This is a genomic window from Marinobacter sp. DY40_1A1 (assembly GCF_016597815.1).
In the GTDB taxonomy this organism is placed as follows: Bacteria; Pseudomonadota; Gammaproteobacteria; order Pseudomonadales; family Oleiphilaceae; genus Marinobacter; species Marinobacter xiaoshiensis.
The window spans coordinates 57672-288357 of the sequence record NZ_VCHA01000004.1 but is presented as its reverse complement, the minus strand read 5'-3'; the positions used below and the strand labels follow the sequence as shown (position 1 = coordinate 288357).

Below are 230686 nucleotides of genomic sequence, written 5' to 3'. Positions count from 1 at the left end.
TTGGAGGCTTCCCAGTAAGCGTCGTCCAGTAGCTCAAGCAAAGACAGATATTCCCTGAGGGTGTCGGCAACGGATGTCGGGTTCATAAACAATCCTGGTAGGGGTGAAATTGGTAATGGGAACTATAGCAGTGGATTCGTCGGGATTCTCTGGGCGCGAAGCTGCCGTCTGATATATTGCGTAGAAGTGAAACTCTATTCATTTTGTTGCACTTTGTTAGACAGTTGTGCAAACTACAGCCTGAAAAAGGAATCGCGGCAACTCAATGGATGAGAAACGCAATGGATAAGCCAGTAAATCACCACAAAGAAATCCCCCCCTCGCCCCGGCAGGTTCAGCTCGACCACCACGATAGTGTGCGTACTCACGTGCATCAACAAGTCTGCACCGAAGTGGAACGTTTGGAGCGCCGAATCGAAATTTTGCGACTGGCCAAAGCGCCCCATGTAGCCGTCATGATTTCAGCATACGAACGCATGATCGACCGCAAAAAGGGCTTTTTGCAGAATTGGCAGCTGGATGGTCAGCGTTACTACTGACGAGTATCGATTGTGACTATGTCGTATTCCAGCACCTGTTCGCCCTCTGTTTGATTGCCGCAGTTGTTTGGGGAATTTGAGGGCTTATCTTTCGATATAAACACCTTCACGCGTGACGTGTTGTATTGAAACACAGCCCTAACGCAATCTGGTTCTGTACCATTCACTGAAACACCGGAAGCTTCTGTAAGAATAAGGGTGTCTCTTTGCAGGGCAACGAATTCTTGCAGGAGTTCCACTTTTCCGCGGGAGCGGCCTTCAAAGCTCGTTGCTGAATATTCCGGCATGTTAAAACCGGTCGCACTGAAGGTTTCTTTGGCGTAACGGCCACTCCAGGAGGCGCTAGCAATTTCCGGGGTAGCACTGGTAGTCTGGGCTGGTGGAGTGGCGACGAACAGCATCGCCCGGAAAACCTTTCCCATATTAGCGTTGTAAGTCCAATCCAGCATTCGGTAGATCCAGGCGCGATCTTCCGGAGGGGTGTTTTCATCACTGTTGTATTCTGAGAAACGCGTCAGGACTTGATTTGCAGGAGTGTTGTAGGTTGCGGCCCGATTATCTCTGATGCTCGAGACCATGAGTCGCCGGCCTTCATTAAAATTATCCACCTGTCCGGAGCGAATTACTTCATTCATCAGGTCGACCGGATTGCGGGTACTGATGTAATCGGTGCCACTTTGGGTCGGGACAGTATTTAAAAAAGCGTCAAGGTGCTCGCGCAATTCAGCTGCTAAACCGTTGTCGTTTCCTGCAACTAGAGGTTCTACTCCCCGGTAAACATCACGGAAAACGGTATATTTCAACACGGGCTCAAGGCCTTCTCTGTCTTGAAGTGTGAATGTTGGGAGCGAGTAGTCCACGTTAGACGCAGGATTAATCCCTGTAGGCCCGGTATCCGCCATCTTGCACCCACTGATACCAAGAAGTGCGATGGAGATAGCAGTGAAAAAGCAGGAGTGTCTCATTTCAGAAGGCCCTGAGGTGCGAAAGCAGCCATAAACGGCTAAAGTAAATACCCGCGGGGCGGTCTGCCCCGATCCGACTGCTGACAATAAACTATAAAACAGGCTCATGCCCGCGCGGAGATCACATTTTGCAGCAACGGTGTAAACCGGCCTCATTCAAAGCAGTACAGTGGCTGCTTTTCGTGATATGCCTTGTCACGTCTATGGTTCTGGTGCCTGGCGTGGCGAGCGCTAATGAGTCGTGCCGCAATGGTCAGCTTGTTCTGGACAGGGGCACGGAAAGCCTCCGCGATTTTGGCGGCTGCATCCAGTATCTGGAGGATGCCGGCCAGCTTTATCTTTTGCCTGACATCCTTGCCATGGCGCCCGAGCGGTTTACCCGGCACGAAAGCGGCGTGCTGAATTTTGGCTATACCGAATCGGCTTACTGGATTCGCTTTGATGTGCGTGCGGATCCCGGAGTGGCCAGTAAAGAATGGATTCTGGAGTTGGCTCTGCCGCTGGTAGATGAAGTTGCCTTGTATATGGTGCGCGACGGTGAGCTTATCGATCAGCGCAAGGCTGGCTATCATGATAATTGGGCAGAGCGTGATCTGGCAGTGCCCAACCCCACGTTCCGGTTGGATCTGGAGCCGGGTAGCGTTTCATCTGTGTACCTGCGCATTATCAATACCAACACCTTCCGTCTGCCCATCAGCCTCTGGAGCCCGGACAGCTACATTGAAAAGGTGTCGGTAGACGAAATTATCCGGGGTGCCCTGCTGGGCAGCTTGCTTGCCATTCTGGCTTACAACTTGTTTGTTGCGGTTTCCGTTCGTGAGCGCAGTAACATCTACTATGTGCTCTATCTGGTGTCTGCTGGCGTGTTTATCGCCACCGAGCAGGTACATGGAATCCAGCTTCTGGACAGCCGCCCTGCGTTGTTCAACAAGGAGTATCTGCATCTACAGATCATCATGACCTGGTTCTGGGGCCTGTTGATGGCCCGGGCACTCCTTGAAACCCGCACCCGGTCTTTGGATCTGGACCGGGTTTTGATCATGTGCCGTCACTCGGTGCTTCTTACCTTTGTTCTGTCGCTCTTTGTGCCTTACCACATTGCCATGGAATGGATTGTTATCGGCTCGATGATACTTTGCCTGATTTTGATCGTGGTGAGCTATTTGTCCTGGCGCTATTACAACCCAGCGGCCCGCTCCTATTTTTTCGCATGGACTCTTGCCCTCGTTGGTTTTGGTATATACGGAATGACGGTTATGGGCTACCTGCCGCTCAATACGTTCACAGGCTATGCACCCCAGATAGGGCTAACTGCGCAGATTATTCTGTTTTCTTTTGCCCTGGCAGATCGCATCAAACAGGTTCAGGGCCAGGCGCTGAGCTGGAGCCGCCGGGCGCTGTCTAACCTGCAGCGATACCAGTCACTGTTTGATAATGCCATTGAGGGCGTTTTTCAGATGTCGGCCGAACGCCAATTTGTAACAGCTAACCCGGCTATGGCGAGCTTGATGGGTTTTGGTAGCAGCCAGGAGTTACTGGAAGCTAACCCCGATGTGTTGGACGCATGCATAGCCGATGACCGGCTGCGGGAGCTAGTGGTTGAGCAATTGCAAGCGCGGGGCACGGTAAAAGGCGTTGAGGCCCGCTATCTGACCCGCTCAGGGGAAGAGCGCTGGGCCATTATCTCGCTCCACACGGCTTACGATGCCAACGGTGAACCTACCCATCTGGAAGGCACCTGTGTTGATTCCACAGAAAGCCACAGGCGTCAGCGTATTGAACGTGAGCGTGAACAGGAGCGGCTCGAAAAAGAACTGGCCCGCAACTCAGCCGAGGCCAAGAGCCAGTTCCTGGCCAATATGAGCCACGAGATTCGCACGCCGCTGGCGGCCATTATTGGTTACGGTGAAACCCTCATGGATCCGGACCTTGATGAGCAGGAAAAGCGCAGCAGCGCGGAGACCGTTGTACGTAGTGGGCGGCACTTGCTGGAGCTGGTGAACGATATTCTCGACCACTCCAAAATCGATGCCAATAAGCTGGACGTTGATGTGGTTTCGGTAAACCTGCCAGAGCTTCTGGAAGAAATTCGCGCATTTTTTGCACCGCGGGCTCGGGAAAAAGGTCTGGACTTCAACATAATTTGCGAATTTCCCCTGCCTGAACAAATCCAGACAGACCCAACACGCTTGCGGCAAATTATTATTAATTTGTGTGGAAATGCGCTGAAATTTACGGAAAAAGGATCGATCTCCCTGGCCGTACGGTGTGAGCGCCAGGCTGAGATTCTGGTTGCCCGCATAGTGGATACCGGGATTGGCATGAAGCCAGAACAGATAGGCCGGTTGTTCGATCCTTTTGCTCAGGGCAGCGCAGCGATATCCCGGCAGTATGGTGGAACCGGTCTTGGCCTGAGTATCTCGCGCAGGCTGGCGGAAATGCTTGGTGGCAGTATCCGTGTCAGCAGTACATACGGTGAAGGCAGTGAGTTCGAGTTGTCCATTCGCACCGGTTCTCTGGAGCATGCTCACTTTCTGCGGGATGCTTCTGAACTGAGCCAGCGCCGCCGAAGTATCCCGATGACCGTGGCACCGCGTCTTTCCGGGCGTATACTCTGTGCCGAAGATAATGATGTGAATCGACGTCTGGTGTCGTTGCTGGTGGGCCGAACCGGAGCTGAAATGGTGCACGTTGGCAACGGTGCAGAAGCGCTTGAAATGGCCATTCGGGAACCGTTTGACCTGATACTGATGGACATTCAGATGCCGGTGATGAACGGCCGGGACGCTACCGTGGCGCTGCGGGAGGCGGGAGTGAATACTCCGGTGATTGCGTTAACCGCAAATGTCATGACCGAAGACATCGCCGATTACCGGTTGGCGGGCTGCAATGAGCACCTGGCCAAACCCATCGACAAGCAGCGTTTTTATGAGGTTTTGGCGCGCTACCTTGAGGTTGAAGCGGGTAGCTCCGTGGTGCCCGCTCCGCAACATTGCGGCAGGGTGCTGGTAGCAGAAGATAATGCCGACAACCGGCAGTTGGTAGAGCGAATGCTTACCCGCCTGGGCCTTGAGGTTGTCTCTGTTGCGACAGGTGATGAAGCCGTGCGCAAGGCACTTTCAGATACAGTGCAGCTGGTGCTTATGGACAGGCACATGCCAGAAATGGATGGCGTTGAGGCAACCCAACTGCTCAGGCAGGCAGGTTTCCGGCGACCGATTATTGCATTCACGGCGGGCGATCAGCAGGAAACCGACGCGCTGCGTGAAGCAGGTTGCGACGGAGTGCTCGAGAAGCCGATAGACGAACATCGACTGCAAGCGTTGCTGGCTCGTTTTCTGGATTCCGGTCCCGCCGAGCTGGAAGAAGATGAGGCCATGCGCCGCTTGGTAGCCAGATTCCTGTCGGGGCTGGTCACACGCCAGCAGCGAATGAAGCAGGCAATGGCAGACCGTGACCGGGAAGTACTCCAGACTGAAACACACCAGATAAAAGGGTCTGCTGGCACCATGGGCTACCCGGAAATGACCCTTCAGGCAGGCATTGTAGAAGCACTTGTGAAGGAAACGGCCCCCCAGTGGAGTCAGATACAAAGCGAGTTTGCGATACTGAATGACATGATCGAGCGTGAACTAACCCAGAACGAAACAGGAACGGATCAATGAGTGAGCGCCAGTTACACCGTGAACAGCAGTCCATGAGCATGATGTACGGCACCTATGCCGACGTACTGTTCGTGCTTTTCCCGTTTCTTGTTATTGGCATGCAGCGCCTATGGGACGGGCGCCTCTACGAGATGCTGATGCATGCAGACCTGAGTATAGCGGCGGCCATTCTTGCCGGGTTGGCCATAGGCAAATTCGTATTGGGGTTGGTAATAAATCGGGATCTTGGCCGTTACAAGGAGCGTATTGTATTCTTTATCGCTCTGACGCTGTTTGTAGTGCTAGGGCCGGCCATCATCCTTATACTGAGCATTATTAGTGGCGCTGAAGTGCCGGGGTATGTGGCGTTTGTGCAGCCGATTCTGCTCATTCTTGCTATATCGCTCTATTCCACCGCCGTGGCAATCAGCAATATTCTGACCCGTGATGGTGATCAGGATGCCTACAGCCCGCGCGCTGAGGGGCATGTAGCAGATGCCGGTAACCCGGCCAGAGCAACACATGCGCCTCTGGACCTTCCCCGGCATACCGGCGCCGATTCGTGGTAATCATCGGGATACACGAAACCCGGACAACCTGCGCCCGACGAAAAAGGAGATAGTAATGGATAAGCTGACGGTACTGGTTGTGGAAGATGAGCCGGTAATGCGCGAACGGTTGGTGGATATGCTCTACAAGGCAGGCGCTACAGATGTAACGGATTGCGAAAACGTAGCAGCGGGCCGCAAGGCGTTTGACGATGGTAAGTTCAATATTATCCTTCTGGATCTTGGCTTACCGGATGGAGACGGACACGAACTGATGAAAGAGTTCAAAAAAGCACGGGATGGCCAGCATATTGTTCTGGTTACAGCAGATGACTCCATCGACAGTATTCAGCGGGCAATCAGTGCCGGCGCCAATGGTTATGTGGTGAAGCCTTACTCGCAGGAAAAGATACTCGATGTGATTAATAACTACGCGGTGGTGCATGGCCCTGATACGGCTGTTATGAATGGTTTGAACCGGCGCCATTGACCGGCTCAAACCATGTGCTGTCGCGTTATGCCACCTGACGCGCAATCCAGGAGTTGTGGCGGGTAGCCAGCGCGCGAACGTAGCGTGCTTCCGCACTGCCCAGGCTGGCAAGCACGCCGTTAAAGATCCACCCCCGCTCGTAAACGCCAAGTACCCTCTGCTCGTCATCCAGATTCACGCGCTGGTTCAGCTTTTTGCAGATAGCATCCAGCAGCGGTAGCTGTTCCGGGCGACGAATAGCCCCTGCCCGGTTATTGATAGGCTGGTTAGCGGCACGCGTTGTGTGTTGTCTTTTCATGGTGATCTCCTTGTCGTTGTTCGACAGCAAAAACAAAACCCCGGAGCCGAGGGCAACCGGGGTTTGCTGGAGATGCTGCCCCGGTCGCTTGAAAGGCTCCCGGGAACTGACCGAAAGCCGTTAGATAACTTCTACCATCGCACGCACACAGTGGCCTTTACGGCATTCTGCTGCGGCATTTATCAAGAGCTGTGGAATCATTTGGATCATAACGGGCGTTTCTGGTGTATTTGATCCGATAGTGTATCCGTTAAGCCGGTGTTTGCAATAGTCCGAGAGCTGCGGCAAACCCCTACAGACGCGGGTAAGGAACGCGCAGTTTTTGGTAGTGGAAAGTCCGTAGCCACTAACTCGTACAGATGTTCGGGGCAGTTTGGGGGATAATTTGCACACTAGCCAATCACCCATACTGATAGATACCCAGAGGTTGAAACCTAAGAAAATGTCCGACGAATCCGGATCTGCCCGTAACAAGTTCCGTTTCCATTTTGTCGTAGAAATTATTTTGATCGCCGCGCTGGCCATGTACATGGTGCTGGCAAAAGAACAGGTTGTTGGTGATGATTTGGCCTTCACCGTTATTGGTGCAGGGCTGATGGCGCTGGTTACATACTGGACGCTATCCACTTTGAGAGGTGGTCTGGAAGTGATCGCTCTCAAAATGAGTGCGCTCAAGCACTAACGTAGAAACCAGCTCCAGGTCTTGGCACCTTCGCCCGTTTTATACGGGCGTAAACCCTTCCTACCTTTGCACTGCTACAATACCGCCTCGTGATTACCCGGTCTTTACAGAACCCTTTACCCGCTTGCCAGGAGCCTGCATGACTGACACCGTGGTTGTTATCTATTCCGGAGGCATGGACTCCTTCACTTTGCTCCACCGCGCGCGCGCGCAAGGGCTGAAGGTTCACGCTTTATCGTTCAACTACGGCCAGCGCCATGTGCGTGAACTGGATGTTGCCCGTTCGGTGTGTGCCACCCTGGATATACCCCACAAGGTTATAGATATTCGTGCCATGAGCGAGGTTATGTCTGGCTCTGCGCTTACCTCCGGTGGTGACATACCCGAGGGCGATTATGACGAAGACAACATGAAGGCCACTGTGGTGCCAAACCGGAATATGATCCTGCTCTCGCTGGCTACAGGCTATGCGGTGACGGTGAACGCCGGTGCGGTTTGGTATGGCGCCCATGGTGGAGATCATGCAATCTATCCTGACTGCCGGCCCGAATTTGTAGAAAAGATGGACGCTGTATGCCGGGTTGCCAACTATGAGCCCGTTGGCATTGAGGCGCCCTTCATGCACATGACCAAGGGCGATATTCTGGCTGAAGGCCTTAAGCTTGGGCTCGACTACGCTCACACCTGGACCTGTTATAACGGCCGGGAAAAGGCTTGCGGGCTTTGTGGGTCTTGCGTAGAGCGACTTGAGGCGTTTGCAGAGAATGGTCTTTCAGACCCGCTGGCCTATGAGGCAGGTCGCTAATGTACAAAGTAAAAGAAGCTTTTTACACCTTGCAGGGTGAGGGCGCCCAAGCCGGTCGCGCTGCGGTGTTCTGTCGTTTCAGCAAGTGCAACCTGTGGACTGGTCGGGAAAAAGACCGGGCGGCGGCCGTATGTAATTTTTGCGATACAGACTTTGTAGGCACCGATGGCCAGAATGGTGGTGTTTTTGAGACAGCAGAAGCTCTGGCAGATCATATTCTCGGCTTGTGGCCGGATGCGCCGGGTGCGCCCTACGTAGTGTGTACCGGTGGCGAGCCATTGCTGCAGTTGGACGAACCGTTGATCGAGGCCTTTCACAAGGTGGGCTTTGAAGTGGGTGTGGAAACCAACGGTACCTTGCCTGCACCCGCCGGGATTGACTGGTTGTGTGTGAGCCCCAAGGCAGACGCGCCGGTGGTGATTGAAGCCTGTGATGAGTTGAAGCTGGTGTACCCTCAGCCTGAAGCCATGCCGGAACGGTTTGTTCACTTCAACGCCCGGCATTTATTCCTGTCGCCAATGGCCTCGCCATCGGCGCCCGACGGCAGTACAGACCCGATCAAGCAGAGCAATACCCGCAAAGCGACGGATTATTGCCTGGCCAACCCCCGCTGGCGTCTGACCTTACAAATGCACAAAATTATCGGCATTGACTGATTTATGCATGAGCTGGGGTGCCGGAGTGTAGAAACATCCTGCCTGGTTTTTCTTCTGCATCCCTGTACCGGCTGGGGCTGCTTCCCGTCCAGCGCTTGAATGCCCGGGTAAAATTTGCCGCATCGGCATAGCCCAGAACGTCTGCAATCTGGTTCAGATTCATGCTGGTGCCGGTGAGCAGTTCCCGGGCACGTTCCAGCCGAACCTGATCCACCAAATTCTGAAAACTGGCATTCTCTTCCTGCAGTCGGCGTTTTAATGTGCGCTCGGATACAAACAGGGTGGCCGCCACTCTCGCCAGCTTTGGTGGGAAGGGATAGCTGGTTTCAATCACCCGTCGCACCCGGCACCCGAAGCCTGCATCTTCTGTAAGCTGTTTCAAGGCATCTTCACACTGGGCGCGTGACGATGCTGCAAGCTGATCGTCACTGAAGCGGATGGGCGCTGACAGCATGCCTTGGGGAATGACCAGAGCATCTTCCTGGGAGCCATAGTTTACCGGTATCACGATCGCTTGTCGGAACCGACGGAAATACGAGGGTTCCGGGCCTTTTCGTAGAATCGCCGCCCCCCCGATAGTGGTGCCCGTAAGCTGTTCGCCCATGAAGGCGCAGCCAAACAGCATGGCGTCCACAATGAACCCTTGCAGGGGCCCCGGGTCGCCATCACAGCGAATGGTGTAGTGCATCGCATCGCCGTGCTCGCGACTGCTAACGCGCAGATGTGGCGCCCGAAGCGTGAGGTAGCGTGTCATCATATCCAGCGCGTCTTTCAACGTGCGGCTGCTCATCACAGCCACGCCCAGTGCACCGTGCAAAGGCAGTTTCAGTTCACGGGCCAGCATAATGCCAAGGCCGGGTTCGCCGCTTTCAATGATGGCGCGGGTCACAAATTCGTTGGCTTGCGCGTGGCTAACCCGAACGTCTGTTGACTGCAGCCGGACAGGGTCCAATCCAACCCTGAGCAGCAGGTCGCGCTCGTCCAGACCAATGGTTTTTAGCAGTTCAGCCAGTATATGCAGGTAGATGGCCGGCATACCCAGATCCTGTGTATTGGAAGCAGAGACACGCATGGTAATCCTTGTTATCCGCTGTTCTTGTTGTCAGTAAATCTGAATGCTGACACTGATTATGACCTTTGCAGCACCCGGCCCCCATGACTTCAATGACGGGTAAATGGGGGTGGCAGGCCAATTGGTGGGTATATCAGCGGAATCCCTCAGGAATATGAGGCAAGGGTCAGAGCCGGATATCGGTAATCACAGGATTATGATCTGAAGAACGCCAGGGTAAGGCAGTGGTGCCCGGCAAACTTGTCTTGTAACCGAGGGCCCGGGGCTCATCTGCGTTGATGGCCCAGGTAGTTGCGTTGAGCACCCGTGGCACCAGAGACGACGACGCAAGCGCGTAATCCAGAGAACCTTTCTGGCCCTTGTACCTGAAGGTGTAGTGATCACACTGCTGTGCTGAGCATGGGTGGAAGTGATGCACCATACTGGTGAAGCCGGCAAGTTTCAGGGTGGTCAGCGGTGTTTCCTTGTAATAGCTGTTGAGATCACCGGTGATCAACGTGCCGACATGGGCTGTGGTTGTTGGTAGTTGCTCAAGCCATTGCACAAGTGCCTGAGCAGCCTCTGAGCGACGGTGAGCGTAACAGCCCTGGCCATCGTTGTTGTCCTGGTTGTTTCCGGTAGCACCCCGGCAGGATTTTGATTTGAGGTGTGGCACGACTACCTGAATGGATAGGCTTTGGCCCTTGGGCCTGAACGCCTGCATTATTGGCGGCCGGCTGAACAGCCCCGTGGTGAGGCGTTCGGGCTGCCCTTCAGCTGTAATGCGATCATGCCGGTACAGCAAGCCCGTGCGTATCTGGTCGTTACCATCTGCGCCCGGGGTCGCGATAAAAGACCATTCCTGGCCGAGGGCTCGGGTCAATTGCGCTATTGCGCTGGTCTCGCTGTAACCGTCGTTTTCCAGTTCTGTAATCGCCAGTATGTCCGGGTCTGGTGCTTGTAGAGCCTCTACCAGCCGCTTGAGCTGGGTTTTGTGTGCCTTTGCGGTTGGCGCACCCCGTGTTGTGGGAAAACCATCGCCTGCACCATCACCATTGAAGTAATTTTCCAGATTCATGGTCATCACCCGGATATGTTGGGTGTCTGGCCGCAACGGGGCTATAGGGCGAGTGTTAACCGGGCTGAAAACCGGAGGGCGCTCGGGCTGTATTCTCCATGCACCAAACCGGTAGTCGAGAATGCCAGCTATTTCATGGACTCTATCGCCGCTGCGTACGGTGTTCGTGCCCGTTAGCCCGCCCGGGGGCCAGGGAATCGGCTTAGGTTGGCGCACGCCGCGGCCATCATCCAGTAGCAGCCTCTGCTGCAGGTTGCGCGCTGCAATCTTTGCGGCCTTGGGCCCAGGTTCCAGATATTCGGTAGGCACAACCTGATCGTTGCTGGCCAGCGTTAGTTCGCCGTAACGAGCGAGGTTCCAGGAATCAATAATGGTTAAGGGCTGGGTTACACGTACGCGCATGTTTTCCAGCGACTCCAGGTTAATCGACCCCGGCAGGGATAAAATCTGAGCGCCAGGAACCGTCGCGGGGCCGCAAGACTGTATCGCCTTTACCTCAACCAGTTCGGTCAGGCCGTGAAATTCTTTTACGGTACCGGTAACTCGCAGACGCTCACCGGGCGTGCCGGTTTTCTTGCGGGTGTAAACAAACAGGGCTTCCGAGGTTTCAGGGTTGCCATCGGTTTCAGTGTCAGCCTGTTGCAGGTAAAAGCCGCTAAAACCGCCTTTCATGCGGGCATCGAGTGTGAGCACGCCCTCGACAGTAACTTTTTGACCTGCAAGCGGGGAGCGGTCGCCTTTCCCCTGAATTTTGGAGATCGGCGTTGCTGGTCCTCCACAGGACATGGCAGCCAATGCCTGAAAGGACGGCAGCAGCAATAGAATTAAAACTAGGGCGCGAAGGTATCCGGCTCTTGGATTCACACTGCTCGCTTAACGGTTAACGGAGGCCCGCAACGGCTTTCAGAGCACGCTCACGTTTGCTGCCAAACCCTAGGTGGTCCGGATTGGTCAGCTCAAGCTGCTGAACGAGGGGGTCGGGGTGGTAGTTATCCAGAGTGATGCCCAGGCGCGATAACACATAGGGTGCAAGAGCCGCGCGGGTCTCAACTTCCAGGCAGCCATGTTCCATGCCGTAATCCAGCTCGATGATTTTTTGCTGTGCTTCGGTAAGGCGGTGATCCGGGGAGATGGACATGGTAACCGTGCGGTTCCAGTCTTCGTCCTGCTGTATCGAGTGCTTGGCTTTTTGCCGCAGGGCCACAGGTGCAGCATGGAAACGGCTGAGGGCAAAGTCCCGGAACTCCCGGTTGGAATCGCACCAGGCTCGCAGGTGCCAGTTATCACCTGTGCACACCAGAGTATGTGGCTCAAGAATACCTTCTACGGCTTCGGGGCGGCTCAGTGAGGAGTAGCTGGCCCGGAGTTGCCTGCCATGGCGTGTTGCTGTTACCACAGCGCGCATGGTTTCGGGTGCAATGACTCTGTTGGGGCTGTATACAACGGTACTGTCTGGCAAGCCGATATCCAGGGCTTCAAATGTGCTGCTGAGGCTTTGCTGGCGGGCCAGAAGATCCAGGTACTCGCTGACATGCCCGCGGGTTACTACAGGCTGGTAGCGGGGAGATGGCACATAGCCCTTGAGATGGCGATCATAAACAAGGTTGCCCGGAGCGAGTTCGCGCAGGTATGTATTGATATCCTTGGATGCCTGCTGCCTGCCGATGCCAAAGCTGTGGCAAATGTGGTTTGTCGTAAGGCGACCTTCCCACAGTGCGATGGTTTCGATGAGACGGTAGCGAAGCAGCAAATCCCATCGGATGGGCCAGTCCGTTTTTTTCATAACCAGGCGCTCACGGTTTCGTTGAATAATGATTATTGATGTTACCTCCTATGGACTTGCGGGTCTGTTACGGCACATTAATGTAAAATATTGTAAAACGTCGCCATGGCCGCTTGTTGGTATGCTTTGAGGCCTTCTTCGGCTTCGGGAAGTGCTTAGTAGTCAGGCCCGCAAAGGGCTGCTGTAATAGCTTGTTAGAAACCCCCGGAGTTTCCGCCATGACCCGAATGGTCGCCTCTCTTTCAGCTCTCCTTTTGAGCATCGTTTTGCTGGTCAGCGGAAATGCATTTCTGATGACGTTGCTGGGTATTCGCCTGAGCATTGAAGCGGTTTCGCCCGACATCATCGGCTGGGTGCTGGTGTGCTATTCCATCGGCTTTGTTCTGGGCACTCTCTACGTACACCATATTATCGGCCGTGTTGGGCACATACGCGCGTTTGCCGTATTTGCAGCGATTGCGGCGGTAACGTCACTAATGTACCCGATGGCGATATCGATGGTGTTCTGGGCGCTCCTGCGTGTGCTCTCTGGTTTTACCATTGCTGGTGTTCTGGTCGTTATTGAAAGCTGGTTCTCCAGCCGCGCGAGCAACAGCAATCGCGGGGCAATGTTCGCGGTATACCAGATTGTTTTTTACCTTTCTGCTGCAGGTGGTCAGCTCATAATCAACGTGGGCGACCCCGCCAACTTCATGCCGTTTTCCATTGCTGCAATCTTGCTGACACTGGCGTTGGTACCTCTGTCGCTAACGCGGATGGAAGCGCCGGTTATTGAACAGGTGCAGCGCATCTCCTTTTTCACGCTGGCCCGAGAGTCGTTCACCGGTGTTGCCGGCGCCCTGATCTGTGGCGTGCTAATTGGTGGGTTTTATGCCATGGGGCCGGTTTACGCCACCCTGATGGGGCTTGATGTCGCCAAAACTTCAACCTTTATGACCAGTGCTATTATTGCAGCCATGCTGTTGGCTTGGCCTTTGGGGCGGCTTTGTGACCGCTTTGATCGTCGCCGTGTAATGTTCTGGGTGGTGTCTTTTGCCGCACTTGCAGCGGTTGGTGTCAGCTTTACCGGTGCAGATAACCTTTGGCAGCTAACGCTTCTTGTTGGCGCGTTCACTGGCCTTTCGGCAACGATTTACCCGATCTCCGTGGCGATCACCAACGACCGTATGGAAAGCACACGTATTGTGGCGGCCAGTGCCACGCTGCTGCTTAGCTATGGTGTTGGCAGCGTGATTGGTCCTATTGTGATGGCTGAACTGATCAACCTGCTGGGTCCGAAAGGTTTGTTCCTGGGCAACGCCGGGTTCCTGCTGGTTCTTGCCATCGTTACATCCCTGCGCATTACCTACACAGAAGACGTGGCAGTAGAAGATCAGGAGCACTATGTGCCGGCTATGCCGGAAACATCCTCTGTGCTTACTGAACTCGATCCGCGAAATACAGAGTTCTGCGAGTCCCCCGAGGTTGAAGAAATGCATGAAGAGTCCCTGCGCCAAACGGGCTGACTCACAGGATCTGTATTTTTTGCCGATTCTGTTTTGCGTTTACATCTATTTTTAATACAATTGTTAGCTTACTATTGGTAGCTTTCCTGTAATGTAAGCCTTTTGGTCGGCGCTGCGCGATTCGCGGAGCGCGAATCCGGCCCCGGAACGGAGTATTAGTTATGAAAGATCAGTTCCCTTTTGCTGTCGCCCGGGTAACCCGTCGCTGGCGCAAGCTGTTAGACGAACGCCTGAAAGATCTGGGTGTTACCCAGGCTCGCTGGACCACAATGGTCTACCTGCAAGAAGGCGGTGAAGGCCTGACCCAGCGCGAACTGGCCGGATTGATGGCCATTGAGAACCCGACACTTGTGCGCCTGCTCGATAGCCTGGAACAACAGGGGCTGATTGAGCGCCGGGCATGCCCTAACGACCGCAGAGCCCGTCGACTGCACCTGACCGACCCAGGCCGTGAATTCATGGAAGTCCTCACCGACCGCGCCAACATGCTTCGGGACGAAATGCTCGAGGGCGTGGACGAGGGCGATATTGCAGTTGCCTTGAAGGTGTTCCACAGAATCATGGAAAACGGCGAAAAGCAGAAGTAATCACTTGAGTGATAATTCAGTTGCGGGGCTGACGGCCCGATATGGTAACAGCTGGCGCTGGCTAGCCGTCTGCACGGTCATGGTGGGCACCATCGCTACGGTGCTGAGTGCCACTGTGGTGAACGTGGCGCTCCACGAAATCATGGTGGAATTCAATATCCGCCAAGGCATGGTGCACTGGCTGGCAACCGGGTTTATTGCAGCCATGACCACCACCATGCTGGCCTCTTCATGGCTGCTTGATCACTTCGGCGTGCGCAAGACGCTGGCGGTTGCCATGGCTGCGTTTACGGTGATTTCCGTGATTGGCGGTTTTGCCAGTTCGCCGGAGCAACTCATCGCGGCCCGAATTGGCCAAGGCGCCATGGCTGGCCTTATGCAGCCCATGGGTATGTACCTGGTGTTCCGCATCTTTACCCGCAATAAACGCGGTCAGGCTATGGGTATCTATGGCATGGGTGTGGTGCTGGCCCCGGCACTCGGGCCGGTTCTTGGCGGCTTTCTGGTGGATCAGCTGGACTGGCGTTTTGTAATGTTTGCACCAGCACCGGTCACGTTCATTGGCGTATTTATGGCACTGAGATTTCTGCCGGTGCCAGCCACCCGGCCAGCTCCTTACCGCTTTGATCTGCCCGGGCTGGTGTTGCTGGGTGCCACTATCGGGTTTGCCCTTGATACTCTGAACCGCCTGCAAAACCTGGGTGGCCAGGAGGTTCGGGTTGCCCTCGAAGGGCTGGTGGCTCTGGTGTTTCTGCTCATGTTTGTACTGCGTGAAAGGCGCATAGAACACCCCCTGGTGAATGTTGGCCTGCTGCGCAAGCCCAGCTTCCTTTACGCCAATCTGGGCGCTATGGCACTGGGGTTGGCCCTGTTTGGTTCCACTTACCTGATACCGCTATACGTTCAAACGGCCTTGGGCTACACAGCTACTCAGGCAGGGCTGTTGATGCTGCCAGCGGGCATTGTTTTGGGAATGACCTTCCCACTGGCGGGAAAACTGGCTGACCGCGGCGGCGATGCCCGCAAACTGGTTATTTTCGGCATGGCGATGTTTGCTTCATCGGCTATCCTCTTTGCGTTATCCAATCTTACTCTGGCGTTTGGCTGGCTTGCGCTATGGACGGTGTTCGGCCGGATAGGAATAGGGTTTATGCTGCCATCCTTGTCTATAGGCGCACTGAACCCGCTCAAACCCGAAGAGCTGGGCGCAGGCTCCAGTACCATCAACTTTACCCGTCAGTTGGGTGGCGCTTTTGGCGTGAACATTGTGGCACTGACTATTGAGTTCGGTGAGCACAGCGGTGGCGTACCCACCATCAATGCGTTCCATACGGCCTGGTGGCTGGTTGCTGTGTTTGTGGCGGTTGCGGTGGTGCCTGTTTGGCGCATGCGTGCCTAGTGATTTGCCAAACTCCGCGTGATTGACTAACATTGGTCCAACTCTTCAGGGGAGTAGCCTCCGCATCGGTTATCCGGGGCGGACGGTAGTCAACATACTTGGGGCTCAATCCCCATGGCTACCGTGTTTCACTTGGATTCAGTGAAATTGGCAAGACCTGAGGCAGTTTCACCTCCAAGGGCGGAAGGTGGGCTGTCTCATGTCTGATCATCCGCCCCGGAAGATTCCATGGACGCATTTCTCACCTCCACAGTAGCGGTTGCCATTGCCGAGATTGGCGACAAAACCCAGCTACTCTCTCTTTTCCTTGTTGCTCGCTACTCCCAGCGTACCCCCATTATCATGGGCATACTCGTTGCAACAATCCTCAACCATGCGCTTTCGGCCTGGCTTGGAGCCTGGGTGGCTGCCTGGATCCCTGCTGCCTGGTTACCCTGGATTCTTGCCGTAAGCTTTGTGGTAATTGCCTTGTGGCTGTTAGTGCCAGACAAAGATGACAGTGAAAACTCGCGATTTCTTGGCATGGGTGCCTTCACCGCAACCACGGTGATGTTCTTTCTGGCAGAGATTGGCGACAAAACCCAGATTGCCACGGTTGTTCTGGCGGCCCGCTATACGGAGACGTCCTGGGTTGTTATCGGTACAACAGCGGGGATGTTGCTGGCCAATATACCGGTTATCATAGCGGGGCACTGGTTGATGGACAGATTGCCACTGGCAAGTGCCCGGGTTTGTGCAAGTATTTTGTTCGCAGTTATGGCGGTTGCAACACTGTCATCCGTGGTTTGGAACTACTGAGAGTGTCGGCTGTCACTGAACGCTAAGAGGCAGGGTTTTCTGGAATGGGATTTATGGGATTTAAAACGTATTCGGTACTGGCTCTGCTGGCGGCGATTCTGGCTGTTCAGCCTGCGTGGGCTGCAAAACCAAAAAGCACACCTGAGCAGCCTGCTGCTGCACAGGCAACGGATCGTAGCCCTCGTGTACCCACGTTCGAGATCAAGGGGGATCTGGCGGGCCGTCTCGACGTGTTTACCACCCAGTATGAGGATACCTTTGCCGAAGTGGGCAGCCAGCTTGCAATGGGCTATCTGGAATTGGTGAAAGCCAATCCGGGGGTTGACCCCTGGCTGCCGGGTGAAGGCACCACCATTACCCTGCCACGCCAGTACATAATTCCTGATGCCCGCCGCGAAGGCATTGTGATTAACCTTGCGGAATACCGGCTTTACTATTTCACCGAAAAGGGTGTGCAGGTGTATCCAGTGGGCGTCGGCACATCTGAGAACCCATCCCCCCTGGCCGACGCAAAGGTCACCATGCCTCTGGAATCTCCGGCATGGTATCCCCCTGAGAGCATTCGTGCCGAGCATGCAGCCTCTGGCGATTTCCTGCCCCGCATGATCCCGCCTGGCCCGGATAACCCGTTAGGAACTCACGCTCTTTTGCTGAGTGAGAAGGGCTATCTGATTCACGGCACCAACAAGCTGTTTGGCGTTGGCATGCCTGTTAGCCATGGTTGTTTCCGCATGTACAACGAAGATATCTCGCGTTTCGTATACCAGGTGAGCAAGGGAACATCGGTACAGATCGTAAATAAGCCGGTAAAACTGGGTCTTTCCGGAGGGGAAGTCTGGCTTGAAGTTCACCGCCCCCATGAAGACTACAGCCAGCAGGAGAGGGATCGCCTTTGGCGTGAAGTGACTCAGGAAGTTGAAGCCTTCCGCGTGAAATATCCGGGTGTTGAGGTGCAGCGCAAAGCGATAGAGCTGGCGGTGGATCAGGCAGACGGTATTCCGACTATGGTTGGTGAGCAGGTTTCAAGAGTGGCTTCGGATAAAACGCCCAAAGACAAACAGAGCCCTGAATCGGCCGAGCCGGAACAGAAGCTGTATTTCTGATTTCACCACTGTGCGGTTTTCCATCTAACAATAAAACGGGAGAGTTCATGAAGCGCACCATACTGATCACCGGAGCCAGTTCCGGGCTTGGTGAGGGCATGGCCCGCGAGTTTGCGGCCAGAGGTGATAACCTGGCCCTGTGCGCTCGTCGCACCGAGCGGCTGGAAGCCCTGAGGGAGGAGTTGGCGGGTAAATACCCGCAGATCACCATCAGTATTCGTGCTCTTGATGTAAATAATCACGAACAGAATTTTGAGGTGTTCCGGGCCTTTCAAGAGGAATTTGGCACCCTGGACCGGATTATCGTTAATGCCGGCATTGGCAAAGGCCAACCTCTGGGCACTGGTGCTTTCAACGCCAACCGCCAAACTGCAGAAACCAACTTTGTTGCCGCCCTGGCGCAAATGGAAGCGGCCATGGAGATTTTCCGTGAGCAAAACCGGGGGCACCTGGTTACTGTGTCGTCAGTAACTGCTGTGCGAGGCATGCCGGGTAATGTGAACACCTACGCGGCAACCAAGGTGGGCCTTGCGGCGCTTTCAGAGGGCTTGAGGGTTGAGCTGAAAAAGGCGAAATCCCCCATCAAGGTGACAACGCTGTATCCGGGCTACATCAGAACGGCAATCAATGAGAAGGTGAAGAATGCGCCGTTCATTGTGGATGCACAAACCGGTTGCAAGGCGATGGTGAAAGCCATTGAGTCCGGGAAGAGCGAGAGTTTTGTACCCGGCTGGCCCTGGACGCCTATCGGTTTCCTTATCCGCCGCCTGCCGGTTTCGGTATTGGCGAAGCTGTTCTGACGAATCAGACGCAATAAAAAAGGCCGGGATTCCCGGCCTTTTTCTATCGTGCTTTCAAGCAGAAGTATTACTTCTTGCTTGCACGCTCGAGCATACGCTTGGCGCGCTCGTTTGCTTCGTCAGCAGATTTCTGAGCTGCTTTAGCGGCGGCCAGTGCACGGTCAGCGGTCTGCTGGGCAGAACGCGCAGCGCTTGCTGCACTGTTAGCGGTGTTCAGTGCCTTGTCTGCGGACTGCTCAGCAGAGCTTGCAGTTGCATTTGCTTCGTCAAGAGCGCCCTGATCGGTAGTTGCACAGCCTGCAGTCAGAGCAGTAGCCAGTGCGATTCCGGCGATTGTCAGTTTACGCATTGTAAATCCCCTTATTGGTCGAGTTATTTCCTGATGTTCCAAAAGTCAGTGTAGACGACTTTTTCACAGCTGCGGCCCGATAGGCATTGACTACCGGAGTCGTGAAACAGTGTAAAACACTCTGAGAGTAAATGTTAACTCAGTATATGTATATTTTCTTAGGATGTGACAGCAACTTAATACTTGTGCCACGGGGATGTCATCAGGGAAGGATGCGAATTGGGGTGCCGTCGTTGACTAGTTGCCAGATTTCATCCATCTCCTGGTTGTTGACTGCAATGCAGCCATTGGTCCAGTCCAGTCCGGCATAGGCAAAGGCCATATCCTCGGCGCCATTTGGCAAGCCGTGGATCATAATGCTGCCACCAGGGCTCAACCCCCAGTTTTCGGCCATCTCGCGATCTGTTTTGCTAGGGTAGGAAATATGAATGGACTTGTAAAAGTCGCTGCCGGGGTTCCGCCAGTCAAGAGTGTACTCGCCCTCGGGGGTTCGCTGGTCGCCCTCGTAGAGCTTGTGCCCCTCGGGGTTATCCCCAAGGGATATGCGATAGCTGCGTACAACTTCTTCCCCGTTCATCAGGTAAAGACGGCGTTGCCCTTTTTTCACCAATACCTTGTTCACCACCAGGGAGTCGCTTGGTGAATCCTTGACTACCGGCATGTGGGTATCGGCTCTGGCCAGCAACTCTGTGCCATAGGCCGGAACACAAGCCGTAATGAAAAACGCCAGGAGGAATCGGGGTAATAAACGGGGAATAGCCATATCCTAAGCTTACCAATGATTAATCTTTACGCAGTTCAGTTTATAACATAACTGCTCATTGGAATGTTAAGGGGTTTTGTTAACTTTTATGGCTATCTCGTGCATAGGTCACACGTTTTGTGCCCTATCCATTTTTAAGCCCACCTTGGTGACCTGGTCGGCCTCTGTTGCCCTTGCCACCAGCGTGACGGGCCCGAGGACCACGGTATCGCCAATAACCGGGTGGCCCTTGGTGCGTTTGGTAAAGCACTCAGCCAGCGACAGCTCCGGGGCCAGCTCATCAAACTCAATGCCGTAAACCTGCTCTACATCACCAAGCAGCGCATCGCCGTTCAGCACAAAGTCCCCAAAAAAAGCTCTTTCCGCGAGATACTTCGGCGTGTGACGGCCGCTTAGTGCTTTGCCCAGCTCCTTCAGCACGCTCGGCGTCGCAAACATAGCCACCATGTCGCCACTGGACACTTCCAGATCAGCCTCGGGCTGCAGGCAAACCTGGTTGCGGAAGACTCCCGCAACGGCAGTGTTTTCCGGAAAGCGCAATTGGCCGAGCACCCTTGGGGATTCCCAGTTCTCGCCTCGCAAGGGGAATAGCATGAGCTCGTGGTCGCCGGCTGCCGGTACATCAAGCGGCAATCGCCGAAAAGGCTCGCCGTTTGCGGGGATTTCCAGGCGCAGCAGGCGCGCAAGGGGCGTAATTGTGGTGCCTTGAACCAGCAGGGAAACCAGAACGATAAAGAAGGCCGCATGGAACACCAGTTGTGCCTCCGGTAGGCCGGCTATGATCGGGAACAGCGCCAGTACAATCGGCACGGCACCTCGCAAACCCACCCAGCTGATAAAGCCCAGCTCCCGGCGGTTAAAGCCGAAGGGCCAGAGGGTCGCCAGAACAGTGATCGGCCGGATCACGAAAATCAGTGCCAGTGCCAGTACCAGGCCCGCCCCCGCCAGTGGCAACAGGTCGGAGGGGTTCACCAGAAGGCCCAGAATCAGGAACAGGCAAAGCTGAGCCAGCCATGCCAGGCCGTCATGCACCTGCAGAATCATCGGCATCATCCTGACCTTGCGGTTACCGATCACTACGCCACAAAGATAGATCGCCAAAAACCCACTGCCGCCCAACAGGTTAATTACGGAGAACAACAGAATGCCTGCGGCTACTACCAGCAGTGGATAGAGTGAGGGCATCAGGCGGATGCGATTAGTCAGTTCGGAAATCAGAAAGCCGCCAAGGACGCCGCCAATACCACCAATGCTGAACTGCTTGAACAGCAGAATAAGCGAATCCTGAATGGCGTGGTCGCCGTCACTGGCAATCAGGGTAACCATCATCAGCGTCAGGAAGATCGCCATAGGGTCGTTACTGCCGGATTCGATTTCCAGAGTGGCACTCACCCGCTCATTCAGGTGCAGCCCGCGCCCCTGAAGTAGCGAGAAAACCGCTGCCGCGTCGGTGGATGAAATAATGGCGCCCACCAGCAATGCGGTCATCCAGCTCAGATCGAAAACCAGCCAGGCGACCAGCGCCGCGCCCAGTGCGGTCATGGCAACCCCAACCGTGGCAAGCAGCATGGCGGGTTTCAGGCCTACGCGGAAGGTTTCTGCCCGGGTTCGCATTCCGCCGTCAAGCAGGATAACGCCCAGTGCGAGGCTGGCTACAAGGAAGGAGAGTTGAAAATCGTCAAACTCGATGCCGCCCGGGCCGTCTTTGCCCATCATCATGCCCACCGCCAGGAAAACAAGCAGCACCGGCATGCCTACCCGGCTGGAAAGCGGGCTCAAAAGGATGCTGATGACAAGCATCAGAGCACCGACCAGGGTGAGCATTGGGTCCATCAGAACTCCGTATGTGACTGCTTGCCGGGAAATGGCGGAAGCGCGAGTGGGCTAGCTCAAGTTTGCCCATCGCGGGCCCGATAGACAAGTAAGAGTGTTCCTCAATGTCATCTGGCAATCAGCGCATCAAACGTGGTGATTTCGCCAGGATTGTCTGGCTCATATCCTGACACCGTGTTGATGCGGTCTATCAGTGCCGGTGATTTCATCAATGCGGTCAGGTACTCCAGAGTGGCAGCGGGCAAGCGATCCTGACGGTAGATCAGCATGTAGTGCTCGCAGGCCAGCTCAATAAATCTCAGATTGAACTGCTCCGCCGCAGCCTGCACGCCAAAACCCACTTCTGCCATGCCGGAAGCGACAAAAGCGGCAATGGCAGTGTGAGTAAATTCCTGTTGAGGGGTGCGGTTAATCCGGCTTTCGGCGATGCCTTGCTGCTTCAATAAAAGGTTAAAGAGAACTCGGGTGCCGGAATGGCGATCGCGGCTTACAAAACTGAGCCCGGATTCGCTCAGGTCCTGCAGGGTGCGAATGTGTTCATGCTCACCTTTGCGCATCATCAGCCCTTCGCGCCGGGTAACAAAACGGATCAGGCGATGATTGATGTCGCTCAGGTGCCGTTGGTAGTGGCTGAGAATCTGTCGGGCGAGTGCCGGGCAGGTCGGTATGTGAAAGCTCGCAACGTCGCATTCACCGCTATTGAGCGCAGAAAGAGCGTCTTCCGGGTTCCGGTACTGCAGGTTGATGTTTACCTGCTGTGAAAACTCCGGCAGCAGTGCCACCGAGTACCCGTGGCTGGCATGCAGGCGCAGAGTGGGTTGCGCACCCGCGAGCAGATGCTGAACCTGATCGTTAAGTTCTGCCGTCATACTGTCGATTTGCGGCCCCAGTCGGGCTTTCACCCGGTGCTCTGCCCACAGCAGCGTTTCGCCCAAAGCTGAGAGTTGGCTACCGTGGCCCTTGCGCATAATCACCAGAGGCAGGCCCAGAATGTCGGCCGCCCGGTTCAGGAGGTTCCAGGCATGGCGGTATGAAATCCCTGCAGTTGCTGCCGCAACCGTTAGCTTGCCTGTGTCGCGAATGTTTTCAAGCAAACGAAACAAAACCGGCTCGAAGAACTCGTCGGCATCGGTGCGAAACACCCAGGCAGGGACAATGTCCAGTTTTTTGTTATGCATTCGAGTTCATATTCCTTAGGTGTGCTGGGAGTGCTAATTTGGCTGCAGAGAGCTTGTTTACTGTATCAGAATAAAAACAGGTAGGAACAATTATGCATATGTCAGAGAACGCTAACCACAGCGCGGCGGTGACGACCCTGCCCGAGGACTGGAGCCCTGACATCATCCGTCAGCAAGTCGCAGCTTTGCAGCATGAGCCCGGCGCACTTTTACCCATTCTGCATGCCATACAGAACCGCATTGGTTATGTGCCGGAGGGTGCCGTACCCATCATTGCCGAAATGTTGCAGCAGAGCCGCGCTGATATTCACGGGGTTATCAGCTTTTATCACCACTTTCGCACCCGCCCTGCCGGCAGCAACCTGCTGGAAGTATGCCGTGCGGAAGCGTGCCAGGCGCGGGGTGGCCGCGCATTTGAACGACACGTTCAGGAAAAACTGGGTGTGGACTACCACCAGACCACAGCGGACAACGAGTTCACCCTCGAGCCTGTGTATTGCCTGGGCAATTGTGCCTGTGGCCCTTCTATTCGCATAAACAACGAAACCATCGGGCGAATGACTCCACAGAAATTTGACCAGCTGGCGGACAAGCTCACAACGTCTGTCCTTCAGCTAAAGTAATAGCAGGAGCAAAACTCATGACAATAACAGTGTATGTGCCCTGCGACACCACAGCTCTTTCTCTGGGTGCTGACAGAGTGGCACAAGAGCTGCTGAATGCGGCGGCCACACTCAATCTGGATATCCACTTGGTGCGTAATGGCTCGCGCGGTTTGTTCTGGCTGGAGCCCTTGGTCGAAGTGCAAACGCCCTATGGCCGAATGGCCTATGGCCCTGTGGAACCTGGCCAGGTGGACGAACTGGTGGCCGCTGGCTTATTTGAGGGGCACCCGGACCACCCCTTGTATCTGGGGGATATCACGCAACATCCATACTTGCAGCAACAGCAGCGCCTTACCTTTGCCCGAATCGGCATTACCGACCCCGTCTGTATTGAAGACTACATTGCCCACGGTGGCTTTGCAGGGCTGAAAAAAGCCGCAGCGCTTACGCCCCAGGGCATTGTTGATGAGGTAAAAACCTCTGGCCTGCGCGGCCGGGGCGGGGCTGCCTTCCCCGCAGGCATCAAATGGCAAACCGTGCTGGACGAACCACATGGGCAGCAAAAGTACGTGGTGTGCAACGCCGATGAAGGCGATTCCGGCACCTTTGCTGATCGCCTGGTAATGGAGTGTGACCCCTACATGCTGATTGAAGGCATGGTGATTGCCGGCCTGGCGGTGGGCGCGGCTCTGGGCTTCATATACGTGCGTTCGGAATACCTGCTGTCCAAAAACATGCTGGAAGAAGCCATTCGCAGGGCAGAAGCCCAGGGCTATCTGGGTGATAACGTTTGTGGCAATGGCCGCAAATTCCGCCTTGAAGTACGCCTCGGTGCAGGTGCCTATATTTGTGGTGAAGAAACCTCATTGCTGGAAAGCCTGGAAGGCAAGCGCGGGCTGGTGCGTTCCAAGCCGCCGCTGCCCGCCATCAAGGGCCTGTTCGGGCAGCCAACAGTAGTAAACAACGTGCTCTCGCTGGCGGCGGTGCCCTACATTATGGCTCACGGCGGCAAAGCCTACGCAGATTACGGCATGGGGCGCTCACTGGGCACCCTGCCCATTCAGTTGGCGGGCAACATCAAACAGGGTGGTTTGATCGAATTGGCCTTTGGCGTGACCCTGCGCAAAATTCTGGAAGAGTTCGGTGGCGGCTCGTTTAGCGGTAGGCCTATGAAAGCTGTGCAGGTGGGCGGCCCGCTCATGGCCTACATGCCGGAAAGCCAATGGGACACTCCCATGGATTATGAGGCCTTCGCCGCACTCGGTGCCGGTATTGGCCACGGCGGCGTGGTGGTGTTTGATGACACCGTGGATATGGGCGAACAAGCCCGCTTTGCCATGGAGTTCTGCGCTGTTGAATCCTGCGGCAAATGCACACCCTGCCGGATAGGTTCGGTGCGCGGCGTGGAAGTGATTGATCGCATCCGTGCGGGTGAGAACCAGAGCAGCAATCTGGAATTGCTGGAAGACCTGTGTGAAACCATGGTGGACGGCTCCCTCTGCGCCATGGGCGGCATGACCCCCTTCCCGGTTCAAAGCGTTATGAACTATTTCCCCGAAGACCTGATGGCCAGTCCGCGCCCGGTGGAGGCTTGATATGATGCATTACTACGATCCCGGCACCCAAAGCTACGAGCCTGGCAAGGACGGCCTGAATCCGGATTTTGATTCTTTTTCCAGGGATCTGGGCACACCGCCCAGTCTCTCAGAAGAATTGGTATCCATATCGGTGGATGGTCGTGATATCACGGTTCCTGAAGGCACCTCGGTATTACGCGCAGCGGCATTGGCCGGCATCAACATCCCCAAACTGTGCGCTTCCGACAATCTGGAAGCCTTTGGCTCCTGCCGCCTGTGCGCGGTAGAGATTGAAGGCCGCCGCGGTTACCCGGCCTCCTGCACTACGCCTGTGGCGGAAGGCATGTCTGTAACCACCCAGACCGGAAAATTGGCAAAGTTGCGCCGCAACATCATGGAGTTGTATATCTCCGATCACCCGTTGGACTGCCTCACATGCCCGGCCAACGGCAATTGCGAACTGCAGGATGTGGCTGGCGTAGTGGGCCTGCGGGAAGTGCGTTACGGGTTTGACGGCAAGAACCATCTGGATGCCGAAACCGACAGCTCCAACCCCTATTTCAGCTTCGACCCCAGCAAGTGCATTGTCTGTTCCCGCTGCGTGCGAGCCTGCGACGAGGTGCAAGGCACCTTTGCGCTGACCATAGAAGGCCGCGGCTTCGATTCCAAAGTGGTGGCCAGCCAGAACGACCCGTTCATGGATTCCGAGTGTGTGTCTTGTGGAGCCTGTGTGCAGGCTTGCCCCACGTCCACACTGATGGAAAAAAGCGTGATCGACGCCGGCCAGCCCGAGCACAGCATAGTCACCACCTGCGCATACTGCGGTGTTGGCTGCTCGTTCAAGGCTGAGATGAAAGGCGATCAGGTTGTGCGCATGGTTCCTTACAAAGGCGGCGAAGCCAACCATGGCCATTCCTGTGTGAAAGGCCGGTTTGCCTTTGGCTATGCCACCCACGAGGATCGCATCAGGGAACCGATGATTCGCGATTCCATCAACGACCCCTGGAAAGTCGTGTCCTGGGACGAAGCCCTGGCATTCGCAGCGAAAAAACTCAAAGACACTCAGGCCCAATACGGCCGTGAAAGCATTGGCGGTATTACCTCTTCGCGCTGCACCAACGAAGAAACCTATCTGGTGCAAAAACTGGTGCGGGCAGCCTTTGGCAACAACAACACCGACACCTGTGCGCGGGTATGCCACTCCCCTACGGGTTATGGCCTCAAAACCACCTTGGGCGAATCCGCCGGCACCCAAACCTTTGATTCGGTAATGAAGGCCGACACCATCATGGTGATTGGCGCCAACCCAACTGATGCCCACCCGGTATTTGGCTCACTGATGCGCAAGCGTTTGCGCCAGGGTGCCAAGTTGATCGTAATCGATCCGCGCCGCATTGATTTGGTCCACACGCCCAATGCCGAGGAAGGCCTGCACCTGCCGCTGCGCCCCGGCACCAACGTGGCCATAGTGAATGCCCTGGCCCACGTGATTGTGACCGAAGGCCTGGAAGATCAGGAATTCATCAACAGCCGCTGCGACACAGAGGCCCACAACACCTGGCGTACCTTTATTGCGGAAGAACGTAACTCCCCCGAAGCCATGGAAGCGGTTACCGGCGTACCTGCAAGTAAAGTACGGGAAGCCGCACGCCTTTATGCCAAGGCGGGCAACGGCGCCATCTATTACGGCCTGGGCGTAACTGAACACAGCCAGGGCTCCACCATGGTGATGGGCATTGCCAACCTGGCGCTGGCCACGGGCAACATTGGCAAAGAGGGTGGTGGCGTGAACCCGTTGCGCGGGCAAAATAACGTGCAGGGTTCCTGCGATATGGGCTCCTTCCCCCATGAGTTGCCGGGCTACCAGCATGTGAACGATCAAGCCGTGCGTGAGCGCTTCGAAGCTGTATGGGGTGTGCCCATCGATAACGAACCGGGGCTGCGGATTCCGAATATGTTTGACGCAGCCATCGCTGGCAGCTTCAAGGCTCTTTACGTGCAGGGCGAGGATATTGCCCAGTCAGATCCCAACACCCAGCATGTAGAAGCGGCGCTGAAAGCATTGGACTGCCTGATTGTGCAAGACATCTTCCTGAACGAAACCGCCAAGTTCGCCCATGTGTTGCTGCCGGGTTCCACCTTCCTTGAAAAGAACGGCACCTTCACCAACGCGGAGCGCCGCATCAACCGCGTGCGCAAAGTGATGGAGCCCGTTGCGGGAATGGAAGATTGGGAAGTAACCATGGCGTTGTCTAACGCTCTGGGCTACCCCATGCACTATAACCATCCATCTGAAATCATGGATGAAATTGCATCGCTAACCCCCACGTTTACCGGCGTGAATTACGACAAGCTGGAGCAACTGGGCAGCATTCAGTGGCCCTGCAACGATGAGTACCCGGATGGCGCGCCTACCATGCACACGGTGGATTTCCCTATCGGCAAGGGCCGGTTTGCAGTAACCGAGTACCTGGCTACCGAAGAACGCGCAAGCCGCCGCTTCCCGCTGCTGCTGACCACAGGGCGAATCCTGTCCCAGTACAACGTCGGCGCCCAAACCCGCCGCACCAGTAACAGCGACTGGCATGAAGAAGACGTGCTGGAACTGCACCCAAGCGATGCAGAACTGCGCGGCGTAAAAGACGGTGACTGGCTGGGCATCAGCAGCCGCGTTGGCCATACAGTGCTGCGAGCAAAAGTGAGTACCCGAATGTTGCCAGGCGTGGTTTACACCACCTTCCATCACCCCAGCAGCGGTGCCAACGTGGTCACCACCGACAATTCCGATTGGGCCACCAACTGCCCGGAATACAAGGTAACTGCCGTTCAGGTAGAAAAAGTGTCCCAACCATCGGATTGGCAGCGTAACTTTGTAGACTTCGACAAGCGCCAGCAGTCCTTGCTGAAGCCGGCCATGGAAAGCGAGGGAGACAGCTATGCAAACGCTCTCAAATAACCAGGGGCAGGTCGCCATGGCTGATACACCCGCAATTATTTTGCCGCCTATGAGTGAGGCCAGGGTGAGTGTACGCGGTGGTATTGAAGGTGCCCGATCAAGAGACCTGATTGCCGAAGAGGTTCCGGTCGCCATGGTCTACAACGGCGTGTCCCATGCCGTGATGATGGCTTCTCCCTGCGATCTAGAAGATTTTGCGCTGGGTTTCAGCCTGAGCGAAGGCATTCTGCAGCGGCCGGATCAACTCTTCAGCATCGAGATAAAACCGGGCGAAGACGGTATAGAAGTAGACATGCACATTGCCGGCGACTGCTATGCCCGCCTGCGCGAGCAGCGTCGCAACATGGCCGGCCGAACCGGCTGCGGGCTCTGCGGTACGGAATCACTGGCCCATGTGGTGCGAACCCTGGAGCAAGTCGCGCCGCAGCCACTCCCAGGCGACAAGGCTGTGCAGGATGCGCTGAGCCATTTGAAGAAGCACCAGCCGTTACAACTGCAAACCGGGGCAACCCACGGCGCTGCCTGGTGCGATTCAGATGGCAGGATTCTGCTGGCTCGGGAAGATGTAGGCCGGCATAACGCACTGGATAAACTGATTGGTGCCCGGCTACGGGAGCATGGCGATCAAGCCTTCACAGAAGGCTTTGCCCTGATCTCCAGCCGGGCCAGCTTTGAAATGGTACAAAAAAGCGCCAGCGTGGGCATAGGCAGCCTGGTGGCAGTGTCTGCCCCTACTGCACTGGCCATTCGCGAGGCCGAAAAAAGCGGTATGAACCTTATCGGATTTGCCCGCCCGGGCCGCCACGTAATCTATACCTGTGGAGCGGCAACGGCTGAGGAGAAAACGTTGTGAGCGACCAGCAGCTGAACAACCTGATTAAAATGCTCGACCAGATAATTGCTAACAACCTGCATTACGGTGATGATGACAAGGTGACAGATGTAGCCGCCGATCACCTGCATAAGTTCTGGGCCCGGAGTATGAAACAGCTGATAATTGCTCACGCAGACCAAAGCCCGGAAGAGCTGTCTGGATTGGCGCGATCGACAGTTATAAAGTTGAAAACACACATCAACCGGTAGCACATGTCTGGAATTGGTAAGCAGGAACAAGGGTATGTTAAGTCAGCTTTGATCACTGGCTTGCTTTGTGTTGCGGCATTTACGGCCATTGTATACGGCGTGCTCAGGTATCAGGCGGGTGAACAGCTTGCAGATATCAAGATAGCTGAGCAAGCCAAGGTAAGATTGACCTCAGGGCTGCTTACACAAATTTTTGATTACGCCGCAAATGACCTGCGAGTGATATCGAAAATGCCGGCGACCGAAGCGTTCAATCGATCCCGCACTGAAGTTGAGAAAGACGGGCTAAAACAGGTTTTTCGAGTCCTACTTGAGCAAAAAGCTATCTACAGCCAAATCCGGTTTCTTGATGGCGAGGGCGCTGAGTTGGTGCGGCTGGACTATCTGTTCGGGCGCAGCCTGGTTACCCCTGAGGATCAACTGCAGTCTAAAAGCACCCGCTATTATTTTGCCAATACCATGTCGATGTCCGAAGGCGACGTGTACGTCTCTCCCCTGGACCTGAATGTTGAAAACGGCAAGGTCGATGCCCCGTACCTTCCTATGGTTCGGTTTGGCGTGCCGGTTTTCGATGACAGTGGTCAAAAACAAGGTGCTGTTATTCTCAACATGTTGTGGCAGTCGCTTCTGGACACGTTCAAGCAGAGCATGGGCGAAACCTACCCCGCGTATTTGCTCAATAGTGACGGCGGTGTGCTTTCCGCCCCGGATAAAAACAACGAGTGGGGATTCATGTTTGGCCTGCCTTCCGCGTTCAAGCGCGAGCACCCGCAAGCATGGCAACTGATGCTGCAAAGCGGCAGTGGCAATGTTGAAACACCTGACGGCCTGTTCGTGTTTGAAACCGTTAGGCCACTTGAGGGGTTAGGCTCGACGGCAGACAGTGAGGATTACTTCTGGAAGGCCGTGTCTTTTTTACCGCACAGTACACTGCCAACGACGGCAATCTTTGTAAACCCATGGGTTGTAGGCCTTTACCTGGCCGGCGTTGTGCTGTTGTTGGTGGCAGTGTTCTACTTTCAGTTTTCCCGGCACAAACGCCGCGAGCTAAGACGGGAAAATACACAGCAGGCCCGGCGCTTCTGGAAAATCTCCAGCGTGCTAGGCGATGGCTTGATCGTTATGGACAGCGAGGGTGTTGTTACCTATATCAATCCGGAGGCTGAGCGCATCTTGGGTTGGAGTTCTGAGGAAATCGTCGCCAGGCAAGGGCACGATGTATTCCACGTGCATGAGGGAGATGAATCCAGCTGTTCCATCCTCAACGTAATGAATACCCGCGAGCTATATCGCAGTAAAGACGAGGAGTTTCGTCGAAAAGATAATGCCACCATACCGGTCATACTGAATGCTGCTCCGCTAACCAGCGATACCGGCGAAGAGGGTGTGGTGATTTCGTTTCAGGATTTTTCCGAGATAAAAGAGTATCAGGAAAAAATCCACACACTTGCCTATCAGGACATTCTGACAGGCCTCCCCAACCGGCGGGCTCTGGACGACCGGCTGAGCCTGGCTATCGCACTTTCAAGACGCCATTCCCGTTATCTCGGGCTGATGTTCCTCGATCTTGACCACTTTAAAGAAGTGAACGACACCCTTGGCCATGATGCCGGCGATAGCCTGTTAAAAGAAATTGCAACAAGGCTACAACACTGCGTTCGAGAAACAGATACGGTAGCGCGCATGGGTGGGGATGAATTCATCATCCTGCTACCAGAGGTATCTGCCCCGGAGAATGCCATAACAGTCGCTGAAAAGATCATCAAGGCAGTTGCAGAGCCCGTTTACATGCCTGAAGGGGTGGCGCGGGTGGGTGTGAGTATTGGAATCGTGGTTGCTCGCGGCGCGGGCGTTACCAATGAGGGGCTCATGCAAAGTGCCGATGCCGCTATGTATGAGGCGAAGCGCGCGGGTAAGAACCGGTTCTTTATCAGCGAGCACCCCCTGCTAGATGATGAGAATGATAGCGGCAACCATGGAGACTATTGAACCGACGCTCATTTTTTAAGTTTATATATGCAAACTGCAAAGATTGTACACATCGACGATCCTGTACCACATTAGAGTAATAGTGTTGGCTACGCTGAGGCGATCGTTGTGAAAAAAAACCTGCCAGTCACAGATGTTGAGTACACCTTTCCAGAGTCGCAAAAGCTGATTTCATCCACAGACCTGAAAGGAAAAATACGCCACTGCAACCAGTCGTTTGTAGAGGTTAGCGGGTTCTCCCGGGAAGAGCTGATTGGCAAACCGCATAATATAGTGCGCCATCCCGACATGCCTCCAGAAGCCTATAAAAACCTGTGGTCCCACCTGCAGGCTGGCACACCCTGGATGGGAATGGTCAAAAACCGTCGCAAAGACGGCGACTACTACTGGGTTAGCGCTTACATAACACCCATCACCAAAGCTGGCGCGGTTGTGGGGTACGAATCGGTTCGCTCCTGCCCGTCCAGAGAAGATATTCAGCGTGCTGAAAAACAGTACGCCAGAATTCGCCAAGGCAGCGTCCATACACCTTTCTTCAAAAGATTTGCGCCACAAACCTTGTTTATGGCTGCCGTGGTGGTTGTGGCTGCGCTCACCTTTTTCTCCGGTCAGTCTCTGGCAGCCCAGGCTATTCTGTTGATTGGAGCGATCACCTACGCTCTCTGGCTGCACAGCTCACGGCGCCAGTTAATAAGCTCCGTAATGCAGCTTCTTGATAAAAGCTTTACCGACGACCTCGCCGCACGCAGCTTTACCGACGACGAATTGGAAACCGGGCGCATGAAGGTTGCCGTAATGGCGCAGAAAGCCCATCTGGATGCCGTGCTTTCTCGCCTGGAAGACTCCGCAGGAGAAGTGAAAACCGGCGCGGTTCAAGGGCTTGAAGTCACTTACGAATCCCACGAAGCCCTGAGAAAACAGCAGTCAGAAATCAGCAACGTGGCGGCCTCTGTGCATGAAGTATCCCAGACCATTACCGAGGTGTCTGCCAATGTTCAGAGCACGGCCCAGAAAGCAGAAGAATCCCGTGAGCTGGCGGATAGTGGGGCAAGTGTAATAGGAACAACCCGTGAAGGAATTGAAGGCCTGCAAGCGGCAGTGCACAGCATCAGCGAGTCGGTTGGTGAACTGGCTACAGAAACCCAGAGAATCGCCAGCGTTGCCAAGATTATTGAAGAGATTGCCGAACAGACCAACCTCCTGGCACTGAACGCAGCCATTGAAGCAGCCCGGGCCGGCGAGCACGGGCGCGGCTTTGCCGTGGTAGCTGATGAAGTGCGGGGCCTTGCCAGACGAACGCAAGATTCCACCCGGGAAATACACGGAATAATTGAAGCCCTGCTCTCCCGAACCTCCGCTTCTGTGCGCGCATCCGATGAGGGTAAAAAATCGGCCGATAGCGGGCTTGCCCACATGCTGGAAGCGGAAACCACATTGGGGCAGATCGCCAAATCGGTTAGCACCATTGCTGAAATGTCGATACAGATGGCCGCAGCCGTAGAGCAGCAAGCCCAAGTATTTGATGAGATAAATGAGCAGGTTGAGCACATATCCAGCCTGGGCTCCGATAGCCTGCAAAAAGGGGAGCTGGCAATAGAGCGGGTTCAGCGGCTGGAACATATAGCCGGAGAACTTCACGAGCTTGTTGTGCGATTCAAATAGACGGGCAGGCCATAAGTTGCCTTAACGGTTTGTATTTATAAAACAGTCGCTTATATTGTGCTCTGTCGATAATAAAAGAGCATTGCCCGGCATGAGCCAATCGGTTGCCTACTACAACGCGCACGCGCAGCAATTTATAGACGAAACGCTGCATGTGGATATGTCCGCGCTGTACGACGCTTTTTTGCCACATCTCCCTGAAAATGCCCATATTCTGGACGCAGGTTGCGGCTCAGGACGGGACTCCCGCGAGTTTCTGGCCCGTGGCTACCGCGTTACGGCGTTTGATGCCTCCGAAAAACTGGCTGCCCTGGCAACCAAAGCCATAAGCCACCCGGTTTCTGTTCGCACGTTCAGCCAGGTTACTGAACATCAGGCCTACGATGGCATCTGGGCCTGCGCCAGCTTGCTCCACCTCCCCCGGCAGCAGATACCCCAAGCACTTTCCCAACTATGGCAAGCCATTAAGCCCGGCGGTGTTCTGTACCTGAGCTTCAAACGTGGTGAACACCAGCGCGAACACAACGGCAGGCACTTTACCGATGCGACAGAGGCTCAGCTTGAAAGCTGGGCAAGTGCTCTACCGGGGCTTGAGAAGATAGCCACCTGGCAGACAGCAGATCGCAGACCGGGGCGGGATGAGTATTGGGTGAATGGGGTTTTTCATAAGCAGGCCGCAACGCCCGACAAGCTGATTACGGGCGGTAAGCACCAGCATTTCCTTCCGCACCTTTGTGCCAGCATCAATAAAGCCAGTGAGATTGATATGGCGGTGGCCTTCGTAAAATCCACCGGATTGAAATTGCTGCTCCCCGATTTACTGAATGCCCTTGGCCGAGACGAACTGCCCGCGCGAGTTCGGGTTCTAACCAGTGATTATATGGACATCACCGACCCGGAAGCATTGCGCAGTTTAATGCTACTGCAAGAGAGGGGCGCGCAAGTTCGGGTCTATGAAAGTGCAGGCTCAAGCTTTCATCTTAAAGCCTATATTTTCACCTATGTTGGTAATGAAACGGCGCGGCAGGGAACGGCGTTTATTGGCTCTAGCAATATCAGCCGCCAAGCGCTTCAGGATGGTTTGGAGTGGAACTACAGAGTGGACTATCCCAGCGATAACGGCTTTTTTGAAGCGCTGAGCCGTTTTGAGGAGCTATTTCGCCACCGCAACACCCTACCTTTGTCAGATGGTTGGATTGATGAGTACGAAGCTCGAAGAGTTCTCCCTCCTCGCCCTATGGAAGCTGGCAGCCACGAAGTTGAAGATCCACCAGAGCCAACGCCGGTACAAACTGCCGCGTTAGAGGCCCTGCGCGAAACACGATCTGAAGGATATAGCCGAGGTTTGGTGGTGTTGGCGACAGGCTTGGGTAAAACCTGGCTGTCTGCGTTTGATGCGGCTCAAATGGGCGCAAGGCGGGTTCTGTTTGTTGCGCACAGGGAAGAAATCCTACATCAGGCAGCCGAAACATTTATCCGCATTCGTCCCAAAAGCCGTGTGGGCTTTTATATGGGTAAACAGCGGGATATGGCTGTGGATATGCTCTGTGCCTCGATACAAACTCTGGGAAAAGAGGCCCACTTAGAGCGCTTTGCACCCCAGCACTTTGATTACATTGTGGTGGACGAATTTCACCATGCCGCGGCACCAACCTATCACCGCTTGCTGAGCTATTTTGCCCCCACGTTCATGTTGGGTTTGACCGCCACACCAGATCGGACTGACCGCTCGGATATTCTTTCTCTGTGCGACGACAATCTGGTTTATGCCCACAACTTGTTTGAAGGCATCCGCAGTAAGCTGTTGGCACCCTTTCATTACTACGGAATTTTCGATGACAGCGTTGATTACGCCGAAATCCCATGGCGTAACGGTAAGTTTGACCCCAATCAACTGGCTCACAAACTCGCCACTTTGGGCCGTGCCCGTCATGCTGAGCGTGTGTGGCAAAAGCACCGGCAACAACGCACTTTGGCGTTCTGTGTCTCGATCAATCATGCAGACTTCATGGCAGAGCAATTTCAAAAAAGAGGCATTGCTGCCGCTGCTGTTCATGGCCGGTCTGAGCTGTCCCGAGGGGAGGCTTTAGAGCAGCTAAGGTCTGGTGAGTTGGCAATACTGTTTTCGGTAGATCTGTTTAATGAAGGCGTGGATTTACCGACCATTGATACCGTGATGTTGCTGCGACCAACGGAATCGAAAATTCTATTCTTGCAGCAGCTTGGCCGGGGCCTCCGTAAAGCAGAAGGCAAAGACAAGCTGGTGGTTTTAGACTTTATTGGTAACCACCAAGGCTTTTTACATAAGCCTCAGGCGCTGATGGGCGCGGACATGAACCATCGACAGTTGGCGCAGTATGCTCGCAAGGCAGAAACTCAAAAACTGGATTTACCAGATGGCTGCTTCATCAATTACGACCTGCAACTGATCGATTTTTTGAAGTCTTTGGATGGGGAGGGCACCGAGAAAGACTATCGCTTGCTGCGGGATACTCTGGGTCGACGCCCCACTCTCACCGAGTTCTATCGTTTTGGTGCCAGTCTCACCCAATTGCGCAAACAGTTCGGCCACTGGTTTGCGCTAGTGGCGCACATGGAGGACTTGGACGAGACGGAATCTAAGCTTGTAGAGCAGCAAACGGCGTTTCTTACTGAGCTCGAAAAAACGGCCATGACCAAGTCGTTCAAAATGGTTCTCCTTGAGGCATTTCAAGAGCTGGATGGCTGGCGCAGTCCACCGGAATTGGCTGCATTAGCCAGCCAGTCTTTGAAAGTTTTACAGCGTAGGCGCTCTTTGTTGGGGGAACTGCCGGGAGAGATGCGGGAGAACCCTGAACCAAAGGCTTGGCAGGCTTATTGGCGAAGGAATCCAGTGAGGGCATGGATCGGTGAAAACACCAAGACAGCTGGATTCTTCAAGATTACTGAGGGGCACTTTACTAACGCTATTACGCTTGAGAGTGACCAGATAGATACCTTCACCGCATTGGTTCAGGAGTTGGTGGATTATCGGCTAGCCAGCTACGAGGCACGGAGCAACATAGAGCCCGTTGATCAGAATGTATCTGCTTTCCCGGGCAATGATGCCCCAGGTACCGAGCTGCCATTTTTCCCTACATTGAAAATCGCCTGCGGACACTTCCGAAGCAGTTCCGCTGAAGCCGAAGAGTACCGTCATCTTGGCGAAGGTTATGGACGACTGAACCCCAGCCGGCACTTTATCGCGCAAGCATCGGGTGACTCGATGAATGGCGGCAAAAATCCAATTCACAGCGGCGATTATTTGCTGCTGGAACAAATCAATCCAGACCAAGCGGGCAGCATCACTGGCAAGACGTTAGCCATTGAGCGCATGGATGAAGCCGGTGACACGCAATACCTGCTTCGTGTGGTCGAGAAAACCAGCCAAGGCCAATATGTTCTAAAAGCTAAGAATCCAAGCTATGACGATATTTTGGTAACGCCTGAGCTAAGTGAGCAGTTTCGGACATTTGCTCGGCTTGAAGCGGTGATTGATCCGCTAGAGTTGGCCGTGGGGCAAAGCTTTATGCGGGAAGATATTCCGGCGCTATTTGGAGCTGAGTTCAACCCGGGCAATTGGCAGAGCGGGCATGTGTTCTTGGCCGATGCTAACGCCCATGTACTGTTAGTGACTTTGAATAAACAAGGTAAAGAAGAGAACCATCGCTACGTGGATCATTGGATTGATGAAAAATTGTTCCATTGGCAAAGCCAAAGGAGCACAACACCTGAGAGTAAGCGTGGCAGGGAATTAATCAACCATGCAGAGTTAGGGCTGACGATCCATCTTTTCGTGCGTGGAAACAAGCTCCTAAACAAAAAGGCAGCTCCGTTTACCTACTACGGAACAATGGACTACCAAAGCCACGAAGGCAGCAGCCCTATGAGTGTTATTTTGAAGAGGGCGTAAAGGCCGCTCACTGCATAAATAGGTTATTCCTATGCCAGCGCATAAAGTCTTGTGATGGCGAAAACTTGCTTGGTAGCTCTATCGCGGTTCCGCTTCGTTCTAAAAACGTCTCTCGAATATGGTTGTTGCTCTGTTGTTTTTCCAATTCAGAGGAAACGATCAGGACGTAATCATCGGAGAATGTAATCAGGCCAATATCAAAGGCTCGATCATAAAAGGTGCTGAGGCACAGGCCGTTGCGGGGGTTCAGTCGATTATCCGCGTCTTCAGCCCAAGGTTTTATATGGCTGGCAACGAGAAAGCGCGGGTCGGCAATGCCCGTGACGCAGCATTGGTTGTCATAAGCTGAAAGCACTGCTTTGCGAAATAGGCTTTGGCTCTTTCGACGTTGGATGATTGCGGTCGCAGTTTCCCCGCGATAGTCATCTAACTCGATAATTTCTGAGTCATCGAAAGTGACTCTGTCCAGATTCTCCAGCGCCGTCGCTATTGCAGGCATGATTTTGGAAGGCTGTTCGCTAAATTCCTGCCATAGCTCTCGATCTGCCTGCGAGGCTCCTGCCAACCCTTTGCGCCCAGAACCGGTGATGACCGGGTCCAAGCTGGCAAGATTGCTCAGTTTCATGGCAACGGAGCTGGGCGAACGCTCTAGCTTTTGTGCGACTTCAATAATGCGCGGGTTGTGCTGATGAAACTTGCCAAAGGGCAGCTCGCAATAAAGCCCGAGGGCAACCAAACGATCAAATTCCGACCATTGTTTCCTTGTTGCCATTTCGATACCTCGCCAATGCGTTTTTAGTTAGCCCATCAATGCAACTTCATCCTCGGCTGCATAGCCCGGCTAATCTTATCCATAAACCAGATCACGCCCGTGCGCAGAAAGCCGTGCAAGGCCACCTGGTGCATGCGGTATAGCGATACATAAAACAGCCGCGCCACCTTGCCTTCAATGTACATGCTGCGGCCAGACAGGTTGCCCATCAGGTTGCCTACGGTGGTGTAGTGGCTGAAGTTGATCAGCGAACCGTAGTCGTTGTACACGAAGGGCACGGCGTCTTTGCCTTCCAGCCGGTTGCACAGGGTTTTGAACAGGGTGTCGGCCTGTTGGTGTGCCGCCTGAGCGCGCGGCGCTACGGGGCGGTCAGAATTCGGCTGCGGGCAGGCTGCGCAGTCGCCGAAGGCGAATATGTCTGCATCCTGGGTGGTTTGCAGGGTTTGGTGCACTATTAGCTGGTTGCTGCGGTTGGATTCCAGCCCGTCGAGGTCGGCCAAAAATGCAGGCGCTTTAATGCCAGCGGCCCAGATGGTCATTTCTGAGGGCAGTTCGGTGCCGTCTTTCAGTACCACAAGGCCAGGGCGAATTTCGCTTACGGGTTGGCCATTGAGTACTTTCACGTGTTGGCGGCCTAGCTCTTTGGTGGCGGCTGCCGATAGCCGCCCCGGCAACGCCGGTAGAATCCGGTCGGCGGCTTCAATTACGGTAATGGATACATCGGAGGCTTTCAGGTGGTTCATGCCGTAAACGGGCAGTTCCCGTGATGCCATTCGCAGTTCTGCAGCCAGCTCAACCCCTGTGGCGCCTGCGCCTATAATGCTTATGTTGAGCGCGTGAGCCCCGCCTTGCATGGCTTCGTGGTTTTTGCGCAAAAAGGCGTTGAGCATCAGGTTGTGGAAGCGCCGTGCCTGCTTCAGGCTGTCGAGGAACAGGCAGTTCTCCTGTGCACCGGGAGTGCCAAAATCGTTAGCGGTGCTGCCTACGGCAATCACCAGCGTGTCGTACTTCAGTCGGCGCTCAGGTACTACTTCAATGCCCTCCTCATCAAAAAAGGGGGCGATCACCAGTTCTTTGGCCTCACGGTTGAGGCCATTCATGCGGCCGAGCTGGAATTCGTAGTGGTGCCTGCGGGCGTGGGCCCGGTAGTTCACTTCGTTGGAGTTGGCATCCAGTGAGCCGGAGGCCACTTCGTGCAGCAGGGGCTTCCACACGTGGGTAAGGCCGGCATCAACAAGGGTAATGCGGGCTTTGCCTTTTTTGCCGAGTTTTCTGCCCAGGCTGGTAACAAGTTCGAGGCCGCCGGCACCACCGCCGACCACCACAATGTGATGAAGGTTATCCATAGCGTTCAGACCTTTAAGTAATGAAAGCCAAACGCTCTTGCGGAAAAACGCTTGGCTGTCGTCACTGGGGCTAGCTTACAGGTAGGATACGGGTGCTGCGGGGATAATACTAACGCGCGCCGGGCAGGCTGCACAATTGGTCGGAAGGCCCATTAATCATTTGAAATACAGCAAGAGACAGGAAGATATGAAAGTAGCAGTTTACTGTGGTTCCCGTTCAGGTAATGAGCCGCTCTATATTGAAAAGGCCAGAGAGCTGGGCGAGTTCTTCGGTAATAACGGGATAGATCTGGTGTTTGGTGGCGGGCATGTTGGCCTTATGGGCGTTGTTGCTGATGCGGTATTGGCAGCCGGAGGTAAGGTTTTTGGCGTGATTCCGCAGCATCTGGTTAACCGGGAGCTGGCGCATCCGGGCCTTACCGAACTTTTTGTTGTAGACAGCATGCATGAGCGCAAAGCGAAGATGGCAGAGCTGGCCGATGGCTTTGTGGCCCTGCCAGGGGGCATTGGCACATTGGAAGAGATCTTCGAGGTGTGGACATGGGGGCAGCTTGGTTTTCACAGAAAGCCCTGCGCTTTCTATAATGTGAATGGATTTTACGACGCGCAGCTTGAGATGGTTAAAACCATGGTGGCTTCCGGGTTCGTCAAGCAGCAATACCTCGACATGATTGTGTTGGCCGATACACCGGCGGCGCTGATAGAGGGCTTTAATGGCTACACGGCGCCGCAGGAAAAGTGGACCTGAGCCCGTGTGGCCCATCAAATGACGTTAAAGCCGGATTACCTTGCTCATTATCTGCTTCCAGCCAATAGGCAGGCGCTTTTCCAGGCTGGCAAGTGCAGGATCCTTCGGGTGTATGGCCTCAAAGGGTTGTTTGCTGGCATACACAATGGTGTTGTTGGTTTTGCTCTTGAAAGCCAGTAACACGGCAAAGTGCTTTTTCAGCTGGCGGAAGTAAGGCCCGTCCGGATCTGGTGGGCGATGGTAATTCAGTGCGAGCCAACCATTGTCGCTCAGCGCCCGGCTGCAGCCTTCTACAAACTGGCGCTGCGCCTGTGCGGGGCTCATGCGGTCTGCGCTGTACAAGTCGGCCAGAATCAAATCGGTGCTCTTTTCAGGGATGTTGCTCAGGGCATCGCGGGCGTCGGCAATGGTTACGTTCAGGCGCTCACTTTCGGGCAGGTCAAAGTACTCCCGGGCCACGTAAAGCACAGCCTCTCGCAGTTCAATTGCATGTATGTGGCACTCAGGAAACAGGTGATGAAAGGCGCTGGCCATTACACCGCCACCAAGCCCCAGTATGGTGACGTGTTGCGGGGTTTTGAAGGCTGCAGGCAGAAACATGGCGCGATTGTATTCGTGCACGGGAACGTGGGGGTAGCGCCTGTCGATCTTGCTTTGTTCAAACATTGAGTTGAAGGTCAGTACCCGATGTTTGCGGTAATCGATCACCAGAATGCTGCCGAGCTTATCCCGGCTGTGATGAATAATATCGCCTGTGTTGAACATACGATGCTCTTGGAGAAGGCCGGGCTAGGGGCTCAGGAGTTTAACGGTGGCTTGGGAATCTGTCGCGCGGGCAAGGCTCAGTGCCGTATTGCCTTCTTCATCCTGTAATTCGGGATTGGCGCCTTTTTCCAACAGGAGTTGTACCGTACCTGCATGGCCGTTGCCGGCAGCAAGCATCAGCAGGCTTTTGCCGTCGCTGGTGCGCATGTTTGCGGGTACACCTGCGTCCAACAAGGGGCGAAGCATGTGGGTGCCACCGTTGCGGGCCAGTTCAAAAATCCCCTGGGCAAAGGCAATGGCGTCTTCATCCAGTTGGCTTTCGGGTTGTTGAGGCTGGCCGGGCTTGTGTTCGCTCATCTGGGCTCCATCTAAATAATTGCTGAACAGTTGTTGTAGACATGAGTACGATACCGTTGATACAACCTTTTATCACAGAATGAGTTAGCTTCAGGCACAATCGTTGTAATAGAACGACGCTAATAACAGCAATAACTGACAGGAGAAAGCACCATGAAACTGAACGTTGAGGGGATTGAAGAGGGTAAGCCGATCCCGGATCTATTCGCGTTCGGCGTGTTCCACCCGGAAGATCGCATGAGTTTTGGTCCTAACCGGAACCCGGGAATGTCCTGGGAGGGTGAGCCAGAAGGCACCAAAAGCTTTGTGGTTATGATGTTCGACCCGGATGTACCCAGTGTGGCGGACGATGCAAACCAGGAAGGCAAAACCATTTCAAAGGATATTCCACGGGTGGATTTTTTCCACTGGCTACTGGTGGATATTCCGGCCCGCATTAGCCGCATTCCTGAAGGCGAAGACAGTGATGGTGTTACGCCAAAAGGCAAAGACAGCGCTGATGGCGTGTTTGGCCTGCGCGGGGTGAATAACTTTACCCAGTTTTTGGCAGGCAACCCTGACATGGCCGGCACTTACACCGGGTACGATGGCCCCTGCCCACCCTGGAACGATGAGCTGCTGCACCACTATCACTACGAAGTGCATGCGCTGGATGTGGAGTCGTTGGGGCTTTCTGGCGAGTTTGATGGCGAGGCGGTGCGCAAGGCCATGAAAGGTCACGTATTGGCCAGTGCCCGGGTAACCGGAACCTATACGCTGAACCCGGATTTACGTTAAAGCCGATCGGTAATGGGCAGCTTATAAGTCTGCCCAGTCGATGGCTCTGAAATCAAAGTCGTTTTCCAGCGTTGGTTTGATAATCCGGAAGTACGGCGACGCATCGAAATCCCTGGGGGTAAACAAGGATGTTTGCCGGATTCGGTAGTGCTCACGAATGCAGTCCCGGCAGTTGGGGTCGTCAGAAGGAATGGTGTCTATGGTCGGAAGTATGGGGTAGCGCAGGCGATGGAAACCCTCTGCAATAAACGTGGAGCATATCGTGCGTGTTGGATCGCCGCTGCCGAGGGATAGTAATTTGTGTCTGTGCCTTGAAGGAACCGGTGGCGTCTGGATGAGATAGCGCGCCAGATCAAACACGTTTTTCAGATCGTACCGGTTGCCCAGTCGGCTCAGGGCGTAGTCAGTAAGCATTCGAATATTTTCGTCATCCAGCCCTACAGGGCGACAGATTCGGGTATGGCTGTTGCGATAGAAGGATAGCGGCAGCGTGCGAATGCCAACCTCCAGGTCTGCCTCAATCAGCGTGTGGGGCTCGCCATTTTCTGATGTTCCCAGCCCGGCATCGGGCCCCAGGTAAAGAACCGCATGAGACCAGGTGGATTGGGTCAGGTACTTTATCGCCACACTGATGCGGGTGTCTCCCTCCACAAGCAATACATCTCCGGGCCTGAGCGCCTTTGCCATGGCCTCATAGGTTGAGGTGGCCACAGAGTGCTGCGCTACCTGCTTGGAAAGGTAGGCGGCGAGATGCTTCGCTAGCCAGTTCAGAAACATTCTTCACTCCGGTTGTGTATATTTGGCTTTCTGTCTTCAGGATAGCTTCTCAAATTCATTTCATGTGCGCTGCAACATTTGGGCGGTGATCGTGTCACAGCAACAAACGTATTGTTCTAAACATTTCTTACAGGCTTAGACATGAATCGAAGCAAGCTGATACTGATTCTGGCCATTGTGGCCGTGGTTGGCGTTTTTATTGGTCTGGACGGCCATAAACTGCTCACCCTGGCTAACCTGCAGTCCCATCAGGCAAGCCTGGCCCAATGGATTGAGGCAAATCTGCTGCTGGCGGTTGCAGGCTACATGGCTATTTATGTGGTGGTGACGGCGCTTTCCCTGCCTGGCGCGGTAATTATGACCCTCGCTGGCGGTGCGTTTTTTGGCAACATATACGGGCTGCTGGCGGTTTCCCTGGCGTCTACTGTGGGGGCTTCTCTCGCCTTTCTCGTTGCCAGATTCCTGATGCGCGATACCCTGCGTTCCCGCTACCGGGAAACCGTGGCGAAGATGGATCGCGGTGTGGAGAAAGACGGCGCTTTCTATCTCGCCACCTTGCGACTGGTACCGGTGTTCCCGTTTTTCCTGATCAATCTGGCCATGGGCCTGACGTCAATGAAGCTGCGCACCTATGCGCTGGTAAGTTGGGTGGCAATGCTGCCTGGCACATTCATCTATGTGAACGCCGGAACCCAGCTGGGTCAGGTTCAGTCTACGTCCGATATTGTGTCTGCCGATTTGTTGATCTCCCTCGCCTTGCTGGGCATTTTCCCGTTGATTGCCAAGTTCGTGGTGGGTTTTATTCGTCGTCGCCGTGTTTACGCTGGCTGGCAAAAACCGGAATCCTTTGATTACAACATGCTGGTGATTGGTGGAGGGTCTGCCGGTTTGGTGACGGCTTATATTGCCGCTGCCGTAAAAGCCAAGGTGGCGCTGATTGAAAAGCACAAGCTGGGAGGCGATTGCCTGAACACTGGCTGTGTTCCGTCCAAAGCACTGATTCGTAGTGCCAAAGCCGCCGATACCATGCGCCATGCCAACCGTTACGGGCTGGAATCTGTGCCTGTGAAGGGCTCCTTCAAAAACATCATGAGCCGGGTGAAGGAAGTGATTGCCAAGATAGAGCCCCACGATTCCCCCGAGCGCTATCAAAAACTGGGTGTGGACTGCATCTTTGGTGAGGCCAGTTTCGTATCTCCTTGGGAGCTTGAAATAAAACACAATGATGGCCGCACTGAACGCCTGACCGCGCGCAGCATCGTGGTTGCGACCGGCGGCAAACCGGCCATGCCTCCGATACCCGGGCTGGCGGAAATGAGCCCGCTGAATTCAGACAACCTGTGGGATCTGGAAGAGCAGCCAGAGCGGTTGCTGGTTCTGGGCGGAGGGCCTATTGGTTCGGAATTGGCCCACGCGTTTGCAAGGCTGGGTAGCCAGGTGATTCAGGTGGAGCGGGATGACCGCTTACTGGCTAAAGAAGACGTTGATGTGTCTGATGTGGTGAAAAAGCAGTTTGAAGCCGATGGCATTGATCTGCGCCTGAACCATGCGGCCACAAAATTCTGCATGGAAGACGGTGAGAAAATTGCCTACTGCGATCACAAGGGTGAGCAGGTGCGTATTCCGTTCGATCAGGTGTTGGTGGCTGTGGGCCGCGCTGCGAATACGTCAGGCTTGAATCTAAACCGGATTGGCATTGAACCCCTGCCTAACGGCACTGTGCCAGTAGACGACGACATGAGCATGCGATATCCCAACGTATTCGCCTGTGGCGATGTGGCTGGGCCATATCAGTTTACTCACGCGGCGGCGCATCAGGCCTGGTATGCGGCGGTAAACGGCTTGTTTGGCCAGTTCAAGCGCTTCAAGGTGGATTATCGGGTGATGCCCTGGGTCACTTTTACCTCGCCGGAAGTGGCTCGTGTGGGCCTGAGTGAGGCGGAAGCGAAGGAGCGGGGTGTGGCTTACGAGTTAACCCGCTACGGCCTGGACGATCTCGACCGGGCGATTACCGACAGCGAAGACTACGGCTTTATCAAAGTGCTTACGCCGCCGGGCAAGGACAAGATTCTTGGTGCGGTGGTAGTTGGCGCCCATGCCGCTGAAATTCTGGCGGAATTTACCCTGGCCATGAAGCATGGCCTGGGCCTGAACAAGATCTTGGGCACGATTCACCCGTACCCCACCTGGAACGAATCAGCCAAGTACGCTGCGGGTGAGTGGAAGCGTGCCAATGCGCCCGAGACGGTTCTCAGGTTGCTGGAAAAATTACACGGTTGGCGACGTGGCAAAAGTCCATGCAGCTTGCCCGACACTTCAAACGTGACGCCGTAATGTCACCGAATCAAGGAGCATCCATGCCCCTGACTGAAACACGACCTGCCAGGCAGCGCATACCCGCGGTAGAAGTGCGGGCACCCAGAGGCCGCGACAGCTGGACCCACACTCGCAATGGCGACCCTCGGGGTTACATTGATGCGGACAAGCTGAAAGAGTTGTGGATTCACACGGGCACCGCCTGCAACCTGGCTTGCCCGTTCTGCCTGGAGGGCAGTCATCCCGGTGATGGTCGTATTCCTGGCATGAAGCTGAGCGATGTGAAGCCGTTTATCCACGAAGCCATTGATATGGGCGTGGAGCAGTTTTCCTTCACGGGTGGCGAGCCGTTCGTGATACGCGATTTTGTGAATATTCTCAATTATGCCAGCCAGCACCGGCCCTGTTTTGTGCTGACCAATGCCACTGAGCCGTTACTCAAGCGCCGGCATCAGGTATTGCCTTTGCTGGATAACCCCTACCCGATTCATTTCCGAGTGAGCCTGGATTTTCCTGATCGTGCCCGTCACGACAAGGATCGCGGTGAGGGAAGTTTTGATCAGGCGCTGGAGGGGATTCACTGGCTGATTGAGCAGGGGTTCAAGGTTTCGATTGCCCGGCAGACGGATACCAATGAGGTGCCGGCAGATGTGGAGGCGGCGTTCCGTGGGATTTTCCGTGAGTGGCAGATTCCGGAGAATCTGGCGTTTACGGCGTTCCCGGATTTGGGTACGCCGGGTTCTGAGGATGGTAGTCCTGAGATTACTGAGGGGTGCATGGAGAAATATCCAACGCCTCAGAGTCGTGCTCATTTCATGTGTACTTATACGCGGATGTTGGTGAAGAAGGGCGATTCGGTGCGGGTTTATGCTTGCACGCTGGTGGATGATGACCCTGAGTATGATTTGGGTGGGTCGCTGGCGGAGAGCATGGGTGAGCGCATTATGTTGCGGCATCATCGGTGCTTTTCCTGTTACCGCTATGGGGCTAGTTGTTCGGCGCCTGGTTAGGTGTTTGGCCTGGTAGCTTGCTGGGTAGGGAGTTGGCGGTATGGGGGGTGACAGTTTATTTTCTTGGAAAAACAACTCGCTGCGCTCAGACATCTTTTTCCGGCGAAAATAAACTGTCACCCCCCATACCGCGGGAACACCTTGCGAGCCTCATGGTTTAAAAATGTAAGTGTTTCAGGCGCCTTTTTTGTCGGGGAACGAAAGAACTTGGTTCAGCCAAGGTGCTGGTGGGGTTGGGGTCAAAAAATGTGGAGCGCCAGGGATGGCGCGACCAAGCCCCCCATGGATGGGTTCACGGGCGGTTTTTTGACCCCAACCCCACCAGTGCCGACACCTCTGAACCAGAAAAACGAACAATGCCCCCGGATAAAGTTCTCTAGGCAGCCACCGGAATACAACGAGGAAGTAAACAACAGTGAATATCACAGAAGCCGCCCTGTTTTGGGGGTTCTTGCTGGTTTATGGCGTGGTTATGTATGTGCTTTCGCCGAAAAGCAGGAACTCGGAGTCTTTTTACAAGGGCGCTGATGATCAGGGTAATCCGGTTAGTCAGTGGTCGCTTACGGCCAGTATTTTTATTAGTTGGATTTTTGCCAAGTCGGTGACCAATGCGGCGAATCTGGGGGCGGATTACGGGGTGGTTGGCGGGCTGGCTTATGCCAGTTACTGGCTTTCGATTCCGGTGGCCGGGTATGTGATTTATCTGATTCGTACGCAGACCGGGGCGCGGAGTTTGCAGGATTTTCTTACGTCGCGGTTTGGGCGTTTTGCAGGGTTGGCGTTTGCGGCGGCTATTCTGATTCGGTTGTATAACGAGGTTTGGAGCAATACGGCGGTTGTGGGTGGTTACTTCGGGCTTCCCGGGGAGTTGGAGTATTACCTCGCGGCGATGGTGTTCACGGCGTTTACGCTGGCCTACAGCCTGAAGGGCGGGCTGCGGTCTTCGATTTTTACGGATGTGATTCAAACGTTCGTGTTTGTGTTTTTCCTGGGGGCGGTGCTGTTCATGATTATCCCGGCCAACGATTCTTCCGCTTTGCTGAGCGAGGGCGAGTTCCGGTTGAATGCGGGCTTCGATCTGTTGCTTGTGGCCCTGTTGCAGATGTTCAGCTATCCGTTTCACGATCCGGTGCTTACTGATCGAGCCTTTGTGAATAAAGAAAAAACCATGCTCAAGAGCTTTGTAGTGGCAGGCTTGCTGGGCTTTGTGGCAGTGTTTTTGTTCAGTCTGGTGGGTGTTCACGCTCGCCTGAACGGCATTGAGGCCATGGGCAATGCGCCGGTGGCGGTGGGGCAGTCATTGGGATTGGTGGCGTTGTTTTTCATGAGTGTGGTGATGATGACGTCTGCGGGCTCTACTCTGGATTCAACCTTTACCTCACTGGCCAAATCACTGGCGGTGGATCTGCCACGGCTGGTGCGTGGGGCGAAAGATCGCCTGCCAAGCATGCGCGTGGGGGCGGTGGTGATGGTGGTGTTTGCGGTGATCGGCAACCTGCCGATGTTTGCGGGCACCGATATTCTCAAGGCCACGACCGTTTCCGGCACTATGGTGATGGGGCTGGCGCCGGTGTTTTTGTTCTATGGGTTCACTCGCTGGTCGCCGTGGAGTTTTCATCTCAGTTTCTGGACGGGCCTCGGGCTTGGCATTCTTTTGGCGGCGGGGCTTATTCCGGCGAGCTGGGCGATTGGGGATGGCAAGTACGCCACGCTGTTGGGCGTTAACGCCTATGGGTTCCTGATCTGCACCGCGGGCTTCTTCCTGCCTTTAGCGGTGCGCCTGCTGGCCGGGAAAACCTTGGCGGCCGGAGAAGCGCGATGACGGAAGGCCGCAGTTGCCCGCTGGCGTATCGTTATCAGCCCGCTGTTTTGTGTGCCGACCCTGTGCCGGTGGCTGAAGACGTTATTTATGTAATTGGCGGGCTCTACGGCAATCCGTTTGCGCTGGATGAAATTGAGAACATGGCCCTTGCAGAAGAGCGGCAGGGGCGCAGCGTAAAGCTGGTGTTCAACGGCGATTTCAACTGGTTTAACGCCAGTGATGAGCTGTTCCGCGATATCAACAGCCGGGTACTGAGCCATATGGCCATTTTGGGCAACGTGGATTATGAACTGGCAACTCCGAATAGCGGTGCCGGGTGTGGCTGTGCCTACCCTGAATTTGTGGGCCAGGGTGTGGTTGAGCGTTCCAATCAGATTATGTCGAGGCTACAAAAACTTGCCGGATCGCACCCGGATATTCAGCAGCGGTTGGCTGCTCTTCCAAGATATCAATGCTTGATGTTTGGAGGACTAAAGGTTTTGGTCTTGCACGGCGATCCGGAGTCTTTGGCTGGTTGGGGGTTGGCCCATGAATCCTTTGCTGCCGGCAACGAGCGCAGTCTTGAAGCGTGGTTTCGGGAATCCGGCGCAGATGTGATGGCCTCTACCCATACGTGCCTACCTGTACTTTGGTCTGGCGAGGTTCGGGGGAGGTTTCGTGCGGTGGTCAATAACGGCTCATCCGGTATGGGCAACCTGAGCGGAGACGCAAGAGGGTTGATTGCGCGCATAAGTCGCACGGTGTCAGCAGTTGAGCCTGTGGCTGGCCTGCCTTCAGTTGCCGGGTTGCACGTGGATTTGATACCTGTAGATTATAACGTCAGTGCATGGGTGGAGCAGTTCGACCAACTCTGGCCATCGGGTTCGCCGGCAGCGATATCGTATCGGAGGCGTCTTATCGAGGGCGCTTCGCTCAACCCTGGTGAGATTGTTTTCCCTGCGGCGTCATAATCTTTTTGGTGTTGGAAAATGCAGTGAGTCAGACTATTCTCAGAGTGAGTATCAGGGTTTTCCGGGACGTAATTCCCCTGCCCGACTTGAAATATATTTTGTGGTCTATATAATTTAACGCTTAATTTTAAAAGCGAACCACTTAAGTTATGACTTCTGAAGGATCGAATACCACCGCCATCACCCTTCGTACCCCCACTAAGGATGATGGCTTCAGGCTCCACCAGTTAGTGGCAGAGTGCCCTCCACTGGACGCCAACTCCATTTACTGCAACCTCCTGCAGTGCAGCCATTTTGCCGAAACAGGCGTAGCTGCGGAGAAAGATGGCGATCTGGTCGGTTTTATTTCCGGATATATCCCTCCCCAAAAACCCGAAACCGTTTTTGTATGGCAGGTTGCCGTGCATGAAAAGGGTCGCGGACAAGGCTTGGCCAAGCGGATGCTGAAAGAGATCGTGGCCCGGGAAGCGTGCAAAAACGCGACCCACATGGAAACCACGATTACCGCCGATAACGAAGCTTCATGGGCGTTGTTCCGTTCCTTTGCGCGAGATATGGGCGCAGAGATTGAGCACCATGAGCACTTCGAGAAAGGCATTCATTTTGGCGGCAAGCACGATTCTGAATTTCTGCTGCGCATTGGGCCGTTTACCAAGAAGCCCTGAGTGCCCGCACGAACAACATCAGAACCATCAATCAATCATTCTGCATTAAAGTGCCGGAAGGCAAAGAGGTAACATTATGGAAATTTTCAAGTCCACTGAATCGCAAGTACGTGTATATAGCCGCGCATTCCCCGTGATTTTTAACCGCGCCAAAAACGCGCATCTTTACACGGAAGACGGCAAGCAGTACCTGGATTTTCTGGCCGGCGCTGGTTCACTGAACTACGGCCACAATAACGACACACTGAAAAAAGCACTGCTTGAGTACATTGAGGCGGATGGCGTTAGCCAGGGCCTGGATATGTTTACGACAGCCAAGCAAGGTTTCATGGAAGCTTACAAGAAGTACATTCTTGATCCCCGTGGCCTGGACTACAAAATTCAGTTCACTGGTCCTACCGGCACCAACAGTGTGGAGGCCGCTCTGAAGCTGGCCCGCAAGGTAAAGGGCCGTTCCGGAATCATTTCGTTCACCAATGGATTCCACGGCGTAACCATGGGCGCTGTTGCGGCTACCGGTAACAAGCACCACCGTGGTGGTGTGGGTGTGCCGCTGGGCAACGTAGATTTCATGTTCTACGACGGCTACCTGGGTGAAGACGTAGACACCCTGGAAATTATGGACAAGGTGCTGTCAGATGGCTCTTCCGGTGTTGAAGTGCCTGCAGCCGTCATTGTTGAAGCCGTTCAGGGCGAAGGTGGTTTGAATGCGGCCCGCGCCGAGTGGTTGAAAGGGCTGGAAGCGCTGTGTAAGAAACACGACATGCTGCTGATTCTGGATGATATCCAGGCGGGTAATGGCCGTACCGGTAACTTCTTCAGCTTTGAGTTTGCGGGTATCAAGCCGGATATCGTAACGGTTTCCAAGTCGCTGAGTGGCTATGGCCTGCCAATGGCGCTGGTGCTGTTCAAGCCGGAGCTGGACATCTGGTCTTCAGGTGAGCACAACGGAACCTTCCGCGGTAACAACATGGCATTTATTACCGCCCGTGCTGCCATTGAGACTTACTGGAAAGACGATATCTTTGCCAAAGAAGTACAGGAAAAGGTTCAGGTACTTGGCGATGCGCTCAAGGCCATTTGCGATAAATATCCGGGTGAGTTCAAAATGAAGGGCCGTGGCTTGATGCGGGGCATCGAGGCGACCAATGCTGATATTACCGGCCCGATTACCAAACGCGCCTTTGAGCACGGCCTGATTATCGAAACCAGCGGCCCGAATGATGAAGTCATCAAGTGCCTTATGCCGCTGACAACCAGCAAGGACGACCTGAAACTGGGTGCCGAGTTGCTGGCAAAGAGTGTGGATGAAATCATGCAGGAAGGAATCCGCGAAGCGTCGTAAGACGCTTGCGCACTCAGGACATTCATTCTGCAGGGTAGCCAGGGTAGGAATATGACAAGCCAATTACATACCGTCGAGAAAATCGGCGGTACTTCAATGAGTAACTACGAAGCTGTACGTGACAATATTATTGTCGCGGATCGTAGCAAGGAAGAGCTCTACCAGCGTATTTTTGTGGTGTCTGCATACGCCGGAGTAACCAACGAGCTGCTGGAGCACAAAAAGACCGGCGAGCCGGGTGTCTATGCTCTGTTTGCCGATGCTGAATCGGATTGGGCGTGGGGTGACGACCTTACCCAGCTCATCAAGTTTATTACCGATATTAACAGCGAATTGTTTGAAGACCCGATGCTGAGGCAGCAGGCGGACCAGTTCATTACCGACCGTATTGAAGGCGTTCGCGGCTGTCTGATCGATTTGCAGCGTTTGTGTTCATACGGCCAGTTCCAGTTGGAAGAGCATTTGCTGACGGTTCGTGAAATGCTTGCCGGCATTGGTGAGGCGCACAGTGCCTTCAACACCACATTGAAGCTTCAGCAGGAAGGTATCAATGCACGTTTTGTTGATCTCACCGGCTGGCGTGATACCGAGTTGTTGCCACTGGACGAAAAGCTGAAGCAGACTTTTGAGTCTGTTGACCTGAGCCGTGAACTGCCGATCGTGACCGGCTACGCCCAGTGCAAAGAAGGCCTGATGCGTACCTTTGACCGGGGCTACAGCGAGATGACCTTCAGCCGTGTGGCGGTGATGACCGACGCTCGCGAAGCGATCATTCACAAGGAATACCACCTGAGCTCTGCCGACCCCAATATTGTGGGTGCGGATAAAGTGGTTCCATTGGGCCGCACCAACTACGACGTGGCAGATCAGCTGGCAAACCTGGGTATGGAAGCAATTCACCCTCGCGCCGGCAAAGGCCTGCGCCAGGCGGAGATTCCGCTGCGGGTGATGAATACCTTTGAGCCTGAGCATACTGGCACCCTGATCACCGGCGATTATGTCAGTGAGAAGCCCCAGATCGAGATTATTGCCGGGGCCAAGGGTGTTTTCGCCATAGAGGTGTTCGATCAGGACATGCAGGGCGAGCCGGGTTCCGACCGTCGTATTCTGGATATCCTGAGCCGCTTCAAAGTGCGCTTTATGGCCAAGGACACCAACGCCAACACCATCACCCATTACGTGGGTAGCACGCTCAAGCACGTCAAACGCGTGGTGAGTGCGTTGAAGCAGGAGTTCCCCAACGGTGAAATCAGCACCCGCAAAGTGGCGGTGGTTTCAGCGATTGGTAGTGATATAAAAATACCGGATATTCTCGTGCGTTCGGTCAAAGCACTGGCGGATGAAGAAATCAGTGTGCTGGCCATGCACCAGTGTATGCGCCAGGTTGATATCCAGTTTGTGGTTGATGAAGATAACTACGAGAAAGCGATCATCGCGCTGCACGGTGCGTTGGTTGAACCTCACAACCACGGCTACGCTATTGTTGCCGCCTGAATACTGAATACTGAAAACCAGGATGGATTCGTTGCAGGGTGTGGGCGCCTTGTGATGAATCCATCTTTGGCATGAGGTCGTATCCTCTGTAAATTGCTACCGGTACCAGGCCATGACGAATTTCGAAAGGCTGGGTCCGTCTCCTAAAATGCCCAACGATGGTGAAAGGGATTCTGTAGTAGGGCTGTACTTCAGGGATGCGTCCCGGTATGAAATGCTCACAGAGGCGACTGAACGCCGCCTTTCTCGCAAACTGACACGATGCTACCGGGTTATCAGCGCGGAACTGATGCTGCCTGACGACACCCCTCAAACTTTCCGCGCTGTTATCGGCAGCCTTGGCGATGCTTGTGCATTTTCACCCAAGTGCCGTCGTGCCTTCCATCTTGCAAACGCCTGTCGCAGCAAGCTCATCCAGAGTAATCTGCGCTTGGCGGTGCATATTGCTCGCCGCTACAACCAGCAAGGCATACCCATGTCTGATCTGATTCAGGATGCCAATGTGGGTCTGATCAAAGGTGCTGAGCGATTTGATCCAACCAAGGGCTTCCGTTTTTCCACCTATGCCTACTGGTGGATCAGTGAAGAGGTAAAACGCTGCCTGCAACGGGGTGTGCGCCTGGTTCATACGCCAGAGAATGTGGTGGAAGAGATTCGTAACCTCCAGAAAGTGTCTCTACGGATGCATCAGAGCCTTGGGCGTGTGCCCTCACAAACCGAGCTGGCACGAGCGTTGGAGGCAACGCCATCGCGTATAGGCCTGCTCAGGGCGCTTGCCAGGAGAGAGATTTCAACGGATGTGCCGTTAGTTGAGGATGGCTCCATCACTTTGGGTGATAGCCTTGGGACGGGTGAGCAGGCGAGCCCTGAGCACAAAATGTCTGGTCGGGATCATCGTCGTGCTTTGAAGGCTATGTTTAGTGAACTTACCGACAGGGAGCAGGCAATCCTTTCTCGCCGTTATGGTCTTGGTTTGTCAGAGCCCGATACCCTGCAGGCAATTTCAGACGATATGGGGATCAGTCGGGAAAGAGTGCGGCAAATAGAGAAGGTGGCGCTGCGCAAGTTGCAAGCGTTGGCCGATAGGCCGGAAGCGCTTTACCGACTCTGAGCTTTTTCACGGTGGTGGTAATGACATCATAAGTTGGCGGCTTCGGTCGCAAAGCGGACATTTGCATTGGTCTAGTAAACGGAGCTTTTCGGCTTTTTTGGGGCAGCGAATCGGCGGAAAGTTTTTTGGAGCGCGGCAACGGTGAGCTATCTGCTCACCATTTGCAGCACAAGAGACTTTGGCCAGTGATGTGTAATCCGCCAAAACTCATAACAAGCGTTCCCCGTTATCCACTGGAGCCTCCGGTCTTACCAGAGTAACTGCGCCCTTCTCCGTCTGCACACCAGTGACCAGGCACTCCGATAAAAAGGGCCCGATCTGTTTGGGCGGGAAGTTGGTAACGGCAAGAACCTGTTTGCCGATGAGCTCCTCTTTGCCATAGAGGTCCGTAAGCTGCGCACTCGACTTACGGACACCAATCTCAGGTCCAAAATCGACTCGTAATTTATAAGCAGGCTTGCGTGCCTCGGGAAAATCCATCACATCGATGATGGTTCCGATCCGCAGTTCAACTTTTTCAAAATCGTCCCAAGTAATCATCACGCTGCTCCTTCGAGGTAGTTAGTCTTTTAACATTTCTGGCTCGGCAACCGCCCGGCTTTTCGCACGACCCGCGATCAAAGAACCAATGACGATCAGAATGCTGGCACTCAACACGGCAAATGTAGCCTCGCCGAATCCGGCAAGGATCAACAGGATCACTGAAATGAGTGGCGCACTGTATGCCAGGGCTCCCAGTAACTGGATGTTTCCGTGTTTTACACCATGGTCCCAGGTAAAGAACGCTACGCCCACCGGTCCGAGGCCCAGCCCGATCACTGCAGTCCATTGGAGTAGGCCTTCTGGCCATACCGATTCCTCCCACAAAAGGTGGCAAATCAACGCCAGAATGGCCGTAACACCGCAGAACCAGCCCACTGCATCGGTCGGTACCGAGCGAACCAGTCTGCTAAGAACGGAATAAGATGACCAGATCAGTGCACAGGACAGAGCCACCAGGTAACCCGGCAGGTTCTCCCAGGCAAATCCGTCTGCATTACGGCTGATCAACAACCAGCAACCTGCTAGGGCAACTAGGGCCCCAACGATGTACTGAGCTCGCAATTTCTCGCCTGGCAGCAAGGCCGACAGCAGAACGATCAGTAGCGGCCAGAGGTAAGCCAGAAGACTGACTTCAACGGCAGGGGCCAGCGTCATGGCCTTGAAGTAGGCAAAGTGATAACCGAACAAGCCAACGATGCCGATGCACCATGCAAGTGGCGACTGCCGTAAATAACGCACACCGGAATGCCCCGAGAAGATCCAACGGCTGCACATCAACAGGAAAGCGATGCCGAAGGTCATGGCCATGAGCTGAAACTCTGGAATCTCGCCACCGGAAAGCTTGGTCAGCAATGCCAAAGTGCCCCATAACAGAACGGAAATCGACCCGATCCAAGTTGCGGCGTTAACGGATGCCATGAAGCCCTCCCCGAAATTCTCATGTGTGAATGATTTCAGAAGGGTATCCAGTGCGAAGAAGAGAAACTTTCGAATCCTGGCGGAACTATTTCGAAATACGGCGGAAGTGGCTGGGCGCTTTGCCAAAGTGGGCTCTGAACCGGTCGCTAAATGCTGATAACGACGAATAGCCGACAGCGTCAGCAACTTGCTGGACACTGAGCCCCGACTGCTCCAAAAGCCGCCAAGCTTCTTTCATTCGCAACTCCGTGAGGTATTGATGCGGCGTCATGCCGCCCTGGCGCCGAAACAGATCGTTCAACTGCCGAATGCTCAGATGTGCCACGGCAGCCGTTTCGGCCAAGGACAAGCGTCGGCTGAAGTTTTCGTCCAGAAATTGTTTTGCGGCGTGAACTCTGCGGTCCAGCTTTAGCTGACTTCCATGGCGCTCCTGAAGCAACTGAATAAGCAGGAGTAGCATTTGATGTTGGGTAAAATCCGACTCAGTCCCATTTTGGAGCTGTGCGTGAAGGAACTGGACGTAATGGAGCAATGCTGGATCTAGGTCTACGAAACAAGGCAGCTTATCTAGCGCCGGGGCCAAGCCTTCGGGAACGTCTGCAACCAAAAACCGGTTATCGTCGGTCGCAGCGTATCCATGACCAATTCCTGCGGGAATGATTGCTGCTCGACGCTGAGCAACCTCGCCTTCCCTGGCATCTACTGACAGAGATAATGTTCCGGCTAAGGGTAGTACCAGTTGATGATGGTCGTGGGAGTGACTTTTCCCCTCATCATCGTACGTTCGTATGTGCAGGCCAATCTCTGAATGCTTCATGTCACCAGTATAATCAGAAACATTTGAGAGTCCTCACACAACCACTCCTTGGAAATTCAGTTTAATCATCCAGACATCACCCCTGTCAGGCCTGGCTGACCACGACGAAGTGACCCGTGAACAACGAGTCGAAACGGACTTTTCTATAATGCCCAAGAAAATGACAGCGTCCCAAAGCTGAAGTTATCTTTATGACGCTCGTCTTCGCTTGTCGAGGCACGCAGTGTGACGGAGGCCAGCAGGTGATCCCACTGCCAGGTAGCGCCCAGACCGAGCTGACCAATCAGCGGCCCTTCGTCAAAACGATAAGCCCCGGCATTGTCGTCAATATAGGAATAGCCTACATACTCCACGCCCAGCCCAACATACACTGACCAGCTACTGCCTGAATCCTTGAAAGAGCCCGGCAGGGCGATGGTTGAAGAGGTGCCTGCGTAATCCGGCACAAAATTTATTGGAAGATGCCTACCAAGCTGCCAGACCAACCCGGCTTTTGCAGAAGTTCGAAAACTCGACAATAGTGCAGCCCCAATCACCGATACACGCTGTTCAATGTTGCCGCCCTGCCCAAGTTGCAGCAGCTTTCGGCCATGCGCACCCTGAATGCCACCCACCACATCGGTTTCAAGCTGATTGCCCCATCCTTGCGGCTTGTCGCTTCCAGTGGCTTTATGCACCCATTTCTGAACCGACTCGGCACCGCTTTCGGGCCCAATAACACCGATGTGAGCGCCAAAACCGGTAATCGTATCGGCGTCCCAGCTCCAGAGCGTGCCGCTGAACGACAGGTGGCCGGCATAGGGAATGTCGTCGAATTGCGGATTTTCAACTGTGATATCTTCAGGCGTAACCATGAATTGCCGCAAACTCAGTGTAACCGCATGCTCTGAATCAGAAGCACCGATACCGGGCAGAAAGCGCAGCCCATCACGAAGAGTTCGGGCAAATCTTGCCGACTTTCCATCGTTCTCGTCAGCGGTGTCCGTCAGATACGACAAGCGCACCCCGTTTGTATATCCGCGGTCGGATCCGGTAAGCAGGTCGTTATCCCAGGACAGGTTCACGACTTCTGCCTTCAGGCTGGCTGGCAAAATGCTAATAACGAAAAGCAGCAGGAGGGTACATTCGCAGCGGCGACTCAAGTCCATCCCTCCCATCAACGTCGTCAGATCTCAGAGCAAAACAGGTTCCGGCAACCAACCCGCCAGCCCCATGAAATGGAAAAGGATGGTCAGCCCGCCAAATATCAGAACCAGCGCAATGCCCAACTGGCCACCCGGGGCCATAAAGCCACGACGCCCACCCTTCAGTGTTCGGGACTTTCGGGCCAGCAGCGCCGGAACAATACAGGCCCAGACCGCCGCAGCCGCACCGGCATAGCCAATGGCAAGAACGAAGCCAAACGGAAAAAACAACGACAGCAGCAATGGCGGAATAAAAGTAATTGCCCAAGTTTTTGAGCGCCCTTTGCGATCATTATCGAAGCCCAGCAGGTCGGCCATGTAATCAAAGGTGCCCAGACCAACCCCGACAAAAGACGACAAAATGGCAGCCGTTGAGAAAGCACTGATGGTGGTCGCCACCCGCTCGGAATTGATGGCAAAACCAAGGGCGGCGAGCAGAACATCCACGTCACCGCCCTGGGCGACCACCGGGCCGAAATTCGCTCTCGGCAGATTGCCAAATATGCTGATCAGCCACACCAGGTAGAACATCAAAGCCACCAGTGTACCGCCCAGAATGGCTTTCTGCGCCTTACTTTCCTCACCATAATAGGCGCGCATTGATGCCACCGAATGATGATAGCCGAAAGACGTCAGCGCCACTGGCAACATCGCCATCGCATAGGGCGCATATTGGCCGTGGGCATTTGCTGAATCAAACAGAATAGCTGGGTCAATTCTTACCGCTAGCCCAGAGACGCCGAGTACAAAACTCACCAGCATGAAAGTGATGAGCACCACCGAAAGTCGGTCCACTGCACGGGTTGAGTGCCACACTACCAGAGAGGACAACAGGACAAAAACAACCGAAGCCAGCTTACTGTCGACTCCGGTCATGCTCTGCAGGATCAGGCCAGACGACGTGATGTAGGCATACAGGAGAATGCCGCCTACAAAATACACCGTCAGATTACTGAATGCGTTCACCCGAGAGCCGAGTAGAGATTTGGTAACGGTATTGAACGATGCCCGCAAACCGAAGTGCTTGAAGGCTTCCAGCAGCATCCAGCCGGACAGTGTCATCACCACCATGGTAAGCACCAGTGCCAGACTGGACCAGGTCGTCCAGGCACCCGCACCGGAACTGGGCAAGCCCAGCATACCGGCACCAACACAAACGCTGGCAATAATACTCGCCCCGCCAATCAGGGAAGGCCTGGCTCTGGATTCTGCGCGCTCGGTCAATGGGCCTCCGTCGTCGCGTATCAGCTTTTGGATTTAACAGCGGCCGCATGATACCGCTTTGAATTTGCCGACACTACGGGCAGAAACAGCGCCAGAACGGATTCTATTAGCAAAATCTTGAATGCCGATCTGCCGGGAAAAACAGCTTGATTTGAAATACGAGGCGAATATCCGCTTTTGTTTAAAAGAAAGCAGAACAGGTGGTTTCGAAATTCAAAGGCCGTGGCTGGAATGCAGCAGGAAGAACCAGGCGCCGACGGTGAGTTGGCAGACAACGGCTACGAGTGTCAGAACCAGTCGTAAACGTAAGTACCAGGCGGGCCAATACTCTTTCATCCAGCGTGCATCAGTGATGTAGAGCGCAAGGTAGGCCAAAGTGTAAACCGCGATCTGTGCCGGTGTGCTCAGCAACAGGCCAACGCCTGCGACAACAAAGAACACTTGGCTCAGAAGCATGGTCACCAACGGCGACTGTTGGTAGCACCGGTTATCCAGTTGCATGGCAATAGGCCAGTAAACACCCGCCATGAATGCCAGAATGCCTGCGCTGTAGAGGTAAAAATAGTTCAGCAGGGAAACACTGTATTGTGGCATTGTAAAAATAGCCGCAATGCAGGCAATGAAGGGTACCAACCCCGCCATTCCAACAAAGAATGCCAGTCTTGCTACTGAAATCATGCTTTTCGCCCCGCAGTTTGCTGTGTCTGAACCCGGATGCGCAAAGGCTCTACAGCCGATGGTTCCATGCCGATCATCTCGTTGTACGCAGAAGGGTGAACAACCTGGGATTCTTTGATGGTGAAGTTGGCGAGCGCTTCCTGAAGCTGTCGGGCGCTACGAAAAAGGCAGGTCACCCCATTTTTATCGGTCAGCAAAAGCTGCTTGTGGCCAAGGCTCAGCCTGGCCATGTACTGCTGGCCTTCAATGGATATGATTTCCAGCAGGTCTATGGCCTGCATGGGCTGGGTAGCGAGTTGTTCCAGTGTGATGCGCACGGCCAGGCTCCGGGATATCTGAATCTTCAGAACTTACGAGGCCATGGACTTTTAAGATCATTCCGCCAGTGAATGGCACTGGGCGTGTTGTGGGCAATACACCATGTGGTCGTTCACCATACCGGTGGCCTGCATGAATGCATAAACAATGGTTGGGCCAACAAAGTTAAACCCTGCGCGTTTGAGCGCCTTGGACATGGCCTCGGATTCTGGCGTGGTAACGGGTACCTCATCAAAGCTGCGCCAGTTGTTTTGAATGGGTGCGTGGCCGACAAACGACCAGAGAAAATCTGAAAACCCCCTGCCTTCTTCCTGCAGTTTCAAAAAGCCTTTGGCGTTTTTGATGATCGACTGCACTTTCAGCCTGTTTCGTACAATGCCAGGGTTCGCTAACAACTCCGCCACCTTGGCATCGTCGTACTGAATGATCTTCTCCGGATCGAAGTTGTTATAGGCAGCCCGATAGCTTTCCTGTTTACGCAGAATGGTTATCCAGCTCAGGCCGGCCTGTTGGCCATCCAGGCAGAGTTTTTCGAACAAAGCCAGGTCGTCGTATTCCGGGCGCCCCCAAACGGTGTCGTGGTAGTGCACGTAAAGTGGATCGGTGCCGCACCATGAGCAGCGCTTGGCGATGGTTTGCGCCGTTTGGGTGTTTTTGTTGTCTGGCGAAACTGGCATGGTTGGTTCCCTGTAATTCCACTCAGCGTTGGGCGTGAATTTTGCGATAAAACAGTGGCTCCCAGTGCGTTTCCAGGTGCTTGGCCGTATTCAGGTTGTAGTCATCAGGTGGCGGCTCCAGCAGTGTGATTCTGGGCCATGAGCCATTTTTATTACTTGGGTTCTGCCTGTACACCAGCGTGCACAGAAAGCCTTCTGTGTAAAAGGCACAGGCTTGCCAGTGGCCTTCAGGCTGGTCGCCGTAGAGTTCGAAATTCCTGTGCACTTCCAGCGTTTGCAAGTTGCCGGCAATGCCACGGCCAGTGGCCTTGAGCCAGGCTTCTTTGAGTGTCCAGGCCTGAAGGAAGGCTTCGGGGTCGTCCTCTTGAAATAGCCATTCCTGCTCCACCGGGGAAAACCAGCGTTTTACCACCTTTTGCCATTGTGGATATCGTTTGCTGGGTTCAATGTCTATGCCCAATGCTGAGTCGTATTGGGTGGCGCAGGCAGACAGCCCGTAACTGTGGCTCAGGGAGAGATTCCAGCCTGCCGGGCAGGCAGCGGCTGTTGGCCGGCCTTCAACCGGGCAACACAGGTCAGGCTCTATTGAGCCTGCTTTGCTCAAAGTCTGGCGGATTAACCATCGGCTGGTAAGGAACTCAACCGCGCGATCGCCACTTAGTTGGGCGAACCGGTCGAGCTCATGAGCGGTCAGCCAGCCCGGTGCTACGTCGGGTACTTGCCCGGTCTGGTGACACAGCCTTATGGTGGGCTTTTGCAGAACGCCGCCGGAATCAGGGTTGGAGCCGTTGGATGAGCCAGCCATCACTTTCCCTCACGTATTCAAAGCGATCGTGAAGGCGGCTGGGCCGGCCCTGCCAGAATTCGATGCGCTCAGGCACCACTCGGTAGCCACCCCAAAAGCCAGGTAGTGGCACCTCGCCTTCGCTGAACTTGCGTTTCATTTCCGCCACTTTCTGTTCAAGCAGCCCTCTTGAAGTGATGGCCTTGCTCTGCTCGGAAACCCAGGCACCAATCTGGCTGCCCCTTGGGCGCGAAGCAAAGTACTTGAGGGATTCGGTTTTACTGACCTTCTCTACCTTGCCCTGAATTCGTACCTGGCGGTTCAGGCCAATCCAGGGAAACAACAGCGCCGCCCGTGGGTTTTCAGCAATCTCGTGAGCTTTACGGCTCTCATAGTTGGTATAGAACACAAACCCGCGGTTATCAAAATACTTCAGCAGAACCGTGCGCAAGTCGGGCATGTTGTCGGCACCTGAGGTGGCGAGGGACATGGCATTAGGTTCGAGAATGCCAGCATCGCGCGCGTCTCCGAACCAGGCTTCGAACTGTTGCACCGGGTCATTGCTCAGGGCCTCGCGATCGAGCCCTTCACTTTCAAAATCGCGACGCATATCGCTGATGTCCATAAAAGCCTGCCCTCACATGCTCAAATTTAAAAAAGACGTACTCAAAAGAGTTTATTAGCTGAGCTCTATACGAAGGTTCAGGATATAGAGTTCGGTTTCCTGTGTCAGCGGTTGCGGCACAGTGGCTGACAAACTGGTGCTCACCCGACTATCCTTGTGGAAGGGATTTACTCGAATTCCACTGACTGTAAGGAGATAACAGTGGCCGAAAGCCGTCAGCGCAATCGCCTTCCCGAAAATCTGGTAATCGGCGCGATTATACTCATCGTGTTATACAGCCTCGCCGGCTTTCTGGTGCTGCCCTGGTGGTTGAAACGTGCCTTGCCTGATCAATTGGCACAACATATGAGCTGGCAGGCAGATATTGCCGAGATCAGCAGTAACCCGTTTGCATTGAGCGTTGAGGCCCTGAATCTGTCGGCCCACGATAGCGACAACCAAAAGGTTGTGGGGTTTGAGCGTTTATATATCAACCTCAATTTCTTTGAGCTGATTCGCGGCATTGTCGGGTTCGAGGCGATTGAACTGGACGAACCGTTCATCCGTGTGGACTTGCTTGACGATTACAGCGTGAACTTTGTCCGGGACTTCCAGGCTGCCAGTGCACGTGATGAGGGGCTGGCTGATGAGTCCACTGAGCCAGAGGAAGGTCAGTCGCCTCCCTTGCTGTATTTTCAGCAACTCAATATTAATGGAGGTGAGTTGCTGTTCCGGGATTTTACCAAGCCGGAAATGGCAGAGTTCCGCATTATGCCTCTGGATCTTACCTTGAGCGATCTGGCTACCTGGCAGAGGGATGACCGCAACAGTGATTATCACCTGCAGGCAGCCAAAGGTGATCACAGTGTTGAGTGGCAGGGTAACCTGAGCATTACACCGCTCTATTCCAGCGGAAGTCTTGCTATTTCGGGGGTCGACCACAAAACGATCGGGCATTTTCTTGCACCCTATCTGCCCTACGGTTTGCTCGGCGGCAAAGTAAGCGTGGCTTCCGATTATGAGCTACAGGCAGGAGACACTCTGCAACTCACCACTACCAATGGCAGAGTGTTGGTGGAAAATCTGGCTGTTGCGCCGAATAGACAGGCAGAGCAGGCTCGGTTGAGCGCAGTCTCAATCGCCATCAACGATATCGGGTTTGATCTCCGCGCCCGCGAAGCCAGGGTTGGGCAAATTACCTTGGCGCAGCCAGATGTTGCGTTGGCTCGGAACAACCGCGGAGAGATCGACTGGATTGCCTCACTTGCTGAGTTTTCCAAAGAGAGTGAAGCGGGCAACGAAGGAAAGGCTCCCGAGTCGGGCGAGCCTGCACCCGCGGAAACTCAACAGCCGTTTCGCTGGTCGCTAGCTGGTATCGATGTGTCTGAGGGCCGTGTGCTTTGGCAGGACCAGCAGCCTGGATCGCCGGCGGAGCTAGTAATTGAGCCGCTATCCCTGTCTATCGGTAGCGTGAACAGCGCTATGGAAGATCAGGTGCCGTATGAGCTTCAGGCGGCTCTGGGTAGCGGTGGCACGCTTTCCGCAAAAGGCCAGCTAACGCCTCAGCCTTTTACGTTGGAGGCCGCCATCTCAGGTTCAGGCATTCTCTTGGCGGTTTTTGAACCCTATTTGCAAGAATCCGCCAATCTCGCCATTGCTGGCGGCACACTGGGGTTGGATGGAAACCTGGATCTGGATGGCCAGCAGGAGCCTTTAACCGGCACCTTCAGCGGTACCGCAGAGGTTTCCGGTTTGAATCTTCAGTTGCCGGACAGCAAGGAGCGCCTTGTGTCATGGCAGACTTTGCGCCTGGCCCCCATTGAGTACAACGTGCATCCGGCCCGGCTGGAAATCGGCACGGTGACACTCGCTGAGCCAGCGATTAACCTGGTGCGTAACCCGGATAACATACACAACGTTGAACAAATCAGCCTGGCTTCCGCAACGGCCGATGCGGCCGAGCCCGCACCGGAGGAACCCGCAGATGAACCTGGGCTTATCTTCCGCATTGGCCAGTTGGTGATTGAGCAAGGCGCTCTGGATTACACAGATCGTACCCTTAATCCGGCTTTCACTACCTCTATAGACAGGCTCAACGGCACGGTTTCCGGCCTCAGCAACGTGTCGCCACAGCAGGGTAAGGTAGCCCTGAAAGGCCGGATAGGAAACAGTGCGAGTATCGATTTTGATGGCACAATCGGCACCCTGGGCGCGGAGGAGACCAACAGTCTTACACTGGTGATGAAAAACCTCTCATTGCCCGCTCTTTCGCCTTATTTGGGGCGTTATCTGGGCTATAGCATCGACAGCGGAAAGCTGGAACTGGATCTCGACTATGAGATCACCGGTAGCCAGATAAAAGCCTCGAACCGGGTGATTATGGATCGCCTTGGGCTGGGCCAGTCGATTGCCAGTAAAGACGCCGTTAATGCTCCCGTGAAGCTGGGGCTGGCGCTGCTGCGGGACAGCGATGGTGTTATTGACGTGAATGTGCCAGTCAGCGGCGATTTGAGCAGCCCGGATTTCAGGGTCGGCCAGGTGGTGATGCGAACCTTTGTGAATTTGTTGGCGAAAGCAGCAACATCGCCGTTCAGTATGCTGGGTTCTATTGCTGAGCTTGCGGGCTTGAGTGGCGAAGAACTTGGCCAGGTAAGTTTTGAGCCGGGTACAAGCAGGCTGGGCCAGGGTGAGGCAGAGAAGCTGGCGGCTTTAGGCAAAGCCCTGCTGGATCGCCCGAACCTGTTACTGAATGTTCGCGGTGGCGTTTCGCCTGAGACTGACGGGCTCGCGCTGCTGCGTGATGAGATGGAGGCAAGCCAGGGCGGCGAGTTGACAGAGCAAGCCTGGGAGGAGGCCCGCGAGGCGTATCTTGCTGGCGAGCGGTCATTGGCGCCAGAGACGCTGAGTAATCTCGCCAATACCCGGGGTACTGCGTTGATGGAGATACTGCGCGATACCCACGGTGTCCCAGGTAAGCAGCTATTTCTTCTTGAACCCTCCCGCGATGCGACTGTGTCGGAAGATGGTCGGGTTATCGTAGGCTTCACTCTGGATACCCGCTAAGGAATACATGCAACACACAACCGCATTCAAAAGGAACACAACGCGTGCCCAAGGCTAGCAGTCATTTCTTTGCCTACGTTTCCCGTTTGCGCTGGATCAAGCGTTGGGGGTTGATGCGTAACGCCATAGAAGAAAACGTAGCAACCCACTCCTGGGAAGTGGCCACCCTGGCCCACGCCTTGGCCATGATCCGCAACCGGCACTTTGGCGGGCAGGTAAATGCCGACAAGATTGCTGCAGCCGCGCTTTATCATGATGCAACTGAGGTTATTACCGGCGATATGCCCACCCCGGTGAAGTATCACTCCAAGGTTATGCGAGAGGCCTTTGGCGATATTGAGCATAAGGCAGAATCGGAGCTACTGGCGTTGTTACCAGAGGATTTGCGCGAAGACTTTGCGCCTTATCTTCAGGAGTCTCAATTGCCAGAAGGGGATCGCGAACTGATCAAGGCGGCAGATCGTTTGTCAGCCTGGTTAAAATGCCAAGCGGAAGTTCGTGCGGGGAACCGCGAGTTTGAGCCAGCTGAGAGGCAGATCAGGCAAAGGCTTGAGGAAGAAGGGTTGCCGGAGGTGAACTACTTTATGGAGGTGTTTGCGCCAAGCTATGAAGAGCCTTTGGACAACCTGCTGGGATAGGGCCCAGCAGGTTGTGTTTGCTTCACGCTTGCAACAATCAGGAGTTGCTTGCGCTACCCACTATGCCGCCACGCAAACCATCACGTTGCAGTGATTGGCGAACAGCATCTTCCGGGCTTCCGGCCAGTTCCCGGAACATACCCATAGAACCAAGCAGAGCAGAAGACTCGTAAGGTACAAATACCCGCTCGCCGTCTTTTGCCATGTTCGGAAGCACCTTGATGTAGCTTTGCCCCAGCAGGTAGCCGATAACGGTCTGCTTGTTTTCTTCTGTATCGCCCATGGCACTCAGTACCAGGCGGATGGATTCCTGCTCACCCTGGGCTCGCAAAATGGCCGATTCTTTATCACCCTGAGCGTTAAGAATGGCAGATTCACGTTGGCCCTGAGCCTTGGCAATGGCTGCAGATTTTTCACCCTCGGCCTCGGTCACCGTGGCCCGGCGTTTACGCTCGGCGGCCATCTGCAGGCGCATGGCCTCTTCAACTTCTTCCGGCATACTGATGTCCTGAACTTCCACCCGGGTCAGCTTTACGCCCCACTTTGAGGCCGCTTCTTCCATTTCGGCCTGAATGGCGTTGTTCACTTCAGCGCGGGATTCGAACAGCTTGTCCAGTTCCATTTTGCCCACGACTGAGCGCAGGGTGGTTTTAGCCAATACTTCTACCGCCTGGCTCATGTTGGCCACTTCGTATACCGCACGGCGGGGGTCGATGATCTGGTAATAGAGCGCGCCATTGATCTTCACAGTCACGTTATCGGTGGTTACTACTGGCTGGCCCGGGAAGTCCATGACCGTTTCCCGGCGGTCGATGCGGGTTTCGTCAGACATCATCGGGTGGTATTCCTCGCCCATGCGCATGTAGCGGATCATGGTGATGGGGCGGGGTCGTTCGACAAAGGGAATAATGATGTTCACACCACTTTCCAGAACGCGATTGAAAGAGCCCAGACGCTCAATAACCATCACTTCTGACTGCCGGATAATCACCAATCCTTTTGCGATGACAAAGACGCCGATAGCGACAACAATCAGGCTGATGATCAGCCCTGGTGTAATAAACGCTTCCATACTTATTGTTCCTTGTGTGTGGCTGAGTGAACGATGGCAGTTGTGCCATCAAACTGTCTGAAAATAACCTCGGTTCCTTCCGGGAAATCGGTGGCGCCGGTATTGTCGTCCCTCAGGCGATAAAAATCGCCGTTGATCTTGATGCCGGTAGCACCATCAAAATCCCGCTTGAGGGTGCGATAGCGCACGCCTTTCTCCACACCGGTACCTGTGGTTCCGTAGGCCACGCCTTTTGGGGAGAAGCGCGGGCGAATCCAGCGAATCATAATGGGTACCAGTAGGCCCGAAAATACGCCCATGCCAGCCAGCTGCCACTCAAACGACATGCCGACGTAGGCCAGTGTGGCGGTGAGAGCAGCGGCTATAGCCAGCGCCAGCAGCAGAAATATGCCATAAGCTAACTCAGCCAGGCCCAGTGCAAGGGCCAGAATCAGCCAAAAATGCGTAAGACTCCATTCCATACAGAAAGTCCGCAGGTTCAGGGTTAAAGAAATCCGCGAGATTGAACTCCCGGAAGGTGGATTGTACCCAAAAGCCCGGGCTGAATCCGAGTGGCCCGCGCGTCGCGTAACATAGAAATTCAAGGCCATAGGCTGTTCAGAGGCAGTTGATAGAGTATCTTCTTTAAGCAGCACAACACACAACAAGAGTGCAAAGCCCATGAAAGATCTGAAAAACAAAGTGGTGGTAGTGACCGGTGCAGGTTCTGGTATCGGTCGAGCTCTGGCGAAAGCCCTGGCAGTGCGGGGCTGCAGGCTGGCGCTGTCGGACGTTAACGAAGAAGGCCTTGCGGAAACCGCAGCTGCAGTATCGGGTTCGGAGGTTAAAACTTACAAGCTGGACGTTGGCGACAAGGATGCGATTTACGCCCATGCAGCGGAGGTGGTGAAGGATTTCGGCCAGGTTAATGTGATCATCAATAACGCAGGCGTTGCGCTCTCTGCCACGGTGAGAGAAATGTCTGACGAAGACTTTGCGTGGATCATGGATATCGACTTCTGGGGCGTTGCCCATGGCACCCGTGCCTTTTTGCCGCACCTGATTGCCTCTGGCGATGGCCATGTGGTGAATATATCCAGTGTGTTTGGCCTGATTGGCGTGCCCACGCAAAGTGCTTACAACGCGGCCAAGTTTGCGGTTCGTGGCTTTACAGAATCCCTGCGCCAGGAAATGAAAATGGAGAAGCTGCCGGTGGCGGTAAGCTGTGTGCATCCGGGCGGCATTCGTACCAACATCGCCAACTCTGCACGCATGAGCAGGCTCGACAGCGCGGCGGAGTTGCGCAAGTCGTTCGACAAGATTGCCATGACCACGCCGGAAAAAGCTGCAGAAATCATTGTAAAAGGCATTCTCAAAAATGAATCCCGCATTCTTGTCGGGCCGGATGCATGGGGTATAGATGCCATTAACCGGTTACTGGGGTCGGCTTATCAGCCTTTGGTGGAGCGCTTTACTCGCAATAAGCTGATTGTTTGAACACCCTGAGCTGAAATTTCCTGAAGTGGGCAGAAGGGCCGCTGGCTTGCCTGCCCAAGTGCGGTATTCTTACGGTTGTTATTCCGACACCGCAAGGAGCCGCATTTTTTATGTGCGAACTACTGGCCATGAGCGCCAACACACCCACTGACCTTTGCTTCAGCTTCACTGGCCTGACTCGCAGGGGTGGCGACACCGGCCCCCACAAGGATGGCTGGGGCGTGGCGTTTTATGAGGGTAAGGGTGTGCGGGCATTCCACGATGTAGATGCCAGCGCCAACTCCCGGCTTGCTGAAGTGGTTCAGACCCACCCGATCAAAAGCGAAGTGGCCATTTGCCATATTCGTCAGGCCAATGTGGGTGAAATCTGCCTGGCCAATACCCACCCGTTCATGCGCGAACTCTGGGGCCGTTATTGGGTGTTTGCCCATAACGGCCAGCTGTCTGAATTCCAGTCATCGCCGGGGTTTTACGAGCCGGTTGGCGGCACCGATAGCGAGGCGTTGTTCTGCGAAATCCTCAACCATCTGCGCAGCCATTGCGACAGGAATGATTCGGCCGAGGTAACTACACAGCATCTGGTGGAACTCTCGAAGACGTTTGCAGGACAGGGCGTTTTCAACCTTTTGCTGAGCAATGGCGACTGGCTGTTCACCTACTGCACCACCAAAATGGCCAGCATTACCCGCCGCGCCCCGTTTGGCCCGGCAAGGCTGAAAGATGCGGATGTGATTGTGGATTTTGAATCTGAAACCACGCCGAACGATATTGTAAGCGTAATTGTGACTGAACCGCTGACCAGCGATGAAGAATGGGATATTTACCAGCCCGGCGAGTGGCGGTTGTGGCGCAAGGGTATTGTGGAAGCCAAAGGCATTGCAGTGAACGAACAAGGTGGTGCTGCGGCAAACTAGGCGGGCCAGCGCTGTATTGCCGGCCTGCCTGGTTGTGCACTGGAATTACTGCAGGGTTTTGCGATTTCCATTCTGGTATTGAGGTGCAATGTAAGACTGAATCTCCGCTTTGAATCGCGCGATCAGCTCACTGTTGTCATGATCCCAGGGGTGGTACCCCGGTTTGAAGTAACTGAACCATGTGGGAATCAGGCTAGAAAAAGTGCCGTTTATACCCCACAAACGCCACAAACCCCGGCCAGTATCGGCGAACGAAAAGCCTTTGGTATCGTTCAGCACCATACGCCCCATGAAATAAGAGGCCATTACACCCAGAGCAGCCGTGCTGAACACCAGGTAAAAGGTTCGCTCGGCGTAGGTGCCGCCCACTTCCTGAAACACATCGTAGGCAACCGCCTTGTGCTCAGTTTCCTCAATGGCATGCCATGCCCAGAGCGGGCGCATGGTGTCGTGCATGCGCTCGCGCACATCGTCGCGCTCCAGAAGCATGTCCGCCATCATGGCTGTCATGTGTTCCAGCGCACAGGTAATGGCAAGTTGGTGACGCTTCGGCAGCATTTTGGCTGCATCCAGAACAACTTTCAGGTGCTTTTCCATATCCTCAACCGGCATGCCCTGATCCCGAACATGCTGGTTCATGGCCATATGCTCCAGAGAGTGCATGGCCTCCTGGCCGATAAAACCCCGCACTTCGGCTTTCAGTTTGGGATCGTTAATCTGATCCCGATAGGCACGCACAGAGTCCACAAAAAACTGCTCGCCCTGAGGAAAGAGCACCGAAAGTGCGTTCATCATGTGGCTCAGAAAAGGGCTGTCTTCCAACCAGTACTGGGGCACCTGCTCATCAAACTCGAAGCCCATGCGCTGGGCCTTGATGTTGACGTTATCCGGCGTTTTCGATGCCCGGTTAGCTGCGGTGGCCTGCTTTTCTGCGGCTTTTGTACTCAGCATGGGTCTACTCCTCACATTGGCTGATGACATGGCTTCAGTGTGTCGGAGTCCACTGTCGGGATGAATGCGAAAGCAGGCCGGTCACCATTCAAAATGGGACAGTGCGGCGGAAAAGTTGGCCAACGCGACGGAACACCAGGTGCAACCGGCCCCACTGCCATGGCTGCAGGCTTCTGCTAGAGTCTTCAACACGTACTCACTCAGGCAAACAAGGGCAACCTATGGCGATCTCCGGGCCGGAAAAAGAACGGCAGATGCTGGGACTATTCCTGGTGCCAGGCGTTTATATGCGGCTGTTGGCTCAGACCGTAAAGCAGCTCGGCCATAACGAGCGCCTGCTCTACGAAGGCCTGAACTTCAGCTCCGAAGACCTGAAAGCCAACAACAGCCGAGTGTTTGTGACCGATGCCATCGTTATGGCCGAGCGCGCCGTGAAGCTGGCGGGCAAAGACGGACTGAGCTTTGTGCTGGCCCGGGAGCTGCGGGTAACTATTCATGGCACCCTTGGATTTGCCGCGCTAACCAGCCCTACCCTTGCCGGAGCCCTTGATTCGGTTCGCCGTTATCTGCAGCTAAGGGCTCCGTTTCTGAGCATGAGCCAGGCAGAAACCGAAGACAGCGTGCTGGTGAAGCTATGCACGGAATTCGACGTGCCCGTCCTTGCACCGTTTCTGGTAGAAACCGTTTGCACAACACTGGTGATGCTCACCGAACAATTACTCGACCGCAGCGATGCGGAAAACCGCGGATTCTCCACAAGCGACGGCAAACTGCCCGGCGTCAGTGTGCGCCTGAAGGGCCCAGAGCCGGCTTACTACCGCCAGTTTGCAGACCAGCTACCTGTAAAATTCGAGTATAACCAGCCAGACGAACTCCTGGTGCTCCCGAAAGCACTGCTGGATGTGCGCATGAGACTGGCCGATGCAGAAGCGTCTCGTATGGCCAGCGACGAGTGTGAGTTCGAATTGCAAAAAGCACTGAAAGAACAGGGCGACCTGGCCCTCGCCGTACGCAACCTGCTGCGCCTGACCCCCGGGCCACTGCCCTCCCTGGAGGTTATGGCAGAGCGCTTCTGCGTTTCCTCACGCACACTGAAACGCCGGTTGGCGGACCGCGAAACCAGCTACCGTGAAATCGTGGAATCAGTACTCAAAGACCGCGCCATTCAGCTCTTGCGCTACACCAACCAATCCGTAAGCGAAATCGCCTACGAACTGGGCTATGCCGACCTCTCCAACTTCAGCCGCGCCTTCAAAAAATGGACCGGAAAATCCGCCAGCGAATTCCGAGAAGGCGGCCCCGACCCCGCACCGGAATTAGGGCCATGACCAACGTCTAAAGTATTTGGAGGTATCGCAAGAGTCGAAGGACGGAGGGTGGCGCATATTCTCCGCCAGGAAAAAGATGTCTGAGCGAAGCGAGTTATTTTTCCCAAGGAGAATATGCGCCACCCTCCGGCCCAGCACCCAAGTCAAAGACCTTGCAGAACCAACTCCTCAACCCCATATAAAAGTTACAAACAACTGCCCCCCCGGAGTAGCAATGATCAACCGCCCAGATACACACAGCAAACTGTTTGGATACCTACTCTGGATCTTCGGATTTCTGGGCGCACACCGCTTTTATTACGGCAAACCCATCACCGGAACCATCTGGTTCTTTACGTTCGGATTCTTTCTGATCGGCTGGATAATCGACTTCTTCCTGATCCCCTCCATGGACGAACAGGCAGACAGCAGGTTTAGAGAAGGCGAAGTCGACTACAACATCGGCTGGCTACTACTTACCTTCACCGGCGTATTTGGCCTGCACCGAATGTACATGGGCAAATGGATCACAGGCATCATCTACCTGCTGACCGGCGGCCTCTTCCTGATTGGAATTCTCTACGACTTCTGGACGTTGAACGAACAGATCTCAGAGCGTAACCGCGAAGTGAAATTCAACTAGCCATATCCTGCTCCAGCTCCACCAAACCGTCCTCCAGATAGTCCAACATCCGCTGGAGGCTCGGTAAGGTGCGGCGGCAGCCGACCAAACCAAACTCCACCTGATCGTTGTAGCTGGTCACAGTCATATTCAGTGCCAGGCGATCCATAGCGATCGACACAGGGTACATGCCCTCCAGTTTGGCGCCGTTCCAGTAAGAGGCCTCTTTCGGCCCAGGAACGTTTGAAATCACCACATTGAACGTTTGCCACTTCGGAGCCATACCGGTAAGCAGGTGAAACCCCGCCGGCGCCAAGGTAAGCGCGGTATAGTTCAGAATTTCTTCAGGCGACATGTGAGCGTAGCGATCCTTTGCTTCCTGCATGCCCTGATGAATCTTCTTCAGCCGTTCACCTGCGTGGTGTTCGTCCGTATGCAGATTGGCCAGAATAACACCCACCTGATTGCCTTCCGCTTGATCCTCCCCTGGCTTCTGGTACTTGCGCAAAGAAACCGGAACCATCGCAATCAATGGCTGCTCCGGCAGCGCATCCAGATTCATCAAGTAGGTGCGTAACGCACTGGCGCACATGGCGGTGACCACATCGTTCACAGTGGCATCGTTCGCATGGCAAACGGCTTTTATGCGTTTCAGGCAGTACGACTGAGCTGCGAATCGGCGGGAGCCGGTAATCTTGCGATTAAGGATGCTGCGCGGAGCATGGAACATGGAATTGTAGACAGGGTCCTTGCGAGCCTGATTCACCGAGCGCAGTAACTCCCGTGCGACGGTTGGCACCGTTCCAAGCTGCTTCCCCGATTCCCCCAGTAAATGGCTGATACTCTGCCAGAGAGAGGGGCTGCTTCTGTCCCCGCCTCGCCCCTGCCGTACAGACATATCCCAAACCGGCGGCATGTTGCGTTTTGAGGGATCTGTAGAGAGCATTTTCTGAGTCATGCGCATAGCAGAAATGCCATCCACAAGGGAGTGGTGCACCTTCACGTAAACCGCAAACTGCCGGTCGCCAAGCCCTTCAATAAGGTGGAACTCCCACAAGGGCCGCTCCCGATCCATAAGATGGGAGTGCTCGGCGGAAACAAACGCAAGCAACTCACGTATGCGGCCGGGTGTAGGCAAGGCTTCGAAGCGGAAGTGGTGCTCCAGATCCAGGTGTTCGTCGTGCACCCACACAGGTTGTGCCAAGCGGCTGTCCAGCCGCAGGTTGAAAGGCGCTGTTACTTCCGTATCTTTTCGAAGTTGTTCCGCAAGCCTTGCGACATAATCGTCAGGCGCATCCTCCGGAAACGAAAAAATCTGCAGCCCGCCCACATGCATGGGTTGCTGGCGCTTTTCCAGCCAGAGAAAAAGCTGGTCTGTAGGGCTGAGAGGCTTCACGGGCAGGATCCCTTTTTATGATTGTTTCACTGATCTTACATCAGGTTGCCCGCGAGTGATTCAAGGTTAGGCTGCCACAGCCTCCTGATGTGTATCCCTTGTTTCCAAAAGAATCCGATTTCCATCGAGAAGCACCGAGTAGGTTTTGACCCTAACCGACTCATCCTCCAAACAGGCACCGGTTTTCAGATTAAAGTGTTGTTTGTACAACGGCGATGCGACGATCGGCTCACCCCCAAGATCCCCCGTGATACCTCGCGCCAGAACATTAGCGCCGCTGAATGGATCTGCATGGCTGATGGCAAAGAGCGCCGGCAGCCGATGCGGCAAATAAAACACCGCCACCGGCCCCTCGTTCGTCCAGACCGCAATTCCGGATTCCGGCACCAGATCATCAACAGTACAAACCGTGTTCCAACAAGTACGAGTTCTCATCTGTATTCTCCTTGAATTTATGTTTTTGGCTTTTCGATATCCAGGTGGACCGAGAGCGTGGTGGTATGGGGTGCCTTTCCGCCGCGCGCCCCCACCTAAACAACCAGGCTAAACAGACTCCAAAACAGGCCGCCTCTGCCCCCGCTCAGTAGTCCACTGCTGCACCGGATCCCTCTGCTCTGGCAAGTTCACAAACTCCCGAAACCGCTTACGCTTCCCGGGATCCTCCACAGCCGTTTTCCACTCACACTGGTAGGTATCTACAATGCCGTTCATATGCTCTTCGAGCTCAGCACAGATGCCCAGACTGTCCTCAAGAACCACCTGCTTCAGATACTCCAGACCGCCCTCCAGGTTCTCCATCCACACACTCGTGCGCTGCAGCCGGTCGGCCGTGCGCACATAGAACATCACCACCCGGTCAATGGTGCAGATCAGCTCATCATCAGACAGATCGGTGGCAAACAAATCAGCATGGCGCGGACGCATGCCGCCATTACCGCAAACATAGAGATTCCAGCCGTTCTCGGTGGCGATCACCCCGAAATCCTTACTCTGCGCTTCGGCACACTCACGGGTGCAGCCAGATACCGCCATCTTCACCTTGTGCGGTGCCCGCAGGCCCTTGTAGCGATTCTCCAGAAGGATCGCCATGCCCACGCTGTCCTGCACGCCATAGCGGCACCAGGTGCTGCCAACACAGGATTTCACCGTGCGCAGGGACTTGCCGTAGGCGTGGCCAGTCTCGAAGCCAGCTGCAATGAGCTTCTCCCAGATCTCCGGCAACTCACTGAGCGTGGCGCCAAACAGGTCAACCCGTTGGCCGCCGGTTATCTTGGTATACAGGTCGTACTCTTTGGCCACCTCGCCCAGCACGATCAGCTTATCGGGCGTGATCTCCCCGCCAGGAATGCGCGGCACAATGGAATAGGTGCCGTTTTTCTGCATGTTGGCCATGAAGGTGTCGTTGGTGTCCTGCAGAGGCACATTATCGGTGGTCAGAATATGCTCATTCCAGCAGGTGGCCAGAATGGAGCCGACGACCGGCTTGCAAATGTCACAGCCATGGCCCTTGCCGTGCTGGCTGATCAGGGTGCGGAAGCTGCGGATGCCGTTCACCTTCACCAGGTGGAACAAGTCTTGTCGGCTGTAGGGGAAGTGCTCACACAGGTCCTTGCTGACTGCCACGCCGCGTTTTTCCAGCTCGTTGTCTACGACGCTCTTGAGCAATGCGGTACAGCCACCGCAACCGGTACTGGCCTTGGTCTCGGCTTTGACGCCGGCAAGATCGCTGCTGCCAGCATCAATGGCACAGCAAATGTCGCCCTTGGTGACGTTGTGGCAGGAACAGATGGAAGCGGATTCCGGAAGCGCGTCGGGGCCCAGCGCCGGCGCACCGCCCTGGCTCACCGGCAGGATCAGGGCTTCCGGATTATCGGGTAGTGCTATGCCATTCAGTGCGTACTGCAGCAGAGTATCGTAGTAGCTGTTATCGCCTACCAGAATGGCACCCAGCAGTGTTTTACCGTCTTCGCTGACAACCATGCGGCGGTAGTGGCCTGTTTGTTCGTCGTTAAAGCGTATGTTGCGGGCGCCGGGCGTCTGGCCCTGGGCATCACCGATGGAGCCAACATCCACGCCCAGCAATTTCAGCTTGGTGCTCATATCGGCACCGGTAAAGGCAGCGTCAGAGTCGCCGTTCAGCACGGATGACAGGGTGCGGGCCATGGTATAGCCGGGCGCGACCAAACCAAAAATCCTCTGGTTCCAGAGCGCGCACTCGCCAATGGCATGGATATGCGGATCGGAGGTGGTGCACTGGTCGCTCACGACGATGCCGCCACGCTCGCCCACGTCCAGGTCACTGGCTCGCGCGAGCGCGTCTTGCGGACGAATACCGGCGGAAAATACGATCAGATCGGTCTCCAGATGGCTGTCATCGCTGAAGTTCATGCGCAGCCGCGCGTTCTCGCCCGCAACGATGGCGGTGGTGGCTTTCTCGGTGTGAACCTGAACACCCAGCTCTTTAATTTTGTGGCGCAACAGCGCACCGCCGTCGGCATCCAACTGCACCGGCATCAGGCGGGGGGCGAATTCCACCACATGGGCCTGCAGTCCGAGGCTTCTCAACGCATTGGCGGCCTCCAGACCAAGCAGGCCACCGCCTACTACGACGCCGGATTTGCCCTCTTTGGCGCTGGCGCGAATGGCATCGAGATCGTCCAGGGTTCGGTATACAAAACAGTGGGGGTGCTCGCGGCCTTCAATCGGCGGCACGAACGGGAAGGAGCCAGTGGCCAGCACCAGTTCGTCATAGTGGTATTCGCCTTTCGGTGTGACCAAGGTACGCTGATCCCGGTTCAGGGCGGTGACCGGCTCATTTAAATGCAACTCAATACCTTGCTCGGCGTACCAGTTCTCCGTGCCCATGGCGAGATCAGCATGGGTAGAGCCTGCGAAGTACTCAGACAGGTGAACCCGGTCGTAGGCCAATTGCTTCTCTTCGCCGAAAACCAGAATGTCATAGTCCGATGCCGCAGAGCTGGCGACAAATTGCTCGATAAAGTGATGGCCAACCATGCCGTTGCCAATCACGATCAGGGTTTTCTTGCTCATGGTTTTTCCTCTCTTCATGGGCAGCGCTTCAGGCCGCTGCTTCGCAATAGGGTTTGCCAAAGGGCAACTGAGCCCGGAATGGTTGGATGTTAGTGTTGTTGTTGATCAGCTCCTGGTACCACGGGCCCTGGCTTGTGTTGCCCAACAGAATGGCGCCAACCAGCCGGTTATCGCGAACCAGCAGGTGGTTGTATCCGCCGGTTGTGATGTCTTGCCAGATCAGGGATTCGGTATGCTCATCGGGTGCCTGCTTGCCACAGGAAAAAACGGGTATGCCGCCGATCTTGAGCCTGGTGGCGATTTCAGAAGGCTGGTATGTCGCGCTTCTGGTTGTTCCTGCCAGTACGCATGCCAAGGTTTTTGCGTGCTGGTAACCCGGCTCCACAAGCCCATAGGTTTCGCCGTTGAACTCGCAGCACTCGCCAATGGCGAAAATGTCTGCAGCGCTGGTTTGTAGCTGAGCATTGACCTGTATGCCGCGCCCGCAGGCCAACCCGGCGTTTTGTGCCAGTTCACGGTTGGGCTTGATGCCGGTAGCGATGACAACGAGATCCGTGCTGATCAGAGTCTGGTCATGCAGTTGAATGGCACGAACACGTTCTTGCCCCAGTATCCGGGTGGGGGATGTGGACGTCAGAATATGCATGCCGCGTTGGGTCAGGGCGTCAGACAGAAGCTTGCCACTGTCCGGGTCCAGCTGCCGGTTAAGGAGATGACAGCTTCGGTGCAAAACGGTGACATCCATGCCCCGGCGCAGCAGACCTTCGGCAGCCTCAAGCCCGAGAAATCCGCCGCCAACCACGATGGCCCGCTTCCGGCTCTTGCTAAGCTCAATCAGAGTGCGAGTGTGATTCAGATCGCGAAAATTCATGACGCCGCCCAGTTCTTCGCCGGGAATACCCAGGCGGGCGGGGCTGGCTCCGGTTGCAATAACCAGTTTGCTATAGCTGTAAACACGACCTGAGCTTGTCTTCACCCTGTGCTCATCCGGAGCGATAGCCTCGACTGCTTCACCGTGATGAACCTGAATGCCGTGATGAGCAAACCAGGCGTCTGGTTTCAAGGGCAGGCTATCCTCTTGGGTGTCTCCGCTGAGCAGGGCAGAAAGCTGAACCCGGTTGTATGCCGCATAGGTTTCGCCGTTGAACACAATGATATTCCGATAGGGGATTGAGGCTTTGCTCACCAACTCTTCAAGGAATCGTTGAGCCACCATTCCGTGGCCACAGACGATCAATGTCGGTTCCATTTTCCGGATCATCTTTGCACCTATGCCCCGCTTAAAACCAAAAAAGCCGGAGCATCTCGTCCCCTCGGGGAATCGATGATCCGGCGCCAATGCCATCAATAGTTTTCTGGAAGCTCGGCCGAATCCTTGGCCGTAACAATCGTCCTTGAATTGTATAAAGCGATGTTCGTGCCAAATTACAAAAACCCTTAAAATCAATGCGTTGATGTTTCCTTGATAGGTGTGGAGCTTGGGTATCCGGTTTTTTTGCACCTTGCAGGAGCAGGCTGCACGACTTTGATGCGTTTTTGCTGGCGCGGTAATTGCTCCGGTTTCCAGTGATGCAGCAATGTGACTACACCCGGAGTTTTGAAATGGATATCAGCAAGCGTCGACACAACCTTGTCCAGCCCTCGGCTGAGGCGTACCTGATCGCATCGCGGCGGTGCGAGCTTATGAACCTCCAGTATTTTTTGCAGATGGGGAAGCTGGTGCAGAGCATCAGCAATCTCGTGCACGGGCTGCAGCGGGAACGCGGAGCGTCCTCCATTTTTCTGGGATCGGGCGGTGAAAAGTTTGGCCTGGAGAGAAAAACTATGGTCGCTGAATCGGAGTGTTTGTATATCGTTTTCAAGCGGGCACTGGCTGAGATCCATGAAGAGTTGACGACACACCCTGTCAGCAGCCACTTGCTGGCTCATATTGCCAGTGCCCTTCATGGGCTGGAGAGCCTGACAGCGCTGCGCGTGCGGGTGAAAGCCCGGGCACTGTCGGTGCCAGAGACAACCGAGTCCTACAGCACGCTTATCCAGCGGCTGATTACTGTGGTTTTCGAAGCGGCGGATACTGCCGTAGATCCCTCGCTTGCGCGTTTGCTGGTGGCTATGGTGCATCTGATGAAGGGCAAAGAGTTCTGTGGTCAAGAGCGCGCAGCAGGCTCCGTCGGATTCTCCACAGGACGCTTTGACAGTGCACTGGGCCGGCGCATGACGCACCTTGTTGAAGCGCAGGGGCGGTGTTTTGAAGTGTTTGTCGAGTTTGCCGATGAGCAGAGCGGCCAGCTACTGAAGAGCCTGCTTGCTCATGAGCGGGAGCAGGAAGTGGAGCGTCTGCGGCGGTTCGGATGCGCCATCGGCCGATACAAACCTCTGGACCCGGAACATGCTGATCACTGGTTTGCGCTAATGAGCGAGCGTATGGATGAGCTCAAAAAGGTAGAGGAATCGGTGGAAAACAGTTTTCATGGGCGCTGTGCCGAGCGCTATGCAGACGCACGGAACTCACTGGCACATCATGAGGTACTGATTGCAGCACTTGAGCAGCCAGAAAATTCTGTGCCGTCCATGTTGGTACTCTGTGAGCCAGACAACAGTGGGCAGATCCAGTCAGGCGAAGTCTGGAACAGCGACGGTATTGGTCAACAATCTGGACGATCAATTTTTGACCTGGTGCAGGCACAGTCACGTCGGCTTCAACAGATGAGCGAGGATTTGCAGAGTGCCAAAGACGCTCTGGAAGAGAGGAAAGTTCAGGAAAAGGCGGTCTTGTTGTTGATGCGTCACCGCAAAATCAACAACGATGACGCTCATCGGGTTTTGCGAAAGCTGGCCATGGATCAGGGTAAAAAGCTGCCCGAGGTTGCTCGGGCACTGGTGTCTATGGCTGATGTGTTGAAGTAAGCGACCTGTTCAGGCCTTCGCCGCCGGAGCGGTGTCTTTTTGCATGTTTGTGCCAGTCGTTTGATTATTCCGGCGCGGGGTGATGCTTTCCAGCTTACGTTGCTTCTCATAGAGAAACTTCAGAACCTCCTGCCGGTAGTGCACGTAGGTGGGATCATCCGCCAGAGTGACCCGGTTACGGGGCCTTTCCAGATCGATATAAAGATCTTCCCCGACGGCCGCCGCGGGGCCGTTGGTCATCATGATAATGCGGTCAGACAGCAACACCGCTTCGTCCACATCATGGGTAATCATGATCACCGTGTTGTTCAGCTCTTGCTGGATTTCCATCAGGGAGTCCTGCAGGTGAGCCCGGGTCAGCGCATCCAGAGCGCCAAAAGGCTCATCCATCAGCAGCACGCTGGGCTTCATTGCCAATGCCCGGGCGATGCCAACCCTCTGTGCCATGCCACCTGAAATTTCCCCCGGCCGCTTGGTGGCAGCGTGGGCCATGTTGACCAACTCCAGGTTGTGATGGATCCAGCTTTGACGCTCCTGTTTTGTCATGGACTTACGGAATACCTGTTGCACCGCCAATTCCACGTTCTCGTACACCGTCAACCAGGGCATCAGAGCATGGTTCTGGAACACCACGGCCCGCTCTGGCCCGGGAGAGTTGATCTCATGGCCATCCAGAATGCATCCGCCCTTGGTAGCTTGCAGCAGGCCGGCGACGATGTTCAGGACTGTGGATTTACCGCAGCCGGAATGGCCAATCAGGGAGACAAACTCACCTTTTTTGATTTTCAGGTTGATGTTATCCAGTGCAATAAAGGAACCCTTGGGTGTATCAAAAGACATTTCCACGCCGGTCAGTTCCAAATGGGGCTTGCTCATAAGTTTCTCCGTTACTCGTTCCACGCAATTTTCTTCTGAAGCGTCAACATGATGCGATCCAGTACAAAGCCGATAAAACCGATGGCCAGCACGGCCGCCATGATCCGGCTCAAGGACTGGCTGCTGCCGTTCTGGAACTCATCCCAGACAAACTTGCCAAGCCCGGGGCTCTGCGCCAGCATCTCAGCAGCAATCAATACCATCCAGGCAATGCCGAGCGAGACGCGAAGCCCGGTGAAGATTATGGGTATCGAGGATGGAAGAACGACCTTCATCACGTGGGTCCAGAATGACAACCGCAGAACCCGCGAGACATTCAACAGGTCGGGATTCACCGCAGCTACGCCAACGCCTGTGTTGATCAGGGTGGGCCAAAGGCTGCACAGGGTGACGGTGATCATCGAGGTGAGGAATGACTTCTCGAACATTGGGTCTTCACTGACGTAAGTAGCCGATACCACCATGGTGACCAGAGGTAGCCATGCTAGTGGCGAAACGGGTTTGAATATCTGGATCAGTGGGTTGATCGCTGCTTGAAGGTGCCGGTTAAGACCCAGCACTATGCCCAGTGGGACGGCGATCGCTGTTGCCAGAAGGAAGCCCGCCATGACGGTGATCAAGCTGGTGACAATCTGGTCCACAAACGTCGGGGCACCGGGGTAGCTTCGGATCTTGACTTCGGCGTCTGGGTTTTTAGCCAGAATTCGAGCATTTCGATCCTCCTGCATTATTACGAACTTGTCCGCCCGTTCCCTTTGATTGATGTGCTCCTGCCAGAGCTGTCCGCTCTGCTCCCAGACTTGCACCGGGCCAGGGAAGGAGCCCAACGAGGTGTTCACTTGGGGTGCAGCCAGATGCCAGAAACCGAGGAAGACCAGAATGCCGACCATCGGGAGTACCAGCTCCTTGCTGGTTCGGGCCAGCTCCATGCCAGTGAATCGATCTGTCAGTGCTTTCAGCCCCCCGAAACGTCGAATTCTGGAGCTTGTGTTCATTAGTGTGCTCATGTGGTTCTCCTGAGAACGGCGCGTTAAGGGGTATCGGAGCCTTTCAGGCCAATAGCAAAACTGTTGATGTAGGCATTGGGTTGGCGCGGGGTAAAGGCGACACCATCTATCAGCTCTCCCTGATGGGGGCGGGAGAAGTTTTCCTGGCTGAAATCGGGGAAATCTTCAGCCTTCATCAAACCATCGTCGATCAGGGATTGGGCTGCTTTGGCGTAGATGTCTCCGCGGTAAACCTGTGTGGCCGTTTTCATATACCAGTCATCCGGTTTGGCCTCGGAGATCTGGCCCCAGCGGCGCATCTGCGAGAGATACCAGATGGCATCGGACGGATACGGGTAGGTGGCGTAGTGGCGGAAGAAGACGTTGAAATCTGGCACGCCCCGGACATCGTCTTTTTCGTATTCGAAAGTGCCTGTCATGGAGTTGGCAATGACTTCGGCATCTGCGCCCACGTAGCTCGGGCGAGCAAGGATCTCGACGGCCTCTTCCCGGTTGGCGTTGTTGTTTTCATCCAACCAGTAAGCGGCGCGAATCAGGGCGCGCAGCAGGTGCAAGTGGGTATTGGGATTCTCTTCGGCCCAGGCCTGACTGACACCGAATACCTTCTCCGGGTTGTTGGGCCAGATCTCGTAGTCGGTGATCACCGGAACGCCTATGCCCTTGAACACGGCTTGCTGGTTCCAGGGCTCGCCCACGCAATAGCCCTGAATGGTGCCAGCTTCCAGAGTGGCGGGCATTTGTGGGGGCGGGGTTACAGAAAGGTGCACGTCTGCATCAAGGGTGCCGCTGGTATCGCCGCTCTGAGGGGCGTAGTAGCCAGGGTTCAGGCCACCTGCCGCCAGCCAGTAGCGTAGCTCGTAGTTGTGGGTGGAAACAGGGAACACCATGCCCATGCGAAAGCGTTCGCCCTTCTCCCGGGATTGCTCTACTGCCGGTTTCAGGGCACTTGCGCTGATCGGGTGCACCAGCTTTCCGTCCTTCTCAGGAATGTGCTGGCGCATGGTCTCCCATACACTATTGGAAACGGTAATCGCGTTGCCGTTCAGGTCCATGCTGAACGCAGTAATGATGTTGGCCTGAGTGCCATAGCCAATGGAAGCGCCCAGTGGCTGGCCTGCCAGCATGTGGGCGCCGTCCAGTTCGCCGGTGATAACTCTGTTCAGCAGCACCTTCCAGTTGGCCTGTGCTTCCAGTTCAACGAATAGGCCTTCGTCCATAAAGAAGCCCTCCTCCCAGGCAATGGCCAGAGGCGCCATATCGGTCAGTTTGATGAAACCGAGCTTCAAATCCGGCTTCTCTGGTGGGCCAATCTCGGCCTGGGCCATGCCGGCACTGGCCATAAGGGAGACTGCAGCAGCCAGCCCAGCCAGTCGGCTGAATGATCCTGCGACCATGTTCAGTGATGTTTTCATGAATTATCTACCTCGTGACATTCTTTCAGACAAAAAAATACCTGCCCTCCGCTGTCGGAAGGCAGGCACCTATGCCCGTTTAATCTGAGTGGTCTCGAATGTTCAGGGTGGAGATTGCACAGCTTGTGCCAGTGATAAAAAATACTTTAAAAACAGTTTGTTAGTTTTGTTTGTCAGGTTTCAGGCGGAATTTTAGAAAGGTTATTCTGGTTTGCTTTAGTGCAGGATTGAGTGGTTTTGCACCATTGTGAATCGTTGGAGACGTGCCAAGCGAGAGTCTGTTGCAGGTACGTTATGGGCGCGCGGGCCCTGTACGCAGCGTTTCGGGGCCAGGTTCATGGTTTGTGGGGCTGCGCTGGCCTTGTTATTGCAGTTCGCATTTGGGTTTTGAGCAAACAGTGATCAAACACAGGCGAAGAGGTAGCAGCGTGGATTCCAATATCAAACCGGCTGACAGCATTCAAACCACGTGCCCATACTGTGGTGTGGGTTGTGGTGTGGCAGCGACACCTTCTGAAGTGACTGGCGACAAACGCCACCCCGCCAATCAGGGCCGGCTGTGTGTTAAAGGCTCAGCGTTGCATGACACCCTGGTACCTGCCGGAAGGCTGTTGAAACCCCGAATTGAAGGTGAGGAGCGAAGCTGGCCCGAGGCGCTTGCCGCAGTGTGCGGTGCCATTCGCGATGCTGTTGATCAGCACGGCCCGGGGTCTGTGGCTCTGTACCTGTCGGGTCAGCTGTTAACAGAGGACTATTATGTTGCCAATAAACTTGCCAAAGGGTTTATTGGCACACCCCATGTGGATACCAACTCGCGGCTTTGTATGTCTTCAGCGGTGGCAGCCCACAAACGGGCGTTCGGCGAGGACTGTGTTCCCGGCTGTTACGAGGATCTGGAACTCGCGGATCTTCTGGTGCTGGCGGGCAGCAACACCGCCTGGGCCCACCCTGTGCTCTATCAGCGTATGCAGGCATCACAGCGTGCGGGCCGCCGGGCGGTGGTCATTGACCCCCGGCGAACCGCCACGGCAGACCTTGCAGACCTTCACCTCAAGCTGAAACCGGGCACAGACACGGTTCTTTTCAACGGCTTGCTTGTGTGGCTGTCACAACACGGGGCGACAAATCCTGACTATATTGCGAAGCACTGCAGTGGCTTTGAAGAAACCCTTGCCTGCGCACTGGAGGTTGCACCCTCGGTGGCTTCAGTTGCCGCCCAATGTGATCTTGCCGGGCATGAGGTTGAGCAGTTCTATCGGTGGTATGCCGATACACCTCGCACTGTGACAACGTTCTCCCAGGGGGTTAACCAGTCGGCAGCCGGTACCGACAATTGCAACGCCATTTTCAACTGCCATTTGGCCACAGGCCGTGTTGGCAAGCCAGGTGCCAGCCCTTTTTCCCTGACCGGCCAACCGAATGCCATGGGGGGCCGGGAGGTAGGCGGTCTGGCGAATACCCTTGCCGCACATATGGAATACGACACCCCGGGAGCACGTGAGCGTTTGGCCGGATTCTGGGGTACAGATCGTCTTCCGGAGGCGCCCGGGTTCAAAGCCGTTGAGCTCTTTGAGGCAGTGCATCGAGGTGATATCAAGGTGCTCTGGATTATGGGCACCAACCCTGCGGTCAGCCTGCCGGATTCGGCGCGGGTTTGTGAGGCTTTGGCAGCTTGCCCGACGGTGATCGTGTCTGACTGCATGGCGAATACGGATACCACAGCCTTCGCCAATATATTACTGCCGGCGGCTGGGTGGGGTGAAAAAGACGGAACCGTGACCAATTCGGAGCGCTGCATTTCGCGCCAGCGATCTTTTCTGCCTTTAACTTCCGAAGCTCGCCCAGACTGGCAGATACTGACGTCGGTTGCGCGGGAGCTTGGGCACGCCCAGGCCTTTCAGTATCAGCGTCCGGCAGATATTTTTCGGGAGCACGCGATGCTCTCCGCCCTTGCTTGCAAGGCTAGCGATGGGCGTCAGGTGTTTGATATCGGCGTTTTGGCCCAGTTGACAGATGCTCAGTATAACCAGCTGGAACCTGTGCAGTGGCCTGTGTCCATGGGTGCGGCGGGTGATGTAACCGGCACACCCCGGCTGTTTTCTGACGGGCGCTTTGCCACGGATAACGGGCGCGCCCGAATGGTGCCCATTTCTGCAGGGCTGCCCTGCCAAGTCGTAACCTCACGCTATCCACTTGTGGTCAATACCGGCCGTATTCGTGATCAATGGCACTCCATGACGCGCACGGCACTGGTCTCCCGGCTTCTGACGCACCGCCAGGAACCTTCCATTGAAATCCATCCGGACGATGCGCTCCACTATGGGATCACTGACGGGACCTTGTGCCAGCTCACCGGGCCAGGGCCTGAGGCATTTCTTGGTCGGGCTCGACTGACAGCGGATCAACGCCCCGGAGAGGTCTTCATACCGATTCACTGGAGCGGATGTTTTGCCTCGCAAAGTGTTGCAACAAATCTGATTGCTGCTGTGACCGATCCGATCTCTGGCCAGCCAGAAAGCAAGCACGGTATTGCCAGCCTATCTAGCCTTGCGAGCCGATGGCAGGCTCGGCTGATGCGTCGCGAATCCGGAGGAGGGCTGGGGGCACTGGCGGGACTCTGTGATTATTGGTGCCGCCAGCCACTGACCCATAGTACGAGCTGGTGGCTGGCCGGTAACCAGACGATGGACTGGGGCAGTGATGCGCAGAGTTGGCTGGAGGGAGAGCCACAGCTAATTATGGCTGATGCGGCGCAAGGGCGCTTCCGGGCAGCGCACGTAGTTGATGGCCGGTTGGATGCTGTTCTTTTGGTTGATCGTGAGGCGGATCTTTTGCCGGACCTGGCGTGGTTGGATCAGTGCTTTTCGGCTGAACGTTTGAGCGCTGATCAGCGACAGTGTTTGCTTGCGGGCCGGTCTGTGGAAACGGAAGAAATCGGGGCCCTGGTGTGCAGCTGCTTTCAGGTGGGTGACCGCCAGATTGCCAGTGCCATCCGCCGTGGGCACGCGACACTGGAAGCCTTGGGGCGCACTCTAAAGTGCGGCACCAACTGTGGCTCCTGTGTTCCGGAAATTCGTGAGTTGTTAGCGCACCCTGCGTAGCATAGGCATGGGGACTCGGTAGCGCTGCCCGCTGAATCTGCCTGTGCCGTCGACGGTGCAGGTTTTGCGGTTAACCCGCGTAATCTCGCCCTGAAATTCCCGCAAGCCGTGGTCAAAGGCCACCGCTTCCCCAATGTTCCAGCCCGACTTCTGCTTCTTGAGATCCGGCATTTCGAAAGGCTGTTTAGACAGATCAATGCCCAGCTGTTCCGCGTGCTCCGCTAATACCTCCCGCACGACACCAGCCTCTCCATTTTCATGCAGTCCATCAAGAATGTTATAGAAGTGCCGGTTGTGAACCGAGCCAGGAAACCTGTGGCCCGCACTGTGTTGCAGCAGGTGGGCGAACTCATGGCAGCAGGTGTGTGCCAGCAGATTAAGCGTGTTCAGCTCGCCGCCGAAATATCCGCGCCGGTGAATCTCCCGGCTGGAGAGCCAGCCGCTCGCTGTGGCGGGATGATGCTTGGCCTGAATCATGCGAAGGCCGTAAGTGATCTGGTGCTGCTTTGGCTGCGGGTCAAAACGGTGATAGGTCGCCTGGCCTGAGCCTACCCGGCACACCAGAGTGCTTCCGGGCGCTTGCGCCTGAACCCGGTTTGCAGCGGGTTGCCAGAGAATCTGCTCTGTAACATTGCACATCAGCTCGCCTAGCTGGCGCATTTGAGATTTTGGGTGCTTCATGTCAGTGGAAGGGCTACGCGCCTCATGATCTGGTAAATCGGTTTCGTTAGGGTACCTGCCAATTTACTGGATTCTCGGCGACGAGTCAGACAAACCGTCACCAAATAAAAAAAAGTGGTGACGGTTTGTCTGAAGGCGGCGTATTAAATTCCGGCCGAGACTGTCTTGACGATTTCGTCGAAGTCACCTTCAGGGAAGCTGAAAATAAGAATTGAGTCGGAGTGCGTTTCGCTGAATAGGTAGCCGGTAACGTAATTACGATTTTTTGCTGCGTACCCCGTGAAGCCAGATGGGAGATTCAATGGCGTTGTATTGGTGGATGCTGATTCAGAGCTGAGTTTAAGCTCGTTCAGAAAAGCTTCCGCTGACTCGGAGCCTTCGGGGACAGGTTCAATGCGGATGAACCCAATGGCTTTTCTTTTACTGAACAGGGATATGTCATTTGCGTCAATACGCACTGCATCGAATAAAGAAGAACCCACAGACACTGAGTAATCCTGGCTCGGCGAAAATGATACGAGCTGAACCGAGCTGCAGCCCGACAAAAGCAGTAACAATATGACTGTGCTGATGAGCTTCATCTTTTCAGGTTTCCTTGCCTTATCTGAAAACTGATTCCAGCAAGCTTTGGAATGGTGATCCGCGAATGAGTTTACTCGAAAAGCTTCACGCCATTAATGCGAACAGAATCTGAGCCTTCCGTCGGCCCTTGGAAGGTGATGAGAGATTGGGCAGAGCCATCAGGCACGATGAAAATTGTTCTAAAATCTCCTTGAACTACACCAAATGCCTGAGCGTCAGGAATAGACTCTATCCAGGCTGGTTTGCTAGATCCCTGAGCCGCGCTTTCAAATAGAGCTATAGATGCGTCACTTGCAGTGTCTGAGCTAGCTGTGTTGGGGATTTCATCTGATTTGACGAAACCGATGATCCGGTTATTTTTCAGAAAAAGGAGCTCACCATCCCTCACCTTAACGGAGGAAAACATGTCGCTTGGTACTTCTATAGACAACTCGTTGGACGGTTGAATGATCAGTGACGAATGGGGTGCGCAGCCCGGGAGCAGAAGCAAAAAAGCAATAATCAGACCGATCCTTGGCATGGCAGAAATCTCATCTCAAAGTCGTTTCGATAGAGGTTCTAAACTGGCCAGAACGGACATTCCGGCACATCCAGCTTACCCTCACTTCATTCTGCAGAAAAGGTTTTCCTGCCTCGCGAATCAGGCGTAAAGCCCATTTGGTGATCCTACGAGTTGGCCGCAGCAGATCCTGCGGGGAAGGGACAGCATCAATCCACTTGCTGCAATCAACCGTTTCCACAAGCATGTGGGCAATCGCCCGGACTGTCTCTTCAGTTACGCTGCTTTCAGTGAAACCCGAAGCAACAGATTGGCCGTAGAATGCCTCCATTATCGCTCTGATTTTATCAATATCTTCGGACGATAAATGAATATCCATATTTTCATCCTTGAAAATATAGAAGGGGCCCCTCCAGGGAGGCCCCTTCTGGGGTTATTAAGCCTCGATTGGCGAACGCCAGTCGTCTGCACCGGAAGTGCCGGCAACTGCGTGCTCCCAGGTTACCTTGCGGTAGGACAGGGACACGGTAACCAGCTGGGTGAAGTCAGCGCTGGCAGCGTCCTGGCAGTGGGGCATGGTGCAGTTGATGTCGATAATGGTGGCATCTTCCAGGATGGTGGAGAAGAAGTGCTCCTGCTTGCCTTCAACCGAGGTGCGGTACCACTTGAGCTCAACCTTTGGCAGCATTTCGCCAGAAGCCAGTGCGTTGTACATCAGCGGTGTGGATTTGTTCAGTGCGGATGTGAACTTGAACGGCTTGTGTACACGCTGGCCGGAAGGCTGGCCGGACTGGGGATCGGTAGGAACAGTAACAACGTGGCTGAATTCCTGAACCAGCACTTCGTCTTCGTGGCCTTCAACGTAGATGTTGCCTACAGAGTCGGAAGTGAATGCACCAGCGGTAATGTTACCCTGGGTTTTGCCTTCGATAGAGATATAACAAGGAGTTGGCATAGTCTGCTCCGTGACGTTTGAATGAATAAAAGTCCCTGGATGTTCCGTGGACGAGCAGATATAAACAAAGCCCGTGCCAAGTTGGAAAAGTGCTGTTAAAACAGTGAGTAGACGAATCCAGATAAGGCTCCATACTGCGGTGGGCAAGCTTATGCTCAGCCTCTGAGCGAGAAGTTGCTGTCTGGGCCAATAATTGCCCGAGCAGGGTGTTGCGCCTATTTCCGGTCTGTAATCCCCCGTCTCCCAAGCCTCTGTTAGAATTAAGGCGTCGAGGAGCTTGTTTGCCTGAATGACCTGATTCGAATCCGGAGGCCTTGCCATTAACATTCAATCGCTGCAGAACCGAGAAAATCTGCTGTGCTAATTGGTCGTTGGCTGGGTAGCCTGGTCAATCGGGCGGTGCTTCTCGTTGTGGGCTTTGTTGTTTTGACGGCGCTGCTGGTTGCGGTTGCAGGCGCGCTTCTCAGCCGATCGGAGCTTGAGCAGCAGGCGGCAACCCAGGTTGAAACCATTGCGCAGCTCGTTGCCGGAGAACTGGACGACAAGCTGTCGCAGCGTCTCGATGCACTGAGCCACGTCGCTGAAAGCCTGACCATGAGTGAAGCGGCTTTTGAAGTGCGTGCAAAAATTCTTATGCGTCGCCAAACGGCCTTGCAGCACTTGTTTGATGGTGTTTACCTGATTGATGCGACAGGTAAGGTGATTGCGGAAAATCCCGAGACTTTGAAGATGATCGGGACAGATGTCAGCCACCGTTCCTACTTTCGCATGTCCTCTGAGCAACTTGCCCCTCTCATCAGTGAACCCTACCGCTCCCACTACCAAGGTAGAGCTGCTGTGATGGTGGCGGTCCCTCTGTTTGATCACAACAAGCGGTTTATTGGCATGCTCGGGGGCGCAATATCGCTTGCGGGTGAGCACCTTATTGAAGAATTCTCTGATATCCGCATTGGCAAAACGGGCTATTTGGCCATCGTAACCCGTGGCGGGATGGTTCTGGCCAATGGCCGGACTGGTGAAGTTATGCGGCCGATAAGCGATGCGAACCCCCTGCTGCAAGATGCGATGGGTGGATTTGAAGGCACCGCCAGAACCCGTAGCTCTGAGGGTGAGAGTATTATCCTGTCGGTGCAGCAAATGTCTGAGGTGCCCTGGTTTGTCGCGGCTGTCTGGCCCGCCCGGGAAGCCTACGCGCCGGCTACCCGAATCAAGGATGCGTTTCTCTGGGTTTTGTTGGTAGTGATCCTGCTGATTGTTCCAATGGCCATGTGGCGCTTCCGTCGCCTGATGGCGCCTTTGGGCGAGCTTGGTCAGCAGGTGCGTGAGCGCCACCTGGGCGTGCGAAACAACCCGGTTGGAGTCTCGGGTAGCTCAGAAATAAGCCAGGTGGCTGACATATTCAACATGGTCATGGATGAGCGTGATGATGTTCTGAGTTCTCTTGCCGAGCGGGAAGCGTTTTTCCGTTCACTCTCCCGGGGTGCACCTATCGGTATTGTCCAAGCTGATGTTCTTGGTCGCATTGAGTTCGTGAACCCGCAATTTGAAAACATTATTGGCCTGAGACTGGCCGAGCTTTCAGGTTCTCATCTATTTGATTGCGTTTGTGAAAGTGATCGTGATGCGGTGATTCAGGGATGGCAGCAGGCGCTTGAAGAGCAGGAAGTATTCCGTGGCCGCTTTCAGCTGCAAGGGCCGAATGCCGGCTCGCCAGTATGGTGTCAGGTAATGACGGCGATCCTTGAAACACCTGAAAAGGTAATGGGTACCATCACGGTTGTACGGGATATTTCCCACGAACTGGCAGTAGAGGAAGCTCTGCGAGACGAACGGCAGAGAGCGGAGATCATACTGGGCGTGATGCAAGACGGTGTTTTGATGGCCGATACCGGCGGTGTTATCCGTTACGCAAATCAGGCCGCGGCTCGCTTTTTGGGTGCCGGTGGGGAGTATGTTGGTAAAAACGTATTTGAGCTGGTGGGAATTGATCATGAGGATCAGGCTCTCAGCCACGAGTGGTTTTTGGGAGGTAATGATCTGGACAGCCTTTACGTTACCCTTCGCAATGCCAGCGGCGATCTGTTTGATGTAGACCTCAGCATGATTCATATCCGCCAGGGCCGGCAAAATGAGCGGCTGGTATTTGTCCTTCGGGATGATGCCGAGCGCCGGCGACAGGAAGAGCGGTTGTCCTGGGAGGCAACCCACGACAGTTTGACGCAACTTCTGAACCGTCGGGCCTTCACCGCATCGCTTAACAAATGCTTGGGCGATATGCCGCGACAGGACACAAGCTCAGTGTTAATGCTCATCGATCTTGACCACTTCAAACCGGTGAACGACGAAGGTGGGCACCTGCTTGGTGATGAAATGCTCCGTCGGCTTTCCGATCTGTTCAAAGACTCGGTGCGCCAGTCGGATACGGTTGCCCGCTTGGGTGGCGACGAGTTTGGCATCATTCTGCCAGCGTGCGGGATGGACAGAGCCAAAACCCTTGCCGAGCGCATTCGCGCAGGCGTTGAGGCGCTAAAAATAGAGCACGAAGGGCGTATATTTGGCGTTACGGCCAGTATTGGAGTGACTGAACTGCTCCCGACAGACCGGGACCCCAAAGACGTGGTTGCCCGCGCCGATGAAGGCGCTTATGCAGCCAAATCAAAAGGCCGCAACCGGGTTGTCGTTATACCTGCGCCAGAGCAGTAACAAGATAACGTCACGCCCACCAGTGTGCTGCGAGGCTGGCCTGCCAAATCAGGCGTAAAGCCAGAACGGTCAGAACCAGATTGAGCGCTTTGCTGAACCAGTGGTTGTTCAGTGAATTCAGAACACGCAATCCTAACCAGGTACCGACAAAGCCGCAGGCAATCATGGCCAGGATGAACGGCAGCCAGTGCGCGAACACAAATCCCGTCACACCAAAAACCAGGGCCTTGGGGGCATGCTGCAGAACCATGGCGGTGGCAAAGGTGGCGACAGTGCGAAACCGGTCTGCATGAATCTGTTTGATAAACGCTGCGACCAGCGGGCCAGTAGCACCCACAAACAGACTGATAAAGCTGGTTAGTGCGGCAGCGATAAAAACACCCACCGGGCCGAAGGCACCTTTTGGTAATGATGGTCCCCAGCACAGGTAGAGCACGAAGCCTGCAATGGCCAGCTGCCATAAATAGGCTGGCAGGCTCACCAGCAACCAGGCTCCCGCCGCTGCGCCCAGGATAACGCCGGGGGCAAACGCCGCAATGGTTCTCCAGTCGATGTGCTTCCAGGTCAGAATTGTCCTGCCACCGTTAGAACCCAGCTGAATCATGCCGTGCACAGGAATAATAGCGGCTGCAGGCATCCATGTGGCCATCAGAATCAACAGGAGAACACCCCCGCCAGCACCCAGGCTGGCGGTGATCATTGAGGTAACAACAGAACTCGCCAGCAGGAAAATCGCTACTGACAGGCTCAGGCTCTCAGGAAGCAAAGCTATTTCCACGCGCAGAATTCCTCAGATTCAAGAGTGGATGTTCGGCATAAGGCTTCGGTTGCCAGCTGCACATCGGCCACATAATACAGGGATGCCAGCCCAAGTCTGTCCCGGCCCAGATTGTGAAACACCATGCCAAAGGCGATATCCCCTGCGGTGAAGCGTTCGTGGTTGGCTGCGAAGTATTCCGCTGGCTTTGCCAGGGTTTCATCATCAAGAAGCGCCTGCACCCGGCCAGCACCACCGTGGTAGGCCTGAACCAGCAAGAGCACAAACAACTCGTTGCGTTTGTCTTCGGGCAGGTGGCCGAAGCGCTCGGTAAAGGCCGGTTGCAGATTGCGGGCGTTCTGGTGCATCAGGCGCAAGGCGCAATCAATCTGCGCCAACCGGTGCCAATAGTTTTGCGGCTTGATCTGGCAGTCATTCAGGGCGGAGGGAGACAGCTGAAGAATGCCTTTAGCGTCGGCACGGGAGTGCGCGCGGGCTTGCCCACCGCTTTCAATCAGGATTTGCCCGGCAAGATACCTGGGTAAAACCGCCGGCAACGTATATCGGCTTTGTTCGCTCCTGAGCTGAACTATGTACATCAGCGCATCGTGTAGCGATCCCGGGTTTTCGCGCGTGGCGAAGGAGAGGTCGTCCCAGGCACCCCAAACACGGTCTCTGCTCCTGGCGCCCAGATAGCGGCCAACGGCAAGATCCAGGTCTACGTGGGGCTGGTCACAAGCTAATGCAAACGGGTAGCCATTGGTAGTGGCGCTCCCGGCAATCCATTCATCCGTGACTCCTTTTGCGTGCTGTGCCTGGCGGGTGTCGTTAAGACGCTGCTGAGTGGCGGCACTGGTAGCACCATTGCTGATCCACCCCAAAAATTGCCCGCGCATATCGAACAGAATGTGGCGATCTGTGTTTGAGCAATAACCGGATTCCTTCAGAACCCATCGGCGGATTGTAAGGATATTGGTGTAAACGCCCTGGCTGACCCAGTAGGGCGAGTTCCTCACAATGGCGGTCCAGCCTGCAGTATCAGTGCTTTCGGCTTCGGACTGATTTTCCTCTGACTGCGCTGCTGTAGGCGCCAGCACAGTCAGGATGAAAATAGCAGCAAGCTGACGTAAGCTTGCGAATCTTGTGTACATAAGCAATGTGTCCGTGGCATTCCGGGCACCACAATAACAAATGGGCGCCGCTATGAAGCAATCTGAATATCTGCGTTATGACGCCACCGCACTGGCCCATCTTATCCGCCGTGGCGAAGTGACTTCCCGGGAAGTATGCGAGGCTGCAGTGGAACGGGCAACCGTTGTGAATGGCGCCCTGAATGCCATCTGTTTTCCTCAGTTTTCAGAAGCCCTGGCTCAGGACTTTCCAAAGCAAGGAGCGTTTGCAGGTGTGCCCCTGTTGCTCAAGGATTTGGCTCAGGAGCAGGGTAATCGGCCCTGCACCTATGGCAGCCGAGGCTTCCGGAATTACATTGCGCCTCAGGATTCCGAGTTTGTGCGCCGTGCCCGTGAGGGTGGGCTGGTGTTTATGGGACGTACAGCAACGCCGGAGTTCGGCCTCAAAGCGGTGACGGAATCCGAGTTGTGGGGGCCATCACGCAATCCGTGGAACACCAATCTTACCCCGGGCGGTTCCAGCGGTGGGTCCGGTGCTGCAGCTGCAGCCGGTGTGGTGCCCATGGCTGGTGCAAACGATGGCGGTGGCTCAATCCGTATCCCTGCAGCTTATAACGGCTTGTTCGGGCTCAAACCTTCTCGCGGGCGCATCTCCAATGGGCCTTTGGTAGGCGAGGCCTGGACGGGCGCTTCGGCAGATCATGTGGTTACCCGCACGGTACGCGACAGTGCGACCATGTTAGATGTGCTCAGTGGCCCGGCTTCTGGTGATCCGTTTGTTATTCCAGGCCCCGGCGAAGCCTATGCAGATTTGATGCAGAAGTCGCCCGGCAGCCTGAAGATTGGTGTATTCACCGCGTCACCCTACGATACCGCGGTTGCTCCCGAATGTGTTGCTGCGGTTGAGGAAACTGCGCGGATTCTGGAAAACCTGGGACACAAGGTTGAATACGCCCGGCCGGAGTTCGATGGCATGGCGCTGGCCCGTTGCTACCTTGGCCTCTATTTTGGAGAAGTGTCGGCCTTGATAGCGAAAGCCAGGAGCCAGCTTGGTGCTGCAGACAGTGATTTTGAGCTGGATACACGGTTGATGGGCATGCTGGGTGATACCATGCCGCTGTCCGATTATGTGCTTCGCCGCCAGCAGTGGAATGAGTTCGCCCGCGCGCTGGGCGCGTTTTTTGCGGGCTACGATCTTTATCTCTGCCCCACCACTGGCCAATTGCCTGCGCGCATCGGTGAGCTGGACACGCCGGCGCACCTGAAAATGGCCGCAAAGCTGATGTTGGCCCTGAAGGCGGGGAAAGTGCTGCACCGTAGCGGCCAGGTGGATCAGATTGCGATGGACAGCCTGGCCCGCACACCATTTACCCAGCTTGCCAACCTGACCGGAACACCGGCCATGTCTGTGCCCATGCACTGGACGGCCGATGGGCTGCCCGTTGGTGTGCAGCTGGGCGCGCCCCATGGCGGTGAAGGCGTATTGCTGCAGCTGGCGGCTCAGCTTGAAGAAGCCGCGCCCTGGTTTGGCTATTACGAACGGCTGGAAAATGCTTTTCCTGCAGCGGGCTTGTGATCTGTTGATCGAAACCCCACGTTTATCTTTCTACGCGTATCAGGCTATGCTGTGTGTCAGGGAGACCATCTTCCTGTTACACCCTGATGGCATCGAGGAGGCGAGCGTATTATGAACCAACCGATGGCAATCGAAGAACTGGTATCAGTAGCACAGGCAGAAGCCATGGGAGAGCTGGATGCTCCCATGATGGCGATTGTTCTTGCCAGTGAACAAAGTTATGACCTGCCCATCAACTCACTTGAAACCGATGCCGACAAGGCACGCTGGGGATTGATTCTCCGCGCTGCCCGGGAGCATGTTGAAGCGGATGCCGTGGCGGTTTTGTACCCGGCCTGGACAACCATTCGTGAGAAAAAGAAGGAAACCGAAGCGGATGATGGCCTTGAAGCCTCATCAAGTGATAGCTCCGAGGACGAGCCAAACGAGCCGATAGATACCTTGTTTGTGCAACTCCACACTCGGGATCATGTTTACTGGCGTGGATTTGAACAGATCCGGGACCCCAAGCATCAGCGCATCATCGGCTTTCGCCGTATCAAGGCGTTGTCTACGGATTACCGGCGTGACGAGGAGCCATCAATCGCCTCCTGGCTCAGCACGCTGTTTGACCCCCTGCCAGAACATGGTGAGGATATGGACGTTGATCTTGAACTGTCTGGATTTATGGATGAACCGGAAGTCAGTGCTGCGCTGTATCCGAGACAGTTGCGGGCGTTGCACTAACTGATAATTCCCAAAACCTGAATTGAAATGCCGGGCCAGGCGCCCGGCTTTCAGGACCCACAACCATGGTAAATAACGCCCGCTGGCTATCCGATGCCATTGCCCGTATTGATGCAGATTTCAATCGATCATCTGACACCCACCTGATCAAGCTGGATCTGCCCGGGCTGCGGAATGTAGATATCTACCTCAAAGACGAGTCGACCCACCCCACCGGCAGTCTCAAACACCGGTTGGCGCGCTCGCTTTTTCTGTTTGGGCTCTGTAACGGCTGGATCACGCAGAATACACCCGTCATCGAAGCATCCAGCGGTTCTACGGCGGTGTCCGAGGCCTATTTTGCCAAGCTCCTGGGGTTGCGCTTCATAGCTGTGATGCCCAGAACGACATCGGCCCAAAAAATCGCCAAGATAGAATTTTATGGTGGTGAGTGTCATCTGGTTGATAACGGCAGCGAGATTTACACCGAATCGCAGCGGTTGGCCAGTGAGCTGGGCGGTCACTACATGGATCAGTTGACCTATGCCGAGAGAGCAACGGACTGGCGTGGCAACAACAATAGGGTAAGCGGATTAAATGGTTGATCTTACCTTTGCATGAGAGTGAGACAGACCGGCATCTCATCGGATTATCTGGTTGATGCTTCACCTACTGCTGGTGCATGTTTCCTTCGCTAATTCCAGCAAGAACCCCACACGCCTCAACTTCCCGGTCATCGTTGCAACTCGCTCTCAGTGAAACGAGTTGTTTCTCAAGCGCTTGCAGAGCGGTTATCTGCGACCGCACATGAGAGATGTGATCATCGAGCAAGGCGTTGACGGCGGTACAAGGCTGATGAGGGTCGTCCTGATAGCTCTGTAGTTCGTGAATCTCAGCCAGTGACAGGCCCAGGATTCTGCAGCGACGGATGAAGGCCAGCCCCTCACCATGCTTCTCGGTATAGACACGGTAACCGTTGTCCTGCCGATCAGGCGGCGGCAACAAGCCCTGCTGTTCATAGAAGCGGATCGTCTGTGTTTCGACCCCTGCCAACTGCGCCAACTGACCAATGCGCATCAGCCTCCTCCCCAACGGATTCTTTACTCTATTGACCTTATAGTAGCTTTATAGTTTTAAATGGTACCACAACATTGTTCAAGTGGAGTCGTATCATGAGCAAATCCTGTGGTGGCGCCTGTGGCGGTGATGCAACGTCCGCAGCGGATACCGATATACAGGCCTCCTCCGAGGCGCCAGGGAGATGGGTCAGTGTTTATGCCGTGCCGAAGATGGACTGTCCATCAGAAGAACGAATGATTCGCCTAGCCCTGAACGGCTTTGAGGAGATTCGGGCGCTGTCCTTCGACTTGTCGAACCGCCGGCTGAAGGTCGTGCATGACGGCGAGGTCGAGCCCGTCACCTCGAAACTGAAGACCTTGGGGCTAGGCGCCTCGCTTCAGGAAACCGTCGCTGCAAATCCGGAGACCATCAAGGCCGCCGAGTTTTCGGCAGCTTCTGCTAAGCAAGAATCCGGGACCCTGCGCTGGTTGCTCGGCATCAATGCACTTCTGTTCGTGGTGGAAATGACTGCCGGTCTGATCGCCCAGTCCACCGGCCTGATTGGAGAATCCCTGGACAATTTTGCCGATGCGGCGGTGTACGGGCTTGCCCTTTATGCGGTTGGACATAGCGTGAAAATGCAGGTACGTGCCGCGCATCTTGCTGGTGTACTGCAACTGATCTTGGCTGTGGGCGTGCTCGTAGAGGTGGTGAGACGCTTTGTATTCGGTAGTGAGCCTGAATCGCTGGTGATGATGGCTATCGCATTCGTCGCATTGATTGCCAATACCAGTTGTCTGCTGCTCATATCCAAACATCGGGAAGGCGGGGCGCACATGAAGGCAAGCTGGATATTCTCGGCCAACGACGTGGTGATCAACCTGGGGGTCATCACCGCCGGCGCCCTGGTCGCGTGGACCGGTTCCAATTATCCGGATCTGATTATCGGCACCATCGCGGGGGGCATTGTACTTAACGGTGCCAGACGCATTTTGGCGTTGAAGGGTTAAATAATGCTCATTATTGGCAAAAAGCTCTCGCCGTATGCCCTATTGTCCATATCGGGCCTGCTGGCAGCGTCTGATCAGGCTGTAAAGTGGCTGGTGCAGCAATCAATGGCCTATGGCGAGTATGTTTCGGTGACCCCGTTCTTTAACTGGGTGCACCTATGGAACACCGGTGCCGCATTCAGTCTTTTTGCGAATGGTGGAGGCTGGCAGCGCTACTTTTTTATCGGAATCGCGGTAGTGGTCTCGATTTTTCTGATCAAGCTGATCCTTGAAAATCGTCATAAAGGAGAAGCCATCGCTTACAGTCTTATCCTCGGTGGCGCCATGGGCAACCTGATTGACCGGGTCTTTCGCGGCTATGTTGTGGATTCCTTTGATTTCTATTGGCGAGACTGGCATTGGCCGGCCTTCAACCTGGCTGATATTGCAATTGTCCTCGGTGCCTTACTTTTCGTTTCCAGCAGCTTGTTGGGTAAAAAAGCAAACACCAATGCCGAGCCGGATGGATCTGACTGACACCTACGCCTATACAACACCATGACCGAACTTCCCGACAACATCCTTCACCTGCCGCAATACCAAGTACTGGGCTGCAAATCAACCGACGACGAAATGCACTTCCAGGTGGACGTGCCCGATCCCATCGCCTGCGAGGAATGCGGCGTGCAGGGTGAGTTCGTACGGTTCGGCAAGCGTGACGTTCCCTATCGTGATCTGCCCATCCACGGCAAGCGGGTAACTCTCTGGGTGGTCCGCCGCCGATACACCTGCCGGGCCTGCAAGACAACATTCAGGCCCCAGCTACCGGAGATAGTGGACGGATTCCGTATGACACTGCGGCTGCATGAGTACGTGGAGAAGGAATCCTTCAACCACCCCTACACCTTTGTGGCGGCACAGACCGGCCTGGACGAGAAGACGGTGCGCGACATCTTCAACGCCCGCGCCGAGTTCCTGGGGCGCTGGCACCGCTTCGAGACGCCCCGCATCCTGGGCATTGACGAGCTATACCTGAACAAGCGCTACCGCTGCATTCTGACCAACATTGAGGAGCGAACCCTGCTCGACCTGCTGGCCACCCGCCGCCAGGACGTGGTGACCAACTACCTGATGAAGCTGAAAGACCGGCAGAAGGTCGAGATCGTCAGCATGGACATGTGGAACCCCTACCGGGCAGCGGTCAAGGCTGTGCTGCCCCAGGCCCGTATCGTGGTCGATAAGTTCCATGTGGTGCGCATGGCCAACGATGCCCTAGAGAGAGTGCGCAAGGGCCTCAGAAAGGAGCTGAAACCGTCCCAGAGCCGGACTCTCAAAGGAGACCGGAAAATCCTGCTGAAACGCGCTCACGAAGTCTCAGACCGGGAGCGCCTCATCATGGAGACCTGGACAGGCGCGTTCCCGCAACTGCTGGCCGCCTACGAGCACAAGGAGCGCTTCTACGGCATCTGGGACGCCACCACACGGCTCCAGGCAGAAGCCGCCCTAGACGAGTGGATAGCCACCATCCCGAAGGGCCAAAAGGAAGTCTGGAGCGATCTGGTCAGGGCAGTGGGAAACTGGCGCGAAGAGACCATGACCTACTTCGAGACGGACATGCCCGTCACCAACGCTTACACGGAGTCCATCAACCGACTGGCCAAGGACAAGAACCGTGAAGGGCGCGGTTACTCCTTCGAGGTGATGCGGACACGAATGCTCTACACCACGAAGCACAAGAAGAAGGCACCGACTGCGAAGGTCTCTCCTTTCTACAAGAAAACCATCGGTTACGGACTGCCGGACTTCGCAGAGGAACTCAACTACGGAGTCGATCTATCAACCATCTGAGGGTGGTATCAGATTGATGGGGTGAAGGTGCCCCATCAACCATTAAATCCGTATACCCCAACAATATTGCTGAGAGCATTTTCCAGCAGTTGCAACGGGAACCACATCCTGTTCCTCGCTGGATTGTGGTCAGCGCCGGCACTGGCGGCAACTCCTCAACTATCGGGCGTTATATCCGCTACGGCGGCCACATCGCTCAAGGCTGTGAACTGTGCGTAGCCGACCCTGAAAACTCGGTGTTTTATGAGGCTTTCGCCAGCGGCCGATCGGATATCACTGGCCAGTGCGGCTCACGTATCGAGGGTATAGGCCGCCCAAGGGTGGAGCCCTCTTTCAATCCCGCGGTTATCGATCGCATGGTGCGCGTGCCTGACGCCGCCAGTTTCGCTGCGTTGCGCTATCTCGAACGGCACCTGGGGCGGCGTTGCGGAGGGTCTACGGGTACTAATCTGATTGCCACGCTGAGCCTGGTCAGCGAGATGCAAAAAGCTGGTGAGAAAGGTTCAGTCGTCACACTTCTGTGTGACGGTGGCCATCGCTATATCGACACCTATTTCAACCCCGCCTGGATTGCCAGCCACGGGCTGATTCTGCGCGTTGCTCAACGGTACGAGTTCTTGTAGCGATTTGTGGGTTCGGGTTTGGAGGGTGAATAGGCTATAATCGTCGGCTTTATTCTTGCACTCACAAGGCGCTGATCGTGATTGTATTTGACCAGGTACAGAAGTCGTATCAGGTGGACGGCCGGGCGATCCCCGCGCTGCACCCAACCGATATGACCATTGAAAATGGCGAGGTTTTCGGGATTGTCGGGCATTCCGGGGCGGGAAAATCCACGTTGGTGCGCCTGATCAATCTTCTTGAGCCGCCAACAGGTGGTGAAATTCTGATTGATGATGAGAATATCACCCGCTACAGCGCTGCCGAATTGCGTGCGTTCCGCCGTAAAGTCGGGATGATTTTCCAGCACTTCAACCTGCTTTCCTCAAAAACCGTTTCGGACAACATCGCCTTCCCCATGAAGTTGGCGGGTATATATTCCAAAACGGAAATTCGCGATCGGGTGCAGGAATTGCTGGATCGTGTTGGCCTGGCTGATCACGCCACCAAATATCCTTCTCAGCTGTCGGGCGGTCAGAAACAGCGAGTGGGTATAGCCCGGGCATTGGCATGCCGACCAACCATCCTGTTATGTGACGAAGCCACCAGCGCACTGGACCCCCAAACGACCCAGTCGGTGCTGCGTTTGCTTTCCGAGATCAATAAAGAGCTTGGCCTGACCATCGTGCTGATTACCCACGAAATGGATGTTGTGCGCAGAGTATGTGACCGGGTTGCAGTAATGGACGGTGGTCGCGTGGTGGAAATGGGCCCTGTGAGTGAGGTTTTCCTGCACCCGAAACACCCCACCACCCGGGACTTCGTATTTGAAAGCGAAAGCATCGATAGCCAGGAAATGCAGGAAGACCTGCAAAAGGCCAATGGCCGTATTTTGCGGCTGACCTTCAAGGGCGAATCCACCTACCAGCCTCTGCTGGGCAGCGTGGCACGTGCGTCGGGTGTTGATTTCAGCATACTTTCTGGCCGCATCGATCACATAAAAGACACGCCCTACGGCCAGCTAACGCTTTCGCTTATCGGTGGCGACCTGGAGGCGGCCATGACCGCACTGGAAGCAGCCGATGTACACGTGGAGGTGCTGCGCTGATGGAAGCCTTACTAAGTAACGTGGATTGGCCAGAAATTGGTATAGCAAGCTGGGATACACTGGTAATGGTAGGCATGTCGCTGCTGTTCAGTGTGCTGGCTGGCCTGCCCATTGGTGTATTGCTGTTTTTAACCAGTAAGCGACAGCTACTGGAGCAGCCATTGGCATACGGCGTATTGTCCTTTGTAGTGAACGTGCTTCGCTCTGTGCCATTCATTATTTTGCTGATAGTGATGATTCCCTTCACCGTGATGTTGATTGGCACCTCATTGGGTGTGGCCGGCGCGATTCCGCCTCTGGTTGCCGGTGGTGCGCCCTTCTTTGCAAGACTGGTGGAAACCTCATTGCGTGAAGTGGACCGTGGCATCATTGAGGCCACACAGGCCATGGGTGCCAACGTGCGACAGATCATTTTTGGTGCCTTGCTGCCTGAAGCACTTCCGGGCATCATCGCCGGCATCACTGTTACTGCGATCACGCTCGTGTCCTACGCGGCCATGTCTGGCGTTATTGGTGGTGGCGGCCTGGGTGATCTGGCCATTCGGTTTGGTTACCAGCGCTTCCAGACAGACGTAATGGTCATCACTGTCGCGCTTCTGGTCATCTTCGTACAAGTGCTGCAGATGGCCGGCGACCGTCTGGTTCTGTATTTCAGTCGTAAGTAGTTATTCAATTTAACAGGAGAGTGAATGATGAGCTTTAAGAAAGCCCTGGTGGCACTGGCTGCCGCATCTGTTTTTTCCGCTGCGGTCTCCGCTGAGAAGCTGTCTGTAGCAGCAACCCCTGTACCCCATGCCGAACTGCTGGAATTTGTGAAGCCACAGCTGGCAGAACAGGGCGTGGAACTGGATGTGAAAGTATTCACCGACTATATCCAGCCAAACGTACAAGTAGACCAGAAGCGCATGGATGCCAACTTCTTCCAGCACCAGCCGTACCTTGATGAGTTCAATGACGGCCGTGGCACCAGCCTGGTGACGGTTGCCGGTATTCACGTTGAGCCGTTTGGCGCTTATTCGAACAAGATCAAGTCTCTGGATGAGCTGAAAAATGGCGCAACTGTTGCCATTCCAAATGATCCCACCAACGGTGGCCGCGCACTGCTATTGCTGCAGAAAGCCGGGCTGATCACTCTGAAAGACGGCAGCAAGATCACTGCAACCCCGCGTGATATTGCCGATAACCCGAAAAAACTCGACTTCAAAGAACTTGAAGCGGCAACCTTGCCTCGAATCCTTGGCCAGGTGGATGTTGCACTGATCAACACCAACTACGCGCTGGAAGCGGGCCTGAACCCGTCTGAAGATGCGCTGATTATTGAAGGTTCCGAGTCGCCGTATGTGAACATTCTGGTTGCGCGTCCTGACAACAAAGACAGCGATGCCATGCAGAAGCTTGCGAATGCATTGAAATCTGATGCGGTTCGCGAGTTCATCAAAGAAAAGTATGAAGGTGCCGTTGTTCCGGCATTCTGATCGAAGCCAGAACACAACCTGAAAAAGCAGTACAAAAAAAGCCGGGCAGTGAAAACTGCCCGGCTTTTTGCATTCAGACACTGGCGCTGGTGATTACTCGCCACCCCAGTTAGCTGAGGGGTCTGGCGTCATCCGCAGGTAGGACTTCACCTTCTTGTAGCCCTTGGGGAAGCGCCTCGCAATCTCATCTTCATCCTGAAGCGATGGCACAATCACCACGTCTCCGCCGCGCTCCCAGTTACCCGGGGTGGCAACTTTGTGGTCGTCGGTCAGTTGCAGAGAATCAATTACCCGCAGAACTTCGTTGAAGTTACGGCCGGTGCTCGCTGGATAAGTGATGATCAGACGAACTTTTTTGTTCGGATCAATCACGAACAGCGAACGTACGGTAAGCGTGCTGTCGGCATTGGGGTGAATCATGTCGTACAGCTCGGCAACTTTACCGTCATGGTCTGCAATAATCGGGAAGTTCACCGCGCAGCCCTGGGTTTCGTTGATGTCTTTGATCCACTCATGGTGGGAATCAACGGGGTCAACGCTCAGCGCGATGGCTTTGACGTTGCGCTGTGCAAACTCGTCTTTAAGTTTCGCAGTCAGGCCAAGTTCTGTGGTGCACACTGGCGTAAAGTCTGCCGGGTGAGAAAACAGCACACCCCAGCTGTCACCTAGCCAGCTGTGGAAAGAAATCTTGCCTTCACTGGAATCCTGTTCGAAATCCGGCGCAGTATCGCCTAAACGTAAGCTCATATTTGCTCTCCTTCGGTGTCACTTGTTAGTGGCTTTATTCGAGCTTCCAGCGGGCATCTGCCCACCGGAACTATCTAGTAAGTGTATACGAGTATCATTGGTGCGGGATGACCTGTTTGCAAGGGTCACTTGATTCACCTCATCCCGCACCGGATGCCTGTTGAGCTATTACTGTGTTAGAACCCTGCAGCCGTTTTTCGTTCAAAGTGCTCTTTCGTCAATTTGAATACAACCGGGCTGAGTAACAACAGGGCGATCAGGTTTGGCAGTGCCATCATGGCATTCAGTGTGTCTGCCACCAGCCATACCAGACCCAGATTTACGGTTGCACCAAGAGGAATGGCAAGGATCCAGGCAATACGGTAAGGCACGATAGCCTTCACCCCGAACAGAAACTCAACGCTGCGCTCTCCATAGAATGACCAGCCAAGCAAGGTGGTAAATGCAAAGATTGCCAGAGCAAGAGCGACTACATAATCACCAATGCCCGGAAGCGCCTGCGCGAAGGCCATGGAGGTGAGTTCAGCGCCGGATTCGCCAGATGTCCAGGTACCAGAAGTAATGATAACCAGCCCGGTGATAGTGCAAATGATAATGGTATCGATAAAGGTGCCCAGCATGGCCACCATGCCTTGGTTAATCGGATTTTTGGTTTGCGCTGCCGCATGAGCAATTGGCGCAGAACCCAGGCCGGCTTCGTTGGAAAAGACACCGCGGGCGACACCAAAACGTATTGCGGCCCACACGGCTGCTCCGGCAAAGCCACCTTCTGCTGCAATGGGGCTGAAGGCATGCTCGAAGATCAGGGCAAATGCGTTTGGGATTTCCGAGAAATTAATGCCAAGAACAACCAGGCCTGCAACCAGATAGGAAAGTGCCATCAGGGGAACCAGGGCGCTGGCGACCTGGCCAATGCGGCGGATACCGCCAATCAGCACCAGACCCACAAGTACCATCAGAATAACGCCTGAGATCCAGTGTGGCAGGCCGAAGGTGGCCTCCATAACGTCGGCAACCGAGTTGGCTTGTACTGTGTTGCCAATGCCAAAGCCGGCAATAGCAGCAAAAATCGCAAAGAGTACACCCAGCCAGGCCCACTTTTTACCAAGACCATTGCGGATGTAATACATGGGGCCGCCAACGTGGACGCCACGTTCATCCACTTCACGAAAGCGTACCGCAAGCACGGCTTCAGAGTATTTGGTGGCCATACCCACGAGGGCGGTGAGCCACATCCAGAAAAGAGCACCCGGCCCGCCAAGGAAAATGGCGGTTGCTACGCCGGCGATATTGCCGGTTCCGACGGTTGCAGCAAGGGCGGTCATCAGTGCCTGGAACGGGGGGATTTCACCCTCGGATTCTGCGTCTTTGGAGCTGCGTCCTGACCACATTAACCTGAGGCCGGTACCAATCTTCAGCACTGGCATGAGTTTCAGGCCGAGGCTCAAGAACAATCCAACGCCAAGAATCAGTATCAACATGGGTGGTCCCCAGACCAGCCCGTTAATTGAACCAACAATGTTTTCAAAGGCTTCCATGGGGTTCCCCTTTTTGTGCCATGGCTTGATGTTGTGATTTAAACCGCAAGGAGTATAACTGGTTGAGTTTAGTCACATATTGGCATCTGTAAACTCAGAGAGTGGAAAATGGAGGATTAGGCGCCAATTGTCTATGTTTACAGTAGAGTATCGGGTCAGGAACCAGTTACTGCTGCTGGGCTATCAAAACCGTAAGGAGTTAACCATGTGTGCGCTTAAAGTCTCCAATGTCATGTCCAATCATATTGAGCCCATCCGTTGCGGAACGCCGCTGACACAGGTGGTCAAGTCACTGCTTGAAAATCATATAACCGGGCTGCCAGTGGTGGATGCGGAGCGGCGTATACTGGGGTTCGTTTCAGAACAGGATTGCATCCATGCCTTGCTGGTCAGTAACTATCACTGTGAAGGTGACCCGATTGTGGACGATGTTATGTTCCGTGAGCCTTTGGCGATTTCACCAAACATGGCGATTGTTGACCTCGCCCAGAAACTTGGCTCTGGTAAGCCGAAAGTTTACCCTGTTGTGGAGCATGGAAAGCTCATTGGGATTGTGACGCGCGCAGCGGTTCTCGCTGAGCTTGCCCGCATTGGGTGTGGGCTGGAACTTTCGAAGGGCACCCGCGACGACGACTGATAAAACCCAGCCGCTAAACACAGCCTTCCCGATAGACAGAGGGAGGGTATGTGGAATTTATATCTGTAGCTTTATATGACGCTTTTAAGGCGTTTTGTTACAAAGCGTAGCATCTGGAGCTTATCGGGCCGTACTGAATTATGCTTGGGGAGCAAGCTCTGCCTGACCGGAATATACCAAGCATGTTGAAGCGCTTAAGAGCCGATTTTCGTCTGTCGATTATTACTATTCTGGGAGCTACCTCTCTCCTGGGCATTACCCCATTCGCGATCATGCGTTTTTTGCAGGGAGATCTTGTTGCCGGAGCTATAGATACCACTCTTGTGCTGACCATCTTCGGAGGTATGGCCTATGCGTGGATCACCGGCGATACGCGGCGCTCCGGGATGGTTCTTGCCATTATTGCCTGCTCGGGAGCCGTCGTTGTAGCTGTGGTGGTTGGCGAGGTGGGGCTGTTTTGGCTTTATCCTTGCCTTGTCACAACCTTTTTCCTGGTGAACCCGCGGGTTGCAACACTTCTCAATCTCACATCAATCGGTGCCTTGGTGCTTCAGGGTGATGTGTTCCAGGACGATATTCAGAAGTGGACCTTCACGGCAACGGCCATGGTGGTTAGCGCGACCGCTTATGCTTTTGCATTGCGCACGAACAGCCAGCGTGAGCGCCTGGAACAATTAGCGACTATTGACCCCCTGACCGGTGTTAAAAACCGACGTTCCATGGATGAGGAGCTTAATCTGGCAGCGGCCCATGCAGAGCGCACCGGCATTCCCTATGCACTGGTTATGCTGGACATAGACCATTTCAAGAAGGTGAACGATGAGTACGGCCACGGAGTGGGCGATGAGGTTCTCATTGATCTGGTGACGCTGATACGACACAGCACACGCAAGTCAGATGAGCTTTTCCGCTATGGCGGCGAAGAGTTCGTGTTGTTGCTGCCGGGCGTTGATGGTGCAGGGCTGGTTGCAGTCATGAATAACGTCCAGCACATCTTGCGGAAAAAGATGACGCACCCGGGCGGCCCAATCACCGTGTCGGTTGGAGTTGCACTGCTCAAGCACGGCGAGAGTGTGGGCAGTTGGCTGGAGCGGGCCGATGGGGCCCTCTACGAGGCGAAACAGGCAGGACGGGATCGGGTAGTGTTTTCCGATACCATGCCCGGAACTACGCCGGAACTAGCCACCTAGCGGCAAGCTGGTTGCGGGGCGATAGCGGAACAGCCGCCAGCCCAGCAGCAGGCTGGCGCACGCCAGACCTCCCGTCAGCCCTACCCAGAAACCAGCAGCACCCATGGCCGGCACTAGCAGGCCCGTGAAAGTGAGAATATAACCTACCGGCAAGCCCACCCCCCAGAATGAGAACAGCATGATCACCATGGGGATGCCCGTATCCTTATACCCCCTCAGAGCGCTGATGCAGGTAACCTGAATCACGTCTGCCACCTGAAAAATAGCCGCGAACATTAACAGCCTTACCGTCACCGCCTGAACCTCTGCATCACTGGTGTAGAGCGCTGAAACGCCCTGTGAAAATGTAAATAACAGGGTGGCAAACACCAGAGCCGTTGTGGCGGCCAGAATCAGAGAGCTGCGGGAAATCAGCCGGGCTGTATCCGGTGCGCCAGCGCCGATCAGAAAACTGACCCGCAGTGTCAGGGCCATGCCAATGCTCAGTGGCAGCATGAACAACAAGGAGACAACGTTTAGAGCAACCTGGTGGCCCGCTACGACTACAGGCCCCAACGGCGCAAGAAACAGCGCGATTACCGAAAACATGCTGACTTCTACAAAAATGGTGAATCCGATGGGTATGCCAATACTCAAAACATAGCGAATCAGGGCGGCGTTTGGCTTGGCCCAGTCTGCAATCAGATGAAACTTTTTGAAAATCTTGCTGCGGCTCAGGTACACCAGCAGTGCAATCGCAGCAACGCCATTGGAAATCGAGGTCGCCCAGCCGCAGCCAATGCCGCCCATGGCGGGTAGCCCGAGTTTTCCGTAGATAAAAATATAATTCAGGGGCAGGTTGATCAGTGTACTCAGCAGCGAAAACGCCATGATTACGCGAGTGTGGCCAAGGCCATCTGTCAGGCCCCGAAGCGCGGCCATCAACAGGAGTGCTGGAATTCCCCATACAAACGCATCCAGGTAGCCCTGGGTAATGCGCGCAGTATTGGCTTCCAGGTTCAGCCCTTGCAGGACCGGGTGAACATTGGTGAGCAGCAGGATCATAATGATAGCCCCTACCCCCGCAATGTAGAGGCCTTGCCATGTGGCCGGCATTATTTTTTCCGGAGTACGTGCTCCGTTGTAACCCGAAATGATGGGTTGCAGTGCCCCGAGCATACCCATGAAGAACAGGAATAACGGTGCCCAGAGGCTGCTTCCTATTCCTACGCCCGCCAGGTCTTCTGCGCTGGCATGGCCCGCCATCACCGTGTCGATAACGCCGTTGGCCATCTGGGCTAACTGGGCAATCAGAATAGGCCCGCCGAGCATAGCCAGGGTTTTCCATTCGGTCAGTGTTCGCGAGGCAAGCGATTTGCGAACTTCCGGTAGTGGCTGGTCGGCTTCATCCATAGTGTGCTGATCCGAAGGGCTGTTGTAGTTAGGCGTTAGCGGCTGAATTGCGGGCCAAATATCCTACCGGATCGCGAGGGTACGGGTTATAGGGAATTGTCGCGCAAAGACACTGAAACTCACTTTAAAACCCGTTAAAGTACACGTCCATTTCATACGAGTGTCAGTCAATATGGGGCTCCTGGTTTTCGTAACGGTTCTCTGGGCTTTTTCCTTCAGCTTGATTGGTGAGTTTCTGGCCGGTCAGGTCGACAGCGATTTTGCTGTGCTCAGTCGCGTATTACTGGCCACGCTCATCTTTTTGCCCTTTACCCGCTGGCGTGGTGTTCCCGGGGGGCTCCGGCTAGGTGTTCTGGTTACAGGCATGTTGCAGTTTGGTATCACCTACCTGTGCCTTTACCGCTCATTCAGTTACCTGACCGTGCCGGAAGTTCTTCTGTTCACCATATTTACGCCGCTCTATGTCACCCTGATTGACGATGCACTATTCCGGCGATTTTCTCCCGTGGCGTTGGTTGCTGCAGCCATAGCAACATTTGGTGCGGGCATTATTCGTTATGACGGGTTGAGTGAAGACTTCATTACGGGCTTTCTGCTGCTGCAGGTTGCCAACTTCACATTTGCGGCGGGTCAGGTGGGCTACAAGCACGTGATGCAGCGCTATCCACTGGATATTCCGGCTTATCGCACTTTCGGTTACTTCTTTATAGGTGCGCTGATTATTGCCCTGCCGTCGTTCATGATATTTGGCAACGCCGAGCGTTTGCCTTCAACGGCCCTGCAATTGGGCGTTTTAACGTGGTTGGGCCTGGCGGCTTCCGGGGCCGGCCTGTTCCTGTGGAACCGTGGCGCCTGCAAAGTGGATGCAGGCACACTGGCCATCATGAATAACGTGCTGGTGCCTGCCGGGTTGGTGGTAAACCTTGTGATCTGGAACCGTGATGCCGATCTGACAAAACTCGCTTTGGGCGGCGCCATTATCGCATTTTCACTCTGGGTGAACGCTCGATTGCACCCCCGTGCGCGCCTGGCCGGGGCCGCATAACCAGTTAGATGCCGCCTCAGAAATGGGGCGGACTGAAAAATCCTGTTACTCAGCTTTACGTTTGATGAATATCAATAAGTTGAGCAGATCTATATTGTGTGGCACTTCCCATTCCCGCCCGCAATGAGTAACAGACCAGAACATGCGCAAGAACCTCCCCGTAACCCAGCGTGAAGTAAAGATGCGCAAGGGCGCCCGGCTTATTACTACCACTGATCTCAAAGGCGTTATCACCTACTGCAACGAAGAGTTTGCGGAGATAAGTGGTTTTTCCGAGGCTGAGCTGATTGGCCAGGCTCACAACATTATTCGCCACCCCGATATGCCGCAGGCCGTATTTGGCGACATGTGGAGATACCTCAAAGCGGGCAAGGCCTGGATGGGCCTGGTTAAAAACCGTACAAAGAACGGTGATTTCTATTGGGTGAGTGCCTATGTGACCCCAATCCGGGAGAACGGCCAGGTGAGGGGCTATGAGTCGGTGCGGGTAGAGCCGGCTCGTGAAGACGTAGCAAGGGCTGAGAAGCTCTACCCACGAATCGTTGCCGGCAAGCCCATCCGGCACAAGTTGAGCCGAGTCCAATCCACACTGAAAACAGCCTGGCCACTCATTTTATCGCTGGCACTGAGCGTTGTTGCTCTCGGGTTTGAGAAAACCTGGTTAGCAGTTGGGCTGATTGTAACGGGCCATCTTTTGGCTGCACTCCTGTTCCAGAAAGGCCTTACAGGCCGGCTTAGAAAGCTGTTGGAGCTTCGCCCGGATGCATTCCATGACCCTGTCGTCGCTCGTACCTACAGCGGTGAGGCTGGAACTTTCTCCCAGTTGGCCATGTTGCTGATTAGTGAAGAAGCCCGAGTGCGTACTGCTCTTGCAAGAATTGAAGATCAGGCAGAGCTGCTTTTCGAGCAAGCCCGGGCCTCCCATGGGTATATAAGTGATGGGGCCCTGGCCATTGGGCGCCAGCGTGCTGAAACAGATCAGGTAGCCTCTGCTATCACAGAAATGACGGCGTCCATTCAGGAAGTCACAAGCTCCATGTTGAGCAATGCCAACGAGGCGGAAGAAGCAGATCGCCTAGCGGTGATAGGCAGTGAGCGCAGCTCGGAAGCACTTGTGGCCATTCAGCAGCTGGTGACCAGTGTAAACGGGATTGGTCAGGCCATCAGCAGGCTTGGGGAATCCACCAAAAGCATAGGTGAGGCCACCAGCCTGATTTCAGACATTGCGGATCAAACTAACCTGTTGGCCCTGAATGCGGCCATTGAGGCAGCCCGTGCCGGAGAGCAGGGTCGTGGTTTTGCGGTTGTTGCGGATGAGGTCAGGTCGCTGGCCCGGCGCACGCGTGAGTCCACCGTACGCATTCAGGATGTAATAGATGATTTTCGCTTGCAGGTAGGCGCTGCAGTCCAGGCTACTCAGGATGGTGAGGCGGTTGCCGGCCAAGGCCTGGAAAAAGTGAGCGAAGCTGAGAACTCGCTGCGGGATATTGTTACATCCATAAGAAACATTTCTGGCAGTTTTATCAGCATGTCGGCAGCGTTTGAGGAGCAAAATCAGGTGTCTGAGGAAATTAATCGTCAGATTATCAACATTGCCGAGCTGGCAGACCACAGCGAAGAAGAGGCCAGTTCCGCCAAACAAAGCAGTGATAGCCTGAGCAATATGTCCCATGGGCTGAAAGATCTGGTTTCGCGTTTTCTCCACAAAGGCGATTAGGTGTTCCTGCAGGGAATCCGGGGCCAATCTGTTGCTGGCTCTGGTATCCCACGGCTACTGCTGGCAAAATTCCCACAATTTTTTCAAATCCGAGTCCTCAGCCAAAAGCACAGGAACTAAACATGTCTCAGTCTAACCCGGCTTCAACTAACGATTCCGGCGTATCCCGCGGCCTATGGTCTTCTCGCTTTGCCTTTATTCTTGCCGCAACCGGTTCCGCGGTTGGTCTTGGAAACGTGTGGAAGTTTCCTTACATCGTAGGTGAGAACGGGGGCGGTGCATTTGTGCTTGTTTACCTGTTGTGCATCGCCATTATCGGCGTGCCCATCATGATGGCTGAGATCTACATAGGCCGCAGCGGCCGCCATAACCCGATAGGCAGTATGCGGTTGGTTGCCGAGCGCAACCTGAGCTCACCTGCGTGGCGAATCTCAGCCGTTATCGGCATGATCGCCGCCTTTGTAATTTTGTCCTTTTATTCTGTTATTGGTGGTTGGGCCGCATCCTATATTGGCCATGCCGCAATGGGTGATTTTAACGGAGGCAACGCAGAGTCGATTGGTAAGCTTTTCGGTGATCTGCTGGCGAGCCCCAAGCAGTTGTTAGCCTGGCATACGGTGTTTATGGCACTGGTTATCCTGGTGGTGTCTCAAGGCCTTAAAAACGGGCTGGAGAGGGCGGTCAGCATACTCATGCCGGCGCTTTTCATACTGTTACTGATAACGGTTGGCTACGCGACTACCACAGGGCACTTCGGTGAAGCCGTCAGCTTCCTGTTCACCCCTGACTTTAAAGCTCTGACAGTAAACGGTGTGCTGATTGCTTTGGGCCATGCGTTCTTCACGCTCAGCCTGGGCATGGCCATCATGATGGCATACGGCTCGTACCTCGGGCGCGATGTGGCTGTCGGGCGCACCGCGGTAACCATCGGGCTGATGGATACTGCCGTGGCACTGCTTGCCGGCCTGGCCATTTTCCCGATTGTGTTTGCCAATGGCCTCGAAGCCGGTGCCGGCCCGGGCCTGATATTCCAGACCTTGCCGCTGGCATTTGGCAGCATGCCCATGGGCGATCTGTTCGGCACCCTGTTCTTCGTGCTGCTGCTATTTGCAGCCTGGACCTCGGGAATTTCTCTGCTGGAGCCAGTTGTTGAATGGGTAGAAGAGAACACCAACATGGAGCGCACCGGCAGTGCCATTTTTGTGGGCGTGCTGTGCTGGCTTCTGGGTATTGCCTCGGTCTTGTCGCTGAACGTTTGGGCAGATGTTGCGCCCCTTGATATGTTCGCACGCTTTGAAGGCAAAACGATTTTTGACCTGCTGGACTTCTTTACAGCCAACATCCTGCTGCCGCTGTCGGGCTTGCTGACGGCGATTTTTGTAGGCTGGTTTGTAGCTAAAGAGTCACTGAAAGCAGATCTGGGAATGAGCGACGGCACCTTTGCACTGTGGCTGAACTTCTTGCGTTTTGTTACGCCGGTGGCGGTTGTGATCGTGTTTGCATACAACTTGCTGGTGTAATTGCACCGGAAATAAAAAAGCCCGGAAGGCAGTAGTGCTTTCCGGGCTTTTTTTGTGGATATGGCTCAGTCTTCGTCGTCGTTCAATACGGCCTTCAATGCTTTCAGATGAGGCCTGATGGCTTCAATGTCGGCAGCAGGTACATTGTCTGCGGTTTTTGTCATGTTAATGGCGGCACCCATCATTGCCTGCATTTGTGCTTTTATTTCAGGTGACAGGTTCGGATCGCTTTCCATTTCTGCCATAACTTCGGCCATTTCCGAGGTGGCGTCAGCACTTTTCATTTCAACCGCCATCATTGCGGCGAAAACCCGGTCACCAACAGATGCCCAGGATGGAAGGTTTTTGAAGCCGTGCTTTTTAACCAGGCTTTCGTACTTGTCATAGGCGGGGCCGCCTTTCATTTTTTTCACGCCTTCAGAAAAAAGCCGTGACAGGTCAGGCATTGAGCCCATGTCTTCGTCGTCGGCGTCTGGCCAGCCCTCAGTGCCTTTATATTGATCCTCCAATATTTGAGCGTCCTGCATGGAAGCAATAAACGCACGAATTGTTGAGTCAGTCAGCTTCTCTGCCTGTGCAGAGAATGCCAGTATCGATAGTAGCAGTGTCAGCATACACTGACGGATGGTGTGACCCCTGAACATAGAACGCTCCTTATTCATAACGTTAAATTGCATGATTCCACCTTTCTTATTCGATGGATATACAACCTGAGTTCGAGCTTCAGATTAGACCATAGCTTTTATCTTGGCGACGGCCTCGCGTAAAGGGGGTTGCTAAGGCCAGAGGCAGATGTGGTTTTAATAAAACCGTGAACTTTTAGCGCAAGAGTCGCTCCATAATGGAGCACGCAAAAGAATCCACAGCGCTACAGGTTCGTATAAGTTCGTGAGCGTTTTTCAACGTATCTCTCAATAGTGAACCCAGGAGAGTTGTTATGAGCCGCAAAATGCTCGCAATAGTCACTGCACTGTTTATAGCCGCACCCGGTATCTACTATGCCGCCGCTGCCACGGCTGAGGAAAACACAGCCAGGACTAGTGAATATGCGCCGTCAAACCCCGATTTGAAGGTCGCTACCTTTGCCGGTGGCTGTTTTTGGTGCGTTGAGGCGGGTTATGAAAAGATCCCCGGCGTAGTAGAGGCTGTCTCAGGCTACGCAGGTGGAACTGAGCCTAACCCGACCTATCAACAGGTCGCCTCGGGTAGCACCGGGCACACAGAAGCGGTGCAGGTTTACTACGATCCGAATGAAATAACCTACGAAGGTTTGCTGCAAGGCCTTTGGCGGATAATGGACCCGACAGATGCCAACGGCCAGTTTGTGGACCGTGGGCAACAGTATCGCCCGGCGATTTTCTACCATAATGCCCAACAGAAGAAGCTGGCAGAAGCGGCTAAAAAGGCACTGCAGGCCTCCGGTATTTATGAAAAGCCGGTGGTCATTGAAATTACGCCATTCGATACGTTTTACGATGCTGAGAAGTACCACCAGGATTATTACAAAACGAATCCTGTGCGCTATAAGTTCTACACCTACAACTCGGGCCGTTATCAGTTTATTGAGAGCGTGTATGGCGATGACTATGAACTGGACTTCAGCCAGTTCAAGCCGGACGACAAGGCAATGAGTCGCTCGGGTGAGAATAAAGGCTTTGATCCGGCGACCTTTGTGAAGCCGGATGCCGAAACGCTGAAGCAATTGCTGACCAGCACGCAGTATGAAATAACCCAGAATGACGGTACCGAGCGTGCGTTCAGCAACCCCTACTGGGATAACAAGCAGCCCGGAATATACGTGGATGTGGTCTCAGGTGAGCCGTTGTTTTCTTCCCGGGACAAATACAAGTCCGGAACCGGTTGGCCGAGCTTTACCCGCCCACTGAGCTCGGACGCGGTTGTGGAAAAGGAAGACAACGGGTTCTTCATGAAACGTACCGAGATTCGCAGCCGGTTTGCCGACTCGCATCTTGGGCATGTGTTCAATGATGGCCCTGCACCTACCGGCTTGCGCTACTGCATGAACTCAGCAGCGATGAAGTTTATTCCGCTGGAGGAAATGGCCGCGGCAGGCTATGGCGACTGGATTGCTGAAGTGAAGGCGCAGTAATAGTACCGAAAGCTCTTTGATCGGTTTACAGCCATAAATTGCCAATAGGTGTTTCCAGGCTGAAGTGATGTTGTATCTGAGCTTGCAGCAATTCCGCAGTGGCAATGGCATCCACCAGAGCGTTATGGGCGGCATAGTGAGGTAGCCCGTAACGCTTTCTGCTATCTCCAAGACGTATAGATGTTGGTTTTTCCCCCACCAGACGTTTAAAGAAAGAAGGTTGTCGGTCTGGGTGCAGATGCGCCTCTATGGCCATTGTGTCGATAAGAGGAAAACGAATTCCTTCATCAAGGCGGTACTGTAAGGCCACGTTCAGGAAAGGCCGCTCGATATGCCTGAAGTGTACGACCGGAATACGGCCGTTCAGGCTGGCAAATACCTCCTCAAGTATTTCTGACAGATCTGGCGCATCGCTGATATCAGCGTGGGTGATGCCATGGAAAGTCACTGATGTCTGGTGCAGTGGCAGTCTTGGGCGGACAATCCAGTGTTTTGCCTGGTTAAGCAGAATGGCATCCAGTGTAAATGGCACCAGCCCGATACTGACGATTGAGTGAGCTTCTGAATCCAGGCCTGTTGTCTCAAAGTCCAGCGCTACCATGGGAACCTCGGAGATGGGCGTGTCCTCAGAAACGCAGCCGGCTTCATAGAATGCCTTCAGCACGGGCGCTTTGGCACTTTCCGATAGAGCCCGGTATTGCTCGGGCCATGGCAGGGATTTAACGGCATCTGGCACAGGTTGGTTTTCAGACATGCCGGGTGGCCTGCGAGTTATAGCGGAACCGCAGAAACTTCTGGGCGTTGCTCACAACCTGAAACGCATCCTTGAGATGGCTGCGTTCGAATGGCGACAAGTCTTCCGGCCGCACGTTGTTGTCTGGCTCTTCCCCTGCCTCAAGCGCCAGCGCCTGGTGGCGAATACGCACAATAGAAATGAACTCCAGTGCATCCCGCAAGTTGCTCAGATCGTCTTCCATAATCAGTTTGGTTTTACCGATGCTTTTCAGTCTCTCGAAAGAGTTCTGGGCCCGCGAACCGGAAGCCAGTGCGTGAATACGGATCAGGTCAGACAGCGGTGCGGTACCCCGGCGTTTAAGGTTGAAGGTTTTCTGATGCTTTCCGTCTTCCTCAAGTACAAAGGTGCGGAAAAAGCCAAGTGGCGGCGTTCGGTTCAGAGCGTTACGCGCCATAAGTGTCAGGAATAGCTGGCTTTTGCTGGCCTTTTCCGCGACCAGCGCTTTTAGTTCTTCGGCATATTCTGTGCGGCCGTGTATGCCATCCAGATCAAAAAAGATATTGCTGTTCAGAAGGGCCTGCGCCTTGGGGTTTTCTATCCAGTCGGTAAAGTAGTCGCGCCACACCCTTAATGGCTGGCGCCATTTCGGGTTGGTCGCCATTATGTCGCCGGTGCAGTAGGTGTAGCCGCACTCAGCCAGCCCATCGGACACAAATTTTGCCAGTGCGAGAAAGTACTCGTCGTGTTCTTCCGGCACAAAACTGTTGTCCAGGATCATGGCGTTGTCCTGGTCTGTCACCACCAGTTGCTCGTCCCGGGCCATGGAACCCAGCGCCATGAAGCAGTATGGAACCGGTGGCGGCCCAAGTTTTTCTTCCCCCAGTTCCAGCAGTCGTTGCGTGAAGCTGCGACCAATGCCTGCCATGGCACTGCCAATCATGTGGGAGTTGGCATCTTCATTCACCATGCGCACAAAGCTGTCGCGTACATCCCGGCTGATTTTTTTCAGGGCTTTCACATCCTGCTGGTGGAAAATATTGCTCACCAGATACAGGCTGCTTTGGCTTTCGTACCTCACGATGTCCGCAAGAGCGATCACGCCCCGAACTTCATCTCCGTCTATGACTGGCAGATGGTGCACATTGTTATGCAGCATGGTGAGCATGGCTTCAAACACATAGCTGCTGGCCCGAATGGTTATCAGGCCAGTGGTCATGATGTCGCTGACCGGTGTTTCGGAAGGAAGTGCTTCAGTGACCGCCCGGGTGCGCAGATCCCGGTCGGTGATAATGCCCACCAGACGCTCACTGTCGCAGGTGGCACCGCACTCTTCGTCCATCAGCAACAGAGCCGACACGCCCTGATCGGTCATGATTCGCGCAGCTTCCTGGAGCCGCACAGTGGTGGGTGCAGAGACGGTTTCCCTGGAAATAAGCCGGTTAACGCGGGAGGTCATCAGAGCGTTGGACTTTTCCCGGCGGGACACGGCCGAGCGCAAACGGCTGCGGTCTTCAATCTCCACAAAGTCTGCAAAGTTTTCGTCGTTTTCAAACAAGTGGTGAAACGTTTCGGCAGGAACGCGATAGAGCAGGCTATCTTCCAGTGCCCGGGCAGGAAATCTCACCTGGCCACGCATCAACAAACCAAACTGGCCAAAAATTTCGCCCTCACCTATGCGGTTATAGAGCTCGCCCGAGCGGCGGAAGATTTCCACTGCGCCGCTGCGCACATAATACATACGGGTGCTGGTTTGCCCGGTTTCCGTTATCTGGGTTCCCGCCCGCACATAACTGATCTCAATGTTGGCAGTAAGCTCGTTAACCAGTTCCTCAGGCATTTCATCAAATGGCGCATGCTGGATGAGGTGGTTACGGATGTCGATCAGTTCAGCCTGCATGCTGTCTCCCGGATGGAATTTGATAACGTTTGGGCAAAACTATAGCAGAAGCCGCCGGCTGCCGCGGTGGAGCTTGGGCCGAAAGGCTATATCAGCGTTCTCCAACTTCGCAGCGGACATGGAGATTTTGCTAGGTGTTTGTCCCTAGCCGGCATCATTAAGCCGCATCAACTTGATAAGGATCAATCTGCATTTGCTTGGCCTGACTATGGTTAGCCTACTACCGGTTATGAAGCGTGTAATTCCAAGCAACTGAAATGCAGGAGATTTAAATGAAGCAGCAGCGCAAACTTTATCTGGCTATCGCTTTGATCAGTGGCGGTATGGCCGCCGCCTCGGCTTCCGCAAAAACCGTAGAAGTGCCCGATCTCGATATTGATACCTACGGCTGGGTGAACATGGCGGTGATGTATGGCGACACTGGCAACGGTTCTGAAACCTACATTGTGGACAACAAATACGCCTCCAGCCGTTTCGGCGCGAAAATCAGCAAAGAGCTGGATGATCTTGGTGTGCGAGTTGGCACCCATCTGGAGTTTGAGTATGAGCACAACGATTCAAGTAAAGTCACGCCGGACAACCGCTCGATAGGCGGTGAGCTGGAAGAGCGCCACCTTAACCTGTTTGTTGCGGGAGGTTTTGGTCAGGTTTCTATTGGGCAGGGCTCTGGTGCTGCTGATGGCAACACCGAAATTGATCTCTCTGGTACCAAGGTGGCGGCATTCTCTAACCTTGGGCTGGTAGGTGGTTCGCTGCCGTTTGTGGCAAAAGATGGCTCTGGTAACGACGTAAAACTGCTTCAGGCTCTGAACAACCAGGATTTTGAAGCACGCTACGACCGCGTGCGTTATGACAGCCCCCGTATTGGCCCTGTAACTGTTTCAGTGAGCCAGGGTTACAAGCAAAAAAGTGGCGGCACCGGCAGTGATGATGTAACCGAGCTGGCAGCTACCCTGACCTTGCCATTGGCGGGCAAGCTGGTTGCGGGTGTTGGCTATTCCCGCAAGGACGTTGGCGGTGCAGTCGATAAACTGGAAACCTATGGTGGGTCCGCTTCCTGGCTGCACACCAGTGGCTTCAACCTTGGTGGCGTCTATTCCATGCAGGAGGATAAAACACGAACCTCCTCGGACTTCTATATGGTGAAAACCGGCTACAAAACCGGCAACCACTCGGTAGCGATTCACCATGCGATCGGTGAAGACCGCACTGAGTATACGCCAGCTCCTGTAACCGATAGCGAAGTTAAAGCCTACGGCATCAGTTATGTCTATGCGCCAGCGAAATGGCTGGATGTGTACGCTTCGTTCAATAACTATCAGTTGAGTGCAAAAGAGCGTAGCTACGATGACATCAATATTGCTATGACCGGTGCCCGCGTGAAGTTCTAATCTGCCTTTGGAAATAAGTTCTCTCCAACCCTTGCCCCGTTCGCGGGGCTTTTTGCTTTTCGGTCGGTTGGCCAGTTAGCATGCACTCCTGATTCCCGGAGGCAGAATTGCATGCACACTTTGGTTCTTGGCGGTATCCGTTCCGGTAAAACCGCGCTTGCGGAGCGGTTGGCTTCGGGCACAAACAATTCAGTGGTGTACCTGGCAACCGCAACCGCCGGAGACGACGAGATGCGCACGCGCATTCAGCGCCATCAACAGCAGCGCCCGGATGGTTGGGGGCTTGAGGAAGAGACGCTGGCTCTGGCCCAAGTGCTTGCCCGCCAGGGGAAAACCACGCATGCGCCGTGCATACTGATTGATTGCATGAGCTTGTGGGTGAGCAACCTGTTGCACGCAGGAGAAGAAATCTTTGACCGGGAACGGGAAGCGTTTTTAAATCAGGTAAGCCTTTATCCCGGCGAGCTTGTGATAGTCAGCAATGAGGTAGGGCTGGGTACGATCGGAATGGACCCACTCACCCGGCGTTTTGCGGATGAGCTGGGTTGGCTGAATCAGGCGTTGGCCGCAGTGAGCGACAAAGTGGTGATGAGCGTCGCCGGGCTGCCTATGGTGTTGAAGCCTTGAATGATCCGTGGGCTACAAGGCTTTGGAAAAGCCCGTGGGCCGAGGTGTCTACCTGTATTCTGCTGCGGCAGGCATAGGGCGTGGCCACGCTGGAGAACGAATGCTCCAGAGGGATGTTCATTACATCTGCAACAACCATTCGTATCACGCCACCATGGCAAACGATCAGGACCTTTTGGCCCGCAAGTTCTTCCCGCCAATGGTGCCAGCTTTCAGTAACGCGGCGATTGAAGTCCTTGGCTGTTTCACCACCGGGAGGCGTGTGGGCAACCGGATTCGCCCAGAACTGGCTTAGCCTCTCGCCATCGTTGGCCATTACCTCATCGGCCGTGCGCCCTTCCCATTCCCCGAAGTTGATCTCCCGCAAGCGCTCGTCCTTGTGCAGGGGAATCCCGCGGGTATCCGCCAACTCCTGAGCGAAGTGTACGCAACGCAGCATGGGCGACGTAACTATGGCATCCCAGCGGTCGCTTTCAGTAACCGCGCTTCGCATCTGCTGCCACCCCATCTCGCTTAGCGGGTCGTCTTTGCTGCCGCGATACATGGGGCCGCCTTCCGGCTCGCCGTGGCGAATAAGGTCAAACATGGATGTGCTATCAGCCATGATGCCAATCCTCTTTATTCCTGGTCTCTATTGCTAACGCCAGCGTCTTCAAAGCTGGCCATTTTGTTGTGTAGCTCACAGGCCATTCTCAGTAGCGGAATCGCTACAGCTGCGCCGCTGCCCTCACCAAGACGCATGCCAAGATCCAGCAGGGGTTCGGCATCCAGTGCCTCAAGAATGGCTTCGTGGCCCGGCTCAGCAGAGCGGTGTGCAAACAGTAGCCATGGGCGTATGTCTGGTTGCTGGCTTACCGCAAGCAAAGCTGCAACAGAAGCAATATAGCCGTCGACCAGCACCGGAATGGATCGTGCTGCGCAGCCAGCAAAAGCGCCAGCCAGAGCGGCAATTTCAAAGCCGCCAAAGGCCTTGAGCACGGCAATGGCATCCTCGCCATCGTCGTCGTTATCGTGGCGCTGAATGGCCAGAATGATGACTTCCGCTTTGTGGCGCACGCCCGCCACATCCAGACCCGTACCGGGCCCGGTCAGTTTCATGGGATTTTTGCTCATGAGTGAGCTGGCCAGAGCCGTGGCGGAAGTGGTGTTGCCTATACCCATTTCGCCGCCAATGAATAACTGGCTGCCCTTGTCTGCAGCACGCTGGGCTGCGGCATCGCCGTGGCTCAGCGCGGCGCATAGCTGCTCCGTCGTCATGGCATCGGCTTCTGAAAAATTACGGGTGCAGGGTGCGATGTGAGCATCGATAACACCGGGTAAGTTGGGTGGAACATCCGCAACCGTTCCCAGGTTAACAACTTCCAGTTCCGCCCCAAGGGATTTGGCCAGCACGCTTATGGCCGCGCCGCCATTGGCGAAGTTGGCAATCATTTGAGCCGTAACCGCCTGGGGATAGGCTGAAACGCCCTCTTCACAAATACCGTGATCACCCACAAAAACGCTGATCTGAACACGATCAACTGCTGGCGTAACTGTGCCCTGCAGACCGGCTAGCTGAACCGCCACGTTTTCAAGCCGGCCCAGCGAGCCGGCCGGCTTGGTCAGAACGCTTTGGCGTTGTGCGGCTCGTTCAAATAACAGTGCATCGGGTTGCTGGGGAGGGGTAGTCCAACTGCTGGGAAACGACATTTCACATACCTTCAGACATCAATAGATCGCAATGCCAGGAGCTATTGCGGTGATCAGGGCTTGGGTTCAATAGAGTATGGAGCGGGATCATACTCCGACTGGCTGTAATGAGGTAGGCTTGACGCTTTCATCGACTGACCGGCTCGGGATCACCAGTGTTGCTATTCGCTCCTTTGATTGTTCTTGTGCTTGCTCTCGCCCTTGATTGTCTGTTCGGTGAGCCCCGCCGCTTTCACCCTGTGGTCGGGTTCGGGCAATTGGTAAATGCAGCTGAAAAGCAATTTAACACCGCACCGAATAATTCCAGGCTAAGTCTATTGGCTGGTTTGTTTTCCGTGTTTTTGCTCACAGCGCCGTTTTTGGGCCTGGCGATCTGGGCGTCTGCCACTCTTGATGGCTGGCCGTTGGTGTTGATTCAATCGATTGTCCTTTGGCTCGCCCTATCTCTTCGCGGATTGGCTGAGCATGGCAAAGCAGTGGCAGAGCCATTGCGGGCCGGCGATCTTGATACAGCTCGTGAGCAAGTCAGCCGTATTGTCAGCCGCAAGGCGAGTGCGCTGGACGAAAAAGGTGTGGCTGCAGCGGCAACTGAGTCCATGTTGGAGAATGGGGCCGATGCGGTGTTTGCCAGTTTGTTCTGGTTCCTGGTTGCAGGCATTCCGGGTGTGGTGCTGCACCGAATGGTGAATACCCTGGATGCCATGTGGGGCTATCGCAACCCACGGTTTCTGTATTTTGGCCGAGTGGCAGCCCGGCTGGATGACCTTATGGGCTGGGTGCCGGCCCGCCTGACAGCGCTTACCTACATGCTGCTGGGCCATCGCAAACTGGCCTGGTGGTGCTGGAGAAATCAGGCGCCACAATGGGATAGCCCCAATGCCGGCCCTGTGATGGCGGCGGGTGCCGGCGCACTGAATGTTCGGCTTGGTGGGCCCTCACCCTATCCTTCCGGCGTCAAGCAGCGCCCGGTGCTGGGTGGTGCTCATGATGCGAGCTCCGCCAGTGTGGACGCTGCGATCGCATTGGTGCGGCGCGGTGTCTGGCTATGGCTTGTGGCGGTTCTGGTGACCACAGTGTTTATATTTTTGGCGTTGCATTCATCATGATGCTGGAACATGGAGGGCGCTTGAACCAAGCGGCAGAACGCTGGGGAATCCCTCGGTCGGAATGGCTTGATCTGTCTACCGGCATTAACCCCAATGGCTGGCCAGTGCCTGAGATACCGGCAGAGCTTTGGCAAAGGCTGCCCGAAGCCGATGATGGGCTTGAAGAAGTTATTCGCAAGTGGTCAGGAACGCCCGCGGAAGCGGCCTGTGTGCCTGTGCCGGGTAGCCAGGCGGCGATTATGGCGCTGCCGAAATTACGCAAACCCTGCCGTGTGGGTATACCCGTGCCGGGCTATCGCGAACATGGCCACAACTGGCGGCAGGCGGGCCATACAATTGTGCCTATAGCACCTGAGCAAACGAGTGGTGGAGCGACAGGCTGTGATGACCGGTGGCTGGACCGGCTGGATGTGCTGATATGGATCAACCCCAATAATCCTACTGGAGAAATTATCCCGCCCTCTACATTGCTGCGCTGGCACAAATGCCTGCAAAAGCGGGGTGGTTGGCTGGTTGTTGACGAAGCCTTTATGGATGCTACGCCGGCATTCAGTTTGTGCCCGCATGCCGGGCGGCCGGGTTTGATTGTTCTGCGTTCGTTGGGGAAGTTTTTTGGTTTGGCAGGAGTTAGGGCCGGAGCGGTGCTTTCGGATACTGTAGTTGCGGAGGCTTTAAAAAGTACGCTTGGCCCTTGGGTGCTTGGTGGGCCGGCTCGTTATGTGATGCAACGGTCACTTGAGGATCACAACTGGCAGCTGAGCGCCTTACATGGATTGCGTGGTGACTCTGACAGGCTGAGAGTGTTGCTTCAAAACAGCGGGTTTTCGGTGCTAGGCGGTAGCCCTTTGTTTCAGACCATAAGGGTCGACCAAGCTTGCGCCCTGGCAGAGATTTTTGCCCGTAGCGGCGTGCTGATTCGTTGTTTTGCTCAGCCAGAGATGCTGAGATTTGGACTGCCGGGTTGCAGTCGGGATTGGGAACGCTTGGCAGTGGTGATACAGGCAGCGGCGCATTAAGCCACCACTGCCTGCAGGTTTCACTACGTTTTATGGTGTGGCTGCTACTTCTGTATCAATGCCTGTTTCGATGAACGCAACGGCAATTGGTAATAGCTGTGTTTCTACAAAATCGATCTGCTGATCGGTGGTCGTATCGAAGATGCGGACCCCTTGGGCACTTGTGTTGGCGTCACCCAGCCATAAGGTGCCTTCAGGGCTCAGATCTAATGTTCTGAAATCCCCGCCGGTGAGGTTGGCTACCGTCTCAAGGCTGCTAATGCCGACAGATGGGTCGAAACGCTGCAGAGTAGTATTCTGCCAGCCTGCGTAATTGAGAATATAGCCTTGAGTTGGGCTTACAAACACGGCGTTATTGATCTGTGTGGCAATCTCTTCGTCTGCGATCATGGAGCCAACTGTAAAAGTATCGGGGTCAACAACATCCAGACTGGTGCCGCCAAATGGAGCGCCGAACTCACCGCGATTTACAACCACAAGGCCAAGTCCGTCAACATGTTGGGTACGAGTTGGATTTCTGCCTTGAAGCGGAATGCCTTTCAGTCCGCCTGTTGTTCCCGGGCGGGTATTGATTTCGGTGTCGGTTACTGTGTCGAAGACCGCGACATAAGCTGTGTTTGTCGGCTGATAATCACTACCCAGGCGTTCAAGAGTAATAAAGAGCTTGTTTCCAACAATCACCCCGGAGGACATGTTCGGGGCGCCGGTTGTGTTTTGGGGTATGTAAGCAGACAAATCCAGTTCACCGGTATAGAACTCTGACTCATTGGCGGCTGATGGGTTTACGATCCACGCGGTGCTTGCGCCATAGCGGATGAGATACGCTTTTTGCTCATTAACAAAGACCAGCTGATAAGGGTTTGATGAGCCGGTAGCGCCTTGTGCCAGTGTGGAGTAGTCCCACGTAGCGATGGCCGGATCTTTGATATTGACCTTCTTGATGGTATCAATGAAGAATTTGCCAATCAGGTAGTAGTTTTCACCGTAGGCATTGACTGTAATATCAGACGGCCCTGAAAAATAACCACCTGAAGCCTTTATATCGTCTTTGCCCAGTTCAGCCAGCTCGACTTCGCCAGACAGGTAATCGCTCGACGCAGTCGCGATTGCGGCAACGTACTTTGTATTTTCATCGATCTCGATGTTGCCACTGTTGCTTGAACTTCCGCCACAGGCGGTAAGTGTGGCAGACAAAGCAAGCACGAAGGGTAGAGCAAATCTACGGAAGTGCAGTTCAGTTTTCATGATACGTTCCTTGGTTTCTGTTTCTTTGGTTTCTTTTTACTTGGTTTTTTTAGTTAGATATTTGCCGATCAAAAATTGTGCTTCACATTCACAAACCAACTCCTTCCCGGCCCGGGAAAACGGCTAAAATCCTGGTAGATTTCGTCCGTTATATTTTGAAGTTCCAGAGATATCTCGCTCTCGCCACGGTTGGGCCAGACTTTTGTCCAGCTCGCAGAGGCGTTTACAAGAGTGCGGGGATCGGCCATGAGTCTGTTGGCTGCGTCGTAATAGAGCTTGTCGTCATAGTTGTAGGAAACGTCAAAGCGGAAGGGCCGGATATGCCATCGGCTGCCGGCGACAAATGACTCATGGTAGATGCCGGGAAGTCGTTGCTCAAAGCGATCACTAACGCTGTCATCGGTGTTTTCAGACTCCTGAAGCGTTACGTTGCCGTACAGCTCCCACCAATGATAAATACGCCACAAGGCATCCATTTCGGCACCGTATATTTCTGCGGATAAATTGGTGTAGCGGCCAACGCCGCGGGCGTCGTAGATCGCGGCAACAGCAGGGTCAAGCTTGCGAAAAAAGCCGGTAAGCTCAACATGCCCCCATCCCTGATCCGTGCGCAGCGAGACCTCATAATTTAGCGACTCTTCGGCCTTGAGGTCGGTGTTGCCTACAAATAATCCCGTCTGACCGTAAAGCTCCTGCAGCGTTGGAACGCGAACCTGTCGGGCTATCCCGGCTGATACCTCCCAGTTGCCAGCAAAGTAATGACTGAGGCCCAGTTGCCAGCTGTTGTAGCGATCGGTACTGGAGGTTTGCGTGACGGTGCCATTGCCGAGTGCCTCATCGGAATCATCATCAATGCGGTACTGGCGCAGAGAAACCTGCGAGCGCCAGCGGCTGTCAGTGCTAAGCCACTGATGTGAAGCCGCACTGGCAATTTGCAGGCGTTCTCTTTCGTCAGGAAGGTCAGAGCTAAGCTTGTCGTGCTGTTTATAGTTGTAGTGAGTGACATCCACACTGGCTGAAAGCGTGTGGTTACCTAGCAGCCAATAGAGGGTGTTAACCATCCCTAGTTGGTTTGTATCGGTAAAAACATCGGTAGTTCCCAGCCCTACTAGCCCGGTTTTGTTGTTGTAGCGCTCGTTGATATCCGACCAGATAAGCCGGTGGCTGGAATGAATCTGGCCGTCCAGCCAGCCTTGTTGTTGATAGTGGAGCTGGGTTCGTAGGGTTTCGTTGGTCAGAAAGGCCTTATTATTGCTCCAGTTCTGAATACTGGGGACGTTTTGCTCGTTATCGCTGTATTGAATGAGCGCATCCAGCTTGCTTGTGGCGTTGATCTCCCAGCCCAGTTTGGTGCTGACTGCATCCTGCTCGTATTCCGCGTTTCGACGTTTGGTATTCGCACCATCATTCGGATTAAACCATTCACGGCTATTCGGGTACTCGAAATCGTTGTCGCTGCTTTGCCTGTCCAGCGATACCCAGTAGTAAAAGTCTTTGTGGCTGCCGCTGTTGAATAGGCCCATTTTGTAGGTATCGAAAGAGCCGGCGCCGAGGTTAAAACGCGTGCTGTCTTCGATGTCTTTGCCCAGAGTTTCCATAACCACCACACCGCCAATGCCTGCCTGGGCAAACTGTGCGGGTGCGCCGCTGGGGTATACCTGAATACGGCTGATGTCGTGCAGGCCCAGCTTACCCATATCTACGCCGCCGGTTACGGGATCGTTGAGCAGCATGCCATCAACCACAACCTGAACCTGGCGAGCGGTGGAACCCCTGATGGAGACGGAGGAATAGCTGCCCAAACCGCCACTTTGGCGAATCTGAACGCCCGTCTGATTGCTGAGTACGTCGGCCAGATTGGCGGTACGGTTTTCAAATTCCGAGCGTGGGATAACTCTTACAGGGCCGGTCGATTTGGCGGGGTCTATGGTTGTTGCTGCGTTGGCGGGTGAACTTTCAACAATGATAAACGGCACAGCGTCATTCGCGTTTGCGGCAGCCAGGGGCAAAAGAAATAGCAGGCAGAAAAAACGACGCATTGGAGCAGTTAACCATGGCCAAATGAGCTATAAACCACAGCCAAAGAAAACTACATTAGCTGTGAGCACAGCTATCATCAGGAGGTTTAACGCCAATACAAGCAGGCAAAAAACTCCGCGGTACCAGCCCTCCGCCAGTACACACTGATAGCCGGTAGCAGGCCGGTCTCCGGGCTTGCGGCTGGCGTGATCGCCAGAGTAGGATGCTTTGCAACCGTTCCTACTCATTGCCGCTTACCGTTGCGGGGGCAGCGTCGGACTTTAACCGAACTTCCCAGTTTCACCCTGTGCTCAACAATACGATAACGTATATTGCGCCACGGGCACCTGCTACGGATAGAACTTGGCTTGTAGTCTAGGGTTCCGTTTTATGCCAGTCAATTAATGTTATCTGTTAGACCGGATCTGTCATTTTGGTAGCGATTAAAGGAATAATTGTTTGATGAGTTTTCGTGCTTTTTTATTGTTTTTTGCACTTGTTCCCGGCGCGTTTGCAGACGTTTGTGCAACGGATGATGCTGGGCAATTCCTTTGTCTGGCGGCTCCTGCCCAGCGCATTGCCACGCTTTCGCCGGGCGCAACAGAGCTTACTTATGCCGCCGGAGCGGGCGACAAGGTGATCGCGGGTGTCAATTACAGTGATTATCCGCCCGCCGCACTCAAGCTCCCACGGGTTGGCACCCATACTCGAATAGATCTGGAAGCCCTGATGGCGCTTCAGCCGGACTTGGTGATCACTTGGGTAACAGGAAATCCTCCGGCTCAGATTGAGCTTTTGGAGGCGCTGGGCATTCCCCAGTTCGCCATAGAACCCCGAACTTTTGAGGGGGTTTCCAGTGTTCTCGAGCGGCTTTCTACTCTGGCGGGTACAGAGCAGGCTGGGTTTGCGGAAGCGGAACGTTTCAGAAAGGGCATTGCGGATATTGCTGACGAGTATCGCAACGCGGAGCCGATACCGGTTTTTTATCAGGTGTGGGAGCAGCCGCTGATGACCATCAATAATGATCATTTGATTGGCAAGGTTTTGCAGTTGTGCGGCGGGGTGAATGTGTTTGGCGATATGCCACGTTTGGTGCCTCGAATTAGCGCAGAAGTTGTCCTGAAGGCGGACCCCCATGCCATTCTTACCGGGAGCGCTGAAGGTGAAAGCGACGAACAGCTGGATCGCTGGAGGGATTATCCCGAGCTGAGTGCAGTGGCTCGGGATAATCTCATTTTTGTTCCGGCATCACCCATATCCCGGCCGACTCCCAGGCTACTTGAGGCCGGTAAACTGATCTGTCAAAAGTTGGAAGTTGCCCGTGGGCATTAATGGTATAAGCGCGAAAATGTGTGGTGGTGACCAGTGACGCGCTCACTTCTGAGCCTGGGTGTAATGGCATTGGCTGCCATGATGCTGGCACTGGCTATGGGAAGTGTGACCATTCCACTACCGGATCTTTGGCAGGTTATTCAGGGTGACGGCAGTGCTTTGCATCGCACGCTTGTTTGGGAATTGCGACTGCCCCGGGCAATTGCGGCATTTGCGACCGGGGGCCTGTTGGCTGTGGCCGGTGCGCTGATGCAGGTGTTACTGCGCAACCCGCTTGCTGATCCATACATCCTGGGGTTGTCTGGTGGTGCCGCTGTAGGAGCCTTGCTGGCTATGCTTGCCGGGATGGGAGCTCTGCTGGTTTCAGGCTCGGCCTTTGCCGGTGCCATGCTGGCAACCATGTTGGTGTTCGGGCTGGCCCATGGAACCGGTAGTTGGACACCTTCCCGCTTACTGCTCACTGGCGTTGTGGTCGCTTCCGGCTGGGGGGCTGTGATCACCCTCATGCTGGCAATCACGCCCTCGTACAAACTGCCCGGTATGCTGTACTGGCTGATGGGTGATGTTTCCTATGCTCGTACACCCTGGCCGGCATTTGTGGTGCTGGTTGTATCCATAATGTTGATTATGCCACTTGCCCGGAACCTCAACGTGCTGGCGCGGGGGCCTATGCAGGCAGCCGCGCTGGGTGTTTCTGTGCGGCCGCTGGAATGGGCGGTGTATCTACTCGCCAGCCTGCTGACCGCGACGGCGGTGACAACTGCGGGGAGTATAGGATTTGTAGGGCTGATAGTGCCTCACATGCTCCGGCTGGTGCTGGGGAATGATCAGCGCATCATCTTGCCTGCCAGCGTTCTGGCCGGTGGCACTTTGCTGGTGCTGGCCGACACTTTGGCGCGCACGGTGATTGCTCCCGAACAGTTGCCAGTTGGCGTGATAACCGCATTGCTGGGTGTTCCCATGTTTCTCTATCTGTTGCACCGGAGCCGCTGATGAGCACGCTGAGAGCCCGCGAACTGATCATCAACATACCGGGGCGCGCTGACGGCTTTGCTCTGAATATGAATGTTGAGCCGGGCCAGATCTGGGGTGTGCTAGGCCCTAACGGTGCTGGCAAAACCACATTACTGCATACCCTTGCGGGTTTGCTTCCTGCTCGCAGCGGGCAGGTGGTGCTGAATGACTCACCTTTAAAAGAGTTCAAACGCCGGGATATTGCACGGCAACTGGGCTTGGTGTTCCAGGAGCGTCAGGACACGTTTCCGGCAACGGTGATGGAAACAGCCCTGATTGGCCGCCATCCCTGGCTGTCACCCTGGGAAAGTGAGCAAGGCGAGGATCAGGCGCTTGCGGAACAGGCGCTGACGGCACTGGATGTCGATGGCTTGTCTGGTCGCTTGCTCAACACCCTGTCTGGCGGAGAGCGCCAGCGCGTTGCCATTGCCACCTTGATGACCCAAAACCCTGATATCTGGTTGCTGGATGAGCCCACCAACCATCTGGATCTGCACCACCAGGTAAAGGTAATGAATCTGCTTCGTAATCAGGCAGAGTCCGGAAAAGCTGTATTTATGTGTCTGCACGATCTGAACATGGCTGCGCGTTGGTGTAGCCATGTTCTATTGCTGTACACCAACGGCGATGCCTGCTGGGGGGCGACAGAAAGCATGTTGGTCCCGGAAGCACTGGAACGTTTATACAACCAGCGCCTTATCTCCCTGGAAAAAGACGGTTTGTCGGTATTTGTGCCGGCTCAATAAACTAACGTTGATGTGAGGCAATCGCCATGAAAGAACGTGCAAAAGACCCCGAACGCCACGCCAAACGCATGGCAGCCAAACAGAAAATCATGCAGGAGCGCATAGCCAAAGCTCAGAAAGAACAGGGCATATTGCTGGTGCTTACCGGCCCGGGCAAAGGCAAAAGCAGCTCCGGTTTCGGTATGGTCGCCCGAGCCCTTGGCCACGGCATGAAAGTTGGCGTTGTGCAGTTTATTAAAGGCGCCTTCAGTACCGGCGAAGAGGCGTTCTTTCGGAACCTGCCCAATGTGGATTACCACGTGATGGGCGATGGCTATACCTGGGAGACTCAGAACAGGGAGCAGGATGTTGCAGCGGCCAACGCGGCGTGGGATATCGTTGAAGGCATGTTGAAAGACGACAGCTACGATTTGATTTTGCTGGATGAGCTCAATATCGCACTGAAGTACGACTACATCGATCTGGATCGCGTTCTGGACGACCTGCAGGCCCGCCCGGAGATGCAGCATGTGGTTGTTACTGGCAGAAGTGCCCCGAAAGAGCTGATCGATATCGCAGATACAGTGACTGAAATGGGCGTAGTGAAGCACGCCTTTGAGGATCAGGGAATCAAGGCCCAGAAGGGTGTTGAGCTTTAACCTATGACCACCCTCATGATCCAGGGCACCACCTCCGACGCGGGTAAAACCACCGTTGTTGCGGCCCTGTGCCGCTGGCTGGCTCGGCAGGGTGTATCAGTGGCACCGTTCAAACCGCAAAATATGGCGTTGAACAGTGCGGTCACCATTGATGGTGGCGAAATTGGCCGTTCAACAGCGTTACAGGCGCTGGCCTGTGGCCTTGAACCACACAGCGATATGAACCCGGTTTTGCTGAAGCCACAAAGTGACTGTGGTGCCCAGGTTATTTTGCGTGGGCAGGTGCACGGCAATATGGATGCGCTGGATTATCACGCTTACAAAGCCGAAGCCATGGAGGCGGTGATGGCCGCCTGGCGTTCACTCAGCGAACGCTACGATGTAATCATTGCCGAAGGCGCTGGCAGCCCGGCGGAGATTAACCTGCGGGCCAACGACATCGCCAACATGGGCTTTGCGGAAGCGGCGGATTGCCCGGTGCTGTTGGTGGGCGATATCGATCGGGGCGGTGTGTTTGCCCAGTTGGTGGGCACTCTGGAGCTGATTTCTGCCAGCGAACAGCAGCGTACCAAAGGCTTTATTATTAACCGCTTTCGCGGTGATATCGGCTTGCTGGAACCGGGCCTGGACTGGTTGAGCGAGCGCACCGGAAAACCGGTCATTGGCGTGCTGCCCTATCTTCACGGCCTGATTGTGGATTCTGAAGACAGCATAGGCACATCCGGCACCAGCGAAGCCGGAGCGCTCAATGTGGTTGTGCCGGTATTGCCGCGCATTAGCAACCACAACGATTTTGACCCGCTTCGGTTGCACCCGGGTGTAAATCTGCAGTTCATCGGGCCGGATCAACCTATTCCTCCGGCGGATTTAATCATACTTCCCGGCAGTAAAAGCACCCGCACAGATTTGGACTTTTTGCACAGCCAAGGCTGGGCGCAAGCCATTCGTAAACATCTGCGCTACGGCGGCAAGGTGTTCGGTGTCTGTGGCGGTTTCCAGATGCTGGGTAAGCAGGTGACTGACCCAGATGGGCTGGAAGGCGACCCGGGCAAAGCGGATGGCTTGGGCTTGCTGGAAATGTCCACCAAAATGGTGGCCGGTAAACAACTGAAAAACGTGCAGGGCGTGCTAAACCTGACCGCAACGGATTCTGCGCAGGTAGAGGCCAGTTTCAGCGGATACGAAATGCACAACGGCGTGAGTGAGGGAGTGGCGCTGGCGCGCCCGCTCGGCCGTATTAATGGCAGTAACGAAGGCGCGATAAGCAATGACGGCCACATCGCCGGCACCTACGTGCATGGAATATTTGACGAGCCCACCGCCTGTGATTCAATCCTGCACTGGGCCGGGTTGAATCAGTCGGGCGCTGCGGTGGATTATCAGCAGCATCGCATGGCGCAACTGGACCGATTGGCGGATCAGATAGAGCAGCATCTCGATACCGCGTGGTTGCGCGAACTGCTGAACCTGAGCCCGATAGCGTTTACCCCGGAGGACACCAGGCACAATGAGTAATTCAGATAACAGCTTCAGTGACAGCGAGCGCGCCGGACTCTACCGTGCCATATACGAACGCCGCGATGTGCGCTCACAGTTTCTACCAGACCCGATTCCAAAACCCGTGCTGGCAAGGCTCCTGAAAGCCGCGCACCACGCGCCTTCCGTGGGCTTTATGCAACCCTGGGATTTTATACTCATCGACAGCCTGGACGTTCGCGAGCAGGTATTGGCCAGCTTCAATGAAGAGAACGCAAAAGCCGCAGACAATTACACCGGGGAGCGCCAGCAAACCTATCGCAGCCTGAAACTGCAGGGCATTACTGAAAGCCCGATGAATCTGTGTATTACCTGTGATCGCAGCCGCGGTGGCGCCCATGTGCTTGGGCGTAACTCCATTGTGGATATGGACCTGTTCAGCACCTGCCTTGCCGTACAAAACCTCTGGCTGGCGGCGCGGGCGGAAGGCATTGGTGTGGGTTGGGTCAGTATTATCGACCAAACCAGACTGGCCGATATTCTGAACCTGCCGGAAAACGTCTACCCACTGGCGTATTTGTGTCTGGGTTATGTCAGTGAGTTTCTGGACAAGCCGGAGCTGGAGACCAAAGGCTGGCGCTCACGCCTGCCGCTGGAAGAGTTGGTGCATGGAAATGGCTGGGGGAAGCCCCTGATTTGGTGACCTTGGGGCGCAATTTGGGCCTTATTGCGGTTGCTCAGAAACCACCCGCTTCTTCGGCTTTTTCAACGCCTCAAACCCGATAATCACGTCCATCAACTCGTTGGTGATCTCCGTTTGCCGCACCGATCGAAGCTCCCCCTCCACCACCTCAATGCGCTCATCCACCGATTGCTCCGCCTGCTGCATCAAAGCCAGCCGGGCGGAGTTCTCTGTCACCATGGCTTCTGCCGAGGCCCGGAAAACGCTGGCAAAAATATGGCTGCGAATCAGGGATGACAACAGCGCGTCCGCTTCCATGGTGTAATCCGGAAGTGAGCGTGAATCCCAGTGTGTTTTACGCTCGAGTAGTGAGGGTGCAAGCGGAAGAAGGCTCTGTATTGTCGGTTCCCGCGTGCCGTGTTCGCCGCGCTGGGTAAACGCCAGAGTGACGGCCAGATGATGCAACGGTTGGCCTCGGCTAAAACGGTCTATGCGGGTAACTATATCGCCAGCAAGGCGGCCTATGCCATCCGCAGACGCCGGTGGCAGCAAGACAGCTTCTGGCAGCAGGTCCTGATCATCCAGAGCATCGTTCATTTGCGCGCCGATACAGAGCAGGCGTTGCTTGCCGATCGTTTGGCTCTGGCAATGTTGCTGCACCACTTCTGCAAGCACCTCATTGTAATTGCCGCAGAGGCCGTGGTCGGAGCCGAACACGATGACCAGATGCTCCACAGCATTTTCCTGTCGCAGGTTGATACCACCAGTTCGATAAGCGAAGGCGGCAAAGCCCTGCAATATAGTCTGGTGATAGGCCTCAATCGAGCGGGCCGCGTGTTCATAAGGTGCCGCGTTAATCGCCGACAGGGTTTTCATGGTGTGAACGATGCCGCGAATGCTCGTCAGGGTGTCGCTGTGCCGGGTCAGCGTCTCAAGCGTCTGGGCCATGGCTGACCTCGTCTGAGCGGTTCGCAGACAGTGCGGTGCGAGCGGTTGTGATAATCCGTTCGCGGTCTTCTTTGCTCAACCCCTTGTTTTCGCTGATACGCTCGTCGATAAACTGGAAGTGTTTCCGGGCAGCGGCACGAATGCGGTCCATGGCACCGCTCAGTTGTTCTTCCGGCAAGGCATCGAAAAGCCCTTCCATTGCGGCAATCAAAACCGCCAGTTGCTCGGCGGGGGGCATGGGGTCACGCTCGGCCTGGCGCAAGGCGGTGCGAACGGCAGCGCCACGGGTGAGGCGGGCGCGGGTGGTGTCGTCCAGGCGTGTACCGAAGCGGGCGAAGTCTTCCAATTCTTCAAATTGCGACAGGGTAACCCGCAAGTTGCCGGCTACTTCGCGAAGGGTGCGGCTTTGCGCTTTGCCGCCTACGCGAGAAACGGACAGGCCCAGATCCACGGCCGGGAACTGGTTACGGCGCACCAGTCGTGGCGACAGGTAGATCTGCCCATCGGTGATGGAGATCAGGTTGGTGGGAATGTAGGCCGACAGGTTCTCCGCCTGGGTTTCCACCACCGGCAAGGCGGTAATCGAGCCACCACCGGCTTCCTGAGTAAACTGGCCGGCCCGTTCCAGCAGGCGGGCATGCACGTAGAAAATATCGCCGGGGAAGGCTTCGCGCCCTGGTGGCCGGCGCAACAGCAATGATAGCTCGCGGTAGGAGCGGGCGTGGTGGGTAAGGTCATCAAAAATCACCAGCACATCCCGGCCCTGATCGGAAAAGTACTCTGCCATGGCCATGGCGGAGTAGGGCGCTATGTAAGCCAGCCCCGGTGTTTCTTCGTCACCGGCCGACATCACGATGCTGCGGGCCAGCATGTCGCCCTTTTTCAATGCTGCGATAACTCGGGATACAGCATCGCCACGCTGGCCAATGGCGCAATAGATGCAGACAACATCTGAGCGCGATTGGTTGAGCATGGTGTCTATGGCGATGGAGGTCTTGCCGGTTTGGCGATCACCGATGATCAACTCGCGTTGGCCGAGGCCTACAGGTACGGCAGCATCAATGGCTTTAAGGCCGGTTGCCAGCGGCCGGAAAATAGCTGAGCGGCTGAGAATGCCCGGTGCTTCTGCTTCAATGGGGGTTTCTGCAACAGCGGCGATAGCTCCCAAACCATCCCTCGGGCGGCCCATGGCATCAACCACACGCCCGAGCAACGCGGGGCCGACGGGCACGCTCACCACCTTGCGGGTGCGGCGTACATCCTCGCCCAGAGTAATCAGCTCGGAAGGACCAAGCAGAATCACCCCGAGCCGGCCAGGTTCCAGATCCAGCACTATGCCCTGAACACCGCATTCAAAAATCAGCAGCTCATCGGCCAAGGCTCGAGCCAGACCGGTCACAATTGCAACGCCATCGCCTACTTCGGTTACACGGCCTACTTCGGTTATGACCGGTGCTGGTATAGGCGCTGCCAGCAGGGATTCCCGCCATGTCTCGAACTGCCCGGCTGAATGCAATTCAGCGTGCGATTGGGGCTGTGATGGAGAGCGGTTTTTCGGAGCACTGTGATCGGTGTCGGCCATAGCGTTTAATCTATCCTTTTTATGCACAACCGGGTTTATGTGCCCGCCGGCTGAATGCGCCCGGAAGCACCCGCAGCCATGCGCTCGTTTAGCAGCGCATCAAATTCTTCGGTATAGCTGTCCACAGTCCAGGCTACCTGTGCGCCGCCAACCCGCAGAACCAGGCCTGGCGACTGTTGCGGGTCGCTTTCAAAGCGCAGGTTGATGCCTGGTAGCAAGCTTTTAACGTCAGCAAGCAGCAGCGCCTGTGCCGCTTCGGGCAAGGTGTCGCGTGTGGTTGCTACCGCCTCCTTGCTGTCGCCGGCAGCATCCGAGAGTTCGCCAGCAATAGGCCGCAAACGCGCGCTTACATGGCGAACGATAGCCTCTTCCAGGGATTCATCCGCAAGATCCCGCAGTGCTTTGCGGGTCAGCTCCAGCAGGGTTTCTTCGCCGGTACGCTGCAGCTGTGCGGTGAACTTCTGGCGTTCACGCTCAAGGTGCTTGTGCCAGTCTTGCTGTTCCTGCTCCAGCTTGGCGCGAGCTTCGGCCAGCAGGCTGTCGCGCTGATCTTCCGATTCCCTCAGGGCCTGTTTGACCACAGCATCCTGATCCGACAACAGCTGTTTTTGCTGCTGGCGGAATTCCGCTTCGGCAGCCTGGGCCTTTTTCTCGGCCTCTCCTGCCTCTGCCATGCGGCGCTTTATTTCAGCCTCACGGGCATCTATGCCATCAAGAATCGGGCGGTAGAGAAAGCGCTTCAGCAGCCACACCAGCACCAGAAAGTTGGCGATCTGCGCGATAACGGTAATCCAGTCAATGGACATGATCGGCTCTAGCCTCCTGCGGCAACCTGCATGGCATCCCAGAACGGGTTGGCAAAAATAAGAATCATAGCCACCACAAAGCAGTAGATGGCGGTAGATTCAATCATCGCCAGGCTCACGAACAGGGTTCGTGACAGAGTTGGCGCTGCATCCGGTTGCTGTGCAATGGCGGCAATCGCAGCGGCGGCGGCTCGCCCTTCACCCAGTGCCGGGCCAATGGCGCCGATGGCAATGGTAAAACCCGCGGTAAATATCGAAATGGCCGCAATAATGGCTAGATCGGTCATGACTTATCCTCTTTTTTGAGCGCTGGAGCGTCTGGTTCTGCCGTGGCAGATGAAATGTAAACGGTAGCAAGAATCGCGAATATATAGGCCTGAATCATGCCGGTTAACAAGCCAAGCATGTCCATGACCACCGGGAAGAAAAACGGCGCGACGGTAAGCAGGATGGCCGCAATAACCGCCCCGCTCATTACGTTGCCGTAAAGACGGATGGCCAGCGAGATGCCCCGGGAGAACTCGCCGATGATGTTGAATGGCAACATGATGACCGAGGGCTCGATAAAGGTTTTGAGATAATGCCCTACGCCTCCACTGGCTATGCCGAACACCGGTACCGCCACCAGCACAGACAAGGCCAGTGCTGCTGTGGTGGATAGCGACGACGTGGGCGGTGAAAACCCGGGTACCACCAGCATCAGGTTTGATAAAGCGATGAACAGGAACAGGGTGCCGGCAAAGTACATCACGTGGCGTGCGGAGTTCCGGGTTACCTCTTCGATCTGGCCTTGAATCAGCTTTACGATCACTTCCAGCGAGGTGCGCCAGCGATTGGGCGGTACATCTGGCCGGAGGTTGCGGGTAATCAGCATGGAAATACCCACCAGCAACGCCATCACAATCCAGGTGTTAACGATGGTGGCGTTAACCTCCCAGCCGGCCAGCGTAAAAACGATAATGTCATCCGGGGTAAGCTGCATTATGCGCCCTCCTGTGTAGCCGTTGCGGGTGCCTTGCTGATTCTGGCCCAGAGCACGGCCACCAGCCGCGCCAGGAAAAACGCCAATGCGTAGCCGGCGATGGCCCAGTTACTGTCAGCGTAAGCCGTTACCAGAAAACCAACACCAAGCAGCATTGCAATCCGGCAAAACGAGCTGGCCATCAGCCAGAGGCCGGGCCGGTCAGAGCCCAGGGCGCGTCGCATACCCCAGGCCAGCCCTATGAAGAACAGCGCACTGACGGGTAAACCAAATGAAAACCCCAGCAATACCGCTGGCCAATCTACAATTATCAACGTTTGTCTCCCTTGCGGTCTGGCCCTTCCCGTTCGATCCAGCTCCAGGCAATGATGCCTCCTGCAACCACGCCACCCAGAATCAGGGCAATGGGCCAGGAAAAGTTCTGTGGTGCTACGTCGTTCAGCCACAATCCCAGGAAAGCGCCCCCCACGGTGGGCACTGCAATCGACCAGCCGATGATTCCAAAGGCACCAAGCCCGCGCAGGGGGCTAACTCCGGGCTCATCCCTTGCGCGCTTCATGCGCTCGGCACTGCGCCGTATGTCTTCTGCTGAGCGATCGTTTTTTGGGCTCATACCGAGGGTTTCCGCAAGTCGCCAAACCGACGTACTATCCCTGCTTCCAGCCGGGACAAAGCCGAGCGTGCAACCCGCTCTTCCTCATCCACTTCGATAAACGCAGCCTGAATGGTTTCGTTCAGGGATTCGAGATCCTTGCCCTGAACGCCTCGGCGTATGGCGATGTCTACCTGGTGGCCTTTTTTCATCAGCACACCTTCGTCCACACCAAAGAAGGCTTCGGTGCCGTCGGCTGATGTGAGAATCAGCACCGAGGGCACCAGCGCCGTCACAAAATCCGTATGGTTCGGAAGCATGCCGAAAGCACCGTTTTGCGCGGTGGCGAATAGCCGCTGCACGCTGCCTTCGAACAGGGTTCGGGTTGGCAGGCGCAGTGTTACCTGCATGGCTTCGGCAAGGCTCATGGTTTTTTCTCCAGATCCTTCAGGGAGCCAATCATGTAGTAGTCAGTTTCGTTATCGTGAAACTCGCTCTGATTCAAGATGGTTTCGCAACCGTCCAGGGTGTCCTTGATCGACACGCGCCTGCCGCTGTCGCCGGTCAGCGCGCCGACGGTGAAAAACGGTTGTGTGAGAAAACGCTCAAGCCGCCGCGCCCGCGCCACGGTGGCCCGGTCGGCGGCTGAGAGCTCTTCCATGCCCAGCATGGCAATAATGTCGCGTAGATCTTCGTACTCGGCCAGGGTGCGCCTTACCGCCCGGGCAATGTCGTAATGGCGCTGGCCAACGATGGCCGGAGTCAGCATAACCGAGGCAGAACCGAGGGGGTCCACCGCCGGGTAAAGGCCCTCACTGGCACGCTTGCGCGACAGCACCACCGAGGCGGAAAGGTGCGAGAAAATGTGCGCCGCGGCCGGGTCGGTGAAGTCATCAGCAGGCACGTAAACCGCCTGAATAGAGGTGATAGCGCCGTTGCGGGTAGAGGTGATGCGTTCCTGCAGCGTTGCCAGTTCGGTGGCCAGCGTGGGCTGGTAGCCCACCCGGGAAGGCATGCGACCCATCAGCCCCGAAACTTCCGAGCCCGCCTGCACAAAGCGGAAAATATTATCGATGAGTAGCAGCACATCCTGTTTCTGCACGTCGCGGAAGTACTCCGCCATGGTGAGTGCGGTTTTGCCTACCAGAAACCGCACACCCGGGGCTTCGTTCATCTGCCCGAACAGCATCACGGTTTTATCCCGCACACCGGCATCGCCCATCTCGCGGTAAAGCTCTTCCGCTTCCCGCGAGCGCTCGCCAATGCCGCAGAACAGGCTTACGCCCTGATAATGTTGAACCGTGTTGTTGATCAGCTCGGTAATCAGCACGGTTTTACCCACACCCGCACCGCCGAACAGACCGGTCTTCCCGCCGCGCTCAATGGGGGAGAGCAGATCGATGGCCTTGATGCCGGTTTCCAGAATATCGCTGTGGATGACGCGATCTTCCAATGCCGGGGGCGGTTGGTGAATGGATCGTCGCACCTCGGCGGCCGGGGCTGGTTTGCCATCAATGGGTTCGCCAAACACGTTGAGCATGCGCCCCAGCACCCTATCACCCACCGGCACCTGAATTGCGGCCCCAGTCGCTTTTACTGGCATTCCCAGGCCCAGCCCACGCACCGGTGCCAGCGCCATGCAGCGCACGGCACCATTTTCCAGGAGCGAGGTTACTTCCATCGCCAGGCTGCCAGCGTAAACCAGATCTTGAATACGGGGTGAGGTTGCCGGAAACTTCACATCGACAACGCCGCCGCGAACGCCTACAACCTGTCCAACATCAACGATCTGATCCGACATGAATAACGGGCCCGAGTGATTAAGTGTTATGAGTGGCGTCTTTGCTGATGAGTGTGCCTGCGCGCCCACCCAGAATATCGAGTGCATCCTCCAGTCGGCCAATGCCACTGACACCTCCAGTGTCGGCGAAATTGCAGGCCGCCGCCACCTTTGGCCCCATGGAGCCCGCTGGTACATCGAGTCTGCGGGCATGTTCCGGTGTGATTTTACGAACCGGGGTTGCAGCCTGTGTATTGAAATCTTTATACACAGCATCCACGTCGGTTAAAAGCAGCAGGGCATCGGCTTTTAGCTCGCGCGCCAGTAAAGCGCTGGCGGCATCCTTGTCAATCACGGCTTCTACACCGGTCATGCTGCCGTCGTTACGGCGTAGCACCGGAATGCCACCACCTCCGGTGCAGATGATAATTACCCCCTGATCCAGTAGCAGTTTCAGTACCCGCATGTCGGGTATTTCTTTAGGTGCAGGGGAGGGTACGACTCTGCGCCATTTGTCGCCGTCGGCCGCAATGTGCCAGCCGGCTGCTGCTGCCCGGGATTCGGCTTCTGCCTTATCGTAGACCGGGCCGATAAATTTGGTGGGATTTTTGAAGGCCGGATCCTCCCGGTCAACCACCACCTGGGTGAGCAGGGTTGCCACAGGACGGCTATGGTTGAGGGCGTTTTCCATCTCCTGCTCGATCATATAACCGATCATGCCACCGGTCTCCGCGCCCAGCACATCCAGCGGGTAGGCTTCCTCAGGCTTGTATGCCGCGCCCTGCAATGCCAGCAACCCCACCTGGGGGCCGTTGCCGTGGGTAATCACCAGCTCATGTCCGGCCTGTACCAGTTTGGCCAGTGATTTCGCAGCAATTTTCACGTTGGCGCGCTGAGTCTTGGCGGTTAACGGTTCGCCGCGCTTTAAGAGGGCGTTACCGCCCAGAGCTGCAACAATCAGCATCCTGTGCATCCTTTTCAGCAGTTGGAGCCAGTATCAGGCCCCAAGTGTGGCTACCAGCACTGCCTTGATGGTGTGCATGCGATTTTCCGCCTGATCAAACACGATGGAGGCGGGGCTTTCGAAAACGTCATCCGTCACTTCCATGGCAGTAATGCCGAACTCGGCCTCTATTTCCTTGCCCACCGTGGTTTCGGTGTTGTGAAACGCGGGCAGGCAATGCATGAAGCGGGCTCGCGGGTTGCCGGTTTTTTCCATCAGGGCGGCGTTCACCTGGTAGGGCATTAACAGCTTGATGCGTTCGCCCCACTTTTCTTTCGGCTCACCCATGGACACCCACACATCGGTGTACACAAAATCGACGCCTGCTACGGAGGCATCAACGTCTTCAGTAATGGTGATCCGGGCACCTGTTTCCTGAGCGATAGCCCGGGCTTCGTCTTGAATGGACTGCTTTGGCCAACACTCTTTTGGCGCACACAAGCGCACATCCATGCCCATTTTGGCCCCGCCAATCAGCAGGCTGTCACCCATGTTATTGGCGGCGTCGCCAATATACACATAGGCCACTTCATGTAGCGGTTTCTCAACGTGTTCCTGCATGGTTAAAAAATCTGCAAGAATCTGGGTTGGGTGAAACTCGTCGGTCAGGCCGTTAAATACCGGCACGCCGGCATACTCGGCCAGCTCCTCAACAATTTTCTGGCCGAAACCCCGGTACTCAATGCCGTCATAAACGCGGCCCAGAACCCGGGCGGTATCCTTTACCGATTCCTTGTGGCCAATGTGGGTGCCTGAAGGCCCAAGATAGGTCACTCTGGCGCCTTGATCGTAAGCAGCCACCTCGAAGCCCACCCTTGTTCGGGTGGAGTTCTTCTCAAAGATCAGCGCGAGTTCTTTGCCAGTCAGCTGGGGCACCTCGGTGCCCGCGTATTTGGCCGCTTTCAGGTCTTTGGCCAGTCTCAGCAGAAAGCCGATTTCTTGCGGGGAAAAGTCCCGCAAGGTGAGGAAATGACGATTCTTCAGATTAAAAGCCATGGTCTTTGTCCTCCTGGATCAGATGGGGTCACGCATTGTGGGGCAACTCATGCAACGCCCACCGCCACGGCCACGGCCCAGCTCGGCACCCGGAATGGCCAGCACTTCAATGCCCGCGGCTTCCAGTGCTGCGTTGGTGTCGTCGTTGCGGTCGTAACCAATGACCACGCCGGGGCTTAGCGCCAACACGTTGTTGCCATCGTTCCATTGCTCCCGTTCCCGCTCGGCCGGGTTATCACCGCCGGTCGGTACAACCTCGAGGGATTTGTAGCCAAGAACGTCAGCCACCACATTAAAAAAGGGCCGGGGGTCCTGGCGGAAAGACAGGTGCTTTTTGCCTTCACCGGGGCGCAAGTCGTAGCAAATCAGCTCGTCAGCCATTTCTTTAAAGGCGGTAACCACGTTGCCGCCGCAGAAAGTAAAGATGGTGTCCAGATGCATGGCTGCACGGGTTTTGGGGATCTGGCAGGCAATAACCCGTTCCGCCGTGCCTCTTTCAAACAGAGCGTTAGCCAATTGCCCAACGGCCTGGGGTGATGAGCGCTCCCCCATACCGACAAGCACGGTGCCATTGCCTACCGGCATTACGTCACCGCCTTCAAGCGTGGCAAGGCCGTGGTTCCTGGTCGGGTCACCCCAGAGCACATCCACCTTGCCGGCAAACTTCGGATGGTATTTGTACACGCCAGCCATCAGCAGGGTTTCCGGTTGGCGCGCAGCCCAGTACATGGGGTTCAGCGTAACGCCCTCATAGATCCAGGCGCTGTTGTCCCGGGTGAACAGGTAGTTGGGTAAGGGTGGCAGTACAAAGCCATAGTGGCCAAGGTGATTACCGAAAAGCCCGGTGGGGTCAAAGGGCAAGTCGCCCACTTCCAGGCCGCCAATCAGATATTTTGAAAGTTCGGTGCCGGGGAGCTCGTCCATCCAGGCGCGCAGATCAGAGATCATCCCCACGCCTATGTCGTTCCAGGTAATCCGGTGGTCCAGAATCCACTTGCGGGCTTGCGGAATGTCCAGGGTTTCGGCCAGCAACTCGTTAACATCAAGTACCTCGACACCGCGGTCACGCATTACGCTGACAAACACATCGTGATCTTTCTGCGCTTGCTTCACCCAGAAAACGTCGTCAAACAACAGGGCGTCGCAGTTGGAGGGGGTCAGCCTCCGGTGTGCCAGGCCTGGGCGGCAGACAATCACCTGCCGCAGTTTTCCGGTTTCTGAATGTACGCCAAGCTTGTGTTCAGACATGGTTCAGTCCTCCGTTAAATAAGTGCAGCTGCGCTGATAACCACCGAAATGAAGATGGTAAGGATCAGGAGCAAAGGCCAGATAAACGCGATCCAGCGGTCGTAGGACACACGGCCAATGGCCAGGCCACCGACCACTACGGCAAAGGTCGGGTTGATCAGGTTCACCAGGCCGTTGGCAGACTGGTAGGCGGTTACCACAAGGTCGCGCCCTACGTTGGCGAAATCAGCAAGTGGCGCCAGAATCGGCATGGACAGAACCGCCAGCCCGGATGATGAAGGCACAAAGAAGCTCATGCCTACTTCAATCCAGAACATCAGGTTGATAAACGCCAGTTCCGGCAGGCCACCCAGGGATGTTTCAGCACTGTGCAAAATGGTGTCGGCAATCATGCCCTGATCCATAATCACGACAATGCCTCGCGCAAGCCCGACCACTAGAGCAACACCCAAGAGATCGCGTGCACCATCCACAAAGCTGCCAGTGAGCTCTTTCTCACCAAGGCGGGCAATAATGCCTATCACAATGGCGGCACCAAAAAACAGCGCACCCATGCGAGCCATCCACCAGTCTTGGGACGATACACCCCAGATCATGACCACGAAGGTGGCAGCGAAGATGAGGAGTGCAACAATCTGGGTTCTGGTGAGGGTAGACGTCTGGATTTCATCAGCATGCTTGCCCAAAAAGAGCCTGCGGTGTGCATCCCATTGCTTGGATACCACAGAGCGGGATGGATCCGCTTTTACTCGAAGGGCGTAACGCATAACGTAGGCAGAGCAAATCAGCAGGCCGCCAATGAGCAGGATAAAGCGCACCACAATGCCGTCAGTAAACGGGATTTGAGCTGCGTTCGCGGCGATAACCGTGGCAAACGGGTTGATGGTGGAGCCCAGTACGCCAATGCCGGCGCCCACCAGAATGATGGCTACCCCGGTTACCGCATCGTATCCTGCGGCCATCATGACCGGGATGAGAATGGCATAGAAAGCCAGGGTCTCTTCGGCCATGCCATAGGTTGTGCCTCCTATGGCAAAAAGGGTCATCAATATGGGTATCATCCAGATTTCATGGCCCTTGAGGTGTCGCATGGCGCTGCGTATCCCGGTATCAATGGCTCCCGTAGCGTTCATTACGCCGAGGAAACCGCCCAGGAAAAGTACGAACAGGGCAACATCAATGGCGTTGGCCACATAGCTGTCCGGATCATAGAAGCCGGCCGTGGGGGCAAGCATTATCTCCATAAAACCCTGAGGGTTGGGGTCGACCGTCTGGTAGGTGCCTGGCACGGCCACTTCACGCCCGACTTCTTCGTTCATTGCGCGGTCGTATTGCCCGGCGGGTATAATCCAGGTTAACGCCGCCACAAATATGATCAGCAAAAACAGAATGGTGTAAGCGGTGGGGAACCGCGTTGCCAGATCCTGTTCCGGGTCATTGTGTGAGTTATCCGGCGTGTTATCAGAAGGGGTTTCAGGGGATCGGAATTCATCATCCACAGCGCATCTCCTTTTATCTGCACAGGCAGTGTGTAGAGCTAATGAAGGGACTCGACTCCAGCTGAGAGCAATATGTTCTTGTGCAGCCAGGAGCGAGCACGATTTCCGGATCGTTAACCCCAAGGTAGTAGAAATATGAGAAAATGTTTTGAGTTAGGTCACTATTAATTAAAAAGCGACATTAATTCTTGGCCATCTATTACTAAATCGATGATGAGACGTTATGGGTTTTTCAAAGATTCACGAACGTGCGATTGCACGTAAAGGCGGCATCGAAGAGCTGAATGCCCTGCTGCCCAAATTGCCGGCTGCGACTGCGCTGGAGGCGCGGGCAGACGATCGCTACCTTTCGGAGATTACCCGCTGCGTATTTAAAGCCGGTTTTGTGTGGCGAGTTATAGATAACAAATGGGCAGGTTTCGAAGCGGCCTTCCATGGCTTTGTGCCTGCCTACTGGCAGCAGGTACCGCCAGACGTATTGGAAGAGCTGGCTCAGGATGAGCGAATTGTGCGCAACATGCAGAAAATCCGCACTGTGCCGGAGAATGCCCGAATGATTATGGATGCGGCGCGGGAACATGGCAGCTTTGGCGCATTCCTGAGCCAGTGGCCGTCGGAAGATCAGATGGGCTTGTTGCTGTGGTTAAAGCGCAATGGCTCTCGCTTGGGCGGTAACAGCGCCCAGTACTTTTTGCGTATGGTGGGCTGGGACGGTTTTATCCTGTCCCACGATGTTGTTGCCGGCCTGCGCCATGCCAATCTTCTGGATGCTTCGCCCACGAGCAAGAAAGGATTGCAGCAGGCACAGGCAGCGTTTACCGCCTGGCACCAGGAAACTGGTCTGCCGTATAGCCAACTGTCGCGCATACTGTCGTATTCAGTAGATTGAGGGTGCAGTCTAAGGGCTAGAGCCCGAGCAAAAAGACCAGCTCACAAAACACGACACTGGCCCCCAGCGCGTCGCCGGTGTAACCGCCCAATTGCTGCTTGAGATACCAGCCCCAAAGCAACGCCACGGCAATGATTGCGGTTGCTGCGGCCAGCCACAGCCCCGGCAACCACAGGCTGAAAGCCAGAGCCACCAACGCGGTAAACCCGCAACTGACCAGCAAACGGTTGCGCGAGAAGCCTTCCGCCACAGGTTTGCTTTTGCTCTTGTCCGGATCGGTCACATAGGGCAGAAATGCCATCAACAGCAAGGGTGTGAGCCGGCTGATCGCGGGCGCTACCAGCAGCGCCAACCAGATGCTTTGGGCATCCATCAGCAGCGCAGCTTTCAGGCCCAAAGCCATGACTAATGCCACGGTGCCATAGGTGCCGATGCGGCTGTCTTTCATAATCTCCAGGCGCTTCTCAACGGTATATCCACCACCCAATGCATCCACACTGTCGGCCAGACCGTCTTCATGGAAAGCGCCGGTAACAAACAAGTGGAAGCACAAAACCAGCAGCACGCACACCAGCGGGCTCCAAGCCAGATTAAGCAGCGCAAACAAGCCGGCATATGAGGCACCGAGCAAAAGCCCTACCAGCGGGAAGTACATGCTGCACTGGTTCATCAGCTTCTGGGAGTAATCAATGCGAGCGAGCATGGGAATGCGGGTGAGAAAGCCAACGGCCAGCCAGAAGGCTTGCCATTCATTGGAAAGCTGATGTGCTTTTGTGGGCATGTGCGACTCGGTTCAGCTGAGGGTGTTCCCTCGGGCAGTGAAACGCCGGCTAACGGGAGTGTCTGGAAGGTATCATGAGTGCGGATGTTTTTCCTGAAGGAATCGCCCTTCCTGGCCATTAACAAGCCAGGAAGGGCAGCCTTTTCTAACGAATACTATCGATGCTTACAGCTCTTTGGTGCAGTAGTAGAAGTCTACACAGTCGTACTCGCCGGAGCTTACGCGCTGGTCAGCCTCTGCCGCAGTGGCTGCGGGTGGCACGATAACGCGATCACCTGGCTGCCAGCCTTCAGGCGTTGCTACTCCGTGCTCGTCACTGGTCTGCAGGGCATCCAGCAGGCGCAGGAATTCCGGAATAGAACGGCCGTTGCTCATGGGGTAGTACACCATCGCCCGCAGCACGCCTTTCGGGTCGATCATGAAGGTTGCACGGACCGCAGATGTGTCTGCAGCACCCGGGTGAATCATGCCATAAGCGCGGGCAACATCCATTTTAAGGTCGGCGATGATCGGGAAGGGTATCTCGACGCCAAACTTCTCCTTGATGTTACGCATCCACGCAATGTGTGAGTGGTGGCTGTCTATGGACAGACCCAGCAGCTCGCAATTGCGCTTGTTGAATTCCGGCGCCATCTTCGCGAAGGCCATGAATTCAGTGGTACAGACCGGTGTAAAGTCAGCCGGGTGGGAGAAAAGCACCAGCCATTTGCCCTTGTAGCTGTCGAGGGTCTTTACGCCATCGGTAGTGGGGGCGTTGAACTCAGGGGCGCGTTCATTCAAACGTGGCAAACCGAATACTGGGTTGTTTGATTGTTCCATGGTATGGCTCCTATGCCGTTGGTGTTGAGTTCACTATAGCTCTATAGGCGCTTAATGGAATAAGGATATTCCAATTGGTGCTATAGGTGATTTTTATCAACAGATCAGATGCGCTGCTCAGAAATAGCTCTGCGTGGCACTGTGGACTACACTTTTTTGAACAAGGCAAATTCGCGGTAAGCAAATGAGCAGCCCATGACAGAACAGGCTGGTAAGCGTCAATGGTGTGCCAATACGGACTCACCGCTCCGGAAATTGGTTTCGGCTATTCCCGATGTGCTCAGCACATATTGGCTAAGCGCGGATGGTGAGGCGCATCGGTTTTTGTTTATCAGCGAGCAGGTGCAGAGCCTGCTGGGCATCGCTCCGGATATATTGCGGGAAAGCGCAGATGCTTTGTTTGCTGCGGTCCATCCAGATGATGTGTCTGCTGTAAGAGCGAGTATTGTTGAGTCTGCTGCAGCCCTGACCCCATGGGAATATCAGGCTCGAGTAAAAGTGAAGGCCGGGCATTATGAATGGTTTGAGGCCCACGCAGTGCCGGAACGCCAGGGCGATGGAAGTACCATCTGGCATGGCCAGTACCATAATATTCAGTGTTACAAAGACCTTGAACACACACTCAGGGAACGCGAGGCAGAATCAGCATTCCAGGCTGATTTTCAGAAGCTGATTGCCAATCTGTCGACCCAGTTTATTAATCTGGGCTTTGGCACTATTGATCAATGCGTTACCGAGTTATTGAAAACCATTGGCAGCTTTTTTGAGGTGGACAGGGCCTACTTGTATGAGTTTTCTCCGGACTACCGTGTTATGGATAACACTCACGAATGGTGTTCCGCCGATGTGCAACCCCTTATTGATGATCAGCGCAATGTGCCAACTGACGACTTTGAATGGTGGAAGTGCAAAATCAACGAAATGGTGAGTGGCAACCGGGTCATCTTTGTTGAAGAAATAGAACAGATACCGATCGGCCCCGAGCGTACGATGCTTGAGGAGCAGGGTGTGTGCTCAATGTTTTGTGTGCCGGTTCGTGTGCGAGGTGTGGTAACCGGCTTCTTTGGCGTGGATTCCATCCGTAAGCGTGCCTGGCGAGAAGACCAGGCAGACCTCCTGATTATCGTATCCAGCCTGCTTTCGGGTGCGCTTGAGCGCAACCGGCTTGAGAGTGAGCTTCTTAACCAATCCATTCGTGACCCCTTAACCAAACTGCACAACCGCCGCTATCTGATGCCAAGGCTTCATGAAATGCTGAGCCGTGCCAGCCGTTACGGGGAGCCCTTTGCGCTGGCCATGTTCGACCTCGACCGCTTCAAGCAGATTAACGACTCCATCGGTCATTTGGGCGGTGATAACTGCCTGCGTCATTTTGCCGATATTCTTCTGGAACAAACCCGGGAAGCCGATGTGGTGGCGCGCTTTGGTGGGGAGGAGTTCGTGGTTGCGTTCAGCGGTATAAGCCCGGCAGGTGTACGACGTATTGTAGGCCGTATTCTTTGTGCCGTGCGCAATCATGATTTCGTTCTTGAGGGTCAAGTCGTGCCGTTAACGGTGAGTGCCGGTGTTGCTGATATCAGTGAACTGGATGTTGTTCCAACCTGGCCTGACCCGCTGATCCGGTTGGCAGACGACAGGCTTTATGCTGCAAAGCAGGCGGGGCGCGACTGTCTTGTTGATGCATTAGGGGTATCGCGCATATAGGAAAAGAGAATTTCACCTTATATTCCGTTTTGGTATATCCTTAGAATTTAAGTGTAGGATTACGCCCCAACGGAGGTGAGTGCAGTGAACAGCCCTATTGTTCAACATTTTTTTGATGAACCCACCAATACGTTCAGCTACGTGGTGCGCGACCCTGCCAGCCAGGCCTGTGCCATCATCGATTCAGTACTCGATTTTGACTACGCCTCAGGCACTACCGATGTGCGCTCCGCAGATGAGATTGTTGAGTACGTGCGCGCGAATGGTTTGAGTGTTGAGTGGATTCTGGAAACTCACGTTCATGCGGATCACCTGTCTGCCGCGCCATATCTTCACCAGAAACTCGGCGGAAAAACCGGCATTGGCGCCCACATACGGGATGTGCAGGAAATTTTCGGTAAGGCCTTTAATGCGGGTACAGAATTTGCCCGCGATGGCAGTCAGTTTGATCGCCTTTTCCGGGACGGTGACACCTTTGCGATTGGCGGGCTTGAGTGCCGTGTAATGCACACGCCTGGCCATACTCCCGCCTGCCTGACTTACGTGATTGGTGACGCGGCCTTTGTGGGAGACACCCTGTTCATGCCGGATTATGGCACCGCGCGGTGTGATTTTCCGGGTGGCGATGCCCGTGTGCTGTACCAGTCGATTCGCAAGGTGCTGGCCCTGCCGGCGCAAACCCGTATTTTCCTTTGCCATGACTACAAGGCCCCGGGACGGGATGAGTATGTGCACCAGACAACCGTGGCAGAGCAGCGTGAGGCCAATATTCACGTGCACGACGGCATCAGCGAGGACGAATTTGTGAAGATGCGAACCGAGCGCGACGCAACCCTCGATATGCCACGGCTGATTCTACCCTCTGTGCAGGTGAACATGCGGGCAGGAGAGATGCCGCCGCCAGAGGATAATGGCCAGGTGTACCTGAAAGTTCCGGTCAACTTCTTCTGAGCACCGAATGAACTTCAAACGCTTTCTGCCTATTCTTCAGTGGGCGCCAAAGTACGGACGTAGCCAGGCCACCAGTGACATGGTGGCGGCGGTTATTGTGACCGTGATGCTGATTCCGCAATCCCTGGCTTACGCCCTGTTGGCTGGTTTGCCTGCGCATATAGGTTTGTATGCCAGCATTTTGCCACTGGTGCTCTACGCTCTCTTTGGTACAAGCCGCACGCTTTCAGTGGGCCCGGTGGCGGTGGTCTCTCTTATGACCGCCGCTGCACTGGCGCCTTTGGCTGAGACCGGAAGCCCGGAATACGTTGCCGGGGCCATACTGCTGGCCGTTATGTCGGGGCTTATGCTCACCATGATGGGCATTTTACGGCTGGGGTTTCTTGCTAATTTTCTCAGCCATCCGGTGATCTCCGGCTTTATCACTGCTTCTGGAATTGTGATCGCTGCAAGCCAGCTAAAACATATTTTAGGCGTGCAAGCCTCTGGCCAGAACCTGCTGACCATTGGTCAGTCCCTGGTTGTGTCGTTGGGCGATACCAATCTGCCAACCCTGTTGATTGGCTCCGGAGCTTTGCTGTTTCTTGTCTTTGCGCGCAAGCAGTTAAAGCCATTGCTGATCCGTTCAGGTATTGGCTCCCGGCTGGCGGATATTCTTACCAAAACCGCACCGATTCTTGCGATATTGGTAACTACGCTGGTTGCCTGGTTGCTCCAGCTTGATACTCAAGGCGTCCGGTTGGTGGGTGATGTGCCTTCGGGGCTCCCAGAGCTGACCATGCCCTCGATGGACTGGGGGCTTTGGCAGCAACTGGCGGTCAGTGCCTTGCTGATCAGCGTGGTGGGGTTCGTGGAGTCGGTTTCTGTGGGCCAGACGCTGGCCGCAAAGCGGCGCCAGAGAATCGACCCGGATCAGGAGCTGATCGGCCTGGGTGCGGCCAACCTGGGCGCGGGTTTTTCAGGTGGTATGCCTGTTACCGGTGGGTTTTCACGTTCCGTCGTCAACTTTGATGCGGGCGCAGAGACGCCAGCTGCGGGTGCCTATGCTGCCGTCGGAATTGCCCTCGCAACTTTGTTTCTTACACCAGCCATTGCCTTTTTGCCCCAGGCCACTCTTGCCGCAACCATCATTGTTGCCGTAGCAACACTCATCGACTTGCCGGCGCTGGGCCGCACCTGGCGCTATTCCCGTACTGATTTTGGCGCCATGCTGGCGACTATTGTCCTGACGCTTGTGCACAGCGTGGAAGCAGGCATTATTGCTGGGGTTGTGCTTTCTGTGGGGCTGTTCCTGTACCGTACCAGCCGTCCCCATAGCGCGGTTGTTGGCCGGGTTCCGGGCACGGAGCACTTCCGTAATGTGCAGAGGCACAAGGTTGAGTTGTGCTCGAAGGTGACCTTTTTACGTGTCGATGAAAGCCTGTATTTTGCCAATGCCCGCTTTCTGGAAGAGGCGGTGATGGATTTGGCCGCCGGCGAGCCGGAACTGAGAGATTTGGTCTTGGTGTGCCCTGCGGTTAACCTGGTGGATGCGTCGGCCCTCGAAAGCCTGGAGGCTATAAACGAACGGCTGAAAGATGCCGGGGTTCGGTTGCATCTTTCCGAGGTGAAGGGGCCTGTTATGGATCGCTTGAAGCGCACTGAGTTTCTGTCGCATCTGGGTGGGCAGGTATTTCTCAGCACTTACGAAGCCTGGCAGGCGCTCACTGATAGCCGGGGCCCACTAAAAGACGTCGCCTGATGCAGGGCTCTGTTCCGGCTTTGCTTCGTATAATCCAGACCATTGGTTATGGGGTCGGTAACACCGTTATCATGTAGCCGGTTCCGGATTTCAGCGAGCGCTTTTTATTATGGGCATGACCGACAATCTGCTATCGACCGGCCAGTGGTTTGTAACACTGTTCCTGTTTCTGCTTGTCCTGTTGCAGGCCGCACGCTCTGTGCGTTGGCGCACCTTGCGTTCAGACAATGTTCTGCAGCACTCTTTTTTTGGCGCAGCGGTTGCCTTGGGTTTTATCTGGCAGTTGCGCGCCGGCATCTATCCCGGCCTCGCCATTCATATCTTTGGTATCACCGCGGTCACTTTGGTGCTGGGTTGGGGGCTGGCAGTATTCGCCGGGCTTTTGGCCCTGGTTCTCACTGTGATTACCGGCCGGGAGCCGGTCATCATGTTTGCTGCGAATGGCTTGATTACCGTGATGATTCCTGCGCTTGTAACCCATGGCATCATGCTTTGGGAGCGCCATCGGAACTTCAGTAATTTCTTTGCCTATATTTTCTTCTGCGGTTTTTTCGGGGCGGGTATATCAGTGGCTGCGGCAGGACTGGTGATGTGCCTGATGCTCTGGTTTAGCGGAGTGTATGAGTTTTCAGAACTGGTTCACGACTACCTGCGGTATCTTCCGTTGTTCATGATTCCCGAGGGCTTTGTGAACGGCGCGATTGTAACGGGTATGATGGTATTCCATCCGGACCGGCTAACAACGTTAGATCCGCGTCGTTATCGATAGCTGGGCGTGCTTGAAACTACCAGCCTGCAGGCTGCGCTGCCTCAGATGAGGCAGGGTGGCTCTTGCGCCACTGCTGCGTCCACTCAAGAACATTGCCAGCTGGCATTGGTCGTCCAACCCCGTAGCCTTGCATATACTCGCAGCCTAAATCGCTCAAGGCACGGGCATGGTCAAAAGTTTCAACGCCTTCGGCCAGAATAGGGTGGCTAAACCGCTGGCCCATAAAGATCACACTTTCCACGATTGCTCGATCGTTTGAATCGTTGAGCATGTTGATCACAAAACTCTTGTCTACCTTTACCAGATCGATCGGTAAAGTGTTGAGGTAGGACAGTGACGAAAAACCCGTGCCAAAGTCATCCAGAGCAACGCGGAACCCCAGTTCCTGACAGCGGGCAAGCACATCACTGGCACGTTTTATGTCCTCCAGAGAGGTCGATTCCAGAACTTCCAGGGTTATTTGTTCCGGCTTGATTGCCGGGTGACACTGCAGATAGTTTTCCAGGTAGGAGGTAAAGCTCCAGTCCATCATGTGTCGCGCACTGATGTTTATGCTGACAGACAAATCCTCGCCCGCATCGTGCCAAAGACCCATCTGAAAAACTGCCTCTTCAAGAACCCACTGGCCCAAGGGCACTTCCAGGTGACTGGCTTCCAGCGATGGCAGGAACGCGTCTGGATAAAGCAGCCCTTTGTGCGGATGATTCCAGCGGATAAGTGCTTCAAAACCAATGACTTTACAATCGGCTATCCGCACCTGAGGCTGGAAGTGGAGCTCAAACTCTTTGTTTTCCAGCGCCCGGCTGAGCTCTATGAGTTGCGCGCGTCTCTGTTGGCGATGTTCGTTCTGTTCCGGGTCAAAAACGTGTAGCAGGTTTCGCCCTTTGTCCTTGGCTGCGTATACGGCCTGATCGGCATGGCGAATCAGGCCTTCAGCGTCGGCGTTGTCTTCAGGGTAGCGGGTGATGCCAAGGCTTGCTGTAACAACGATCGAGCCTGCCTCTCCACCAAGATCAACCGGTTCGTTGATGGAAGACAGTATGCGGTCATAGATAGCGTCATGGTTATCGCTTTGCAGGATAAGGCCAAATTCATCGCCGCCAATTCGGGCCACTGTGTCGCCGCTGCGCAAGCCTTGCGCCAGACGGCTGGCCAGGATACACAGTATTTTGTCTCCCGCCTCTGCTCCAAAGTTTTCGTTAATTGCCTTGAAGCCATCCAGATCAATGTAACCGACCGACAGGCTTTTTTGGTGGATATCCGCCTGTATCTGAGCATGGTGCAGGCGTTCTTTCAGTAGCTGTAAATTGGGCAAGCCGGTGAGATCGTCGTAATTTGCTGCGCGATCTATGTCTTTGGCATGATTTTTCAGCTCTGTAATATCGGTGAAATTAGCCACATGGTAATAGCTTCCGGGTTCGTCCAGGTGAATGCGACTGATGGACTGCAGCTCGACAAATTCTTCCCCGTTTTTCCGTCGGTTCCAGATCTCCCCTCGCCAGTGCCCCGACTCTTCAATGCTCTGCCACATGGCCCGGTAATAGGCCGGGGAGTGTCGCCCGGAACTGAGAATGGAAGGGTTAAGGCCCAGAACATCGGCACGGCTGTATCCTGTAATCCGCGAAAATGAAGGATTTACATCGAGTATGCGGTTGTTTTGATCCGAAATGATGATGGCTTCGTGGCTTCGGTCAAACACACTGGCCGCTATACGAAGGCCGCGTTCGCTGTGCTTGTGGTCCGAAATATTGTTCATGATAACGATAAAACCCGGCGCCACGCCCTGTTCATCTCCAATAGGCAGCCCGTAGGCGTGAACCCAGAATGGTTCCCCGGCGCGGGTGTAGAGCAAAACCTCTTCTTCGAATTGTTTAACCCTGTGCAGTTCGCGGGCAATGCGTGTAAGCGCTGTCGTATCTGTGGCGGGGCCTTTGAGCAGCTCGCTGGGGCGGATACCGGTAATGTTCTGCAGCAGATGGCCGGTATATTCCTCAAAGACCGGATTAGCCCACTCAATTGTGCCTGCGGCGTCAAGGATCAGAACCATATTGCGGCTGGCGCTCGCAACCAATGACAAGCGCTTGGGGTCGACCTTGGGGGTGGGCACTTTGTCTACTGGATCCTTTATGTTTGGCATGGCTCAATTTGTGCCTCCGCAGACATTTCGGCGGTCATATTTAGAAAGCAGTCGTTCAGGTTACTTCTGATTGCGGATATCAGGTTTGATGTACATCAAGTCTATGCCTGATGTTTCAATTGCGCCAGCGAGAGTGTTTTTGCAGTTTGCGTTGCAGGGTTCTCCGGTGCATGTTCAGAGCCCTGGCGGTGGCGGATACATTGCCCTCATGCTCATTGAGTACCCGTTGAATGTGCTCCCACTCCATTTCTTCCACCGACGGTGGTTCAGGGCGAAGCTCGGGAGCAGTTGCCAGAGCATCAAAACCGCTGATGAGCTGATTCACGGTAACCGGCTTGCACAAATAGTTGATTGCCCCGCGGCGCATGGCCTCAACTGCTGTGGCAATGCTGCCATAACCCGTGAGTACGAGAACATTCAGATCAGGTTGTCGGCTGAGCAGCTCGGGCAGAAGTTGCAGGCCGCTTTCGCCGGCAAGGTTCAGATCGAGCACGCACCGATGGAAACTTTGTGTGCTCAGCGCGCCAAGCGCTTCAGCATGAGATTGGGCCTTGGTGGCTTCGACACCTTGGCGCTTGAGGGCGCGTTGAAGTATCTCCAGAAAGGCAGTGTCATCGTCAATAAGCAGCCAGTTATCAGTGGTTGTCACGTGTTACTCCAGGTTTCCAGACTGGACGGTCCGGCTTGGGGCATATCGATGATCATGGTCGTGCCATGCTGGTCAACTCGTGCCTTCAGTGTGCCCCCCAGGCGCTGGATGGTCGCGTTGGTAAGAAAGAGGCCAACGCCCATGCCATTTTCCGAGCCAACAATCTGTTCGCCCAGGCTGTTCTGGAAGGCATCTTCCAGCCCGTCACCATGATCTTCCACCACCATTTCAACCCGGTTGTTTTCTGCGCAGCGAACACTGACAGCTACCCAGGAGGGGCTGGCGGTCAGTGCGTTGGCCAACAGGTTCAGAATGGCCTGATCCAGGGTGGCATCTACCGCAACCCGGCAGTCCGGAACTACCGCCGACCAATCAATGGGCGCAGCGGGCCACAGCAGCGTTGCCGACTCTTTCAATCGTGCCACCCAGTCCTTGGCAGTGAGGCTCTCAAGCTGCGCAGTTTTTGCTTGTACTGCGGCTCTGGACAGTTGCTGCAGGTGTTTGCTGCAAAGAACAAGTTGTTGCTCCATCAGGTTGAGGTCTTCGGCGAGCTCGGGGTTCGGGAACGCAGAGCGGAGTTCTTCCACTAGCAAGGTCATGGTATTCAGGGGTGTTCCCAGCCTGTGGGCAACGGCCGCTGCGGAAAGCCCCAGTGAAATGATCTGTTCATCGCGCAGGCGTGTTTCCCGAATGGTTGAAAGCTGCTGCTGTTGCTGCCCTAACCTTCGTGCCAGGGCACCGACCACTAATAGCAGAATTGCAGCCGTCATGGCGAAGGTCACCCACATGCCGGCCAGATGCAACTGGGCCAGATTGGCATCGTGGTGATCATGGGTAATGGGGGTGTGCCACAAAACCAGGGCGGTATAAATGCCGATTCCTGCCAGAGTCAGTGCAATGCTCTGACTGAGTGGTACCAGAATGATTGCTACCGCTATAGGTAGCAGTAACAGGGACACAAGGGGGTTGGTGTAGCCGCCGGTGAGAAAAAGCCAGGCGCCAATCAGGGCCAGATCTACTGCCAGGCCAACACTTACACTGATTGGGGAGCGTGGTGGTCTGCGGGTAAACCAGAGCCAGCACAGGGTCGCAAAAATGCCGTAGACCAGGCAAAGGATGAGTGCTTCAGCCCGGTGGGCAAGGGAGATAACTGTTTCGGCTACCGCGATGGCAGCGAGCTGGAGCGTAACGATGGCCAAACGCATACCCAGCAAGTAGCGGGCAGCCTGTTGAAAACCGGTTTGAGAGTGAGTGAGCCATTCCATGGACTGGATTCTAGCAGGGCAGGGTGTTTATTGGTGCTAGAGGCAGTGAAATAGTTGATAGGTATCAAACAGGGTAGTAACAGGCCAGGTCCTGGCTGATCACATCGCCGGTCAGCTGCAGTGGGTTCGCACGCAGGTCAAAACTCTGGATTGCGCCCTCAGGAGAAACACCTTGCCTGTGTGTGCTTGTGCCGCGGAGTCGATCTGGTTGGTAAACGCTGTTCCGGCCATTGGGGAAAAGAGCCGCGTAGGCGATACCGGCTTCTACCAGATCCTGGAAAAAATGTGAGCCATAAGAAAGATCCGGCACCATATCACCGTCCATTTCTGCCACTTCAACCAGCACGGCCACGCCCGCGATGTCCGCAAAACGAACTGGCACGCCCAGCTCGGGGCTACTGGTGCCCCAGCGGCCGGGGCCAATAAGCATGGTTTTACCCTTGTCCATACGCACCTGCTCGCCTACGAGGTTGGCAACGTCGTAACGTTGGCTCACGCTAAGCTGCCTATAAACGGCAGCATCCACCCGGATAACGCGCTGGATTCCCAGGTTGATATTGCCCCCCATAAAGTGTCCCTGGGTGCGGAACAGAAGGTTCTGTGCCGGTATTTCCTCGGGTTTTGCAACGGCGGTGGTTTCGCCGATGGTTGCCAGCGGCCTGCATTGCACCAGGTTAAAGGCCGGTTCTCCGGCGCTGTTCAGGTGCAGGGTAAACTCCACGTCCACCGGGTGGTTATAGCCTGCTTCGAGGGTTTTCAACAAGCAGGAGAGGCGGTCCACAAAAAGACCGTTGCGTACCAGGGGTTGAAAGGTCAGGCGCCACACCGGTGTTGGCAAATTCAGCTCCCGGGCTCGTCTGCTGGCGGGCTGGTCTATTTCGCCCAAGTGGCCCAGCGGCAGATCGGAAACCTCCTTTGTGAGCTGGCTCAACGGGAGGGTGGTTAAATCTCCTTCTCGCAGATCCAGTACATCCAGTAGGTGCTGGGAGAACTTGTAGCTTTCATCCTGATTGCGAAAGGGCTGGCGGTGGGGGTAATCCAGTGCTATCACACAGGCGTGGTCGCCTTCAATCCGATCAACGGCCCGGGTGCCCAGCCCCATGACCAGGCGAACCATGCCAGCGGCCGGGTCCATATCGGTATCCCAGGCAAAGGTATTACGAGAAACACCAACACCCGCAGCATCTGGCAGGTAGTAGCGGCCATGGAAGCGACCATTGACTCGCTGAATCAGCAGCGCCATGGGTTCTTCCCGCTGGTCGAGGCCGCGTTGTTTACGGTATACCAAGGCGTCGTCGCTCATGGTAGAGGCATAAACCTGGCGGATGGCGTACTCCAGAGCGTCAAGCCGGTGTTCTGGAGCGCCCTGGTTGATCACGAAAACGCTGTCGTACTTGCCGGCAAAGGCGTTGCCAAAACCATCTTCCTGCAGGCTGCTTGAGCGCACCAGAATCGGATATTGCCCGTAGTGATCCAGCAGCCGCTCCAGTTCACTCCGGATTTCCGGTGGGAACTCACCTTCCAGTAAGCCTTGGCGCAAGGTTGCCGCTTCACTGAAATACCCCTCGGGTGCACGCTGACGCATGATCGCTGGCCACAACCCATTGTGTACGAGAAATGCGTAATAGGCGTCTGAGCCAAGATAGCGGGAATCATGAGGCTCCAGGCTTTCCTGCCAGATAGCTGGCTGATTGGTAAGCAGGATGCTGCGGGCGATCAACATGCCAGCGGCCTTTCCACCAATGTACCCGCTGCCGATCATTCGCGCGCGTATCGCGAGCAGGTCCTCAAGATTCAGATAGTTTCTGGCCAAGTCCAATATGCGCGAATCCCGGCTGATCAGTACGTTCAGCACCCGCTCATGAATAGCTGCAGCCTGTTCTTGATCATCATCTTGCATGGCACTGGTAACCTGCATGAACAGACGGTCCCAGTAATCCAGAAGCGGTTGTCGATGTAGTTGCGCCACCTCCAGACCGGCTTGTAGTCGGGTGGCATCGCTGCTGTCGGAGACCGGCAGAAAACGACCATCGCGCTCTCGATGTGGCAGAAACATGGTGGGGGATTGGCGACACCAGGCTTTGATCGGCTGAACCTGTACATCGTCCTCCAGGCGGTGCACATCCACCATTACCTGGGTTGTCTGCCGGATGCGATCCAGCGTTGTGCGGGAGTGCCGGTCCGGGTAAAGAGCAAACCAGGCGACCGTATCCAGTTCAAAGAGGAAGGGGCAAACCACCCGGAAAAAATTGCCTACCATGGCGTCGGTGGCCCAGGCGTTGAGCAGATCACTCAGGCAGTCGCACACATAGAATGCGCCGCGCCCATGTTCTTCTATCAGGCGCCATACTCTACCGGTGAAAGCTTCAAAGCCATCCAGAGCATCGACGTTTTCGGTGTGGATGTTGGTGTTTGCGGGCACCAGCGGAGGATGCTGGCCAAAACGCAGATAAATGATACGGCGCCCGGCGGACGCCGCAGACTCAATAAATGGAGTAACGAATCGCCGATAGTCGTCCAGATCGTTGACTCTCCAGACCACATTATCGCCAATTCTCAGGCCGTCAAGAACGTCATCCAGCCCCGGGAGGCCGGTGGAAACCCGGTTGCTATCCTGTGAGTTTCCGCCGTTCCTGCTCATGAGCCCTACTCCATAATCAGATAACGCCCATAGACTGCATGGCACGGGCGACCTTGATAAAGCCGGTCACGTTGGCGCCCAGTACGTAGTTGCCTTCAGAGCCAAACTCGGCAGAGGTCTCGTAGCAGCTCTTGTGGATGTCGATCATGATGTCTTCAAGACGCTTTTGCGTGTAATCGAAGGTCCAAGAATCACGGCTGGCATTCTGCTGCATTTCTAAAGCAGAGGTAGCTACACCACCAGCGTTAGCGGCTTTGCCTGGGCCGTACATCAGTTTGGCCTTCTGGAAGATGGCGATGCCTTCAGGCGTTGTAGGCATGTTGGCGCCTTCAGCGACTGCGATACAGCCATTTTCAACCAGTGTTTTGGCGTCGTTGGCGTTGAGTTCATTCTGGGTGGCGCAGGGCAGAGCTATGTCGCAAGGAACAGACCAGATGCTGCCGCCTTTGACGTATTTCGCGTCTTTATGGAACTCGGTGTATGCGCTGATGCGACGACGATCTACTTCCTTGATCTGTTTGATAGCTGCCAGATCAATGCCTTTTTCATCTACGATGATGCCACTGGAGTCGGAGCAGGCAATTACTGTAGCGCCCAGTTCATGAGCTTTGGCAATGGCGTAGATAGCGACGTTGCCGGAGCCGGAAACAACCACTTTTTTGCCTTCCATGGAGTCGCCGCGAGCTTTCAGCATTTCTTGTGTGAAGAACACAGTGCCGTAGCCAGTTGCTTCTGTACGTGCGCGGCTGCCGCCCCAGTCGAGGCCTTTACCGGTAAGTACGCCAGACTCGTAGCGGTTGGTGATGCGCTTGTACTGGCCGAACATGTAGCCAATTTCCCGTTTGCCTACGCCAATATCACCGGCTGGGACGTCTGTGTATTCACCGATGTGGCGGTACAACTCGGTCATCAGGCTCTGGCAGAAACGCATAATCTCGTCGTCGGAGCGGCCTTTGGGGTCAAAGTCGCTGCCGCCTTTGCCGCCGCCGATAGGCAGGCCAGTCAGGGCGTTCTTGAAGATCTGTTCGAAACCCAGGAACTTGATGATGCCCAGGTATACGGACGGGTGAAAGCGCATGCCGCCCTTGTAGGGGCCCAGGGCGCTGTTGAACTCTACGCGGAACGCACGGTTAATCTGGATTTCGCCGCTATCGTCCTGCCAGGGCACCCGAAAGATAATCTGGCGCTCAGGCTCGCAGATGCGCTGAATGATTTTCTTCTCGGCAAATTCCGGGTATTTCACCAGAACGGGCCCCAGAGTCTCAAGAACTTCGTGTACAGCTTGGTGGAACTCGTTTTCACCCGGATTGCGGTGCAGAACGTCTTGGTAAATCAGTTCCAGTTTCTCATCAAGTCGGGCGGTCATAGAGTCTTCCTCATTTCGGTTCTTGCTTATTGCAGGAAAGTGAAAAGGATGGTGGAAAAATGGGGCGGTGATTTGACCATATTGCGGCAGGTTTGGCAAGCGAGCCCCGGTGGCAGGGGGGTTGAACACCTACCCCCATAGAGATGCGGCATTGTGTCTCACGCGCTGCGGCGGCTGCCTGTTTATCATACCCGGACACTTTTGTTCCAGAGATTAATAGGCGGAAACGCCCCGGGGAAGCAGTTGCATGAAAGAACCAGTATTTGCGAAATGCGCATGGATCGCGGCTTTAGGATTCGCAGGAATGCCTGCTCTTGCACTGGCGCAAGCCTCCGGGGATAGCCTTGTTATTCGGGTTACCGAAGGGCAGGCCAGTGACAATTCCGCTGCTGTGTTGGCCAGCGAGCCTGTAAGCCGGCTGGCCTCGGATCCTGCAGTCTCGCTCTCCCGGATGGGCGGTCGCGGCTTGGAGCCTGTGGTGCGGGGGCAAAGTCAGGAAAGAGTGGATGTGTTGCTGGACGGCATTCGGGTGGAAGGCGCTTGTCCCAACCGCATGGATCCACCAACGAGTCGCCTGAGCAGCGCACTGGCGCCGGCTCTGGAAGTCCGAACCAATAACCGCACCCTGCGTTGGGGCCCTATTGCCGGCGGGCAGGTGATTGCCACAACCGCCGAGCCTCGGTTCAACGACGGTGTGACCACCGGCCAGGTAACGCTTGGTGGTTCAGATAATGGAAGCGGCAAGCTGGTGAACGCCGCAGCGGCCGTGGGCAGTGAGGCGGCCTGGTTAAGGTTGTCTGGTGGCTATGACGAAGCGAATGATTACGAAGACGGTGATGGCAACAAAGTACGCAGCGCCTACGAAAATGCCGAAGGTCGCGCCGACGCTGCCTGGACAACGGAGACTGGTTTCTTCATCAAGGCCATGGTGAGCCGGCAGGAAGAAAGCGATGTGAAATACGCCGGTTCCGGTATGGATGCACCGCAAACCGACACAGATATTTACCGCATGAAGATTGGTTCTCCGGTAGCAAAAGGTGAGTGGAGCCTGCTGGCCTGGCAGGCAGATGTGGATCACATCATGGACAACTTCAGCCTGCGCCCGGCCGGCATGATGAAGATGCAGACGAACTCCATCACCGAAACCCGAGGCCTGCGTTTCACGCTGGATCAAAGCCCGAATAGCGTAACTGATTGGGCCATGGGCGCAGACTTGGAGGCAAACGACTGGGATGCCACCCTGTTCAACGTCAGTAACCCTATGCCAATGACGGTGTCGCTCATGTGGCCGGGAGTGGAGCGTGAGCGAGCGGGGCTTTTTGCAGAAGGTTTTCGACGCGTTGCCCGTGACATAAAAGTGGGAGCGGGCCTGCGTTACGACCGTGTGGAAATGAATGCGACCAAAGCGGACGACGTGGCAAGTATGGGAATGACTCCGGCCATGCTTTACCAGAGTGCTTACGGTACGGCGGATGTAGACGTTGAAGATAACAACGTAAGTGGGTTCGTATCGGGCGAATGGCGCCTGCCACAGAACCAGGCGCTAACCTTGATCGGCAGCCGCAGTGTGCGCAGCCCCAGTGTTACGGAACGCTACCTGGCGCGCAATACCATGGGCGATAGCTGGATTGGCAACCCGGATCTGGATACCGAAAAGCATTACAAACTGGAGCTGGCTCTGAGTGGCAGCAAGAATCAGTGGAGCTGGAAGCCTGTTGTCTGGGTCGATCAGGTGGATGATTTTGTGCTGCGTTACAAAGAAACGCAGGCTCAGTGCGGCAAGGCCAACGGTTGTACTCGTTACAAGAACATAGATGCCCGCTTGTTGGGTGTTGAGGCAATGATTGGGTGGACCGATGGCACCTGGAGTAGCAGCAGTGCCTTGGCGTCGGTTCGCGGCGAAAACCGTGATGATGATAAAGCCCTGCCGCAGATTCCCCCGGTTCAATTTGTTCAAACTTTGGGCTGGCAGGCGATGGGCCATAGCATTGAGGCCGAATGGCAGCTTGCCCGCCGTCAGGATCGCATCGATCCGCAATCGGGGCTGGATGCGGGGGTTTCACCCGGGTATGGCGTGTTCAACCTTTCTGGTAGCCATCCGCTAATGGAGTTCCTCACTTTTAATTGGGCTCTGAATAACCTGTTTGATAACACCTGGGCGCCGCACGTGAGCCGCGCAAACACCGATCCGTTCAATCCTGACGCGATCCGTGTAAACGAGCCGGGGCGCACGTTACGCGCGGCACTGACGGCCAGGTGGTAAACCTTGCAATGGCGGTTGCCCGCTACTCATAGCCAGCGGGTAACTCTTCGCCCCGTGCAGGATTACTCCCCCTGCACGGGGCTTTTTTGTAGGAGTCTTTATGAGTTGGCCCTGTTGCTATGGACTATGCTCTAACTGACTAAATTGCAGGAGAGTAATCGTAGGTAGCTGAGGGGGAGATGGGTGTGTCCTACTCTTGAATATATTGATAACCTATGGTTATTACCTAATAACTGTTTCCGAGGTGGCTGGTGGTGAGACACATTTCTGTACTGGGCGCGATTGTGCTTGGGTTGGTTTGCGCGGCACCCGCTCTGGGTGCGGATACGTCTGGCCAGTTGCAGACTGCGCCAGTTGAGCGCAGTGAGCTGCAGGAAACCCTGGTTCTGGATGGTGTGATTGAGGCGGTTCAGCAGAGTACCGTATCTGCACAAACCAGCGGCACCGTTCAGCAGTTACCTTTTGATGTAGACGATTCGGTGGCTGCCGGCGATCTGATTGTGCAGCTGGATAGCAGTGAGCAGCGCGCCCGGCTCAATCAGGCGCAAGCTGGCCGGGACGAAGCCAGGGCTACCCTGGATGATGCCCAGCAGCAATTTGACCGGATTGAGAGCATCCACGAGCGCGGGCTTGTGTCCCGGCAGGAGTTTGATAGTGCCAGGAACAATCTGGCGGGTGCGAAGGCACGGTTGGAGCGGGCCGAGGCTTCATTGGCGGAAGCCCGGGAACAGTTGAGTTATACCCGTATTATTGCGCCTTACGGCGGCATACTGACTGAACGCCATGTGGAACTCGGTGAGTCTGTCAGCCCGGGCCAGCCCCTGCTCAGCGGGCTATCCCTGGAGCAGTTGCGGGTTGTTGTAGATCTGCCCCAGCAATATGCCGATCTGGCCCGGCGCGACCGCCAGGCGAAGGTGACCCTGGGCGATGGCCGGGTGCTGGAAACCGGCGATATGACGTTCTATCCCTACGCCAATCCGGCGACTCACACCTTCCGTTTGCGGATGCGCCTGAGCGAGCCTAACGGCTCGTTGTTTCCGGGCATGCTGGTGAAGGTGGGTGTTCCGGTCGCAGCGCGTGAAGTGTTGTGGATACCCGCCAGCAGTCTAGTTCGCCGCAGTGAGCTGAGGGCAGTGTTTGTGCTGGATGATCAGGGGCACCCACGGTTACGGCAGGTTCGTACCGGTGCGCAGCAGGACGGCCGCCTGGAAGTTCTGGCAGGGCTGAGTGAAGGCGAGCAGGTTGTTATGTATCCCGGTGAGCTGGTGGGTTCAGATCGCTTGAACAAGGAGGCTGGGAATTGAGCAGCAAACTGCCTCCGGTCGGCCCGTCAGGGGCGATTGCCCGGGTTTTTCAGGATAACCATCTAACGCCTTTGATAGCGCTACTCTCTATCATTCTGGGCGTGCTTGCAGTTGTGGTCACGCCAAAAGAGGAAGAGCCGCAGATAGACGTCACCATGGCGGATATCATGATCGCGTTCCCGGGGGCCAGCACCCAGGAAGTGGAAAGCGCCATCGCAACGCCTGCCGAGCAGGTAATGAGCGAAATTTCCGGCGTTGAACACGTGTATTCCGTGTCCCGTCAGGGTCAGGCCGTTATTACGGTGCAGTTTGAAGTCGGTATTCCGCGGAAGGAAGCGCTGGTTCGGCTTTACAATCAGGTGTATTCCAACCAGGACTGGCTGCCGCCGGAACTGGGTGCCTCTCAGCCGGTCATCAAGCCCAAAGGCATTGATGATGTGCCGGTCATGACGCTGACTCTCTATGACCCTGTTAATGGTCATACCGGAGAAGAACTGACGCGCCTGGCCCACATGTTGGAAGTGGCGCTCAAACGGGTGCCTGGAACCCGGGATGTTTACACCGTGGGCGGCGTGCCCGACCGGGTGGATATCCATTTTGATCCGGCCCTGCTTGCCGGGTTCAATCTTACCCTCGGCGATATTCGCGATGCCCTGAAAGCCGCCAATGCCAGCGCTCAGGAAACCCGCATTACTCGCGATAACCTGTCCATACCGGTTCAGGCCGGCACTTTGCTGGAGAGCGTCGATGATGTGCGCAGCCTCGTGGTGGGTATGCACGCTGGCGCAGCGGTGTATCTCGACGACGTAGCCAGTGTCAGTCGCGGTGGCACTGCGCCGGACCAGAGCGTAATGACCGGCTTCGGGCCGGCAGTGGATACGGGCAGTGTTGGCCAGCCTGGTGATGTGTACCCGGCAGTGACACTGGCCATCGCCAAGAAGCCCGGGCAAAACGCCGTGGATATCACACGGGCCATTGAGCAGCGATTGGAGCAGATCCGCAACCGGGCTTTGCCTGAGGGTGTGGAAGTTATTGTTACCCGGGATTATGGCGAAACGGCTTCTGCCAAGGCGCAAAAACTCATTTCTGACCTGATTTCCGCTACCCTGGGCGTGGTTCTGCTGGTGCTGATCGCCATGGGTTGGCGTCAGGCATTGATCGTCGGCATAGCCGTGCTGATTACCCTGTTGCTGACGCTGGTATTCAGCTGGGCCTGGGGCTTTACCCTGAACCGGGTGTCGCTGTTCGCCCTGATTTTCTCCATCGGTATTCTGGTGGATGACGGCATTGTGATAACCGAAAACATCAACCGCCGCATTCGCAATTCCAACCACCCCTTGAAGGACATTATTCCGGTAGCGGTGGACGAAGTGGGTACGCCCACCATCATGGCCAGCCTCACTATTATGGCGGCGCTGCTGCCTATGGCCTTTGTGAGTGGTTTGATGGGGCCTTATATGAGCCCCATTCCCATCAACGCATCCGCCGGTATGGTGCTGTCCCAGATTGTTGCCTTTGTGGTCGCGCCCTGGCTGGCGTTCCGGCTGTTGAAGCGCAAAGAAGGCGAAACCGTTACGGGAACGGAAGAATCCGGCAGTTCCGCGGACGGGGTCAGCCCCATGGCCATGAAAATATTTGGCGGTGTTCTTACGCCCTTCCTGGGCGAGCACCACTGGCGTCGCCGCTTTCTGGCCCTCGGCGTGATCCTGCTCACTCTGGCTGCAGCTTCGTTGCCGGCGTTTCAGGCGGTGATCATGAAGATGCTGCCTTTCGACAACAAATCCGAATTCCAGATTGTGGTTGATATGCCCGAACACACGCCAGTTGAGCAAACCCAGCGGGCGCTTCTGGAAATGGGGCATTATCTGGAGACTGTTGACGAAGTGACCAGCTGGCAGAGCTACGCTGGCACTGCCGCGCCGATCAACTTCAATGGTCTGGTGCGTCAGTATTACCTGCGTAGTGACCCCTACCAGGGTGATATTCAGGTGAATCTCAGCGATGAGAGCGTGCGCCTCCGCCAGTCTCACGACATTGCCCAGGCGTTGCGTGCGCCCTTGACCGCCATTGGCGAGCGCTACGACGCCAGCGTCAAGATTGTTGAAGTACCGCCGGGGCCGCCTGTACTTTCGTCCGTGGTGGCAGAGATTTACGGTGCCGACGCTCATCAGCGCGCCAAGCTGGCTCGCTCCGTAGCCGCCGGCATGGCAGAGGTGGAAGGCCTTGTGGATATTGATACCACGCTTGAAGCCCCTACACGGCAGTGGGAAATAGCAGTGGATCGTGCCCGCGCTGCCCGTTTGGGCGTATCTCAGGCGCAAGTGGTTGAAGCGTTACAGATGGCCCTGGGTGGCATGAACGTCAGCTTCTTGCACGACGATCATGCCAAATACCCCGTACCTATCCGGGTAACGCTTGAGGATGCCGATAAGGCTCAACCATCGGTGCTTATGTCTCTGCAGGTGCGCAGCCGGGCCGGCAATCTGGTGCCTCTGGCCAGTATTGCCCAGGTGCGCGAAGCCGACTGGATGGGTGCCATCTACCACAAAAACCTGTTGCCGGTGACCTATGTAACCGCCGATATGGCAGGGGATATAGACTCCCCGCTGTATGGCATGTTTGCCATGGTGTCGCTGCTGAAACAGCAGGAAGGCGCGCCGGAGCAGTTCTTTATTGATCAGCCACCTCTGCCGGAAAAAGGCACGCTCAAGTGGGACGGTGAGTGGCAGATTACCTATGAAACCTTTCGGGATATGGGCGCAGCCTACAGCGTAGGTGTGTTCATGATCTTTGTGTTGCTGGTGGCGCAATTCCGTTCGTATATTCTGCCGCTGGTAATCATGGCGCCCATACCGCTGACCCTGATTGGCATCATGCCCGGGCATGCACTGCTGGATAGGGAGTTCACGGCAACCAGTATGATCGGGATGATTGCGCTGGCGGGCATTATCGTGCGTAACTCCATTTTGTTGGTGGTGTTTATCCAGCAACTCCTGGAAGAAGGGATTGAACTTGAGAAAGCTGTGGTTCTGGCGGGGGCGGTGCGCATTAAGCCCATAGCCCTGACGGCTGTATCGGCGATGGTGGGCGCTTACTTTATCCTGAATGACCCGATTTTCAACGGGCTGGCAATCTCGCTGGTGTTCGGGCTTGCGCTTTCTACCTTGCTGACTGTTGTGGTAGTGCCCTTGCTTTACTACACGCTGGCCAGGTGTAAGTGGATTTAGCTGCCCGTCCAGTAGCGCTGCATTTTCATAAACAGGAAGGAAGCGCTCCAGGTGATCAATACTAACCCTGTGAGCCCTTCGATGCCGGTCAGAAAACGCAGCGCGCCCAAGGGCTCGATATCACCATAGCCAACGGTGGTGAAGGTGCTGAAAGAAAAGTACACGCAGTCGAGAAAACTGCCGTTGAAGTTGCCTTCCAGCGTGCCCCATGCATCGGCGTGGTGCATGAAAAAATAGGCCGCTGCAAATACCCACACCTGTGCTGTGTGGGCAAGCAGCACACCAAGAACGGCAGTGACCAGGCGCAGGTGATGGCGAGAATGCATTATTTTCAGTAAAGCGCTCAGGCGAACAAGCGCCTCGCGATGCATAAGCACAACAATCACCACAATGAAGGAGTTGATGATTGTGGCACTGAACAGGTTGGCATAATCTTCTGAGAACAAACGTATAGTACTCCTGAAGGTACTTTTTTATAGCAATCCGGAGGTGTCTTTCAGAGGCATCTCGCTACTCGTTCCCGTCTTGTGGCGGAGCTTTATTTACCTTAGCTGGCCCACACGCTATGTCCAAACGATTTATACCCGTAATTATTCTCGCCGGCGGAATTTTGGGCTTCCTGTTTCTGAAAATGACCCGCCCGGAGCCGGCCCAGGTTTCTGCAACTGAGCGAAGCTGGCGGGTGCAGGTTCAAGTGGTTGAGCCAGCCGTGCACACGCCGGTGCTGCCTTTGTACGGCGAGGTGGTCGCCCCCGAACAGATGTTGGTGGTTGCCGCTATGGCTGGCCGTATATCAGAGCGGCCCGTGGCAGAAGGGCAGCGGGTGAGTGCCGGTGATCTGTTGGTGGCTCTGGATGCCCAGGATGTTGAGCCAGTGTTGGCCCAGGCGAAAGCCCAGGTGGCTGATCTTGAAGCGCAGATCCGCTCAGAACAGGTACGCCACCGGAATGATCAGGCTGCGCTCAAAAGCGAGCAGGCCATCCTGGCCAATGCTCACCGGCAGCTGGAGCGCACGCGTTCTCTGGTGGACCGAAACCTTGCCTCCCGTGAGAGCCTGGAAAGCGTAACGGATGGCGCTGCCAGAGCTGAGTTAACCGCAAGCATTCGCCAGCGCGCCATTGACGAACACCCGGCACGGCTGCAAAGCCTGGAGGCCAGGCTGGCGCAAGCAGAAGCCGCACTTGCGACAACGCAGCGGGATGCCGAGCGCTCCCGGGTTGTCGCGCCGTTTGATGGGGTTGTCACGGATGTTCAGGTGGCTCTGGGCGATCAGGTATCGAAAAACCAGAAGCTGCTCTCCGTGTATGCGATAGAGGGTCTGGAGCTCCGGGCCCGGGTGCCTGACCTGTATCGGGCAGAACTGATGGGCGCATTGGCGCAGGGCAAAGACCTGTTTGCCTACAGCGATCAGCGTGAGATTCGCTTCCGGCTCAAGCGTTTCGCCGGAATCAGCGACCCTGCAGGAACCGAGGCGATCCTCGCACTGGCTGGAGATTCAGCGGGCTTGCGGCCTGGAGCTCTGTTGCCCGTCACCCTCGAGCGGCCAGAGCGCAGCCAGACAGTGGCCATTCCGTTCAGTGCCTTGTATGGCGCCAACAACGTATACCTTATGGCAGATGATAGCCGTATGCAGCGCGTGTCTGTTGAGCGGGTAGGCGAAGCGCTCTCCGCCAAGGGTGAGCGGCGTCTTCTGGTTGCCGGTGAGGCGCTCAAGCCGGGCAGCCAGCTCATCATTACCCATCTTCCCAATGCCCTCACTGGCCTTAAAGTAGACGTGGCCAGCGAAGGGAGCCCGGTTCAATGAGGCGCAGAAAAGGCGTCATCGGGTTTTTTGTCCATCACAAGGTTGCTGGCAACCTGGTGATGTTGATGATGCTGCTTGCCGGTACCCTGGGCCTTACCCGTATGAACGTCCAGTTCTTCCCCACATTCGCGCTGGACGTGGTCAGTGTGCGCGTGGTCTGGAGCGGTGCCTCTGCGGAAGATGTGGAGCAGGGCATTACCAATCCGCTGGAGCAGCGGCTGCGCAGTGTGAATGGCCTCAAGAAGATGACATCCACCTCCGCCCAGAGCATTGCGTCGATCACTCTGGAGTTTCAGGAGGGCACCAACCCGATCACAGCTCTGGATGATGTGCGCCAGCAAGTGGATGAATTCAACAACCTGCCCACAGACGCCGAGGAACCCCGGGTGGCGCGGATTGAGCGCTACGAGCCCGTCGCCCGAATGCTGGTATTCGGTGATGTGGATCGGCGCGAACTGCGGGCGCTGGCTTACCGCTATGAAGACGAACTCCTGCAGCGTGGTATAGACCGGGTGTCTTTCCGGGGCCTGCCGGAGCAGCAAATCAGCATCGATATTCCGGTGGAAAGGCTGGAGACGCTGGGGCTTACGCTTGGGCAGATCGCTGAGAGAGTGGCATCGGTTTCGCGGGATTTGCCCGCCGGAATCATGGCGCAGCAAGATGCGGCCCGAGAGCTGCGATCCATAGAACAGCGGCGTAGCCCGCAGGCGTTTGAATCCTTGCCAGTGCTCAGCGGTGAGCGTGTTCAGTTGCGGCTGGGGGACATTGCCGATGTTCGTCAGGAAGACCGCGAAAGCCAGGTGGCACTCACCCGTAATGGGTTTCCGGCCATTGAATTACAACTGCAGCGATCTGAAAACGGTAACTCCCTGGCAGCAGCCAAGGTTCTCGAACAATGGCTTGATGATACCCGTGCCACCTTGCCGCCTACGATACAGCTGGAGGTTTACGATGAAACCTGGCAACTGCTGAACGACCGTATTTCCCTCCTCACCAGCAACGGCCTCAGCGGCCTGATTCTGGTGGTGTGCCTGCTGTACCTGTTCCTTCCAGGGCGCGTTGCGCTGTGGGTGGCCGTGGGGATTCCAACGGCTTTTCTTGCAGCACTCGGTGTGTTCTGGCTGATTGGCGGCTCCATCAACATGATGTCCCTGTTTGCACTGATCATGGCGCTGGGGGTTATTGTGGACGATGCCATTGTGGTGGGGGAGGACGCAGACGCCCATGCCCGCATGGGTGAGGCCTCCATTTACGCCTCGGAAGGCGCGGCCAAGCGCATGGTGTGGCCAGTATTTGCGTCGTCGTTGACCACCGTCGCTGCCTTTATGCCGCTGCTGGTTGTGGGTGGTGTGATCGGCAATATCCTTGGTGATATTCCGGTCATTATGATCTGCGTGCTTATTGCGTCGCTGCTTGAGTGTTTCATTGTTCTGCCGGCGCACTTGCGGCACGCTTTCAAGCCTCGGAATGCTAACAAGAGTACTCCGGAACCTGCCGGGCCCAGCCGTAATCCTATTGCACGCTTTCGCAATCGTTTCGAACGCCGGTTTGATCGTTTTCGCGAAGGCCCCTTCCGCCGGTTTTCCCAGCGCAGCCTGGAGAACCGTGGCGTTACCATGGCCTGTGTTCTGGCCCTGGCGCTGGTTACCGTTGGGCTGCTGGCCGGTGGTCGCCTCGGATTCAACTTCTTCCCCACTCCCGAGCCATCTGTGCTTTACGCCAACGCCAGCTTTGTTGCGGGCACCGACAGCCAAACCGTAGACCGGTTTATGGCGGATATGCAAAAAGCACTGAACGAGACGGAATCGGCGCTGGGCGGCAATCTCATATTGCATGCAGTGACCACAGATGGCGCCACCCTGGGCGGAGGTGGAAGCTCCCGCGCCGGTGATGAGCTGGGTTCCATAATGATTGAGCTGGCGCCGTCGGACCAGCGTGACGTGCGCAATCCGGACTTTATCAACGAATGGCGTAGCCGCCTGAACCTGCCTGCCGGGCTGGACAACCTGTCCATCACCGAACGCCAGGCCGGGCCGCCGGGCCGCGATGTGAATGTGCGGCTTACCGGAGAGAATGCACAGAACCTGAAGTCTGCCGCAGAAGAGCTGGCGCAAGCGTTATCAACATTGCCCGGCGTGCTGGATGTAGAAGATGACATGCCCTGGGGGCGTGAGCAGTTGATTTATCAGGCCAGTGCTTATGGCGAGGCGCTGGGCCTCACCACCACCGATTTGGGTAGCCAGTTGCGGGCAGCATTTGATGGCAGGGTTGCCCAGATCTATCAGGATGGGCGCGATGAGATGGAAGTGCGGGTACAGCTGCCTCGGGACCAGCGCGAGCGTTTATCCACACTCTCTCGCGTGACTGTGCGCATACCGGATGGCCGCTTCGTGCCACTGGGGCAGGTAATGAACCTCGATCACCGTCAGGGCTTTGAGGCACTGCGCCATGCCGATGGCAAGCTGGCCGTAGAGGTAACCTCCGCCCTGAACACCCGGGTAAGCACCACAGACCAGATTATCGAAAGCCTGGAGGCCGACGCCCTGCCGGACATTGCCAGCCGCTTTGGCGTGCGTTACAGCTTTGAAGGCCGGTCGGCGGACCAGCGGGAAACCATTGCAGATATGAAAACCGGCATGGTGGTCGGTATAGCCTTGATGTACGTGATACTGGCCTGGGTATTTGCCTCCTGGAGTTTGCCGTTGATCGTGATGGCGATCATCCCCTTTGCACTGGTGGGTGCCCTGCTGGGCCACTGGGTGATGGGGATTCAGCTAACGGTGCTGTCTCTGTTCGGGTTGTTTGGGCTGGCCGGTATTGTGGTGAACAATGCGATCATTCTGGTGTCTTTCTACAACCATCAGCGTGAGAAGGGGTTGGGCATTAACGAAGCTCTGAACGAAGCAGCGGTGCAGCGGGTGCGTGCCGTGCTGTTGACCTCGCTGACCACCATTGGTGGGCTGTTACCCCTGCTGTTTGAAACCTCCTTGCAGGCGCAGTTCCTGATTCCCATGGCCACCTCGATTGCGTTTGGTTTGGGGCTGTCTACTGTTTTGGTGCTGGTGATTATTCCGGCCCTGCTATCCTTGCTGGAACAGTTTCGCGAATGGAGGCAAGGAGGAGCGCCAATATGACAGAGTCTCTGCTGGCTGTTCGGGGCTTGAGCAAGCACTTCGTCAGCGGCAATGAAACCGTCCCGGTGATCGAAAAGCTGACGTTCACCCTCGACCAAGGCCTGTCATTGGCTTTGGTGGGTCGTTCCGGCTCCGGTAAAAGTACGCTGCTGAACCTGTTGTGCGGCCTGGAGTCGCCCGATGCGGGCACCATTGTTATGCAGGGGCAGGTTTTTGATGCGGGCAGCGCAGCGACACGGGAAAAGGCTGCGGCATGGGCCAGCTTGCGCCGGCAGCAGATTGGCGTGGTATTTCAGGAAGCCAACCTGATGCCCGCCCTGACGCTACTGGAGAATGTCCGGTTTCGCGCCCAACTGGCAGGTCGTGACCCCGCAAACAGTGAAGACTGGCTGACACGTCTGGATATAGGTGATCTGGCCCGGCGCTATCCGGATCAGGTATCCGGTGGCCAACGCCAGCGTGCGGCACTGGCTATGGTGTTTGCCATGGAGCCAGCACTGATTCTGGCAGACGAGCCCACCGGCAGCCTTGATCGCCAGACAGCCGCCGAGGTTGCCCAGGTGTTGTTTGATCTTCAGGCCCGTTACTGTTGCGGCCTGATACTGGCGACCCACGATGCCGAGCTTGCCGCCGGTTGCCAACAGCTTCTGGATCTCGGCCACCTGAGCGCTGTATGAAGCGGCTAATGTCTCTCCTTCCGTCTTTACCCGCTTTACCCATACCCTGGGCTCTGCTCAGCCATTATCGCCGTCACCCTCTGCAGCTGCTCGCCCTGGCGACCATGATCGTTCTCGCCACCATGTTGTGGACGGGGGTGAATCAACTCACCAGCCAAGCGCGAGCGAGCCTTGAGCAGAGTGAACAAACGGTGGCAGAGCGCCAGCAAGTGGTCAGGGATAACGGCCAGGCTTTGATGGTTGAAGACTTTGTATCTCTTCGCCTTGCCGGTGTTTGCGTAATGCCCTGGCTGGAGGTAACCCCGGCATCGGGCAACCGTATTATCGGTATTGATCCCTTGGCGGCCCACTGTTTTGGCGCCGGGGCATCTCGGGGGGGCGATCAACCACTGGATGGCAAGCCCTTTGTGGATATGAGCACCGCAGCCAGCGCTGGTGAAGCTCATTTGTATTTGCTGACACCTGACTCTACCCAAGACTCTGATCTACCGGCTGCCTACCACCTGAAAACCTTCGCAACCGGCCCGGAAACAGGTGAGCTCGGTGACAGCTTTTTGCTTAATCTTGAAGCCTTGGGCGTTCTGGTTCTGCTCATTACCGCTCTGCTATTGCGCAGTGTTTACCTGTTGGGGCTGGCACAACGCCGGGACAGTTTCGCTTTGCTGCATCGGTTTGGGGTTTCGCCAGGGCAGGTTCAGCGCTGGCTGGTGCTGGAAATCATTGCGTTGGCGCTGATCTGTGTGGTGCCCGGCGTATGGCTTGGCCGGTGGCTGGCGGCCGGGCTTGGGGGTGGTTTTGGCCAGGCCCTTGATGGGTTGTTCGATATACCTCTCTATGCCGGGCATGGGCAGGGTTGGATAACGCCGGTTCTGGTTATGTTGACTGTGGTTGTGATTGCCTGTTTGGGGGATCTGCTATTGCTCAGATTCCGTGAGCGCTTGTCTTTGTCGGTGCCCAATCAGGGCAGATTGGCGACGGCTTTGCTTTTGGCTGGACTGGTTATGGCCTGGTTGGCGCCTTCGCTGCCCTGGGCGTTTGTTGCGGTGGCTTTGGTTTTCGCGGGGGCCGCCTGGCTGACACCCGCCACGGTCACACATTTTGCCAATTGGCGCGCAGATCAATCGAAAGCTCCGCTTGCCCGGTGGCGCTACAGGGAACTCGCCGTGCTGGCGCGTCGCCTGACATTGCCACTGGTTGCCTTACAGTTTGCCCTTGCCATGGTGCTGGCGGTTCAGGCGCTGGTTACCACCTTTGAAGATACCTTTGATCGCTGGCTGGCCCAGCGACTGGAGGCCGCCTATTACATTGAAGTGCCCGTTGGTGCAGATAGCCGCAAAGCAGCCGATTGGCTCACCAGCAAGCAAGTCAGTAATCCTGGCATGAATTGGCATCAGGTAATTCGGGGCAGCACCCGGATGACAGACAAGGCTGCTGCAAGCAGTCAGCAGGTTGATGTTTACGCTCTTGCGCCCATAAGCACTCTGATAACCGGGTGGGGACTGCTAGAAGCGGAAGATCACCCCTGGGAGGCGTTGGCTGGCAATAAGGGCGTAATGATCAACGAGCAACTGGCCCGCAGGCAAACGCTTGGGGCTGGGGATACCCTGCAATTAGTTCTCGACGAGCAGACTCGGGACATGCGGATTCTCGGGGTTTACCCGGACTATGGCCGCCCGGTGGGTGAAGTGTTGATGAACGCAGAAGCTCTGCCCGAGAATTTCATTGCCCGTTCCGAGAGCTTCTCCATAACGCCGGGTGAGTTGGGGATTACGCCTGTTACCGATGGATTAAAGCGAATCTGGAGTGTTGAAACCCTATCCATGAGAGACAACAGCACCATTCGCGAGCTGGCGACCGGCGTGTTTGATCAGACCTTTGCGTTAACTCGCGCCATGACTCTGCTTACCCTGATTCTGGCAGCGTCTGCGTTGTTGATGATGGGCTGGGTGTTTTTCACCACTCGAGCCTGGTACTTCCGGCTTCTGGTGGTGTGGGGTATGTCTCAGCAGGAAGTTGCAGGCCAGTTGCTGCGGTTGGCATTGGCGCTGACTGGCGGTATTGCCTTGCTGGCCCTGCCACTGGGTGTCTGGCTCACCTGGGTGCTGGTGCACCGGATCAACCCCCTCGCATTTGGCTGGTCGCTGCCCATGGCCGTGTACCCGACATTTTGGCTGGAACTTGGCGCTCTTAGCCTGGCCATTGGCTTGAGCATTGCTGTGCTGATGCGCAGGCAACTTGGCAAGCCCTCCGTTGCACCTGTATCTGCCAGCGCCTTGACGGGAGGCGAGCGATGAATCGGTATCTGGGATTTTCATTGGGGCTACTGCTATTGGCTGGCTGCTCTGGCGATGCCAGCGAGCAAGGCTTTGCAGGTTTGGCGGGGCTTGAGCAAAGTGCTGCAGGAGAAACGCCCTATTTGCAGCCCGGCCCCGGAGATCGGTTGGCGTTCCCCGCTGATTTCGGCCCGCATCCTCAGCATCGAATCGAATGGTGGTACCTCACTGCAAACCTTGAAACGACTGACGGCGAGCCCTTGGGTGTGCAGTGGACCCAGTTCCGGCAGGCACTTCAGCCCAGAGTTGCCTCCAAGCCAGCGCCGGATTCAACTGCGTGGCCATTGCAAGCGGCATGGATGGCCCACGGCGCAGTGAGTTGGAAGGGGAAGCACTACTTTACGGAAAAGCTGGCCCGTGGCGATATGGGGAATGCGGGGGCAACGGCCGTTCCCTTTCAGGTTTGGCTGGATAACTGGCGGCTGCAGGGCAATGCCAATAACGATCGCTGGCAACTGCAAGCGGCAGGCGAAGGCTGGAGTTACGACCTGATGCTCGCTATTCATGGCGAGCCAGTGGGCCATGGGAATAAGGGCTTCAGCGCCAAATCCGCGGGTGGCGAGGGTTCCATGTACTTCAGCCTGGTAGACATTGCCATAACCGGCGAGGTGGTGCTGGAAGGCAAGGCATTGGAGGTATCAGGTAAAGGCTGGTTTGATCGGGAGTGGAGCAGCCAGCTTCTGAAAACCGGGCAAAAAGGATGGGACTGGTTTGCGCTGCATCTGGATAGCGGCGACAAGCTGATGGCATTCCAGCTACGGGACGACAGCGGCAGTTTTCGATCAGGCACCTGGCTTCCTGCAGAAGGTGATCCCATTCCCTTGAGTTCTGAAGAGGTTGGCGTGAAAGCACTGGAGCGGCGTAAGGGCGTACCTGTGCGCTGGCAGCTCAGCGTTCCGGCCTATCAGGTGAATCTGGAGTTGAGTGCGCCACCAGGCGATTATCTTAACGCCGGGCTCTATCCTTATTGGGAGAGCCCGGTAGAGGTGTCAGGAAGCCATTCTGGAGTGGGCTATATGGAGCTCACGGGTTATGCCGATTGAGCGTGAGCTACCAGGTAATGGTGCCTGAATCCGAATCCGGGCTGACAGGGCGGATATCGATGATGGCCTCGCGCTCGGCTGTGTCTTTTTCAATTAATTCACGAAGCCGCATACGCTGCTCTTCCAAGGGCTCGGACATATCGATGATGATCTCAACGCGTCGGTTTCTTGCCCTGTTCTCAGCGGAGGTGTTGGCTATTCTCGGCTCTGTGTCAGCCAAGCCTTTAACGGCCAAGCGTGTTGCATCAACGCCTCCGGTGGCTAACAAGGCATTGGCAACGGCTGCTGAACGGGCTGCAGAAAGATCCCAGTTGCTGTAAAAGCGCGATGTTCGAATGGGAACGTCGTCGGTGTGGCCTTCCACTGTCAGATCCCCGGGCATATCCGCCAGTACCTTTGCCATATCCAGAAGCAGGCTTTCAAACTCCCAGGTCAGCTCTGCTGAGCCCGAGGAAAATGAGCCCTTTTCTTCTACCCGGATAACAATTCTGTGTTTGTCCAGATCGGCTTCAACTGTAATGCGCCCGTCGTCGATGGCCTCTTCAAGAACCTCTTGAATGCGGCTGGCACTGGCTTCAAGAGATTCATTTGCAGCAGCTTCCAGCGCATCTTCTGTTGGGCTTTTAAGGGTCTGTAACTCTGGCTGTTGATCGGTTGTGGTCTGTTTGATTTCGTTAACCAGGGTTGGCTCTGGCGGCGCCGGCGAGAATTTGTCGAAGATCGGGCTGGTGCCCATGGGGATTTCCAGGGCCGGTATATCCCGCTGCACGCCGAAGGCTTTTGAGAGCTCGCCAGCAATCTGCTTGAACTTCATCGCGTCGATTTCAGAAAACGACAACAGAAGTACAAAGAAGCACATCAGCAGCGACATCAGGTCGGCAAAGGTCACAACCCAGGCCGGGATGCCCGGTTTTTCCTCTTCTGGGAGCTCATCCATGGGGCTTATCCGCTGGCGGCCTCCGCCTCAGGCGCCTTGGTGCGCTCTTTTGGAGTCAGGTAGCTGGACAGCATCTGTTCGATAACCCGCGGGTTAATGCCTTGTTGAATGGCCACCAGCGCATCGGTGTAGAGCATTTGCATGCGGGCTTCTTCAGTCATCCGCAAAGATAGCTTGTCGGCAATTGGCGTGGCGATCATGGTGGCAATCATTGCACCGTAAAGGGTGGTCAGCAGCGCAACCGCCATGGCCGGGCCGATGGATTTCGGGTCTTCCATGTTGGAGAGCATCTGCACCAGACCAATCAGAGTGCCGATCATGCCCATTGCGGGAGCAACATCTGCCATGGCCATAAACACTTTGGAGCCGGAGCGGTTGTAATCCAGCGTCATCAGCCGCTCTTTGTCCAGAAGCTGCTTGATGGTCTCATCGGTTTGGCCGTCCACCAGCATCTGGATGCCACTGCCGAGGAAGGGAGAGCTGACCTCCCGCCCTTCAAGCCCCAGGGGGCCTTCTTTGCGAGCTATGTTGGCAACCTCTACCAGCTCTTCAATGCTAGTCTGGGTTTCCGGGAGTTTAAACTTGAACGCCCGGGCAGCCGCCTTGAAGGCACCAAGAAACTGCGGAATGCTGAATTTTGCGAGAACCACCAGCAAAGTTCCACCAAGAACGATAAGCAGTGATGCACCGTTGAGGAAAACACCGGGGGCCGCACCGAGAACAACAGCCGTTACGATAAGTAATATGGCACCAAGAAGGCCAATCAGGGTGGCTAAATCCACGTGATCTCCAGGGGATTTGACGGTTTAAATGGGGAATTAGCTCAGGTTACCTATAGTTCATTATTCAATCAATCAGCATGTACCGATTGCCTTGATTCTTCTTTAACCTCTTTCCAGGCTGCGTACTTGTGTAAATCAGACTCGACCAGCTTCAAACATAGTGCAACCACCCCGACATCATCCAGAAAGCCGATGCCAATGATTATGTCGGGGATGAAATCCAGAGGGTTCATTACGTAAAGAAGTGCGCCAGCCATGGCGGCTATGCTCTTCCAGGGCACGTCGCGATAACTGCCGTTCCAGTAGTCCCGGATCATGGAAAACATCAGCTTTATATCGGCACTGAACCGTTTGAGCTTACCGCTGCCTTTGACCTTCTTCTCAATCGCCTTTTGCCGCTCCAGTAACATTTCCAGATCGGCACGGTTTACCTTCTCGGCTTCAGCATCTAGCTGTTTGCGGGCATTCTTCTGGCTGAACAGAGCCATGAACACGTATCCTCAGTTGAAAAAAATAATGGATGACCGGTCTGTATAATGTCACGAAATCGGCCAGTCTGCCGCATCCACTGTATGCAGGATAACGGGTTGTTCTGCATGGCCGCGCCACCTGCTGACAAATATGCCCGGTGGATCGTATTGCTGTGTCTGCTTTTCAAGGTTGAACTGGCGGAGACCGCGGGGATCAGCACCGACACCGGCCAGGTATTGCCAGTTACCATAGTTACTCGCCACATCATAATCGATCAGTTGCTCTCGCCTCGTCGGAACAGGTCAGCGCCGTGAGGGTGCTTATTCGCAATTGATCAGGGCCGCGCTCGCCGATCTTTTCAATCTGTTTGCGAAACTGGGAAAAGGTATCCGGCAGGTCCTCAAGACTCATGGGAAGCGAGCCCTGGGTAAAAAGACTGAGAGTTTCAAATTCCTGAAACACTCTACCGGGCAGCTTGTCCTGAATGGCTTGCCACTGGCCCAGTGCTCTCAGGCTTCGCTCCAGCTCCATCAGGCTTTGCCATAAAAAACGCCAGCGATGTGCCCCCATGGTTTTCGACTGCAGCGGCCCGGGCATAAACCAGCGCGGATCAACCACATAAACGCAGAGCAAAGTGTCAGATTTGGAGGCGGCAAGCAGGGCCGCGTTGTCGTGCACGCGGAGATCCCGAGCAAACCAGTATAGTGTGCGCAATTTATCGATCCCGCATTACAGATGACTTAGGTGTTTCACCTTTGACGGTACGTATCGCCCAGCCATAAAGATCGCGGGGGCGGTGAGCTTGCGCCGCGATGGGGGGTATCCGGAACCAGCTATCTTTGAGCCTGATTTCCATGCGTTGGCGAATGAGCGGACTTGCTGATTGTGCAAATCAGCGAATGTTTTTCTGTCGGTCAGGAAACAGCCAGAAGGCGAACCAGCGTGTCATTCTTGGCATCAGTACATAGCTCATCAATAGCATGACGACCATCGTTACCAGCATGGTTCGCAACAGCAGCGGCATGGTTGTCAGAAGATCACCGAACAGAATAAAGACCAGTGTTACTGCCGGGTACAGTGCAAGCCAGCTCACCAGGGTCATTTTCCATTTTGGGGGTGGCTGTACCGGGTTCTGCCCGGGCAGGGTAAACCAGGTAATTATGCCGGATGTAACGTCTCTTTCACTGGGCTGCAGTAACAGGCTTTCAATCTGTTCAAGCAGCTCTGCCCGATCTTCGGACTTTTCCCAGGCATCGAGAGTTTGTCGGTCCCGGAATTTGAACATGATCCGGTATTCAGGATCCTCCGGGGAAGATGGTCGGAACATGGTGGCCCCCAGGTGGCCTGGAAAACGTGAGGCTCTCTCCGTCATTTGACTGCTCAGTTTCTCGAACTCTGCTTCCTGCCCCTTTCTGACACGCCTTGAAACCACCACGGTCAGTGGTACGCTTGAGTTCCTCGCAAGATCCTCTGCCATGAAACAGTTCCTTTCAGCAGTGCCTGATATTGAATGGGCGTTTGCCTATCCGTTTAATTTTTCTGCAGTATGCCGGCTTTTTTGAGCCGGTAAGCCAGTGCTGGCCGGGTGAGTCCAAGCAAGCGTGCGGCCTCGGACACGTTCTGGCTTGCCTGGTCCATCGCCCTCCGCATAAGGGTTTCTTCCACCTCATCGAGGCTGACATTATTGTTGATGATGCTCTCCGCCCAGTGCGCGGGCCCACCTTGCTGCGAATCGCCGGAGACTACCTGACCCGTGTCATCGATAATTTCCGATGATTGAGGTGATGCCTGCTGAAATTCACTGTTGGGGAAGACCGCAAAAAGCGCGTCCTGGCTGATGGTCTCGTTATTATCGGTGAGTATTACACCGCGCTCGATCACGTTCTCCAGTTCCCGGATATTGCCGGGCCAGCGATAGCGAAGGCAAAGCTCCAGCGCCTTGTCCGACAGACCGAGAGTGTGTTTGTTGTATTCTGCTTCGAACTTCCGCAGAAAATGCTCTGTCAGGAGCGGAAGATCTTCAAGGCGTTCACGCAAAGGTGGAATCTGCACCGGAAAAACATTCAGGCGATAGTAGAGGTCTGCCCGGAATTTACCGGCCTCAACCGCTTCGGCAAGGCTTTCGTTGGTTGCGGCTATGATGCGCACATTCACCGATCGTGTGCGGTTATCGCCAACGCGCTCAAGCTCCCCCTCCTGAAGCACTCGCAGTAGCGAAGCCTGCGCCCGGGGTGTGAGTTCGACCACCTCATCCAGAAAAATCGTGCCTTTGTCTGCCCGTTCAAAACGTCCCGGCCGGGATTGATTGGCACCGGTAAAGGCGCCTTTTTCAACGCCAAAAAGCTCGGATTCGATAAGGTCGGGTGGTATGGCGGCACAGTTGACGGCTACAAATGGCCCGTCAGCCCTTTCGCTGCGCAGGTGAACACTGCGTGCAATCACTTCCTTGCCTACGCCGGTTTCCCCCAGGAGCAACACAGATACTTTCCCAAGGGCTGCTTTATCAATCATTTTGCAGACCTTGTTGTAGGACGCCGACTGGCCAATACCATAGTACTGCCCCTGTTGCTTTTCGAGGCTGCTGCGCAGGGAGCTGACTTGGGATTGCAGATCGTAAAGCTCTTCTATGATGGGATCTGCCTTGAAATAACGGGCAAACTCCTCTGCGTCGTCCCACTGCTCTGCAGGCTTGCCCACAATCAGGCATTTCTCATCTCCACAGCCCCGGCAACTGGTCTCACGGAAGATGATTTCGCGCCCCATGAATGACGATGTGTAGGCACAGGCATAGCCTAACAAGGCCCAGCAAGCCGGCTCGTCCATTTTTCCAAGCTCGGTCTGGCAGATTTCTACTTCAAAAGAGTCAATCCACTGCATTTCAGCATAGAAGTCGCCGGTTTCCTGATTTATTTCTACCTGAACAGGAATGACGTTAACCATGCCTTTCAGGGCGTGCAGTTGCGGGCCTGCAAGAAAAATATCAATTTCTTCGCAGTGTGGGCGAAGCTTGCGGGCCAGTTCGGCGTCCTTCAGGCCGGACTGATAGCCGAGGCGCAGAAAAAAGCCTTTTGCCCGTGCAACACCCATGCTGTTGACCATTTCGCGCCGGAATGCTCCCATGGCACTTACTGCCATCAACAGCATGCGCTGCTCACCAAGCCAGATTTTTCCTTCGGAACTCAGGAATCGAATCTGATCAGTAAGATCTTGAAATTGAGTGTGTTTTAGCTTCGGCTTGTAGCTGATAGCCATGTTCTGATCCCCCATTATTTTTGTGCGGGGTGAGCATAAATGCTCAGACAATGATCTATCCATATAACCCCTGATTGATGCCAAAAATCAACCAAATGGTAAGAATCGAGCGGAAAGTCGTAGTTGGCTCGGCGCATTTCATCAATTGCTCACTTCGGATCTTGAGGTTTATCAAATGATCAAATTTTTCTGATCAATCTCAAGATTAAAAACCACTCCTAGATAGTCGAAAAGGCCTGAAGGACTTAAAAACATCCCTAAGAATCAATGTTTTGGTGTTGTTTTTAGTGGTGGTCTGGAAATTGTGGCACAGCCGTTGCTCCAGTGTGTTCAGCAAACAACAACAACAACGACAACGGGGTCAGCAATGGACCAACGACTGAAGACCTTCAACGAATACACCCGCTATATCCGGGTTCGCAGCGCACCAGAAGACAGGTTTGTGGAGTTCGATTTTGCAATCGGCTACCCCGAGCTGTTTGTCGAGCTGGTACTGCCCCGGGATGCCTTCAAGATTTTCTGTGAGCACAACAATGTGGTGCACATGGATTCCGACATGATCCGCCAGATTGACGAAGACATGGTCAAGTGGCGTTTCGGGGAGAAAGGCCACCGCTAGAGCCAGTTAACCACCAACGCCAACATCCACCCCACAACAACAACGATGGTAGGGCAGTTATGACTATTGAAATAAAAACCACCTCAGTGGAACCCATTCGCAATACCTATTCGGCGATTGCACGTCGTTTCGGTGACAAGCCGGCAACCCGTTATCAGGAAGCCAGCTTTGATATCGAGGCGAAAACCAACTTTCACTATCGGCCCCTTTGGGATCCGAAGCGCACCCTCAATGATCCCAGCCGTACCGCTGTACAAATGGAAGACTGGCATGCGGTGACCGACCCGCGGCAGTTTTTCTACGGCGCCTATGTTGGTAACCGGGCAAAAATGCAGGAAGCAGCAGAAAGCAATTTTGGCTTCTGCGACAAGCGAAACCTTCTGACCCGTCTCCCCGAAGAAACCCAGCATCAGCTCCTGCGGTTTTTGGTGCCACTGCGCCATGTTGAGCTGGGCGCCAACATGAACAACAGCAAAATTGCCGGTGATGCGATTGCCACCACCGTTGCCCAGATGCACATGTTTGCAGCCACCGACCGCCTTGGCATTGGTCAGTATTTGTCCCGCATTGCTCTGTTGCTGGATGGCAGCACCGGCAAGGCGCTCGATGAATCCAAAACCTTCTGGATGGACGACGAGCTCTGGCAGCCCATGCGCAAGCTGGTGGAAGACATGCTGGTGATCGACGACTGGTTCGAGGTCACGCTGGTGCAGAACGTTCTTCTGGACGGTTTGATGTACCCGCTGATTTACGACTGGATGGATGCCTGGCTGGGCGAACAGGGTGCCGAGGATGTGTCTCTGCTCACCGAGTTCCAGCGTGACTGGTACAAGGAATCCCTGCGTTGGACCAACGCTATGATCAAAACGGTTGCCGGTGAAAGTGAGAGCAACCGTGGGCAACTCCAAGCCTGGGTAGCCCGGTGGGAACCCCGCGCCTATGAAGCCCTGAAGCCCATTGCCCAAGCCACTACCGGTCTTGACGCCCTGGATGAAATCCGCGCTGAGCTTTCTGCCCGGCTGAAGAAGGTTGGTCTCGAAAGCACAGGAGTTCAGGCATGAGCCAGAAAGTATTTATCGCATTTCAAGACAACGACAACGCCCGCTATCTGGTTGAAGCGGTCATGCAGGACAACCCGGATGCCGAGGTACAGCACCAGCCGGCCATGATCAGGATTGAGGCGGAAAAACGCCTGGTGATCAACCGGGCCACCATGGAAGAAACGCTCGGTCGCGAATGGGATGTCCAGGAAATGCTGATAGATGTGATCAGTATTGGCGGCAATGTCGACGAAGACGATGACCACTTCATTCTTCAGTGGAACTGATTGGGAGATCTAACATGGCTATTAAAAACAAGAAGCTGAACCTTAAAGACAAATACCAGTACCTCACCCGTGATATGGCCTGGGAGCCCACGTACCAGAAAAAGGAAGATATCTATCCGGATGAGCAGTTTGAGGGCATCAAGATTACCGACTGGTCGCAATGGGAAGACCCATTCCGCCTGACCATGGATGCCTACTGGAAATACCAGGCCGAGAAAGAAAAGAAGCTGTACGCGATCTTTGACGCATTTGCCCAGAACAACGGCCATCAGAACATCACTGACGCCCGTTACGTTAACGCACTGAAGCTGTTCCTCTCCGGCGTTTCACCACTTGAGTACGCTGCATTCCAGGGCTATGCGCGGGTAGGACGTCAATTCAGTGGAGCCGGTGCCCGGGTAGCGTGCCAGATGCAGGCCATCGACGAACTGCGCCATTCCCAGACCCAGCAGCACGCGATGAGCCATTACAACAAGCACTTTAATGGCCTGCACGATGCGGCGCACCAGCATGACCGGATCTGGTTCCTGTCGGTTCCCAAATCGTTCTTTGACGACGCGCGCTCGGCGGGACCCTTCGAGTTCCTGACCGCCATTTCGTTCTCGTTCGAATACGTACTGACAAACCTGCTGTTCGTGCCCTTCATGTCCGGCGCCGCCTATAACGGCGATATGGCCACGGTCACTTTCGGGTTCTCGGCCCAGTCGGATGAAGCTCGTCACATGACCCTTGGCCTTGAGGTAATCAAGTTCATCCTTGAGCAGCACGAAGACAACGTGCCCATTATCCAGCGCTGGATCGACAAGTGGTTCTGGCGCGGTTTCCGCCTGCTGAGCCTGGTTGGGATGATGATGGACTACATGCTGCCCAACAAGGTGATGTCCTGGGCTGAAGCCTGGGAAGTTTACTACGAGCAGAACGGCGGAGCCCTGTTCAAGGATCTGGAGCGCTACGGCATTCGTCCGCCCAAGTACCAGGACATTGCCAACGATGCCAAGAACCACGTAAGCCACCAGGCCTGGAGCACCTTCTACCAGTACAGCCAGGCTACCAACTTCCATACCTGGATGCCGGAAGAAGAAGAGATGGCCTGGCTTTCGGAGAAGTACCCGGAGACTTTCGACAAGTACTACCGTGCCCGTTTCGAGCACTGGGACAAAGAGCATAAAGAGGGACGTCGTTTCTATAACAACACGCTTCCCCAGCTCTGCCAGGTGTGCCAGATACCGGTGATCTTTACGGAAAAAGACGACCCGACCGTGTTCAGCCATCGCCAGATCAAGCATGAAGGTGAGCGTTACCACTTCTGCTCCGACGGCTGCTGCGACATCTTCAAAAACGAGCCCGAGAAGTACATCCAAGCGTGGCTGCCCGTGCACCAGATATACCAGGGCAACTGCGGTGGTGCCGATGTCGCAACAGTGGTTGAGAAGTATTACCACATCAATCCTGGCGTCGACAACATGGAATACCACGGCTCGCCGGACCATCAGCGTTGGCTGGATATCAAGGGCCTGAAGCCATTGAAGTCCCAAAGCGAGAAAAAGACCGCAGCCTGACCAGATTTGCCCGCCCCGCGCTGTCAGCGTCGGGCGGGCCACTAAAACAAAAAGGAGAACGCCATGAGTGTTAATGCTATTTCCGAATATCACGCAGAACCCAAAGACCGTGTTGAGAACTTCAACGGCATGCAGTTGCTTTATGTCTACTGGCCCAAGCATCTGATGTTCTGCGCACCTTTTGCGTTGCTGGTTGCGCCGGACATGACCTTTGGTGCGTTTGTGGACGAGCTGCTCAAACCGGCCGTTGCAGGGCATCCGGATTCCGGAAAGGCCGACTTTCTGAATGCCCAGTGGCTTCTTAACGATGAGGCCTTTACGCCCGACCCGGCCGCATCACTGATCGACAACGGTATTGACCATAAGAGCATGCTGACAGTGACCACTTCGGGCCTGGAAGGCATCCAGGGTTCCGCATCCTGAGGGTTGAGTTATGAGCCATACCGTAACCATTGAGCCGATTGGCGAACAGATTGAAGTTGAAGATGGCCAGACCATCCTCCAGGCCGCGCTTCGTAATGGTGTGTGGTTGCCCTTTGCTTGTGGCCACGGCACCTGTGGAACCTGCAAGGTCCAGGTGATCGACGGTGATGTCGACCTGGGTGAAGCCTCTTCATTTGCGTTGATGGACAGCGAGCGGGAGGAAGGCAAGGTTCTGGTCTGCTGCGCCACCCTGGAAAGTGACGTGACCATCGAAGCGGATATCGATGTAGACGAAGACTTTGAAGGCTATCCCGTTGAGGACTACCAGGCCACGGTCACTCAAATTGTTGACCTGTCGCCAACCATCAAGGGTGTGCACCTCAAGCTTGACCGGGAAATGACCTTCCAGGCTGGCCAGTACATCAATATTGATTTACCCGGGGTAGAAGGCTCCCGGGCCTTCTCGCTGGCGAACCCGCCAAGCCGTGCTGACGAAGTGGAGTTGCATGTGCGCCTGGTAGAAGGGGGTGCAGCCACATCCTACATTCACCAACAGCTGAAAGAAGGCGACACACTCAACCTGTCCGGACCCTACGGCCAGTTCTTTGTGCGCAGTTCCCAGCCCGGGGATCTCATTTTCATCGCCGGTGGCTCCGGGCTTTCCAGCCCCCAGAGCATGATTCTGGACCTGCTGGCGCAGGATGATGACCGCCAGATCGTGCTCTTTCAGGGCGCCCGTAATGTGGAAGAGCTCTATAACCGCGAGCTGTTCGAGGGCCTGTCCCGCGACCATGACAACTTCACCTACGTTCCCGCCCTGAGCCAGGCAGAGGACGATGCAGGCTGGCAGGGGTTCAAAGGCTACGTGCATGAGGCGGCGAAAGCCCATTTTGATGGCCGCTTTTCCGGGCGCAAAGCATATCTGTGCGGCCCACCGCCAATGATCGATGCAGCCTTGACGGCGCTGATGCAGGGACGCCTGTTTGAACGGGATATCTTCATGGAAAAGTTCCTCACGGCAGCCGACGGAGCAGAAGACGCACAGCGCTCTGCACTGTTCAGGAAGATCTGAGGGAGACCAGGCCATGGGGGAGTTCTTGCAGGTTACCGAACAGTGCAGTGGCCAGTCGTTTCGTTGCAAGGCCGGCCAGAGCGTTCTCAAGGCCATGGAGCAGCAGGGGCTCAAGTGCGTGCCGGTAGGCTGCCGAGGCGGTGGTTGTGGCTTCTGCAAGGTCACCGTACTCAGTGGCGATTACTCATGCGGAAAGATGAGCCGGGTGCACGTGCCCCCGGAAGCCCTTGCACAGGGCCAGGTGCTGGCGTGCCGCATCTATCCATTGACCGATCTGATTATTGAATGCCGGCCGCAGCAACCTGCAGCCGGGCATATGAATGAGCACACAACAACAAAAGCAATGAGGTAATTATTATGAAAAAGGGTGTAATGCGTCCCGGCCACGTCCAGATCCGTGTTCTCGATATGGATGAAGCCGTCAAACACTACAAGGATCTTTTGGGTCTGGTCGAAATGGATCGCGATGACCAGGGCCGTGTGTACCTGAAGGGCTGGACGGAAGTGGACAAGTTCTCCGTCGTCCTCAGGCAAGCGGATGAGCCGGGAATGGACTTCATGGGCTTCAAATGTCTGAGCGAGGAAGTGGTTGACCAGTTGCGCGGCGAGCTCGTCGAGTTTGGTTGCGAGGTTGAGGATATTCCCGAGGGTGAGCTCAAGGATTGCGGCCGTCGGGTAAGGTTTATTGCACCTACCGGCCACGCGTTCGAGATCTTTGCTACCAAAAAGCAGACCGGCAAGTGGGGCGTTGGCAACCACAATCCCGAAGCCTGGCCGATGGGGCTGGAAGGCATGAAAGCAACGCGCTTTGACCATTGCCTGCTCTACGGGCCGAACCTCGATGAAACCCTGGATCTGTTCCGCGATGTGCTTGGTTTTGAACTGGCCGAGCAGGTTATTGCGCCGGATGGCAAGCGGGTTGCGCAGTTCCTGACCGCCAGCATGAAGGCACATGACGTCGCCTTTATTCACCACGAAGAGCCGGCCAAATTCCACCACGCCTCCTTCTTCCTGGAAACCTGGCAGGATGTGCTCAAGGCTGCGGACCTGTTGTCCATGACCGACACCTCCATCGATATCGGCCCAACCCGGCACGGCCTTACCCACGGGCAGACGATTTATTTCTTTGACCCTTCCGGCAACCGCAACGAAGTGTTCGCCGGCGGTGATTACCACTACCCGGACCACGAGCCAGTTACCTGGGATGCCGAGGAGTTGGGCAAGGCCATTTTCTATCACGACCGTGCGTTGAACGAGCGATTCCTGTCGGTATTGACCTGATTAATTGGGTATACGAAGCGGCACCTTTATCAGGAGGGCCGGTGACACCGTTACCGACCCCTGAAAAGGGGCTGGCTTGGGTGCCGAATTCCATCGAATAAGGAGAGGTTATGCCAATTGCACAGCTTTATATCATTGAAGGCCGTAGTGATGAGCAAAAAGAAACACTGATCCGGGAAGTGAGCGAAGCCATGGCCCGCTCACTGGATGCGCCTATGGAGCGCATACGGGTGATGATCACCGAAATGCCCAAGCAGCACTTCGGCATTGCCGGGCAGTCTGCGAAAAAACTCGGGCGCTGACCCTGGAAGATACATTTCCAACAATTACAAAAAAGGAAAGCTTGATGAGATACAAAACAGTTATGACTCTGGCCGGTTTGCTGGCGGCAGCGCCTCTTTCGTCCCCCGTGCTGGCAGCCAACGGGCACTATGTTCCCGGTGTAGAAGGCATAGGTGGCCCCGCCGTACCGCCGCCAGGCATTTACTACCGTGGTTATCTGGCGCACTACGACATAGACAATGTGAGGGATGGCCAGGCCAACAAAGCACCCGGAAAGAACACGGGCGAAGTAACTGCGTTGGCCAACCGCTTTATCTGGATCACCGATAAGACCTTCCTGGGGGCCAGCTACGGGGCAGAACTGATTGTGCCCTTGCAGCGCACCTCGCTTGATTTCAAGGGTATTGGAGTAAAGGACAGCGACAGCGGTCTGGGTGACATTTTTGTGGGGCCGGTTGTACTGGGGTGGCATGGCAAACAATGGGACGCAGTGTTTGCCGCTGGCCACTGGTTTGATACCGCAAGCTACGAGCCAACGGAACCGGCCTCCATCGGCAAAGGGTATGGCACCACCATGCTGACCCTGGGTGGATCCTGGCATTTTGACCCCGACAAACGCTGGACGTTTTCAGCGCTTTCCCGCTACGAAATCAAGACCGAACAGGATGACACCGGTGTTACACCCGGCGACAGCTACCTGATCGAGTGGGCCCTGAGCCACCGTCTGGACAGCGGGCTGAATGTGGGTCTGGTGGGCTATGAAGCCTGGCAGCTCGAGAGCAATGACGGTGGTCCCGCCGATAAAGCCGAAAAGCATGCCCTTGGTGCGGAAGCCGGCTATTTCTGGCCTGGCCACGGGTTAGGTCTGAACGCAGCGGTCTACCAGGAGTACAACAACGAAGCAGGACCGGAAGGTGCATTGCTGCGCTTGCACCTGACCAAAGTGTTTTAAAGCAGGGCGCTGGCCAGTTTTTCGTAACTGGCCAGGCGGTGCTGATAGTCGTGAGTCACAGTGACAACACCGACTTCATCCGACTGGTATTGCCGGGCAAGGCGCAGAATTGTTTCAGCACATTCGTCTTCTGTGCCAAGAACCATTGAGTTCAGAACCGCATCGAAGAAGTCTTGCTCGGCTGGGCTCAACTGCGCTTTCAGGCGCAGAGCCTCATCGGGGGCTTTGACCACCTCGCGGATGCCCTGCCGGAAGGCTTTGACTTTCCAGTACACCGAAGGGGCTGCCAGGTATTCCGCCTCTTCGCGGCTGTCGGCACACAGGGCGGCTACAGCGATACTTGCTTCGGGATGGCCCGGGTGGCCTGCATCGCGCCATGCCTGCTGGTACTCGGCAATCACACCGGGTGGAGCCGGATCCGGGCTGATGAACAATGCCAGCGTCATGTTCATGCCCAGCTGCCCGGCCAGGCTACTGCTGCCACTGCCGGATGCCAGCATCCAGGTTTGCGGAGCGGCGGGCTGGCCGGGCATCACGCGCAGGGTTTTGTAGGGGTGATCGTCCGGCAGAGTATTGTGCAGCAAGCCTTGCAGTAACCAGGCTTGTTCTGAGTAGTTGCCGGAGCCCGGCCGGGCCGGATACGCCAGCGCATGGGCGGCCAGCTCGTCGCCACCGGGGGCGCGGCCGATACCCAGGTCAATGCGCCCCGGGTAGAGGGTTTCGAGCATGCTGAACTGTTCGGCGATTTTGTAGGGGCTGTAATGGCTCAGCATTACGCCGCCGCTGCCCACACGAATGCGCTCGGTCACGCTTGCGATGTGGCTGATCAGAATCTCGGGGCAGGGGCCGGCAAAATTGACACTGTTGTGGTGCTCGGCCAGCCAGTACCTGTGGAAGCCGAGTCGGTCGCAGGCGCGAGCCAGATCAACAGTAACTGCTACAGGAGAAACTCCGTTGGGCAGGCCTTGCACAGGGGATTGGTCGACGACGGTCAGTTTCAAAATAATCTCCGGTAGCCATGAGAAAGCAAGAGTAATGGCTGACAAATATAAGCTCGCACAGATATTTGTCGACAGGATTGGCGGGAAAGCATGATTTCATTATTGAGAACAACCATATGAATTATCAGGACTTGTTCTATTTCATCAAGGTGGTTGAAAAGGGCAGCCTGGTTTCTGCCGCCCGTTATCTGGATATACCCACCTCAACCCTTTCCCGTCGTTTGCAGGCGTTTGAACAGCAGCTCGGCTACAAACTGGTTCACCGGAGCTCGAAGAAATTTGGCCTGACCGAGTCCGGGCAACGCTTTTACAACAGCCTTTCTCCGGTCATGAGTGAACTTGAGATACGCTCGGAAGATGTGAACAGCGAGCTGTCGTCCCTCTCCGGAGACATCAAAATCACCGCTCCCATTGCTTTGGGGCACCACAAGGTGAAGGCCTGGGTGTTCGAGTTTATGGAGCTTAACCCCCGGGTAAGCGTGGAAATGTTCCTCAGTAACCAGAATGTGGATCTGGTGAAGAACAGTATTGATATCGCCTTCCGCCTGGGTTCGGTGACACTCAATGACTGGATATCGCGCCCTCTTATGAACACGGAAATGCTGATAGTGGCTACGCCGGAGCTGCTGGCGCTCTATCCGCAGCCAAAGCGGCCTGATGAACTTGCGGCGTTGCCGTTAATCGTCCTCAAACGCTCGGCCTTCTGGCGATTTCAATGCGGCGACGGTTATGCCGAAACCTTTACGCCCCACGCACACATCCGGACTGATGAAATCACCTTTGCGTTGGACGCGGTCAAGCGGGGCCTTGGTGCCTGTTGTGTGCCCCGATACGCAGTGGAGCAGGAACTGGGCAGCGGCGAGTTGGTGCAACTGCTGCCTGATTGGTCAATGGAAAAACGCACCATGCATATGATCTATCCCCACCGGGACAACCTGCCCCTGAAAACGCGGGCTTTTATTGATTTTGTGATGGCGAAAGTGAGCGATGGGGCGGTGGATGCATGACTCTGCCAACAGGTTTCGGGCTTCAGGTTGTTCCCGAATATGGGAACTTAACTCCCCATTCCTGGTGGTTTTATCCCGTATTTGCAAAGTTATACTGATTTAAAAAAGACGATACGGGTTGCGTAATTGCTGAAACACCCGTGCTACTCAAAACCGGAACGCTGCGGCAGTGCGCAGGTTTAGTTAACAAGAAAGGTGAGCCATGAAAGAGTTCAAACATTTTATCAATGGCGAGTACGTGCCCTCTGCCAGCGGAAAGTTATTTGAAAACCGCAGCCCTGTCGACAACAGCCTGATTGGCAACGTTCACGAGGCCGGTGAAGCCGAAGTTGATACCGCCGTTCGCGCCGCCAAGGCCGCCCTGAAAGGCCCCTGGGGCAAGATGACGCAAAAGCAGCGGTCTGAAATGCTGTACAGGATTGCCGATCGTATCAATGAACGCTTTGACGAGTTTCTGGATGCAGAGTGCCTGGATACCGGCAAGCCACGTTCCATGGCGAGCCACATCGACATTCCCCGTGGGGCGGCGAACTTCAAGGAATTTGCGGACTCCATGAGCCATCCCACCGAGGGCTTTCGCATGGACACCCCGGACGGTACGGGTGCTCTGAACGTTGGTCACCGCACTCCAAAGGGTGTTATCGCTGTTGTTTCCCCGTGGAATCTACCTTTGCTTTTGATGACCTTTAAAGTGGGTCCGGCGCTGGCCTGCGGCAACACCGTGGTTGTGAAACCATCCGAAGAAACACCCGCCACCGCAACCCTTCTGGGTGAGGTTATGAACGAGTGTGGTGTGCCGCCCGGAGTGTTTAACGTGGTGCACGGTTTCGGCCCTGACTCCGCTGGCGCTTTCCTGACCACTCACCCCTTGGTTGATGCAATTACTTTCACCGGCGAAACCCGCACCGGTGAAGTCATTATGAAGGCGGCGGCGGTTGGCTTGCGCAATGTTTCTATGGAGTGCGGTGGCAAGAACGCGGGCATAGTGTTTGCCGACTGTGACCTTGAAAAGGCAGTAGAGGGCACCATGCGCTCGGCATTTGTCAACTGTGGCCAGGTTTGTCTGGGCACGGAAAGGGTGTATGTAGAGCGCCCGATTTTTGACCGCTTCCTCGCTCGTATGAAGGAAGAAGTCGCCAAACTGAAGCTGGGTCGCCCGGAAGACCCTGAAGCCAACTTCGGACCGCTGGTCAGCCTCGAGCATCGGGCAAAAGTGAAGAGCTATTACGACCTGGCGCGGGAAGAAGGTGCAACTGTAGAAATCGGTGGCGGCATCCCGGATATGGGCGCCGAGCTGAACGAAGGCGCCTGGATTGAACCGACCATCTGGACCGGTTTGCCGGAAGACGCGCGCGCTATCCGCGAAGAGATTTTCGGGCCCTGTTGCCACATTCGTCCGTTTGATACCGAGGACGAAGCCATCGCGCTGGCCAATGACACCAATTACGGCCTGGCCTGTGCAATCTGGACGGAAAACTCAGCCCGCGCCATTCGTGTGGCGGAACAGATGGAAGTTGGCCTGGCCTGGGTGAACTCCTGGTTCCTGCGGGATCTGCGCACCTCGTTTGGTGGCGCCAAGCATTCCGGCCTGGGTCGCGAGGGTGGTGCACACGGCCTCGAGTTCTACTCCGAAACCAAAAATATCTGCATCAAACTCTGAGGAACGGATATGGATAAGCAACAGATTCAGGCCTGCGGTGATGAGCTCTATCAGGCCATGGTCAACCGCACTGCCGTGCGACCACTGACTGAGCGCTTCAGTGATATCACCGTTGAGGATGCCTATAACATCTCCCTCCGGATACTGGAGCGCCGTATCGAGTCGGGAGAAAAGGTGATCGGGAAAAAGATCGGCCTGACTTCCAAGGCAGTGCAAAACATGCTCAAGGTGGGGCAGCCGGACTTCGGTTACCTCACCGACAAAATGGCGTATAGCCAAGGCGAGGAAGTCCAGATTTCCGGTCGCCTGATGCAGCCCAAGGCGGAAGGTGAAATCGCCTTCATTCTGAAAAAAGACCTGTTGGGTCCGGGCCTGACAGCAGCAGATGTGCTGGCAGCAACCGATTGCGTGCTGCCCTGCTTCGAGGTGGTGGACTCCCGCATTGAAAACTGGGAAATAAAAATTCAGGACACAGTAGCCGACAACGCATCCTGCGGCGTGTTCCTGCTGGGGGATCGGGCGGTGAATCCCCGCAAGGTGGATCTAGCTACCTGCGGCATGGTGGTGGAAAAGAACGGATCAATTATCAGCACCGGCGCGGGCGCGGCGGCTTTGGGAAGCCCCGTTACCTGTGTTACCTGGCTGGCAAACACCCTGGGACAGTTTGGTATTCCACTGAAGGCTGGCGAAGTGATTTTGTCCGGTTCGTTGGTGCCTCTGGAGCCGGTGCAAGCTGGTGATTTTATGAGTGTGAGCATAGGTGGCATTGGCAGTGCGTCTGTCCGCTTCATCTGATTGCTCCCGTTGATACAGGAATCCGAAACATGAACAAGAAACTCAAAGCGGTCATTATTGGCCCAGGCAACATCGGCACCGACCTACTCATGAAAATGCAGCGTTCCGAGTGGATTGAGCCCGTCTGGATGGTGGGTATCGATCCGGAATCAGAAGGCCTCAAACGTGCTACCGAAATGGGCATTAAAACCTGCTCAACCGGGGTGGACGGTGTTCTGGAACATATTATTAAAGATGATATTCGCGTCGCCTTTGATGCAACCTCTGCCTACGTCCATGCCGAGAACAGCCGCAAGCTGAACGAATTGGGCGTAATCATGGTAGACCTGACGCCAGCAGCCGTTGGCCCCTTCTGTGTACCGCCGGTGAACCTGGCAGACCACGCCAAGAACCTGGAAATGAACGTCAACATGGTGACCTGCGGTGGCCAGGCGACAATCCCGATGATTGCGGCTGTCAGCCGTGTTCAACCGGTGGCCTACGGTGAGATTGTTGCGACTGTGTCTTCTCGCTCAGTAGGTCCGGGTACACGCCAGAATATCGACGAGTTCACCCGCACGACCGCAGGGGCTGTGGAGAAAGTAGGCGGTGCCAAAGAGGGCAAGGCGATTATTATCATCAACCCAGCCGAGCCGCCGCTGATGATGCGCGACACCATCCATTGCCTTACTGAAAGTGAGCCTGACCAGGAGGCCATCACCGAATCCGTGCAGGCCATGGTGAAGGAAGTACAGAAGTACGTTCCGGGTTACACCCTGGTTAATGGCCCGGTATTCGATGGCAACAAGGTCACCTGTTACATGCAGGTGGAAGGGTTGGGCGATTTCCTGCCCAAGTACGCCGGCAACCTGGACATCATGACGGCCGCCGCCCTACGTACTGCCGAGATGTTTGCCGAAGAAGCGGCTGACGGCACCATCACATTGCCGGCACGCGGCTAAGCGGGGGAGAGAACAATGAATTTACAAGGTAAAAAAGTCACGTTGCACGATATGAGCCTGCGCGATGGCATGCACGCCAAACAACACCAGATCAGTCTGGATGAGGCGGTCAGCATCGCGACGGCAATGGATGAGGCGGGTATGCCGATGATCGAAGTCACCCACGGTGACGGTCTGGGTGGTCGCTCTCTGAACTACGGTTTCCCGGCCCACAGCGACAAGGAATACCTCAGCGCCGTCGTACCTAAGATGAAGAACGCCAAAATTTCTGCGCTGCTTTTGCCGGGGATCGGTACCGTTGACCACCTCAAAATGGCCCGGGACTGCGGTGTTTCTTCCATCCGTGTGGCTACCCACTGCACCGAAGCTGATGTGTCGGAACAGCATATTGGCATGGCCGCCGAAATGAAGATGGACACCGTCGGCTTCCTGATGATGGCGCACATGGTCAGTCCCGAGAAGATTCTCGAGCAGGCCAAGCTGATGGTGGGCTACGGAGCCAACTGTATCTACGCGACGGACTCTGCAGGTTACATGCTGCCGGACGACGTTACCGCTCGCATAGGCTTGCTGCGTGCAGAGCTGCCACCTGGCGTCGAGATCGGCTTTCATGGCCATCACAACCTGGGCATGGGCATTGCCAACTCGCTGGCTGCCATTGAAGCCGGCGCATCCCGTATCGACGGTTCCGTTGCCGGTTTGGGGGCGGGGGCTGGTAATACGCCACTGGAAGTCTTCTGTGCCGTGCTGGATCGCATGGGTGTGGAAACCGGTGTTGATCTGTACAAGATCATGGACGTGGCCGAAGACCTGGTGGTGCCGATGATGGACCAGCCGATCCGTGTGGACCGTAACGCGCTGACGTTGGGGTATGCGGGCGTTTACTCCTCGTTCCTGCTGTTCGCAGAACGGGCAGAGAAAAAGTATGGCATTTCAGCCCGTGACATTCTGGTTGAGTTGGGCCGCCGTGGCACCGTGGGCGGGCAGGAAGACATGATTGAAGACCTGGCGTTGACCATGGCCAAAGAAAAAGGATTGATCTGATGACTGAAGCGTATGAGAACAAGCTGACCCAGGCGCAGATTGAAGAGTTGGCGGCCCACTGCGAGAAAGCCGAACTGGAAGCCTATGAGATCACCAAGATCACTGACGACTATCCGCAAATGACCTACAAGGATGCCTTCGACATCCAGTGGGAAACCCGTCGTCGCAAGGAAGAGCGTGGCCACAAGATTGTCGGCATGAAAATGGGCCTGACTTCCTGGGCCAAGATGGCCCAGATGGGGGTTGAGCAGCCTTGCTATGGCTTTTTGGCGGACTATTTCAGTGTGCCTGAAGGTGGGGAGATCAAGCATGATGAGCTGATTCACCCTAAAATCGAGGCGGAACTGGCCTTTGTACTCAAGGATGAGCTGAAAGGCCCGGGCGTGCATATTGGTGACGTGTTACGTGCTACAGACTTTGTTATGCCAGCGGTTGAGGTAATCGATTCCCGTTACAAGGACTTCAAGTTCGACCTCAAAAGCGTGATTGCTGATAACTCATCGTCCAGCCGTTTCGTAACCGGTGGCCGCATGGCTGACATTGCTGACCTAGACTTGAAAACCATCGGTGTTGTAATGGAAATCAACGGAGAAGTGGTACAAACCGGCGCGGGTGCGGCGGTTCTGGGCCACCCGGCAGCATCAGTCGCCATGTTGGCTAATATGATGGCTGATCGTGGTGAAAGCTTGCCTGCAGGCAGTTTCATCATGATCGGTGCCATTACAGCAGCGGTTCAGGTTGAGAAAGGTGATGCCTTCACAGTGCGTTACCAGGGCCTGGGTACCTTGAGCGGCAAGTTTGTTTAAGAGCACACATTGACATACAGGCGATCCCCGTGACGCAGGCGCGCAGACTATTCCTGAGTATTTTTCTGCCGTTTGCGGCGGGGTATTTTCTCTCCTATGTGTACCGCGCTGTCAACGCGGTCATCTCCGGAGAGCTGGTTACCGATATGCACTTGTCAGCCAGCCAGCTTGGTTTGCTGACAAGTACCTACTTTATAGCCTTCGCATTTGCCCAGTTACCCGTGGGTGTACTGCTGGATCGTTTTGGCCCCCGTCGCGTTGAATCCCTGTTGCTACTGGTTGCCGCTCTGGGTGCGATAGTATTCTCCAGTGCCGACAGTCTCTTGGTGCTGACTCTGGGCCGGCTGCTGATCGGTATCGGTGTGGCTTGCTGCCTGATGGCATCATTCAAGGCCTTCGCCCTCTGGTTCCGCCCGGACCAGTTGCCGTTTCTCAATGGCAGCCTCATGGCTTTTGGTGCACTGGGGGCGCTCGCTGCAACAAAGCCGGTAGAGTGGCTTCTGGTGTTCAGTGATTGGCGCCAGCTATTCGCAGGGCTTGCTGCGCTGACGCTGACCTTGTCTGTGGTTATCTTTTTCATTGTGCCAGAACGCAGTGAGCCCCCGGCCGATTCCAGATTGCGTGCCCAGCTTGCCGGCCTGAAGCAGATTTTCCGAGACCGCTTTTTCTGGCAGTTGGCACCGGTGGCAGCTGTGTTCAGCGGATCCTCCCTTGCCATCGCCACCTTGTGGGCTGCACCCTGGCTAAGGGATATTATGGGGATGGACTCCGGGCAGGTGGCAATGGCTCTGATGGTTATGGCGGCGGGGATGGGCGTTGGTTTCCTGATGCTGGGTTTTGTTCTGGCGCGCCTGATCAGGTTGGGCATTCGCCCGGTGCCGATCGTTGCGGTGTTGTTGGGGCTGTTTCTCATGGCTGTGACAGTGATGGCTTCCGGCTGGCAGGTGCCGGGAATTTTTCTGTTTATGGCGCTGTTCGGATTTCTCGGCTCAGTTTCAAGTGCTGTGTTTGCGTTGCTGTCGCGGCATTTTGATCAGCATCTTGCCGGCCGCGCCAACACGGCGCTGAACCTGCTGGTGTTTCTCTCCGCTTTTATTTTGCAGTGGGGCATTGGAATTATTATAGGGTTCTGGGAAGTTGGCGCAGGGGCGGGCTACGAGAAAGCCGGTTATCAGGCTGCTTTTGGCCTTTTAGTGGTGCTGCAAACCGGGATGCTTGTCAGACTGGCGTTTAACCACCGAAAACTGGAAGATTGAAAAAATAGGGTGAAGAGGTCTGTTGATTATGCTCAGCATACTCATGATCGGCGCCGGGGGGATTGGTGGCTATTACAGTGCGCGGCTGGCTGAGGCGGGCCATCGGGTTGTTCTCACGGCCCGTGGTGACCACCTTGCTGCCCTGCAGAAAACGGGCCTGGTAGTTCACTATGCCAACCAGCGTATAGAGTGTCAGGTTCCGGCTGTTGACCATGCGGCACTGATGCAGGATTACCAGCCGTCTGATTTTGATGTGATTGCCATTGCGCTCAAGTCCACTGCGACAAAGGCGGTGCTCGATGAGCTTGGTTCTTGGCTGTCGGAAAGTGACGCGGTGGTCCTGTCGTTGCAGAACGGTGTGGACAATGAACCTCTGATTGCCCAAACCCTTGGCGAAAGCCGTGTTCTGGGCGGATTAGCGGTGCGTATCGGCGGTCATATTGTTGAGCCCGGTGTTATTGAGGCGGAGGGTGTTGCCCAGATTGTTATGGGTGCGTGGCCCTGCACTGCGAGTATGCAGGACGCTCGTCGCCCGCTTTTGGAAATCCTACAGAGCGCCTTTGAGCAGGCTGGTATTCCTACGGTTGTTTCGGACGATATCCGCCACGAGCTCTGGCGCAAGTTGGTGATCAACAACGGTGTTAATCCGATCTCGGCACTTACCGGGCTGGATACTCAGAGCCTGACCCGGCACCCCAAACTCAGTCGAATAGTGTATGGCATGATGGCAGAAACAGCCGCTGCTGCGAAAGCCGACGGTCAGGAGCTTGGTAAGGCGGATGTCGATGAAATGTTCGAACTGATCAGCAGCTTTAACGCGATCAAAACGTCGATGCTGGTAGATAAGGAAAAAGGCCGTCCACTGGAACTGGATAGTATTGCGGGCGCAGTGCTTCGTCGCTCCAAAGCTCTCGGCATTGATGCACCTTACACTGCTACCGTAACAGCCCTTTTGGAATATGGGTTGGGCTAGCGATCGGTCAGCTTGATTTCGATGCGCCGGTTCTTCTGCAAAGCTCCCTGCGTAACACCCTCCGCAACCGGGAAGAACTCGCCAAAGCCTGCTGCCACCATGCGGTTTTGTGGCACGCCCTGATTCGACAGGTAGCGAACCACCGCCACTGCGCGGGCGGTTGAGAGCTCCCAATTGGAAGGGAATTGCAGTGTATTGATGGGAATCAGGTCCGTATGCCCATCAATGCGCAGAATCCAGTCGAGATCGGCCGGGATGGTTTTGACCACTTCGAGCAGTACCCCGGCCAGTTTATCGAGTTCGCGCTTGCCTTCATCGCCGAGCTGGGCGGAGCCGGAAGCGAACAATAACTCGGATGGCAGTAAAAAACGGTCGCCGACCACCCGGATGTTTTCATTGGCCGCCAGAATGTTCCGCAGTCGTGAGAAGAATTCAGACTGGTATTGTTCCAGCTGGTTAACGCGCTCTGCCAACAAGGTATTCAGGCGTCGGCTGACGTTCTCCAGCTCGCCGTCTTTGTCTGCAGTCATTTCTTTTTGCAATTTGAGCGCAGCGGTAATCTGTCGTAACTGGTTCTGCAGCGAAGCAATCTGATTCGATAACTGCAAAATCATGTTTTGCTGGCTGACGGAGAGCTCGTCTTTGTTATCCAGTTCCTGGTTCATGTTTGCCAACGTTTCGGCGCGAGCTTCGGCATCGGCAGTCTGCTGCATTAGCTGATTGCGGGACGCTTCCAACCGATCTTGCAGGTTCTTATTCTCAGACTGGCTGTCGCTGAAGTTGCTCTGAACGGTGAGTATTTGCTGTTCCAGCGCGTCTGTTTTGCTTTGCTCCAGCCCCAACAGTTGCGATATTTCGGTCAGGCGCTGGTTCAGTCGGGCGAGTTCGGAGTTGCGGTCAGACAGTGTTTGAGACAGGAAAAGCTGGCTGACCACGTAAATCAGCAGCATGAAGATGACCAGCATCAGCAGGGCCGAGAGCGCGTCTACATAACCCGGCCATACGTTCGTGGTGCTTCGGCTGCGGCGCCTGGATCCGATCATGACTGGCGTTCATTGCTGGTGAATGGGTCCAGCAGGTTGGTTACGCCGGTCAGCCACTCTTCGAGGCCGTCGTAAAACCGGTTCTGGGCATGGCCTGCCTGAATGTCGAGAAAGCCCAATATCAGCGAACCGCCAAGTCCTAGCAAAGATGAGCTGAATGCCGTGCCCATGCCTTGCAATGGAGTCAATAATCCCGTCTGAAGATCCGCAAACACCTTGCCGAAATCGCCCTGGCCCATATCCAGGTTGGTAATGACCTCGCCAACTGCATTGATGGTGCCCAGCAAACCCCAGAAGGTACCGAGAAGGCCGAGAAAAACCAGCAAGTTGATGAAGTAGCGTGTGATTTCCCGTTGCTCATCCATTCTCGAATGGATGCCGTCCAGAACTGTGCGAAGCGACATGGTAGAGAGGGTGAAGCGATCACGCTTGGAGTCTTCGCCCAGCTGCCGCGCCAATGGCTTGAGCAGCCGGGGTTCTTCCAGCACCGAAAGGCCGGAATGGCCGGTGCGGAACTGGGCAATCCAGCGCAGCTCGGGGAATAAAACGAATACTTGACGGTAAGTGAGGCCGATGCCGACTATTAAAACGCCGACAATTAACAGGTTGAAGACCCAGTTCGCCATGAATGCGGTGGCCAGAGGTTTATGGACCAACACGCCGACAACGGCAACAACCGCCAGAAAAAAGCTCATCCAGAAAAGGGTGTGTTTTGGATTACTCATGAAAGAAGCAGCCTTTAGAGATGTTCCTCAAAAGTTAGCACAGACTGGCGAGTCTTGGTGGTTAATTGCGGGACATCATGGGGGAAAGAGTGCCCCGGCCAGGCGTGGCGCCAAGCCGGAGCGCGCGTTACCGGTATCAGTCTTGCTGAAGCGTCTGCACCATTGCCTTGGCCGCACCCTCGGATGACGCCGGATTCTGGCCGGTGATTAACTTGCCATCCACAACGATGTGCGGAGCCCAGTCGTCACCTTTGGAGTAGGTTGCAGTGTTTTCTTTCAGCATGTCTTCCAGCAGGAAAGGTACGATGTTCGTGAGACCAACTGCCTCCTCTTCACTGTTGCTGAAGCCCGTTACCTGGCGGCCGCCAACCAGGTTCTGGCCGGGCTTGATTTCAACATGCTTGAACACCGCTGGTGCGTGGCATACCGCGCCAATCACCTTGTCCTGCTCGTAAGCGGCTTTGATCAGGGCGATGGATGCCGTGTCGTTCACCAGATCCCACAAAGGGCCGTGACCACCCGGGTAGAAGATGGCATCAAATTCGTTCATGTCTACATTGCTCAGCACCTTTGTGCTTGCGAGGGCTTCCCTGGCGTGGGCGTCCTTCTGGAAGCGGCGGGTGGATTCGGTCAAGGCATCATCCGCTTCGCTATTGGGGTCAACCGGTGGCTTACCACCTTTTGGAGAGGCGATGGTGATGTCTGCGCCTGCATCGCGGAACACATAGTAGGGTGCGGTGAATTCTTCCAGCCAAAAGCCGGTTTTATGCCCGGTGTCGCCCATTTGGCTGTGTGACGTAAGTACCATAAGGATCTTCATAGTGCCTTTCCTTTCTTTCGTAAAGTGAGAGTCACCTGTTTTACCAGACTTGTTACCGTGTCTTGTGCTGTTGGCCTGATAATTCAACCGCAGTGACCTGTGCCTTTTTACGCAACCAGACCCTGTGCAGATCTGAGAGCGTCTATACTCTGTATACATTTCACTGCCAGTTGTGATTTGCAAAGGTGTTCAGGAGACAACAAACAATGCGATTACTGATTGCTGCTTTGCTGGTAGCGATAACGTTTTCTGCTGCAGCCCAGCAAGGCACTGAGACCGTTCGTGCCCTCACGGTTACAGTGGGTGCAAACCATGCGCCGCCGTACCGGATTGTTCAGGGCGGCGAGCCCTCAGGCCTTTATGTGGAGATTTTCAAGGAAATCACGGATCGGCTCGGGTGGAAGACGCACTACAGGGAAGTGCCCTTTCGCAGAGTGCTGAATCTGTTACAGAAGGGCGAGGTGGACGTGATGTTGGGTGCTCGGGAAACACCGGAAAGAGAGGCTTATATGACTTTCGTAGCTCCGGCTTTTCCAGCAGATCGCCGGCTGTTTCTGTATTTTGATGAGGCGAATCGCATAGAGCGTTATTCGGATCTCTACGGCAAAACGATTGGTGTGCTTGAGGGCTCTACTTACTTCAGGCGTTTTGATAACGATGAGCAGTTGCGTAAAGAGTCTGGACCCCGTTATGAGAATTTGATGCTGATGATGGAAAAAGAGCGGGTAGACGTGGTTGTAGTGCCCGAACTGATTGGCATCTACACACTCGGGAAACTCGGAATGCCGGTGAAGGTGTCTCCGTTTTTTATGCCTGGGGAGCGGTCCTGGATAGCAGTTGCCAATACGTCGCCGGTACTGGAGTATTCGGATGACATAAGAGCTGCGCTCAAATTGATAGAGGCAGAGGGTATATATGAAGATCTGGTACTAAAGTACATGGATCAGTACGCTCAGTAATATTAGATAGCCTGCCGGTTATTGATATTGCCCCGGCCAGTTCAGGTGGCTTGATGCCCAGGAGCAGGATGGTCATTTACGTGTTAGCCCTTAAAAAGAAGATGCTTTCCGTTTTTGCCAAAATTTTTACTTTTCTGTTAGCGCTTACGTTTTTTTGTACAGCCGGAGCTGCGGAAAATTCCAACTGCAAAACTTTAACTGCGAGCGGCAACCCGGAGTACCCTCCGTTGCTGTGGGAAGATCCGGTTGCGCCAGAGCAGCTAACGGGAGCAGTCACCGCGCTTTTGGGGGAAATTCTTGAGTCTCTTGGGGTCAAGCTTGAGGTTCAGAATCTTGGATCCTGGGCGCGGGTTCAGCGCCTTGCCAGGATTGGCGAGCTGGATATGATTGCCGGTGCTTTTATCACATCTGAGCGCATCCAGTATATGGACTATCTGCTGCCGCCCTTTACCAACCTGGCTGCGTCTATCTGGGTGCCCAAGGACAAGGTTTTCGAGTATCGCCACTGGCCAGACTTGCAAGGCAAGCGCGGAAGCACTTTGATCAACAATAGCTTTGGTCAGGGTTTCGATCGCTATGCAGAAGAGAACTTGCAGATTGTTGGTGTGAGAACCATAGAGCAGTCTTTTGAAATGGCTATTGCAGGGCGCATAGATTACGTTTTGTATGAGCGCTTGCAGGGGCAGGTGAAGTTACAGCGCCTGGGATTGGCGGATGAGTTTGTGGCTTTGGATGTGCCTGTCAGTACCGAGGGACTGTTCTTTACTTTTTCCAAGAATTCAAGATGCAATACGTTCGAATTCCGTGAGCGCATTGCTGATCGTCTGTATACACTGATCAATGAAGGCCGCCTGGACGAGCTTGTCAGCGAGTACACGGCCCGTTACATGTTTCTTCAGCCTTAGTGCTCAAGGGACAATTCACCAACCCTGTCAGAGAGTTTTATCAGTATGGCAATCTGGACCCGTACACCGGATCTTGAGCATTTGGCCAAGGCCAGTGCGAATACCGCAGTTAGCCACATGGGCATTGAGTACACCGAAGTTGGAGATGATTACGTAACCGGTCGTATTCCGGTTGATGAGCGTACGGTTCAGCCGTTCGGCATTCTTCATGGCGGTTCATCGGTAGTGCTGGCGGAAACCCTGGGAAGTATGGCCGCCAATTGCTGCCTGAAAGATCCCGGAACTGTGGCGGTGGGGCTGGAAATCAATGCCAACCATATACGCCCCGTGACCAAGGGTTGGGTATACGGAACAGCAAGGGCTCTTCATATTGGCAGTACAACCCAGGTATGGGAAATTCGCATGTCGAATGAAGAAGGTAAGACTACCTGTATTTCACGCCTGACTATGGCTGTTACAAAGCGCCCATAGGCGGTCGTTCAAAATTGCGGGTACAGGCTGACATTGTCCCGGCCCTTGGTCTTGGACAAGTACATGGCTTCATCGGCCCGTGACAGCAATGCCTCAAGGCGACCGTCATCATCAGCCAGCATGGCAATACCGAAGCTGGCGGTCGGCCTTAGCTCTGTGTGTTTGTGAGGAATCTTCAGTGCATGGAGTGCTTGGCGCAGAAGTTCCGCCAATTCCAGGGCCTGATTCTGTTGGGTGTCTGGCAGCAGCAGTGCAAACTCTTCACCCCCGATGCGTGCAGCTACATCAGACCCCCTCACCCTGCTCCGAAGCATGGTACCTACTTCCCTGAGAACCGCATCCCCGGCCTCATGGCCATAGGTGTCGTTGATATGCTTGAAGTGGTCCAGGTCAAACATGATGGCGGCAACCGGTGTCTGGCTTCGTCTTGCCTGTTTAATGATTTGCTCCCCAAACTGGAATAAAGCCCGACGATTGTTCAGTAGCGTCAGTTCGTCCTGCAGAGATGCTTTTTCTGCAGCCTGTTGGGCAGCCTGCAGGGCTACTTCCATATTTTTCCGTTCGGTAATGTCGGTGGCAATTTCCAGGCGAACCAGGCGGCCGTCTGTCCACCTGATAGCTTGGTCTCTGCACTGGTACCAGCGCTTGTCTACCTTGTTCTGAAACTCCCAAACGTGGATGCCTGTGGCGTTACCCGAGCTGTCAATCAACAGGTGGTTTGTGCAGAAACTGCAAGGGCCATCGGCGTTCTGCAGGACTTGCCAGCACTTCTTGCCGGCCCAGTAATCGCCCAGGTTGTTGTTTTGCCAATAGGCGTTCATGTACAACATTTCGTGGGTCTCGAAATCCGCGACGTACACCAGGGCATCGAGGTTATCGAGAATCGTCGGGAGCGCTGCATTGGCAGCAATCCCTGAAACAGCCACAGGAGCTGGAGGATCGGGGTCAACCTCCTGGGCAGGAATCCTGTGGCTGGGTTTATGGGTAGTCATCAGCGTCAGTTCATGGCGATTTTGAGCGCAGTATAGCAACGATCAATCGAAGGATGGCAGTTCCCGTTTGGTAATGGGTTTTCCTGCTTCCTGCCAGGCATCAAACCCGCCTTCAATCGATTGCACATGCAGGTAACCCATATCCTTCAGAGCTTTCGCGCTCAGCGCTGATCGGCCTGAAGTTTTGCAATAAAGCACAATCTTCATATCCCGATTGGCAAGTGCGGGGTCGCTGCTGAACTTGAACTCCAGAGTGCCTCGGGATACGTGTGTGGCGTGGGGGATGTGGCTTTGCCGGTACTCGTCGCCATCGCGAACATCCAGTAGCAGATCCGCAGCCTGAATTGCGCTTTCTGCCTGTTCCAGCGATATTTCCTCAATCTGCTGCTTTGCTTCTGCAACCAAGTCCTGTGCGGTTTTCATAACAGCTTCTCTCTACCCTATGAATGTGTATTCAGACTAAGACATATTACCAAGGTGCGTAACCCCTCAGGTATGTTAAATTCATCAGTAAAGCATAGTGAGGAAGCTATTTAATGGCTCTGTCGGAAACCAGTAAAGGCGTTGCATACGGTCTGTCTGCATACATTATGTGGGGCTGTTTCCCGTTGTATTTTGCGTTATTTGACGGCGTGCCAGCTTGGGAGGTGGTTATACACCGGGTGCTCTGGTCTTGTGTGTTTCTGGCGGTGATTGTTACCTTCCTGAAGCGTTGGCAGCCCGTGAAAGCTGCTTTGGCACGGCCTTCGAAACTTGGGTACGTGCTTGGTTGTGCGGTTCTGATTGCGGTCAACTGGGGCGTTTACATTTACGCAGTGGAGAGCCGACAGGTACTACAGGCCAGTCTTGGCTATTTTCTCACGCCTCTGGTGAATGTCGGGTTGGGTATGCTGGTGCTGAAGGAGAGTATTACCCGGCTTCAGATAGTGGCGGTGGTGCTGGCAACCATTGCGATCTTGTATCAATTATTCCTGCTTGGAGTCGTGCCCTGGATAACACTGGTGCTGGCGTTCAGTTTTGGAACCTATGGCCTGCTCCGCAAACAGGTAGCTCTCGACGGGCTTTCCGGTCTGTTTGTCGAAACGCTTCTACTGTTGCCTGTTGGCATGCTTGCTCTTGCGACCCTCAGTTACGCCGGGGTTTCGCACTTCGGTAGCAGTACCGCAACTACACTTTTATTGCTCTCCAGCGGCATAGTGACCGCAGTTCCTCTACTTGCCTTTGCCGGTGCCGCCAGAAGACTGCGGCTTTCCACCGTTGGCTTCCTTATGTACATCAACCCGACCATCCAGTTTTTGATCGCGCTACTGGTGTTCAGCGAACCCCTTAGCCCCGAAAAACTAACAAGTTTTGTGATGATCTGGATAGCACTGGCAATGTATTCATGGTCTGCCTGGGCAGGGCGCAGCCGGTCAGTAGCGTAGCAGAGCCTATTCCATTGTTTCGAGGTATTGCTCCAGTTCTTCCGCCAGCCAGCCCACAACCGCACCGCCCTGTGCCTGTTCGGACTCCAGTGCACTGAATGCTTTCCACCAGCGCGCGCTGCGGTGATGAACAATCCTGAGGGTTTCCTGTTTCAGGGCATCTGCAATCAGGGGCAGGGGGAGATCTGCCCATCCTGCACCATCAATCACCGCGTCCCGGATCAGTTCGTACATGGTGAAGGCCAGATAGTTCGCGGTTTCCGGGGATTCTGCCTCCAACCGATCGTTTTCCATAAAGGCCAGTGTGACTTCGGTAAAGCTGATGAGATCGTCCTGGGTTACCCGCTTCAGCTGACTCAGTGGATGATCCGGTGCCGCTACCGTGAGCATTCGCACATCGGCAAGCTCACGAAACCATTGATAGCCCTCGCTTGCCAGCGCAGGCATAAGCCCGTAGGCCACATCCACTGACTGGCTTTTGACCAGAGGCGGCAGCTCCCGGGGTGTGGCCAGATAAACCGAAAGACTGGTCTGCGGAAAGCGGATCTTGAGCCGGCGCAGAAGATCGCGCCACACAGGCTCTGGAATTGAATCGTCCCGGGCTATGCGCAAAACCGACTCGGCACCGCTGAGGTGGTGCTGGCAGCGCGCAAAAATCTGCCCGGCGACCTGATCAAATCGGCGGCAATCGGTCACTATGGCCTGGCCGATGGTGGTCAGTTGCAACTGGTTGCCGCTGCGCTCAAACAACTCCACGCCCAGTTCGTCTTCCAGCGCCGCGAGGGCGGTGCTTACTGTGGTGCGGCTTCGGCTAAGCTCCCGGGCCGCAGCAGCGATGGTGCCATTGCGAACCACAGCCAGAAAAACCTGTATTTGCGATGTTTTCAAAAGCAATCTCCTGTTCCGCCGGTTTTTCCGTCGGTGACCGACTCACACTGTCAGCTATGTGGCGATAATATGCTGGTAATTCACGGGAGATCAAAATGTTTAAGTTTATAGCGCGGGAAAACATGGCGCTGAGTTTGTCTGCGGTAGCTGCTGGTCTATTTGCGCTGGCCGGTATTACTTGGGGGTTGTGGATTGATTCGCTGGTTATTCTGTTTGATGGCGCCTATTCACTGGTGAGCCTGTTGTTGTCGCTGTTGTCGCTATACGCTGCGCGGATTATTCGCCGCCCGGCCAGTAAGGAATACCCGTTCGGCCGCGGTGCGGTTGAGCCATTGGTGATCGCTATCAAAGGCCTGGTGATAACGCTGGTGTGTGTGTTGTCTTTGGCTTCTGCCATTGCTGCCATGCTTGAAGGCGGTCGCGCTGTCAGTGCCGACAAGGCGCTGGTGTTTGCCGGCGTGAGTGTTTTGGGTTGTGCGGCGGTGTGGGTGTACCTGAAGTGGGCCGAGCGTCGCCAGTCTTCGGGCTTGCTGGTTGCAGAGCAGGGTCAGTGGTTTATGGACTCTGTACTCAGCGCAGCCGTGCTGATGGGGTTTGGAATAGCCTGGTGGTTGGAGCAGAGCGCCTGGTCCGCATGGGCTGTGTATGCCGACCCGGTGATGATGATCGCTATTTCCGCCTACTTCATCATTGTGCCTGTGAAAATGACCGTTGGTGCCGTGCGTGAGTTGTTGCTGGCAGCGCCTCCGGCGGAATTTGCAGAAGAGGTTCATGAGGCCTTGAGTTCTGTTGGGCTGGATCCGGATCAGGTGAAAATGGCCAAGGTTGGCCCTAACCTGATGATGGAAATCAGCCTTCCAGCCAACTGGCCGGGGCGCTCTGAGCGCTTGAAGCGGAGTCTGGTGAAGCATTTGTCGGACCTTCCGGTACGCCCGGCGATTTTCATCCGCAGCCTGGTCAGTTAACTTGGGCGGTATGAAACAACCGATAACCGCCTACCACACAGACGAAGAAGACCATTGGGTTGCCCGGCTGGCCTGTGGCCATAATCAACATGTGCGCCACACTCCACCCTGGGTGAACCGGCCCTGGGTAATCACCGAAGAAGGCCGGCGTTCCATGCTGGGCTTTGAGCTCAACTGCCGCAAGTGTGACGAGGGGGCACCTCCCGATGCATAAAGCGTTGTTGGCAACCCTTGGCTCCGGGGCGAGCGACGGGCTAGTATTGCAACCCTCTGAGTAATAACAACGCGATCAAACAAAACGATAAATGGTGCTAACAATGATGACTCGTCTGTTCAGGATGGCAGCGGTGATGCTGTTGTTTTCTGTCAGTTCACTGGGCGTAGCCGCAGATAAACATACGTTACGACTGGCGCAAACCTGGGGCCCGAATTCCCCGATTCTTGGTGAAACCACCCTGAACATGGCCAAGATGGCCGAAGAAATGTCTGGTGGCCGTCTGAAAATCCGCATCGACAGCGCCAACAAACACAAAGCGCCCTTTGGTATTTTTGATCTGGTGCGTAATGGCCAGTACGACATGGGTCACACTGCCTCTTATTACTATAAGGGCACCATTCCCAATGCCATGTACTTCACCACTGTGCCCTTTGGCATGATTGCCCCGGAAATGTATGCCTGGTTCTACCACGATCAGGGCATGGAGCTGATGCAGAAGGTATATGAGCCCTTTGGTTTGCAGTCGTTCCCGGGCGGCAATACCGGCAACCAGATGGGCGGATGGTTCAACAAGGAAATCAATTCGGTTGCGGATCTCAAAGGCCTGAAAATGCGCACGCCAGGGTTTGCCGGTGAAGTGATGGCGGAGTTGGGTGTTGCCGTTACCAATCTGCCTCCCGGTGAGCTATACACCGCACTTGAGCGCGGCACCGTGGATGCTGTTGAATGGGTTGGTCCGGCACTGGACTTCCCCATGGGCTTTCACCAGATTGCCAGGTATTACTATTCCGGCTGGCAGGAGCCGGGCGCTGAGGTTCAGTTCCTGATCAACGATAAAGCCTGGAACAAACTGCCGGAAGATCTGCAGGCAATCCTTCGCATCGCCATGCGCACTGCGGCTTACGACATGTACATTCAGACTACCCACGAAAGCGGCGTAGCCTGGGATCGCATGAAAGAAGACTATCCGAATGTGACCCACAAGACGTTTCCGCCGGAAGTCATTAACGCCATGCGCGATGCAACAAACAAGCTGCTGGCTGAAGCGGCTGAGAAGGACGATCTTGCAAAAGAGATCATCAATTCCCAGCGTGACTATCTGAAACAGGTTCGACAGTGGACCAATATTTCTGACAAAGCCTACCTGAACAGTATTGCTACTGACTGACCCGCTACACTGCACCCTGGCTACTGAGGTAGACAGGGTGCTCTCATTGCAGAACAATCCCCATGAATGCAGTGCGTAAATCCTGCACAATGCTTTTTATGTAGCCTCCTTTCTGGAAAAATACGCCGCAGCAGGGGCTTTTTCAGAAGCTCTCTTATTTTTGGGCAGGGTTGATGACTAAAACACTCTTATCGCTAAGCGGTATCAGCAAGCAATTCGATGGCAAAACCGTGCTGGATGAACTCAGCCTTACCATTGACGATGGCGAGTTCATTACCCTTCTGGGGCCCTCCGGATGTGGTAAAACCACCTTGTTGCGCATGATGGCGGGTTTTGAGCACCCGGATGAGGGAACCGTTACCCTGTCTGGTGTTGATATCACTCAGACTCCGCCTGAACACCGCCCGCTCAATACCGTGTTCCAGAATTATGCGCTGTTCCCACACATGTCGGTTTTTGACAATGTGGCCTATGGCCTGAAAATGGAAAAGCGACCGAAAGCTGAAATAGCCGAGCGAGTTGAAGAGGCCCTGGCGATGGTTCAGCTGGAGGACTTTGCCAGGCGCAAGCCGCACCAGCTTTCCGGCGGCCAGCAGCAGCGGGTTGCGATTGCCCGGGCAGTCGTCAAGCGGCCCAAAATGCTGCTACTGGATGAGCCCTTGTCTGCACTGGACTACAAATTGCGCCGCACCATGCAGGTGGAACTCAAACGCCTGCAGCGTGAGCTGGGTATAACCTTCGTGTTTGTTACCCACGATCAGGAAGAAGCCTTGTCGATGTCTGATCGCATTGTGGTGCTCAAAGACGGTTATATTCAGCAACTCGGTACGCCCCGTGAAGTCTACGAACGCCCGGCAAATGTGTTCACCGCACGCTTTGTTGGCCAGACCAACTTCTTCCCTGGCCGCGTTACCAAAATCGAAGGCGAGCGCATCAGCGTGGATGTGTTTGGCCTGAACCGCGAACTGAGCAAACCCTCGTTCCGTGTTGCGGTGAATCAATCACTGCACGTATTGCTGCGCCCGGAAGATATCCGGGTGTTGGCGCCGGATGATATCGAAGGTGTGGCCGGCAAGATTGTAGAGCGCAACTACAAAGGCAGCACTCTGGACTCGGTGATTGAACTGGAAGATGGCAGCCATGTGATGGCCAGCGAATTCTTTGATGAAGACGACCCCACATTCGATTACAGCATTGGTGAGCGGGTGCGCGTGAGCTGGGTAGATGGCTGGGAATGGTTGCTGGCGGAAGAGGGCGATGAGCCACTCACCGATGAAGAGGAGCTGGCAGCCGATGATGCGGAGCATTAAGCAGCAGCCGTTCAGAGCGGCTGTACTGGTGCTGGTTTGGGGGTGGCTGCTGTTCCTCGTACTTGCGCCGAATATGCTTGTGGTGGGTGCCAGCGTGATGACGCGGAACCCATCTACCTTTATCTCTTTGCCGTTGAATCTGGAAGCCTACCGGCAACTGTTTAACCCCTTGTATCTGGACGTGTTTCTGCACTCCCTTTACATGGCAGCACTAACGACTCTGATTTGCCTGCTGATCGGCTATCCTTTTGCCTGGGCCTTGTCGCGGGTGGAAAAAAACCGGCAAATGCTACTGATTTTCCTGTTGATTGTGCCTTTCTGGACAAACTCTCTGGTGCGCACCTACGCGTTGAAGCTCATCCTCGCGACCAACGGCCTTTTGAACAGTGCGCTAATGTCTTTGGGTGTGATTGATGAACCCGCGCAGCTTTTGTACACAGAAGGTGCCGTGATTGTCGGCCTGGTGTATTTGTTGCTGCCCTTTATGATCCTGCCACTGTACTCGGTGTTTGAAGATTTGCGACAGGATGTTCTGCTGGCCTCTCACGATTTGGGTGCGGGTCGCCTGGCTACCTTTAAAAACGTAGTGGTGCCTTTGACGCTGCCGGGCGTGCTGGCCGGTGTGATGCTGGTATTGCTGCCCGCCATGGGCTTGTTCTTTGTGCCGGACATTCTGGGCGGTTCGCGCAACTTGCTGGTGGGTAATGTGATCAAGAACCAGTTTCTGGATGCCCGTAACTGGCCGTTTGGCGCCGCTGCCAGCATAGTACTCACGCTTACCATGGCGTTGCTTATGTTTGCTCATCGCCTCAGTAAACGCCGTTTGGGCGAGGAGGGTGCGTGATGCGCTGGTTATCCCGCAGTTACCTCGCGCTGGTGTACTTGCTGCTGTATGTGCCAATTGTGGTGCTGGTGGTGTTTTCCTTTAACGACTCCCGAACGGGATACAGCTGGGGTGGATTGAGCCTGCGCTGGTACGAATCCCTGTTTAATAACCACGCCATGGTGCAGGCCATGTGGAATTCTTTGTGGCTGGCACTTACCGCTGCTACGGTATCGACGGTAATCGGCGCCCTCACCGCACTGGCCCTGCATCGCTACCGCTTTCGTGGCAAAAGAGTTCTGAACGGCATGCTCTTTGTGGTGATGATGTCACCTGAAATTGTGCTGGCCATTTCGTTACTCGGGCTGTTCCTGTTGCTGGGCTTGAAGCTTGGTTATGTATCACTGCTGCTTGCGCACGTGACATTCTGCCTGCCGTTTGTGGTGATTACGGTTATGGCGCGGCTTAGTGGTTTTGATGAACGCCTGCCAGAAGCGGCCCGGGATTTGGGCGCGAGTGATTTCACCATGACCCGCACCGTTTTGATTCCGGTTATCATGCCGGCGTTAATGGCAGGCTGGTTGCTCGGTTTCACCCTCTCCATGGACGATGTGGTGGTGAGCACCTTTGTGAGCGGCCCAAGTTATGAAATTCTCCCTTTACGCATCTACTCCATGGTGCGCGTGGGGCTTAAACCTGAAGTAAACGCACTTGGCACGCTGCTGCTAGTGTTCTCACTAGTGATGTTGATGTTGTCGCAATGGATTCTTTCAAGGAGCAAACAATGAAAAAACTCGCACTGGCCGGCATGCTGGCCCTTGGCCTGACTGGCTGCAGTTCCGATGACCCGCAGGTACTGAATCTGTACAACTGGTCCGAATACATGCCACAGGAAGTGCTGACACGCTTCGAAGATGAAACCGGCATCAAGGTGGTATACACCACCTACGACAGTAATGAGGCCATGTACGCCCGACTCAAGTTGCTGGATGATAGTGCTGCCTACGATCTGGCCGTGCCTTCAACTTACTACGTCAGCAAAATGCGCAATGAAGGACTGTTGTTGCCCATCGACCAAAGCAAGATCAGCGGCTTTGACCAGCTTGATCCGGAGCTCACTGGCCTGGATATCGACCCGAGCAACCAGTACAGCGTGCCTTATCTTTGGGGTACCACCGGCATTGGTGTGGATACCGCTGATGTTACTGGTGAGCCGGTGACAGCATGGGCAGACCTTTGGGATGAGCGCTTCAAAGGCAAGGTGAACCTGACCAATGATATGCGTGAAGTCTTTCACATGAGCCTGCGGGTACTGGGTTATCCCGGCAACAGCACTGATCCTCAGCAAATCGAGGAGGCCTATGAAAAGCTGACGGAACTCATGCCCTCCGTGCGTACGTTTAATTCGGATGCACCCCGTATGCCCTTCCTTGAAGGTGAAGCGGACGTAGGCATGATCTGGAACGGCGAAGCCGTTATGGGCAAGGAGAGCATGGAAGCGCTGGAGTATGTGTATCCGGAAGAGGGCGTTATTGCCTGGCTGGACAGCTTCGTAATTCCCAAGAATGCCAAGAACCCGGAAGCGGCCCACCAGTTCATCAGCTTCGTGCTGAAACCGGAAATCGCAGCGCTGATCAGCGAAGATATTGGCTACGCCACGCCAGTTCTATCTGCCCGGGAGTTGTTGGGTGACGAGGTTGCCGGAGATCGCGCGAGCTATCCAACAGCTGAAGATATGGTGAATGCCGAGTTTCAGACCGACATAGGGGATGAAGCCTTGCAGGTCTATGCCAAATACTGGGAAAAGCTGAAATCAGGGCTGTAAATCCTGGCCTCAGAGTGTGACATTGCAGGGCCCTCTCCTGGCCCTGCAACCCTCACGTTTTAATATATTCTGGTGTCCGGATTTTGTACACGTTGAGGCGAGGGTGCTCTATACTGGCCGGTATAGCTCCTAATGGCCGAATATCCGTGTCTATATCTGCACACATTCTGAAAGCCCTCATTATTCTGTTTGGAGCCCTGTGCGGGCTTGTACCTGTCGCATCTCTGGCTGCACCACAGCCTCTAACGGAAGGCTGGGAGTACCGCTGGGGCGACATACCTTTCACCGCGGAAGGTACACCTGACTGGTCCCTTGCACAGCAGCCAGAACAGTGGCACGCCATTGATTTTCCTTCTAACCCCCCAGGCCGAAATGGCCAGGATCAGGTGTGGTATCGGGTAACTCTGCCCGCGGGTGACTGGCAGGATCCCGTGCTTTATATCCTGAGTATCGATTTGATTGTTCAGGTGTGGCTGGATGGTGAAAACATCTACCAATACGGCACCTTCGACAAAGATGGTCGGGGCAAATTCGAAGGCTGGCCCTGGCACAAAATAACTCTGCCAGAGGGTTACGAGAATAAAACGCTGTATTTCCGCGTGTTTTCTGATTACACGGACATAGGTCTTTGGGGTGAAGTGAGCCTCATGGATCACTCAGAATTAATTCTGCATATCCTTAACAACTCTCTGGAGGCCCTTCTTGTTGCAGGGTTTTCTCTGCTGGTGGCGTTGCTCGCACTGATACTTTCCCTGCTGCAGGGCGGCAGAAAGACTTTTACCAGTATTGCTCTCTTTTCTCTGGCTTCATCAGTGATGCTCCTCTCCGAAAGCTCTGCCAGCCAACTGATTGTGCCCGATGCCTTGATGTGGGATTACCTGGCCGCGGGAAGTTACTTTCTGCTGCCTGTTGGTCTTTGGCTTATGCTCGACCAGTGGCTGGGTGGCACGCGTCCACCCCGGGCAATTTCAGTGATCTGGAAACTGCATCTTGTTTACATGCTTGGAGCACTGGGCCTGGCATTGACTGGTGTTATCGGCCTTTCGTTTACCTTCCCTCCATTCGATGCTCTGCTTTTATTGTCCCTCTTTTTGATGGGGCTGATAACGGTTCCCCGTATTCGTTTAATGACCAAAGAGCAGCAAGTTCTTGTGCTGGCGTGCGGCGTGTTCAGTGCTTTATTGGTTGCAGATATGGCAGTGGCGCATGGTTTCATGCAATGGGTCCAGGTACCCGTTGGTCTGGGTCTGCTCGTATTTATACTGGCCGTTGTAATAATCTCGTTAAGACATTACGGAATGACCCAGAGAGCCCTGCAGGAGCTAACTGTCACGCTTGAGCAGCAGGTGGCTGAGCGAACCGAAAAGACAGAGAGGCTTTTGCAGCGAGAGAAGGCCCGGGCGAAGGTGCTGGCGTTTGAGAATGAGAAAAGCCGAGAGTTTGCAGAGGTTGTGGCTGAATTACAGGCCTGCGCTAACCTTGATCAGGCATTCCAGGTGCTCACCGAAGCAATGCCCAGACTGTGCAGCCCTATCAAGGGCATGATCTATCGGCGAATGGCTTGCGGTGGATATGAGCGCCTTGCGCTCTGGGGTTATGGAAGCGCGCTTCCTGACTTGCACCCGGTTATTGAGACACTCGAGCATATGCCGCCCCCGGTGCGCCTTCTTGCCGGTTCCGTTGAGGAGGCTGAGGCGGCTTGCAGGAACTGTCAGGGGCTGGTGTGCTTTTCTATCAACGTGGAGTTTATGAACCATGGTACAGCACCGGAAAGCCTGTTGTTGCTGGACGCGGAGGGCATAAGCAACTCCGGGCACACTGAAGATGGCGCAGCAAGGTTAATGTCCTCGATCAACCTGGTAGTCGAGCGAATAGGGGTGACACTTTCTGGCCTGTCACTCAAGGAAGATCTGCACCGATTCTCCTATGAAGACGCCCTCACGGGGCTCAAGAATCGCCGGTATTTTGACCAGCTATTTGAACACGAAGCTAGCGTAGCTCTGCGCAAAGAACTGCCATTATCTCTGCTATTGGTTGATATAGACCACTTCAAACAGTTTAACGATACTCATGGGCATGAGGCAGGTGATGCCGCGCTGAAAGCGTTTGCTGCAATACTGGAATCGCGTTTTCGTGGCAGTGATGTTGTCTGCCGTTACGGTGGCGAAGAGTTTGTGGTGATTCTTCCGGCCTCGGATATAGTCGGTGCGAGGGAACGTGCTGAGCAATTGCGTGAAGCGGTGCGAAAAGAGACGGTTGTGTTTGAGGACAAGGATCTCGGCTTCCTGACCATATCCATTGGTGTTGCGTCATGGCCGGGCAGTACCAAAAAACCCGAGAAGCTGTTGAAGCTTGCAGATGAAATGCTTTACAAGGCTAAAGCAGGTGGGCGAAACAGGGTTGAAGCGTTCCCGGAGCGCTAGCTGGCGGGCGCAGGGCCGGCCAGGAATATGGGGTTCAGACCACCAGAACCGGGCACTTGGCATGAGAGGCCACCCGGTGCGAAACGCTGCCGAGGAGCATGCCGTCCTTATCGCTATGAGTACCTCGAGTTCCTACCACGATCAGATCCGCTTCTTTGTCTTGGGCGAATTTCACAATAACCTTTGAGGGGCGCCCGGATTTCACAAAACCTCGAACCTTCGTTGCTCCATGGTCGATAGCCATATCCTTGGCATGTTTGACCACTTCTTTAGCGTAATCAGAAAGCACCTTGTCTGGAATATCCATGTCCGCAGGCCGCCCAATGGAGAGAGACGCTTCAAACAGGCTGTGGTGCTTGTATACACATAGAATAAAAATTTCGGTTTCAGGCATCAGCTTTTGAAAGCCGATAGCCTTATCCAGAGCCTTGAGCGAGGTTTTGGAGCCATCAACCGCCACCAGAATCCGTTTGAACATGCTTGTCTCCTTATATATCCACCGGGTGCGCGCTAGTCTGCGAAGGCAAGATCACGCAGGAACAGGGCGATCTGGGGGAAGGCAATGATCAAACCAGCCGCCAGGATCAGCATGAAAATAAACGGAGGTGTGCCCCGGATAACTTCAAGGTAAGGCCGTTTGAAGATCGCGATGGCTGTGAAAATGTCACAGCCAAACGGCGGTGTTGCCGAACCAATTGCAACCTGCAGTGTAATGAGTACGCCCACCAATACCGGGTCCAGCCCTGTTGCCTGAATGGCTGGTGCAAAAATCGGGGTCAGTACCAGAATCACAACAATGGGGTCGACAAACATACAGGCGATAAAGAAGGCGACGCAGATAGCGACCAACACGCCCACCGGGCCGGCTTCGTTTACGCCGACAGACTCCAGTATTGCCTGGGGAATCTGGGCAAAGGAAATGATCCAGGAGAAGCCGTTGCCAACAGCCACCAGGATGAAGACTACGGCAGTGATCAGGCCGGTAGATTTGGCAATCTTGTAAATTTCACCAATCTTCAGGGAGCGGAAAATGATGAATTCCAGCAGGAATGCATAGAGCACACACACCGCTGCAGCCTCTGTAGGGCTGAAAATGCCACCATAGATACCACCCACAATGATAACCGGGAAGAACAGTGGCCAGCTGGCATCACGAACCGAGAGGGCGCGCTGGTGCCAGGTTGCCTTGGGTTCAGTGGGTACGTTGTTTTTGTAGGCGTAGAACAGGCAGTAGAGCGAGAACATGAACAGGATCAGCAGGCCCGGGCCAACACCAGCGATAAACAACTCTGCGATGGAGGTTTGGGAGATAACCCCATAGATAATCATGCCGATACTGGGGGGAATCAGAAAGGCAATGTCACTGGCGTTGATGATCAGTGCCAGCGTAAATGAATCTGAGTAGCCGGCTTTGAGCATTTTAGGGCGTAAGGGAGAACCTACGGCCACAACGGTTGCCTGGGTAGAGCCGGACACGGCGCCAAAGAGCGTACAGGAAGTTGCGGTACTGATTGCCAGCCCGCCTTTGATATGGCCAATAAACGCCATAACCATGTTGATCAGCCTGTCCGCAGACTGGCCTCGGGTCATTATATCTGCGGCGAGAATGAACATGGGGACAGCAATCAGTGAGGCGGGCCGGATGCCACCCATCATCTGCTGAATGAATGTGCCCATCTGGCCGAAGCCGTCAAACATCATAACAAAGCCAACGACGGCGGCGGTCGTCAGCGGGATCATCATGGGGAAACCGAGCAGTAACAGCCCGATCATGATGATCATTAGAATAGTCGCCATAGGTGTGCCCTTTTTTTATCGTACCCCTGGTGAAACCGGGTCAGACTTCCGATTCTGAATCAGCGTAACCGTCGATCACTCCCGTGGAGAGATAAACATCCTCACTGGTGAAGTTCTTGATTGCTGTGAGGAAATACTGAATGCCAGTCACGGCAAAGCCCACAGGCACCCAGATATAAATCCACCAGATCTCAAAGCCCAACGCCGGCAAAATACGGCCACGGCTGTAAAGGGTTTCGATGTATCCGTAGGAGTGGTAGCACAGAAAGAACATCACCGCAGAAGTAAACAGGGCGATGAAAATCATCAGTACCTTGCGGCCTTTGGATGGTAGCGCATCGTAAACTGCGGACATTCGTATGTGACGACCGTAGCGTGCTGCGTAGCCGATGCCGGCAAAGGTAACCAGAATAATCAGAATGCGATTTATTTCGCCGGAGAAGAAAAAGCCCTCTCCAAACACAAATCGCGCAATAACGTTTACGACGGTGTTTATGGCCATGAGGATAATGCCCGCGGCCAGTATTACGGCTTCTGCGTTGGCAATCCATCCGTCTATGGTTCCCAGAATCCCGGGCAGACCGGACTCAAAAGTACCGGTATCGTCGTCTATCTCCGGGGTGTTCTCCGACATGGGATTTGCTCCAGTTCATGTCGCTCCCGACCGGACATTGATGCTTGGTGGGGCGGGTTAGTTCAATGGAGTGTCCGCCGGCTGGTGCCGGCGGACACAGGAGCACTGCAGGGTTGTTACTTCTGCACGTCTTTCAGGTCTTTCTTGAACTGGTTTAGCAGCTGTTCGCCGCCCTTGCCAGTCATCTCAATAAACTTTTTCTCAACCTGAGGAGCGCGTGCCTTGAACGCTTTGATTTGCTCTTCATTCAAACGCGTTACAGTCACCTTGTCGCTGGCTGCCTGGATTTTTGCGAGTGCTTCATCCGCCAAGCCATCGATGTGGGTGATGATCTTCTCAAAGGCATAGTCTGCGGCATCCTGAATGAGCTTCTTGTCTTCATCTTTCAGGCCGTCGTAGAAATCCTTGTTGGCCATTGCAGCAGTCGTGAACCAGCCATGACCGGTGTAGATCAGGTTAGGTGACACTTCATACAGTCCGCCTGACTCGATCCAGAAAATCGGGTTTTCCTGGCCGTTGATCATGTTGGTCTGCAGTGCGCCGTACACCTCACCCCAGGGCAGCGGCGTTGGTGTTGCACCGAATGCAGAGTAGGTTTCAGACAACAGTGGGTTGGTCATAACCCGGATTTTCTTGTTCTTCATGCCTTCGGGCGTAGTAACTGGCTCATCCAGTGTGATAACAAACTCGCCTTCCGGGTACATTTGCAGAAGCTCGAGGCCCTTGTCGGCATAAAGCTTCGGGAAGTCTTCGTTGATGGCCTTACTCTCACGGAAAAAGTCGATAACCGTGCTTATGTCTGTGGGCATCAGGTAGGGGATGAAGAAAATCTGTGCTTCAGGAATCAGGGCACCGGTAAAGCCAGGCGACTGGTTAACAAAGTTCAGAATGCCAGCCTGGGTTTGCTCCATGATGTCGTCAGACTCACCCAGTTCACCAAAGCGATACACCTGGAGAGTGTGGTCGGAGTTTTCTTCGATATATTCCTTGAATTTGTATGCGTATACGTCCTGTACGTCGCCCTCATACTCTTCGTGAGCGTAGCGCCAGTTTGCTGCGTTCACAGAGTTTGCTGCGGTCATTGCCGCAAATGCGAACGCTGAAATTCCGGCCAGTTTCTTGAGTTTACTCATGCTGCTCATCGGGTTTTCTCCGTTCATTTTTCTTCAGACATTTATTGTTACATTGGTAGAGACTGGCAAAACTTACTGACTTTCGCAAGAATTTGACCTATTTGGCTCCATATTGGCCAAATTGTGCTCGATTACTTGAGGCCTGCTCTTGCCAGTAGTGCCCGGAACTCTTCAGTGACTCGTTCAAGACTGTTTGAAAGGCGATGGTCATCAGGGAGAATCAGTATCGGTAGTGCCTGTTTTCGGGCGAGTTCAATAACGGGCATTGGGGGCACTATGTCGTCATCCCAGCCGTGAATGATTTGCACATGTTCGGCCTGGATGCGTGGGCTGGATTGCGGGTAGTCCTTCAGAGCCAAGGCTGGAGCCAGAAGGAAGCAGCCCAGAACCGGAGTCAGCGCACTGGTTTGTGCGCAAACCCAGCCACCCATGCTGGAGCCCGCAAGGATGATGTTGCGGGGGTCTGCGCCGCTGGCAGCTATGGCATCTTGCATTTGGGCCAAACGAACCGCTGGATCTTTGGTGCTTCTGTGGTCAATGGCGTGGGCTTGCACCTTCTCAAAAGACTCCGCCATGGCTTTCAGAGCCTGGATTTTGGTGCCGCCCGGGCCGCTCTCCAGGCCATGGGAGAGAAAAACGTGCACGGTGCTGTTATTCATGGTGCATCAGTCCCCCGGGTTTCGTTCAGTATGTCGAGGGCATGCCGCCGTTTTGCCGGATCATAGATATCCACAGTAAACATAAGCTCATCCACATCTACACTGGCCAGTAGTTCATTAATCTGGGCTCTGATGGCAGCAGCATCTCCAAGCAACTGCAATCCAAGGAAATCCTTAACCGTTGCTTGCTCGGCAGGGTTCCAAAGGCCGTCCATCGATTTCACCGGCTCTTTCATCCAAAGGGGCTGTCCCCGGAAAAGTGCCAGAATTCGCTGGTAACTGGTAGTCGCAAGGTACTTTGCTTCCTCGGTGCTTGCAGCAGGCACCGCGGGAACTGCCAGCATGCTGTAAGGTTTCTGCAGTTGTTCAGAAGGCTGGAAGTTGTCCTGGTACAGCTTCAGAGCTTCACGGTACAGGCGTGGAGCAAAATGCCCTGCGAAGGCATAGGGTAGGCCGCGCATAGCTGCCAGTTGGGCGCTGTAGAGGCTGGAGCCAAGTAACCATATCGGCACCTTGGTGCCCGCGCCCGGAACCGCCTTCACGGCCTGACCAGGCCGGAGGGGGCCAAGCAGTGACTGGAGTTGTGCAACATCTTCCGGGAACTGCTCTGCGCCCAGGCCGTCGCGGCGAAGGGCTCGGGCTGTTATTTGATCAGTGCCTGGCGCCCGGCCAAGGCCAAGGTCAATGCGGCCGGGGTAGAGGCTTTCGAGGGTTCCAAATTGCTCTGCGATAACCAATGGTGGGTGGTTGGGCAGCATTACACCGCCGGAGCCAACTCGAATGGAGTGAGTTTTGCCAGCAATATGCCCAATCAGTACGGAGGTTGCCGAGCTGCTGATGCCCTCCATATTATGGTGTTCAGCCAGCCAGAATCGCTTGAATCCGAGATTTTCGGCATGCTGGGCATAGGCCACACTGTTTGCGAGTGTATTGCCCACGGAATCGCCTTCGCGGACCGAAGCAAGTTCGAGTAGTGAGTAGTCAGGTAATAGGTTCATAGTGCTAGGATAGCACTTGAAGGTCGTACTGCCCCAGGCGGTTTGATAATGCCGGGTCGCGCAGAGATCCACTACCCAGAAGGAATCCATTGTGCAGCAAAGTGCCTATTATGAAGACGACACCACACTGGCCCAATATCTGGAGTTTCATTTTGGTGAGCAGTGGCATGGCGAAGCCAACTTCCCCAGGGGACTGGCAAAGGTAGCCATTGATGCCATGGATGGGCGCACCTTGGGGAGAGCGCTGGACATTGGCTGTGCCTGTGGCCGCACCAGCTTTGAGTTGGCCCAGGCGTTTGCACATGTTGATGGAATCGATTTCTCCAACAAGTTTGTGGAGCAGTGTCAGGTAATGGCCAGGGACAAAGTGGTTCGCTATGCCCGGCCGGAGGAAGGCTCACTGGTGAGCTTTCAGGAACGCACTCTTGCGTCCTTGGACCTTGAAGAGGCTGCTGAGCGGGTGGCCTTCCATCAAGGGGATGCTTGCGACCTCAAACCTGAGTTCACCGGATACGATCTGGTGCTGGCGGGCAATCTGATTGATCGGCTATACGACCCCTCCCTCTTTTTAACGCGCATTCACGAGCGCATGAATGATAACGGGCTCCTGCTGATTGCCTCTCCTTACACCTGGCTGGAAGAGTACACACCCAGGGACAAGTGGGTGGGCGGGTTCCAGAAAGATGGTGAGGACTACAGCACGTTTGACGGCCTGCGCGATATGCTGGCGCCCCACTTCACCTTGTTAATGGAGACCCGAAGCCTGCCATTTGTGATCCGTGAGACGCGCAACAAGTTCCAGCACAGCTTTTCCGAACTGACAATTTGGGAGAAAAACAGGCCGGCGTAGTCGTATGAGTGCCTTGGGAAAGGCTCGAAAATACAGGTGCCGGGCGGGCGAAAAATATAATAGCTTACGAACGACTTAGATCACTTTGACTTGACGGAAGCTATGGTGCGCAAAGTGCACTTTGATTGATAATGTGCCCCCCAAACTTTTGAGCCTACTACCATGAATGAAATCAGTAGTTCTGAAAAGCTACCTTTCCGGCGTTGCTCCAAACGTATTCTCACCCCTGACAGCGTATTCGCAAGAGTAGCCCTGGCAATTTTAGCGGTGTTTACTCTTGGCTTCAGTTCGATGGCCAGCGCCGCTGAATCCGGCGCTCAAAGCCTGACCCATCATCCTGTTGGGTACATTGCTGTCATCATCTTTGTGATTGCTTATGCATTCGTGATGCTTGAAGAAAAGCTGCACCTGCGCAAGTCCAAACCGGTGTTGCTGGCAGCTGGCCTGATCTGGTTCCTGGTGGCCGGTGCGGCTGCTATGAGCGGCGATACCGAAAGCGCCAATGCGGCCTTGAAGCATAATTTGCTGGAATACTCCGAGCTTCTGCTGTTTCTGCTGGTCGCTATGACCTATATAAACGCCATGGAAGAGCGACAGCTTTTTGATGCCCTGCGTGGCTGGCTGGTAAGCAAGGGCTTCAGCTATCTCAGTCTGTTCTGGATTACCGGGTTGCTGGCATTCTTTATCTCACCCATTGCCGATAACCTCACCACAGCTCTGCTGATGTGTGCTGTTCTGATGAAGGTGGGTGAAGACAGTCCCAAATTTATCGCCCTTGGATGTATCAATATCGTTATTGCGGCAAATGCGGGAGGCGCCTTCTCTCCTTTTGGCGACATTACAACGCTGATGGTCTGGCAGAAAGGTGTAGTCGAGTTTACCGAGTTCTTCAGGTTGTTCATTCCTGCAGCAGTTAACTTCCTTGTGCCAGCTGTGATTATGAGCTTTGCGGTTCCGAGTGAGCCACCAAAGGATGCGTCAGACCCAGTGATCATGAAGCGCGGTGCCCGCCGCACAGTTGTGCTTTTCCTGCTCACCATTACTACCGCTGTATTGGGCCATAACTTCCTGCACCTGCCGGCTGTGGTCGGCATGATGATGGGCCTGGCTTACCTGCAGTTCCTGGGGTATTACCTGCAACGGAGCTTCAAGCGTGGAGTGGCCCGTGAACGGGTGTGGGCTGAAAATCACAAGAATACCCGCCTGCTTGAGCGGCTCGATAAAGCGGTGCCTTTCGATATTTTTAATCCGATGGCACGCACAGAATGGGATACGCTGCTGTTTTTCTACGGTGTGGTGCTTTGTGTGGGCGGGCTTGGTTACATCGGCTACCTGGCCGAGGTATCGCAAATCCTATATAGCGACTGGAACGCCACGGGGGCCAACATTGCGGTGGGCGTTATGTCGGCCATCGTAGATAACATACCGGTGATGTTCGCCGTGCTTTCGATGGAACCTGATATGTCCCATGGGCAGTGGCTGCTGGTGACGCTTACTGCAGGTGTTGGCGGCTCCATGCTGTCAATCGGCTCCGCTGCCGGCGTTGCACTGATGGGGCAGGCAAGGGGCTATTACACTCTCATGTCGCACCTGCGCTGGACGCCGGTCATCGCACTTGGGTACGCCGCTTCCATCGCAACTCACATGTGGCTCAACGCCAGTCTGTTCTGATCGCCCTGACACGGAGCCCTCAACGGGCTCCGTTGTTCAAGCTGTATTGCTCAGCGCGTTTTAACGAGCTGTTTTCAGAGCTGTTGCCCACTTCTCCATTTCAGTCAGCATAGCTGTCGCAGAATGGTCGATGGGCTCGTTGGAGCTGAATACTTTGTTATCGTCCAGGTGGTTCCACGCCATGGGCACCATCACACCTTCTACCATCGGCATCATTTTCAGAGTAGTCACCAGCTGGCGAGCCAGTGTTGCCGCACGAATACCACCCGCAGCGCCGCCATAGCTTACAAAGCCGCAGGGCTTGTAGTTCCATTCTGTGTAAACGTAATTCAGAGCGTTCACAAAAGCTGGTGGTGGGCAGTAGTTGTATTCTGGCGTTACGAACACAAAGGCATCGGCTGAGTTAACGCTTTCAGACCAGCGCTTGGTGTGTTCGTGTTCATAAATACCCGAGCGTGGGTGGTTGGCTTCGTTGTATACCGGCAGGTCAAAATCCGCCAGGTCGACTAACGTGCAATCGAAACTGGAGTTGCTTGCCGCAAATTCGTGAAACCAGGTTGCGATAGATGGGCCAATACGACCTGGGCGAGTGCTGCAGATTACTACATTCAGTTTAAGCGCCATGAACAGTGTCCTGAGTGGATATGAGTGCCGGCCCGAAGCCGGCGATTGTATAGCTGGCGTTAAATCTAGATGCTCGGGCGAATTAGATCAAACGAAGCATTTTGAGAGAGATGAACAGGAAATCCGATCAAGTGCGCAAGCAGGGCTATGATGTTTGGCGCACGAGTTCCTCCAGCCTGCTTGCCGGCATGGGCCTGCCAAATGCCCAGCCCTGCGCAAACCTGACGCCCATGTTTGAAACAATAGTGGCCTGGATGCTTGTTTCGACACCCTCCGCAACAACCTCCATGCCCAGTTCTTTTGCAATACTGACCATTAGCGGAACAAGCGCTGCGCCCAAACCGCCGGTATCTATATCGAATACGAAGCTGCGGTCAATTTTCAGTGTGTTGCAGCCCAGATCCCGCACCTTTGCGAGGTTGGAATAACCGGTACCAAAGTCGTCGACTGCCAGCTCAAAGCCGTTCGCCTTGATCCACTGTATACAGTCTTTGGCGGTAGCCGTATCAAGATGCTCGTCTTCGGTAATCTCGAAAGCAATGTTAAACCGCGATGCTGCAAGAGCCAGTGAAATGTCGGCATCTTTCATTCTGCTCTGGGCGATATCAGAGGGGAAAAGGTTGATGTTTACCTTGAAGCCGTCCAGTAGCCCGGCTCTGGTGTTCAGGTCGTCCAGAGTCTTCTGCATGATCAGTTGGGTAAATTGCCAGCCCTTACCGATATTGGCCAACACCGGAATGAATTCATCCGGGTAAAGGGCACCATAGGTATCACGAAATCGGGCCAGAACCTCACACCCGATAATGCTCCCGCTCTTGAGGTCTACAATCGGCTGGTACAGTGGGAAATAGGCATCATGCCTCATGCCCCGGATTATCCGTTGGGTTGTGCTCAGCCGCCTTTTCAGAACAAGCCAGCTCACCAGGCCTGATCCGGAGCCTAAAACCAGCCCTGTTACTGCCAGGAAAACTGCAAGTGACTGGCTACGCCTTAAAACGTCGGTGTGTTTTATTTCTGCGCTCGCGCAGTAGGGAATAATGTCGCTGCAGGTTTCCGAATAAATGGATGTGAGCGTAATGTCCTGCCCGGATTGTTTGCTCAAGCTGCGGAACACGCCCGGGTCTCCGAAGGCATGCTGGGTCTGGGAAAGGCTGTTGCGATACACCAACTCCCAGCGGCTGTTTGCAATGGCAAGCTGTTCCAGCCAGCGGGTATCAAGTACCACATTGAACAGACCTTTCCCCACGATAGGGGCAACAATCTCACCGTCAAAGAGCGCAAGGCGGGCAGCAGGCCAGTAGCTGAAACCGTCGTCGCTGATAAAATCCCACGAGTCCTGTTTTATCGGTGTTTTCAAAATCCCCTGGCCAGTGGTACACAACACTGTGTTGTCCCGCAGAAAGCCAATATCCCTTACACGGTAGGTATGAAAAAGCTCCCGTCGCATGACCGCAAGCAAGGTGTCGTTGCATTGGTCAAAGCCTTGCGCATTCAACCGGTCAATAACGGAACGGCTCTCCAATGCGATTTTCTCGGCTTCAGACATCAAAGCGTCTAGCTCTACCGATTGGGACACCAAAGCGCCCTGAATGGCCACAAACAGAGTGATCATCGCGTATACGCAAAAAGCGCAGAGGCCTGAGATTACGACGATCAAGACCTGTGTCCCACGGAGGGGGTGGCCAACATTGGGCATGTTCACGGCATTCTTTAAAGGGTTTCAGTCACTATAGTTGAAAGTGGTTGAGGGGGAAAATAGTGGCCCCGGGCATCCCTGCACTGTGGGGCCGCAAGTTTAAGGATTGCAAGAGCCACCGGGTAAGCTGTCAATCCATGAAGCAATCAGTGCTACGCCCTCCTCATGTACGAGGGCACGCCCTATTTCAGGCATGCGATGCCTGGGCTGCGCGGTACTCATTCGGTAGTGCAGAATCGAGTTCTCTGCGTCGCCCGGCACCAAATCATAATTGCGTCCGTCACTGCCGCGGTAGGCCACAGGTGTTTTGCAGTAGCCATGTTGGGGCTTATGGTCGATATACGAACGCCAATACTCAAGGTTCAGCCCCGTGTTACTGGCGCCTCCCTCGGGCCGATGGCAATGAGCGCAGTTAATATCAAGGTATCCTTTTGCCAGATCCATGAGTTCGGCACTGGATTTAGTCGGCAGTAGCTGGGCATCTGCGTCTGTATAAGCAGTTATCGTGTCGATCGTCGACAAGTCCGCGGGAAGACCTGTCAAAAAGCCTGCTGTTTGCCAATGAGTAAGTTGGTTCTCTGGGCCTTCGGCGTAGTCATAGGATCTATTCAGCAATCGAGCTTTGGGTCCGATCGGCATGAACTTGCTGGTACCGGCGACATCGAACTGGTGACACTGCTTACACATGTTGGTATCGGGTACTTCGTAGGTGAAATCCTGCTGTTTTCCGTTGTGAACCAATGAGACAGGCAAGAATGCGCCGGCGCTTTTAAATTCGGCGATTGTTGCGTTAGCGTTCCAAACATAGGGCAGCGCAGTCCATCCACTTTCGCGGTGAATCAGCAGCCGGGTTTCCAGCAGTGTTTCATCTTCGATGCCGCGGAATGCTGTGTCGGCCGGCAGTGCAAAGGTTTTGGTGATCACGGTGCCAACCGGGAACTCCATGGTTTCATTTTCCGAGAACCTGGCCGCTTTGCCATCCGGAATGAAAACGAATCGATATTTGCTGGTGTAGTCTGTGAAAAGCGCCGTTGTCAGGTCGTAAGGTGTGCCGTTACCGGTTGGGTTGGCTGTGGGATTGGTTGGGTCTTCAAACAGCCGGTAACTGCTCAGATATTTGCAGTTGGCGGTCATAAGAGCATCAATGTTGACACCGTCGCCGGCCTCTCCACACACACCAGACTCAGTGGGTGATGTGATATTGCCAATAGTGTCGCCATCACCTCCGCCGCCACACGCTGTTAGCAACAAGGCTCCGGCCAGTGATAATCCCGTCAGCAGATGGTTGGTTTTTTTCAGATTCATAGAGCCACTCCTGCAGGCTTCCGGATATATCCGAAAGTCTGTTTTCAAAAAAGGGGAAGCGAGGCCCACCACGAAGGTGTGGGCCTCGTGGTGTTACAGTGCGCAGGACGCGGAGCTTGGGTCGCTTGCGTCGTCTTCGCCACAGCCGTAGCTGGTGCCATTGATGGTTGCTTTTGATGGGCTGAGTGCCGCAGGCATAGTGGCGCATGCCATCAGGTTGGTCTGGCTGGCTTCGAACAGGAGGTCTGGCATTGCGCCATCTACGAGCTTGCTGCCATCACCCTCAGGATCGAACACAACGCCATGGCTTACGTTGCCGTTGTTTGCGGAACAGATGTAATCCCCTTGGCTGAAAGGAGCCCCTGCTGTTGTTGCATCCGCCCCGACATAAGCTACCAGTTCGCCTAGTCCGTCATACAAAATGGCCGGGAATGCCTGATGGAAGGCGTTGAAGCCCGTGATGATATCGGTAATCAAATAGCCGGTAGGTGCATAGCTTGAATTCTGGATCTCGTTATCATGGATCGAAATGTTGCGGGGCACTGCTTCCCAGCCGTCATCAATGACAGTGGTATATTTGGGGTTTACGTAGCCGAGGTTCTCGTCTGCAATGTAGTAACTGGTAGTGACAATTGACGTGGTTTTATGGTCCGTGATGCGGTTTTTATAGATCTCAACATCGTTTGTAGACAGCACAATGATGCCAGTTCCTGGCGGTACAATGTGAACCCCACCTTCAAAATCGCCTACTTTCGCAAAGTTTACCTCGTTGTTGTTTAGCACTTCGTTGTCAAATACTCGCACGTTGGTGCCGTAAATATCGTTACCAATGGGCAGATCGAATATCAGAATGCCACCTGTATTCTTGCGGGCGATGTTGTCGTATACGTCGGCGTTGATTGAGTTCTCGATCTCAATACCTGCCACGTTTTCCTCGGCAATATTCCGACGCACTACAATGTTTTCTGACTGGCCAACATAAATGCCCGCGTCTGCCGACCCGCGCACGTATGAGTCTTCAATCAGTATGTTTTTGGATTCAACCGGGTATAGGCCATAGGCACCGTTCTGGTCGTTCAGTTCACCTTCCCACACAGTCGCAACTGACTTGAGAATAATGCCGTCGGTATTTTTGAATTTAATGGCGTTGGCTGCAGCCTCGTAAACTCCGAGATCTTTTATGGTGACGTCTTTGCCATTCTGAACAAACAGCCCGTCACCACCGGTAGAATTCTCAAAGTTCAGAATGGTTTTCCCCATTCCGTAACCGACGATGGTGATATTTTCAACTGGAATGCCATCGCCGTCGGAGTCTGCATCAAACGTGAGCGTGCCTTTGATCGAAAAGGTTCCTTGCGGGAACACGATGACATCGCCGGATTTGGCGTTGATAAAGGCATTCTTGGCTGCGGTAGTCAGGGTGTCATCGGCCGGAAGCATGATTGCCCCCTCCGGGAACGTAACGGCTGGCGGTGATTCATTATTGCTGTCGCTGCCGCCGCAACCTGCAAGCAGCAGTGCGGGGACAATGCCCACGAGTAAAAGGGGGTTTTTGTTGATGCTGATGTGATTGTTTGTAGCCTGCATACCAACTCCAGATGCATGAGATATTGTTGTTGTTTATTTATGGCGAGCCGAGCAGCACCGAGTAGAAGAACAGCACGGCTGGATAGCAAACTATGCAGGATTGACGAATATCACGAGCAAAACCGCTGCGCAGAATACGGCAGCCTGTGTGCAAAAACTCCAAGCCCTTCTGTCACAATGGCCAGAGGGGAGTTTCTGTGGTCTGAGCAAATTGTTGAAATTGCAGAAAGTGATCAGGTAGGAACCCTAGTGAGCCTCGTTGTTCTGGCGAAATTCAGTAGGTGTGCACTGTTGGATTTCCCGGAACGCACGGTTGAATGAGCTCAAGGTTCTGTATCCAATGTCCAGTGCAATATTGAGAACGGGCGTATCCGGTTCGGCAATCAGGCGCTCCGCGGCTTCGGCGATTCTGAGTTGGTTAATGTAGTCGTTGAAGTTGCGGTAGCCTAATTGCTTGTTGATCAGTGCACGAGTGCGATATTCCGGAAGCTCGAGTTTTCCCGCCAGCATTTTCAAGGTCAGATGTTCTGTTCGGTAATATTTTTCTTCCATCACGCTCGCAAGGCGAGCAATGTGCTCATCCTGGACACCTGGCTGGTTACTGGTTTCGGATGCCTGCATTGATGGCATAGCTTCAACTTCGGGGGCAGGGCCGCTGCGGAACGAGAGATCGCTGAATCTGCCCTTCAAAAGGAAGGTGGCTATGGCTACGCCCGCAATGGAGACTACCAGTGCTCGGTTAACTGCGTAGGCAGCATCCAGATTGAAGGCCAGGGCCACAAGAAACACAGTGGTGCCTGCAACAACCAGAACGAGCGCCCGAAGCTTTCGGCGCGGTTCCACCAGGTCAGAGGACCAGTCTGCAAGAACTGTCCAAAGGCCGTTTGCAATGATCAAAAATTCAAATACTTCTCCAAGTTCCCAACCGAAAAAGAGCAGGAGCCCCTGCGCACTCTGGTGATCTGAAAATAGCCTTGCTGTACAGGGCGCGATTACACTGTAGAGCGCCATAGCGCTCCATGCCGAAAATAGCTTTAAACGCTGGCGGAAGGTGGTCTGACACAGCAACCAGAACAGGGCTGGAAGCATTACTTCCAGATTCAGCGTAAGCCATTGCCAGTGGGGTGGCGCAAGTGGGTGGAGTAAGAACCCGGAGCTGGCGATTAGAAAAACCGCGAACACCCGTGCAGCGGATGAATGTTGTAGCTCTCGGGTTGTGGTGATCAGGAGGATAACCAGGCAAGCCAGGCCAAAGCCGGTCAAAATCAGCATGCTTGAAATACTCGACGCTGTTTATTGTTGTTTGCGCTAAACGCTTGCAAACATGTCACTCAGGCGTGCCGGTGTCAATTACGACCAGCAATGCGACACGAAGTGGCACGGCTGAGAGACTATGCGTCGAAGAGGGAGGAGGCGTTTTTGGCGAGGTTACTTCAGCTTGAGACTTTCAGAACAACAGCATGCCCTTCTTCGTTACCCGACCCCAGTTTAACAACACTCCCTGGCTTGGTGCCAAGCAGCGCGAGGCCGAACGGTGAGCCTATACAAACATCATCTTTTTCGGCTTCAGGGCAGGATCCGGAATCTGTTAATCGGAAGGTGAGTTCCGATGAGTCGAGGCAGTTGATCAGCGTTACAGTGCTGCCAATCATAGCCGTATTTTCGGGGGGGATAACGGGGTTTCTGTAGAGCCTTCCCAGTTTTGCATTAAGCGTTGCGATATCACGTGAACCCAGGTTAAAACCTACATTCATCATCATGTCAGTATCTCTGCCTACTAAAAATATTCGTTTTGTTACTGGTGCCACAAACGTTTAGACGTTTATGTTTTTTAAAAGTATCAGGAAGCTCGCGAGCACCGTATGGCGGGGCTCGCCGACTAATGGAAAGTAATCGAAAGGGGAAATAAAGAAACCATGGAGAGCTCCTTCACTGAGGTTGCCGGCACCATAGCACCTTTGGATTTAAAGGCAAGGGTGCGGAGGGTAAGGGTACTAAAGTCTATGTAAGGGGCTGAAGGGAGGAGCTGAGTTTGCAGGAAGAAACTGCTGAGTCACATTCGATCTGGCTCTGCATGCGCAGGCTGTTTAGCAGCACGCATAGACTGCTGAGTGACATGGCAACGGCTGCGATTACCGGCTGAATCCAGCCTGTAACCGCCAGTGGAATTACCAAGGCGTTGTAACCCACTGCCCAAAACAGATTCTGATACATCAGCTTACGTGCCCGTTGTGCCAACTGCAGGGTGGTGGGTACCTTGGCGATGCTTTCCGTGAGATAAACAGCTGCTGCTGCGCCAGTGGCGGATGCCGCATTGCCCACGGCGATACCCAGTCTTGCGCCGGCCAAAGCCAAGCCATCATTGAGGCCGTCGCCTACAAATACGGTGGGAGTCTGTTGTTCCAGGTTTGCGATAAAGCTGTGTTTCTGCTCGGGGGAATACTCTGAGAGCACATGTTCCGGAGTAATACCAAGGCGTTTGGCCAGATCCAGACAGGCCTTGCGAGTGTCGCCGCTGAGTAAATAGATTACGTAGCCCTGCTGCACCAGCTGGCGGATCGTGGCTGCCGATTCCTGCCTGATAGTCTCCTGAAAACCGATCTTGCCGGCATAAAGCCCGTTGCAGGCCAGATAAACACTCATTCCCGTATCTTCGGTGGGCGGAACGTCGATGCCCTGTTCCCTCAGCCAGCTGGCGCGCCCGGCCAGAGCGACCGTCTCCCCGTTTACCCAGCGTGTTCCAAGCCCGGAAAAACTCTCCCGTGTTCCTTCAGGTGCTGGCTCAGGCACTGAATGCCTATTCGCCATCAGGCCCCGGGCAACCGGGTGTGGTGACTCCAGGAGCGTATCCTGCGCCAGTTGCAGCAGGCCGCTTTCCGTCCATTGCTTGGCAGGCGTGATGCTATTTACGCTGGGCTCGCCCGTAGTCAATGTGCCGGTTTTATCGAAGACAATCGCACCCACTTCAGCCGCTGCCTCAAGGGCGGCAGGATCTTGCAATACGATGCCGCGATTGATCATGTTGGCATGCCCCATGGTGATCACCAGAGGGATGGCCAGGCTAAGAGCGCAGGGGCAGCTGATGATCATAACGGCCAGCCCGCGTGCCGCAGCCTCTGGAATCGGAACGCCTTGAACAAGGGCAAGGCCCACGGCCGCTGTGGCTGCAATCAGAATAACGGGTAGCAGAATGCGTGCAATGCGATCAGTCAGGCGTTGAAGGGTGGTTTTACGGCTAAGCAAAGCGCTGATGGAGCGGGATAATTGGTCGATACGGCGCTGGCCGGTGCTGGCGGTTACGACCAGTTCCAGTTCACCTTCCACCAACTGGCAGCCTGCAAGCAGTTCTGCACCTGGCCCGAGCGCCTGAGGCATATGTTCGCCAGTCAGCATGGAGAGATCGGCTTGGCCGTGCCCTTGCACAATCTGGCCATCCAGAGCCAGCTGTTCTCCAGCCCTGAGCACGATGTGTTCGCCGGTTTTAATATTACTGGCTGGACGGGTTTCGAGTTTGCCTTCCGGTGTTTTGAGGGTGACCTGTTCCGGTACATGCTGCAGGTAGCGGCGAATGATCTCCGAGGCGCGCCGGCGCACGCTGGTATCCAGCAATCTTGCGATCAGCTGGAAAGTGATCAGCATAACGGCAGCATCGAAATATACGTGGTAACTGCCGGCGAAGATCTGCCATGTTGATATGATGCAGGCCGCGAAGACTGCGAGAAAAATAAGGCTATCGAGGCCCGGTGCGCCTGCAATCAGCGTGCGCCAGCCCACCCGATAGAAGTGAGAGCCAGAATAGAGCACGACCGGAGCGGCGAACAAACCGCTGGCGACGGCCAGTGGCCATAAGACTTCCGCCTCTACCGCACCAAAGGGTGCCAGATAGATTAACAGGGCCGGCATCATGCTCCACATGCCAAAGACTACAGCCACCGCCAGTCGCCGTTGTAAGTGCTTGCGCACCGACTCGGCCTGGAGCTTGCTGCGGTCAGGATCAACCGAGCTGTGCAAGCGGTAACCCAGGCGGGCAACAGCTTGCTGAAGGTTCGCCAGCGGGGGCTTCTCCTTGTCCCAGCAAATCATTGCCACATCTGCTGCAAAGTTCACTGCAGCGTCGCTGACCCCCGGTTGTTTCTTCAGCAGCGCTTCAACGGCAATCGCACAACTGCCACAGCGCATCCCCTCAATCATCAGGATGTCCTGATTCTGTTGTTCCTGCGCTGTGCTTCTGTTGTTGGCGGCCATCTCAGGGTTCCCCGAAAACCTCCTTCAGTTCCTCCGCAGACCAGTCCCCACGATCGCCAAAGCGCTCTTTGTGCTCGGTTACTGTCGCCGGGTCGATCTCACCTGCGCTATTGCCCCATTCGCTGCGGGCATAACTCAGAACTGCGGCCAGTTCGGCATCGGAGAGTGTGCCGCCAAACTTGGGCATAACGCCCTGGAAGGTGTTGCCAGCAACCTGGATTTCGCCTTGCAGGCCGTCGTGCACTATAGCCACCGGGATGGCCGCGTCTGCTAGCAGCCATTCGCTGCTCGCCAGCGGAGGAAAGGCGCCTGGGACACCTTGCCCGTTTGCCTGATGGCAGGCGCTGCATTGGGCGCTGTAAATCGCTGCCCCATCCGCCTTGGCGGCTGCCGTGCCGCCACCAGAGTCGGGGCTTTCTGAGGATGCAGAACCGCTGACGTCAGCATCATCCGCAGGCCCGGGTTCCTGCTGCACAGCCGCCACCGCTGAGCGGCTGTCGCCACCCAGCATGGGCTTACCAATCTGC

At 55.1% G+C, this 230686-nt stretch carries 211 protein-coding genes, 2 pseudogenes and 2 riboswitches (2 of these 215 only partly in view); of the genes and pseudogenes, 111 read left to right on the top strand and 102 right to left on the bottom strand.

The annotated features are described in order from the left end of the window. A protein-coding gene (locus FFI61_RS12195; protein ID WP_200370731.1) for a hypothetical protein crosses the window boundary here: on the bottom strand, positions 1 to 86 show its 5' end (the start). 259 nt of this gene lie to the left of the window's left edge; 86 of the gene's 345 nt are visible here — the first part of the coding sequence; its start codon is at positions 84 to 86; its stop codon lies off the left edge, out of view. Between the two features lie 195 nt (positions 87 to 281). Between FFI61_RS12195 and FFI61_RS12185 the strand changes: the two genes are divergently transcribed. Further along, positions 282 to 539, top strand: coding sequence for a hypothetical protein (locus tag FFI61_RS12185; RefSeq protein WP_200370727.1), 258 nt, complete (start codon positions 282 to 284; stop codon positions 537 to 539). On the opposite strand, the gene FFI61_RS12180 is transcribed toward FFI61_RS12185, so the two are convergent. Further along, positions 533 to 1612 carry a hypothetical protein gene (locus tag FFI61_RS12180; RefSeq protein ID WP_200201525.1) on the bottom strand — a complete coding sequence of 360 codons (1080 nt, stop codon included), beginning with the start codon at positions 1610 to 1612 and terminating at the stop codon, positions 533 to 535. The genes FFI61_RS12185 and FFI61_RS12180 overlap by 7 nt on opposite strands. 95 nt (positions 1613 to 1707) lie before the next feature. Between FFI61_RS12180 and FFI61_RS12175 the strand changes: the two genes are divergently transcribed. The 3 genes from FFI61_RS12175 to FFI61_RS12165 are packed head-to-tail and all read left to right on the top strand — an operon-like array spanning position 1708 to position 6186. After that, positions 1708 to 5169, top strand: a complete 3462-nt coding sequence (locus FFI61_RS12175) for a response regulator (protein ID WP_200370923.1) — start codon at positions 1708 to 1710, stop codon at positions 5167 to 5169. Continuing rightward, positions 5166 to 5717: a hypothetical protein gene (locus FFI61_RS12170; RefSeq protein ID WP_200201524.1), complete on the top strand. Its 552-nt coding sequence runs from the start codon at positions 5166 to 5168 to the stop codon at positions 5715 to 5717. The genes FFI61_RS12175 and FFI61_RS12170 overlap by 4 nt, the downstream gene beginning before the upstream one ends. A 55-nt stretch (positions 5718 to 5772) precedes the next feature. Next, positions 5773 to 6186 (top strand): response regulator, encoded by a 414-nt coding sequence (locus FFI61_RS12165; RefSeq protein WP_200201523.1) that lies wholly within the window; start codon positions 5773 to 5775, stop codon positions 6184 to 6186. Positions 6187 to 6211: 25 nt separating this feature from the next. Here the strand turns inward: FFI61_RS12165 and FFI61_RS12160 are convergent, their stop codons facing one another. Then, positions 6212 to 6484, bottom strand: a complete 273-nt coding sequence (locus FFI61_RS12160; RefSeq protein WP_200201522.1) for a hypothetical protein — start codon at positions 6482 to 6484, stop codon at positions 6212 to 6214. 442 nt (positions 6485 to 6926) lie between these two features. Between FFI61_RS12160 and FFI61_RS12155 the strand changes: the two genes are divergently transcribed. The 3 genes from FFI61_RS12155 (at position 6927) to queE (ending at position 8627) form a co-directional block, all read left to right on the top strand. Further along, positions 6927 to 7166 (top strand): hypothetical protein, encoded by a 240-nt coding sequence (locus FFI61_RS12155; RefSeq protein ID WP_200201521.1) that lies wholly within the window; start codon positions 6927 to 6929, stop codon positions 7164 to 7166. A 139-nt stretch (positions 7167 to 7305) separates the two neighbouring features. After that, a complete protein-coding gene (queC, locus tag FFI61_RS12150; protein ID WP_200201520.1) occupies positions 7306 to 7971 on the top strand; it encodes a 7-cyano-7-deazaguanine synthase QueC in 666 nt (221 codons plus the stop codon). Then, positions 7971 to 8627: a 7-carboxy-7-deazaguanine synthase gene (gene queE / locus FFI61_RS12145; RefSeq protein ID WP_200201519.1), complete on the top strand. Its 657-nt coding sequence runs from the start codon at positions 7971 to 7973 to the stop codon at positions 8625 to 8627. The genes queC and queE overlap by 1 nt, the downstream gene beginning before the upstream one ends. A 1-nt stretch (position 8628) precedes the next feature. Here the strand turns inward: queE and FFI61_RS12140 are convergent, their stop codons facing one another. The 3 genes from FFI61_RS12140 to FFI61_RS12130 all read right to left on the bottom strand — a co-directional run bounded on the left by FFI61_RS12140 (position 8629) and on the right by FFI61_RS12130 (position 12539). After that, entirely contained in the window at positions 8629 to 9699 is a 1071-nt protein-coding gene (locus FFI61_RS12140; protein ID WP_200201518.1) for an AraC family transcriptional regulator, read from the bottom strand. Between the two features lie 166 nt (positions 9700 to 9865). Next, entirely contained in the window at positions 9866 to 11542 is a 1677-nt protein-coding gene (locus tag FFI61_RS12135) for an ExeM/NucH family extracellular endonuclease (RefSeq protein WP_200201517.1), read from the bottom strand. Between the two features lie 94 nt (positions 11543 to 11636). After that, positions 11637 to 12539 carry a helix-turn-helix transcriptional regulator gene (locus FFI61_RS12130; protein ID WP_200370725.1) on the bottom strand — a complete coding sequence of 301 codons (903 nt, stop codon included), beginning with the start codon at positions 12537 to 12539 and terminating at the stop codon, positions 11637 to 11639. A 218-nt stretch (positions 12540 to 12757) separates the two neighbouring features. Between FFI61_RS12130 and FFI61_RS12125 the strand changes: the two genes are divergently transcribed. From FFI61_RS12125 to FFI61_RS12100, 6 genes are all read left to right on the top strand, one after another. Continuing rightward, a complete protein-coding gene (locus tag FFI61_RS12125; RefSeq protein ID WP_200370718.1) occupies positions 12758 to 14044 on the top strand; it encodes an MFS transporter in 1287 nt (428 codons plus the stop codon). 161 nt (positions 14045 to 14205) lie between these two features. Continuing rightward, positions 14206 to 14631: a MarR family transcriptional regulator gene (locus FFI61_RS12120; RefSeq protein ID WP_200370717.1), complete on the top strand. Its 426-nt coding sequence runs from the start codon at positions 14206 to 14208 to the stop codon at positions 14629 to 14631. A gap of 4 nt (positions 14632 to 14635) precedes the next feature. Further along, the gene (locus FFI61_RS12115; protein ID WP_200370715.1) at positions 14636 to 16030 is read left to right on the top strand and encodes a DHA2 family efflux MFS transporter permease subunit; all 1395 of its coding nucleotides are present in this window, start codon (positions 14636 to 14638) and stop codon (positions 16028 to 16030) included. A 38-nt stretch (positions 16031 to 16068) separates the two neighbouring features. Next, positions 16069 to 16178, top strand: a riboswitch (yybP-ykoY riboswitch). An 80-nt stretch (positions 16179 to 16258) separates the two neighbouring features. Next, positions 16259 to 16828 (top strand): TMEM165/GDT1 family protein, encoded by a 570-nt coding sequence (locus FFI61_RS12110; protein ID WP_200370713.1) that lies wholly within the window; start codon positions 16259 to 16261, stop codon positions 16826 to 16828. 44 nt (positions 16829 to 16872) lie between these two features. After that, a complete protein-coding gene (locus FFI61_RS12105; RefSeq protein ID WP_413785033.1) occupies positions 16873 to 17931 on the top strand; it encodes a L,D-transpeptidase family protein in 1059 nt (352 codons plus the stop codon). 47 nt (positions 17932 to 17978) lie between these two features. Further along, positions 17979 to 18731 carry an SDR family oxidoreductase gene (locus FFI61_RS12100; protein ID WP_200201510.1) on the top strand — a complete coding sequence of 251 codons (753 nt, stop codon included), beginning with the start codon at positions 17979 to 17981 and terminating at the stop codon, positions 18729 to 18731. 67 nt (positions 18732 to 18798) lie between these two features. Here the strand turns inward: FFI61_RS12100 and FFI61_RS12095 are convergent, their stop codons facing one another. The 4 genes from FFI61_RS12095 to FFI61_RS12080 form a co-directional block, all read right to left on the bottom strand. Beyond that, positions 18799 to 19080: an Lpp/OprI family alanine-zipper lipoprotein gene (locus FFI61_RS12095; RefSeq protein WP_200201509.1), complete on the bottom strand. Its 282-nt coding sequence runs from the start codon at positions 19078 to 19080 to the stop codon at positions 18799 to 18801. A gap of 202 nt (positions 19081 to 19282) precedes the next feature. Beyond that, on the bottom strand, positions 19283 to 19843 hold the full coding sequence (locus tag FFI61_RS12090) for a L,D-transpeptidase family protein (protein ID WP_200370711.1): 561 nt from the start codon (positions 19841 to 19843) through the stop codon (positions 19283 to 19285). A gap of 108 nt (positions 19844 to 19951) precedes the next feature. Next, positions 19952 to 21676, bottom strand: a complete 1725-nt coding sequence (locus tag FFI61_RS12085; RefSeq protein ID WP_200370710.1) for a potassium/proton antiporter — start codon at positions 21674 to 21676, stop codon at positions 19952 to 19954. A gap of 107 nt (positions 21677 to 21783) precedes the next feature. Next, positions 21784 to 22854, bottom strand: a complete 1071-nt coding sequence (locus FFI61_RS12080) for a substrate-binding domain-containing protein (RefSeq protein WP_200370708.1) — start codon at positions 22852 to 22854, stop codon at positions 21784 to 21786. A gap of 98 nt (positions 22855 to 22952) precedes the next feature. Here FFI61_RS12080 and FFI61_RS12075 point away from each other — a divergent pair, with 98 nt between their 5' ends. The 8 genes from FFI61_RS12075 to FFI61_RS12040 all read left to right on the top strand — a co-directional run bounded on the left by FFI61_RS12075 (position 22953) and on the right by FFI61_RS12040 (position 36657). Next, entirely contained in the window at positions 22953 to 23477 is a 525-nt protein-coding gene (locus FFI61_RS12075) for a formate dehydrogenase subunit gamma (protein WP_227714869.1), read from the top strand. A 17-nt stretch (positions 23478 to 23494) separates the two neighbouring features. Continuing rightward, entirely contained in the window at positions 23495 to 25054 is a 1560-nt protein-coding gene (locus tag FFI61_RS12070; RefSeq protein ID WP_200370704.1) for a formate dehydrogenase beta subunit, read from the top strand. 1 nt (position 25055) lies between these two features. Beyond that, positions 25056 to 27992, top strand: coding sequence for a formate dehydrogenase subunit alpha (gene fdhF / locus FFI61_RS12065; RefSeq protein WP_200370702.1), 2937 nt, complete (start codon positions 25056 to 25058; stop codon positions 27990 to 27992). Continuing rightward, a complete protein-coding gene (gene fdhD / locus FFI61_RS12060; protein WP_200370699.1) occupies positions 27973 to 28845 on the top strand; it encodes a formate dehydrogenase accessory sulfurtransferase FdhD in 873 nt (290 codons plus the stop codon). The genes fdhF and fdhD overlap by 20 nt, the downstream gene beginning before the upstream one ends. Next, complete coding sequence (locus FFI61_RS12055) at positions 28842 to 29075, top strand: formate dehydrogenase subunit delta (RefSeq protein WP_200370698.1); 234 nt, start codon at positions 28842 to 28844, stop codon at positions 29073 to 29075. Before fdhD ends, FFI61_RS12055 begins: the two co-directional genes overlap by 4 nt. Positions 29076 to 29078: 3 nt before the next feature. After that, positions 29079 to 31064, top strand: a complete 1986-nt coding sequence (locus FFI61_RS12050) for a diguanylate cyclase domain-containing protein (protein ID WP_200370695.1) — start codon at positions 29079 to 29081, stop codon at positions 31062 to 31064. 108 nt (positions 31065 to 31172) lie between these two features. Continuing rightward, positions 31173 to 32726: a PAS domain-containing methyl-accepting chemotaxis protein gene (locus FFI61_RS12045; protein WP_200370687.1), complete on the top strand. Its 1554-nt coding sequence runs from the start codon at positions 31173 to 31175 to the stop codon at positions 32724 to 32726. 91 nt (positions 32727 to 32817) lie between these two features. After that, a complete protein-coding gene (locus FFI61_RS12040; RefSeq protein WP_200370686.1) occupies positions 32818 to 36657 on the top strand; it encodes a DUF3427 domain-containing protein in 3840 nt (1279 codons plus the stop codon). 7 nt (positions 36658 to 36664) lie between these two features. Here FFI61_RS12040 and FFI61_RS12035 read toward each other — a convergent pair whose 3' ends face one another. Together FFI61_RS12035 and FFI61_RS12030 are read right to left on the bottom strand one after the other, a co-directional pair. After that, positions 36665 to 37429, bottom strand: a complete 765-nt coding sequence (locus FFI61_RS12035; RefSeq protein ID WP_200370685.1) for an HNH endonuclease — start codon at positions 37427 to 37429, stop codon at positions 36665 to 36667. 35 nt (positions 37430 to 37464) lie between these two features. Then, positions 37465 to 38775, bottom strand: coding sequence for an NAD(P)/FAD-dependent oxidoreductase (locus FFI61_RS12030; RefSeq protein WP_200370684.1), 1311 nt, complete (start codon positions 38773 to 38775; stop codon positions 37465 to 37467). Positions 38776 to 38962: 187 nt separating this feature from the next. Between FFI61_RS12030 and FFI61_RS12025 the strand changes: the two genes are divergently transcribed. Continuing rightward, positions 38963 to 39523 carry a TIGR00730 family Rossman fold protein gene (locus FFI61_RS12025; protein WP_200370683.1) on the top strand — a complete coding sequence of 187 codons (561 nt, stop codon included), beginning with the start codon at positions 38963 to 38965 and terminating at the stop codon, positions 39521 to 39523. Between the two features lie 24 nt (positions 39524 to 39547). Here FFI61_RS12025 and FFI61_RS12020 read toward each other — a convergent pair whose 3' ends face one another. Together FFI61_RS12020 and FFI61_RS12015 are read right to left on the bottom strand one after the other, a co-directional pair. Next, entirely contained in the window at positions 39548 to 40288 is a 741-nt protein-coding gene (locus tag FFI61_RS12020) for a spermidine synthase (protein WP_200370682.1), read from the bottom strand. A gap of 24 nt (positions 40289 to 40312) precedes the next feature. Further along, positions 40313 to 40645, bottom strand: a complete 333-nt coding sequence (locus tag FFI61_RS12015; protein WP_200370681.1) for an ankyrin repeat domain-containing protein — start codon at positions 40643 to 40645, stop codon at positions 40313 to 40315. 153 nt (positions 40646 to 40798) lie between these two features. Between FFI61_RS12015 and FFI61_RS12010 the strand changes: the two genes are divergently transcribed. Next, the gene (locus tag FFI61_RS12010; protein WP_200370679.1) at positions 40799 to 41422 is read left to right on the top strand and encodes a YbhB/YbcL family Raf kinase inhibitor-like protein; all 624 of its coding nucleotides are present in this window, start codon (positions 40799 to 40801) and stop codon (positions 41420 to 41422) included. A 21-nt stretch (positions 41423 to 41443) separates the two neighbouring features. Here FFI61_RS12010 and FFI61_RS12005 read toward each other — a convergent pair whose 3' ends face one another. Further along, positions 41444 to 42199, bottom strand: coding sequence for a lipo-like protein (locus FFI61_RS12005; RefSeq protein ID WP_200370677.1), 756 nt, complete (start codon positions 42197 to 42199; stop codon positions 41444 to 41446). Positions 42200 to 42340: 141 nt separating this feature from the next. Here FFI61_RS12005 and FFI61_RS12000 point away from each other — a divergent pair, with 141 nt between their 5' ends. The 8 genes from FFI61_RS12000 (at position 42341) to FFI61_RS11965 (ending at position 52912) form a co-directional block, all read left to right on the top strand. Further along, entirely contained in the window at positions 42341 to 44533 is a 2193-nt protein-coding gene (locus FFI61_RS12000) for an FAD-dependent oxidoreductase (RefSeq protein WP_200370676.1), read from the top strand. Positions 44534 to 44556: 23 nt separating this feature from the next. Then, on the top strand, positions 44557 to 45525 hold the full coding sequence (locus tag FFI61_RS11995) for a radical SAM protein (protein ID WP_200370675.1): 969 nt from the start codon (positions 44557 to 44559) through the stop codon (positions 45523 to 45525). 415 nt (positions 45526 to 45940) lie between these two features. Further along, on the top strand, positions 45941 to 47347 hold the full coding sequence (locus tag FFI61_RS11990) for a sodium:solute symporter family transporter (RefSeq protein ID WP_200370674.1): 1407 nt from the start codon (positions 45941 to 45943) through the stop codon (positions 47345 to 47347). After that, the gene (locus FFI61_RS11985; protein ID WP_200370673.1) at positions 47344 to 48297 is read left to right on the top strand and encodes a metallophosphoesterase family protein; all 954 of its coding nucleotides are present in this window, start codon (positions 47344 to 47346) and stop codon (positions 48295 to 48297) included. The genes FFI61_RS11990 and FFI61_RS11985 overlap by 4 nt, the downstream gene beginning before the upstream one ends. Positions 48298 to 48446: 149 nt before the next feature. Next, a complete protein-coding gene (gene ectA, locus FFI61_RS11980) occupies positions 48447 to 48962 on the top strand; it encodes a diaminobutyrate acetyltransferase (RefSeq protein WP_200370672.1) in 516 nt (171 codons plus the stop codon). 76 nt (positions 48963 to 49038) lie between these two features. Next, the gene (gene ectB / locus FFI61_RS11975; RefSeq protein WP_200370671.1) at positions 49039 to 50307 is read left to right on the top strand and encodes a diaminobutyrate--2-oxoglutarate transaminase; all 1269 of its coding nucleotides are present in this window, start codon (positions 49039 to 49041) and stop codon (positions 50305 to 50307) included. Between the two features lie 51 nt (positions 50308 to 50358). Further along, positions 50359 to 51801, top strand: coding sequence for an aspartate kinase (locus tag FFI61_RS11970; protein ID WP_200201480.1), 1443 nt, complete (start codon positions 50359 to 50361; stop codon positions 51799 to 51801). Positions 51802 to 51913: 112 nt separating this feature from the next. Beyond that, positions 51914 to 52912: an RNA polymerase sigma factor RpoD/SigA gene (locus FFI61_RS11965; protein ID WP_200370670.1), complete on the top strand. Its 999-nt coding sequence runs from the start codon at positions 51914 to 51916 to the stop codon at positions 52910 to 52912. 207 nt (positions 52913 to 53119) lie between these two features. Here the strand turns inward: FFI61_RS11965 and FFI61_RS11960 are convergent, their stop codons facing one another. The 10 genes from FFI61_RS11960 to pdxH form a co-directional block, all read right to left on the bottom strand. Then, positions 53120 to 53452 (bottom strand): tRNA-binding protein, encoded by a 333-nt coding sequence (locus FFI61_RS11960; RefSeq protein WP_200370669.1) that lies wholly within the window; start codon positions 53450 to 53452, stop codon positions 53120 to 53122. A gap of 21 nt (positions 53453 to 53473) precedes the next feature. Beyond that, entirely contained in the window at positions 53474 to 54373 is a 900-nt protein-coding gene (locus tag FFI61_RS11955; RefSeq protein ID WP_200370668.1) for a DMT family transporter, read from the bottom strand. Positions 54374 to 54458: 85 nt separating this feature from the next. Continuing rightward, positions 54459 to 55190, bottom strand: a complete 732-nt coding sequence (locus FFI61_RS11950) for an AraC family transcriptional regulator (RefSeq protein WP_200370667.1) — start codon at positions 55188 to 55190, stop codon at positions 54459 to 54461. A 143-nt stretch (positions 55191 to 55333) separates the two neighbouring features. Next, positions 55334 to 56332, bottom strand: coding sequence for a lipid A deacylase LpxR family protein (locus tag FFI61_RS11945; protein ID WP_227714868.1), 999 nt, complete (start codon positions 56330 to 56332; stop codon positions 55334 to 55336). A 30-nt stretch (positions 56333 to 56362) separates the two neighbouring features. Further along, complete coding sequence (locus tag FFI61_RS11940; protein WP_200370664.1) at positions 56363 to 57598, bottom strand: aromatic amino acid transporter; 1236 nt, start codon at positions 57596 to 57598, stop codon at positions 56363 to 56365. 213 nt (positions 57599 to 57811) lie between these two features. After that, positions 57812 to 58276 (bottom strand): DUF3429 domain-containing protein, encoded by a 465-nt coding sequence (locus FFI61_RS11935; protein ID WP_200370662.1) that lies wholly within the window; start codon positions 58274 to 58276, stop codon positions 57812 to 57814. After that, positions 58273 to 58593 (bottom strand): DUF6482 family protein, encoded by a 321-nt coding sequence (locus tag FFI61_RS11930; protein ID WP_200370660.1) that lies wholly within the window; start codon positions 58591 to 58593, stop codon positions 58273 to 58275. Before FFI61_RS11930 ends, FFI61_RS11935 begins: the two co-directional genes overlap by 4 nt. Positions 58594 to 58650: 57 nt before the next feature. Beyond that, positions 58651 to 59271 carry a DNA-3-methyladenine glycosylase I gene (locus tag FFI61_RS11925; RefSeq protein WP_200370658.1) on the bottom strand — a complete coding sequence of 207 codons (621 nt, stop codon included), beginning with the start codon at positions 59269 to 59271 and terminating at the stop codon, positions 58651 to 58653. Positions 59272 to 59293: 22 nt separating this feature from the next. Beyond that, positions 59294 to 60076: a 4'-phosphopantetheinyl transferase family protein gene (locus FFI61_RS11920; RefSeq protein ID WP_200201471.1), complete on the bottom strand. Its 783-nt coding sequence runs from the start codon at positions 60074 to 60076 to the stop codon at positions 59294 to 59296. Then, positions 60045 to 60680, bottom strand: coding sequence for a pyridoxamine 5'-phosphate oxidase (pdxH, locus tag FFI61_RS11915; protein WP_200201470.1), 636 nt, complete (start codon positions 60678 to 60680; stop codon positions 60045 to 60047). The genes FFI61_RS11920 and pdxH overlap by 32 nt, the downstream gene beginning before the upstream one ends. 201 nt (positions 60681 to 60881) lie before the next feature. On the opposite strand from pdxH, the gene FFI61_RS11910 reads away from it, so the two are divergent. Then, a complete protein-coding gene (locus FFI61_RS11910; RefSeq protein ID WP_200370656.1) occupies positions 60882 to 63722 on the top strand; it encodes a DUF748 domain-containing protein in 2841 nt (946 codons plus the stop codon). Between the two features lie 44 nt (positions 63723 to 63766). After that, on the top strand, positions 63767 to 64360 hold the full coding sequence (yfbR, locus tag FFI61_RS11905; RefSeq protein ID WP_200201468.1) for a 5'-deoxynucleotidase: 594 nt from the start codon (positions 63767 to 63769) through the stop codon (positions 64358 to 64360). A gap of 37 nt (positions 64361 to 64397) precedes the next feature. On the opposite strand, the gene FFI61_RS11900 is transcribed toward yfbR, so the two are convergent. Both FFI61_RS11900 and FFI61_RS11895 read right to left on the bottom strand, forming a co-directional pair. Beyond that, positions 64398 to 65432: an SPFH domain-containing protein gene (locus FFI61_RS11900; RefSeq protein ID WP_200201467.1), complete on the bottom strand. Its 1035-nt coding sequence runs from the start codon at positions 65430 to 65432 to the stop codon at positions 64398 to 64400. A gap of 2 nt (positions 65433 to 65434) precedes the next feature. Beyond that, the gene (locus FFI61_RS11895; RefSeq protein ID WP_200201466.1) at positions 65435 to 65893 is read right to left on the bottom strand and encodes an NfeD family protein; all 459 of its coding nucleotides are present in this window, start codon (positions 65891 to 65893) and stop codon (positions 65435 to 65437) included. 199 nt (positions 65894 to 66092) lie between these two features. Between FFI61_RS11895 and FFI61_RS11890 the strand changes: the two genes are divergently transcribed. Beyond that, complete coding sequence (locus tag FFI61_RS11890) at positions 66093 to 66908, top strand: SDR family NAD(P)-dependent oxidoreductase (protein WP_200370654.1); 816 nt, start codon at positions 66093 to 66095, stop codon at positions 66906 to 66908. A gap of 110 nt (positions 66909 to 67018) precedes the next feature. Beyond that, positions 67019 to 67822, top strand: coding sequence for a class II glutamine amidotransferase (locus FFI61_RS11885; protein ID WP_200370652.1), 804 nt, complete (start codon positions 67019 to 67021; stop codon positions 67820 to 67822). A gap of 45 nt (positions 67823 to 67867) precedes the next feature. Here FFI61_RS11885 and FFI61_RS11880 read toward each other — a convergent pair whose 3' ends face one another. Next, positions 67868 to 68773: a metal-dependent hydrolase gene (locus tag FFI61_RS11880; RefSeq protein WP_200370650.1), complete on the bottom strand. Its 906-nt coding sequence runs from the start codon at positions 68771 to 68773 to the stop codon at positions 67868 to 67870. A gap of 221 nt (positions 68774 to 68994) precedes the next feature. Between FFI61_RS11880 and FFI61_RS11875 the strand changes: the two genes are divergently transcribed. Beyond that, positions 68995 to 70101, top strand: coding sequence for an AraC family transcriptional regulator (locus FFI61_RS11875; RefSeq protein WP_200370648.1), 1107 nt, complete (start codon positions 68995 to 68997; stop codon positions 70099 to 70101). A 214-nt stretch (positions 70102 to 70315) separates the two neighbouring features. Continuing rightward, positions 70316 to 70723 (top strand): NINE protein, encoded by a 408-nt coding sequence (locus FFI61_RS11870; RefSeq protein WP_200370646.1) that lies wholly within the window; start codon positions 70316 to 70318, stop codon positions 70721 to 70723. Here the strand turns inward: FFI61_RS11870 and FFI61_RS11865 are convergent. From FFI61_RS11865 to FFI61_RS11850, 4 genes are all read right to left on the bottom strand, one after another. Further along, the gene (locus FFI61_RS11865; protein ID WP_200370644.1) at positions 70716 to 72098 is read right to left on the bottom strand and encodes a WS/DGAT/MGAT family O-acyltransferase; all 1383 of its coding nucleotides are present in this window, start codon (positions 72096 to 72098) and stop codon (positions 70716 to 70718) included. The two genes, FFI61_RS11870 and FFI61_RS11865, sit on opposite strands and share 8 nt — an antisense overlap. A 66-nt stretch (positions 72099 to 72164) precedes the next feature. Continuing rightward, positions 72165 to 72533 (bottom strand): nitrite reductase small subunit NirD, encoded by a 369-nt coding sequence (gene nirD, locus FFI61_RS11860; protein WP_200370642.1) that lies wholly within the window; start codon positions 72531 to 72533, stop codon positions 72165 to 72167. Between the two features lie 108 nt (positions 72534 to 72641). Then, positions 72642 to 75149, bottom strand: a complete 2508-nt coding sequence (nirB, locus tag FFI61_RS11855; protein WP_200370640.1) for a nitrite reductase large subunit NirB — start codon at positions 75147 to 75149, stop codon at positions 72642 to 72644. 28 nt (positions 75150 to 75177) lie between these two features. Then, complete coding sequence (locus tag FFI61_RS11850) at positions 75178 to 76410, bottom strand: NAD(P)/FAD-dependent oxidoreductase (RefSeq protein WP_200370638.1); 1233 nt, start codon at positions 76408 to 76410, stop codon at positions 75178 to 75180. A gap of 341 nt (positions 76411 to 76751) precedes the next feature. Here FFI61_RS11850 and FFI61_RS11845 point away from each other — a divergent pair, with 341 nt between their 5' ends. After that, complete coding sequence (locus FFI61_RS11845; RefSeq protein WP_200370636.1) at positions 76752 to 78056, top strand: nitrate regulatory protein; 1305 nt, start codon at positions 76752 to 76754, stop codon at positions 78054 to 78056. A gap of 9 nt (positions 78057 to 78065) precedes the next feature. Here the strand turns inward: FFI61_RS11845 and FFI61_RS11840 are convergent, their stop codons facing one another. The 3 genes from FFI61_RS11840 to FFI61_RS11830 form a co-directional block, all read right to left on the bottom strand. Further along, positions 78066 to 78932, bottom strand: coding sequence for an ABC transporter ATP-binding protein (locus tag FFI61_RS11840; protein ID WP_200370635.1), 867 nt, complete (start codon positions 78930 to 78932; stop codon positions 78066 to 78068). An 11-nt stretch (positions 78933 to 78943) separates the two neighbouring features. After that, positions 78944 to 79861: an ABC transporter permease gene (locus FFI61_RS11835; RefSeq protein ID WP_413785035.1), complete on the bottom strand. Its 918-nt coding sequence runs from the start codon at positions 79859 to 79861 to the stop codon at positions 78944 to 78946. Positions 79862 to 79962: 101 nt separating this feature from the next. Beyond that, entirely contained in the window at positions 79963 to 81279 is a 1317-nt protein-coding gene (locus tag FFI61_RS11830; protein ID WP_265092132.1) for a CmpA/NrtA family ABC transporter substrate-binding protein, read from the bottom strand. A 500-nt stretch (positions 81280 to 81779) separates the two neighbouring features. Between FFI61_RS11830 and FFI61_RS11825 the strand changes: the two genes are divergently transcribed. Then, on the top strand, positions 81780 to 84452 hold the full coding sequence (locus tag FFI61_RS11825) for a molybdopterin-dependent oxidoreductase (RefSeq protein WP_320159568.1): 2673 nt from the start codon (positions 81780 to 81782) through the stop codon (positions 84450 to 84452). Here the strand turns inward: FFI61_RS11825 and FFI61_RS11820 are convergent. The 5 genes from FFI61_RS11820 to FFI61_RS11800 form a co-directional block, all read right to left on the bottom strand. Beyond that, positions 84435 to 85091, bottom strand: a complete 657-nt coding sequence (locus FFI61_RS11820) for a hypothetical protein (RefSeq protein ID WP_227714866.1) — start codon at positions 85089 to 85091, stop codon at positions 84435 to 84437. The two genes, FFI61_RS11825 and FFI61_RS11820, sit on opposite strands and share 18 nt — an antisense overlap. Before the next feature lie 185 nt (positions 85092 to 85276). Further along, the gene (locus FFI61_RS11815) at positions 85277 to 85621 is read right to left on the bottom strand and encodes a hypothetical protein (protein WP_200370629.1); all 345 of its coding nucleotides are present in this window, start codon (positions 85619 to 85621) and stop codon (positions 85277 to 85279) included. A 164-nt stretch (positions 85622 to 85785) separates the two neighbouring features. After that, on the bottom strand, positions 85786 to 86235 hold the full coding sequence (locus tag FFI61_RS11810) for a hypothetical protein (protein ID WP_200370627.1): 450 nt from the start codon (positions 86233 to 86235) through the stop codon (positions 85786 to 85788). Positions 86236 to 86245: 10 nt separating this feature from the next. After that, positions 86246 to 86593, bottom strand: a complete 348-nt coding sequence (locus tag FFI61_RS11805) for a hypothetical protein (protein WP_200370625.1) — start codon at positions 86591 to 86593, stop codon at positions 86246 to 86248. Positions 86594 to 86650: 57 nt separating this feature from the next. After that, a complete protein-coding gene (locus FFI61_RS11800; protein ID WP_200201456.1) occupies positions 86651 to 87169 on the bottom strand; it encodes an Hcp family type VI secretion system effector in 519 nt (172 codons plus the stop codon). Positions 87170 to 87526: 357 nt separating this feature from the next. On the opposite strand from FFI61_RS11800, the gene FFI61_RS11795 reads away from it, so the two are divergent. Next, on the top strand, positions 87527 to 89872 hold the full coding sequence (locus FFI61_RS11795; RefSeq protein WP_200370623.1) for a GGDEF domain-containing protein: 2346 nt from the start codon (positions 87527 to 87529) through the stop codon (positions 89870 to 89872). 10 nt (positions 89873 to 89882) lie between these two features. On the opposite strand, the gene FFI61_RS11790 is transcribed toward FFI61_RS11795, so the two are convergent. Together FFI61_RS11790 and FFI61_RS11785 are read right to left on the bottom strand one after the other, a co-directional pair. Next, positions 89883 to 90650 (bottom strand): sulfite exporter TauE/SafE family protein, encoded by a 768-nt coding sequence (locus tag FFI61_RS11790; protein WP_200370620.1) that lies wholly within the window; start codon positions 90648 to 90650, stop codon positions 89883 to 89885. After that, entirely contained in the window at positions 90641 to 91780 is a 1140-nt protein-coding gene (locus FFI61_RS11785; protein ID WP_200370618.1) for a transglycosylase SLT domain-containing protein, read from the bottom strand. Before FFI61_RS11785 ends, FFI61_RS11790 begins: the two co-directional genes overlap by 10 nt. A 52-nt stretch (positions 91781 to 91832) precedes the next feature. Here FFI61_RS11785 and FFI61_RS11780 point away from each other — a divergent pair, with 52 nt between their 5' ends. From FFI61_RS11780 to FFI61_RS11770, 3 genes and pseudogenes are all read left to right on the top strand, one after another. After that, on the top strand, positions 91833 to 93335 hold the full coding sequence (locus tag FFI61_RS11780; RefSeq protein ID WP_200370610.1) for an amidase: 1503 nt from the start codon (positions 91833 to 91835) through the stop codon (positions 93333 to 93335). A 111-nt stretch (positions 93336 to 93446) separates the two neighbouring features. Continuing rightward, a complete protein-coding gene (locus FFI61_RS11775) occupies positions 93447 to 94061 on the top strand; it encodes a hypothetical protein (RefSeq protein ID WP_200370608.1) in 615 nt (204 codons plus the stop codon). A gap of 65 nt (positions 94062 to 94126) precedes the next feature. Next, a pseudogene (locus FFI61_RS11770) lies at positions 94127 to 94621 on the top strand (pyridoxal-phosphate dependent enzyme); the annotation flags it as partial. A gap of 88 nt (positions 94622 to 94709) precedes the next feature. Here the strand turns inward: FFI61_RS11770 and cadR are convergent. Next, positions 94710 to 95117, bottom strand: a complete 408-nt coding sequence (gene cadR, locus FFI61_RS11765; protein WP_095624275.1) for a Cd(II)/Pb(II)-responsive transcriptional regulator — start codon at positions 95115 to 95117, stop codon at positions 94710 to 94712. Positions 95118 to 95212: 95 nt separating this feature from the next. Between cadR and FFI61_RS11760 the strand changes: the two genes are divergently transcribed. The 7 genes and pseudogenes from FFI61_RS11760 (at position 95213) to FFI61_RS11730 (ending at position 101119) form a co-directional block, all read left to right on the top strand. Beyond that, complete coding sequence (locus tag FFI61_RS11760; RefSeq protein ID WP_004574643.1) at positions 95213 to 96109, top strand: cation transporter; 897 nt, start codon at positions 95213 to 95215, stop codon at positions 96107 to 96109. Between the two features lie 3 nt (positions 96110 to 96112). After that, complete coding sequence (gene lspA / locus FFI61_RS11755; RefSeq protein WP_004863699.1) at positions 96113 to 96625, top strand: signal peptidase II; 513 nt, start codon at positions 96113 to 96115, stop codon at positions 96623 to 96625. 21 nt (positions 96626 to 96646) lie between these two features. Next, positions 96647 to 97936 carry an ISL3-like element ISPpu12 family transposase gene (locus tag FFI61_RS11750; RefSeq protein WP_200370606.1) on the top strand — a complete coding sequence of 430 codons (1290 nt, stop codon included), beginning with the start codon at positions 96647 to 96649 and terminating at the stop codon, positions 97934 to 97936. Between the two features lie 59 nt (positions 97937 to 97995). Then, a pseudogene (locus FFI61_RS11745) lies at positions 97996 to 98559 on the top strand (pyridoxal-phosphate dependent enzyme); the annotation flags it as partial. Between the two features lie 77 nt (positions 98560 to 98636). Further along, a complete protein-coding gene (locus FFI61_RS11740) occupies positions 98637 to 99644 on the top strand; it encodes a methionine ABC transporter ATP-binding protein (protein WP_200370604.1) in 1008 nt (335 codons plus the stop codon). Further along, positions 99644 to 100309: a methionine ABC transporter permease gene (locus FFI61_RS11735; RefSeq protein ID WP_200201449.1), complete on the top strand. Its 666-nt coding sequence runs from the start codon at positions 99644 to 99646 to the stop codon at positions 100307 to 100309. Before FFI61_RS11740 ends, FFI61_RS11735 begins: the two co-directional genes overlap by 1 nt. Positions 100310 to 100336: 27 nt before the next feature. Beyond that, entirely contained in the window at positions 100337 to 101119 is a 783-nt protein-coding gene (locus FFI61_RS11730) for a MetQ/NlpA family ABC transporter substrate-binding protein (protein WP_200201682.1), read from the top strand. Between the two features lie 93 nt (positions 101120 to 101212). Here FFI61_RS11730 and FFI61_RS11725 read toward each other — a convergent pair whose 3' ends face one another. After that, positions 101213 to 101866: a peroxiredoxin gene (locus FFI61_RS11725; protein WP_200201448.1), complete on the bottom strand. Its 654-nt coding sequence runs from the start codon at positions 101864 to 101866 to the stop codon at positions 101213 to 101215. A gap of 176 nt (positions 101867 to 102042) precedes the next feature. Continuing rightward, positions 102043 to 103404, bottom strand: coding sequence for an alanine/glycine:cation symporter family protein (locus FFI61_RS11720; RefSeq protein WP_200201447.1), 1362 nt, complete (start codon positions 103402 to 103404; stop codon positions 102043 to 102045). 205 nt (positions 103405 to 103609) lie between these two features. Between FFI61_RS11720 and FFI61_RS11715 the strand changes: the two genes are divergently transcribed. After that, entirely contained in the window at positions 103610 to 104041 is a 432-nt protein-coding gene (locus FFI61_RS11715; RefSeq protein ID WP_200201681.1) for a CBS domain-containing protein, read from the top strand. 182 nt (positions 104042 to 104223) lie between these two features. Further along, positions 104224 to 105231 (top strand): GGDEF domain-containing protein, encoded by a 1008-nt coding sequence (locus tag FFI61_RS11710; RefSeq protein ID WP_200370602.1) that lies wholly within the window; start codon positions 104224 to 104226, stop codon positions 105229 to 105231. Here FFI61_RS11710 and FFI61_RS11705 read toward each other — a convergent pair. After that, a complete protein-coding gene (locus FFI61_RS11705; RefSeq protein ID WP_200370600.1) occupies positions 105220 to 106623 on the bottom strand; it encodes an MATE family efflux transporter in 1404 nt (467 codons plus the stop codon). The genes FFI61_RS11710 and FFI61_RS11705 overlap by 12 nt on opposite strands. A 172-nt stretch (positions 106624 to 106795) precedes the next feature. Between FFI61_RS11705 and FFI61_RS11700 the strand changes: the two genes are divergently transcribed. The 3 genes from FFI61_RS11700 (at position 106796) to FFI61_RS11690 (ending at position 110905) form a co-directional block, all read left to right on the top strand. Beyond that, positions 106796 to 107668 (top strand): carboxylate/amino acid/amine transporter, encoded by an 873-nt coding sequence (locus FFI61_RS11700; RefSeq protein WP_200370598.1) that lies wholly within the window; start codon positions 106796 to 106798, stop codon positions 107666 to 107668. Positions 107669 to 107810: 142 nt separating this feature from the next. Further along, positions 107811 to 109385 carry a PAS domain-containing methyl-accepting chemotaxis protein gene (locus FFI61_RS11695; protein ID WP_200370596.1) on the top strand — a complete coding sequence of 525 codons (1575 nt, stop codon included), beginning with the start codon at positions 107811 to 107813 and terminating at the stop codon, positions 109383 to 109385. Positions 109386 to 109507: 122 nt separating this feature from the next. After that, positions 109508 to 110905: a sodium-dependent transporter gene (locus FFI61_RS11690; RefSeq protein ID WP_200370593.1), complete on the top strand. Its 1398-nt coding sequence runs from the start codon at positions 109508 to 109510 to the stop codon at positions 110903 to 110905. Between the two features lie 65 nt (positions 110906 to 110970). On the opposite strand, the gene FFI61_RS11685 is transcribed toward FFI61_RS11690, so the two are convergent. Then, complete coding sequence (locus tag FFI61_RS11685; RefSeq protein ID WP_200370592.1) at positions 110971 to 111549, bottom strand: hypothetical protein; 579 nt, start codon at positions 111547 to 111549, stop codon at positions 110971 to 110973. A 293-nt stretch (positions 111550 to 111842) separates the two neighbouring features. On the opposite strand from FFI61_RS11685, the gene msrB reads away from it, so the two are divergent. After that, complete coding sequence (gene msrB, locus FFI61_RS11680) at positions 111843 to 113015, top strand: peptide-methionine (R)-S-oxide reductase MsrB (RefSeq protein WP_200370590.1); 1173 nt, start codon at positions 111843 to 111845, stop codon at positions 113013 to 113015. A gap of 25 nt (positions 113016 to 113040) precedes the next feature. On the opposite strand, the gene FFI61_RS11675 is transcribed toward msrB, so the two are convergent. Both FFI61_RS11675 and FFI61_RS11670 read right to left on the bottom strand, forming a co-directional pair. Further along, positions 113041 to 113769 carry a 3'-5' exonuclease gene (locus tag FFI61_RS11675; RefSeq protein WP_200201440.1) on the bottom strand — a complete coding sequence of 243 codons (729 nt, stop codon included), beginning with the start codon at positions 113767 to 113769 and terminating at the stop codon, positions 113041 to 113043. Further along, entirely contained in the window at positions 113762 to 115648 is a 1887-nt protein-coding gene (locus tag FFI61_RS11670) for a putative nucleotidyltransferase substrate binding domain-containing protein (RefSeq protein ID WP_200370586.1), read from the bottom strand. The genes FFI61_RS11675 and FFI61_RS11670 overlap by 8 nt, the downstream gene beginning before the upstream one ends. 272 nt (positions 115649 to 115920) lie before the next feature. Here FFI61_RS11670 and FFI61_RS11665 point away from each other — a divergent pair, with 272 nt between their 5' ends. Together FFI61_RS11665 and cobU are read left to right on the top strand one after the other, a co-directional pair. Next, on the top strand, positions 115921 to 117039 hold the full coding sequence (locus FFI61_RS11665; RefSeq protein ID WP_200370585.1) for a porin: 1119 nt from the start codon (positions 115921 to 115923) through the stop codon (positions 117037 to 117039). Between the two features lie 111 nt (positions 117040 to 117150). Continuing rightward, positions 117151 to 117666, top strand: a complete 516-nt coding sequence (gene cobU / locus FFI61_RS11660) for a bifunctional adenosylcobinamide kinase/adenosylcobinamide-phosphate guanylyltransferase (protein ID WP_200201437.1) — start codon at positions 117151 to 117153, stop codon at positions 117664 to 117666. On the opposite strand, the gene FFI61_RS11655 is transcribed toward cobU, so the two are convergent. Next, positions 117647 to 118270: a histidine phosphatase family protein gene (locus FFI61_RS11655; protein ID WP_200201436.1), complete on the bottom strand. Its 624-nt coding sequence runs from the start codon at positions 118268 to 118270 to the stop codon at positions 117647 to 117649. The two genes, cobU and FFI61_RS11655, sit on opposite strands and share 20 nt — an antisense overlap. A 14-nt stretch (positions 118271 to 118284) precedes the next feature. After that, entirely contained in the window at positions 118285 to 119355 is a 1071-nt protein-coding gene (gene cobT, locus FFI61_RS11650; protein ID WP_200370578.1) for a nicotinate-nucleotide--dimethylbenzimidazole phosphoribosyltransferase, read from the bottom strand. A gap of 158 nt (positions 119356 to 119513) precedes the next feature. Here cobT and cbiB point away from each other — a divergent pair, with 158 nt between their 5' ends. Both cbiB and cobD read left to right on the top strand, forming a co-directional pair. Beyond that, positions 119514 to 120461, top strand: coding sequence for an adenosylcobinamide-phosphate synthase CbiB (gene cbiB, locus FFI61_RS11645; RefSeq protein ID WP_227714894.1), 948 nt, complete (start codon positions 119514 to 119516; stop codon positions 120459 to 120461). Continuing rightward, positions 120461 to 121477, top strand: a complete 1017-nt coding sequence (gene cobD, locus FFI61_RS11640; RefSeq protein ID WP_200370919.1) for a threonine-phosphate decarboxylase CobD — start codon at positions 120461 to 120463, stop codon at positions 121475 to 121477. Before cbiB ends, cobD begins: the two co-directional genes overlap by 1 nt. Positions 121478 to 121507: 30 nt before the next feature. Here the strand turns inward: cobD and FFI61_RS11635 are convergent, their stop codons facing one another. Then, complete coding sequence (locus FFI61_RS11635) at positions 121508 to 122722, bottom strand: hypothetical protein (protein WP_200370574.1); 1215 nt, start codon at positions 122720 to 122722, stop codon at positions 121508 to 121510. Positions 122723 to 122790: 68 nt separating this feature from the next. Then, positions 122791 to 124761, bottom strand: coding sequence for a TonB-dependent receptor (locus tag FFI61_RS11630; protein WP_200370572.1), 1971 nt, complete (start codon positions 124759 to 124761; stop codon positions 122791 to 122793). A 142-nt stretch (positions 124762 to 124903) separates the two neighbouring features. Beyond that, a riboswitch (cobalamin riboswitch) is annotated at positions 124904 to 125107 on the bottom strand. Positions 125108 to 125203: 96 nt separating this feature from the next. Here FFI61_RS11630 and FFI61_RS11625 point away from each other — a divergent pair. The 6 genes from FFI61_RS11625 to bluB are packed head-to-tail and all read left to right on the top strand — an operon-like array spanning position 125204 to position 130650. Further along, positions 125204 to 126073: a cobalamin-binding protein gene (locus tag FFI61_RS11625; RefSeq protein WP_200370570.1), complete on the top strand. Its 870-nt coding sequence runs from the start codon at positions 125204 to 125206 to the stop codon at positions 126071 to 126073. Positions 126074 to 126106: 33 nt separating this feature from the next. Next, positions 126107 to 127066, top strand: coding sequence for an iron ABC transporter permease (locus tag FFI61_RS11620; protein WP_320159567.1), 960 nt, complete (start codon positions 126107 to 126109; stop codon positions 127064 to 127066). Beyond that, on the top strand, positions 127066 to 127833 hold the full coding sequence (locus FFI61_RS11615) for an ABC transporter ATP-binding protein (protein ID WP_200370569.1): 768 nt from the start codon (positions 127066 to 127068) through the stop codon (positions 127831 to 127833). Before FFI61_RS11620 ends, FFI61_RS11615 begins: the two co-directional genes overlap by 1 nt. Positions 127834 to 127859: 26 nt before the next feature. Further along, entirely contained in the window at positions 127860 to 128471 is a 612-nt protein-coding gene (cobO, locus tag FFI61_RS11610; RefSeq protein ID WP_200370568.1) for a cob(I)yrinic acid a,c-diamide adenosyltransferase, read from the top strand. A 3-nt stretch (positions 128472 to 128474) separates the two neighbouring features. Beyond that, complete coding sequence (locus FFI61_RS11605; protein ID WP_200370567.1) at positions 128475 to 129986, top strand: cobyric acid synthase; 1512 nt, start codon at positions 128475 to 128477, stop codon at positions 129984 to 129986. Then, the gene (bluB, locus tag FFI61_RS11600) at positions 129979 to 130650 is read left to right on the top strand and encodes a 5,6-dimethylbenzimidazole synthase (RefSeq protein WP_200370566.1); all 672 of its coding nucleotides are present in this window, start codon (positions 129979 to 129981) and stop codon (positions 130648 to 130650) included. Before FFI61_RS11605 ends, bluB begins: the two co-directional genes overlap by 8 nt. A gap of 21 nt (positions 130651 to 130671) precedes the next feature. On the opposite strand, the gene FFI61_RS11595 is transcribed toward bluB, so the two are convergent. The 13 genes from FFI61_RS11595 to FFI61_RS11535 are packed head-to-tail and all read right to left on the bottom strand — an operon-like array spanning position 130672 to position 142065. Next, positions 130672 to 131577 (bottom strand): F0F1 ATP synthase subunit gamma, encoded by a 906-nt coding sequence (locus FFI61_RS11595; RefSeq protein WP_200201424.1) that lies wholly within the window; start codon positions 131575 to 131577, stop codon positions 130672 to 130674. Then, on the bottom strand, positions 131561 to 133159 hold the full coding sequence (locus FFI61_RS11590) for a F0F1 ATP synthase subunit alpha (protein WP_200201423.1): 1599 nt from the start codon (positions 133157 to 133159) through the stop codon (positions 131561 to 131563). The genes FFI61_RS11595 and FFI61_RS11590 overlap by 17 nt, the downstream gene beginning before the upstream one ends. Before the next feature lie 35 nt (positions 133160 to 133194). Continuing rightward, a complete protein-coding gene (locus tag FFI61_RS11585; protein ID WP_200201422.1) occupies positions 133195 to 133965 on the bottom strand; it encodes a F0F1 ATP synthase subunit B in 771 nt (256 codons plus the stop codon). 8 nt (positions 133966 to 133973) lie between these two features. Further along, the gene (locus FFI61_RS11580; RefSeq protein ID WP_200201421.1) at positions 133974 to 134252 is read right to left on the bottom strand and encodes a F0F1 ATP synthase subunit C; all 279 of its coding nucleotides are present in this window, start codon (positions 134250 to 134252) and stop codon (positions 133974 to 133976) included. Further along, positions 134249 to 134947, bottom strand: a complete 699-nt coding sequence (locus FFI61_RS11575; RefSeq protein ID WP_200363335.1) for a F0F1 ATP synthase subunit A — start codon at positions 134945 to 134947, stop codon at positions 134249 to 134251. The genes FFI61_RS11580 and FFI61_RS11575 overlap by 4 nt, the downstream gene beginning before the upstream one ends. Then, positions 134947 to 135261, bottom strand: coding sequence for an ATP synthase subunit I (locus FFI61_RS11570; protein WP_227714863.1), 315 nt, complete (start codon positions 135259 to 135261; stop codon positions 134947 to 134949). Before FFI61_RS11570 ends, FFI61_RS11575 begins: the two co-directional genes overlap by 1 nt. Further along, positions 135258 to 135560 carry an AtpZ/AtpI family protein gene (locus FFI61_RS11565; protein WP_200370558.1) on the bottom strand — a complete coding sequence of 101 codons (303 nt, stop codon included), beginning with the start codon at positions 135558 to 135560 and terminating at the stop codon, positions 135258 to 135260. The genes FFI61_RS11570 and FFI61_RS11565 overlap by 4 nt, the downstream gene beginning before the upstream one ends. Then, entirely contained in the window at positions 135557 to 135967 is a 411-nt protein-coding gene (locus FFI61_RS11560) for an ATPase (RefSeq protein WP_200370555.1), read from the bottom strand. The genes FFI61_RS11565 and FFI61_RS11560 overlap by 4 nt, the downstream gene beginning before the upstream one ends. Then, a complete protein-coding gene (gene atpD / locus FFI61_RS11555; protein ID WP_200370553.1) occupies positions 135964 to 137340 on the bottom strand; it encodes a F0F1 ATP synthase subunit beta in 1377 nt (458 codons plus the stop codon). The genes FFI61_RS11560 and atpD overlap by 4 nt, the downstream gene beginning before the upstream one ends. Positions 137341 to 137359: 19 nt before the next feature. Further along, positions 137360 to 138283, bottom strand: a complete 924-nt coding sequence (gene arcC / locus FFI61_RS11550) for a carbamate kinase (protein WP_200370551.1) — start codon at positions 138281 to 138283, stop codon at positions 137360 to 137362. Positions 138284 to 138316: 33 nt separating this feature from the next. Then, positions 138317 to 139318 (bottom strand): ornithine carbamoyltransferase, encoded by a 1002-nt coding sequence (locus FFI61_RS11545; RefSeq protein ID WP_200370549.1) that lies wholly within the window; start codon positions 139316 to 139318, stop codon positions 138317 to 138319. Positions 139319 to 139336: 18 nt separating this feature from the next. Further along, complete coding sequence (locus FFI61_RS11540; protein WP_200201414.1) at positions 139337 to 140566, bottom strand: arginine deiminase; 1230 nt, start codon at positions 140564 to 140566, stop codon at positions 139337 to 139339. Positions 140567 to 140580: 14 nt separating this feature from the next. Continuing rightward, positions 140581 to 142065 carry a YfcC family protein gene (locus FFI61_RS11535; protein ID WP_310965364.1) on the bottom strand — a complete coding sequence of 495 codons (1485 nt, stop codon included), beginning with the start codon at positions 142063 to 142065 and terminating at the stop codon, positions 140581 to 140583. 223 nt (positions 142066 to 142288) lie between these two features. Between FFI61_RS11535 and FFI61_RS11530 the strand changes: the two genes are divergently transcribed. Continuing rightward, positions 142289 to 142954: a DNA-3-methyladenine glycosylase I gene (locus FFI61_RS11530; protein WP_200370547.1), complete on the top strand. Its 666-nt coding sequence runs from the start codon at positions 142289 to 142291 to the stop codon at positions 142952 to 142954. A 16-nt stretch (positions 142955 to 142970) separates the two neighbouring features. On the opposite strand, the gene cobS is transcribed toward FFI61_RS11530, so the two are convergent. After that, positions 142971 to 143735 (bottom strand): adenosylcobinamide-GDP ribazoletransferase, encoded by a 765-nt coding sequence (cobS, locus tag FFI61_RS11525; protein WP_200370545.1) that lies wholly within the window; start codon positions 143733 to 143735, stop codon positions 142971 to 142973. Between the two features lie 165 nt (positions 143736 to 143900). After that, positions 143901 to 144554, bottom strand: a complete 654-nt coding sequence (locus FFI61_RS11520; RefSeq protein WP_200201411.1) for a peroxiredoxin — start codon at positions 144552 to 144554, stop codon at positions 143901 to 143903. 195 nt (positions 144555 to 144749) lie between these two features. Here FFI61_RS11520 and FFI61_RS11515 point away from each other — a divergent pair, with 195 nt between their 5' ends. The 4 genes from FFI61_RS11515 to FFI61_RS11500 all read left to right on the top strand — a co-directional run bounded on the left by FFI61_RS11515 (position 144750) and on the right by FFI61_RS11500 (position 149719). After that, entirely contained in the window at positions 144750 to 146258 is a 1509-nt protein-coding gene (locus FFI61_RS11515; protein WP_200370540.1) for a diguanylate cyclase, read from the top strand. An 84-nt stretch (positions 146259 to 146342) separates the two neighbouring features. Continuing rightward, positions 146343 to 147209, top strand: coding sequence for an MBL fold metallo-hydrolase (locus FFI61_RS11510; RefSeq protein WP_200370533.1), 867 nt, complete (start codon positions 146343 to 146345; stop codon positions 147207 to 147209). Between the two features lie 7 nt (positions 147210 to 147216). Then, complete coding sequence (locus FFI61_RS11505; protein WP_200370531.1) at positions 147217 to 148950, top strand: SulP family inorganic anion transporter; 1734 nt, start codon at positions 147217 to 147219, stop codon at positions 148948 to 148950. A 109-nt stretch (positions 148951 to 149059) separates the two neighbouring features. Continuing rightward, positions 149060 to 149719 carry an energy-coupling factor ABC transporter permease gene (locus FFI61_RS11500; RefSeq protein WP_200201407.1) on the top strand — a complete coding sequence of 220 codons (660 nt, stop codon included), beginning with the start codon at positions 149060 to 149062 and terminating at the stop codon, positions 149717 to 149719. 16 nt (positions 149720 to 149735) lie between these two features. On the opposite strand, the gene FFI61_RS11495 is transcribed toward FFI61_RS11500, so the two are convergent. The 5 genes from FFI61_RS11495 to gdhA all read right to left on the bottom strand — a co-directional run bounded on the left by FFI61_RS11495 (position 149736) and on the right by gdhA (position 157777). After that, on the bottom strand, positions 149736 to 151856 hold the full coding sequence (locus FFI61_RS11495; protein WP_200370529.1) for a putative bifunctional diguanylate cyclase/phosphodiesterase: 2121 nt from the start codon (positions 151854 to 151856) through the stop codon (positions 149736 to 149738). 115 nt (positions 151857 to 151971) lie between these two features. Continuing rightward, positions 151972 to 152505 carry a response regulator transcription factor gene (locus FFI61_RS11490; RefSeq protein WP_200201405.1) on the bottom strand — a complete coding sequence of 178 codons (534 nt, stop codon included), beginning with the start codon at positions 152503 to 152505 and terminating at the stop codon, positions 151972 to 151974. Continuing rightward, positions 152502 to 153770 (bottom strand): sensor histidine kinase, encoded by a 1269-nt coding sequence (locus FFI61_RS11485; protein WP_200370527.1) that lies wholly within the window; start codon positions 153768 to 153770, stop codon positions 152502 to 152504. Before FFI61_RS11485 ends, FFI61_RS11490 begins: the two co-directional genes overlap by 4 nt. A gap of 64 nt (positions 153771 to 153834) precedes the next feature. Continuing rightward, positions 153835 to 156411, bottom strand: coding sequence for a PEP/pyruvate-binding domain-containing protein (locus FFI61_RS11480; protein ID WP_200370525.1), 2577 nt, complete (start codon positions 156409 to 156411; stop codon positions 153835 to 153837). A gap of 16 nt (positions 156412 to 156427) precedes the next feature. Further along, the gene (gdhA, locus tag FFI61_RS11475; protein WP_200370523.1) at positions 156428 to 157777 is read right to left on the bottom strand and encodes an NADP-specific glutamate dehydrogenase; all 1350 of its coding nucleotides are present in this window, start codon (positions 157775 to 157777) and stop codon (positions 156428 to 156430) included. Positions 157778 to 158081: 304 nt separating this feature from the next. Between gdhA and FFI61_RS11470 the strand changes: the two genes are divergently transcribed. The 3 genes from FFI61_RS11470 to FFI61_RS11460 all read left to right on the top strand — a co-directional run bounded on the left by FFI61_RS11470 (position 158082) and on the right by FFI61_RS11460 (position 164571). Further along, positions 158082 to 160040 carry a TonB-dependent receptor domain-containing protein gene (locus FFI61_RS11470; RefSeq protein ID WP_227714861.1) on the top strand — a complete coding sequence of 653 codons (1959 nt, stop codon included), beginning with the start codon at positions 158082 to 158084 and terminating at the stop codon, positions 160038 to 160040. A 254-nt stretch (positions 160041 to 160294) separates the two neighbouring features. Then, positions 160295 to 161344 carry an efflux RND transporter periplasmic adaptor subunit gene (locus FFI61_RS11465; RefSeq protein WP_200370520.1) on the top strand — a complete coding sequence of 350 codons (1050 nt, stop codon included), beginning with the start codon at positions 160295 to 160297 and terminating at the stop codon, positions 161342 to 161344. Further along, on the top strand, positions 161341 to 164571 hold the full coding sequence (locus FFI61_RS11460) for an efflux RND transporter permease subunit (protein ID WP_200370518.1): 3231 nt from the start codon (positions 161341 to 161343) through the stop codon (positions 164569 to 164571). The genes FFI61_RS11465 and FFI61_RS11460 overlap by 4 nt, the downstream gene beginning before the upstream one ends. On the opposite strand, the gene FFI61_RS11455 is transcribed toward FFI61_RS11460, so the two are convergent. Then, positions 164568 to 164993, bottom strand: a complete 426-nt coding sequence (locus FFI61_RS11455) for a potassium channel family protein (protein ID WP_227714891.1) — start codon at positions 164991 to 164993, stop codon at positions 164568 to 164570. The genes FFI61_RS11460 and FFI61_RS11455 overlap by 4 nt on opposite strands. A 143-nt stretch (positions 164994 to 165136) precedes the next feature. Here FFI61_RS11455 and FFI61_RS11450 point away from each other — a divergent pair, with 143 nt between their 5' ends. Genes FFI61_RS11450 through FFI61_RS11430 form a run of 5 tightly spaced genes read left to right on the top strand, consistent with a single transcriptional unit; the run spans position 165137 to position 173562 of the window. Beyond that, positions 165137 to 166375, top strand: a complete 1239-nt coding sequence (locus FFI61_RS11450) for an efflux RND transporter periplasmic adaptor subunit (RefSeq protein ID WP_200370516.1) — start codon at positions 165137 to 165139, stop codon at positions 166373 to 166375. Beyond that, positions 166372 to 169509 (top strand): efflux RND transporter permease subunit, encoded by a 3138-nt coding sequence (locus FFI61_RS11445; RefSeq protein ID WP_200370514.1) that lies wholly within the window; start codon positions 166372 to 166374, stop codon positions 169507 to 169509. Before FFI61_RS11450 ends, FFI61_RS11445 begins: the two co-directional genes overlap by 4 nt. After that, positions 169506 to 170186, top strand: coding sequence for an ABC transporter ATP-binding protein (locus tag FFI61_RS11440; RefSeq protein WP_200370512.1), 681 nt, complete (start codon positions 169506 to 169508; stop codon positions 170184 to 170186). The genes FFI61_RS11445 and FFI61_RS11440 overlap by 4 nt, the downstream gene beginning before the upstream one ends. Before the next feature lie 8 nt (positions 170187 to 170194). Further along, on the top strand, positions 170195 to 172480 hold the full coding sequence (locus tag FFI61_RS11435; RefSeq protein ID WP_200370505.1) for an ABC transporter permease: 2286 nt from the start codon (positions 170195 to 170197) through the stop codon (positions 172478 to 172480). Next, on the top strand, positions 172477 to 173562 hold the full coding sequence (locus FFI61_RS11430; RefSeq protein WP_200370504.1) for a lipocalin-like domain-containing protein: 1086 nt from the start codon (positions 172477 to 172479) through the stop codon (positions 173560 to 173562). Before FFI61_RS11435 ends, FFI61_RS11430 begins: the two co-directional genes overlap by 4 nt. 7 nt (positions 173563 to 173569) lie before the next feature. Here the strand turns inward: FFI61_RS11430 and FFI61_RS11425 are convergent, their stop codons facing one another. From FFI61_RS11425 to FFI61_RS11400, 7 genes are all read right to left on the bottom strand, one after another. Next, positions 173570 to 174499 carry a flagellar motor protein MotB gene (locus FFI61_RS11425; protein WP_200370503.1) on the bottom strand — a complete coding sequence of 310 codons (930 nt, stop codon included), beginning with the start codon at positions 174497 to 174499 and terminating at the stop codon, positions 173570 to 173572. Positions 174500 to 174504: 5 nt separating this feature from the next. Then, on the bottom strand, positions 174505 to 175281 hold the full coding sequence (locus FFI61_RS11420) for a MotA/TolQ/ExbB proton channel family protein (RefSeq protein WP_200370502.1): 777 nt from the start codon (positions 175279 to 175281) through the stop codon (positions 174505 to 174507). A gap of 68 nt (positions 175282 to 175349) precedes the next feature. Then, positions 175350 to 175769 (bottom strand): YkvA family protein, encoded by a 420-nt coding sequence (locus FFI61_RS11415; RefSeq protein ID WP_200370500.1) that lies wholly within the window; start codon positions 175767 to 175769, stop codon positions 175350 to 175352. Positions 175770 to 175820: 51 nt separating this feature from the next. Next, positions 175821 to 176015 (bottom strand): FAD-binding domain-containing protein, encoded by a 195-nt coding sequence (locus tag FFI61_RS17815; RefSeq protein WP_310965354.1) that lies wholly within the window; start codon positions 176013 to 176015, stop codon positions 175821 to 175823. Between the two features lies 1 nt (position 176016). Beyond that, positions 176017 to 176430, bottom strand: a complete 414-nt coding sequence (locus FFI61_RS11410) for a deoxyribodipyrimidine photo-lyase (protein WP_310965353.1) — start codon at positions 176428 to 176430, stop codon at positions 176017 to 176019. 214 nt (positions 176431 to 176644) lie between these two features. Then, on the bottom strand, positions 176645 to 177229 hold the full coding sequence (locus FFI61_RS11405) for an antibiotic biosynthesis monooxygenase (protein ID WP_200370499.1): 585 nt from the start codon (positions 177227 to 177229) through the stop codon (positions 176645 to 176647). A gap of 53 nt (positions 177230 to 177282) precedes the next feature. Beyond that, positions 177283 to 179004, bottom strand: coding sequence for a sigma-54-dependent Fis family transcriptional regulator (locus tag FFI61_RS11400; RefSeq protein WP_200370498.1), 1722 nt, complete (start codon positions 179002 to 179004; stop codon positions 177283 to 177285). Between the two features lie 367 nt (positions 179005 to 179371). On the opposite strand from FFI61_RS11400, the gene FFI61_RS11395 reads away from it, so the two are divergent. From FFI61_RS11395 to FFI61_RS11350, 10 genes are all read left to right on the top strand, one after another. Continuing rightward, positions 179372 to 179623 carry a phenol hydroxylase subunit gene (locus FFI61_RS11395; RefSeq protein WP_200370497.1) on the top strand — a complete coding sequence of 84 codons (252 nt, stop codon included), beginning with the start codon at positions 179372 to 179374 and terminating at the stop codon, positions 179621 to 179623. Positions 179624 to 179682: 59 nt separating this feature from the next. Beyond that, the gene (locus FFI61_RS11390) at positions 179683 to 180684 is read left to right on the top strand and encodes an aromatic/alkene monooxygenase hydroxylase subunit beta (RefSeq protein ID WP_200370489.1); all 1002 of its coding nucleotides are present in this window, start codon (positions 179683 to 179685) and stop codon (positions 180682 to 180684) included. After that, positions 180681 to 180950, top strand: a complete 270-nt coding sequence (locus tag FFI61_RS11385) for an MmoB/DmpM family protein (protein WP_200370487.1) — start codon at positions 180681 to 180683, stop codon at positions 180948 to 180950. Before FFI61_RS11390 ends, FFI61_RS11385 begins: the two co-directional genes overlap by 4 nt. 14 nt (positions 180951 to 180964) lie before the next feature. Then, complete coding sequence (locus FFI61_RS11380; protein WP_200370486.1) at positions 180965 to 182509, top strand: aromatic/alkene/methane monooxygenase hydroxylase/oxygenase subunit alpha; 1545 nt, start codon at positions 180965 to 180967, stop codon at positions 182507 to 182509. 63 nt (positions 182510 to 182572) lie between these two features. Then, the gene (locus FFI61_RS11375) at positions 182573 to 182932 is read left to right on the top strand and encodes a phenol hydroxylase subunit P4 (RefSeq protein WP_200370485.1); all 360 of its coding nucleotides are present in this window, start codon (positions 182573 to 182575) and stop codon (positions 182930 to 182932) included. A 10-nt stretch (positions 182933 to 182942) separates the two neighbouring features. Beyond that, positions 182943 to 184004 (top strand): NADH:ubiquinone reductase (Na(+)-transporting) subunit F, encoded by a 1062-nt coding sequence (locus FFI61_RS11370; protein ID WP_200370484.1) that lies wholly within the window; start codon positions 182943 to 182945, stop codon positions 184002 to 184004. 13 nt (positions 184005 to 184017) lie between these two features. After that, the gene (locus tag FFI61_RS11365; protein ID WP_200370483.1) at positions 184018 to 184356 is read left to right on the top strand and encodes a 2Fe-2S iron-sulfur cluster binding domain-containing protein; all 339 of its coding nucleotides are present in this window, start codon (positions 184018 to 184020) and stop codon (positions 184354 to 184356) included. Positions 184357 to 184361: 5 nt separating this feature from the next. Continuing rightward, a complete protein-coding gene (locus FFI61_RS11360) occupies positions 184362 to 185285 on the top strand; it encodes a catechol 2,3-dioxygenase (protein ID WP_200370482.1) in 924 nt (307 codons plus the stop codon). Between the two features lie 110 nt (positions 185286 to 185395). Beyond that, a complete protein-coding gene (locus FFI61_RS11355; RefSeq protein ID WP_100639049.1) occupies positions 185396 to 185587 on the top strand; it encodes a 2-hydroxymuconate tautomerase in 192 nt (63 codons plus the stop codon). A gap of 44 nt (positions 185588 to 185631) precedes the next feature. Further along, positions 185632 to 186519, top strand: a complete 888-nt coding sequence (locus FFI61_RS11350) for a transporter (protein WP_200370480.1) — start codon at positions 185632 to 185634, stop codon at positions 186517 to 186519. Here FFI61_RS11350 and FFI61_RS11345 read toward each other — a convergent pair. Continuing rightward, positions 186516 to 187520, bottom strand: coding sequence for an MsnO8 family LLM class oxidoreductase (locus FFI61_RS11345; RefSeq protein WP_200370478.1), 1005 nt, complete (start codon positions 187518 to 187520; stop codon positions 186516 to 186518). The two genes, FFI61_RS11350 and FFI61_RS11345, sit on opposite strands and share 4 nt — an antisense overlap. Before the next feature lie 116 nt (positions 187521 to 187636). Here FFI61_RS11345 and FFI61_RS11340 point away from each other — a divergent pair, with 116 nt between their 5' ends. From FFI61_RS11340 to FFI61_RS11305, 8 genes are all read left to right on the top strand, one after another. Further along, entirely contained in the window at positions 187637 to 188527 is an 891-nt protein-coding gene (locus FFI61_RS11340) for a LysR family transcriptional regulator (protein ID WP_200370476.1), read from the top strand. A 202-nt stretch (positions 188528 to 188729) separates the two neighbouring features. After that, positions 188730 to 190187, top strand: coding sequence for a 2-hydroxymuconic semialdehyde dehydrogenase (locus FFI61_RS11335; RefSeq protein WP_200370475.1), 1458 nt, complete (start codon positions 188730 to 188732; stop codon positions 190185 to 190187). A 9-nt stretch (positions 190188 to 190196) separates the two neighbouring features. Next, entirely contained in the window at positions 190197 to 190982 is a 786-nt protein-coding gene (gene dmpE, locus FFI61_RS11330; RefSeq protein ID WP_200370474.1) for a 2-oxopent-4-enoate hydratase, read from the top strand. 29 nt (positions 190983 to 191011) lie between these two features. Next, a complete protein-coding gene (locus FFI61_RS11325; RefSeq protein ID WP_200370473.1) occupies positions 191012 to 191923 on the top strand; it encodes an acetaldehyde dehydrogenase (acetylating) in 912 nt (303 codons plus the stop codon). Between the two features lie 15 nt (positions 191924 to 191938). Further along, positions 191939 to 192967, top strand: a complete 1029-nt coding sequence (gene dmpG / locus FFI61_RS11320; protein WP_200370472.1) for a 4-hydroxy-2-oxovalerate aldolase — start codon at positions 191939 to 191941, stop codon at positions 192965 to 192967. Next, positions 192967 to 193773 carry a 2-oxo-3-hexenedioate decarboxylase gene (dmpH, locus tag FFI61_RS11315; RefSeq protein WP_200370471.1) on the top strand — a complete coding sequence of 269 codons (807 nt, stop codon included), beginning with the start codon at positions 192967 to 192969 and terminating at the stop codon, positions 193771 to 193773. The genes dmpG and dmpH overlap by 1 nt, the downstream gene beginning before the upstream one ends. A gap of 29 nt (positions 193774 to 193802) precedes the next feature. After that, complete coding sequence (locus FFI61_RS11310; protein WP_200370469.1) at positions 193803 to 195029, top strand: MFS transporter; 1227 nt, start codon at positions 193803 to 193805, stop codon at positions 195027 to 195029. Positions 195030 to 195057: 28 nt separating this feature from the next. After that, positions 195058 to 196002 (top strand): ketopantoate reductase family protein, encoded by a 945-nt coding sequence (locus tag FFI61_RS11305; RefSeq protein WP_227714859.1) that lies wholly within the window; start codon positions 195058 to 195060, stop codon positions 196000 to 196002. On the opposite strand, the gene FFI61_RS11300 is transcribed toward FFI61_RS11305, so the two are convergent. The 3 genes from FFI61_RS11300 to FFI61_RS11290 all read right to left on the bottom strand — a co-directional run bounded on the left by FFI61_RS11300 (position 195999) and on the right by FFI61_RS11290 (position 198590). Beyond that, on the bottom strand, positions 195999 to 197045 hold the full coding sequence (locus tag FFI61_RS11300; protein ID WP_200370467.1) for a peptidoglycan -binding protein: 1047 nt from the start codon (positions 197043 to 197045) through the stop codon (positions 195999 to 196001). The two genes, FFI61_RS11305 and FFI61_RS11300, sit on opposite strands and share 4 nt — an antisense overlap. After that, the gene (locus FFI61_RS11295; protein ID WP_200370465.1) at positions 197042 to 197770 is read right to left on the bottom strand and encodes a flagellar motor protein MotA; all 729 of its coding nucleotides are present in this window, start codon (positions 197768 to 197770) and stop codon (positions 197042 to 197044) included. The genes FFI61_RS11300 and FFI61_RS11295 overlap by 4 nt, the downstream gene beginning before the upstream one ends. A gap of 136 nt (positions 197771 to 197906) precedes the next feature. Next, positions 197907 to 198590 carry a type 1 glutamine amidotransferase domain-containing protein gene (locus FFI61_RS11290; RefSeq protein WP_200201389.1) on the bottom strand — a complete coding sequence of 228 codons (684 nt, stop codon included), beginning with the start codon at positions 198588 to 198590 and terminating at the stop codon, positions 197907 to 197909. A gap of 206 nt (positions 198591 to 198796) precedes the next feature. On the opposite strand from FFI61_RS11290, the gene FFI61_RS11285 reads away from it, so the two are divergent. From FFI61_RS11285 to FFI61_RS11275, 3 genes are all read left to right on the top strand, one after another. Next, positions 198797 to 199549, top strand: a complete 753-nt coding sequence (locus tag FFI61_RS11285; RefSeq protein ID WP_200370463.1) for a substrate-binding periplasmic protein — start codon at positions 198797 to 198799, stop codon at positions 199547 to 199549. A 227-nt stretch (positions 199550 to 199776) separates the two neighbouring features. Continuing rightward, the gene (locus tag FFI61_RS11280) at positions 199777 to 200454 is read left to right on the top strand and encodes a substrate-binding periplasmic protein (protein ID WP_413785004.1); all 678 of its coding nucleotides are present in this window, start codon (positions 199777 to 199779) and stop codon (positions 200452 to 200454) included. 45 nt (positions 200455 to 200499) lie between these two features. Then, positions 200500 to 200925 carry a hotdog fold thioesterase gene (locus tag FFI61_RS11275; RefSeq protein ID WP_200370456.1) on the top strand — a complete coding sequence of 142 codons (426 nt, stop codon included), beginning with the start codon at positions 200500 to 200502 and terminating at the stop codon, positions 200923 to 200925. An 8-nt stretch (positions 200926 to 200933) separates the two neighbouring features. On the opposite strand, the gene FFI61_RS11270 is transcribed toward FFI61_RS11275, so the two are convergent. Together FFI61_RS11270 and FFI61_RS11265 are read right to left on the bottom strand one after the other, a co-directional pair. Beyond that, on the bottom strand, positions 200934 to 201917 hold the full coding sequence (locus FFI61_RS11270; RefSeq protein ID WP_200370455.1) for a GGDEF domain-containing protein: 984 nt from the start codon (positions 201915 to 201917) through the stop codon (positions 200934 to 200936). Positions 201918 to 201959: 42 nt separating this feature from the next. Then, the gene (locus FFI61_RS11265; protein ID WP_200201385.1) at positions 201960 to 202340 is read right to left on the bottom strand and encodes a rhodanese-like domain-containing protein; all 381 of its coding nucleotides are present in this window, start codon (positions 202338 to 202340) and stop codon (positions 201960 to 201962) included. Between the two features lie 113 nt (positions 202341 to 202453). Between FFI61_RS11265 and rarD the strand changes: the two genes are divergently transcribed. Beyond that, positions 202454 to 203341, top strand: a complete 888-nt coding sequence (gene rarD / locus FFI61_RS11260; protein WP_200201384.1) for an EamA family transporter RarD — start codon at positions 202454 to 202456, stop codon at positions 203339 to 203341. A 6-nt stretch (positions 203342 to 203347) separates the two neighbouring features. Here rarD and FFI61_RS11255 read toward each other — a convergent pair whose 3' ends face one another. Beyond that, positions 203348 to 204229 (bottom strand): LysR family transcriptional regulator, encoded by an 882-nt coding sequence (locus FFI61_RS11255; RefSeq protein ID WP_200370454.1) that lies wholly within the window; start codon positions 204227 to 204229, stop codon positions 203348 to 203350. Between the two features lie 95 nt (positions 204230 to 204324). Between FFI61_RS11255 and FFI61_RS11250 the strand changes: the two genes are divergently transcribed. The 8 genes from FFI61_RS11250 to FFI61_RS17960 all read left to right on the top strand — a co-directional run bounded on the left by FFI61_RS11250 (position 204325) and on the right by FFI61_RS17960 (position 212960). Continuing rightward, complete coding sequence (locus FFI61_RS11250) at positions 204325 to 205194, top strand: cation diffusion facilitator family transporter (protein WP_200201382.1); 870 nt, start codon at positions 204325 to 204327, stop codon at positions 205192 to 205194. A gap of 10 nt (positions 205195 to 205204) precedes the next feature. Continuing rightward, on the top strand, positions 205205 to 205408 hold the full coding sequence (locus FFI61_RS11245) for a DUF3565 domain-containing protein (RefSeq protein WP_200201381.1): 204 nt from the start codon (positions 205205 to 205207) through the stop codon (positions 205406 to 205408). A 103-nt stretch (positions 205409 to 205511) separates the two neighbouring features. Next, the gene (locus FFI61_RS11240) at positions 205512 to 206579 is read left to right on the top strand and encodes a TRAP transporter substrate-binding protein (RefSeq protein WP_200370453.1); all 1068 of its coding nucleotides are present in this window, start codon (positions 205512 to 205514) and stop codon (positions 206577 to 206579) included. A 173-nt stretch (positions 206580 to 206752) separates the two neighbouring features. Beyond that, positions 206753 to 207889, top strand: coding sequence for a spermidine/putrescine ABC transporter ATP-binding protein PotA (gene potA, locus FFI61_RS11235; protein ID WP_200370452.1), 1137 nt, complete (start codon positions 206753 to 206755; stop codon positions 207887 to 207889). Continuing rightward, on the top strand, positions 207873 to 208733 hold the full coding sequence (gene potB / locus FFI61_RS11230) for a spermidine/putrescine ABC transporter permease PotB (RefSeq protein WP_200370448.1): 861 nt from the start codon (positions 207873 to 207875) through the stop codon (positions 208731 to 208733). Before potA ends, potB begins: the two co-directional genes overlap by 17 nt. Next, positions 208733 to 209500 (top strand): spermidine/putrescine ABC transporter permease PotC, encoded by a 768-nt coding sequence (gene potC / locus FFI61_RS11225; protein WP_200201377.1) that lies wholly within the window; start codon positions 208733 to 208735, stop codon positions 209498 to 209500. The genes potB and potC overlap by 1 nt, the downstream gene beginning before the upstream one ends. Further along, on the top strand, positions 209497 to 210537 hold the full coding sequence (locus FFI61_RS11220) for an extracellular solute-binding protein (RefSeq protein WP_200201376.1): 1041 nt from the start codon (positions 209497 to 209499) through the stop codon (positions 210535 to 210537). The genes potC and FFI61_RS11220 overlap by 4 nt, the downstream gene beginning before the upstream one ends. Positions 210538 to 210683: 146 nt before the next feature. Then, on the top strand, positions 210684 to 212960 hold the full coding sequence (locus FFI61_RS17960; protein WP_200370444.1) for a GGDEF domain-containing protein: 2277 nt from the start codon (positions 210684 to 210686) through the stop codon (positions 212958 to 212960). A gap of 34 nt (positions 212961 to 212994) precedes the next feature. On the opposite strand, the gene FFI61_RS11210 is transcribed toward FFI61_RS17960, so the two are convergent. The 6 genes from FFI61_RS11210 to FFI61_RS11185 form a co-directional block, all read right to left on the bottom strand. After that, on the bottom strand, positions 212995 to 213438 hold the full coding sequence (locus FFI61_RS11210) for a universal stress protein (protein ID WP_200201374.1): 444 nt from the start codon (positions 213436 to 213438) through the stop codon (positions 212995 to 212997). 32 nt (positions 213439 to 213470) lie between these two features. Next, entirely contained in the window at positions 213471 to 214757 is a 1287-nt protein-coding gene (locus tag FFI61_RS11205) for a TRAP transporter large permease (RefSeq protein WP_200370442.1), read from the bottom strand. A 40-nt stretch (positions 214758 to 214797) separates the two neighbouring features. Then, positions 214798 to 215391 (bottom strand): TRAP transporter small permease, encoded by a 594-nt coding sequence (locus FFI61_RS11200; RefSeq protein WP_200370440.1) that lies wholly within the window; start codon positions 215389 to 215391, stop codon positions 214798 to 214800. A gap of 116 nt (positions 215392 to 215507) precedes the next feature. Continuing rightward, positions 215508 to 216533, bottom strand: coding sequence for a TRAP transporter substrate-binding protein DctP (gene dctP, locus FFI61_RS11195; protein WP_200201371.1), 1026 nt, complete (start codon positions 216531 to 216533; stop codon positions 215508 to 215510). A 122-nt stretch (positions 216534 to 216655) separates the two neighbouring features. Continuing rightward, complete coding sequence (locus FFI61_RS11190; protein ID WP_200201370.1) at positions 216656 to 217183, bottom strand: YqiA/YcfP family alpha/beta fold hydrolase; 528 nt, start codon at positions 217181 to 217183, stop codon at positions 216656 to 216658. Next, positions 217180 to 218181 carry an LLM class flavin-dependent oxidoreductase gene (locus FFI61_RS11185; protein ID WP_200370439.1) on the bottom strand — a complete coding sequence of 334 codons (1002 nt, stop codon included), beginning with the start codon at positions 218179 to 218181 and terminating at the stop codon, positions 217180 to 217182. The genes FFI61_RS11190 and FFI61_RS11185 overlap by 4 nt, the downstream gene beginning before the upstream one ends. Positions 218182 to 218272: 91 nt before the next feature. Here FFI61_RS11185 and FFI61_RS11180 point away from each other — a divergent pair, with 91 nt between their 5' ends. Together FFI61_RS11180 and nhaD are read left to right on the top strand one after the other, a co-directional pair. Beyond that, on the top strand, positions 218273 to 219031 hold the full coding sequence (locus FFI61_RS11180; RefSeq protein WP_200370437.1) for a putative 4-mercaptohistidine N1-methyltransferase: 759 nt from the start codon (positions 218273 to 218275) through the stop codon (positions 219029 to 219031). A gap of 162 nt (positions 219032 to 219193) precedes the next feature. Then, positions 219194 to 220702 carry a sodium:proton antiporter NhaD gene (nhaD, locus tag FFI61_RS11175; protein ID WP_200370435.1) on the top strand — a complete coding sequence of 503 codons (1509 nt, stop codon included), beginning with the start codon at positions 219194 to 219196 and terminating at the stop codon, positions 220700 to 220702. Between the two features lie 60 nt (positions 220703 to 220762). Here the strand turns inward: nhaD and FFI61_RS11170 are convergent, their stop codons facing one another. From FFI61_RS11170 to FFI61_RS11135, 8 genes are all read right to left on the bottom strand, one after another. Further along, entirely contained in the window at positions 220763 to 221326 is a 564-nt protein-coding gene (locus tag FFI61_RS11170) for an NADPH-dependent FMN reductase (protein WP_200201366.1), read from the bottom strand. A 145-nt stretch (positions 221327 to 221471) separates the two neighbouring features. Beyond that, complete coding sequence (locus FFI61_RS11165; RefSeq protein WP_200370432.1) at positions 221472 to 222983, bottom strand: EAL domain-containing protein; 1512 nt, start codon at positions 222981 to 222983, stop codon at positions 221472 to 221474. 138 nt (positions 222984 to 223121) lie between these two features. Continuing rightward, positions 223122 to 224327, bottom strand: coding sequence for an SO2930 family diheme c-type cytochrome (locus FFI61_RS11160; protein ID WP_200370431.1), 1206 nt, complete (start codon positions 224325 to 224327; stop codon positions 223122 to 223124). A gap of 93 nt (positions 224328 to 224420) precedes the next feature. Beyond that, positions 224421 to 225914: a parallel beta-helix domain-containing protein gene (locus FFI61_RS11155; RefSeq protein ID WP_200370429.1), complete on the bottom strand. Its 1494-nt coding sequence runs from the start codon at positions 225912 to 225914 to the stop codon at positions 224421 to 224423. 246 nt (positions 225915 to 226160) lie between these two features. Further along, entirely contained in the window at positions 226161 to 227186 is a 1026-nt protein-coding gene (locus FFI61_RS11150; RefSeq protein ID WP_227714858.1) for a helix-turn-helix transcriptional regulator, read from the bottom strand. Between the two features lie 161 nt (positions 227187 to 227347). Then, positions 227348 to 227674: a GreA/GreB family elongation factor gene (locus tag FFI61_RS11145; RefSeq protein WP_200370428.1), complete on the bottom strand. Its 327-nt coding sequence runs from the start codon at positions 227672 to 227674 to the stop codon at positions 227348 to 227350. Positions 227675 to 227915: 241 nt separating this feature from the next. Continuing rightward, positions 227916 to 230159: a heavy metal translocating P-type ATPase gene (locus tag FFI61_RS11140; protein ID WP_200370426.1), complete on the bottom strand. Its 2244-nt coding sequence runs from the start codon at positions 230157 to 230159 to the stop codon at positions 227916 to 227918. Position 230160: 1 nt separating this feature from the next. Next, on the bottom strand, positions 230161 to 230686 hold the 3' portion of the coding sequence (locus FFI61_RS11135) for a c-type cytochrome (protein ID WP_200370424.1). It continues 131 nt past the right edge of the window; only the last 526 of its 657 coding nucleotides appear in the window; its start codon lies off the right edge, out of view — the gene reads right to left on this strand; its stop codon occupies positions 230161 to 230163.

Coding starts and splice junctions, on each gene's coding strand:
- FFI61_RS12185 (WP_200370727.1), top strand. CDS start 282: ATGGATAAGCCAGTAAATCACCACAAAGAAATCCCCCCCTCGCCCCGG.
- FFI61_RS12180 (WP_200201525.1), bottom strand. CDS start 1,612: ATGAGCCTGTTTTATAGTTTATTGTCAGCAGTCGGATCGGGGCAGACC.
- FFI61_RS12175 (WP_200370923.1), top strand. CDS start 1,708: ATGGTTCTGGTGCCTGGCGTGGCGAGCGCTAATGAGTCGTGCCGCAAT.
- FFI61_RS12170 (WP_200201524.1), top strand. CDS start 5,166: ATGAGTGAGCGCCAGTTACACCGTGAACAGCAGTCCATGAGCATGATG.
- FFI61_RS12165 (WP_200201523.1), top strand. CDS start 5,773: ATGGATAAGCTGACGGTACTGGTTGTGGAAGATGAGCCGGTAATGCGC.
- FFI61_RS12160 (WP_200201522.1), bottom strand. CDS start 6,484: ATGAAAAGACAACACACAACGCGTGCCGCTAACCAGCCTATCAATAAC.
- FFI61_RS12155 (WP_200201521.1), top strand. CDS start 6,927: ATGTCCGACGAATCCGGATCTGCCCGTAACAAGTTCCGTTTCCATTTT.
- queC (WP_200201520.1), top strand. CDS start 7,306: ATGACTGACACCGTGGTTGTTATCTATTCCGGAGGCATGGACTCCTTC.
- queE (WP_200201519.1), top strand. CDS start 7,971: ATGTACAAAGTAAAAGAAGCTTTTTACACCTTGCAGGGTGAGGGCGCC.
- FFI61_RS12140 (WP_200201518.1), bottom strand. CDS start 9,699: ATGCGTGTCTCTGCTTCCAATACACAGGATCTGGGTATGCCGGCCATC.
- FFI61_RS12135 (WP_200201517.1), bottom strand. CDS start 11,542: ATGTCCTGTGGAGGACCAGCAACGCCGATCTCCAAAATTCAGGGGAAA.
- FFI61_RS12130 (WP_200370725.1), bottom strand. CDS start 12,539: ATGAAAAAAACGGACTGGCCCATCCGATGGGATTTGCTGCTTCGCTAC.
- FFI61_RS12125 (WP_200370718.1), top strand. CDS start 12,758: ATGACCCGAATGGTCGCCTCTCTTTCAGCTCTCCTTTTGAGCATCGTT.
- FFI61_RS12120 (WP_200370717.1), top strand. CDS start 14,206: ATGAAAGATCAGTTCCCTTTTGCTGTCGCCCGGGTAACCCGTCGCTGG.
- FFI61_RS12110 (WP_200370713.1), top strand. CDS start 16,259: ATGGACGCATTTCTCACCTCCACAGTAGCGGTTGCCATTGCCGAGATT.
- FFI61_RS12105 (WP_413785033.1), top strand. CDS start 16,873: ATGGGATTTATGGGATTTAAAACGTATTCGGTACTGGCTCTGCTGGCG.
- FFI61_RS12100 (WP_200201510.1), top strand. CDS start 17,979: ATGAAGCGCACCATACTGATCACCGGAGCCAGTTCCGGGCTTGGTGAG.
- FFI61_RS12095 (WP_200201509.1), bottom strand. CDS start 19,080: ATGCGTAAACTGACAATCGCCGGAATCGCACTGGCTACTGCTCTGACT.
- FFI61_RS12090 (WP_200370711.1), bottom strand. CDS start 19,843: ATGGCTATTCCCCGTTTATTACCCCGATTCCTCCTGGCGTTTTTCATT.
- FFI61_RS12085 (WP_200370710.1), bottom strand. CDS start 21,676: ATGGACCCAATGCTCACCCTGGTCGGTGCTCTGATGCTTGTCATCAGC.
- FFI61_RS12080 (WP_200370708.1), bottom strand. CDS start 22,854: ATGCATAACAAAAAACTGGACATTGTCCCTGCCTGGGTGTTTCGCACC.
- FFI61_RS12075 (WP_227714869.1), top strand. CDS start 22,953: ATGTCAGAGAACGCTAACCACAGCGCGGCGGTGACGACCCTGCCCGAG.
- FFI61_RS12070 (WP_200370704.1), top strand. CDS start 23,495: ATGACAATAACAGTGTATGTGCCCTGCGACACCACAGCTCTTTCTCTG.
- fdhF (WP_200370702.1), top strand. CDS start 25,056: ATGATGCATTACTACGATCCCGGCACCCAAAGCTACGAGCCTGGCAAG.
- fdhD (WP_200370699.1), top strand. CDS start 27,973: ATGCAAACGCTCTCAAATAACCAGGGGCAGGTCGCCATGGCTGATACA.
- FFI61_RS12050 (WP_200370695.1), top strand. CDS start 29,079: ATGTCTGGAATTGGTAAGCAGGAACAAGGGTATGTTAAGTCAGCTTTG.
- FFI61_RS12040 (WP_200370686.1), top strand. CDS start 32,818: ATGAGCCAATCGGTTGCCTACTACAACGCGCACGCGCAGCAATTTATA.
- FFI61_RS12035 (WP_200370685.1), bottom strand. CDS start 37,429: ATGGCAACAAGGAAACAATGGTCGGAATTTGATCGTTTGGTTGCCCTC.
- FFI61_RS12030 (WP_200370684.1), bottom strand. CDS start 38,775: ATGGATAACCTTCATCACATTGTGGTGGTCGGCGGTGGTGCCGGCGGC.
- FFI61_RS12025 (WP_200370683.1), top strand. CDS start 38,963: ATGAAAGTAGCAGTTTACTGTGGTTCCCGTTCAGGTAATGAGCCGCTC.
- FFI61_RS12020 (WP_200370682.1), bottom strand. CDS start 40,288: ATGTTCAACACAGGCGATATTATTCATCACAGCCGGGATAAGCTCGGC.
- FFI61_RS12015 (WP_200370681.1), bottom strand. CDS start 40,645: ATGAGCGAACACAAGCCCGGCCAGCCTCAACAACCCGAAAGCCAACTG.
- FFI61_RS12010 (WP_200370679.1), top strand. CDS start 40,799: ATGAAACTGAACGTTGAGGGGATTGAAGAGGGTAAGCCGATCCCGGAT.
- FFI61_RS12005 (WP_200370677.1), bottom strand. CDS start 42,199: ATGTTTCTGAACTGGCTAGCGAAGCATCTCGCCGCCTACCTTTCCAAG.
- FFI61_RS12000 (WP_200370676.1), top strand. CDS start 42,341: ATGAATCGAAGCAAGCTGATACTGATTCTGGCCATTGTGGCCGTGGTT.
- FFI61_RS11995 (WP_200370675.1), top strand. CDS start 44,557: ATGCCCCTGACTGAAACACGACCTGCCAGGCAGCGCATACCCGCGGTA.
- FFI61_RS11985 (WP_200370673.1), top strand. CDS start 47,344: ATGACGGAAGGCCGCAGTTGCCCGCTGGCGTATCGTTATCAGCCCGCT.
- ectA (WP_200370672.1), top strand. CDS start 48,447: ATGACTTCTGAAGGATCGAATACCACCGCCATCACCCTTCGTACCCCC.
- ectB (WP_200370671.1), top strand. CDS start 49,039: ATGGAAATTTTCAAGTCCACTGAATCGCAAGTACGTGTATATAGCCGC.
- FFI61_RS11970 (WP_200201480.1), top strand. CDS start 50,359: ATGACAAGCCAATTACATACCGTCGAGAAAATCGGCGGTACTTCAATG.
- FFI61_RS11965 (WP_200370670.1), top strand. CDS start 51,914: ATGACGAATTTCGAAAGGCTGGGTCCGTCTCCTAAAATGCCCAACGAT.
- FFI61_RS11960 (WP_200370669.1), bottom strand. CDS start 53,452: ATGATTACTTGGGACGATTTTGAAAAAGTTGAACTGCGGATCGGAACC.
- FFI61_RS11955 (WP_200370668.1), bottom strand. CDS start 54,373: ATGGCATCCGTTAACGCCGCAACTTGGATCGGGTCGATTTCCGTTCTG.
- FFI61_RS11950 (WP_200370667.1), bottom strand. CDS start 55,190: ATGAAGCATTCAGAGATTGGCCTGCACATACGAACGTACGATGATGAG.
- FFI61_RS11935 (WP_200370662.1), bottom strand. CDS start 58,276: ATGATTTCAGTAGCAAGACTGGCATTCTTTGTTGGAATGGCGGGGTTG.
- FFI61_RS11925 (WP_200370658.1), bottom strand. CDS start 59,271: ATGCCAGTTTCGCCAGACAACAAAAACACCCAAACGGCGCAAACCATC.
- FFI61_RS11920 (WP_200201471.1), bottom strand. CDS start 60,076: ATGGCTGGCTCATCCAACGGCTCCAACCCTGATTCCGGCGGCGTTCTG.
- pdxH (WP_200201470.1), bottom strand. CDS start 60,680: ATGGACATCAGCGATATGCGTCGCGATTTTGAAAGTGAAGGGCTCGAT.
- FFI61_RS11900 (WP_200201467.1), bottom strand. CDS start 65,432: ATGGAAGCGTTTATTACACCAGGGCTGATCATCAGCCTGATTGTTGTC.
- FFI61_RS11895 (WP_200201466.1), bottom strand. CDS start 65,893: ATGGAATGGAGTCTTACGCATTTTTGGCTGATTCTGGCCCTTGCACTG.
- FFI61_RS11890 (WP_200370654.1), top strand. CDS start 66,093: ATGAAAGATCTGAAAAACAAAGTGGTGGTAGTGACCGGTGCAGGTTCT.
- FFI61_RS11885 (WP_200370652.1), top strand. CDS start 67,019: ATGTGCGAACTACTGGCCATGAGCGCCAACACACCCACTGACCTTTGC.
- FFI61_RS11880 (WP_200370650.1), bottom strand. CDS start 68,773: ATGCTGAGTACAAAAGCCGCAGAAAAGCAGGCCACCGCAGCTAACCGG.
- FFI61_RS11875 (WP_200370648.1), top strand. CDS start 68,995: ATGGCGATCTCCGGGCCGGAAAAAGAACGGCAGATGCTGGGACTATTC.
- FFI61_RS11870 (WP_200370646.1), top strand. CDS start 70,316: ATGATCAACCGCCCAGATACACACAGCAAACTGTTTGGATACCTACTC.
- nirD (WP_200370642.1), bottom strand. CDS start 72,533: ATGAGAACTCGTACTTGTTGGAACACGGTTTGTACTGTTGATGATCTG.
- nirB (WP_200370640.1), bottom strand. CDS start 75,149: ATGAGCAAGAAAACCCTGATCGTGATTGGCAACGGCATGGTTGGCCAT.
- FFI61_RS11850 (WP_200370638.1), bottom strand. CDS start 76,410: ATGATCCGGAAAATGGAACCGACATTGATCGTCTGTGGCCACGGAATG.
- FFI61_RS11845 (WP_200370636.1), top strand. CDS start 76,752: ATGGATATCAGCAAGCGTCGACACAACCTTGTCCAGCCCTCGGCTGAG.
- FFI61_RS11840 (WP_200370635.1), bottom strand. CDS start 78,932: ATGAGCAAGCCCCATTTGGAACTGACCGGCGTGGAAATGTCTTTTGAT.
- FFI61_RS11835 (WP_413785035.1), bottom strand. CDS start 79,861: ATGGAGCTGGCCCGAACCAGCAAGGAGCTGGTACTCCCGATGGTCGGC.
- FFI61_RS11830 (WP_265092132.1), bottom strand. CDS start 81,279: ATGGCCAGTGCCGGCATGGCCCAGGCCGAGATTGGCCCACCAGAGAAG.
- FFI61_RS11820 (WP_227714866.1), bottom strand. CDS start 85,091: ATGTGCAATGTTACAGAGCAGATTCTCTGGCAACCCGCTGCAAACCGG.
- FFI61_RS11810 (WP_200370627.1), bottom strand. CDS start 86,235: ATGCCAAGGATCGGTCTGATTATTGCTTTTTTGCTTCTGCTCCCGGGC.
- FFI61_RS11805 (WP_200370625.1), bottom strand. CDS start 86,593: ATGGATATTCATTTATCGTCCGAAGATATTGATAAAATCAGAGCGATA.
- FFI61_RS11800 (WP_200201456.1), bottom strand. CDS start 87,169: ATGCCAACTCCTTGTTATATCTCTATCGAAGGCAAAACCCAGGGTAAC.
- FFI61_RS11785 (WP_200370618.1), bottom strand. CDS start 91,780: ATGTACACAAGATTCGCAAGCTTACGTCAGCTTGCTGCTATTTTCATC.
- FFI61_RS11780 (WP_200370610.1), top strand. CDS start 91,833: ATGAAGCAATCTGAATATCTGCGTTATGACGCCACCGCACTGGCCCAT.
- FFI61_RS11775 (WP_200370608.1), top strand. CDS start 93,447: ATGAACCAACCGATGGCAATCGAAGAACTGGTATCAGTAGCACAGGCA.
- cadR (WP_095624275.1), bottom strand. CDS start 95,117: ATGCGCATTGGTCAGTTGGCGCAGTTGGCAGGGGTCGAAACACAGACG.
- FFI61_RS11760 (WP_004574643.1), top strand. CDS start 95,213: ATGAGCAAATCCTGTGGTGGCGCCTGTGGCGGTGATGCAACGTCCGCA.
- lspA (WP_004863699.1), top strand. CDS start 96,113: ATGCTCATTATTGGCAAAAAGCTCTCGCCGTATGCCCTATTGTCCATA.
- FFI61_RS11750 (WP_200370606.1), top strand. CDS start 96,647: ATGACCGAACTTCCCGACAACATCCTTCACCTGCCGCAATACCAAGTA.
- FFI61_RS11735 (WP_200201449.1), top strand. CDS start 99,644: ATGGAAGCCTTACTAAGTAACGTGGATTGGCCAGAAATTGGTATAGCA.
- FFI61_RS11730 (WP_200201682.1), top strand. CDS start 100,337: ATGAGCTTTAAGAAAGCCCTGGTGGCACTGGCTGCCGCATCTGTTTTT.
- FFI61_RS11725 (WP_200201448.1), bottom strand. CDS start 101,866: ATGAGCTTACGTTTAGGCGATACTGCGCCGGATTTCGAACAGGATTCC.
- FFI61_RS11720 (WP_200201447.1), bottom strand. CDS start 103,404: ATGGAAGCCTTTGAAAACATTGTTGGTTCAATTAACGGGCTGGTCTGG.
- FFI61_RS11715 (WP_200201681.1), top strand. CDS start 103,610: ATGTGTGCGCTTAAAGTCTCCAATGTCATGTCCAATCATATTGAGCCC.
- FFI61_RS11710 (WP_200370602.1), top strand. CDS start 104,224: ATGTTGAAGCGCTTAAGAGCCGATTTTCGTCTGTCGATTATTACTATT.
- FFI61_RS11705 (WP_200370600.1), bottom strand. CDS start 106,623: ATGGATGAAGCCGACCAGCCACTACCGGAAGTTCGCAAATCGCTTGCC.
- FFI61_RS11700 (WP_200370598.1), top strand. CDS start 106,796: ATGGGGCTCCTGGTTTTCGTAACGGTTCTCTGGGCTTTTTCCTTCAGC.
- FFI61_RS11695 (WP_200370596.1), top strand. CDS start 107,811: ATGCGCAAGAACCTCCCCGTAACCCAGCGTGAAGTAAAGATGCGCAAG.
- FFI61_RS11690 (WP_200370593.1), top strand. CDS start 109,508: ATGTCTCAGTCTAACCCGGCTTCAACTAACGATTCCGGCGTATCCCGC.
- FFI61_RS11685 (WP_200370592.1), bottom strand. CDS start 111,549: ATGTTCAGGGGTCACACCATCCGTCAGTGTATGCTGACACTGCTACTA.
- msrB (WP_200370590.1), top strand. CDS start 111,843: ATGAGCCGCAAAATGCTCGCAATAGTCACTGCACTGTTTATAGCCGCA.
- FFI61_RS11675 (WP_200201440.1), bottom strand. CDS start 113,769: ATGTCTGAAAACCAACCTGTGCCAGATGCCGTTAAATCCCTGCCATGG.
- FFI61_RS11670 (WP_200370586.1), bottom strand. CDS start 115,648: ATGCAGGCTGAACTGATCGACATCCGTAACCACCTCATCCAGCATGCG.
- FFI61_RS11665 (WP_200370585.1), top strand. CDS start 115,921: ATGAAGCAGCAGCGCAAACTTTATCTGGCTATCGCTTTGATCAGTGGC.
- cobU (WP_200201437.1), top strand. CDS start 117,151: ATGCACACTTTGGTTCTTGGCGGTATCCGTTCCGGTAAAACCGCGCTT.
- FFI61_RS11655 (WP_200201436.1), bottom strand. CDS start 118,270: ATGGCTGATAGCACATCCATGTTTGACCTTATTCGCCACGGCGAGCCG.
- cobT (WP_200370578.1), bottom strand. CDS start 119,355: ATGTCGTTTCCCAGCAGTTGGACTACCCCTCCCCAGCAACCCGATGCA.
- cobD (WP_200370919.1), top strand. CDS start 120,461: ATGCTGGAACATGGAGGGCGCTTGAACCAAGCGGCAGAACGCTGGGGA.
- FFI61_RS11635 (WP_200370574.1), bottom strand. CDS start 122,722: ATGAAAACTGAACTGCACTTCCGTAGATTTGCTCTACCCTTCGTGCTT.
- FFI61_RS11630 (WP_200370572.1), bottom strand. CDS start 124,761: ATGCGTCGTTTTTTCTGCCTGCTATTTCTTTTGCCCCTGGCTGCCGCA.
- FFI61_RS11625 (WP_200370570.1), top strand. CDS start 125,204: ATGAGTTTTCGTGCTTTTTTATTGTTTTTTGCACTTGTTCCCGGCGCG.
- FFI61_RS11615 (WP_200370569.1), top strand. CDS start 127,066: ATGAGCACGCTGAGAGCCCGCGAACTGATCATCAACATACCGGGGCGC.
- cobO (WP_200370568.1), top strand. CDS start 127,860: ATGAAAGAACGTGCAAAAGACCCCGAACGCCACGCCAAACGCATGGCA.
- FFI61_RS11605 (WP_200370567.1), top strand. CDS start 128,475: ATGACCACCCTCATGATCCAGGGCACCACCTCCGACGCGGGTAAAACC.
- bluB (WP_200370566.1), top strand. CDS start 129,979: ATGAGTAATTCAGATAACAGCTTCAGTGACAGCGAGCGCGCCGGACTC.
- FFI61_RS11595 (WP_200201424.1), bottom strand. CDS start 131,577: ATGGCCCAGACGCTTGAGACGCTGACCCGGCACAGCGACACCCTGACG.
- FFI61_RS11590 (WP_200201423.1), bottom strand. CDS start 133,159: ATGGCCGACACCGATCACAGTGCTCCGAAAAACCGCTCTCCATCACAG.
- FFI61_RS11585 (WP_200201422.1), bottom strand. CDS start 133,965: ATGTCCATTGACTGGATTACCGTTATCGCGCAGATCGCCAACTTTCTG.
- FFI61_RS11580 (WP_200201421.1), bottom strand. CDS start 134,252: ATGACCGATCTAGCCATTATTGCGGCCATTTCGATATTTACCGCGGGT.
- FFI61_RS11575 (WP_200363335.1), bottom strand. CDS start 134,947: ATGCAGCTTACCCCGGATGACATTATCGTTTTTACGCTGGCCGGCTGG.
- FFI61_RS11565 (WP_200370558.1), bottom strand. CDS start 135,560: ATGAGCCCAAAAAACGATCGCTCAGCAGAAGACATACGGCGCAGTGCC.
- FFI61_RS11560 (WP_200370555.1), bottom strand. CDS start 135,967: ATGAGCCTTGCCGAAGCCATGCAGGTAACACTGCGCCTGCCAACCCGA.
- atpD (WP_200370553.1), bottom strand. CDS start 137,340: ATGTCGGATCAGATCGTTGATGTTGGACAGGTTGTAGGCGTTCGCGGC.
- arcC (WP_200370551.1), bottom strand. CDS start 138,283: ATGCTGATTGTTGCAGCTCTGGGCGGTAACGCCCTCTTAAAGCGCGGC.
- FFI61_RS11545 (WP_200370549.1), bottom strand. CDS start 139,318: ATGGCTTTTAATCTGAAGAATCGTCATTTCCTCACCTTGCGGGACTTT.
- FFI61_RS11540 (WP_200201414.1), bottom strand. CDS start 140,566: ATGTCTGAACACAAGCTTGGCGTACATTCAGAAACCGGAAAACTGCGG.
- FFI61_RS11530 (WP_200370547.1), top strand. CDS start 142,289: ATGGGTTTTTCAAAGATTCACGAACGTGCGATTGCACGTAAAGGCGGC.
- cobS (WP_200370545.1), bottom strand. CDS start 143,735: ATGCCCACAAAAGCACATCAGCTTTCCAATGAATGGCAAGCCTTCTGG.
- FFI61_RS11520 (WP_200201411.1), bottom strand. CDS start 144,554: ATGGAACAATCAAACAACCCAGTATTCGGTTTGCCACGTTTGAATGAA.
- FFI61_RS11515 (WP_200370540.1), top strand. CDS start 144,750: ATGACAGAACAGGCTGGTAAGCGTCAATGGTGTGCCAATACGGACTCA.
- FFI61_RS11505 (WP_200370531.1), top strand. CDS start 147,217: ATGAACTTCAAACGCTTTCTGCCTATTCTTCAGTGGGCGCCAAAGTAC.
- FFI61_RS11500 (WP_200201407.1), top strand. CDS start 149,060: ATGGGCATGACCGACAATCTGCTATCGACCGGCCAGTGGTTTGTAACA.
- FFI61_RS11495 (WP_200370529.1), bottom strand. CDS start 151,856: ATGCCAAACATAAAGGATCCAGTAGACAAAGTGCCCACCCCCAAGGTC.
- FFI61_RS11485 (WP_200370527.1), bottom strand. CDS start 153,770: ATGGAATGGCTCACTCACTCTCAAACCGGTTTTCAACAGGCTGCCCGC.
- FFI61_RS11480 (WP_200370525.1), bottom strand. CDS start 156,411: ATGAGCAGGAACGGCGGAAACTCACAGGATAGCAACCGGGTTTCCACC.
- gdhA (WP_200370523.1), bottom strand. CDS start 157,777: ATGACCGCCCGACTTGATGAGAAACTGGAACTGATTTACCAAGACGTT.
- FFI61_RS11470 (WP_227714861.1), top strand. CDS start 158,082: ATGCCTGCTCTTGCACTGGCGCAAGCCTCCGGGGATAGCCTTGTTATT.
- FFI61_RS11450 (WP_200370516.1), top strand. CDS start 165,137: ATGTCCAAACGATTTATACCCGTAATTATTCTCGCCGGCGGAATTTTG.
- FFI61_RS11445 (WP_200370514.1), top strand. CDS start 166,372: ATGAGGCGCAGAAAAGGCGTCATCGGGTTTTTTGTCCATCACAAGGTT.
- FFI61_RS11440 (WP_200370512.1), top strand. CDS start 169,506: ATGACAGAGTCTCTGCTGGCTGTTCGGGGCTTGAGCAAGCACTTCGTC.
- FFI61_RS11435 (WP_200370505.1), top strand. CDS start 170,195: ATGTCTCTCCTTCCGTCTTTACCCGCTTTACCCATACCCTGGGCTCTG.
- FFI61_RS11430 (WP_200370504.1), top strand. CDS start 172,477: ATGAATCGGTATCTGGGATTTTCATTGGGGCTACTGCTATTGGCTGGC.
- FFI61_RS11425 (WP_200370503.1), bottom strand. CDS start 174,499: ATGGATGAGCTCCCAGAAGAGGAAAAACCGGGCATCCCGGCCTGGGTT.
- FFI61_RS11415 (WP_200370500.1), bottom strand. CDS start 175,769: ATGGCTCTGTTCAGCCAGAAGAATGCCCGCAAACAGCTAGATGCTGAA.
- FFI61_RS11405 (WP_200370499.1), bottom strand. CDS start 177,229: ATGGCAGAGGATCTTGCGAGGAACTCAAGCGTACCACTGACCGTGGTG.
- FFI61_RS11400 (WP_200370498.1), bottom strand. CDS start 179,004: ATGGCTATCAGCTACAAGCCGAAGCTAAAACACACTCAATTTCAAGAT.
- FFI61_RS11395 (WP_200370497.1), top strand. CDS start 179,372: ATGGACCAACGACTGAAGACCTTCAACGAATACACCCGCTATATCCGG.
- FFI61_RS11390 (WP_200370489.1), top strand. CDS start 179,683: ATGACTATTGAAATAAAAACCACCTCAGTGGAACCCATTCGCAATACC.
- FFI61_RS11385 (WP_200370487.1), top strand. CDS start 180,681: ATGAGCCAGAAAGTATTTATCGCATTTCAAGACAACGACAACGCCCGC.
- FFI61_RS11380 (WP_200370486.1), top strand. CDS start 180,965: ATGGCTATTAAAAACAAGAAGCTGAACCTTAAAGACAAATACCAGTAC.
- FFI61_RS11375 (WP_200370485.1), top strand. CDS start 182,573: ATGAGTGTTAATGCTATTTCCGAATATCACGCAGAACCCAAAGACCGT.
- FFI61_RS11370 (WP_200370484.1), top strand. CDS start 182,943: ATGAGCCATACCGTAACCATTGAGCCGATTGGCGAACAGATTGAAGTT.
- FFI61_RS11365 (WP_200370483.1), top strand. CDS start 184,018: ATGGGGGAGTTCTTGCAGGTTACCGAACAGTGCAGTGGCCAGTCGTTT.
- FFI61_RS11360 (WP_200370482.1), top strand. CDS start 184,362: ATGAAAAAGGGTGTAATGCGTCCCGGCCACGTCCAGATCCGTGTTCTC.
- FFI61_RS11355 (WP_100639049.1), top strand. CDS start 185,396: ATGCCAATTGCACAGCTTTATATCATTGAAGGCCGTAGTGATGAGCAA.
- FFI61_RS11350 (WP_200370480.1), top strand. CDS start 185,632: ATGAGATACAAAACAGTTATGACTCTGGCCGGTTTGCTGGCGGCAGCG.
- FFI61_RS11340 (WP_200370476.1), top strand. CDS start 187,637: ATGAATTATCAGGACTTGTTCTATTTCATCAAGGTGGTTGAAAAGGGC.
- FFI61_RS11335 (WP_200370475.1), top strand. CDS start 188,730: ATGAAAGAGTTCAAACATTTTATCAATGGCGAGTACGTGCCCTCTGCC.
- dmpE (WP_200370474.1), top strand. CDS start 190,197: ATGGATAAGCAACAGATTCAGGCCTGCGGTGATGAGCTCTATCAGGCC.
- FFI61_RS11325 (WP_200370473.1), top strand. CDS start 191,012: ATGAACAAGAAACTCAAAGCGGTCATTATTGGCCCAGGCAACATCGGC.
- dmpG (WP_200370472.1), top strand. CDS start 191,939: ATGAATTTACAAGGTAAAAAAGTCACGTTGCACGATATGAGCCTGCGC.
- dmpH (WP_200370471.1), top strand. CDS start 192,967: ATGACTGAAGCGTATGAGAACAAGCTGACCCAGGCGCAGATTGAAGAG.
- FFI61_RS11305 (WP_227714859.1), top strand. CDS start 195,058: ATGCTCAGCATACTCATGATCGGCGCCGGGGGGATTGGTGGCTATTAC.
- FFI61_RS11300 (WP_200370467.1), bottom strand. CDS start 197,045: ATGATCGGATCCAGGCGCCGCAGCCGAAGCACCACGAACGTATGGCCG.
- FFI61_RS11295 (WP_200370465.1), bottom strand. CDS start 197,770: ATGAGTAATCCAAAACACACCCTTTTCTGGATGAGCTTTTTTCTGGCG.
- FFI61_RS11290 (WP_200201389.1), bottom strand. CDS start 198,590: ATGAAGATCCTTATGGTACTTACGTCACACAGCCAAATGGGCGACACC.
- FFI61_RS11285 (WP_200370463.1), top strand. CDS start 198,797: ATGCGATTACTGATTGCTGCTTTGCTGGTAGCGATAACGTTTTCTGCT.
- FFI61_RS11275 (WP_200370456.1), top strand. CDS start 200,500: ATGGCAATCTGGACCCGTACACCGGATCTTGAGCATTTGGCCAAGGCC.
- FFI61_RS11270 (WP_200370455.1), bottom strand. CDS start 201,917: ATGACTACCCATAAACCCAGCCACAGGATTCCTGCCCAGGAGGTTGAC.
- FFI61_RS11265 (WP_200201385.1), bottom strand. CDS start 202,340: ATGAAAACCGCACAGGACTTGGTTGCAGAAGCAAAGCAGCAGATTGAG.
- rarD (WP_200201384.1), top strand. CDS start 202,454: ATGGCTCTGTCGGAAACCAGTAAAGGCGTTGCATACGGTCTGTCTGCA.
- FFI61_RS11250 (WP_200201382.1), top strand. CDS start 204,325: ATGTTTAAGTTTATAGCGCGGGAAAACATGGCGCTGAGTTTGTCTGCG.
- FFI61_RS11245 (WP_200201381.1), top strand. CDS start 205,205: ATGAAACAACCGATAACCGCCTACCACACAGACGAAGAAGACCATTGG.
- FFI61_RS11240 (WP_200370453.1), top strand. CDS start 205,512: ATGATGACTCGTCTGTTCAGGATGGCAGCGGTGATGCTGTTGTTTTCT.
- potA (WP_200370452.1), top strand. CDS start 206,753: ATGACTAAAACACTCTTATCGCTAAGCGGTATCAGCAAGCAATTCGAT.
- potB (WP_200370448.1), top strand. CDS start 207,873: ATGATGCGGAGCATTAAGCAGCAGCCGTTCAGAGCGGCTGTACTGGTG.
- potC (WP_200201377.1), top strand. CDS start 208,733: ATGCGCTGGTTATCCCGCAGTTACCTCGCGCTGGTGTACTTGCTGCTG.
- FFI61_RS11220 (WP_200201376.1), top strand. CDS start 209,497: ATGAAAAAACTCGCACTGGCCGGCATGCTGGCCCTTGGCCTGACTGGC.
- FFI61_RS11210 (WP_200201374.1), bottom strand. CDS start 213,438: ATGTTCAAACGGATTCTGGTGGCGGTTGATGGCTCCAAAACCTCGCTC.
- FFI61_RS11205 (WP_200370442.1), bottom strand. CDS start 214,757: ATGGCGACTATTCTAATGATCATCATGATCGGGCTGTTACTGCTCGGT.
- FFI61_RS11200 (WP_200370440.1), bottom strand. CDS start 215,391: ATGTCGGAGAACACCCCGGAGATAGACGACGATACCGGTACTTTTGAG.
- dctP (WP_200201371.1), bottom strand. CDS start 216,533: ATGAGCAGCATGAGTAAACTCAAGAAACTGGCCGGAATTTCAGCGTTC.
- FFI61_RS11190 (WP_200201370.1), bottom strand. CDS start 217,183: ATGAATAACAGCACCGTGCACGTTTTTCTCTCCCATGGCCTGGAGAGC.
- FFI61_RS11185 (WP_200370439.1), bottom strand. CDS start 218,181: ATGAACCTATTACCTGACTACTCACTACTCGAACTTGCTTCGGTCCGC.
- nhaD (WP_200370435.1), top strand. CDS start 219,194: ATGAATGAAATCAGTAGTTCTGAAAAGCTACCTTTCCGGCGTTGCTCC.
- FFI61_RS11170 (WP_200201366.1), bottom strand. CDS start 221,326: ATGGCGCTTAAACTGAATGTAGTAATCTGCAGCACTCGCCCAGGTCGT.
- FFI61_RS11160 (WP_200370431.1), bottom strand. CDS start 224,327: ATGAATCTGAAAAAAACCAACCATCTGCTGACGGGATTATCACTGGCC.
- FFI61_RS11155 (WP_200370429.1), bottom strand. CDS start 225,914: ATGCAGGCTACAAACAATCACATCAGCATCAACAAAAACCCCCTTTTA.
- FFI61_RS11150 (WP_227714858.1), bottom strand. CDS start 227,186: ATGCTGATTTTGACCGGCTTTGGCCTGGCTTGCCTGGTTATCCTCCTG.
- FFI61_RS11145 (WP_200370428.1), bottom strand. CDS start 227,674: ATGATGATGAATGTAGGTTTTAACCTGGGTTCACGTGATATCGCAACG.
- FFI61_RS11140 (WP_200370426.1), bottom strand. CDS start 230,159: ATGGCCGCCAACAACAGAAGCACAGCGCAGGAACAACAGAATCAGGAC.